Here is a 229,153-nt window from a genome sequence, read left to right as displayed (position 1 = left end):
CCTTATATCCGCCCGATTTACCCAGCCTGAGCAGCAAGATCGCTGTAACTCAGACACACTTTTTGCTACTTAACCCCATGATCGCGCCCCAGACTGTCGCTAGAAAAAGACATTGCCCCGGATATGAAAAATCCTCCAACCTTTAGGCTGGAGGTCTTTGTACCCCGTACGGGATTTGAACCCGTGTTACCGGCGTGAGAGGCCGGCGTCCTAGGCCGCTAGACGAACGGGGCATAGAACTAGTGAGCCTGCCGTTTAAAGCATTTTCACTGCTGGCCTACCAGGACTCGAACCTAGAATGGCGGTACCAGAAACCGCTGTGTTGCCAATTACACCATAGGCCATTTGCTAACTTGCGCTGGAAGCTTAACGCCTTCCGGCTTCGCTCCCTTGCTCGCTGCAACGTGTAATAACTATAATGATCAACGCGTAAACTGCCAAATCGCCAGCGCACAACGCATTTTTAGGCCATTAGGATGGTAAATAAAATGCGGCGAATGACAGCGCTGTAGTTCAGCTATCATTCGCCGCCTTACGGGAGACACTCCTCCTACTGTGCCGCCGGCACGTAGGGAGTAACTTCACGGGCCGCACGAAGGCGAGCCAGGGTAGACTCTTTACCCAGCAGCTCCATGGACTCAAAGAGCGGTGGGGAAACCTGGGCGCCGGAAATAGCTACGCGCAGTGCACCGTAGGCCTTACGGGGCTTCAGTTCAAGGTCTTCGATAAGCGCCTTGGATAGTGCCGCCTCAATATTCTCGGTCTTCCACTCCGCAATGCCCTCGAGGGTCTCAATACCCACCTCGAGCGGCTGAATGGCCTCTTCCTTGAGGTTCTTCTTCGCTGCCTTCTCATCGAGCTTTAGGTCGGCATCCGGGGTCACCAAAAAGCTCATGAGGCCATAGGCATCAGACAGAGTCTTGATGCGGGTTTGGACAAGGTCTGCGGCGAAGGCGAACTTCTCGCCGTCATAGTCGGCCGGGAAATCCGTGTATTCGGTTAAGTAGTTACGCAGACGGAAGGCAAACTCTTCTGGGTCTAGCTGGCGGATGTGGTCCGCATTGATAGCCTCGAGCTTCTTCTGGTCAAAGCGTGCGGGGTTACCCAGCACGTCGTGGACGTCAAAGTTTTCTACCAAGTCATCCATGCTGAAGATGTCCTGGTCCGCGGACAGCGACCAGCCCAGCAGGGACAGGTAATTGAGCATGCCCTCAGGGATAATGCCGTTATCGCGGTGATTAAAAAGGTTGGACTGCGGGTCGCGCTTAGACAGCTTCTTATTACCCTCGCCCATCACGAAGGGCAGGTGGCCAAACTCTGGGGTGAACTCGGCAACGCCAATCTTCTTCAGGGCGTCGTAAAGCGCGAGCTGACGCGGAGTAGAAGAAAGCAGGTCCTCACCACGCAACACGTGGGTGATACGCATCAGGGCGTCATCGACCGGGTTAACCAGGGTGTAGAGGGGCGCACCATTGGAACGAGCCACCACATAGTCTGGCTGGGTCTCAGACTTGAAGGTCATCTCGCCACGCACCAGGTCGGTCCAGGTCCAATCCTGCTCCGGCATGCGCAGGCGCCAGACCGGCTTGCGGCCCTCAGCCTCGAAAGCGTCGATCTGCTCCTGGGTGAGATCGCGGTCAAAGTTGTCATAGCCCAGCTTCGGATCACGGCCAGCCGCCTTGTGACGCTCCTCCACCTCTTCAGCGGTCGAGTATGCCGGGTAGACAAATCCGCCGTCGATAAGCTTGTCTAGGACCTCTTTGTAGATGTCCATGCGCTGGGACTGACGGTACGGCTCGTGCGGGCCGCCAACATTGATGCCTTCATCCCAGCCCAAGCCGAGCCAGGTCAGGGAATCAATGATGGCCTGGTAGGACTCCTCGGAGTCACGGGCGGCATCGGTGTCTTCAATGCGGAATACCAGCTTGCCGCCGGTATGGCGGGCGTAGGCCCAGTTGAACAACGCGGTGCGCACCATGCCTACGTGCGGCGTACCGGTTGGGGACGGACAGAATCTAACGCGTACTTCAGTCATGCCCACCATCGTAGTGGAGTCCGCAATTCCAGTCCGCACCAGCCCAAGCGCCCCTGAAACCTGCCCGGCGCGCAGCAATTGGCAGTCGATCCCTACACGCAAATTGGGGTAATTGGAAACAGGTTTCACTACAAAACCACAGGTCAATGAAACTGACTTCCATTACGGCTAACGGGTTATGGGAATCATTTTCTATAGTTTCTGGTGAACTTGTGAGAACTGTAGAAAGGCCTTCCCAACTGTGGCTTCCCCACGCACCCGTTTCCTTGCCACGCTGAGCACTTTGGCACTTATCACTCCCGCCACGGCTGTCGCAGGCCCCGATGATGGCAAGCACATCGCTACCAATACACACGTTGACTCCCCCAAGTCTTTCTGGGAGAACAACGATTTCGTCCTGAAGTCCGAGTTTGGCGGTCAAGAGCCCCCGATTGCAGACACTGTTGCCTGGGTGGGCAAGGGCTACAGCGCTACGAATAACAGCAACCAGTATCTCTATACGCTTCCGGCAAACGGGACCCAAGACTACATTGGGGCCCCTGGCACGACTTACTACACAGCGCCGCACCAAGTATCCGGTAATACTTCGCCCATTTGGCTGGGCTTTGGCGCAGATGCTTCCCTGCCCACTGACAAATTTCGGGATGACGTAGCCTTCCTTGACTTGCTCAGCGTCGATGGCCCCGGCGAGGTAGAGCTTTTTACCAATAAAGATGATGAGGACGGCACCCAGCTGCACCGCATGCTCGGTTCCTTCCCGGATTCGCCGCACTCTGCCTACATTGTTGCCGGCACACATACGCACAACTCCACTCTGTTTACCAAGCCCGGACGATACCGCCTGACCTACCGCACCAGTGCGCGCGGAAAGGATGGCCAGCTCATAGCCAATGAGCCACAGACCACCACCATCCAAGTTGGCGGGCAAAAGCCCAAAGAGGAAAAAACGCCGAGCCTCAGGGAGCGCTTCGCACAGTCCGCAGCTGGCGACGCCGCTGCTGCAGGCTACAGCCTGCGCATGGCCCCCAAGTCCAATCCCGAAAAAGACGGCGACGACAAGCTCACCACCATTTCCTTCGACGCCAAGAACAAGGCACAAGGCACCCTCACGCTGCTTATCGACGGCTACTTCCTCACCGACCTTCCCGTTAAGGACGGGCATGCTCAGTGGGACGAATATATGGGCCCCGACCCGTCCCAGGTACAGGCCGTCTTCACCCCAGAGGGCGATGCCCCACGCTGGATATCCCAGCCCCTTGACTTCCAACCCGGCAAATCCAGCCACACCGATTCTTCTACCGCCGCTGATACGTGGCAGGAAACCTCCCACCCGCGCCAGCTTGCCCCCACCGAGGAAACCGAGATAAAGGAGCTCGGCTACACCATCCGCATGCGCAAGCAGGGCAATGGTGGCACCAAGATCGTGGTGGATACTGACGATAAAAACTTCAACGGCCTTCTCACCGGCGGGCTCTATGACACTAAGGGGGCTAAATACCCCACCGTGGATCTGGAAACCCCTATTACTAACGGCCACGGCGAGGTCGCCTTTGATGAGGGCGAGTACTTCGAAGGCTATTTTGCCAAGGTAAACCTCCTCCCCCATTCCACAGTGAAGGCCGGACACGCTAGCAGCGTTATTACCGAGTCTTTTGCTTTTGGTAAAAACTATGAAGTCAGTGAGAAGTTCTCCACTTCCAATGAGGAACCGGAAGCTACCCCAGGCAAGGAAGACACTCCGTCTTCCGCGCCGCAGCCAGGCACCGAAGAACCGCAAGCCAGCAATGCACAATGCAGAGAGAAGTACCTACTAGATCGTGGTCATGTAGACATCAAGGCCCAGCCTGCCGAGGGAGGCTTTGCAACGGTTCTGCGCGATGACACGGCACAGGTGGACAAGAAATCTGTTGACCGCAAACTCGATGACGTGGTGCTCGGCGTACACGATAATGCACTCACCCCGCGCAATAAGAAGCTCGCGGGCAAAGAGTTCGACTTCCTAGGAAAGCCTGGTGAGCGCTTCTATCACTTGCCACAAACCCAGGATCAAAACATCATTTGGCCCGGCTATAACACCCAGGACCTGGATTATTCCTCAACCAAGGACAACGCCGTCAACCTCAACTTGAAGCCCACCTCCACTCCGGACGGTGCCGAGTGGGGCGCATTCATCGATGGCTCCCATGGCAAGGGCTTTTCGGTCCTCGCCAATTCTGCGGCTAAGGACTACACCATCGAAACCAACTTTCCGGCCCATACCCATACGCACTGGGCCTTTTCCAAGCCTGGCTTGTACACTTTTGAGGCTACCTATACGGCCACGGGCACGGACGGCAAGGAACTAAAGTCCGCGCCCCAAACCCTCACCTTTGCCGTAGGCGATAAGACATTGGATTCCTGTTCCTTCCGCGCGCCGGGCACGACCGGGAGCGGAAAGCCCAGCGAGAGTCCAACAGACAAGCCTTCTGCGGAGCCTTCTCAGGAGCCTTCCACGCAACCGTCCACCCCAGATACCCCGGACACACCAGCCCACCCCGGCCGGCCAGAAGAGCCTACAGGCTCCTCGTTTAGCCCGTGGAGTTTGGTCCTACCAGCGGTCCTCGTGGTGATTTTCAAGGCCTTTTATAACTTCTTCCGCGATAACGAGGACCTCATCCGCAAGCGCTTCGGCCTCAACTTCTAAGCCTCTTCTACCCCACTAACTAGACGGGAAACCTCAATGCATCATTCACCTTCTTTTGCCCCTCGGCGCATCCCGCCGCGGCGCCGATTCATTCACGTATTCGCTGCCGTCTTTGCGACAGCACTGGCCTTCTTCTCCCCCGCCGCGGCACTTGCCTTTGATGAGGTCTTCGACTCTGGCCACGTAGACGCCTTCTATGTCACGGCCCCAGATGGCCAGCTACACCTATCGATGAAGGAAGACATCACTGGATCGGGCGTTCCACGCTCCGGCGATGATGTGGTGCTCAAGGTTGTCGAGGATGCCTGGTCGGATGCCACCGAGGCCGTGCCAGAGATCGGCCAACCCACCTACTTCCTGCCGCAGACACAAGATCAGCGCATCATTTGGCCGGGCTGGGATACCCAGCCTGCACGCGATGGCGGCTTTGACAACGTTGACCTAGAATTCGCCGAAGTTTCCGGCCCGGGTTCGGTATACGTCTTTGAGACCAGCGGTTTCGGAGACATACAGGCGGTTACTGATTCCGGTGCAATGGAGCTGGCCAGCGGCGAGGTTATCAACCAACCCAATCCAGCCCACCGGCACGTCAACTGGGCCTTTAGCGAGGCCGGCACCTACACCATGACGGTGCGCGCCCATTCCAACGGCGAAACCAGCAATGCTGTGACCTACACCTGGGAAGTGGGCGACGGCGGCGATGCGTCCACAGCCGATCGATCGGCTGACACGGGCGAGGTAAGCAATGACCAAGAGGATACGAACGCCCAACGACCAGCAGACAAGGGCGGCGCTGCAGCTGCCGATAAGTCCGGCGCCTCCGGGAACGAAGAGTGCACCCCGGGCATGACTCCACAAATCAAGGACGATACGGTCTCCCCCTCCCAGTGGCGCGATGCTGATGGCGCTACCTTTTATCTCTCCGATAAATCCAGCGTCGATCTGCCTCAAGAGGTAGGTCCAGTGCCAGCTGGTCAGGCGTGGATGATTGGTTCTACCCAGGTCGATGGTGTGCCGTGGCTCGGCGCTAATACCCAAAGTCCGACCATGCGCGAGAATATCCCTGGAGATGTCACCTGGGAGTTAGCAGGCTTCAAGGGACCCGGCCCGATGATGGTCTACTCCCAGGGCGGCTTGGGAAAGATCGTGGGCGATGAGTGGTTCCGCGGCAATGCAGATGCGGCGGAAGGAACCTATTCGATTGCTCCCAATACGCACGTGCACCCCAACTGGGTCTTTGGTGCGCAGGGCACCTATGACGTCACCATCCGCCAGGTGGCCAAGACCGATGAGGGCAAGCAAGTTGCCGGTGAAGCGACACTTCACTTCGTGGTTGGCGGCGACAAGCCGGCTGAAGCCTTTGACAACGGGCACTTCGACCTGGGTGCTGCGGTAAATCCGGAGGGCGGCGACTGCGGGCATGGTGCTGCGGCAGGTGGGGCGTCGGCAAGCGCTGGTGGCTCTACCGCAAATACCGGATCAAACACTGGCCAGTCCGGGCAGGCACACAGCAAGGGCGGTTCTTTAGCCAATACGGGGACTCCTATTGTTCCCTTCGGCATCGGAGTGTTGGGCTTGGGCATGCTCTTCCTCGGCCTAGGCATTGCCCGTCTAGCTGTAGCTAAGGCAGCGGACTAATGGCGCGTGCGCTTTCTCATAGACGCAGGCTTCGGACCATAGGCGCGCTGCTGGGCTCCTGCCTGCTGGCCACTGGTTGTGCCCCTTCGGCTGCGTTGGATACCGGAAGCGGAGAAAAATTCGCCGTGGTGGCCACCACCCCGATCCTCGCGGATCTTGCGCGCAACGTCGCCGGAAAAGATGCCCGCGTGCAAAGCCTTATCCCCAGCGGAAAAGATCCGCATACTTTTGAGCCAACGCTGCGCACGGTGCGCGATATTGCCAATGCCAACCTGGCGCTAAGCAATGGCTACCTGCTAGAGCCGCAAGCTCTTATCGATACGCTGCACGAATCCACCGACGCCCCCGTGGTGGAGGTCGCCGACGCTGCCTCCGCCCGCGGTGCCACCCTGGTGCCGCTGGTCGAAGATGTCTCCTTGGATGCCATTTGGCTGGGCCTGCGCATCAGCGGCGCCGCGCCACACTCCTCCGGAGTGGACTTTCGCATGGTCTCCGCCGACGGGCCGGGCGACGTGGCGGCCTACGTGGTCTCCGCCTTCGGTACCCCGGAGGTCCTCTTTAACTCGGCCGATGGCGTCGATGGCAAGGAAGATGCAGTAACCCTTCCTGCCAACGCCCACACCCACGTCTCTTGGGGGTTTTCCCAGCCAGGGATCTACCACCTCGGGTTCCAAGCAGAGGGCACCGACGTCCAACACCTCACTGTGGCCGTGGGAGTAAACCCACCTAAAGGCATGCATGTGATAGATTCCGGACACCTGGATATTGCAGGTGACCTAGCCAAGCACCGCATTGACCTGCGTGATCAGGACAAGCGCTTCGACCCTGCCACCACCGTGGTGTCAATCCCCTCTTCGGTACTGCAGCCCATACCGCCGGATCCGGCCTACCGCTTCCTGGGCAGGCCGGGATCGGATACCTACCTATTGCCGCAGGCGGTGCTGGGAAAACACATCCACGGCGAGGTGGACCCGCACCTGTGGCACAACGTGGACAATGCCATCGCCTACGTCGATGTCATTGCGGAGGAGATGGCGCAAGCAGATCCCTCCCACGGTGCCGCCTACCGGCAGCGGGCAGCGGCCTATACCAAGCGCCTGCGGGACACGGATTCCTATGTGGACCGCGCAATTTCTTCTATCCCTGCTGAAAACCGGCACCTAGTGACCACGCACCATGGCTACGCCTACCTCGAGCAGGGCTATGACATTTCGGTGGCGGGTTTTGTTACGCCCAACCCGGCCATCGAGCCTTCCCCGCGGGAGGTTATAGCCTTGCGCCGCACGCTGGAGAACCTGCATCTGCCGGCCGTTTTTGTCGAGCCCGTACAACAGGCCAGCGCCGACACTCTTACCCAGGCCGCCGCAGAACAAGGCGTGGCGCTGTGCCCCATTTATGGCGACACACTGGACGGCACCGTCGGCTCCTATATCGACCTCATGAAGTTCAACGCTGATTCACTCCAGCGTTGCCTGAACCCCAATTCCACTGATGGAGAAAACAATGCTTAAATTCGCTACCCGTACCGCTATCCGCACCGCCGCCTGCGCCCTTACTGCCGGCCTTGCTTTTTCTACGAGCCCTGCCTGGGCCGGCGACCTCGCACAAGTCGTCGGCGCCGAGGAACAGATCGCCCCACAGGGCGAGGACAAGGTCATCGACACCGGCCACGTTGACGTTGGCGCTTTGCTCGACGGCACCGATTCCGAACTCATGGCCCGCGATGATGCCGGCGACAAGCCCGTCTGGCGCCACCTGGATGACCTTGTCTTTGCCGTGGGCGATAAGGCGCAGCAAACCCTACCGGAGACCGATGACTTTGGCTTTGTAGGCGCCGATTCCGGCGAAAAGGTCTGGGTGGTTCCCCAAACCGAGCAGGTCGGGGTTCCCTGGCTGGGTTGGAATACCCAAGCGCCCTCGCTTGTCGATGCCGCCGATCGCGGAGTCACCATGGAATTCCTCGGCCACTCCGGTCCTGGCGACTTCTCCCTTTTCCTGCAAAACGGCGGCTTTGAAGCACCACAGCTGTTGTGGTCTACCGCGCAAAAGAGCGACGAAGACTTCTGGGTGGACCTCAATACCCACACCCATGCCAATTGGACGTTTACAGAGCCAGGCACCCATCAGGTAGGTATCAGGGTCAAAGGCAAGACCAAAGATGGCGCCGATTTCAGCACCGATGGCGTGCTCACCTTTGCCGTGGGCGATGATGCCGACGTCCAAGCGGCCCAAGATACTACTTGGAATCCAGACGATGCCCAGACCACAGGCTCTTCCATCCCCACTTGGGTCTTTATCCTCGCCGGCGTGGGTGCCGTCGTACTCCTGCTGGCCCTTGGCCTAGTACTGCGCTCTTCCAAGCGGGGCGATAGCCGTGGCTAAACCGCTCATTTCCGTTGCCGACCTGGACGTATCGCTATCCCACCGGCGCGTAATCACAGGTGCGAACCTAGAGGTCCGATCGGGCGAATTCATTGGGCTCTTAGGCCCCAACGGCGCGGGCAAGACCACGCTTATGCGTGCCATCTTAGGGCTCATCCCCTCCTCCGGTACCCGAGAGATCGGGGGAATCGTGGGCTACGTTCCCCAGCGGCACGAGGTGGAATGGGGCTTTCCCATTAATGTGTACCGCACCGTGCTCAGCGGGCGCACCGGCATCATTGGCTGGCTCAAACGGCCGCGCGCCGCGGACCACGCCGCGGCGGCAGAAGCTCTTCGCTTGGTAAACATGGAAGATTTTTCCACCCGCCCCATCGAAGAGCTCTCTGGTGGTCAGCGCCAACGCGTCCTCATCGCCCGAGCGCTCGCCACGCAACCAGACGTGCTGCTGCTCGACGAGCCCTTCACCGGCCTCGACGCCCCCAATACCGAGTCACTACTCGAGCTATTTGAGGAGCTTTCCCAGCGCGGCAAGGCCATCCTCATGTCCACCCACAACCTGTCTGAAGCGGCGCACTCCTGCCACCGCTTGGTCCTCTTTAACGGCACCGTGGTAGCCGATGACTCCGCTCCGCGCCTTCTTCACCAGACCGCTCCGTGGACGCAAACCTTTGGCGTACGCGCCGGTTCTCCCCTGCTTTCTGCCATTGGAGTCTCCGCATGATAGAAATTTCCTTCCTCGATTTCCTCCGCGACCTAGCTAACCCCCACCTCGACTTTCTCGCCCGCGCGGTAGGTATTTCTGTGCTTGCGGCCATCGTCTGCGGCGTCGTCGGCTGCTACGTGGTGCTGCGCGGCATGGCCTTTATCGGCGACGCCGTCTCCCACGCGGTCTTTCCCGGCTTGGCCATAGCCTTCGCTTTGCAAGCCTCCGTGCTCGTCGGTGGCGCGGTGGCCGGTGCGGTTGTGGCGTTGCTCATCGCCGCCTTTTCGCAGCGCCGCCACGTACGGGCTGATTCCATCATCGGCATCTTCTTCGCCGCTGCCTTTGCCTTAGGCATGGTGATCATCTCGCGCACCGATGGCTATAGTGCTTCGCTGACCAGCTTTCTCTTCGGCTCGCTCACCGGCGTATCCCGCAGCGATATCATCGTCGCGGCCAGCGTGTGCGCACTGGTTATCGCCGTCGTCGTAGCTTTTGGCCCCCAGCTCAACGCCACCTGCTTGGACCGGGAAACCGCCCGCGCCATGGGGCTTCCCGTTGTTGTGCTCGACATCATGTTGTACCTGTGTGTCACCGCTGCCGTGGTCATTTCTGTGAGCACCATTGGCAATATCTTGGTCCTCGCGCTTCTCATCACCCCGGCCGCGACGGCACGCCTGCTTACCACGCATCTTGCGACCATGATGTGGCTTTCCGCCCTCATCGGCGCGCTGTCCAGCTTCCTCGGCATCTACCTGGCATGGGCCATTGATCTTCCGGCCGGCGCCACCATCGTGCTCACGCTCACCGTCATTTTCTTAAGCGTTTGGGCCATCCATCCACTCCTCGGCGCCCGCAAGCACGCCGGTGCCTCGCTTTCCGACGCCCCACGTCCCGACACCCCACGAAAGGAATCCGTTACCTCATGAAACCAGTCTGCCGCACCACGGTGGCCCTAGGCGCTGCCAGTCTCATCGGCCTCGGCTCACTTTCAGGGACGGGCGTAGCCGGCATAGCCCCCACCTCCGCCCACGCAGAAGAGTCCGCCACGGCCTGCTCCGCCAGCGACTTCGATCTCATTACCAAGGGCCACCAAGACATGGCGCTTAGCGGCGATTCCGGCGACCTCAGCTTCACCGTCAAAGACGATGACAAGGGAATCAAGCATGACTCTGAGACCTTTGCTATTGAGGTGTCCGATGGCTTGAAACAGCCGCTATCTGGGCTCGGCGATAGTTCCCTTCCTGAAGAAGGCTGGGTGCTGCCTCAAACCCAAGACCCCACCGCTCCCTGGCTGGGCTTTAACACCCAGGAGCTATCCCAAGACCTACTCGCTGCTGATGACACTGCGACCTTAAGCATGGCGATCGCACAGGGCCCAGAAGATGGGCGCATTGTGGCCTACCAGGCGGAGCTAGGCGAAGCCACGGTGCTCATGGACACTGAAGATGGATCCGCCTGGGATTACCCAGGCAATTCGCATTCCCACCCGGCATTTGCGTTTACCAAGCCCGGAACCTACGCGGTGAGCTTTACCTTTGAGCTTCCTGACGGCTCCCGCCACCACCTCCATGCCGGCTTCCTCGTAGGAAAGCAAGCTGAGGCGAAGGACCTGTGCGGCGTGGACTATTCCGAAGCGGACGCGGCCACTGGTTCTGACAACGGCGCGGATAGCCGCCCCAAGCAACTGGAAAAGGACATCAAAGATGTAGACAAATCCATCGCCGGGTTAGACAAGGAACTGGAGAAGACCCTGCAGGAAGGCCAAAAATTCCTTGACGGCGGCGCACCTGACGAAGCAGAAAAGGGCAAGCACTCAACACCCAAGAAGCCGGCGAATACTGAAAAGTCTAAAGCGCCACAAAAGTCCCACGCTCCGACATCAACCCAATCCACTGCCCCTGCGCAAAAGTCCAGTTCTGGTTCACAAACTACGACCCACCACTCGGCTAGCCGTGTCAACGAATCTGCCTCCACCGCAAAATCAGGCAAGAGCACGTCATCTGGCTCGCACCGCTCCGCTTCCACCAGCGGTTCTTCCCACTCGACTGCGAAGAAGTCCGCCAGTAGGAAGGACACAAAAACCTCGTCCCGTGCGAAAGCAAAGTCCGCCGACGCACCCCGTGCACAGCATGTTCCAGATGCAACCGACACAGAGAATACGGACAGCAAGAATGTGCTGACCGATGCCGCTGCCTATACCACTACCCTCGCACAAAGCAGCTTCTGGGCGGGGATCCTGGCCGGACTGGGCGCATTCGCCTTAGCGCTCGGCATCGGGCTATTGGTCTATGTCCAGTTCTTCCGCAAAAAGAAGACACCACACCAGCACCAGGCCAATGATGCCACGTCGAACATCCCGGGCGTCAATTAGCGCAGGCCTGGCTTAAGAAAACAAAATGCCCAGAGGATCTCTCCTCTGGGCTTTAGCGGTGGCTAAGAGCTCATGCTTCTATACCCGAGTCTTGGACGACAGGAAGTCCCAGACCACGTTCGGCGTATCTGGCTGCCAGAACCAGGTGTGGTCTTGCGGAACCTTAACCAGTTGCACATCCTTTTGGCAGCCGTTAAAGCTCAAGCGTTCTGAACCGCCAGCTTCCGGAGTGGACTGGAAGGTCATATCGCAGCGATTTCGCTTCAGATAGCCGCCGAGCACCGTACGCACAGGGAGGTATCCAGCCTCGTGTCGGTCACCGCCCTCATAAGTCATCATCTTGTCGTTAACGCCGTGCATGATGAGGGTATTCATCGGCGCATCGGCACAGTTGACCTCAACCGGGTTGTAGAAGGCACCTGAAACCATAGCTACGGCAGCAAAGGTGTCCTGTGCGTGGCAGCCAAGCACCGAGGTAAAGCCGCCTCCATTAGACATACCCATGGCGTATACGCGGTTTCGATCAACGTGGTAGTCCTTGTCTACCGAATCGAGAATGCGCTTGATAAAGCGGATATCCTCCCCATCGCGCGTCTTAGCATAAGGCGCCGCCTCCCAAGCTCGCTCAAATCCCTCTGGATAGACGATAATGGCCTCGTTATTGGCCTCAGTGGCCTGCATGCGTGCATAGCTGGAGTAGTTCTCCGGGGAATCTCCCCACCCACCAAAGCCGAAGAGAACGGGCGCCGCCTTTTCCGGCGAGTAGTGGTTTGGAATACGCAACAAGTACCTGCGAGTCTTACCCTCATGCTCCATCTCTAGGGACTGCATGGAACCCGGCTTAAACGGCGGGTTGGGATTGATGCTGGTATCAACCATTGCCGGCCGCGGCGCTGGCTCGGGAAGAGATGATCCCTCAGGAACTGGCGCTGCACTGTTATCGCTGCTGCCATTTTCTGCTGGCGCCGGGGTGGACTCCTTAACACCTTCTGGAACTAGGTGGGACCCATCGGGCTGCGGAGTAACGGGCATTGCGTTTTCGGGAGCAGGTACTGGAGCTGGGGCCGGTGCAGGAGCGGGGGTTGGCCCTTCTTGTGCATGGGCAGGCGCAGCACACACAAGCGCAGCGCTAGCCAGCGCAGCAGCGAGGATTAAGTAAAGGGAACGATAAAGAAACTTAGTAACATTAGCCACAAGGTTAAAATTAACCACATTATTCACTTGATTCACTGTTTACACGCCCAGTGCACACTCAATTCTGTAAGAAAAGCCCAAGGCATTAAGCTAGATCCCCATGCACGAAGACAGACCAAGCACCGCCCCCGATTTTTTGCTTTCGCGAGCAACGGGGTCTGTCCGTACCCAAGGTGCGCGCCACACTTTTAATGACACCGACGCGGCGATTTCTGCCCTGCGCAGCAAAGATGTTGACATGGTCGTCGGTGCGATTCCGTTCGACTCTGACACGCCCGCCGCGCTAACGGTGCCGGAGGCCATCATCCGCGAAGAGGGTCCGCTGGAACCGCACGCCTACTACCGCAATAAGAGTTTGAGCTCCCGCGTGGTTGGCTTCGATCCAGAGCCCGAGGAGCACCTGCGCCGAGTTGAAGCGGCCATCGGCACGATCGAAACCTCCAAACTGGAAAAGGTGGTTTTGGCCCGCGCCGTAGATATCGAATTCCCTGAGGCTATTGATCCGCGCCTCGTGGCGGCTCGCCTTATCGACCTTTCCGCCAACCGCGATGGCTTCATTGCCGATCTCTCCCCCGCTGGGCGGCCGGGCGCGATGCTGGTTGGTTCTTCTCCAGAAGTTTTGGTCAAGCGTCAGGGCTCGACCGTTTCTGCCTTCCCCTTGGCCGGATCGTCACCGCGCCGCAGCGCAGCGGCTGAGGACCACATCGCAGGTCAAGATCTCTTGCATTCCGCCAAGGATCTCCATGAGCATTCCTTCGTAGTGGAACACCTGCGCCGAGTGCTTAGCCCGCTATGCGAGCAGCTAGACATTCCGGACGCCCCGCAACTCATTAGCACCAATGAGATGTGGCACCTTGGCACGCCAATTTCCGGGACACTCAAGGATAAAGGCTTGACCGCTCTTGAGCTTGCCCTGGCGACACACCCCACACCGGCCATCTGTGGCACCCCTGCGGAGGCCGCCCAAGCCCTCATTGAGACTGCAGAAACGGACCGTGGATTCTACGCCGGAGCGGTCGGTTGGTGTGATAGCTCCGGCGACGGCGAGTACATGGTAGCCATTCGCTGCGCAGAAGTGGCCGGCGATGGACTATCGGCGCGTGCTTGGGCCGGCGGTGGCATTGTGGGCGATTCCGATGCCCACGCCGAGTTGGAAGAAACCACGGCCAAGCTGCGCACCATTTTGAAGGCGCTTAGCCTCTAAGCTGCACGCTTGGCGACGAGCACAACATCGCTTTGGTGGTGCGCCCCCGCGCCTTCAGTCAAGTGGCGTTCACGACGAGTTAGCTCGACCGTTTCCAGCTCACGCAGGTTTTCCGCGAGCCATTCCGGCATCGCTGCCTCTGCCGACTCCATATCGTGATGGACATAGAGCAGTGTTCCGCCTGGAGCCACCAATCGCTCTAGCTTTTCCACCTCTTCTGGCGTGGCGCGTACCCCGCCATAGTGGACGCTGACCAAGTCAAAGGGCTCATGGCTAAAGTCACTAAACGTTGCGACCTGCGCCGCGACACCGCGGGCCCTAGTGCGTGCGACGGCAGTCGGGGCGAAATCAATGCCCAACACATCCCAGCCGTGGTTCTTTAGCCAGAGCGCATCCGCGCCTTCTCCACACCCGATATCAAGGGCAGTACCAGGGGTCAGCTTCGCAGCATAATCAACAAGGGTCTCATTGGGATTGCCCGACCACACCCGTTCAGAACTCTGGTAGCGTTCCTCCATTTCCTCGGAGGTGGGTACGCAGGCGCGGTGTTCTTGGTGGCTCGGGTTATGCACGGTGGATGGTATTGCGCAGGGTGCCGAGGCCCGGGATCTCGATTTCGATGGTGTCACCTGGGACCATAGGAGCGGTGCCAGCCGGGGAGCCGGTGGTGATGACATCGCCGGGCAGCAAGGTATAGGCAGCGGAGATCTCCTCCAAAATGCCGCCCATCTTCACAATCATCTGGTCAGTATTGGAATCCTGCTTTTGCTCGCGAGAACCCTCGTGCGTCAGATAAGCATTAATCTTCTGATCGTCTAGATTCAAGCTGTCCAGATCGGTTTCGATCCACGGGCCGAGCGGGCAGAAGGTGTCAATACCCTTGGCCCGAGCCCATTGACCATCCTTAAACTGCAGGTCGCGGGAGGAAACGTCGTTACAGATGGTGTATCCCAGCACGTGGTCTTTCCAGTTCTCGGCCTTGATGTTTTTCGACGGCTTAGAAATGACCACGGCAAGCTCGCCTTCAAACTCGACGTTGGTGGCGTAGTCCGGAATCTTGATTGCAGCATCCGGGCCAATGACCGCGGTAGATGGCTTGATGAAGATGGTGGGAGGAAGGCTATCAGCAGACTTTTTGAAAACCTCGGCAACGTGGTCCGCATAGTTGCGTCCAAGCGCTACCACCTTGGTGGGAAGGGTCGGCGCCAAGAGGCGAACCTCGTTAAGCTTCCACTCGCGGCCGGTTGGCTCCGGTGGGGTGAAGGGCGTGCCGGCAATTTCCTTTGCTACGAGCTCTTCCATTGGGGCATCTTTTGGCCCATCGATAATGGCGAAACAGATTCCTTCGGGGTGTGCAATTCGTCCTAAACGCATAGCGGTAATCCTACTCAATAGCCACCTTCACATGTGTGCAAAGGATACGGTGTTAATTAGTTAATTTGAGTAAATTTCCTTTGCCCTTTACTCACCGTTACTAACCCCGGTGCCGACTACGCCAGGAAACGCTGGGCACCTGGGGCGTCGGCAAGCGCCCAGCGCAAGAAGCCCGCTCTATTCGACGAGAAGCTGGGCGATTCGGTCACCGACTTCGACGGTCTTTACCGGCCCGTCGCCGCGGTGCGCAACATCGTGTGCCACAGCATCCTCAATCCGCTGGGCGTTGGGCTCATCTCCCACGTGGCGAAGCAGCATGGCGGCGGACAAGATTGCCGCCGTTGGGTCCGCAATCCCCTTACCCGCAATATCCGGCGCAGAACCATGCACCGGCTCAAACATCGAGGGATTCGCACCTGAGGCATCGATGTTTCCGGAGGCGGCAAGGCCAATACCGCCAGTTACCGCGCCCGCCAAATCGGTGAGAATGTCTCCAAAAAGGTTATCGGTGACAATGACGTCATAGCGCGCCGGATCGGTCACCATATAAATGGTCGCTGCATCAATATGCTGGTAATCTACACGAACCTCTGGAAACTCGGCGGCGACTTCATCAACAGTGCGTTGCCACAACCCACCAGCATTGACCAAGACATTAGTCTTGTGCACCAAGGTTAGAAGCTTGCGGCGCTGCGCTGCCCGCGCAAACGCATCGCGCACCACACGCTCCACACCGAAACGAGTATTTTGCGATACCTCGCTGGCCACCTCGTGCTCAGTTCCCTCTCGCAAGGTACCGCCGTTTCCGCAGTACAACCCCTCGGTACCTTCGCGCACCACAACGAAATCGATATCGCCCGGTTCAGCGAGCGGCGAGGAAGCGGTGGGATAAAGCCTGGACGGGCGCAGGTTCACGTGATGATCCAGCGCAAACCGCATCTTAAGCAACAGTCCTCGCTCCAGCACGCCTGGTGGCACCTCACCTGGGGCGCCGATCGCCCCCAACAGGATCGCATCGTGTTCGCGCAGACTCTTCAAGTCAGCGTCCGTGAGAAGCTCCCCATTGCGCAGATAACGGCGCGCGCCGAGATCATAATCAGTGGTCTCGATATCGGAGCGAACGGCTCGCAGCACCTTGAGCGCCTCGGCCGTCACTTCTGGCCCAATTCCGTCGCCGCCAATCACCGCAAGTTTCATTATGTAGGATTCCTTTCTCACAGAGTGGATATGGACTTACCCTACCAAAAGAAACCCGCGCGGCGCAGGAAATTACCTAACACCACGCGGGTTGAGACTCTGTTGCAGTCCGCAGCCTTATGCTTCCATGTCCAGCTGTTCGCATTCAGCTCCCAAGGCCGCATTAATGTCAGCGATGAGATGCTCTGGCACCTCGGCCTCCACGCGCAGAATCAGCACAGCATCAGATTCCTGTTTACCGTGCGTAAGAGCGGCTGCCACGATGTTGATTCCCGCAGCACCCAACTTGGTTCCTACCGTCCCCAATGCACCTGGGGCGTCCGCGTAGCGGAAGAAAAGGTTGCGGCCGGTAGCACGCATATCTACGCCGCGGCCGTTGATGCGAATAAACTTTTCGGTTCCATCGATGCCGATAAGTGCGCCGGTGAGCGAGGAGCTCTCGCCATCGGCACCGATAACCTTTACCTGCAGGGAAGAGCGGTGCCCCTTGGACTCCGTATTAGTAGTTACTTCCACCTCTACCCCGCGACTATTTGCGATCTGCATTGCATTGACAAAGGTCACCGGCTCCGAAGTAACGCCGCTAAACAGGCCTCGGACAGCAGAAAGTCCTAGCACTTCTACGTCTTCGGTAGACAACTCGCCGCAGGCCTCCACTTCAACGGCAACGGGGGCCTGACCCAAAAGGCGGCCAGCAGTAAGTCCTAGCTTGCGGGCGAGGTCCAACCAACCAGCAACCTCTTCTCCCACTGTCCCGCCAGAGACGTTGACAGCATCCGGCACAAACTCTCCTTCGAGAGCCTTCAAGACCGACTCCGCTACATCTGTTCCCGCGCGGTCCTGGGCCTCTACAGTGGATGCGCCTAGGTGCGGGGACACGGTGACTTGCGGCAGCTTAAAGAGCGGAGAATCAGTGCACGGTTCCGTGGAATAAACGTCAAAGCCCGCACCTCGATGATGTCCCGACTCGATAGACTCAGCCAGGGCCGCCTCGTCTACCAAACCGCCTCGCGCTGCGTTAATGAGAATCTGTCCTCGCTTCGCCTTGGCCAAAAGTTCTCTATCAAACATTCCTGCAGTCTCGGGAGTCTTTGGCAGGTGAATGGTCACGAAATCGGAACGCGACATCAGTTCTTCCAGCTCAACCAATTCCACGCCCAGCGCCGCCGCGCGAGCCGGGTTGGCATAGGGATCGTGCGCGACAATGGTCGTCTCAAAGGACTTCAGACGCTGGGCAAAGAGCTGGCCAATGTGTCCGAAGCCGACAATGCCGATGGTCTTTCCGTAGACCTCTACGCCCTTGAAAGAAGAGCGCTTCCACTCCCCTTCGCGCAGGGACTGGTCGGCCGCTGGTATCTGGCGCGCCGTCGCTAAGAGCAGGGCAATTGCCTGTTCACACGCAGAGTGAATATTCGATGTTGGCGCATTGACCACCATGACGCCCTTGTCTGTGGCCGTCGGAATATCGACATTGTCCAGTCCCACCCCGGCACGGCCCACAATCTTGAGCTTTGTGGCCGCTTCCAATACCTCTGCATCAACGGTTGTGGCAGAGCGCACCAGCAAAGCCTCTGCTTCCGGAACCGCGGCGAGGAGCTCCGCACGGTTTGGTCCATCTACCCAACGAACCTCAACGGAATCCCCCAAGGCCGCAACTGTAGATTGAGCTAATTTATCGGCAATGAGAACTACCGGCTTCGACATATCTTCCTTCGCTTAAGTGAAATGCGGTGCACGCGGGATGTCCGCGTGTCAAGGAAGTGTAGTTCAGTCGGGGTTGCCCTGCTTGATTTTTGCCTTAAATTCTTTCACTCGACCGAATTCCGGCCCCAGGGCCACTAAGGCGCCATCCTCTAGGCCGGCAACAGCGGCCATACTGTGTTTATCCTGCAGCGGATCGGCAGTCGGCATCACCAAAACCCTTCCACCGTAGGCCGCCGCCGTAATGACGTTTGCGATGGGGCTATCTTTAGTTGCAACGATATTCGGCGCCATTTGGCCGTCCCTGCGGGACTGCGCTGGTATGGGGTTCTTCTTTTTCTCATCAGTGCGCGCCTCGCCTTCATACGGCACCCACGCAGGGCGCAGCTCCACTTGGGGAGTCTTATCCAAACGCGCGATATCCTTCACCATCTGTTCTGGGGAAGCAACCACCTTGGAGCCGTACTGGAATGCCGTGAACTCCCCCAATGCTTTATGCGTTCCCGGATCCTTGATCACGTTGAAGTCCCCAGATGTTTCCGTCCACGGCACGTCTCCAATTACCACCAAGCGACTTACCCCTAAGTCCGTGAGCAGCTTATGGATTTCCAAACGCCTAGCATCGTCATACTGCACCGCCGGCAAATGCTGGTTTACCGCCAAGGTCGCTGCTCGAAGGGTTGATTTATCATCCCCTGCGAAAAGGACCAGGGAATCCGAGTCTTCAAAAAATAGGCGGCTGGCTTCAATCCCAATGGTGTCATCGACAATGACAAACCTTTGATCAAATTTCGGATCAATGAGCCGATTTTGGTTTTCCGCCTTGGCCTTGTTGAGGTCAATTTCAGACTCGTCCAAATCGGACAAACCACGTTTGACCAGCTTGGATTCTGTGACCGGAGTGCCACAGGCTGATAGCGCTAGTGCAGCAACCAGCACTGTGGCTGCCAAGCGCACTGATTTAGCGATCAAAAGCTTGCGGACCTTCCTCTCCACCACAAAGGTTTGTTTCATCCACATCACGAATAACGGGTTTACCTAAAGCATATTCCACGATGCCCAAGAACCTATGGCGGCGATCCGCAAGGAATTCACGCGGCTGTGATGCGCGCAGATAATCCAGATTCATTTCGTGAGATGCTAGCACCTCATCAAATTGCGCATCTTCCATGATGGACTTGGACTGAACGCGGGGTAGGTAGCGGTTAGGAGCGAAACCGTCGAGCACCACCTCGGTACGCTTGCCCATCGGGGTGTAGTTCATGACTGACTCTGCCAAAACGGGATCAACTCCGTGGCGCTTGCACCAGTTCAGAGGAAACACGGGGAAGAATCCTGGCTTCAGCTCTTCAAACGTATGGCGATTGAAGGCCTTTCCGGTGCGCCAGTCCTTCGCGCCGCGCGCCATGAGAAGGGCGTAAAGGCCATGCCAGACACCGTCTTTGTCATCTACGGAAAGCAGACGAGATTCACGGAAGGTGGCATCGGTGACAGTTTTCGGAGCCTCATCCGTAGCACCGGCTACCCATTCGGTGACCTCATCGACGTCGCGAGCAGCGCGCAGCTGCACCGCAGAAGAACCGTAGAGCTCGCCAAAGACACCACACCAGAACCACTGGTTGATGCGGTCCCACGACTGCTGGGTAGACAGCGCTCCCCCGCGCTTAGCCAATCGGGCGATGATGACTGCCAGGGGAACGATCTGCTCATTAAACGGAACTTGGTCCAAGCTAAGGATGCAACGCTGCGCGAGGAACTCGGAGACTTCGCGGAAAGTAATGCGCAGATCGTTGGCCGCCGACTTGTACTCCGCCAAAGACAACTTCAAAATATCCTCGCGCTGGCCACCGGCACAGCCCTTTTCGCCGGAGACCAGAAGCGATACTGCGGAAAGAAACTCGGTGCGCCCAATTCCGTCCAAGGCTGGGGACTTACGCAGGTCCTTTTCCACTTCTTGCCAATCAGTGGCCAAGTGGAAGCTGGGGTCCTCAGAGGCGAAAACGGCAGTAAGAAGATCGAATACATCCATCTGCAGGCCGGCCGAGTTCGCTTGGGCAAAAATCGAGCCGATGCCGGCTCGCTCCGTCTCGCGGGAAAGTCGAATCATTGGCAGGTCATAGCCAGACAAAGGTCGAATGATGCGATTATTAAAAGCCGCCAGTTCTGCGCTGTATTCCTGCTTGGTTGCTGCAAGTTCAAAGAGCATGCTTACGCCATCTTCGCTCAACAAAGAAGCCACGGGAATGCACATATTCTCTAGTGCATCTTCGCGCGATAGGATGTCGCCCTCAATTGCCGGTGCGAAGTGCGAACGAATCTTACCGTCTTGATTGACCGCGAAGATGGCGTCATCCGGCATGAGATCACCGCGCACGGCCGCACGAATATCGATAAAAAAGCGGCGGTGAATCTTCTTCTTGCGGAAGTCAGTGGTGTCTACGAAGCCTTCGCCGTTGAAGCAGTGATACAGGGTGGTCAGGCGTTGTTGCCCGTCCAACAGGAGCAAGCCGGGGTCGACGCCAGTGTCGGGTGCGCCGGCAAGGGCACGGGGACGGAAGCGCATCTTTTCGTTTCGAGTATCGAGAGCCATGAGCGCACCGATGGGATAGCCGCGCAACACGGAAACAATGAGGGAACGAATACGATCTTCATCCCAGGCATAACTGCGCTGGAAGTCAGGTAATTGGATATCCCCGCGATCAATTCGTGCAAAAAGGTCTTTGAGATCATAGCTTGGCGTCGTAAAACCCATGGCCCTCATCCTACTCCCCGCACTGGAGTTTTACCTGACACAAATAAGGCAAAACCCACGGTAAACATGCCTGTTCACCGTGGGTGTGCGCTACAGACGCCGCCTTTTATTCCTAGGCAGTAGCATCCAGCGGGTTCTTGACCCAGCTCATCAAATCGCGCAGCTTGGTGCCGGTCTTTTCAATTTCGTGCTGCGCAAATTCCTCACGCAGATTCTCCAGCTCCTTGTTGCCGCCTTCAATATTGGCAAGCAGGCGCTTGGTGAAGGTGCCATCCTGGATATCGGACAAGATATCCTTCATGCGCTGCTTTGCATCGGCATCGATTACGCGAGGGCCAGAAATGTAGCCGCCAAACTCGGCGGTATCAGATACCGAGTAGTTCATGTTGGCGATGCCGCCCTCAAACATCAGGTCCACGATGAGCTTCATCTCGTGCAGCACCTCAAAGTAGGCCATTTCTGGCTCGTAGCCAGCCTCAGTCAGGACCTCGAAGCCGGTGCGAATCAGGAACTCTACGCCACCACACAGGACAGCCTGCTCACCAAAGAGGTCAGTAACCGTCTCTGCTTCGAAGGTCGTCGGGATAACGCCGGCACGCGCACCACCGATGGCTGCGGCATAAGACAGAGTCAGATCGTGGCCTTCGCCCTTAGGATCCTGTTCGGTCGCAATCAGACACGGAACACCCTTGCCATCAACGAACTGACGGCGAACCAGATGGCCAGGCCCCTTTGGTGCAACCATGCCAACGGTGACATTGGCTTGCGGTTCAATCAGCTTAAAGTGGATATTCAAGCCGTGCCCAAACAGCAGCGCATTGCCGTCTTCCAAGTTGGGGGCAATTTCATCTTCAAAGATCTGCTTCTGAGAGGTATCTGGTGCCAACAGCATGATTACATCCGCCCACTTGGCAGCCTCTGCAACGGTCTTGACCGCAAAGCCTGCCTCCTCAGCCTTTTCGGCCGACTTGGAGCCTTCACGCAAGCCGATTACAACCTCGACGCCGGAATCGCGCAGGTTCTGCGAGTGCGCGTGCCCCTGGGAGCCGTAGCCAATAACGGCTACCTTGCGACCCTGAATGATAGACAGATCTGCATCATCGTCGTAGAAAGTTTCAATAGCCATGTCGTAGTCCTCAATTCTGTAGTGATTGTAAGTTCAATGAATCAACGTCCCACCTAACACTGTACCACCCTATGAGACGCTATGCCCATATGATGGGATTTAATTTCGTGGAGGAGCCATCGCCTTGGGACCACGCCCCAAGGCCACGTCACCAGACTGCACCAGCTCGAGCACACCGAATGGCTCCAGGACATCGAGAAGCGCCGCTAGCTTTCCAGGGGTGCCAGTAGCCTCCACCACCACTGATTCTTGTGCCACGTCTACCACGCGGGCACGGAAGATATTGACGGCATCGACCACCTGCGGCCGGTTGGCATTATTTGCAGCCACCTTAACCAGCATCAGGGCTCGCGCCACGGTCGAATCCGCTTCGAGCTCCACCACCTTGATGACCGGCACGATCTTGTTGAGCTGCTTGGTCACTTGCTCCATAATCCTTTCGGAAGCATCGACCACGATGGTCAGCCGGTTAATCCCCGGATTTTCCGTTTGGGCAGAAACCAGCGAAATGATGCTGTACCCACGCCGGGAAAACATGCCGGTCACGCGCGACAAAATTCCCTCTACGTCTTCTACCAGGACCGACAGGGTATGCCGGGAAACGTCACTGGGGGCCACGCCTATACCTCCTGGATAGTCTCGTCGATATCGGCAGGAGTTTCTGCTGCCGATTCATTTTCATCAAACAGCGGGCGCAAGCCGCGGGCATATTGAATTTCTTCGTTAGACGCCCCACCGCCGATCATGGGCCAGACTTGAGCATCCTCACCAACGATGAAGTCAATGACCACGGGGCGGTCATTGATTGCGCGGGCCCGTTCAATGGCCGGCACCACTTCTTCCTCACAAGTGACGCGGATGGCCTCGCATCCTAGCGCCTCTGCCAAGCGGACAAAGTCCGGGGTATAGACATCTCGTTCTCGCAGCTTGGTATTGGAATAGTTCTCGTTAAAGAACAGTGTCTGCCACTGACGGACCATGCCGAGGTTGCCGTTATTAATGACAGCAACCTTAAACGGAAAGCCCTCCAATGCCGCAGTGGTGAGCTCCTGGTTGGTCATCTGGAAGCAACCGTCACCGTCAATCGCCCACACCTCCTTATCCGGGCATGCTGCCTTGGCACCGAGGGCCGCCGGGACGGCATAGCCCATAGTTCCGGCACCACCGGAGTTGATCCAGGAGCGTGGGTGTTCAAAGTTAATGAACTGTGCCGACCACATCTGGTGCTGACCCACACCGGCACAGTAGATAGCCTCAGGACCGACGGTTTCACTCAGCTTTTCCACCACAAATTGGGGATTGAGCTGCCCATCCGGAGTGGGACCATAGCCACGAGGGAACCGTTCCTTAAGCCCATCGAGGTAGTCCCGCCATGGGCCTACTTCCGGAGAATTCACCGCAGAGTTCTTGCGGTACTCCTTTAAGAGGCCTGCCAATACCTTGCGCGCATCACCCACGATTGGCACGGCAACGTCGCGGATTTTCCCAATCTCAGCCGGGTCAATATCAGCATGAATTACCTGAGCCTCAGGGGCAAAGGTGGAGGTATCACCGGTTACTCGATCATCAAATCGCGCACCGATAGTAATCAGCAGGTCAGCTCGCTGCATGGCCGCAACCGCAGGGACGGTGCCATGCATGCCCGGCATGCCCATATGCAGCGGATGAGATTCCGGAAAGGCCCCCAAAGCCATGAGCGTAGTCACGACGGGGATTCCGGTACATTCCGCAAACTCACGCAGTTCCTTTGCCGCCTCCGCCTTGATGACACCACCGCCGGCATAGATGACTGGCTTTTCTGCCTGCGCAATGAGCTCAACCGCTTGCGCGATCTGGCGATGGTGGGGCTTGGTCGTCGGTTTATATCCAGGCAGATCAAACGTAGACGGGAAGGAATATTCCAATTCACCGTTTTGCACGTCCTTTGGGATATCCACCAAGACCGGCCCCGGACGGCCCGTAGAAGCCAGATGGAATGCGGCTGCAATGGCAGCTGGAATCTGGCTCGGCTCCGTCACGATGTAGTTGTGCTTGGTAATCGGCATCGTCACGCCGCGGATATCGGCCTCTTGGAAGGCATCGGTTCCCAAGAGGTTGCTGCCCACCTGGCCGGTGATGGCAACGATTGGAACGGAGTCCAGGTTGGCGTCGGCTAGCGCTGTCACTAAGTTGGTCGCACCCGGCCCGGAGGTGGCAATGCATACGCCCACCTTGCCGGAAGCTTGGGCGTAGCCTTCGGCGGCGTGACCGGCACCCTGTTCATGGCGGGTGAGCACATGGCGCAGCTTGGTCGAGGTGTGCAAAGCATCGTAGAGAGGAAGCACAGCACCGCCTGGAATGCCGAAGACGAGATCGGTTCCCAAGTCTTCGAGAGTGCGGACAATGGCGTGGGCACCACTCATCCGCTCCGGAGCGTGGGCGCGTGAGGCTGCAGCCACCGAAGCGGGCGTGGGCGAAGTTGTCGTAACCACGGTTAATGTGCTCCTTGGAATGGTCTATTACGGGTCCTGATCATCATTGGCACCGGCTCCAGATATGAACAAAGCCCCCGCGGGCTTGTCTGTCTGCGGGGGCGAAATGCGTCGACGTCATCGGTCGTCGCGGTCACCACCGCGTTGGTACTACCTGAAGTCGAATAATGATCATGGGCATGACTATACACTGATAGGTATTGCGCACGTGCCGATTACCCCCTTTTGGGATCACATTCCCATGTGATGGGACACGCCTGAAAAATAGGTTCGCCCTTGCCCGCCTAAGTGAATTAGGCTTGCACACTATGACTCCACCACCTAAGGACAACAAACCTCGTCACTCCACCACCCAGGCAGAGGTTTTCAAGCCATCCCGCGACCACATCTTGGGCATCCTCATCCTGTCCGCCATTGCTCTGCTCAGCATCGGATGGGCCCCCAAATACCTCGCATGGCTGTTCATTATCCCCATCCTCGGATTGTGGTGGGTCATAAAGTCCCGCACCAAAGTCTCCGAAGCTGGAATCGCTATCTCGTACGCATTCCGGAAAAATATCCAGATCGCATGGGACGATTTTGCCGGAATCGGCTTCCAACGCGCCCGCGCCTTCGCCCGCACCAAGGCCGGCGCGGAGCACAGCCTGCCCGGCGTTACCTTTAACTCGCTCCCGCGACTTTCGGAGGCTTCCCGCGGCCGCATCCCTGATGCCCTTACCCAGGGCCGTGAAGCGGCAGATGACAAGGTGGTCATTGTCCACCGTGACGGTCAACAAGTCCTCCTCAGCAAAGAAGAGTATGCGGACTACCTCGAGCGCCACCCCGAGCTCAAGCCTTCGGCCGAAAACTAAATACGCCGCCTAGACTCTCCCCCACATCCCTTGAAGGAATGGTGACTGAAAACCATGTTCCCGCTGCGCTCAAAAGTAACTACCGTCGGCCGCCAAGCCTCTGGTGCCCGCGCCCTTTGGCGGGCCACCGGCACCAAGGAAAATGACTTTGGCAAACCGATTGTCGCCATCGCCAACTCCTACACCCAATTCGTCCCCGGCCACGTACACCTTAAAAACGTTGGCGATATCGTCGCCGACGCCGTGCGCGAGGCCGGAGGCGTACCCAAGGAATTCAATACCATTGCGGTCGATGATGGCATCGCCATGGGCCACAGCGGCATGCTCTACTCGCTGCCTTCACGCGAAATCATCTCCGATTCCATCGAGTACATGGCCAATGCCCACACTGCCGACGCCCTGGTGTGCATCTCCAACTGCGATAAGATCACCCCGGGCATGCTCAATGCGGCGCTGCGCCTGAACATTCCCACCATCTTCGTCTCGGGTGGACCGATGGAGGCCGGCAAAGCCGTCGTGGTTGATGGCGTAGCCCACGCCCCCACCGACCTCATCACCGCCATCACCGCCTCTGCCAATGACGCGGTATCCGATGAAGGCTTGACCCAAGTAGAGGAATCCGCCTGCCCCACCTGCGGCTCCTGTTCCGGCATGTTTACCGCCAATTCCATGAACTGCCTGACCGAGGCACTCGGCTTGGCGCTGCCCGGCAACGGCACCACCCTGGCCACCCACACGGCCCGCCGCAGCCTTTTTGAAAAGGCCGGCTCTACCATCGTTGATATGTGCCGCCGCTATTACGGCGAAGAGGACGAATCCGTTCTCCCCCGCAATATCGCTACCAAGGAAGCCTTCACCAATGCCATGGCGCTTGACATGGCCATGGGCGGATCCACCAACACCATCCTGCACACCCTCGCAGCCGCACAGGAGGGCGAGGTGGATTTCACCCTCGATGACATTAATGACATCTCCTACCGCGTGCCCTGCCTGTCCAAGGTCGCACCCAATGGCACCTACCACATTGAGGATGTCCACCGCGCCGGTGGCATCCCCGCCATCTTGGGAGAGCTTCGCCGCGCCGGGCACCTGAACTTGAAGGTGCATACGGCGCTATATGACAACGCCGAGCAGTGGCTCGATGACTGGGATATCCGCAACCCGCACGCCACCGATGAGGCTCGCGAACTGTACTACGCCGCGCCGGGCGGTGTGCGCACCACCGAACCATTTTCCCAATCCAACCGCTGGGACGAGCTCGATACTGACGCCGCTAATGGCTGCATCCACGACGCCGATCATGCCTTTTCTTCCGACGGCGGCCTAGTTGTCCTGCGCGGAAACCTGGCTCCAGACGGGGCCATCGTGAAGGCAGCGGGCGTTGAAGAAGAGCTGTGGACCTTCTCTGGACCCGCCCGTGTGGTCGAATCCCAGGAGGAAGCCGTATCGATAATCCTGAATAAGGAAGTCCAACCCGGCGACGTAGTGGTCATTCGCTATGAGGGCCCGTCCGGCGGCCCGGGCATGCAGGAAATGCTCCACCCAACCTCCTTCCTGAAAGGCGCCGGATTGGGCAAGGCATGCGCCTTGATTACCGACGGCCGCTTTTCCGGCGGCACCTCCGGCCTTTCCATCGGCCACATCTCCCCCGAGGCGGCCCACCAGGGCCTTATCGGGCTCATCGAAAATGGCGACACCATCACCATCGACATCCACGAGCGCCAACTCACCCTGGATGTGGACGAGGACGTGCTGAAGCGCCGCCGCGCCGCCCAGGAACAGCGCGAGCAACCGTGGACTCCAGTGAACCGCAACCGCCCCATCACCAAGGCACTGCGTGCGTATGCAGCCATGGCCACCTCTGCCGATCGCGGCGCGGTGCGCGTGGTCGATGGCCATGTGAATTAGCCAGGATTAACTGCTAAATCCCTGTGAGCCTCGGTGGGGTGCACGCCCGTTTACCTGCAGATCGCATAAAGTGTACTGCGATGAAACTCGCGCGCACCCCATTTTTCCGTTATGCCTTAGCTCTGCTGGGCCTCATTTTTGGTGCCAGGAAGGTTGTTCAAGACACCCACATCACGGACTTTCCCATTGACATGGTGGTCTACCGCGAGGGTGTCAAGGCCTTCCTTGAGCACCGCTCCGTCTATAGCGAACCCATGTTAGCCGGGGACATTGAACTTCCCTTCATTTATCCACCCTTTGGCGCGCTCGTCATGGTTCCGCTCACGGCCTTTGACGGCATTGACCACGATATGGCGGGCGACATCATGGTCGTCCTGTCCGATCTGCTCCTGCTCGTCTGCCTCTACTTTGTCTTCAAGGCGGTGCTGAAGAAGCCGGAGTTCCTCTTACCCATTACCGCCATTGCCTGGGCCATTGCCTTGCGCTTTGAGCCGGTTGACCTCAACAATGGTTTTGCGCAGATCAATATCGTGGTGATGACGCTGGTTATCCTCGACCTGGTTCCACGCAAGCGCTTCTTGCCCCAAGGTATCTTGATTGGCCTAGCCGCCGCTATCAAAATTACCCCGCTGGCAATGCTGCTCTACTTCCTCATGCGCAAGGAGTGGAAGCAGATTGCCACGGCTTTCCTCTCCGCGGTCGCTGCCACTCTCCTTGCCGCAGCCTTCCGCTGGGACGCATTCGTGGAGTTCTTCAGCTCTAAATTGCTCGATATGGGCTCTGGCGGCGACTTCGGCGTCGCAACCGAGTACCAGTCCAATAGTTCCCTCAAGGGAGCCATTCAGCGCATGTATTCCTCTACGGAAGCCATGGACGCCAATGGACTGACCATCAACCTTGCGTGGCTCGCAGCTTCCCTTGTGGTTATTGCCTTTGCTGCGTGGCTTATCAAGCGACTGTGCGAGGAGCATCTGCTTGTCGACGCCCAATTGGTCACCGCCCTCACCCTCCTCCTCATCTCCCCTGTTTCCTGGTCGCACCACTGGGTATGGCTCACGCTCATCATCCCGGTCTTTGTCTACCGCGCCTGGACCTGGCTGCCGTCAGGTTGGGCTGCGGGCAGCCTCCTGACCGTCCTTATCGCCTGGGCAGCCATGCTGCTGACCGTCCCTCCTAAGTGGTGGTGGGGCGATCAAGTCGATGTCCACGCCATGGAGCGCTACCAGAAGTTCTGGGTGGATGACTTCGTATGGCTAACCATACTGACCGTCGCACTGTACGCAGCCGCGTTCTATGCCTCCCGGCGCATTACTCGGAACACGAGTACCGCTACTCCTGCCCCGCTAGCGTCTTAAGCGCTGCAAGGTGCGAATCGAATGCGGCCTTACCTTTAGCCGTGAGCATCACCCATACCGTGTCCTTGCCACGCGAGGAACCATACTCACGAAAGCGACTGATATACCCCTCTTTTTCCAGTGCGCTTAGCTGCTTCGACAGCGTGGCATCAGACTGATTCACCTTGTCCCGAATCGCCGCAAAGCGCATCTCCTTGTTGATGGCGCCTTCCACTGCCCCAGCCGCGTTGAGCACCGCACAAATTTTAAACCGATTAAGCGGATGGATTACTGGGTCGAGTTCACTCATCGCCGCTCGCCTTTTTGCTACTTGCATTGTTACGGGTGGACAGATCCATTGCCCCTGACTGCAACGCCCAAAATGCCGCGATTCCCCAGAAAGTGAAAACCACCACTGCCGCAATCAAATGTCCTTCAAGAAATGTAATTAAAAAAATGGGGCAGAATAGGACAAAGAAACCTACGTAATACTTTTTGTCCGCCTGCGGCTGTTCCAACGGATCCTGACGGTAGCTTGGGCGCACATCCCTTCGGCTAGCAACCATCCACCCCACTGCTCCAACAATGATCACGATGGCAGCAATAAGAATCCAAATCGAAGCCCCCGCTCCCCACTGACTCAAGGCCACATAACCGCCCGCCCCACAAACAGAGAAGCAAGCATTGAGAAACGTCTTCGACTGATTTGTCGATCCGTTCTCCACTTCCTCATTGAAGGACAGTGCCTCGTGCACACTTTCGTCCATGTTCCTCGTTCCTCTCACCTTCGACGTTTCGTTGTTTTCCACTTTAGAAAGTATCATACTTTCCACCCCAGAAAGCAAGAGTAAAAGAAAATCCGCCGCTATTGCGACGGACAACCTATTAGCGCCTAATTCAGCGGATTAACCCCTGCGCCGAAGAACCAGAGGGCGGCGAGGATGGCGATGCCGATGAGAACAAAGGCCCAGGAAGTACCCAGTGGGCGGCGCGCCCAAGAGCGCTTGAAGTCAAGGGAGATAAAGCCTGGACCGGTAAACTGCAGGCCTACTGCGATGACAAAGAGAACCAAGGAAAGCCATACGGATTCCGGCCAGCTAAAAACGTCCAGGCCGGCATCGGTCTGGGCTAGCTCGTGGACGGCGGTAAAGCCAGTCACTACCAGGCCAATCATGGCCGCTAGCGGCGTAATGAGGCCGAGCAGCAAGAACACACCAGCGATAAGCTGCATGGTCGGCACCGCGATAGACAGTGCGGTATCCCAGGCATAGTTGGCAAATTCGCCTTCCAGGCCGGACAAGCCTTCGCTATCGCCAAGCGTAAAGAAGGTCTTTGCTCCCGCAACGATCAGGTAAGCGCTCAGCGCCAAGCGGATGAATAGAAGGCCGAAGTCGATGGTGCCGCGGCGACCATAGCGCTGATAGCCTTCCTTTTCTTCTTGTTCCGCATGTAGGCGTGCCTCGCGCTCCTCTGCGGTTTCGGTGCTGAGGGTGCTGTCCACGGGGCCGTCGGCAGTAGCAAGTTCCGTCTCCTCCTCTACGCTAGCCGGCGTGGTGGACTCCGGTTGTGCGAAGGCTACGGTCTCCTCGCCGGCGTTGCTGTCCTGACGTGCGGCTTCATTTGCGCTGGAATAGGACAGTACCTCGGTTTCAGGGTGGTTCTGCTGCGCCTGGGAAGGCTTGATCTCCTGTGGCTCAGCGCGGCCGGCGCGCTCGAAAAGCCCGGGCTTCGACTTTTTCTGGCCGGAGACAGAATCCTTGCTAGCGGGCTTCGCGTTGTATGTAGGCACGTCCATATCCTCATCAAACGGGGTGGCTTTATCCGGTTGCTGCTTATCGCTCATAGCTCCAACTTAGGGCACGTGCCTGCACTTTTGTGGTACCCACCACGGCGCGCCGCACGAGCTTGCGCGCTATGTGGCCACCAAGTCGCTCGCAGCTTCGAGAACCGAACGCGTAAGTTCGCTCAAAACCTCCGATTCCAAGCGCCACCGCTGCCAGTAGAGGTCGATATCGAGCGGGGAGTCGTCGAGAAGCACCAGCTCTTTTGCCGCTAATAGGGGCAGTGCTTGGGCTTGGGGCAGCAAACCCCACCCCAGGCCAACGCGAACGGCCTCGAGGTAGCCCTCGGACGAAGGGATCTGTGACACCCGGGCACGCACCACGGACGAATCAATGAAGCGCTCCCGCATCGCATCGTCCAAAACCTGGTCGTTAGGCCCATATCCCACCAGCGGCATGGTTTCCCAGGTCAAGCGGCCACTATGAAAGCTTTCTGCAATATGCGGCGCCGCGACTGGGAAGTAACGCATCGTACCCAAAAAGCTAGACTCACACCCTGAGACCGGTGTGGCCTCCCTCGTCACTGCGCCAAGCACATCTCCACGCCGCAGCATGGCTAAGGTACGGGCCTCATCCTCAATCCGGATGCGCAGGGCGACATCACCCCGCCGCGCGGTATCGCTAAGGACCCTGCGGAACCATGTCGCAAGGGAGTCCGAGTTCACTGCAACAGAGAGCGGGACCCGGGCCAGGCGGTGGCCTAGGCGGGCATCCGTCTCTGCCTGTACCAACGCCATGCGGCGTGCGGATTGAACCAGGATCTCCCCCGCTTCTGTTGCGGTTACCGGGGTAGCACGGCGAAGGAGCACTCGACCGGTGCTCGATTCTAGGGCCTTAATTCGTTGGCTTACCGCAGACGGAGATATACCGAGTACGGCAGCGGCAACATCGAAGCTGCCTTCGTCCACGATGGCAAGCAAAGTTTCTAAGTGCACCGGGTTCATGAAGCTATTCTAAACCAACTGTAGATTCATTAACTGGACTAATTCAGGCCAGGAATTCACACTGGAAGGCATGTCCATCGTGCTTGCTGGTTTCTTCCTGGGATTATCACTCATCGTGGCCGTCGGCCCGCAAAATGCCATGCTGCTCAAGTACGGCATTCGCCGCGACCACATTGGCCTCATCATTGTCGTCTGCGCGCTTTCCGACGTCATCCTGATCACCTCCGGCACGGCCGGCGTGGGCTACTTGGTAGAAAAATTCCCCAACGCCCTGCAGGTTCTTAAATATGTTGGCGCCGCTTACCTTGCGTACTTCACCTTCACCTGCTTCCGCGATGCATTCAAAACCAAAGGCGAGGCCATCGAGGTGGAATCCACGCAGCCAAAGGTCCCGCAGGAAGTCGCCTCCTTCGATGGCTCTCAGGCACGTAGCACGACCAAGACCGCAACTCGCGTCGAGATCAAGCGCTCCCCCTCCTGGGTTAAGCCGCTGTTGACCGCCCTGGCCTTAACGTGGCTTAACCCAGGCGCTTACGTGGACGTAGTGGTCATGCTCGGCAGCATTGCTAATCAATATGGCGAATCGGGGCGCTGGCTTTTCGCTGTGGGTGCAATCTGCGCCAGCTTCACTTGGTTCCCCTTCATCGGCTTTGGCGCGGCGCGCTTCTCCCACGTGCTGTCTCGGCCTACAGTGTGGCGCTGGATCAACTTCGGCATCGGCGTCATCATGATTGGCCTGACGCTCAAGTTGCTCCTGCTCTAGGGAACGAGCGCCACCGCACCTAGTCGCCGCGAACGCGCGAGGCGGTGGCGCCTGCCCAGCGGTTGATGCCGGCGTCATGGGCGACGTCGTCAATCGCAGCCAGCTCCTCCGCGCTAAAGTCAAGGTGATCCAGCGCGCCCAGGTTGTGCTCGAGCTGCTCCACGGAAGAAGCACCCAACAGCGCCGAGGTAAGCGTGCGATCCCCCTGGTCACGCAGCACCCACGAGATGGCCATCTGGGCCAGCGACTGCCCGCGCTTGCCTGCAATATCGTTGAGCGAGCGGATCATGGAGAGGTTTTCTTCATTGAGCCAGTCCTTTTCCAGGGTCTTATTCTTCGCCGCGCGCGAATCTGCGGGGATGCCGTCGATATACCGGTCCGTCAGCATGCCCTGCGCCAACGGGCCGAAGCCGATGACGCCTAGGCCGCTGCGCGCTGTGACATCAAGCAGCGACTCACCGTCTTCGCCCGGGCACTCAATCCAGCGGTTCAAAATGGAATAGCTGGGCTGATGAATCAGCAGCGGGCAGCCTTCATCTTCCATAAACTCCACGGCCTCTGCGGTGAGCTCCGGACCATAAGAGGAAATGCCCACATACAGGGCCTTGCCGGAGGCTACGATATCGCGCAGTGCATACAGGGTCTCCTCCAGCGGGGTATCCGGGTCCGGGCGGTGGTGGTAGAAAATGTCCACGTAATCCAAACCCATGCGCTTCAGAGAAGCGTCCAAGGAGCTCACCAGGTACTTGCGAGAGCCGCCGAAACCGTAGGGCGAATCATTCATTACCCAGCCGGCCTTGGAGGAAATGATCATTTCATCGCGGAAGGGGCGGAAATCGCGGGCGAAGATGCGGCCGAAGTTATCCTCCGCGGCGCCTGGTTCAGGGCCATAGTTATTGGCCAAATCGAAATGAGTAATCCCCCGGTCATACGCCGCGCGCAGGATTTCGCGTTGCGTGGCCAGGGGACGGTCGTCGCCGAAGTTCTGCCATAGGCCAAGGGAAATGGCCGGCAGCTTCAGCCCAGAGTTGCCTACTCGGCGGTACTCCATCGAATCATAACGGTCAGATGGGGGTGCATAGATACTCATGGCACCCATTGTCCGCTTAATTCTTGGAATTGTCAGCCTTTGGCAGCTCCTCATCTTCTTCAGGGTCGCCGGATGCGCCGGTTTCTTCGACCCACTTTTCAATTTCTTCCGGGGTGCGGTCAGTTTCTACCGCATCACGCTCGGTGTAGTAGGAGTAATCGTGGCGCTTTTCTTCGTACTTTTCCTTGTCAAAGTCCACGTCGTCGTCACCATCGAGCTCCTCGGTGACTTCCTCGACCAGCTCATCGTAGAGGGCCTCATTGTCCATATTGGAGTCCTCGATGTGCTGGCCAATTTCATCGTCGTAGCGGTCGGCGTCGTAATCCTTGTCTGGGTGCAGCTTCAGGTGCATGAGGGCACGTACACGCTCACGGCGCACAGCCTCATCCTGGATCTGCGACTGGCTGCGGAACCAAGCAAAGACCAAAATGGCCACCATCAAGATGCCCATGTAGCCAATAATTGGGTAAATGTAGTTCATCAGGGTCTTGAAGCCGGCGAAGGACACGGCGAAACCAGCCAAGCAGCCAATAACGAAGATAACCGGGAAACGCTTCTCATGACCGGCAGACAGGCGCTTGCCCAAAGCGTAGAACATGCCGATAGCAGTATTGAAGATCATCAAGTAGATGATGACCGCCATGATGGAGCCGAGCGTCGGGTTAACGCTATCTACCAGAGACAGCATCGGAATATCGGAGCCTTGTGCCTTGTCCGAGTTCATCAGCAAGGAGAATCCGGCAAGGCCCATCATGATGGAGTAGATGACGCCGCCTACAACGCCGCCCCAACCGGCCTCGCGTGGGCTGATATTGTCGCCGCCGATAACCAGGGACATGGACACGGCGAGCATCAGGGCAAGGCCGTTGTAGTTGAGCGCGGAAATGAGCCAGTTACCAATCGGGGTGTCGATCTGGCTGGAGGCGTCCATAGCGGCACCGATGTCATCCGGCATATTGAGGCCGGTGTAGATGGTTACGCCAATGACCGCAATGATAATGGTCGGTGTTACAGCACCGATGACCTTGGATACCTTATCCACGTCGAGCATGCCCACGATAAGCACCATTACCAACATGAGCGTGGAGCCGATCCAAGTCTTCCAGCCAAACTGCTGCTCCATATTGGAACCCGCGCCGGCCAACATCACAAAGCCAATAGCGAAGAGGGTGATGATGACCGCGACGTCCAGCAACTTGGAGACGATCGGGTGAGTGACATTGCGGAATACGGTGTTGTGTTCAGAAGCGTGGAAGTAGCTGCCCAGCTGCAAGAACACGGTACCGGCAAGGGTCATGACGAGTGCGGCGATAATGATGCCGGGAATACCCCAGGAACCGAAGGCGGTGAAGTACTGCACCACCTCTTGGCCTGTGGCAAAGCCGGCGCCGACCAGCAAGCCCACGAAGGACATAGCGATGGCGATAATGTTTTTAGAAGACACAGTTGCCTAACTTTTGTAGCGAATATCTCTCGCATACTAGTGTGCGCGGCCCCTTGTCCCCCACTCCCCCAGCACGTGGGCAACACAACACCGATATGCGTTCCTTAAGGAATGGTACGTAAGTGACCCGTTAAACACCTACTGGCACATACCGATGTTGTGATAAATCACATTTGGGGATGCATCGAAATCAACCTAACGCTTTAGTCGTCGAAGGTCGCGGTATCAATCACGAAGCGGAACTTTACATCGCCTTCCACCACGCGCTCATAGGCGTCATCAACATCGTTAACGCCGATCTTTTCAATAACGGCGCCGATACCGTGCTCGGCACAGAAGTCCAGCATCTCCTGGGTCTCTGCAATGCCGCCGATGTTATTGCCGGTTAGCACCTTGCCGCCGCCGACGAGGCTGCTCATATGGATTCCCAGCTCCTCCGGCGGAAGTCCGACTACGGACATAATGCCGCGCGGCTTCAGCAGCTGCAGATAGTCATTGAGGGAGTACTGGGCAGAAATGGTGGACAAGATGACGTCGAATTCGCCCCGGTGGTTGGCAAAGAAATCTTCCTCTTCACCGGTGGCCAGAACATGCTTCGCACCCAGCTCATAAGCTTCCTTTTCCTTGCGCAGGGACCGGGAAATCACGGTTACTTCCGCGCCCTTTGCTGCAGCGATCTGCACACCCATGTGGCCCAAGCCGCCTAGGCCTACTACGGCAACCTTGTCGCCTTCCTTGACCTGCCAGCGGGCCAGCGGCGAATAGGTGGTGATTCCGGCGCATAGCAGCGGGGCTGCGACGTCAAAGTCGATGCCCTCCGGGATGGTGCACACAAAGTTTTCGTTGACGACTACCTTCTGGGCATAGCCGCCTTGGGTAATGGTGCCATCTACGTCTTCGGAGTTATAGGTACCCACATTGCCATTCAGGCAGTTCTGCTCCTGGCCGTTGCGGCACTGTTCGCACTCACCACAGGAGTTGACCAGGCAGCCCACGCCAACGCGGTCGCCCACCTTGAACTTGGTGACCTTATCGCCCACAGCTTCCACAACGCCGGAGATCTCATGGCCCACCGTCAGGGGGAAGTGGGCCTGGCCCCATTCGTTGCGGATCGTGTGTATATCGGAGTGGCAGATGCCTGCAGCCTTGATATCAATGACCACGTCGTCTTCTCGCGGATCGCGGCGCTCGATTTCTACGACCTTGAATGGTGCTTCAGGGCTTTCCTTTTGCAATACTTTGCTCTTAATTGTCATGCCCACGACCCTACGCGTAACCCCACTGACCTCGCCTAACGAAAATAGTCACCAACTCTAACGGGGAAGGAAAACCAAAAAAAAGCCAGCCACGCCCCTCTCGTTGAGGAGGAAAACGCGGCTGGCTATGTGGGGGTCTTAGTTCAGCTTCTCTGCGATGAGCTTATTGACCTGGCCCGGATCGGCCTTGCCCTGGGTGGCCTTCATGACCGCACCCACGATGGCACCGGTGACCTTCTTATTGCCGGCACGGTACTTTTCCACAATGTCCGGGTTGGCGGCCAGCGCGTCATCTACGGCCTTCTCGATGGCGCCATCATCGCGTACGACCTCCAAGCCACGCTTTTCGACGACCTCGTCGACGTCACCCTCGCCCGCCAACACACCATCGACGGCCTTGCGCGCGAGCTTGGTGGTCAGCTTGCCCTCGTTGACGAGCACGATAACGCGCGCCACGTGCTGCGGGGTAATGGACAAACCAGCAAGATCGGTCTCCTGCTCGTTGGCCTTGCCGGCTAGGTAGGAAACCCACCAGGAGCGGGCCTCGTCCGGCTTCGCGCCGGCCTCGACGGTATCCACGATGAGGTCGAGGGCGCCGGCATTGACCAAGTCGCGCATCTCCTCATCCTTGATGCCCCACTCTTCCTGGATGCGCGCACGGCGAACCCATGGCAGCTCTGGAAGGGTCTGGCGCAGTTCTTCTACCCACTCACGCGGGGCGATGACCGGCGGCAGGTCCGGATCGTTGAAGTAACGGTAGTCCTCGGCGGTTTCCTTCGGACGACCCTTGGAGGTGGTGCCGTCGGTCTCTTGATAGTGGCGGGTTTCCTGGTCAATGGTGCCGCCATCTTCGAGCACCTGTGCCTGGCGCTGCATCTCGAAGCGAACCGCCTGCTCCACGGAACGCAGGGAGTTAATGTTCTTGGTCTCGGTACGGGTACCAAACTCTTCCTGGCCCACCGGGCGCAGGGATAGGTTGGAGTCCACACGCATGGAGCCTTGATCCATGCGGGCGTCGGAAACGCCCAAGGCTGCAACGAGCTCGCGCAGGGCGGAAACGTAGGCTTTAGCCACCTCGGGCGCGCGTTCACCAGCGCCAATAATCGGCTTGGTGACGATCTCGATGAGAGGAATACCAGCACGGTTGCAATCCACCAGGGACGCCGTGGCGCCGTGAATACGGCCGTCCGCACCACCGAGGTGGGTCAGCTTGCCGGTGTCTTCCTCCATGTGTGCACGCTCGATTTCCACGCGCCACTCGGTGCCGTCTTCCAGCACAACGTCCAGGTAACCGTCATAGGCAATCGGCTCATCGTACTGAGAAATCTGGTAGTTCTTCGGCTGGTCCGGGTAAAAGTAGTTCTTGCGGGCAAAGCGAGAGGACTCCGCAATGGAGCAATTAAGCGCCAGGCCAATCTTGATGGCGCCCTCCACGCCCTTGGAGTTAACTACCGGCAGCGCACCGGGCAGGCCCAGGGAGACCGGGTCAACGTTGGAATTAGGCGCTGCGTTGAAGTTCGTAGGAGAGGTAGAAAACATCTTGGTTTCCGTATCCAGCTCTACGTGGACTTCCATGCCCATTACCGGTTCGAACTTTTCTAGGACCTCATCGAAGTCCATCAGGTCATACATCGCAGCAGTCATGCGTGCCATCTTAATACGTCCATGCGCCCGCGCGCTCACGCCCCTAAGCTGAATATTATGACTACACCACATAGCGTTGATGCCGCGCTTATCGATGCCCCGTTGATCAACATCGCAGTCTTCCGCACTGCCCCTACCCCTGAAGAGGTAAGCGAGCGCCTGACCACCACTTTTGGCGATCGCTTGGGAGATATCACGCCGGGCAAGAATCCGGGAAGCATCATGGTCGAGCTGGATGATTCCTTCTTATTGCACTACCAAGCCGTCGATACTCCACCCACCCGCGATAGCTATGGCCTCCACCCCATTTTGAGCGCGGATGCCCGCGGCCTCGATTCTGCCACCGCACAAATCCTCGTGTCCGTGCTTCCGCGAGAGACCGAAGATGATCGCGCGAAGCAATTCCGCGAGGCCCGCCGCGATCACCTTGAGCTACTCTCCAAGGCCACTGCCGTGGTAGCCGAGCACCCCGACTGCCTGATAGTCCATAACCCGCGCGGCAACGTTTCTATCGCGCCGAATACGTTCCTCGAGGCCGTTCGGGATAACCTTGCCCCAATGCACATTGCTCCGGTGTGGCTTACCCAAAAAGAAAACAAAATCTTGGGTTATACCGTTGGGCTGGTCCAAGCCGGACACCCGGAAGTCCAGGCGGCCACCGAATCCATGGATCCCACCGATCTCTATTACAAGCTAGCCAATATCGCAGACCATGTTCTGCAAGGCGCCACCGTCAAAGACGGCGACACCCTATCTTTCGAGCAAGACCAGCCCCCTCTGACCGTGCAGAAAGAACCCTGGTTTGTAGACGAGTCCTATCCTGCGGTCACGATTAATTTTTAGCGGGTTTCCCGGTCCTACTTCCGGGAATCCGAATAGCGGCAGATGGCTGCCAGCACCGCACCAGAAAGGTTGTGCCACACCGAAAAGACGGCTCCTGGCAGGGCGGCCAATGGGTTCATATAAGTAGATGCCAGGGATGTGGCCAAGCCAGAATTTTGCATGCCCACCTCGACGGCCATGGTGCGCCGTGCAGCGACCGGCTGCTTGGCCAACTTTCCGGCTAGGTAGCCCAAGCCATAGCCGCAGGCGTTATGGATTACCACGGCGGCAAAGACGAGTGCGCCGGCGGTAGCGATGGTGTCGTGCGCGCCGCCGACCACGATGCATACAATGGCGGAAATGGCCGCAACCGAGATCCACGGCAATGCCGCGTTAATCTTTGCCACCACGCGCGGAACCAGCATGCCGATGAGAATGCCGGTAACAACCGGAATGAGCACGACCTTCACAATGGACCACGCCATGGCGGAGGCGGAGACCGGCATGTACTCCCCTGCCAGCCACAAGGTCAGCAATGGGGTAAGGACCGGCGCCAACAAGGTGGAAATGGACGTCATGGTCACCGACAGAGCCACATCACCGCGCGCAAGATAAGACACCACGTTGGAACTCGTGCCGCCGGGCGCGCAGCCCACCAGGATAACGCCGGCAGCTACAGCATCGGGAAGATCCATCACCGCGACTACCAGCAGCGCCACCAGCGGCATGATCACGAACTGCGCTACTACTCCGATGAGAACGGGCAGCGGACGGCGAGCCACCAAGGCAAAATCTACCGGCTTGAGGGTTAGGCCCATGCCGAACATGACAATACCCAGCAGCGGGGTGACCTGCGGGGCGAAGGAAGCTGCGGTCTCTGGCGCGAGGTATCCCATCACGCCACCGATAATCACGAGCACGGGAAAGCCTAGCGCTGCAATAAGTGCTTGACGGTCTTGTGCTGAGGAGGGCGCAGCGTTCGCCTCCACCCGATTATCTGTCATGCTATCGATACTCATGGGCAAAAGAATACGCTCCCACCCTGTGGGAGCGCTATCTTAATATTCGGAACGCAGAATGCCTCTAGCCAAAGAGCGCCTGGGCATTGCGGTAACGCGATTCCGGTACCGTCTTCAGCGTACCCACTGCTTCTTCCAGCGGGACGAGGTCAATATCCTCACCATGAAGGGCAACGCACATGCCAGACTTACCTTCGTGGATGGCGCGCGCTGCGTGCACGCCGTAGCGAGTAGCAAGTACGCGGTCATAAGCTGTCGGCGTGCCGCCGCGCTGGATATGCCCCAGCACGGTCGTACGTACGTCATACCCGGTGCGTGCCTTGATTTCATCGCCGATTACCTGGCCGATGCCATTAAAGGTCTGGTGCCCGAACTGATCGACGCCACCGGCCTCGAAGTCCATCGTTCCTTCCTTCGGCAGGGCACCTTCTGCCACGCAAATAATGCCGTACTTTTCACCCATCTGGAAGCGGCGTTCCATCGCCTTCGTAATCTCCGCAATATCGAAGGGCTCCTCCGGTACCACGGTGTAGTGCGCGCCGCCGGCCATGCCCGCGTGCAGGGCAATCCATCCCACGTGGCGGCCCATAACCTCCACGATCAGGATGCGGTTATGGGACTCTGCGGTGGTGTGCAGACGGTCGATAGCATCGGTGGCCACAGAAACGGCGGTATCGAAACCAAAGGTGTAGTCGGTGGCGTTAACGTCATTATCAATGGTCTTCGGCACGCCCACTACCGGCACGCCGTTATCAGAAAGCCACTTTGCGCCCTTGAGGGTACCTTCACCACCGATGGCGACAAGGGCATCCACCCCGGCATCCGCCATGTTGGACTTAATCTGGTCAAGGCCGGCCTTGAACTTATCCGGATGCAGGCGGCCGGTGCCCAGGATGGTGCCGCCGCGCAACAGAATACGATCGATTTCCGCATCGTCATAAAGATCACGCCGGCGGTCTTCCATCAGGCCCACCCAGCCGTCTTCATAACCTACAACGGTATCTCCAAATTCATTGGATGCGGTACGCACTACCGCACGGATTACAGCATTGAGGCCGGGGCAATCGCCGCCGGACGTTAAAACACCTAGACGCATATCTACCAATCTAGCGCGCGATTTTTAGGCCTGCAGAGTGTCCCTAAAACCTAGGGCAGAAACCAGGCCCACCACCAGCGCAGCCACGATGACGAGCAGCGAATTAATAATTGCTGTCTCTGGGCTACCTGTTTGCATAACTGCGGAAACTAGGGCAACTCCCACCACGGAACCCACCTGGCGGGAGGTGTTGTACACACCGGAGGCAGCGCCCATGAGCTCCGGCGAGATATCGCGCAAGGTGGTGGCTGCGTTGGAACCCCAAATGAACGACTGTCCCACCCCGAGGCCGGCGATAGGCAGCCCGAGTACCCACGGAAGGGCGTCGACCTGCATGACCCACCATGCCGCAAGGAGCGAGAATATAAGGATAGAAAATCCCACTACCCCAAGAATCCGCGGATTGACGTGATCCGCCATGATTCCAGCCAGCGGAGATATCAGGAGAGACACCAGCGCCATGGGAGCCACGATGATGCCGGCTTCGCCTGCAGGCACTCCCTGCATGGTCTGCAGCCACAGCATGATGGGGAGCATCACCGCAGCAGCCATAAATCCCATTGCGATGATACCTACCGAGCCCGCCAGGTAGTTTCGGTCACGAAATAGTGCCAGCGGCACCAGCGGATTCGACCCGCGGGCCTGGGCAGTTGCCTGCAATCGAATAAACCAGATGATAGCGGCAACTCCGGCGAGCAGGATCAGCCAAATGGTCCATCCCCAGCCAAGCACCGGGCCCTGCTGAATACCAAAGACGATCGCCGCCAAGGCGATGAGCGACACGATGGCCGAGGGCGCATCGATAGACTGCGCGGTCGTGGGTAGCTCAGGCACCCACAGCAGCGCGAAGACAATGGCTAGCACCACGAAGGGAACGTGTACCCAAAAGGCGGCCTGCCACCCAAAGTGCCCGACCAGAAAACCACCGGCGAGTGGACCGGCAAGTGCCGCTACCGAGCCGATCACACCCCACACGCCCAGTGCGCGCCCACGGCGCTCACGCGCGAAGATGCGATTGATAACGGACATGGTCTGTGGCATCTGGAGGGACGCACCCACGCCTTGCACGGTACGCGCCGCAATGAGCACTTCCACTGTGGGAGCCACGGCACACGCCACTGCACCCAGCCCGAAAATGCCCACACCCAGACAAAACATCCGGCGCTGGCCTAAAACATCGCCCAAGCGGCCGGTAAAGAGCAGCGGCACCACCACAGCCAACAAATAGGCCGCGGATACCCACATGGTGTGGTTTACCCCTGCGTTCAGCTCGCGTTGCAGGTCAGGCAGCGCCACCGCCACCATGGATTGGTCCAGCAGAGATACAAAGAATCCGAGGGACAGTGCAAACATGGCGCGCCATGCTTGGCGCTCGGGCGGCAGATGCGTCTCCACAGTCATGGCCTTAGAGTCTAGCGGGCCGAGAAATGTCGACCTAGACTGGCTGCATGTCCATGATCGATATTAAAAAGCCCCAAGACGTTTCTACCGCCACCACTGTCACCCTCGGCCTCATCGGTGGCTGGGTCACGGCCCGCGAGACCGGCATTCGCCCGCTGGGTGGCGTGATCCTCGCCGCTGCCGGTGTATGGGCGGGTCGCTCTTGGGCCAAGAAAACCACCCCGGCTACCACTGCCGGCCTGTGCGCACTCTACCTAGGCGCATTCGGCGCCTCCCACCCGCTGGCTAAGAAGATTGGCGCTTGGCCAGCCGTCCTTAGCGTGACCGCGGCTTCGGCGGGCGCGGCTTATGCGCTTTCCGACGCCAAATAGTCCCCACCCACACAAATGCGCACCACGTCCCTAGACATGGTGCGCATACTTTTATCCTGCGTGTCGCTAGTTTCTACTTGGCTACCGTGAACTCAACCGCAGCATTCTCGCTACCCAAGGCAACGGTGCCGCCGGGGAGGTTATAGAAGGAAGGGTTGGATTCGAGGAGGCCACGGAGGGCGTCGGAAAGCTGCTGCGTATGCTCGTCGCAGGCCGCGCGGGTGGAATTGAACTCGCCCACGCTGATGGTGCCATCCTTGGCCACCTCGTAGGTGGTGGTGTAGGTATTGCAGCCATCATTGACCGCCAAGGTGCGGTCCTTAGCAAAGGAGACGCTCAGCTTGCCATCTTCCTTCACGGAGTGGAGCTCGCCGGTGATGGTCTGGCCTTCAATGTGAGGCTCCAGCTTCTCCGCGCCCTCCGGCAGCTGAGAAATCAGGTCAGACTGAGTCGGCGCTGTCATGCTAAACCCCGGATCGATGTCGGGGACCTGCGCAGCGTTGGCAGCTCCAACGCCCATCAGCGCAGCGGCGGACAGCGAAAGTAGTGCGGTCTTTTTGAAATGCATACCCAATAATTTACCCCCGCCGGATATAAATTCAACGGGGGCAAACAAACCCTTATGGAATCGTCAGGGACTCCACAGGCGGCGATTTACTTATCGCGGCCAGCCTCATAGGCAGCGCCCACCTTGTAGAGGCGGTCGTCCTCGAAGGCCGGCGCCATGATCTGCAGGCCAGTCGGCAGGTTAGTATCGCTCGCCATACCGGAGGGCACGGACATGCCGCACAGGCCGGCCAGGTTCAGCGGCAGGGTGCACAGGTCAAAGTTGTACATTGCCATGGGATCCTCGGCCTTCTCCCCCAACTTGAAGGCGGTAGTCGGGGTGGTCGGGGAAACGAGCACGTCAACCTGCTCGAAGGCACGGGCAAAGTCCTGCGCAATAAGGGTACGCACGCGCTGCGCCTGCAGGTAGTAGGCGTCATAGTAGCCCACGGACAGCGCATAGGTGCCCAGCATGATGCGGCGCTTTACCTCGGGGCCAAAGCCCTCCGCACGAGACTGGGACATGACCTGCTCCGCAGAGTGGGAGCCGTCATCGCCCGCACGAAGGCCATAACGCATGCCATCGAAACGTGCCAAGTTGGACGAAACCTCACACGGCATGATCAGGTAGTACGCCGCCAGTGCGTCATCGAAGTGCGGGCAATCAACCTCAACAATTTCGGCACCCTGCTCGCGCAGCTGATCGACGGCGGCGTGGTAATTCTCCATCACGCCTTCCTGCCAGCCATCGCGCTCAAACTGCTTGATGAGGCCCACCTTGACACCAGAGAGGTCGCCCTTGGCACCTTCGCGGGCGGCGGCGACAACCGGTGCTACCGGCTTATCCACGGAGGTCGCATCGAAGGCATCGTGGCCGGCGATGACCTCGTGTAGCAGCGCGGTATCCAGGACGGTGCGGCCACAGGGGCCGGCCTGATCCAGGGAAGATGCAGCAGCAATAAGGCCGTAGCGGGACACGGTGCCGTAGGTTGGCTTAACACCCACAGTATTGGTCAGCGCGGCTGGCTGGCGGATAGAGCCGCCGGTATCGGTACCGATGCCAAGCGGCGCCTGGCCGGAAGCAAGTGCAGCGGCGGTACCGCCGCCCGAGCCGCCCGGGGTGCGCTCCGTGTCATAAGGGTTATGCGCTGGGCCAAAGGCGGAGTTTTCATTGGAAGAACCCATGGCAAACTCATCCAGGTTGGTCTTGCCCAGGATGGGAATTCCAGCCTCGCGCAGACGCTTGGTCACGGTGGCGTCGTAGGGAGAAACGTAGCCTTCCAGCATCTTGGACGCCGCCGTGGTTGGCGCATCGGTGGTAACGAGCAAGTCCTTCAGAGCCAGCGGCACGCCTGCCAGACCAGAGGCAGGCTCTTCGCCGGCATCGAGGGCCTTATCCACGGCGTCGGCAGCCGCGAGGGCTTCTTCCGCCCCCACGTGCAGGAAGGAATTCAGCTCCTCATTGGTCTCTGCGATGCGGTCCAGGAAGGCCTGAGTAACCTCGCGGGAGGTAATTTCGCGGGAGTGAATCTTTTCCGCCAGCTCGGCGGCAGTCAGAGAGGTCAAGCCCTCCGCAGGAACGGTCAGGTTAGACATTTATTCTCCTCCCAAAATCTGCGGCACGACGAAGCGCTCATCTTCTACGGCCGGTGCCTGATCCAAAGCCTGTTCTGCAGTTAGGGTGCGCACAATAACATCCTCGCGCATCGGGGCGTCCACGGAGTGCGGGTGACTCATCGGTTCCACACCCTCAGTATCCACGTTTCCTACCGCGGAAACGGAATCAACAATTTCATCAATCTGCGTTGCAAACTGGGCTAGCTCTTCCTCGCTGAGGGCCAGGCGGGAAAGCTTGGCGAGGTGGGCTACCTCATCACGCGAAATCTCAGACACGCGAACTCCATCCTTTATCTGCATAATCGACATGCGCGTGAAAAATATTCACACTAAGCATGTACTATGTGAATTGCTAACGACCCATGGTACTGCACCTACCGCGACGGCTGCCGCGTCACCCCAAATTTGCGTTGCTTGAAGCCGCCATTGTGACGCACGTATCATGTTCGGGACTACAAACAACCGAAAGCGTGCGAGACCATGTCCTTTTTGATCCGTGTACTGCTCCCCGATTCCCCTGGCAGCTTGGGCCAGCTTGCCGACGCCTTTGGACTCGTCGACGGCAATATCCAGTCAGTCGATATCGTAGAAAACTTCCCCGACGGAACGGTCATGGATGACATCGTCATTGAGCTACCCCAAGGCGCCATGGCCGATGTGCTTATCACCGCCGCCTCCTCCGTCGACGGCGTGGAAATTGACTCCATCCGCCCGTTTAGCGGCCGGGTAGACCGCCGCGGCCAGATCGAGCTGCTCGCGCGTGTAGCTCATGCCACCAATGTCACTGCGGCTATGGAAGAGGTTGTCGCGGCGATCCCGAAGGCACTCACCTCCACCTGGTGCATCGTCATTGATAATAACGAGCCTATCCGCCGCCTGGCCTCGTCCAACGCAGCGCCAGAAGATGACGGCACCGTTCCTCACGACATTGAGGTCGAAAGCGCCCGCGTCCTCCAGCCCGAGCGCGACGAGTGGGTACCCGAAAGCTGGTCCCTGCTTGACTCAGCACTCGCCGCCGCCCCACTCGGCGATACCGGATTGGTCATCGCCATGGGGCGAACCGGCGGCCCTGACTACCTCGCCTCCGAGGTCGAGCACTTGGGCCACATCGGCACTATCTTGGGCAGCTTCCTAAAGTAACTGGAGCTAATTAGACTTCGCCGGTTTCTAGTAGTTGCTGGAATTGCGCCTCGTTGAGGATCGGGATTTCTAGCTCGCGAGCCTTATCCTCCTTCGAGCCAGCCTTTTCGCCGGCAACAAGGTACGAGGTTTTCTTCGACACCGAACCGGTGGCCTTGCCGCCGCGAGAAACAATAGCCTCTTTCGCGGAATCCCTGGTGAAGTTCTCCAAGCTGCCGGTAACCACAATGGTAAGGCCCTCGAGGGTCTGCTCCTTGTGATCCTCGGCCGCTACCTCCATGGCCACGCCCGCAGCAGCCCATTTGTCCACAATCGCGCGATGCCAATCCACTTCGAACCAATCGTGGAAGGATTGCGCGATGGTCATGCCCACGCCATCGACCTCAGCAAGCTCCTCCGTCTTCGCAGCGCGCAGCTTGTCCATGGAGCCATAGCGGGAAGCAAGCGCCCGAGCCGCAATCGGGCCCACGTGACGTATGGACAGCGAGACCAAGACTCGCCAAAAGTCGCGACCCTTGACCTCCTCCAAGTTGTTTAGCAAGTTCTGGCCTGCCGTGTTGACCTTGACGTTGCCCTCTCTCTTGGAGCGCTTGTCTTTGGTGTCCTTCTTTGCAGTATAGACATCTGAGGCCAATAGCTTGTCCGCGGTGAGCTCAAAAAGCTCCGATTCATCGACGAGAATGCCGTTGTCGATCAGATCCATCGCACCCTTCTCGCCCAAGGCCTCAATATCCAGCGCCTTGCGGGAAGCCAGATACTCCAATCGTGCCGAGAGCTGCGCCGGACAGGACTGCGCATTGGGGCAACGCCAATCGGCATCGCCGTCCTTCTGTGGGGCCAGTTTCGTGCCGCACGCAGGACAGTTCTCTGGGAAGGTCCACTCATGCTCGCTACCATCGCGCTGCTCGCGCACCGGTCCGAGGACCTCCGGGATAATTTCGCCCGCCTTGCGGATAATGACGGTATCCCCAATGAGCACGCCCTTGCGCTTGACCTCGGATTGGTTGTGCAGGGTAGCCATTTCCACCGTAGATCCGGAAACGAAGACTGGCTCCATCACTGCGTACGGGGTTACTCGCCCGGTACGGCCTACCCCCACCTCAATGTTCTTGAGCTTCGTGGTCACTTCCTCCGGCGGATACTTATAGGCAATGGCCCAGCGCGGCGCGCGGGAGGTCGAACCAAGTGCGCGCTGTGAAGCCAAGTCATCGACCTTGACCACCAGTCCGTCCATCTCAAAAATGGCATCGTGGCGATGCTCTGCCCAATACGCGACTTCGTCTTGGACTTCCTTGGCCGAGTGCACCTGCTTGGTATACGGGGACACGGGCAGGCCCCACGCCGCAATCGCTTTATAGGCATCGTGCTGTGAGGTCGGCGAAAATCCCTCGCGCGCACCCAAGCCGTGGCACACCATTTTCAGGCGGCGTTTTTTCACTTCGGCGGGATCCTTCATACGCAGTCCACCTGCCGCGGCGTTGCGCGGGTTAGCAAATTTTGCTTTACCGTCAGCTGCGCGCTCCTCGTTGATCTCCGCGAAGTCCCTGGGGCGCATGTATACCTCACCGCGAATCTCAATAAGCTCAGGGACCGGATATTCAGCAGTACCAGTCAACTCGTGCGGAATATCCTCGATAACACGAGCATTAGCAGTGATTTCCTCGCCCACCGTGCCGTCGCCACGAGTAGCAGCGGTAGTCAAGTGCCCATCGCGATAGACCAAGTCGATAGACAAACCATCGATCTTCAGCTCGGTGAGATAGGTCTTAGCCGGGGTTCTATCCAGCCAATCCTGCATCTCGCCAGCACTAAAGACATTGTCCAGGCTCATCATGCGCTCAAGGTGCTCAATATCCTCGCCGGCGCTCGGGGCAGCACCTACCTGCTGGGTGGGTGAATCGGGCACGGCAAGCTCTGGGTGCTCTTCTTCTAGCGCAAGAAGGCGCTGGAAGAGGGCATCAAAGTCGGCGTCGGGAATAGCCGGCTCACCGTTGTAGTACAGGTTGCGGTGGCGGCGGACTTCCTGCGCGAGGTCATTCCATTCACGGTGCAGATCAACTGGATTAGTCACGCTGCCCAAGTGTAGCTATCCCTCGTGTCGGGGCTAGCTACTAAGGTATGGATCATGAATTTCGACGCCTCCCGCATGCTCGCCTTCGACCTTGAGACCACCTCGGCCAACCCTAAAGAAGCCCGCATTGTTACCTCCGCCCTAGTCCGCATTGACGGCCGCGATGTGCAAAAAGTAGAGCACCTTGCCGATCCCGGAATCGAAATTCCGCAGGAAGCGACCAATGTCCACGGAATCACCACGGAAAAGGCTCGCGCCGAGGGTCGCCCGCACGAGGAGGTTCTAAAAGATACGGTCGACGCAATCAAGGCCGCCTGGGAGGATGGCCTCACGCTGATCGTCTACAACGCAGCATTTGATCTCACCGTATTGCGCAGCCTGACCGGAGATTTTACGGTAACCGGCCCGGTCTATGACCCCTACGTGATTGACCGTGTCAGCGATAAATGGCGCAAGGGCAAGCGCACCCTCGGCGCCGTCTGCGAGCACTATGGCGTTGAGCTTGGCAATGCCCACGAAGCTACTGCCGACGCCCTCGCCGCCGCCCGCGTGGCCTGGAAGCAGGTTCGCCAGCACTACCCCAACCTGGCGCAGATGGAGGAAAACGAACTCATGGAATTCCAGGCCGTCAAGTGGTACGAGGACCGTGTCGCCTTTAAAAAATACCTAGAGGGAAAGGGCCGCGATGCCTCGGATGTCTCGACGGCGTGGCCGCTGATTTCTTAAACCCGTTGCCAAAGTTCTAGCGTTTTGGAATTCTAGAACTATGGAATCTATAGAATCCCGAGTTTTAGCCCTCGAGAAGCGCGTCGCCAAGCTCGAACAACCCATACCGGCCCCAGTAGAAGCTTCCTCAGGCGAGTCCACCATGTGGCTTGCGGACGCCCTCGAGCCTTCTGAAGAGCTTCCTGAAGGGTCCGTAATCTTTGGCGGCAACCTCACTATCGGCGAGAGCTCTTATTCCTACCAATGGCAACGGCCAACAGGGGCAGTAGCCAATGGAGACTGGTCCGAAAACCTCGATCGCCTCGCTGCACTGGCCCACCCGATTCGTGGCGACATCCTGCGCCGGCTCCTTACCGCACCGGCCAGCGCCACAGAACTTGTCGAAGAAGAAATCGTCACCTCTACCGGCACGGCCTACCACCACCTCAGCGCACTTGCTAGTGCCGGATGGACCACCAAGGCAGGCGGAAAATACGCACTTCGCCCTGCCCGAGTGGTTCCCCTCCTGACCATCATTACCGCAAGCGAGGCTCACTAATGCGCAAAATAGCCCTCGCCGCCGTCGTAGCCGTGGTATCGGTCGCCTTCTTACTCATTGTTGGACCCCAGCGAATCTCGATGGCCGATACCGCAACTGGAGATCCAGAACTCTCCACGCACCTACGGGAACACCCGGAAGCTGGTTTCAACAACCTCACCGCCTTCACACTTGATCAGGGAAAGGCCACCTTCGCCGGACTCGGCGCCAATGAACACACCGAGGTAGAAATAGGTTCTGTAACCAAGATGTTCACCGGTGAAATTGCCCACCAACTAGTAGAAGAGGGAAAAGTTCGCCTCGACACCACGATGGGTGAAGTCCTCGAGGTCGGTGACTCACCAGTCTCCGACGTAACAATTCGGGAGCTACTCGATCACACCTCAGGATTGCCCAGGCAGGCGAAAGCCATGACTTTCTCCTCTGCTGTCTCTAGCATCACCGGTTCAAACCCGTACGCAGGTGTATCCACACAAGACATCGTAGATTCAGCAACCGAATCGGATCTTGCAGATCGTGGCACAGAATCCTATTCCAATTTGGGATACGCACTGCTCGGCCACGCCTTAGAAACCGCTGCCGATACGCCATACGAACAGTTGCTCCACGAGAGAATCCTTAAGCCCGCCGGCATGAAGGAAACCTACCTCATGGCACCAGGTTCCGTCCCCGACGATGCCCCTCGCGGACTCACAGCCGCAGGCCGAGAAGCTGAACCTTGGGAAATGAAAGGTTGCTCCGCCGCAGCGGGAGCTCTTCGGTCCACCGCTCATGACATGGCAGCTTTCGCTACATGGTTTATGGAAAATGGCGACACTAGCTATGGATGGCAAGAGAATGATGACGGCAAGAGTTTTTGGCACAACGGCGGCACCTACGGCTACTCCACAATGCTCATCATTGACCCGAAGGAAAATCGCGCTGCCTTCGCAAATAATGACTCGCCAGCGGGAACTGAAGACCTCGCAGAAGCACTTTTCGAGAAGATTTAGGAAACCACCATGCTCCTCACATTAATCCCTGCCGCTATCACTGCGTTCGAGCTCTGGTCAGCATGGAAGACCCTAAAGAAGCCAGTTTCTGCCCCTATGCTGGTTATAGACGCAATCTTTACGATCGCCATCATTACTCTTGTCGGCATTGCAATGCCGTGGTACAGAGCAGTAGATTTTGGATGGTGGTACGCATTCGTAGCCGCTGGCTCTCTTCATATCGGTGCCATCGTTTGGCGCCTAGGCTCTCTCCACAGCAAGAAACCTACAAAGTCTCCCAAATCTCCACCCCGAGCCGAAAGTCTCCCAAATCTCCGACAAGACCGGTTACACTAGCCGCATGGACAACCCATTCCGCCCGACATTCGGCGCCCCTCCCCTGTTCTGGGTCGGCCGCGGCGTCGTGCTCGATAGTTTCCGCACCGCCCTCGATGGCTCGGCAGGCAATGCCTCCCGTTCCATGGTGCTAAGCGGCGCTAGGGGCATCGGCAAAACGGTCCTCATCAACGAGTTGGAAGACATTGCTGAAGCGCGCGGTTGGGTAACGCTACGCGCCTCCGGGCGCTCCACCATGGTGGAGGAACTGGTCAACACCACGATTCCGAGGCTTCTCGAGCGGCTCTCGCCCAGCGATAAGAAGAAGGTCAGCCGCATCGGCATCGGCGGCGTGGGATCGATTGGCTTCGACCACCAGAAGGAAGACCGCTTCACCCCCACGTTGAATACCCGTCTACGCGAGCTTTCCGCCGAGCTGAACGGCACCGGCATCCTCCTCACCATCGACGAGGTTCAAGACGCCGACGTCGAAGACCTCACCACCATCGCCGTGGCCTACCAAGACTTGGTGCGCGATGAAATCGATATCGCCTTGGTGGCCGCTGGCCTGCCGCAGGGGGTCAACCACTTGCTGGACCTGCCCGGGGTAACCTTCCTGCGCCGGGCCCAGAAATTCGTGCTCGGCCCCTTGTCGCCGGCCAATGCCGAGCGGGCGCTCGAACATACCGCCTCGGGCTCAGGGCTGGAGTTTAGCCACGAAGCGATTACGGACGCCGCCGCGCTCACCCGCGGCTACCCCTACCTCGTGCAATTGGTCGGCTCACTGGCGTGGGAGTGCAGTCGCCGAAACCAAGAAAGCGGCATTTCCCAGCAGACAATCGCCTCTATCGCCCCAGATGCAATATCGATCATGGGCGCGCAGGTGCACCAGCCTGCGACGCTGGCCCTGCCGCCGGCGCAGCGGGAGTTCCTAGAAGCGATGGCCGCAGTCGAAGTCGATGGCATCGCCACCATCGCAGACATCGCGGGCCACATGGACCGCACGGTGCGCTCCTTATCGGCCACCCGCCAGCGGCTTATCGACGCCGACCTCATCGAACCCACCGCACATGGCAAGCTGCGCTACGTCATTCCCTATATGGGCGAATACTTCACCACCACGGATAGCCGCGGGCGCGTCGATTAAAGATCGCCTGCGTCGCGGATGAGGATACCCGCCACCTCAGCGGCAAAAGAATAGCTGTGCGCGGCCTTGTCCACCGGCCACGGGAAGATATCAACCTGCCCTGGAATTCGCTCCCGCGATAACCCCATACGGTCAAAGTGCTGCGCAACAGAAATAGCCTCCGTGCGAGCATCGTGCCCTGCCACGCCCAATCCGATGCGAGCGCCGCCATCAATCCATTGCCCCAAGCCATCGAGATGCTCGGGCGAGGCTAGACCAGCGAAATCGAGCAGCACCGTCTTCGCCGCCACTTCCCAAAGTGGCTCGCGAAGCCGTAGGTAGTCCGCACCAATCTCCGCCAGTGCCGCATTGACCTGGTCCGCGGGAACAGCCCTAATCGTATCGAAGTCGGTGGTGCCTGGAAGGGTGCCCGAAAGGACGTCGGCAAGCAGGGGCTCGTCCAGCTGCACTCGCACTTCTGCCCCAAAACGCTGTGCCACCTGTGCCTTGTGTTCCTGAATTCCGGCCAACAGCGCACCACACAGGTCCCGGAAAGCGCCCGAATCAGTAATGGCGCGGTGCCCGTTTCCTAACTCCACAGCGGCCGCCAAACTCCACGGGCCTACCGCTTGGACCTTGACACGCGGAACTGACTCGCCCCACACCTCCTGAATCTCGTCTAGGTCCCGGCTCATCTGATCGCCAATCCGATGCGAGATGAGCTGCGGCCGATCGCTGAGCACCCATGAGCGCGGTCCGCGGTCAATGGAGACTGCTTCCAATAATCCCGCTGTTCGCCCTATGGCCCCAGCGTGAATCCCGCGGTCCGGCAACTGCGGAAGGTGCGGGAGACCACCCGTCTCGCCCATCACGATGTCTGCCGCCTCACTCATGGAGTATCCCGGCATAGGGCCTAAGCCAAAAGCGTCCATATTCACCTCGGCGCTAGTATTATTTTTCAGAATTATCTACCCGATACGCGACGTATCACTTGGAAAGGAACCTTACTATGGGCGTGGAAAAATACTCCGGCTGGACCTTCTACAACGAGTGCGACATCCCTCAGGACATTTCCACCGTCTTGGCTGAACAGGAATATCCTGTCTGCGCCTTCAAGACCGTCCGTGATGCCGCCGTATTTACCAATAAGCGCCTCATCATCCGCGATGCGCAAGGCCTGACAGGCAAAAAGGTAGAGATGTATTCCCTACCCTATTCCTCCATCAACATGTGGTCCACGGAAAACGCGGGAAAGCTCCTTGACCTCAATGCGGAGCTGCAACTGTGGACTAGAGCCGGCGAATTCAAAATCAACATTGGCCCCAATATCGATGTCCGTGCCCTAGACCAGCTCATTGCCAACTGCGTGCTTAATTAGTTCCGCAGATGGTGCCGGAGCCGATGACGATGTCTCCCAGCTCGTCCGGCGAAGGCAGGTACAGCACCGCCGCTTGGCCGCGGGCGACACCGGATAACGGCTCCTTGAGTTCGAGGCGCATCTCGTCCGCCTCGCGGTCAACGTGGGCGGTACAGGGCACCACGGAGCCGTGTGCACGCACCTGAACCTCGCACTCGAAATCCCCATCCATACCTGGGTGGAGGTACTTCAGGCGATCGGCCTGAATCGAGGTTACGGCCAAGTCCTCGCGGGCGCCGACGGTAACCGTGCCGGTAGCAGCATCAATATCGGTGACGTAGCGGGGGCGACCGTCAGCAGCCGGCGCCTTGATGTCCAGGCCCTTGCGCTGGCCGATGGTGTAGTTCCACGCACCATCGTGCTCCTTGAGCTCCGTGCCCTCTTGATCCACGATCATGCCGGGGCGTAGCCCAATGCGGGCACCCAAAAAGGCCTGCGTATTACCGTCTGGAATAAAGCAGATGTCGTAGGAATCTGGCTTTTTCGCGGTGGAAAAGCCATGCGCCGCTGCCTCTTCGCGGATCTGTGGCTTAGGGGTGTCGCCGATGGGGAAAAAGCAATGCTTCAACTCTTCGGCCGAGATCACGCCGAGCACATAAGACTGATCCTTATTCTCGTCCAAGGACCGGCGCATATAGCCGTCCTCATCGAGGGTGGCGTAGTGCCCCGTCGCAACCGCATCGAAGCCAAGCGCCATGCCCTTTTGCAGCAGCGCCCGGAACTTAATCTTCTCGTTGCAGCGCAAGCAAGGATTGGGCGTCTCGCCGCGGGCGTAGGAATCCACGAAGTCCGTGATGACCTCTTCTTTGAATTCTTCCGAAAAGTCCCACACATAAAATGGAATGCCCAGCTTATCGCAGATGCGACGGGCGTCGGCCGAATCCTCCAACGAGCAGCAACCACGTGCCTTTTCCCTGGTCTGCTGCGCGTCTTTGTGCAGCGCGAGGTGAACGCCAATCACCTCGTGGCCGGCTTCTACTGCACGCGCGGCGGCAACCGATGAGTCCACGCCGCCGGACATGGCAACCAATACTCGCATTGTGCTCCCCATTTCACCTTGACTACAGGCCCGAAAGTCTACTCCCTAGCCCCAACGCGGCTTAAATCGAATCCATTCCCTAAGCTTGGGTGACATGGGCAGAAAGCGAGCTTCCACCGACCCGGGAATCACCGGCACCTACAACATTTCTACCGGCACGGCCGAAGTGGTGCCGGATGAGTTTCGCGACGGTGCCTATATTCTCAACGTTAATGGCGTGCCGAGCAGCCACATTGTGCTCGGTGAGCCGGAGGAACTGGAGTTTGAGTACATGCGCTGGATTGCGGCGGCGGTTGAGCACCTCAATACTCGTCCAGCGAACAAGCTCCGCGTCACCCACCTAGGCGGGGCGGGTTGTTCCCTTCCGCGCTACTTCGCTAGCAGGCTCCCAGGCAGCCGCCACACAGTGGTGGAGCTGGACGCCAAGCTGGGAGAATTGGTGCGTACGCTTTTCGACGTCCCCCGTTCCCCCACCGTCAAAATCCGCGCCGGCGAAGCACGCAAAGAAACCGAGGGGTTCCTGCCGTCCAGCCGCGACATCATCATCCGCGATGTCTTCGCTGGCGACAAGACACCAGCCAACCTCACCACCGTCGAATTCTTTCAGGCAGCAAAACAGTCGCTTGCGGCAGGCGGCCTCTACGTGGCCAACTGCGGTGATCATTCCGATCTACAGCTGGCAAAGAGCGAGCTGGCGGGCCTAGATAAAGTATTTGACCACCTCTCCGTCATCGCGGACCCACCGATGCTCAAGGGCCGGCGCTACGGAAACATCATCCTGGTGGCCTCAGATACAGAAATGCCAGCCGAGGGCTCCATGGAAGCCGCCCAGCTGGCAAAGGCACTCCTTGGCGGGGCCGTGCCCGCCCATTACAAAGACGAGTCCTGGACCCGCGCGTTTTTCACCGGTGCTACTGCAGCACGCGATTAAGCAGCGTAGCTACCTGACCCGCATCGAAATCGGGAACGTCAGCGCCGGCATTCTTGGCGGCATTCTTAGCTTCCGATACCTCCGACTCGGAGACGTTGCCAGATTTCACGTTGTTCACGTGACCGGCATTGTCCAGCAAGATAGCTAGGTCGCTGACAGAGAAGTTGCCCTTGGCCATATCGCCCAGGTCCTCCACTGGGAGAGCGTCCTTGTCCTGCAGGGTCTTTACGAAGCCAGCCAGGCCCTCCGCCGCTTGGGGATCAAGGCCGGACTTTTCGGCGGCGTCGGCAAGCTGCGGAATCGCAATCAACCCCGCCGCCAGTGCCAAAATGGCGCCGATGAGCGGTGTACTATCCGAGCTCAAATCAAGACCATCGCTCACAACCAGCTGCTTTAGCGCGCCGCCGACGTCGACGTAATTGCCGTCGCTGAAGGACTGCAGCTGCTGCTTGGAACCATTAAACAGGTTCATATCGACGTCGGTAGAAATGCCTGCTACCTTGCCAGAGCCAGAACGCTGCCAGAAAGATAACTCGTTCCATCCGCCCACCGCTTCGGGCGCCTGGTCCTGATAGGCCGCGAGCCACAGTGGCATATCCGAGAACTTCTGGGAGTTATTCATCTGCCCCATCCAGAAGTACTTGTAGGTGTAAATCATGGGCGTGCGGCCGGTAAGACGCTTGAGCTCGCTAGTAAATTCTTCAATCCACTGCTCCAGCTGTGCCGCAGACTTTCCTTCCGCCACCTCGATATCAAGTGCAGGAGGCAATGTCTGATCTGGGGCAAGGGCGATCTGCGCGGCAAAATTGGCCGCCTGAGTCTTGGCGTCGCCAGCCGGACGTGCGTAGTGGTATGCACCGGTCTTGAGTCCAGCAGCATTAGCCGCCTGAATATCCTCTACATAGTGGGGGTTTACCCAATCACCGCCCTCGGTAGCCTTCACGAATGCAAAGGACTGACCGTCGGTACGCACCTTTGACCAATCGATAGGTGTACCGCCTGGATGCTGGTGCGCTGCAACGTCAATGCCCTTAGGTGCACCGAAGCTCACCGCCTGGGCGACGGCGGTACCACTTACGGCTAGTGCAGCCACGGTGACCACCGCAGTAATGCTCTTTCGGAGTGCCTTCTTTGATGTCATGCGCGTGAGTCTAGCAACGGAATCACTCTAGTCACATCTTTAACACGCGCCACTAGACATAATTTTCCTTACTTCCGTTTCTCCCTTCTGGGAATACAACCTTTTAGAACACATATTTGCCCATAACCCTTGCGAAGCGGCAGGACACGACTTAAAATGAACACCATGAAGCTACGCACACTTGTTCTACTATTCGGGGGATTTAATCTTGGACGCCTACTACATAGTCAATGACCCCAACGATCCCATAGCAGTTAAAGCCACAGAAATCAGAAAGCAAGATTACCTATTCTGGAGAGAGGTCAAGCCAGATCTAGAAGACGATTTCGATATCTCCTGCCACACACTTTCTACTCGGACGGGCTTAAGCGAGCGGCGCACGCGAGACATAACAATGGCCCTATATCGACTCGCAGAGCTACCACTCACAAAGGCACTCCAGGAAACCTATTACTTCCTGGATTTCTCTCGGCTTATTACTATCGACGCCGTGCTGAGCAAGCTTGGCGACATCCCTACCGAAATACTCGAGCGGATAGACCAAGAGCTCGCGCGCTACCTGACCCCCACAAAGCCCGGCCAGGTACTGCCTTCGAATACGAATTTGCGGAGAAAACTTAATGGCCTCATCGCTGTTGAGTACCCACACCCCAATGAAGATACAGAGCCTGATGCAGGGAACGACTCCTATTTCACCTACCACAGTTTCGGCGGCAAGGCCGGGCTAGCAGCGGAATTCGATGAAGCTACCATGCTAGCCATCGATGAACACGTCAGTAAGGCAGCCGAAGAGCATAATCTCACCAAAGCTGAAGCCCTAGCCAAATTGATTCTGGGCGAAATTGAGTCGCGGGCAAAAGTGGTTCTTCATATGTACCGAGCCCACGACCAGGAGGCTGCTCCCGCATTTATCCGGGGATTCGGATGGGTAAGCCCTGAGACCGCTGACAGTCTGCGTCCCAGCCAGACGCGGGATATGGACCTTGCAAGAAGGATGGAGAGCGAAAGCTACGTTACTCCCCCGCTCATTGGCGCCTACGTGGAAGGCCGCGATGGCGTGTGCCGCTGGCCAGGTTGTAATCGCCCCGCAGAAAACTGCCAAAAGGACCACCGAATTGACCATGCACAGCGAGGAAAAACGGCGGGGAGCAACTTGGCATCACTCTGTCAGCATCACCACAACATCAAGACCGATGGTGGTGCCTTCTACATCATGGATCCGCATACTGGGGACATAGTGTGGCTCTTTGACAATGGCCGCTGGGAATACGATGAGCCCCAAGGACCGCTAGCACCCAAGAACAAGAACTGGGCGCTAACGGTAGGCCAAGCTATCGCCGCCCGGCGGGCAGCGGCGAAGGAAAGGAATAATATCTAGACGGAACGGGCTCGGGAAATGATCTCCGGAAGATGAGCCAAGACGTAGTCAACGTCCTCTTCCGAAGTACGCCTGCCGAGAGTAAAGCGCAAGGAACCGATTCCTTCCGCCTCACTTACGCCCATTGCCTCGAGGACATGAGACATGCGGTTTACCCCTGCGCTGCAAGCACTGCCGGTAGAGGCCTCGATCTGCAAGGAATCCAGCAGCATGATGAGGCTATCGCCATCAGCACCGGGAAATGAGACGTGCAGATGGGAAGGCAAGCACGGCTCGGCAGAGTTGACCACTACGTCGTCGATGGTGGCGAAAATTCCGTCGCGCAGCTTATTGCGGAGAGCAGTAATTCGCTCACCCTGGGCAGTGATTTCGGAGACGGATTCCTCCAACGCCGCAGCTAGACCAGAAGCGCTCGCGACGTCCACGGTGCCAGGGCGAATACCTCGCTCTTGGCCGCCGCCGTAGGTAATCGGCTGGGGAGCAGGACTGCGCTTGGCCAAAAGCAGACCGATGCCGCGGGGGCCGCCGAACTTGTGGGCGCTGGCGGCGAGGCTGGTGATCCCTAGATCGGAAAAGTTGATGGGAATTTTGCCCACGGCCTGGACCGCGTCGACGTGCACGGGCGTGCCTGTCGCATTCGCACGTGTGGCAAGCTCTTCGATCGGCTGAATGGCGCCGGTTTCGTTGTTGGCCCACATGCAGGTAGCGACGTCGGCAAGCGTGTCTAGGGCAGACAGATCTGCGATGTGCCCAGAACGGTCGACGGGAAGGATATCGACGACCGCTCCGGTTTTCTCCAGCTTAGAGACGGTATCGCGCACGGCCGGGTGCTCAATATCGGTAGAAATAATGCGGTTTGTTTGCCCAGCCGCGTAGAGCCCCTGGATGGCGATATTGTCCGCTTCGGTGCCAGAAGAAGTAAAGATGACTTCGATGGGCTCGCAGCCGAGGAGGGAAGCCACCTTTTCGCGGGCATCATCCAGCACGGACCGAGCCTTGCGGCCAGAACCATACTGCGCGCCGGAATTCAGGGAGCCGGCCGCCGCCACCCACGCGTCAATTGCGCTCTGGCGCATCGGCTGGGTAGCGGCATAGTCGAAGTAGTGCGGCATTACTGGCGCGCCTTCAGTTCCTCGGTCAGGGCTGGTGCGATTTCATGCAGGTCGCCCACGACGCCGAGATCAGCGATCTGGAAAAACGGCTCATCCTGGTCTTGGTTGACCACCACAATGGTGCCGGAAGTCTGCATGCCAGAGGTGTGCTGGATAGCGCCAGAGATGCCCAAGCCGATGTAGAGGTCAGGCGAGACGGTAACACCGGTCTGGCCGATCTGATAGGCGGCGTCATAAAAGCCTTCATCGACGGCGTCGCGGGTGGCGCCGACTGCGGCCCCGAGGGCGTCGGCAAGCGGCTCGACGACGGCCCCGAACTCGTCGCCCACGCCACGGCCGCCGGCGACGACTGCCTTGGCCTCGGTAATTTCCGGTCGTGCGGACTTCTGAGCCGGAGTAAAGGAAGTTACCTTGACGTCTTTAGCCGTGGCGGCCGGCAACGGCATCGGCGCCGGCTGTGCCTCCACCTGCTGTGGCGCAGCCTCAACCGCACCCGGGCGAAGGGTGTAGATCGGGCACTGACCAGCGGCGGTAGAGGTGGTCTCATAGGAACCACCGAAAATGCTCATCTGGGCGGAGCCATCGGCGGCAATGCCATTGACATTGACCAGTGCGCCAGAGGCGAGGCGAGCCGCGAGGCGGCCGGCAATCTCGTTATTGGCCGGAGTTGCGGCCAGCACGATGGGCGCTGGGTTCGCAGCGCCAAGCGCATGCAGGGCATCGACCTCCGGGGTAAGGAAACGCTGTTCATAATCCTCGGCCGTTGCCTGAACTACCTGTGCGGCGCCGAGGGCGGCAAGGTCGGCATCAAATTTATCGGCCTGCTTGCCGACGACCACTGCGGACACCGTACCCAATTCCCGCGCGGCCGTAATCAGCTCGCCGGTAACGGGAAGGAGGTTGTCCGCGTCGTGCTCAACTAGTACGTAAACGTGCGACATATCTACTCCTAAATCAAGTTCTTTGCGGACAGGAAATCAGCGATCTTCTTCGCTGCATCTTGCGGGTTGGGCTCCGAAATAACTTCGCCGGCGGTGCGCGGTGGGCGCTTCTCAGCAGCCGAGACAGCGGTCGTCGGCGCGATAGCCTCGATGCCCAGGTCAGCCAGGGTGAAGGTGGTGATTTCCGCCTTCTTAGCTGCCATCAGGCCCTTGAAATTGGGGAATCGTGGCTTGTCACTCTTATCGTTCACCGTAACGATCGCCGGCAGTGGCGCCTCGAGTTCCCAGGTGCCGCGCGCGTCATCACGGGTGCCCTGCACGGTGCCGTCAGCTAGCTCTACTTTGTGCAAGCCGGTAAGGGCCGGCAGCTGGCGGTATTCGGCAAGAAGGCCGGCAAGCAGGCCGGTGGAGGCATCGGAAGCCTCGGTGCCGGCGGTGATCAGCTGGACGTCGTCAAGCTTATTGAGCGCGGCGTTGAGGGTCCACGCGGTCGATAGCGCGTCCGCTCCGGCCAAGGAATCATCGGAGACGAGCACGGCATCGTCGGCGCCCATAGCCAAAGCCTTACGCAGTGCCTCGTCGGCCTGGGCCGGCCCCATCGTCAGTGCTACGACTTTGTAGCCCGCATCGGGGTTATTGTCGCGCAGTCGCAGGGCTTGTTCCGCGGAGTACTCATTAACCTCATCAATGACGTTATCCACGGAGGTGCGATCCAGGGTGTGGTCATCGTTCAAAGACTTGGTAGACCACGTATCCGGCACGTGTTTGACCAGAGCCACAATAGTTGGCATTGGGCACTCACCTTTCCGATATATTTATGTTGCGTAATTATCCTCGGACGATGATACTCGGGGTTGACACAGCAAGGCGATTCCCTGTGAGCCAATTCGCGTAATGATGACCGCAAAAGGTTTCGATCCCTTCAGCTTCATCTTCTTCCGTAGCTGGTCAGGGTCCACCTCTACCCCGCGTACAAGGATTTCTAGGCTTCCCGCGTCATAGGATTTAAGTACGGATTTTAATCTTTTTAGGGGTACTTCTTCTATGAAAGGAAATCCCGAAGTTCCCTCCGGAATCCTCTCTCCTGTCAGGTATGCGATGCGCGGATCGATTTGATGCAACCCTTCCCTGGCCGCGTAGTGCTGGACCAACCCCGCTCGAACGATGGCCCCATCCGGGTCGATGAGATAACTGCCAATGCCTCCAGCATCGGGTAGGTCGTCTGCGTGGTCATCGAGGACATCCAGCTTGTTTCCTCGAATCATTACCGCTCTTCGGCCGTTACCAAGGCCTGGGGTATAAAGGCAGGCTTCTTTTACCCCGCCATCGACGCTCGCGACGGTGACGAGGCCGTCCCACTCGCTGAAATCAAGGCCAGGCGCGCACTTGATGGCCAGTTCCTTATCGCGATGCTTATCGACGACCTCCGGGAGCGGTGGCACCAAATCCTCCGGCCGCGTGATTCGCCTGCCACCGGCGCGGCGGGCCGGGTCTGCAAGGAGAACATCGGCGGTAGTAGTAGTCGTCAGCGCATCCGCGCGGAAAATCTTGGCGGAGGAGAGATTGTGCCTCGCCATTCTTACCCGTGATTCATCCAGGTCCGAGCCACAATAGTCGAGCGGAGAATTATAGCCTTCCGTGCCGATGGAACAGGTGACGTCGTGGACGCTGCGCACTCCCTGCTCGGCGAGGAAATTCGTCCGATACGCCGCCACTTCAATGGGGGTTGCTTGCTGGGCGGAGTCGGCGTCCATAAGCCAATCGTGCGGGAGCTTGCCGGAACTGCGGGCGGTTACCAGCTCCATGACCGCGCGGCCATATTCACCGAACTTAGCTTTGAGGATTTCAGTGTCTTTGAGCCGAGAAGCCTTGGTTAAGGTGAGGTCGAGGTGTGCTATTTCCTCTTGATGTTCGGCAAGGAAGTCAACTTCTGCAGGGGTATAACTCATATTCGGTCTAAAGGGGTGGTGGAAAAGAATTCGCGGTAACGGGGATCTTCGCGCGGATCCCCAATGACGGGGCGCAGGTCCGAAAAGGACGCATCCTCTAGGACCTCTTGGACGGAGGAATACTTGCTCAGCCTTTGCATCTGTGCCCACGTGGGGATGGCAAGGCGCACCAGCCCGGCGCGCCAGCCGTCCAGGATGAGCTGCGGGGGGAACCATCCGGCATCGTCTGCTTCATCGGTATCCCCATCTGGTTCTTGGCCGGAGGGCAACACCCCAACGAAGAAGAAGGTGTCGAACCAATGGCTTTTCCCCTTTCCTACCCAGCGCGCCCAAGGAAGGAGCATATCGGCGTCGACCCGCATTCCGTTATTGCTGAGGAATTCGGTAAAGGAAATGGTGTGGTTTTCGAGGAGTTTTCGCTCTTTGTGATAGCGCCGCGCATTGGAGACGATACCGTCCTCGCGGATGGCGAAAAGGGTGCCGGCCTCTTCGAAGAGCTCGCGGGCAGCGGCGAAAACGAGAGCGTGGGCTTTGTACTTGGTCACGCCCATCCGGCGGGCCATGGAGATGACAGACTTCCCGGCCCACAGCTCGCCCGAGTCCCAGGCACGCGGCGGAAAGTCACGTGGGTCTACACCGCCGCCCGGAAATACTGAATGCCCCGGGTAGTTATGCATGGTGTGGACGCGCTCTTGTACCCACACTTCAAGACCGTCAGCGCCGTCCCGCAAGAGCAGGACGGTTGCCGCCAAGCGCCCACCGTGGAAGCCGGTGGTATCGCTGGCGTCAATGGCATCGAGACGGTCATGAAAAGGATTGGTCATAGAGAAGCTCGGCGGGCGAAGTATCGCTGTCCAATGCGGTCCACCTGAATAGGCTGGTGGAAGGCGCGAGTCAGATTTTCGGAGGTGAGGACGGAATTAATCAGCCCTTTTGCCACAACTTTACCCTCATCTAACAGCATGGCGTGGGTGAAGCCATAGGGAATCTCCTCCACGTGGTGGGTGATCATGACTATCGCTGGGGCATCAGGGTCCATGGCTAGATTGCCAAGGTATCCCACGAGGTCTTCGCGGCCTCCCAGGTCCATGCCTGCGGACGGCTCATCGAGGATGAGCAACTCCGGGTTAGACATGAGAGCGCGAGCGAGAACGACGCGCTTCTTTTCTCCCTCAGACAGGGTTCCCCAGGTGCGCTCTTTGAGGTGGGTGGCGCCAACTTGGGCCAAGATGTCATCCGCGCGGGAGAAATCCATGTCCTGGTATTCTTCGCGCCAGCGGCCCAACACAGCGTAACCGGCGGAGACAACTAGATCGTCCACGCGTTCAGTGTCCGGAATCCGCGATTGCACCGCCGCGGAGGAGATGCCGATAAGCGCGCGCAGATCGCGCATGTCGGTTTTGCCGATTTGCTCCCCCATCACAAAGGCGGTGCCTTTCGAGGGGAACTCTTCGGCCGCGGCCATGCGCACCAGCGAGGTCTTGCCCGCGCCATTGGGGCCAATGATGACCCAGCGCTCATCGAGCTCTACTTGCCAGTCCACGGGTCCGACGAGGGTCTTGCCGCCGCGGCGCAGCTCGACGCCGCGAAAATCTACGAGCCAATCTTGATCAGTGGGAGTTACGTCGTTCACGCCTTCCATTGTGACTGATTTGTTCTTTGCCCGGTGAAATTGACACAGCTGCATTAGTCTTATGTGCATGACTACTCGCCTTGGTATTGACGATGTCCGCCCGCTTATCTCCGCCGGTTCTGTAGCCTCCAAAGCCGTTGTAGGCGAGGTAATTCCTGTCACCGCCCTAGTCTGGCGCGAGGGCCACGATGCGGTCTCGGCAACCCTGTCTGCGTGGGCGGCACGGACCACGGCTACCTCCTCCGTCACCATGCAGGTCGACCCTAATGACCAAGATCGCGTACACGGCGTATTTACCCCGGGCACCCAAGGCACCTGGTACTTCCGCGTCGATGCCTGGTCCGATCCCATCGCCACGTGGAAGAACGCGGTAACCAAGAAGATGGCGGCTGGGCAATCGGCTGCTGAGCTTGCCAATGACCTGCAGCATGGCGCGGAGTTGTTTTCTCGCGCGGCTCTGCAAACCCCGTCGGATGTGGTGGAACCGCTCTTTGTGGCTGCTCGGGATTTAGAGGATGAGTCCTTGGACGTCGATAAGCGCGTGCAGGTAGCGCTCTCGGAAGAGGTAGCAGGCATCCTGCGCTCGCATCCCTTGCGCGACCTGCTGGTAGAGGGCGCAATCCACGAGGTATATGTGGAGCGCCGGGCCGCACTCTATAACTCGTGGTACGAGCTTTTTCCCCGCTCCACGGGAGGCTGGGATGAAGAGGGAAATCCAGTCCACGGCACTTTTGACACCACTGCCAAGGCACTGGAGCGGGTGGCCGATATGGGCTTCGATACGGTGTACTTTCCGCCCATTCATCCCATCGGCAAGGTACACCGCAAGGGAAAGAATAATTCGGTCGTTGCCGAGCCCGGCGATGTGGGAAGCCCCTGGGCCATCCAGGACCACTCCACCACCCATCCGGACTTGGGCACCATGGAGGATTTCAAGAAACTAGTCTCCCGCGCCCAAGAACTCGGCCTGGAGGTAGCGCTCGATTTCGCGCTTCAGGCATCGCCCGACCATCCGTGGGCGAAGAGCCACCCAGAATTTTTCACCGTCCTTCCAGATGGCACCATCGCGTACGCCGAGAACCCGCCGAAGAAGTATCAGGATATCTATCCACTCAACTTCGATAGCGCTCCTGATGCCATCTACCACGAGATCTATGAGACCTTGATGATTTGGGTCGAAGCCGGTGTGAGTACTTTCCGCGTGGATAACCCGCACACCAAGCCGGCAAATTTTTGGAACTGGCTGATTACCCGCGTGCACGCCACCCATCCGGATGTCATCTTCTTGGCCGAGGCCTTTACCCGCGCCCCTCGCCTCTTCGGTCTAGCAAAGGCGGGGTTTTCCCAATCCTATACCTATTTCACCTGGCAAACCTCCAAGCACGAGCTCACCCAATTTGGCCAGATGCACGTCGACCAAGCAGATATCTGCCGCCCCAACCTCTTTGTTAATACCCCGGATATCCTGCACGATTCCCTGCAGACCGGCGGGCGTGCCATGTTCGCCATTCGCGCGGTCCTAGCCGCCACCATGTCGCCACTATGGGGCGTGTACTCCGGCTTTGAGCTCTACGAGCACACCCCAGTAGCCCCAGGCTCCGAGGAATATCTCGACTCTGAGAAGTACGAACTACGCCCGCGCGATTTTGCGGCGGCGGCTGCGTCAGGAGATTCCCTCGAGTCCTATATCCGGCTGCTCAACCAGATCCGCCGCGATAATCCCGCTTTGCAGCAACTGCGCACCCTGCGGTTCCACGACACCGACAATGAAGCCATCATTGCCTATTCCAAGGCGGATCCGGCCACCGGCAATGTAGTCCTCGTCGTGGTCAACCTAGATCCGCGCAACGCGCAGGAAGCCACCGTCACAGTAGATATGCAAGCTATCGGCCGCCACCCAGGCGAGTCTTATACCGTCCAGGACACGATTACCGGCTCTGCCTACCACTGGTCCGAGCGCAACTTTGTGCGCTTAGAGCCGCTTCGCGACGTCGCCCATGTCTTCGTCCTTCCCCCTGCCGACCACGCCCTCCAGGAACAGCTCACCTGGCGGGCAGTTAGCGACTATCGCCCGTAAATATTCGCCCACCGGACCGCACCCGAACTAGGTACTGTGATTGTATGACTATCCCGGCCGCTGACCTCGCTCGCCTCAATGACTGCCGCCACCATGACCCGCACGGTTTCTACGGCTGGCACGAAGGTACCGTCCGCTCCCGCCAACCAGGCGCTTGCGAGGTGCAGCTTCACACTCCCACGCAATCCGTGTCCATGGAATTGGTTGGCGATGACATCTGGGAGGCGGAAATTGGCGATAACTGCGATTACCGCTTAGAAATCTCCTATCCGGAGGCCCCTAGCCGCACCGTGGCAGACGGCTATCACTTCCTTCCCACGGTGGGCTCGCTGGATCTGCACCTGATTGGAGAAGGCCGCCACGAGCGCCTCTGGGATGTCCTCGGCGCCAACCTGCGTTCTTATGACACTGAGATGGGTACCGTATCCGGCGTCTCCTTTGCCGTGTGGGCTCCCAATGCCCAGGGCGTTGCCGTCGTGGGCGATTTCTGTGGCTGGAACCCCACCCAGTATCCGATGCGTTCACTCGGATCGACCGGCGTGTGGGAGGTCTTTGTTCCCGGTATCGGTGCTGGCGAGCACTATAAGTTTGCCATCTTTAGCCACGAGGGCCGCAAGGACAAGGCCGATCCCCTAGCCAAGCGCACCGCCTGCCCGCCGGAGACGGACTCCATCGTGGATTCCACCAGCTTCGCCTGGTCCGATTCCGCCTGGATGGACAAGCGCACCGGCAACCTCGATGTGCCTATGAGCATCTATGAGGTCCACGTTGGCTCGTGGAAGGTTGGCGCCAACTACAACCGCTTGCGCGAGGAGCTCATCCCATACCTCAAGGAGCACGGTTTCACCCACGTCGAGCTCTTGCCCGTGGCCGAGCATCCCTTCGGCGGGTCCTGGGGATACCAAGTCTCTGGCTATTACTCGCCTTCTGCGCGCTGGGGCTCGCCGGATGAATTCCGAGAACTGGTCAATGCCCTGCACAAGAATGGCATCGGCGTCATCGTGGACTGGGTGCCGGCACACTTCCCCAAGGATGATTGGGCCCTTGGTCGCTTCGACGGCCAGGCTCTCTACGAGCACCCCGATCCCCGCCGCGGCGAGCAGGCCGATTGGGGCACCTATGTCTTTGACTTCGGCCGCAATGAGGTCCGCAATTTCCTCGTGGCCAACGCCCTATACTGGGCCGAAGAATTCCACATCGACGGCCTGCGCGTAGACGCCGTGGCTTCCATGCTCTACCTGGACTATTCCCGCGATGAGTGGCTGCCCAACCAATATGGTGGCCGCGAGAACCTCGAGGCGGTGCAATTCCTCCAGGAAACCAACGCCACCCTCAACCGCACGCATCCAGGCGTGCTCACTATTGCCGAGGAATCCACTTCCTGGCCGGGAGTTACCGCCCCCACCTCCGAAAACGGCTTAGGCTTTTCCCTGAAATGGAATATGGGCTGGATGAATGACACCTTGGAGTACTTCAAGCACGAGCCCATTCACCGTTCCTATCACCATGGCGAGCTCACCTTCTCCATGGTCTATGCCTACTCCGAGCGCTACGTACTGCCGTTTAGCCACGACGAAGTAGTCCATGGCAAGGGCTCGCTGTGGGAGCGCATGCCTGGCGACGACTGGAATAAGGCCGCCGGCCTCCGCGCCCTCTATGGCTACATGTTCTCCCACCCCGGCAAGAACCTGCTCTTCATGGGCCAGGAATTTGGCCAGACTACCGAGTGGGCCGAGGGGCATTCCGTGGACTGGGGTAACCTCCACGGTTGGGGCAGCGAATGGCACCAGGGCATCAAGCGCCTCGTACGTGATATTAACCTCGTCTACCGCGATACCCCTGCCTTGTGGTCGCAAGACTTTAGCCAAGAGGGATTCCAGTGGGTCAAGGCGGATGATTCGAATAATAACGTGCTCGGCTACGTCCGCTACGGCGCAGACGGCTCTGCTCTACTCGCCGTGTGCAACCTTTCTGGTTCTTCCATCCCCAACTATGGCCTCTGGGTTCCACACGACGGTGAATGGCAGATGGTGCTCAACACCGATGACGCCGTCTATGAAGGCGCCGGGAACCCACTGCCCCAGCGCATCCGCGTGGAGAACAACTCCACGACGCTGCATCTGCCGGCCAATTCCGTGCAGTGGTATGCGCTAGAGCGCTAAGTCCTAGTACAGGGCGCTCGCCAGCTTGGTGCGGGCGTCGAGCACGCGCGGGTCATTGCCTTCAAAGAGCCCAAAGAGCTCCAGTAGGCGCTCGCGCACGCGGGACTTCTCGTCGCCGGCCGTTGTCTTCATCGTCTCGATGAGGCGATCAAAGGCCTTTTCTGGGGCTCCGGCTACCACTTCGGCGTCGGCAGCCCGCATTTGCTTATCGACGTCCCCCTTATCCCCTTCCGCGGCCGCAATCGGGTCTTCGGTCTGGTTGGCAGGGTCGAGGCGCTTGAGCAAGACTGTGGTGTCACGCGCCTGCTTAATCTGCACATTATCGGGCTCGGATTCCAAGATGGAGTTGTAGACGTTGAGCGCCCCATCAAAGTCGCCGGCGTTCAAGAAGCTTTCTGCTTCCTGAAGGCGCGGATCCTCTTCTTCCTCTTGGGGCTGTTCCGATGCCTCATTGCCTTGCAAGCCCTTCAGCTGTGGACCAACATTCTGCACCAGGGTGTCCACCCATTGCTTTAGGGCTTCTTTGGGTTGCGCGCCCTCAAAGTTCGTCAGTGGCTGGCCAGCGCCCAATGCCACCACGGTCGGCAGATTCTTCACACCAAAGGCCTGCGCAACCTGCGGAGTAGCATCCGCATCCACGTAAGCAACCAAGAAGCTCAAGTTTCCTTGCGCGGCCAAATCCGCAAGGTCAGTTTTCAACTGCTCCGACTGGGTAGAGCGAGCAGTGCCGATGAGGACCACGACCGGAACTTCCGTAGAACGGCGAACCACATCTTGGTCGAAGTTGGCCTCGGTCACCGTGAAGAAAGGCTGGGCGCCGCCGGCACTTGTCTGCGGCGATTCCTGCGCCTTCTGCCGGGCCTCGGCTCGCGCCTTGACCTGGCTGAGGTCGAGCGCTCCTCCTACATAAGCATTATTTGGTGAAGTCATCTAGTCCTCCTTTGCAAGGCGGCGGTTAACCGCATCTACCTTGTCCGTTAGCTGATTAGTTACGCCTTCGCGAATATCGGCCTTGACCACCAAAGAAGTGCGTGGGGATACCGCACGCACTGCGTCGGTGGCCTTCTTAATCGTGTCAAAGACCTCGTCCCATTCGCCTTCAAGCAAGGTGAACATGGCATTGGTCTCGTTGGGCAGGCCGGATTCGCGGACTACGCGCACGGCCTCGGACACGGCATCGGCCATTTCTTGGGAGTCATTATTGACCACCGCAGGGGCTACAGAAAATGCAACAATCATGCCCGCTAGTCTACCTACGCTCCCAGCAGTGGCGGTGCCAGTGCCGGCGATCGTCGCCCCGGCGGCCCACGTCCCGCGGCCAGGCGACGATGTGTGCCACCCCGGGCGGAATGTTTTGGTTACAGCCAGGGCACAAGTAATACTTCTGAGCGCGAGCAGAACCGATATGCCGCATGACATAGGGCTCGCCGTGCGTCCAACTTGGCCCCTCGACAGTTTGCGAACCTAGAAAGGTTGAACCGTCTTTGGGCAGGGACCGGACTTCCACGGGTTTGCGCCTATTTCGCCGTGGCATTAGAACAGTCGCAATTCGTTCGACTCGAGCCCGCGTAGCTCCTGGTAATCCAGTACGACGCACCGAATGCCGCGGTCCTCAGCCAAGGTACGCGCCTGCGGCTTGATTTCCTGGGCTGCGAATACACCGGAGACAGGGGCGAGAAGCTCATCGCGGTTGAGCAGCTCCAGATACCGTGTCAGCTGCTCAACGCCATCAATGCCTCCGCGGCGCTTTACCTCGATGGCGACGTTATTATTGTTCTCATCCTTAGCCATGATATCCACAGGACCGATGGCCGTGGGATATTCGCGGCGCACCAACGTGTAGCGCTCGCCCAAGGTATCAATCTGGTCTGCCAAGAGCTCTTGAAGGTGAGCCTCGACGCCATCCTTGACTAGGCCTGGATCCTCACCCATGTCATAGGAGATTTCTTCATGAATCTCGGCAATGGTGATGCGCAACTGCTCGCCCTTGGGGTTTTCCACCAGCCACAAGATCTCGCCTGTGTCTTCGCCGTCGAGGTCCTCAATCCCGGACTCCTTCAGGGTGCACGGGGGTGTCATCCAGTTAAGTGGCTTATAAGCGCGGTCGTCGGCATGCACGGACACGGAACCGTCCGCTTTGACGATGAGCAGGCGGTCTGCCATTGGCAGGTGGGCATCCAAGCGGCCCACGTAATCTACTGAGCATCGGGCGATTACTAAACGCATGTTCTCTACCCTAGCGGGTGGAGCTATCGCTTGGATTGACGGGTAGCGCGTTCGCGCAGTTCCCGGAAGTCAAAGCGCTGCTGGCGCTTGGATGGAGCGGCCTCTACCCACGCCCCGAAGGCCATGATTCCGTGGGCGTCCGACGCCAGTTCATATTCTCTTCCCTTGGCCCGAAAGCGAACGACTTCGGTGGCAGCGGACATAAAAGAAGCCTCGTCATCATCAAGCGGGCGGGTGCTCACTACTTCGATGTCGAGGCGGTTGATGCGCAGATCGCAGCGCGGAGAGACAGAACGGAGCTTGAAATACTCCACAAATTCGCCTTCATAACGCAACGAACCATGGCGCCAGGAAAGGGAATTCTTAGCCGGAACTCGGCGCAGAAGGACAGAAGTACCGCGCGATCGCACAGTGAAAAAGCGAAGCGCAGCCAGAAAAATAACTAGCAGCAGGGCCACTCCAAGGGCCCACAGAAGCACTGCAACCACCGTTGAATTCATGGGCCTTTCACGCCATCCTCGCTCTGTGGAGAAACTGATTCTTTGGATTGTAGCGCCTTGAAGGGCCACCACGCCAATAAGAAAAGGCAAAGAAAAAACGAAGAAGGCGCACCGGCTATAAACCGATGCGCCTTAAGAGAGCAGGAAGGGCGGCTATTGCTGCCCTCTCCTACCAATCCAAGGTATTAAGCCTTGGCGCGGCGAACTGCACGCTGTGCGGCCTCGCCACGGGACTTGGTGAGCTCGTGCTCAGAAGCGAAATCCTTCTGAGCCTTCTCCTCATCCACCTCATCGGACCAGATGGCCCAATCAGCGAGGACGGTGATCTTGTCCTGGGTAACGGAGAGGAAACCACCCTGCACGGCGGCGACGCGGCGCTCGCCGTCCACTGGGTGGATGGTCACCACGCCATTATCGATCAACTGACCGATCATTGGCTCGTGACCGGGAAGCACGCCGATCTCACCCTCGGTGGTCTCAGCCGTGACCATGGAGGCCTGTCCAGACCACAGCAGGCGCTCGACGGAAACCAATTCGGCGGTGATGTCAGCCATGTGCCTCTCCCTACTTCTCGTTCAACTTCTTGTATGCAGCCTCGACATCGTCCAAGCCACCCAAGCCGTTGAAGGCCTGCTCTGGGTAGTGGTCAAACTCGCCATCGCAGATGCGCTCGAAGGCATCGATGGTCTCAGACAGCGGCACGTAGGAGCCCGGCAGGCCGGTGAACTTCTGTGCGACGAAGAAGTTCTGGCCCAAGAAGCGCTCGATACGGCGGGCACGCTGAACGGTGACCTTGTCCTCCTCGGACAGCTCGTCCATACCAAGGATGGCGATGATGTCCTGGAGTTCCTTGTTCTTCTGCAGAATACCGATGACGCGCTGTGCAACCTCGTAGTGCTTCTCGCCAACGATACCCGGCTCGAGGATACGAGAGGTAGAGGTCAGCGGGTTCACTGCTGGGTAAATACCCTTGGAAGCAATAGCACGGTCCAGCTCGGTGGTGGCGTCCAAGTGAGCGAACGTCGTAGCCGGAGCTGGGTCGGTGTAGTCATCGGCAGGAACGTAAACGGCCTGCAGGGACGTAATGGAACGGCCCTTGGTCGAGGTAATGCGCTCCTGCAGAACACCCATCTCATCAGCCAGGGTTGGCTGGTAGCCCACAGCGGAAGGCATACGACCCAGCAGGGTCGAAACCTCGGAGCCGGCCTGGGTGAAACGGAAGATGTTGTCGATGAACAGCAGCACGTCCTGGTTCTGCACATCGCGGAAGTACTCCGCCATAGTCAAGCCGGACAGAGCCACGCGCATACGGACTCCTGGCGGCTCATCCATCTGGCCGAAGACAAGTGCGGTATCTTGCAGCACGCCCATTTCTTCCATCTCCAGGAAGAGGTCGGTGCCCTCACGGGTACGCTCGCCGACGCCGGCGAAGACGGAGGTACCGGAGAACTCACGGGCGATACGGGTAATCATCTCCTGAATGAGAACGGTCTTACCCACACCTGCGCCGCCGAAGAGGCCAATCTTGCCGCCCTTAACGTACGGGGTCAGCAGGTCAATGACCTTAATGCCGGTCTCCAGAATCTCGGTCTTACCCTCGAGCTGGTCGAACGCTGGCGGCTCGCGGTGGATGCCCCACTGCTCACCATCGCGGCCGAGACCCGGCTCGTCGAGGCAGTCACCGAGGGCGTTGAAGACGTGGCCCTTGACGACGTCGCCGACCGGCACGGAAATTGGCTTTCCGGAGTCGATGACCTCGGCACCGCGGACAAGGCCGTCGGTCGGTGCCATGGACACGGTGCGGACAAGGTTGTCACCGAGGTGCTGAGCGACCTCGAGGGTGACGGTCTTTGCAACAGCTTCGAGCTTAATGTCGACGTGCAGTGCGTTGTACAGGGCCGGCAGTGCCTCACGTGGGAATTCCACGTCCACAACCGGACCGATGACGCGCACGACACGACCGGCGACTGCCGAAGACTGTGCATTCTGCTCTTGCAGAGCTGTAGTCATAATCTAGTCACTTTCTGCGCTGTCAGATAGCGCGCCAGCGCCACCGACGATCTCTGAAATTTCCTGGGTAATCTGTGCCTGACGGGCCTGGTTAGCCACGCGAGAGAGGTCCTCGACCATCTCGGTTGCGTTGTCAGTAGCAGACTTCATAGCTGTACGGCGTGCAGCGGACTCGGAAGCAGAAGCTTCCAAGAACATAGCAAACAGGATACGCGAGACGTACTGCGGAAGCAGCGCTTCCATCAGCGTATCTGCGTCTGGCTCAAACTCGAATCCTGCGGCAACATCGTCCGCAGACTCGGCGTCAGTCAGAGCGGAGTCACCGAGGTGATACTCCTCATCCTGAATGACCGGCTGAACTGGCAACAGCTGCTGAGCACGCGCGGTCTGGGTCAACATGGACTCAAACTCGGTGTAGACAACGTGTACCTGGTCAAAGCCACGTACACCGGCGCCCTCACCCTGCGCATGCAGGCCGTCGCGGCCCTTGGTAGTGCCATGAGAACCAGCAATAAAGCCATCAATCAAGTGACGGCGCACATCGTGGGTGGTCTCCCAGGTTGGATCCTGAGAGAAACCGCCCCAGCTGCCCACTACTTCGTCCTCGCGGAACTTGTAGTGGCCGATGCCCTTATTACCAGTAACGTAGCGAACTACCTCGTAGCCCTTGCTTTCCAGGAGAGCCTGCAGCTGTGCCGCCTTCTTGAAGACGTTGTTGTTATAGCCACCGCACATACCGCGGTCAGAAGTGACCACGAGGATGGCGGCGACGTTTCCGTCTTCGCGCTCACGCAGCATGTCATGCTCCAACGTAGAAGCCGCAGCCAGCTTGTTCATCATGCTGGTCATCTCAGCCGCGTACGGCTGAGAGGCCTCTACCCTAGCCTGCGCCTTGGTAATGCGCGAGGTAGCAATGAGCTCCTGGGCCTTGGTGATCTTCTTAGTCGAATTGACGGACCGGATGCGGTCACGTAGTTCGCGAAGATTAGCCATCGTTTCTCCTCCCTTCTTTAATCTAGACGGTTAGTTGTGAGTTCTGAACTCTACTTAGCCGTCTTGCGGGAGACGTTGAGCTCGGTGTTCTTTACGTCGCTTTCATCCAAAGGCTCTACCGGTGCCTCGGAGCCGAGGTTACGGCCCTCGGAGGTGCGGAAGGTCGGCTGGAAGTCCTTAGCTGCCGCAACCAATGCGTCCTTGGACTCATCGGTCAGCGGCTTGCCACCGGAAATCTGCTCAAAGACCTCTGGGGTATTGGCGTTGAGGTACTCGTGTACCTCGTCCTCGAAGCGGCGGACGTCTTCAACGGGAACGACGTCGAAGATGCCAGCCTCGGCGAGGTAAATGGACACCATCTGGTACTCCACCGGCTGCGGGGAGGACTCGGACTGCTTCAGCAGCTCGACCAGACGGGAACCGCGCTCCAGCTGAGCCTTGGAAGCAGCGTCCAGGTCAGATGCGAACGCAGCGAAGGCCTGCAGGTCACGGTAGGAAGCCAGGTCCAGACGCAGATTACCGGCGACCTTCTTCATGCCCTTGGTCTGTGCAGCGCCACCGACACGGGAGACGGAAACACCGACGTTAATAGCCGGGCGAACGCCCTGGTTAAACAGGTCGGACTCCAGGAAGACCTGGCCGTCAGTAATGGAAATGACGTTGGTCGGAATGAAGGCGCCGACGTCGTTTGCCTTGGTCTCGATGATCGGTAGGGCGGTCATGGAGCCGGCACCCATGTCGTCGGAAAGCTTTGCAGCACGCTCCAGCAGGCGGGAGTGTAGGTAGAACACATCGCCTGGGTATGCCTCGCGTCCCGGCGGACGGCGCAGCAGCAAGGAAATGGCACGGTAGGCCTCAGCCTGCTTGGTCAGGTCATCGTAGATAACCAGGACGTGGTTGCCCTGGTACATCCAGTGCTGACCCAGCGCTGCACCGGAGAACGGCGCTAGCCACTTGAAGCCGGCGGAATCGGAAGCCGGTGCGGCCACGATGGTGGTGTAATCCAGTGCGCCGTGCTCCTCAAGGGTGCGGCGCACGCCAGCGATGGTCGAGCCCTTCTGGCCGATAGCGACGTAGATGCAGCGTACCTGCTTGTCCTTGTCGCCGGACTCCCAGTTAGCCTTCTGGTTCAAAATGGTATCGATGCAGACCGCGGTCTTACCGGTCTTACGGTCACCGATGACCAGCTGGCGCTGGCCGCGGCCGATCGGGGTCATTGCGTCGATAGCCTTGATGCCGGTCTGCATTGGCTCTTCAACCGGCTGGCGCTGCAGCACGGATGGTGCCTGCAGCTCGAGGACGCGCTCCTCTTCAGCGTTGATTGGGCCCATGCCGTCGATCGGCTGACCCAATGGGTTAATTACGCGGCCGAGGAATTCCTCGCCCACTGGGATGGAGAGAACCTCGCCGGTCCTCTTAACCTCGTCGCCCTCCTTGAGGGACTCGAAGTTGCCCAGGACCACGACACCGATGGAGTTAGTGTCAAGGTTCTGTGCGACGCCAATCACGCCGCCTGGGAACTCGAGCAGCTCATTCGCCATAACGGACGGCAGGCCAGAAACCTGCGCAATACCGTCAGCTGCCGAAATGACCACGCCGACCTCCTCACGGGAGGCCTCCGCGGAGTAGCTCGAGGTGTAGTTCGCAATCGCACTACGGATCTCGTCGGAGGAGATCGTCAGCTCCGCCATGTTCTTCCTGCTCTCGGTAGTATCTTCCAGCACTTACTTAAATCGTTTCTGTCGTTTCGGCTACGCCATCTGGGCACGCAGGCGGGCGATCTTGCCTGCCGTGGAGCCATCAATGACTTCATCGCCGACGCGGATGCGCATGCCACCGAGGAGGCTGGTGTCAACCTCAGAGTGAATGGACATCGCACGACCATAAATTTTGCCCAGCTTCTCAGCGAGTACTGCTTGCTGGCCTTCGTTTAGTTCACCCGCTGCGGTAACGCGCGCAATGGTGCGGTCCTGCAGGTCAGCTGCAGAATCAGCCAGAGCGGCTACGTCATCGATCGGGTTCTGCTCTGGGCGGGAGATGGCCTGAAGCACGAGGGCCTCAGTAAACATCGTGACCTTGCCGTAGAGCACGTTTGCCAGCAATCCGCGCTTGCGGGCGGAATCAGCAGTTCGGTCGGAAAGCAGCTGGGTGAGCTCGCCCTCACGGTCAAGAATCTGGGACAGGCGGAAGAGCTCGTCTTCTACCTGGCCCAGCTGACCCTGCGCCTCAGCACCACGCAGCAGTGCGCGGCGGCCCAGGGACACCAAGCCCTTGACAAAGTCCTTCGGGGTGGACCACTGTGCGGCCGCAGCTTCCTGGATGATGCGCAATGCGCCATCGGAAATCTTGGAGCCGAACAGGGTCTCTGCCAGGGACTTGCGTGCCTCGCTCGGGGCGGCGATATCGGTGAATGCAACGCGCAATTCGCGGTCTGCATCCAAGACATCGACAACCTCGAAGATATCCAGGCCCGCCTGCGCGGCGGTGGCGACGTTGTTGTCGCCTGCCAGGATTTCATCCAAGCGGGTTTGCGAGGTTGCGAGTGCTTCGCGGCTAGCTGCCTTCATAGTTGCCTACTTTCCGGCCGGTGCCACAGAGTCGAGCTCGGACAAGAAGCCATCAATGGTGGAGGACTTCTTAGAGGCGTCGGAAAGCTCGCCGCCCAGAATCTTCTCCGCCAGGTTGATGGAGTTCTGGCCCATTTCGGAACGCAGCTCAGTAACAACCTGCGAGCGGGAAGCCTCCAGCTGCTTCTCGCCATTGGCGACGATGCGGCGGGACTCTTCTTCCGCGTTGGTCTTAGCCTCGGCCTCAATCTGCTTACCGCGCTCGCGCGCTTGCTCGCGGATCTCGGCTGCCTCTGCACGGGCATCGGCCAGCTGAGCATTGTACTTTTCCAGAGCAGCCTTAGCCTCGGCCTGCTGGGCCTTGGCACGCTTCAAGCCGCCCTCGATCCGGTCTTCACGCTCCTGCAGCATCTGGCTGTACTTCGGAAGAACGAACTTCGCGAAAATCAGCAAGATGATGGCGAACGGAATGATTGACCAGACTAAGTCGTACATCTTGGGCAGAAGGATGGAGTTGCCGCTCTCCAGCGGCAGGCGCTCACTTCCTTCTGCTGCAAGGTAGTAAATGACGTTGTTCATGGGTCTCCGTTCTTAAAGTTCGATTTACTTGTGTAAAGCGTTCTTTAGAACAGGAAGCCTGCAACGAGGCCGATGAGGGCAAGTGCCTCAACGAAGGCGATACCCAGGAACATGGTGGTACGCAGCTGGCCGGCCATCTCAGGCTGGCGTGCCATGCCCTCAACGGTCTTGCCAACGAGGATGCCGATGCCCAGGCCCGGGCCGATGGTGGCCAGGCCGTAGCCGAGGGACTGAAGGCCGTCGAAGGAGGTGGTTGCTGCGTCCTGAGCCAGGATGATCTCGTTCATGTGAAAGTCGTTCCCTTTCAATGTATATCCCGTAGGAGTGTCCTGCGGGGCGGTGTTGGTTTGATTTTGGGGTATTTAGTTAACCGCGAGGTTCGCGTTGTTGTTAGTGCGAATCTGCATGCAACGACAATTCGATGTATACCGCCGTCAGCAGGGCAAAGATGTATGCCTGCAAGAAGATGACGATAAGCTCGTAAAGCGTGAACAGAACCGCTGCGACCAGGGTCAAGCCACCCACTGCGGTCCAGGCGTTGAACTGGAAGAAGAAGAAGTTCGTAGCCGAGTACAACAGGACCAAAATCAGGTGGCCAGCCAGGAAGTTCGCCATAAGACGAAGAGCCAAGGTGACTGGGCGCATAACAAACGTAGAGAATGCCTCAATCGGCACGACAAGAATGTGCAAGGCCGGTGGCAGGTTAGGAATAACCACCGAGGACTTGATGAACTTGCCAAAGCCATAGCGCTTAGCGCCGGCGTAAATCATGGCGATATACGCAACAGCTGCCAAGACGATTGGCATACCGATACGGGCGTTCGGAGAAATGTTCAGACCCGGCACAATAGTTGTGAGGTTCCAGAACAAAACTGCAAAGAAGATAGAGGCCAAAAGTGGAAGGAAGCGACGTCCTTCCTTCTTGCCCAAGATGTCTTCTGCGATCTGAACTCGCACGAAGTCAATCGCATGCTCGCCTACGTTTTGAATTCCTTTAGGAACCAGCTTGGGGTTCCTGAAGGCGACAACAAATAGGAGCACCAGCACGGCCGCCATCAGAAGGCGAACGAGCATGATGCGATCCAAAGCGAACCAACCGTTGGCAAAATCGCTCAACCAGAGGTCAACGACTCCGCCATCATCGGTTACGTGCCCCGGGAAAAATTCTGGGTCCAGTTCGGGTGCGTGGAAGCTACCCTTCATGGCCAATGTTGTAACGCTCAGCGTTCTCTCCCGTGTTCGGGCCACACAGCTTGTCGAAGGCCGTGTGGTGCGATGGACGTCTCAAACTCTCTGCCTCACACACGGACTCCGTCGCACATCAGCGTGCGTAAGACAGGGATTCACCGCTGCGAAAGCCAGCTTTTGCGCTAGCCCGCGGTAACCCGAAGAAAAGCGTATCAGTTAGATCAAGAGTTTTCGCACGTGGGGGGCCACTAACGAGCCTAGTTTCACCGCTGCGGGCCCAATTCCGCCACAAATTCACAACAAAAAGGCCACATTCTGCCTAAATCCTGCTACGTGGAGTTCATCACACCTGCCTATTTCCCCACCTTGACGGGGGTAACCACAACAGAAACGATTGCATGCACACAGAGCAAAAGGGCCCACCACCTTTCCTTCCAGAAAAGCGGTGGGCCCTAAGAAAGGCCACTTCCCTGCTACGAGACGTACGTGACCCGCGAGGTGACGACGGCCCATACCTCTGTGCCCAAAGTGGCGAAAAGGGCCAGCATAACGGTCACGAACAGCGCCAAGGTGTCATAGAAATCCATATCTCGGATTACGAGAAGCACCATGACCAAAACGATGACCTTGAGCAGCCAACCACCCAGCACCACCGCCATGGTGTTGGCAGGAGTGGTATTGGCAGTCAGCAAAACCGACAAGGCGGTAAATAAGACGAAGCCGCCACCGATAGCGGCACCGACCAGGACTCCCCAAATACCGGGAAGACCACTGATACCGCCCCAGACGGCTAAGGAGACCACCGTGATAACCAGCAGGGCTAGGCCGCCCAGTCTGACCGCCCTTTGCATGGGACGGCGGTGGTCATCAAATTCCGAGGGTTGCGTAGTCGCTTGTGCTTCACTCACGGCTACACACCCTACCTCACGAGGGCTCGGATTCCTTCACCACGACGGTCTCTCGCGCAGCTGGGCCAATCTTTCCTTGCCGCAAAGGTACGAGGGTTGCCGCGAATGCCAAGAGCAAGGCAACGACGGTAACACCAATGGCCACTGGTGCGGGCACGATGGAAAAGGACACCGCGCCGAAGGCTACGGCGGAGACCCACAGATAAAGGACCAGCACGGTCCGGCGGTGGGTATGGCCGAGCGAGAGTAAGCGGTGATGGATATGCGCCTTATCCGCAGAAAACGGTGAGCGCCCCTGGGACAGGCGGCGAATGACAGCCCAGACAAGGTCCAGGACTGGAATAAACACCGCTGCGACCACCACAATGATGGGCGACATCAAGGCGACAATGTCCACCGTGCCGTAGAGCGACATATTGATCTTGCCAGACGCAGAAGTCGAGGCCGCAGCGAGCAAGAGACCAATAAGCATCGAGCCAGAATCGCCCATGAAGATGCGCGACGGTTCGAAGTTATGCGGCAAGAATCCAGCGCACATTCCCACCAGGGCAGCGCTGATGATAGCCGGCGGGTAGGCCGAGACCGCACCGCCCTGGTCATGGAGAACGGTCAAAGAAAACACCAGAATTGCCCCGCCCGCAATCATGCCAAGGCCTGCCGCTAGGCCATCGAGGCCGTCGACAAAGTTGATGGCATTGATGAGCAGAACGGTAAAGAAAGCGGTGAGCAGGGTGCTTTGCAATTGGTCGAGGACGACCGTGGTGCCGCCGCCAAAAGGGATGAAAAGCAGGGTCCAGGTAAGGCCCAGCCCGCTCATCAAGGTGGCAGCAAAGAGCTGGCCAAACAGCTTCACTATGGCACTCAGCTCCACCAAGTCATCGACCACTCCGACAAGCAATAGCGCCAGGGCCGCCCAGAGTACCGCATTCATCTCCGGAGTGACGGGCATAAAACCCCGAGTCAAGGCTGGAAGCTGGGCTGCGAGGAATATCGCCGCCGCGAAGCCGGTAAACATGGCCACCCCACCCATGCGCGGGGTGGGCTGCGTGTGGGCGTCGCGCAGGCGAATCTCCGCCACGCGGCCGGTGCGCACCAAAACGGAGCGCACCACGCCGGTGGTGAGATACGTAAATGCTGCTGCGACGAGGATGACGAGGGCCAGCTCGCGCAGCGGTACACCACTGCCGCTCACGCGCATTCCTCCCTTAAGCCTGTGGGCGGGTACGCAGGGTCTGCGCGTCGACGCCAATGACCTCGCGGATTTCCTCGGCCGAAAGTGCCCCTTCTCGCAGCAGATACGGGCGCTCGCCAGAGAGATCAATGATGGTCGAGGGCTTGCCGACGGCCGTCTCTCCCCCATCTAAGTAAACCGTCACGGCTTTACCAAGCTGCTGCTTGGCCATGAGCGCCGTGGTCGGCGGCTGGTGACCAGAAATATTGGCGGAGGAGACAGCCATGGGGCCAACCTCGCGCAGCAACTCGATGGCAATGGGATGCAACGGCATGCGCAGCATCACGGTGCCGCGGGTATCGCCAAGGTTCCACGGCAGCGATGGTGCTTGCGGGACTACGATGGACAGGCCACCGGGCCAGAAGGCCTCAACCAAGTCACGCGCGGTATCGGTATAGGAAGCAACGAGGCCGCGAACGGTATCCCAGGACCCCACTAAAACCGGCACCGGCATATCCGGGCCGCGCTGCTTGGTGGCCAAGAGGTTGGCTACGGCATCATTATCAAAAGCATCGCAGCCGAGACCGTAGAGCGTATCGGTGGGCATGACCACAAGGCGGCCGGATTGCGCAGCCTTGACCGCAATATTCATCCCCTCTTCGCGCTCGGCATCATCGGCGCAGTTAAAAATCTTTCCTTGCATAATCTTTTCCCCTTCTTGCCCTCAATGGTGTCTTAGTCTACCCCGCGCACCGCAGTGACAAAGCGGGGCGTTCCCGTCAGGTCTTGCAGCGGGGCGATCTGTTCAAAGCCGCCGTGGCGGACCAATGCGGCTTGTACGGCCTCGCTCGTGGAATCGTCGTGTTCGATGGCTAACTTGCCGCCTGGGCGTACAAGGCGCGCAATGGTCGGGATAAGGCCTGTGATGACCCCCATCCCATCCGTACCGGCAAAGACCGCGTTATGCGGGTCATGATAGACCTCCGGTTCAAGATCCGAGGTCTCTGGCACATAGGGCGGGTTGGTCACGAGCAGGTCCACGGTCCCATTCCATTCCGCCAAAGTATCGTCGACCGTGGCGTCAGCCTGGATGACCTCTACCCCGGTGTTACGGGTATTGGCTTGGGTATAGGCTAGGGCGGCGTCGGCAAACTCCACTGCCTTCACCTGCGCGTCAGGCAGATAGTGGTGGAGGTAGAGCGCCAACGCGCCCGTGCCGGTGCACAAATCAACCAGCCGCGGGCCTTCCGCATTGCGCACCGCCCAGTCCGCCATAACCTCGGTTTCCGGCCGCGGGATAAACACGCCCGGGCCCACCTTGAGCTCCAGCGGGCCGAACCAGGCGCTGCCTAACACGTACTGCAAAGGCTCGCGGTCCTCCCGGCGGCGAAGCAGCGCATCAAAGGCCACGTCGAAGCCGGGCATAGAAGACTGATTGAGCGGGATATCCATGTGGCCGCAGTGGATGAGGTGCGCGGCCATAATGCGTGCATCCCATTCAGGGCTGGCCACCCCGGCAGCACGAAGGCGCTGCACCCCGCGGCGCAGCGCCTGTCCATACGTGTTATCCACGCTGGTTTAACCCTCGGCCTCGAGGCGCTCGGCACGCTCTTGGTCCTGCAGGGCCTTAATAAGGTCATGCATGTCGCCATTCAACACAGAATCCAAGTTATTGGCCTTGTAACCAATGCGATGATCCGTGATGCGGTTTTCCGGCCAGTTATAGGTGCGGATGCGCTCGGAACGGTCCATGGTGCGCACCTGGGAGGCGCGCTGCTCGCCGGCCTCAGCCTCGCGGGCCTCGCGCTCCATCTGATCCAGGCGGGCCTGCAGGACCTGCAGCGCACGCGCCTTGTTTTGAATCTGAGAACGCTCCTTCTGGCAGGTCACGATAAGCCCAGTGGGCAGGTGGGTGATACGCACCGCGGAGTCGGTGGTGTTCACGCCCTGACCGCCCTTACCGGAAGAGCGGTAAACGTCGACGCGAATATCCTTGTCATCGATATTGACGGACTCGACCTCTTCCGGCTCCGGGTAGACCAGCACGCCGGCGGCAGAGGTCTGGATGCGGCCCTGGGACTCAGTGACCGGAACGCGCTGTACGCGGTGCACGCCGCCCTCAAACTTGAATACGGACCATGCACCATCGCGCGACGGGGACTTGGAGCGGAAGGAAATGGTCATATCCTTCACGCCGCCCAGATCGGACTCATTGAGGCCCAAGACCTCCCAATTAAAGCCCGTCTTATCCGCATAGCGCTCGTACATGCGGGCCAAGTCACCGGCAAAGAGGGCTGCTTCTTCGCCGCCCGCGCCGGCCTTGATTTCCATAATGATGTCCTCGGAATCCTGCTCATCGCGCGGCGCGAGCAGGTCAGCGAGCTTTTCTTCCAAGTTCTCCACGGACTTTTCTAGCCGGTCCGCTTCCTCCTGGAAGTCATGGTCCTCATAGGCCATCTCCTTGGCATCGGCGAGATCCTCGCGCGCCTGGGTGAGCTCATCATTGACCATGATGATGGGTCGCAGCTCCGCGTAGCGCTTGGAGAGCTTGCGGAATTGCTTCTGGTCGCCGGCTACTTCCGGATCGGCCATCTGCATCTCAATGCCCTGGTACTCGGACACGATGTCATCAACGAGTGAAACCTGATTAGACATAATCTTCTTCATCCTTATCCGCAGCCATCGGGGCCGAGGAGGCCACCTGCATCAAGAACTCGCCATTGGAGCGGGTCTTCTTCAGCTGCTTAATGAGCAGGTCAATGGCCTGGTGGGAATCCAGGGCGGAGAGGATGCGACGCAGCTTGGTCATGATGCGTGCTTCCTCTGGTACGAGCAGCAGCTCGTCCTTACGAGTACCGGACGGGTTAACGTCCACGGCTGGGAAGACGCGGCGCTCAGAGATGCCACGGTCCAGCTTCAGCTCGGCGTTGCCCGTGCCCTTGAATTCCTCGAAGATGACGGTATCGCCGGTAGAGCCGGTCTCCACCATGGCGGTGGCGATAATCGTCAGCGAACCGCCCTCTTCGATATTGCGGGCGGCACCCAGGAAGCGCTTTGGCGGGTAGAGCGCGTTAGAGTCCACGCCGCCGGAGAGAATGCGTCCAGAAGCCGGGGAGGAATTGTTATAAGCGCGACCCAAGCGGGTAATGGAATCCAGCAGAACCACGACGTCCTTGCCTTGCTCCACCAGGCGCTTGGCGCGTTCGATAGCCAGCTCTGCCACGGAGGTGTGCTCTGATGGCGGGCGGTCAAAGGTGGAGGCAATAACCTCACCGTTGACGGAGCGCTGCATGTCCGTAACTTCCTCAGGGCGCTCGTCTACGAGAACGACCATGAGGTAGCACTCCGGGTTATTGGTAGAAATCGCGTTGGCGATATTCTGCAGAATCGTCGTCTTACCAGCCTTTGGCGGGGAGACGATAAGCGCGCGCTGGCCCTTACCAATCGGCATGATGAGGTCAATGACGCGGGTGGTGAGGATCTTCGGATCCGTTTCCAAACGCAAGCGCCTATTCGGATACAGCGGGGTGAGCTTATTAAAGTGCGGGCGCTGCTTTGCGCCTTCCGGATCGATGCCGTTGACGGTATCGACCTGTACCAGCTGGTTGTACTTGCGACGGTTGCGGCCATTGCCGTGCGTATGCGTCGGGCCGGAGACCTTGACCTGGCCAGTGATGGCGTCACCAGAGCGCAGGCCCAAGCGGCGGACGATGCCGTTGTTCACAAAGACGTCGGAAGCCGCGGCGCGGTAGCCCGTGGTGCGCAGGAAGGCGACATTATTGTCTACGACATCCAAGATGCCGCCGACGGCCTGCAGCTCATCGCCCTCGCGGACCTGCAAATCGTTGCCGCCGTTATTGTCATTATTATTTCCGCGGCCGCGGCGGTTGCGGCGGTTGCGGCGCCCACGGCGGTTGCCGCGCTCGTGGTTGTTGTTGTCCTCGTGGCGATTGCCGCGCTGCTTATTATCGCCGCGGTCATTCTTCTCGCCCTGATTATCGGAGCCGTCCTGGGAGTTATTGTCGCGGTTGTCCTTAGTGCCGCCCTGCTCCTCGTTGCGGTTGCGCTCCTCGCGCTCTTGCCGTTCCTGGCGCTCCTGACGCTCTTGGCGGCGGGCGCGGTTGCGGCGAGCGCGGCGGGCCTGGGAGCGCGACTCATAGCGCTGCTCCTCGCCAGATCCCTGCTGGCGGTTATCCTGCTTCTCGCTGGATTCTTCCTGCTTTTCCGCCTTCTGTGGCGCATTTTCCTGCGGCTTATCTGCCTTCTCAGGCTTCTCTGCCCTTTCCGCCTTTTCTACCTGAGCGGCCTTTTCCACCTTGGCCTTGGCCTTAGGCGGAACCTTTCCGGTCTTGATGGCGGTGATGAGATCCCCCTTGCGCAGGGCAGAGACACCACGTAGGCCGCGCTCTGCGGCCATTTTGCGCAATTCCGGCAGCTTCAGGGATGCAAGATCCTGTGCTGCGGTGTTGTCCGTTTCGCTCACGGATATCCTTTCGTTGCTTGACCAGGTCCGATTATGCGGGAGCCGCCGCAGCCTTTGCTCGCGGCGTTGCACTGGAAGCCAATGTGTATTTTTCTAGGACTTCTCGCCCTCGTGCCAAGGCGCATGCGCGTCCTGCCGGGCAATAAGTATGAGGCCTCTTCCGTGTCCTTATGGAGACTTCGCACAGCGAGTGCACGAACCGGAAGAAATCAAGAAACGACTGCGGGCAAAAATACTTCTCTGGGCCCGAATGCATAGGAAAGGGGAGCTAAAACTTTCCAGTTTCCTACCAGTCGCGAACAAGTATAACGCATAGGACGCAACGCCCGCACCATGACACCGCTACAGTAGAGGCATGCTTTCCACGATGATGGATATCCCCCTCTCCCTGACCCGCATTTTGGAATACGGCGCCTCGGTGCACGGGGACACCACGGTTACCACCTGGCACGGTGAGGGCACCGGCTCGGAATTCGATCCGGCCGAGGAAGTTACCTTCCGCGATATCGCTGCCCGCGCCGCCGCGTTCGCCCACGCCATTCACGATGAATTGGGTATCACTAGCGATGAGCGCGTGGGCAGCTTTATGTGGAATTGCGCCGAGCATTTGGAGGTAATGTTCGGCACCGCCTGCAAGGGCGCAATTTTTGCCCCGCTGAATAAGCAGCTGATGAATGACCAGATTCGCCACATTATTAACCACGCGGAAATCTCCGCCATCGTGTGCGATCCACGCCTGGCGCAGCAGCTGGGCAAGGTGCTCGTGGGCACCGACTCCGTGGGAAGCGTCATCATCACCGGCGCCCAACCAGCGCAGCAGTTTGCCCACCTTTTCCCCCGCGGGGTTGAGGTCTATTCCTATGAGGCTCTTATTGACGGCCGGTCTACCGTCTATGACTGGCCCGAACTAGATGAGCGCACGGCCGCGGCGCTGTGCTATTCCACGGGCACCACGGGCGCTCCCAAGGGAGTACTATATTCGCACCGGTCCCTCTACCTGGAGGCCATGCAGCTGCGTTCCTCGGACTCGCTATGCATTACCCACGGCGAGACCTTCCTGTGCTGCATTCCCATCTGCCACGTGCTCAGCTGGGGCGTTCCCTTCACCTGTTTCATGACGGGCACCCCGCTGGTGCTTCCCGACGCCGACGTGTCCGCCCCCACCCTTGCCAAAGCCATCGCCGCTACTTCTCCGCGCGTGGCACACGGCGTGCCCACCATCTGGATTCAGCTCTTTGTTCACTACATGCACCATCCACCAGAGCGCATGACGCTCACGGAGATCTACGCCGGCGGCTCCCCCGTCCCGCCGACGCTGATCAAGATGTGGGAGGAGCGCTACGGCGTCGATGTGGTCCATGTATGGGGCATGGTGGAAACCTCCACCGTGGGCAGCGTTGCCCGCCCGCCCCAGGGTGCCTCGGGCGATACCCGCTGGGCCTACCGCGTATCCCAAGGTCGCATCCCCGCGTCACTGGAATACCGCGTGGTCAACGATGGGCAAGTCGTCGCCCGCACCGACCGCAATGCCGGCGAGCTGCAGGTGCGCGGCAACCTGGTCACTGGTTCCTACTACCACTCGCCCACCGCTGAACCGGGCGAAATCGCCTCCGAATTCCGCGGCAAGCAAGTCGAGGCCGCGGAGGATAAGTTCACCGCCGATGGCTGGCTGCGCACTGGCGACGTCGGCTCTGTTACCAAGGACGGCTTCCTTACCGTGGAGGACCGCGCCCGCGATGTCATTCGCTCCGGCGGCGAATGGATCTATTCCGTCCAACTAGAAAACCTCATCATGTCTGACGAGCTTGTCGTCGAGGCCGCCGTGATTGGCTACCCCGATAAGCAATGGGTCGAGCGCCCACTCGCCGTCACAGTATTGGCCGAGGGCGCCTCGCCCACCATCGAGACCGCAGAACGCCTGCGCGCCAGCATGCGCAAGGAACTGCCGAGCTGGATGCTGCCAGAGTATTGGACCTTTGTGAAGTCCATCGATAAGACCTCCGTGGGCAAGTTCGATAAGAAAGATTTGCGCGCCCACCTGGCAGAGGGCGAGTACAACATCATCCGGCTCAAGGGCCCGGGTGAATCCCAGCGCCTCGATGCCACCAACGCCGCCGATTTAAGCCGGGAAAACTAGGAATAAATTCGCGTCAGTCGCCGTTGCAGCTTGGTGTACCTCGTCCTCTCTCTTAGACTGGCACCAATGACCTCTTCCTCCCAGCAGCCCGTGGTTTCCCTGCCCCTGCCTACCGTAGGCCGAGCGAAACCGCCGGCGGATCTGCCTGCACCGGCCGCTGATGGCACGCGCGCACTGTTGGATCGCTATGGGCGCCAAGCCCGTGACCTGCGCGTCTCGCTGACGGATCGCTGCAACCTGCGCTGCACCTACTGCATGCCGGCCGAAGGCTTGGAGTGGATGCCCACAGAGCAAACCTTGAGCGATGAGGAAACCATCCGGCTGATCCGGATAGGCGTCGGCAAGCTAGGCATCCGCCAAGTGCGCTTTACCGGCGGCGAGCCCCTGCTGCGCAAGTCGCTGGAGAAGATTATTGCCGCGACGAAGGAGCTGCGCACCGACCAGGGCCGCTCCCCATCCACCGCGCTGACCACCAACGGGCTTGGCCTAGAAAAGCGCGCCGGCGCCCTCGCCGCGGCCGGGCTCGACCGCATCAATATTTCGCTCGACACCATCGACCGTGAGCGCTACGCCGCGCTCACCCGCCGCGACCGGCTCGACCACGTGTTGCAGGCCATCGCCGCCGCGGATGCCGCGGGCCTGCATCCCATCAAGATCAACGCCGTAGTCATGCCCGGGGTCAACGAAGAAGACATCGTTCCACTGACAGACTATGCCGTCCACCACGGCGCCCAGCTCCGCTTCATCGAGCAGATGCCGCTCGGGCCCCGCGAGCAGTGGCGCCGCGAGGACATGATCACGGCCGAGGATATCCTCGGCCGCCTGCGCACCCACTTTTCTATGGCGCCGGCACGCGAACCACGCGGTTCCGCCCCCGCCGCCCTGTGGGAGGTCAGCGCTCCGGACGGCACGCGCGGCACGCTGGGCATCATTGCCTCGGTCACCCACCCCTTCTGCGGCGATTGCGACCGCACCCGCCTTACTACCGACGGCGCCATTCGCAATTGTCTCTTTGGCAATTCCGAAACCCCGCTGCGAGACCTGCTGCGCTCCGGCGCGAGCGATGCAGAGATCATGGAGGCTTGGGCCGGGGAAATGTGGACCAAAAAGCCCGGTCACGGCATCGACGACGAGGGCTTTCTCCAACCAGACCGCCCGATGTCCGCCATCGGCGGCTAACCTGAGTCTTATGTCCACGCCCCGCAGCATCTCCGCGCACCTCGACGCCGTACTCGCGCTGGCTTCCACGCCACCGGCCGAGTCCGCACCAGTCGATGCCTCCCTCATCGGCCGCATCCTCGCCGCCGACGCCACCGCGCGCTTTCCCGTGCCACCCCATGCCAATTCAGCGATGGATGGCTTCCTCGTCCATGCCGCGGATCTTTCTTCCTCCGCACCGTGGACCCTCCCCGTCGCCGGCGATGTACCGGCCGGCGCGGCTCCCATCGATGTGCCCGCCGGCCACGCCGTGCGCATCATGACCGGCGCCCCCGTGGCCGATACCGCAGGGATGCTCGTCGTCCCAGTCGAAAACACCACCACCCCGGCCGGCCCCGTAGCACTTCCGGACGAGGTCACCATCACGGAGGCCCCCACCAAGGCACATATCCGCCCCGCCGGCGAGGACATCCAGCCCGGCGCGCCAGTCGCCACCGCCGGCACGCTTATCGATGCCGCCGTCATCGCCGCCCTCACCTCCGCCGGCGTATATACCGTCGCGGCCTACCGGCGCCCGCGCATCGCGGTCATTTCTTCCGGCGAAGAACTCGTCTCTTCCCCAGCGCAGCTCGCCCCCGGCCAGCTGCCGGATTCCAATGGCCCGATGCTCGCCGCTCTCTGTGGCGCAGATACACACGTCCATGTGGGCGATGCCCCTGCGGACCTAGCCTCTGCGCTAGATGAGCTAGCCCCGTCCCACGACCTCGTCATCACCTCGGGTGGCGTATCAGCCGGCGCCTTCGACGTCGTCCACACCGTACTTGGGCGCACGGATTCCGCGTGGTTCGGGCACGTCGACCAGCGCCCGGGTGCCCCGCAGGGCTACTCCCTGTGGAATAACACCCCGGTTCTGTGCTTGCCCGGAAACCCTGTGGCAGCCTTCGTCGATTTTCAGCTGTATGCCCGGCCACTTATCGCCGCACTGTCCGGACACCCCGCGCCACGCCAACGGGTCAACCTGCGCGCCCGAGTGGACACGCGCCTTCCCGCCTCCCGCGGCCGGCCGACCATTGTTCCGGTCACCGTAGACTTTCAGGCAGCGCCCGCCATCACCTCGCACCTGCCCCACGGCAGTCACCGCATCGTGTCGCTGGCCGGCAGCAATGGCTTTTGCCTCATCGACTCCGAGCCGCCGGCCATGGGCGAGGACATCACCGTTTATCTGTATTAAGGAGCAACCATGGAATTTACCCACCTGAACACTGACGGCGCCGCCTACATGGTCGACGTCACCGAGAAGCAGCCCACCGTGCGCACCGCCACTGCGGAGGGCGAGGTCGCCTGTTCCCCCGAGGTCATGGCCGCCCTGCGCGATGGCACCGTGCCCAAGGGCGATGTCCTCGCGGTAGCCCGCATTGCTGGAATTTCGGCCGCCAAGAAGGTCCCCGAGCTACTTCCCTTGGCACACACCATCGGCGTGCACGGCTGCACGGTAGAGCTCACGCTTGCCGACGACCACGTTTCCATCTCCGCCACCGTCCGCACCGCCGACCGCACCGGCGTGGAAATGGAGGCGCTTACGGCCGTAAATGTCTCCGCGCTCGCCATTATCGACATGGTCAAGGGCGTGGATCGCTCCGCGTATATCCGCCGCTGCGGAATCGTGGCGAAATCCGGCGGCCGCTCCGGGGACTGGTCCCGCACCCTCCCGGAGTCCTAATGCTCGGCGCGGTCATCCTCGCCGGCGGTCACGGCAGGCGCATGGGCGGCGCCGATAAGGCCTCCCTTTTTGCCCACGGCACGCGCTTTATCGACCGCCTGCTTGCCCAGCTTCCCTACGGCACCCCGACCGTAGCCGTCTCCCCGCATCGCCTCGGCCTGCCCCAGGTGTGCGAGTCACCGCTCTACGGTGGTCCCGTCGCCGGCATCGCGGCCGGCGCCCAGGCGTTATCCCACTGCTCCGAGCTCGCCCTCTTCGCCGTGGATGCCCCCGATTCGCCGCTGCTGCTTCCCCGTCTGCGCTCGACCCTCGCTTCCTCCACGGCCGATGCCGTACTCACCCGCGCCGCCGACGGCTACCTCCAGCCGCTGTGTTCCCTCTGGCGCGCTCCCGCGCTCCACGCTCAGCTCGAATCCCTTCCTACGACTCGGAATGTCTCCGTTCGCCGCCTCATCCGTGGCGCCAACTTCATCGAGATTCCCGGCACCGGCGCCGAACGCGACTACGACACCCGTGCGGAGCTGCGCGAGGTTCCAGCGTTCCCTCGGCCCACCGCCCTTCGCGCTCACCGGCAGCCGCTCAGCTAGTCCTCCACCTCCGCCCGTGAGCGCCAAGGGAGAAGTCTCCGCTTTCCCGCCCTTCGCGCTCACGGCGGGCATGAAATATGACCAAGAACGGTCGCTGGTGAGCGCGAAGGGCGGGAGGGGCAGGGGCCGAACCGCGGGAGAGAGCTACTCGGTAACGATGAACTTGCCGTGCTGGCCCTTCTCCGCGTTAGTCATGATGTGATTGACAAAGGAATAGGTACCGGGCTCGTTGAAGGTCATCTCGACGAATCCTCCTTGCGCCGGGAGGAGGTCAAGGGCTTGTGAACCGGTGGAGTCTTCATTCTTGATGAGGTAGGCGCCTTCCTTGTAGGCGGTATCGAATTGTTCGCCTACAACATGGAAGCTCAGCGGTTGGTCGGGGCCTAGATTGGTCAGCCACAGGCGGACGGTATCGCCTACCTTGGCTTTGATGGGCTCTGCATCGTATTGGCCAGGGTAGTAATTGAAGGCCATCAGGTCGAAACGGCCGTCGGCAACGCGCTGGGCGTCGGCGCCGGTGGATTCCTCGCCCAGGAAGACATCGGTAGCCATGAAGTTATACTCCGCGTCAACGGGCTTGAGGTCCGGCGGATCGATGATGACATTGCCGGCCATGCCGTTGGCGATGTGAAGGGACATGGGCATAGTGGAGCAGTGATACATCCAGATGCCGGAGCGATTTGCGGTGAACTTGTAGGTCAATTCCTCGCCCGGCTGGATGGATTTCATGGTCTTATCTGGGTTGACCTCGCCGGCGTGGAAATCAATGGAGTGGGCCATGGAGCCCTCGTTCTTGATGGTGATTTCGAACTTATCGCCCACCTTGCCACGCAGGGTGGGACCAGGAGCTTGACCATTGAAGAGCCAGCGCATCTGCTTGATGCCGGGGGCAACCTCCACGACTTCCTCGGTCATCGTCCAGGTCTCTTTGTGCGTCTTCGTCTCAGCGGCCGGCTGCAAAGAGGCGTCGAAGGCGGAAAAATCGTCGCGTTGTGCGCCGAGTTCGGCGGCGGTTGGCACGTCTACGTGCGGGTTGCTAGCAGAAGACACCGCATGGTCATGTCCTGCAGCGGCCCCGTCTCCCACGTTGACCTGGAAGGTCATGCCCTGCATCTTGTGGCCGGCGATGGTGCAATAGCCTTCCTCGGAGGAGTCGATGACTCCGGCGTCGAGTTGGACGGTCTCGCCGGGGTCGACGCGGCCGGTTTCGGCGTCGCCAATCTTTAAGTCATGGACTTGGTCGCCGGAGTTGGTGAAGTTGACCACCAGGTGGGTGCCGGGCTCGATATCGATGGACGAGGGGGTAAAGGCCATGCCGTCTACGCCCACGTCAACGGTCTGCGTTTCGCCAGAGGATACCGGTGCTGCGGACTCCGAACCCTTACCAGTGGAATTGACCACCGCGAGCGCGATGACCGCCGCCAGCGCGATGCCAATGAGCAGCCACGAGGCCCAGGAGGAATCTTTGGGTGCGGGTTTGTCCGCAGGTTGTGAGGAAGAAACGCTCAGCATTTAACTCTCCAGTCTTTTCTTAAGGTAGATGGCTCGGCCGACGGCGATAACGTTGGCGGCAAGGCCTATCCCCATCATGATAAGCCCGGCCACGGTAGCGCCCAGCAATGTCAGCAGTCCGCCCAGGTTGATGAGCAGCAGACGGGCGTAGCCGGTGCGCTCCGCGGTATTAGGGCGTGCGCCGGTAAGAATGGGTAGCAAGTGGTGAAGGACGCCGGTGACCAACTGCAAGAGGCCGGCGCCGAGGAAGGCAGGCAACAAAACCAGCGTGATGGTGCGCGGGTAGGCGCCCACCGCTGCGGAAATGGCGTCACCGGCACACAGCGCCAGCATCCACAGCAGTCCGGCGATAACGGCCACGGTGGCGGTGGTCAGCCGCGGCGAGCGCCCCATAACGGTGGCAAGCACCGGCTGGATGATGAGCACCGCCGCCAGGACCACGAGCAGTTGGGCCACGCCTGCGGCGCGGGTAAGGCCCACCGCATACAGCGCCATCGCCAGGGACAAGCCAACGCAGTGCACGATGAGCGCGCGAGTACATCGCGCGCGAGCGGTGGGCGAAATCGCGGTGGCCGATAGCGTGGGGAGCAACGTGACCACGGTGCCGATGACGGTAAGCCACGCGAAGCCCCAGATCATGCCGCGCGAGTGGGCGCCGACGAGGAGGGAATACTCGCCTACCCCATTACCGCTGAGGATGACCAGCACCACGGAGGCAATCATGAACACGGACGCCGCGATATAAAAGGGCACGGTCACGGCAAAAGAACCAGACAATGAGCCGCGCAGGCGCCGCGCGATGAACCACAGGTGCCAGGTGAGGGCGGCGATGATGAGGGCAGAGGCGGCGTCGGCAAGCGGGCCCCAGTCATACCCCGCCCTATCAATGAGCAGCAGGATAAGCCCGAGCTGCACAAGGCCCACGCGACTGCCGACGCCCCGATAGTCCCCGCCCGCAGTCCGGGTCAAGGCCTCGGTGAAATGAGTGGAAAAGACGATGATTGCCGTGGTCAGCGCACCAATGGTGAAGGGATGGATGATATCCCACCACGCCACAGGAGCGCCCAAGGATGCAGCAATGAGCAGGCCGAGACCGGTAAGGATCCACAAGCCGATAAGGGCGGCGCTCAGGGTATGCCAGCGGCCGCGCGCGGCCAGGGATACGTCATGAATGCGCACGTCGCCCCTCCTTCGCAGTCAAGGCAATGCCGCAGGCGAGAAAAATTAACACAGCGAATATCGTAACCACCCCGCCGGTGTGGAGGGCCGAGGTGTGCTCGGCGCAATCGGCAAGGATGCGCAGCGCGAGGCCGCCATGTAAGAGCGCCACCGGCACATAGAGCACCGGGCGGTACGGCAATCGGCGGCGGATAACGGAGGTGAAGATGATAGGTGCGTGCGCGAAAATCATGGACATGACAAAGCCCAAGAAGATGGCGTGCACTGAGGCATCATAGGCAAAGCCGGTGGACTGTCCGTGCAGCAGCCAGAGGTAGCCGCCGAGAGCGAGCCAGCCGTAGCCGGCCAACATGCACGCCGCCGAGTAGCGCGGCAGGCCGTGAGAGCGCACCAGATTCTTGGCCACGTCCACCCGCGCGGTGGCCGCAGCGATGGCAATGAGCATCAAGCCCATCGCGCGATAGCCCACCGCTGGGGCAAGCACGTAGATGACAGCGGCCGCCGCCAGCCCCAGAACCAGGAGGGTGAGGTGGTTTTCGGCGCGGGTTCCGGCCATGGTGACGCGCGCTAGTTCCATGCGCTCGCCGATGATGGTGGCCACGGCGTAGAGGACGCACAGCGGCATCGCCGCGGTGAACCCCGGCCCCATGGCCCATAGGGCGGCGGCTGCTACTCCCCCGATTACTCCGGCTGCCTGCACCAAGATCGCAAGGCTCGCCTGACGGCGATAGATGGTGGCGTAAATGAAGCCAAGGACGAGGAAGCTGGCGGCAAAGCACACTGCGGGGACCGCCCGCGGCAGGCCGGCGAGAATGCCCATTACGCCGACAACGTGGCACACGGGCCCGGCCCATGCCCAGGAGGTGCGCACGGCAACGGTGCGCTCAAGGCCGATGGCTCCGCCCACGAAACCGAAGACCATGAGCGGTCCGTGGTCGGCGGCGAAGGACGCTCCCGGGGTAACATTCAGCCCCAAGAGGGTGGCACCCGCAACCAGACCTACCAGCAGGGACAGTCCTGCGAAGGCGAGGAAGATGAGGCGATGCGCCACGCTATTGTTTTGCACGGGTTTTATCGTACTAATATTGCTAACAGAGCGAAACTCGCACCCCTTAAGAAAGGACCACTCGCTATGCAACTACCCATCTCCGATGCCAATAAGCCACACTCCATCCCAACTCTGAATGCCTCCGAAATTCCGCACGCCGTTCGCCACGGCGCCATCCACGGCGCACTCGGCACCCTCAACGTGGGCGAAGCAATGATCCTCATCGCCCCGCATAATCCGGTTCCCCTGCTCAAGGAGGTCGAGGCTCGCGAGGAGAACTTCGAGCTGGACTACCTCAAGGAAGAAGAAAACGATTTCCACATCAAGTTCACTCGCGTGAGCTAAACCATTGCCGGGGCGGAGGGCTATCCTGGATAGGTCACACTCTCCGCTGTAGAAGGAGCCCTCCGCAGATGAAGAAGCGCGCCGCCGCACTCCTCGCCGCCCTCGCATTCGCCCTAGCGGCCTGCGCTCCCCCAACGTCAACGACCTCCGCCCAGGACGCGGATGCTCCCACGCTCAATGTCCTGGCTGCATCCTCCACCCGCGTCATCAATGACGAACTCACTTCGCGCGCAGGCCAGCTCACACCGCCGGTAAATCTGAACTTTGAAAATGGCGGCTCCTCCGATTTGGTAAGCAAGCTGCGCGAAGGCGCCCCGGCTGATCTTCTCCTCACGGCATCGAAAAAGACCATGGATAAGGCGGTGCAGGATGGCACGGTTGCCACGCCCGAGGTGCTTGCCACCAATGTCATGGTCATGGTTGTACCCAAGGGCAACCCGGCGGGAATCCAGTCAGTGGAGGATCTCGCCCGCTCCCACCACTTCGTGCTGTGCGATCCCCAAGTTCCCTGTGGCGATATCTCCTCCCAGATCATCGACGATAAGCACCTGGACGTCCACCCTTCCTCCCAAGAGCGCCAGGTGGCTGACGTATTAGGCAAGGTTGCCTCGGGCGAGGCCGATGCAGGGTGGGTCTACTCCACCGATGCCGCCGCGGCCGGCGACGATGTTGAGGTGATTGACCTTCCTGGGGCAGAGAAATTCTCTAACCAGATCGTGGGCGCCGTAGCCAAGGATGCGTCCCACCCCGATCAGGCTCGCGCGGTGCTCGATATCTTGAGCGGCGACTTTGCGTCCACCTGGCGCGACCGCGGCTTTAACCCGGCGGAGTAGTTCTGTGTCCTCACCCCAGCCGATTCGCCCCAAAGCCCCGCTTCTTATCGGCCTTATTGGCCTCATTGCGGTGGCGACCATCATCGTCCCCGTTGCCGCTCTTGGGCTGCGCGTGCCATGGGCGCGCATTAGCGACTACCTCGCGCGCGACGAGATCCGGGATATGCTGCTCATCTCAGTGGCAGCCGCTTTCCAATCCATGATCCTTGCGCTCGTGCTGGGCTTGGGGCTGGCATTGTGGGTGCAGCAGCTCGGCCGCGGCAGCTCCGTAGTGCGCCTCTTGGTCTACCTGCCCTTGGCCATGCCACCGGTGGTGGGCGGCTTGGCCCTTACCGCAGCCTTTGGCCGCAAGGGGTACCTGGCCCCGCTTCTCGACGCCCTAGGCATCCACCTCGCCTTCGCCTTCCCCGGGGTCGTTATGGCGCAGACCTTTGTGGCGCTGCCCTTTGTGGTGGTCGCGGTTGATTCGGCATTGCGCCAGCTGGACCAGGAAATCCTCGCCTCTGCGCGCGGCGTGGGCTTGGGCCGGTGGGAGGTCCTGGGCAAAATTACCCTTCCCTCCATCGCCCCGGCCTTGGCTACGGGCGCGGGGTTGGCCTTCGCGCGCTCGCTGGGCGAATTTGGCACGACGCTGACCTTTGCCGGCTCACAGCCGGGGGTTACCCGCACCATGCCCCTGGGTATTTATTTGGAGCGCGAGGTCGATGCGGATGGCGCGTACGTGCTCTCCGCGCTGCTTATAGGGTTGGCCTTGGCCTGCCTGGCGCTTGCGGGCCTGCCTGCCCTGCGGCGGCGAAGCTACCAGGCGCAGGCCAGGCGGTTGCATGAGATGGACGTCGATAAGCTCCGCGCCCTTACCCGGCCCACCGATGAGCCGGCACTGTCTGTGACCGTCGACGGTGTGCGCACGGATTTTTCCCCGCGCGCCATTACGGCCGTGGTGGGCCCGAATGGTTCCGGCAAGACGACCCTGATGGGGCGCATTGCCGGGCGCCTGAGCGGCGGGGAGGTATCCCCGGAGCACGCCGACATCGTCTTGCTCACCCAGCGTCCGGGCTTGCCGCCGCGTTCGACGGTCGTGCAGGCGGTCGCCATGGTCACCCGCGATAAAGCCCGTGCGCAGGAGCTCCTGGCGGCGGCGGGATTGCACGAGCTTGCCGACGTCCCCGTTCCCGCCCTGTCTGGCGGCCAAGCCGCCCACGTGGCGCTGGTGCGCGCGCTAGCCGCACGGCCGGCGGTCTTGATTGTGGACGAACCCCTTGCCGCAGTCGATGTGACATCGGCCGAGAGGTGGCGCCGCTTCTTGCACGCGGCCCGCGCAGACCGTACCACGCTGCTTGTTACCCATGATGCGCTCGATATTGCGCACCTGGCGCAGGACATGCTGGTCATGGAATCCGGTCAAGTGCGGGCGCACGGCGCAACCGCGCTGCTGCTCGAGGCACCGCCGACGGGCTTCGTTGCGGCGCTAGCGGGTCTCAACCGCCTCGAAGGAACCGTGACCGCGATCGGCGCCTCCGCCGTCGAGGTCGCGTGCGGCGATATTTCCGTTCTGGCGACCACGGAGCATACGTCTTTTGAGCCCGGGCAGAAGGTGGCGGTGACCTTTGACCCGCAGGCGGCCACAATTGGCGCAGCGCCAGAGGCCTGCAATCAATGGGCAGCGCGCGTCCTTGCAGTCGAGGCCACCAGCCTCGCAGCGGCGCAGCTGCGCGTTGATCTGGGCGGCCAAGAGGCTACAGTACCGGTAGACCGCGAGTTCGCTTTAGGCGTCGCGGTGGGTAACATCGTATCCTTAGCGATATCTAGAGCACACGTTTTTGTCCACTCCAACTAGTTTTTCTGTATTCGCAGACCCCAAGGCGGATTTCTACCATGCCTGATTCACTTCCCCGGCCCACCACCGAACTTTTTCCTGAGGCCCTCAACCTCTCACCCAAGCAGCGCGAGGTCCTCACCGCTGTGCAACGCCACCCCGAAGGCGCCAAGGCCGGCACCGTAGCCGAGGAACTAGGCATGCACGTCAACACCGCTCGCGGACACATCGATGAACTGGTCAACGCTGGGGCCGTCAATGTAGTATCCGCGCCGAGTAAGGGCCGCGGGCGTCCCTCCCTCATCTTCCAAGCCCGCATTCCAGATAATAAAGCGGTGGCAGAGGAATACATCACCTTGGTGGAAGTGCTGACCACGATGCTGGCGGATAAGGAAGAGCTTGATGACGCCGCCTCGGCCAAGGCCCTCGAGATCGGGCGACGCTGGGCGCGCGCCGCGGGCGCAGATGCCTCCGATGGTGCGCTCGATACGCTCTTTGCCACCCTGCGCGATATGGGCTTTGATCCTGCCACCAAACCCGATTCAACCGACATCGAGCTTCATGCTTGCCCGTTTGTCTCTTCGGGGATTGAGCCTTCGCCATTCCTGTGCGCGGTACACGCCGGCTTCCTGCAAGAAACCAGCCATGATGACACCTCGATCACCTTGGTGCCGCGCCAGCGCCCCAACGTGTGCCGGCTAAAAATTAAACCTGCGTAAGCTCCACGCGGACGGGGCCGGCCACGGTGAGGTCGATGACGCGGAGGTTTTGCTCGCGGGCGTCGGCAAGAATGCTTTCCTCAATTTCCTCGGTGTGCAACACCATGACGGTGGGGCCGGCGCCGGATAGGTAGGCCGCATAGCCGCGATTGCGCAAGCGGTTCACCCACTCCGCGGTCACTGGAAGCACATCCGCGCGGTACGGCTGGTGCAAGCGATCGCGGGTTCCCTCCCACAGGAGATCCGGGTAGTTCTGCAACGCCGCCACCTGGACCGCGGTGCGCGAGACGTTGAACGCCGCATCCGAATGCGTCACGTGCGACGGCAGGACGCGGCGCACCGCCTGGGTGGAGGCGTGGAAGTCTGGCACGAGCGCGGTGGCGCGGATATCTTCGTGTACCTTGATGGACGCGGCGCGGTAGTCCGGCAAAGAATGGCCGTCGACAGGGACATTGGTCCACGACACCACGGCGTCACCCAACACGGAGGCGGCCGCATTATCGGGGTGGCCCTCAAAGGCGGAAGAAAGCTGCACCACTTGCTCTTGGGTCAGCGGGCTTCCCGCCAGCGCATTGCCGGCGGCCACGCCCGCCACCGCGGCGGAGGCGGAAGAGCCCAGGCCGCGCGACTGCGGGATATTATTATGCGAGACCACGCGCAGGCCGGGCACGGTGGCGTCGGCCGCCGAGAGTGCGGAGCGAATCGCCTTGACCACCAAGTGGGAGCCATCGCGCGGAAGGTCTTCTGTGCCCTCGCCGAAAATTTCCACCGTAAGGCCCGAGGCGGTTACCTCTACCTCGACGGTGTCATACAGGCTCAACGCCATGCCCAAGGTGTCATATCCTGGGCCCAGGTTCGCCGTGGAGGCGGGAACGGTCACGATGGCTTTAGTGCCGACTTCAACTTCGATACTCATAGCTGTCCAGTCTATTTGGCCGGGCTAGCTGCCGAGGCGGATTACGGAATGAACGGCCTTGACCTCTTCGAGCTCGCCCAGGGCAGCCACAATGGTGTCCAAGGTGGCCTCCTTCGCGGCATGGGTGACCACGATGAGGCGGGCGGTGTCCTCGCCGTCTTCCTGGCGCACGGTGCGCAGGGAAACGCCATTATCGGCAAAGACGGCGGAGATGGCGGCCAGCACACCGGTGCGGTCTTGGACTTCCATATCGATGTGGTAGCGGGTTTCTACCTCACCGAAGTCTGCGATAGGCAGGTTGGCATAGGTATTCTCGCCCGGTGCGCGGCCGCCGTGGACGATATTGCGGGCTGCCCCGACGACGTCGCCAAGCACGGCAGAAGCCGTAGGATTGCCGCCCGCGCCGTTGCCGTAGAACATCAGGGAACCTGCGGCCTCAGCCTCGACGAAGATGGCATTATAGGACTCGCTCACGGAAGCCAGCGGGTGCTCCTTGGGCACCAACGTGGGGTGCACGCGGGCATTGACCGCCCCGGAGCCATCCGCACGCTTAAGGCGCTCGCAAATGGCCAGCAGCTTGATGGAATAGCCGGCATCATTAGCGGCGGCGATATCCGCGGCGGTGACCTTGGTAATGCCCTCGCAGTGGACGTCCTCAAACTTCACGCGGGTGTGGAAACCCAAAGACGCCATGATGGCGGCCTTAGAGGCGGCGTCATGGCCCTCTACATCCGCAGTGGGATCGGCCTCGGCATAACCCAAGCGGGTAGCCTCCGCTAACGCTTCATCATAGGAAGCGCCCGTGGACTCCATCGCGTCCAAGATGAAGTTGGTGGTGCCATTGACGATGCCGGAGATGCGCTCTACCTGATCGCCGGCCAGGGAGCGGCGCAGCATGCCTACCACCGGGATCGCGGCGGCCACGGCAGCCTCAAAGTAGAGGTCCACGCCGGCGCGGTCGGCGGCCTCCGCCAGCTCGTCTGCGTGCGCGGCCACCAGGGCCTTATTGGCGGTCACCACCGACTTTCCGGAATTGAGTGCGGCGAGCACCAGCTCGCGTGGGAAGTCGATACCGCCGATAACCTCAACCACGAGGTCGATATCATCGCGGGCGACGAGCGCCTTGGCGTCATCGGTCAAAAGCTCCTTGGGCACACCCGGGCGCAGCTTATTTTTATTGTGGATGGCGATGCCGCGAATCTCGGCTGGGCCACCGATGCGGTGAGCAAAGGCATGAGCATTCTCTCCTAGCAGGCGAAAGACCTCAGCACCAACGGTGCCGAAGCCCAGCAGCGCGATACCAACGGTCTCGCCCTCGCCCTTGCCGGAATGCTCGTGTGCCTGAAGCTCGCTAGTCGATGCAGCCATAATCCGTCTCCATTGTGCGGTTGGGGTAAAGGTTTAGTGCCCGCTAATTGCGGATACAGGACACTATACAGAACAAGCTGTCTACTTTCGCCCTAAATAGAGCCATTAATAGAAAAGTCCCCGTCACAGGGCGTGAATTAAATTCCGCCATGTAACGGGGACTGAAGGATGGAGGTTAATCCACCTCTAAGGAAAGAAGATCCTCGATGGTCTCGCGGCGCAGCATGGGCTTGGTCTGGCCCACGCGCGTGGCGACGACCGCCGGGCGCACCGCACCGTTATAGCGCGAGGACATCATGTACTGGTAGCCACCGGTAGCAGCAAAGGCGATCAAGTCTCCCGGCTGGATATCATTGGGCAGCTCGCCGTCCTCAAGGAGAATATCGCCGGACTCGCAATGGAAGCCCACCACGCGGGAAGGCACCTCTTCCCCATCACTAAAGCGGTTGACCACGCGCACGTCATAGGCCGAACCGTAAAGCGCAGGCCGGATATTATCTGACATTCCACCATCGACGGAGATATAGCGGCGCAGCGGCAGATCCGACTTGCCAGTTTCTACATCCTTAACGGTACCCACGCGGTAGACGGTCACCGCCGAGCCGGCGACCAAGGAGCGACCCGGTTCCACCAAGAGGAAGGGTGCCTCAATGCCCAACTCCTCTGCGGTGTGCTTGACCGCGCCGAGCATATCGCCGGCCACGCGCTCGATATCCAGCGCCTCCTCATAGGGCATGTAGGGAATACCAAAGCCGCCGCCTAGATCGAGCTCTTCCAGCGTCACACCCAGCTCGGTATAAATCTGGCGGTACAGCCCCATGACGCGCTCCGCGGCAAGTTTGAATCCCTCCGCATTAAAAACCTGGGATCCCACGTGGCAGTGCAGGCCGCTCAGGTGCAGGTTGTCCGCCTCCAAGCAACGCTTGGCAGCAGCAAAGGCCGCGCCCGTGGCGAGCGAAATACCGAACTTTTGATCCTCATGCGCCGTGGCGATGAATTCGTGCGTATGCGCATCAACACCCGGCTTGACGCGGATCATCACCGGCTGGACCTTGCCGGCCTCGCCCGCAATGCGATTAAGTTCTTCCAGCTCGAGCTCGTTGTCAATGACCACGTGGCCCACGCCGGCGTCTACGCACAAACGCAGGTACTCATCGTCCTTATTGTTGCCGTGCGTGGTGATGCGCTCGGCCGGGAACTCTGCGGCCAAGGCAATCTTGAGCTCATTGAGCGAGGCCGCGTCCAAGCACAGGCCTTCCTCATTGACCCAGTTCACGATCTTCTTTGAGATGAATGCCTTGGAGGCATAGTGCACGTGCTCGGGTCCACCGAAAGCGCGGGCCATGTCCTGGCAGCGGGACCGGAAGTCATCTTCATCGAAGACATAGAGCGGGGTCTGGAATTCCTCCGCCAAATCCGGCAGCGGAACACCAGCAATGGTTACTACGCCGTCTTCCTCGCGCTTTGCATTGCGCGGCCAGACGTGGGCCGGCAGCTCATTGAAATCCGCCACTTACATCTTCTCCGGGGTGCTCACGCCCACCATGGTCAAGGCATTGGCCAAGACCACGCGGGAGGCTTGTGCCAGCGCGAGGCGGGCACCATGGATAGGAGCTTCATCCTCGCCAGCCTTGGGCAGGACCTGGCAGGAGTCATAGAAGCGGTGGAATACCGCGGCGAGGTCCTCGGCATAACGGGCGATGCGGTGCGGCTCGCGCAGCTGCGCGGCTTCCTCCACCACGGCTGGGAACTCACCCAGGGTGCGGATGAGGTCGCCCTCGCGATCATGGGTGAGCAAGGAAAGATCCGCGCCTTCCGCATCGACGCCCAGCTCGGCTGCCTTGCGGCCGATAGAGCACAGGCGGGCGTGGCCGTACTGCACGTAGTAGACGGGATTATCGGAAGACTGCGTCTCCCACAGGCCCAAGTCAATATCGATGGTTTGATCCACGGAAGAGCGCACCAGGGAATAGCGCGAAGCATCCACGCCAATGGCGGCGACGAGATCCTCCATGGTGATGACCGTGCCTGCGCGCTTAGACATGCGCACCGGCTTGCCATCACGCATGAGGTTAACCAGCTGGCCGATAAGAACCTCGACGGCATCGGCGTCGTAGCCTAGGGCAGCCGCTGCCGCCTTCAAACGCGGCACATAGCCGTGGTGGTCTGCGCCCAGCATGTAGATATTCAAATCGTGGCCGCGATCAAACTTATCGGCCACGTAGGCAATGTCACCTGCAATATAGGCTGCATTGCCATCGGACTTGACCACCACGCGGTCCTTGGAGTCGCCATAGTCGGTGGACTTGAGCCACCACGCATTCTCGGCCTCGTACATATGGCCTTCGGCCTTGAGCTTTTCCAACGCTGCATCCACAGCACCGGAGTCAAAGAGGGAGTTCTCGTGGAAGTAGACATCAAAGTCCACGCCAAACTCGTGCAGGGACTGCTTAATCTGCGCAAACATCATCTCCACGCCGTCTGCGCGGAAAGCTTCCTGGACCTCTTCGTCGCTGCCCTCTAGCGCGGATGGGTTCTTCTCCACAACAGCCTGGGCGATGTCCTGGATATAGGCTCCACCGTAGCCATCCTCCGGAGTCGGCTCGCCCTTCGCGGCAGCCACCAGGGAACGGGAGAAACGGTCAATCTGGCCGCCATGGTCATTGAAGTAATACTCGCGGGTAACCTCCGCGCCAGAGGCCTCCAGCACGCGGCCCAGGGAATCGCCTACGGCCGCCCAACGGGTGCCGCCAAGGTGGATCGGGCCGGTCGGGTTCGCGGAGACAAACTCTAGGTTGACTTTCTTGCCCGCAAAGGCATCATTATTGCCATACTCCTTGCCTGCGCGGAGAATCTGAGCGACGATTTCTCCCTGGGCGTCGGCAGCGAGGCGAATATTAATGAACCCAGGTCCCGCAATGTCAGCCTCGGCAACGGCATCATTGTCTGCCAAGGCCTCTGCCAACCAGCCGCCTAGCTCGCGCGGATTAGCACCGGCCTTCTTGGCCACCTGCAGCGCCACGTTGGTGGCATAATCGCCGTGCTCAGGGTTGCGCGGACGCTCAACGGTTACCGTTTCTGGCAAGACAGAGGAATCAAGCTCATGGCTTTGCATGACCTTAACGGCAGTTTCTTTAATCAATGTGGCCAAATCAGCTGGTGTCATGTCGCACGATTCTAGTGGACTGAAAAGTCAAGTGTGAAAAGGGCCGCGCCAGAATACTCCCCTTTGCAGCGCAAACGGTGGATAGCAGTTTTCTACAACACTAATATTGCGAAATAATTGCTGGTCAAGCGGGGGACGCATTACGCACGTACTACTTAAAGGGAGTAAGGTCGTGCCTACCCCATGTAAAAAATCAACGAGGAGCACCGTATGCGCATTGCGCTATTTTCCACTTGCATTGGTGACGCCCTTTTCCCGGACGTACAAAAGGCAACGGCACTGGTTCTCTCCCGCTTGGGCCACGAGGTGGTCTTCCCGGAGGAACAGACCTGCTGCGGCCAGATGCACATCAATACCGGCTATCAGAAGGAAACCCTGGGAATGATCCGCTCCTATGCGGATGCCTTTGCCGACCCCTCCATTGATTATGTCGTCGCGGCCTCCGGCTCCTGCGTCGGCGCCGTTCGCGAGCAGCACGAGCGCATCGCTGACCGATTTGGCAACTCCGCCGACGTCGACGGCGCGCGCAAGACCACTCAGAAGACCTTGGATCTCCCGGAATTCCTAGTGGATATCGCCGGTGTGACCAATGTCGGCGCATTCTTCCCCCACCGCGTGACGTACCACCCCTCCTGCCACGGCCTGCGCTTTTTGAAGCTAGGAGACCGCCCACTACAGCTTCTCCAAGAAGTAGAAGGAATTGACCTGGTCACACTTCCCAATAAGGAAGAATGCTGTGGCTTCGGCGGCACCTTCGCCATCAAGAACGCAGAGGTATCCCGCGCGATGGTCACCGACAAGACTCGCCACATCAAGGAGACTGAGGCTGAGTTCGTCACCGGCGGTGACTCTTCTTGCCTCATGAACATCGGTGGTGCCCTGAGCCGCCAGCGTTCCGGCGTCCGCGCCGTGCACATGGCTGAGATTTTGGCTTCCACCAAGGAGCACCCATGGACTCCGACCTCCGCCGCTTACTCCAAGGAGACGATGCTCTAATGACCTCTTTCCTCGATACCACCCCACCACGCGCGCCGGAAGGCTACGGCAACCTGCGTGGCAGCAAGGCCTTTGTTCCCCTGGCACACGTTGGTCTGAATAACGCCACCCAGCGCCACAACCTGCAACACGCCACCACCTCCATTCGTGAGAAGCGCTCCAACGCTGTGGAGGAGCTGGACGATTGGCAGGAGCTGCGCGCTGCGGGTTCCGCCATCAAGGAAGATGTTGCCGCTCGCATGCCAGAACTGCTCGAGCAGTTCGAAGAGGCAGTCAAGGCTCGCGGCGGCATCGTCCACTGGGCACGCGATGCCAAGGAAGCTAACCAGATCATTGAGGGTCTGATTCGCGCTACCGGCGAGACCGATGTGGTCAAGGTTAAGTCCATGGCCACCCAGGAAATCGGCTTGAATGAACACCTGGAGGCCGCGGGCATCAATGCTCGCGAGACCGACCTGGCCGAGCTCATCGTGCAGCTAGGTGAGGATAAGCCGTCCCACATTCTGGTTCCGGCTATCCACCGCAACCGTGCGGAGATTCGCGATATCTTCGTCAACAAGATGCCGAATACCGATGACACCCTGCAGGCTGAGCCGGCAGAGTTGGCCGAGGCTTCCCGCCAGTTCCTGCGCGAGCAGTTCATGCAGGCCAAGGTTGCCATTTCCGGCGCCAACTTCGGTGTAGCAGAAACCGGCACCATCAACATCGTGGAGTCCGAGGGCAATGGCCGCATGTGCCTTACCCTGCCGGAGACCCTCATTACCGTGATGGGCATCGAAAAGCTGGTTCCTACCTTCCAGGACCTGGAGGTCTTCCTCCAGCTGCTGCCGCGTTCTTCCACGGCAGAGCGCATGAATCCATACACCTCCATGTGGTCCGGCGTTACTGAGGGCGATGGCCCGCAGAACTTCCACTTGGTGCTGCTGGATAACGGCCGTACCGCGGCCCTGTCCTCCCCGATTGGTCACCAGGCTCTCAAGTGCATCCGTTGCTCGGCTTGCCTGAATGTTTGCCCAGTCTACGAGCGCGCCGGCGGCCACGCCTACGGCTCTGTCTACCCTGGCCCGATCGGTATTTCCCTGACGCCGCAGCTGACCGGCATGAAGGACCACAACGATCCTTCCGCCAGCCTGCCTTATGCGTGCTCGCTGTGTGGCCGCTGCGACGAGGTGTGCCCGGTGAAGATTCCGCTTTCCGACGTCATTTTGGAAAACCGCCACCAGAAGGTTACCCACGCCACCCCACCAATCGAGCCGAAGCTCTTCAAGACCATTCAGCTTCTGTGGAGCAACCCGAAGCTGTGGAACAAGGCAACCCACATGGTCGCCTTGGGCCGCATCTTGGGTGGTACCAACAAGACCATCGAATCCCTGCCACTGTTTATGTCCGGTTGGTCTGAGGGCCGCGACACCGCGGTTCCGCCAAAGAAGTCCTTCCGCCAGTGGTTCGAGTCCGAAGAAGGCAAGGAGCTTCTTGCCGAGGCCCGTGAGGAGTCCAAAAAGTGAACGCAAAGCAGGAAATCCTAAGCCGCATCCGCTCCGCCCAGAAGCAGGCTGGTTTGCCCGACCACGTTGATGCCCCGCGCGACTACCACCACGAGGGCACCCTGAACGCGGACGAGCTGCGCGATATGCTCATTGACCGACTCGAGGATTACAAGGCCGAGGTGCACGTCACCGAGGAAAGCGAGCTCAAGCAGACCATCGCCACGATCCTCAAGGACCGCGAGTGCAACGACATTCGTTACGCCGAAGGCATGGACGCCACCCTCTTCGAGGGCTTCGACGCCAAGCCGGACGATAAGTCCGTCGATCCGCGCACCCTGAACGAGACCGACGCTGTGGTCACTTATTCCCACGTCACCTCCGCGCAGACCGGCACCATCGTGCTCGAGTCTGACGAGCGTTGCGGCCGTCGCGCACTGACCCTGGTTCCGGACCGCCACCTGTGCATCGTCCACCAGAATGAGATCGTCTACGGCATCCCCGAGGTCATCTCCCGCATGAACCCGGAGAAGCCAGCGACCTGGATCTCCGGCCCGTCCGCTACCTCCGATATCGAGCTCACTCGTGTCGAGGGCGTACACGGCCCGCGTGACCTCATCGTTGTCATCGTTAAGTAGTACTGCGTAGCCCCTCTCCTGCCTCGGCCGGTGAGGGCACCCACCTACTGTGAGTATGATGCCAAAAGCATCAAAAAAGCATAGGCTAGGTCTACCAATTACTTTTATTCTGGAGACCTAACCTATGCTTTCTTTTTCTTCTAAGCTTGCGGCCACACTCGGTGCTGCTGCGGTCGCCATTGGTGTCACTGCGCCGATTGCCGCAGCCGCGCCAGCCCCCGCGCCGCAGGACACCAAGCCCGCCATTTCCTGGGAAGACTGCCCTGAGCAGGTAGACATCGACAATGCCGAATGCGGCCGCATCGAAGTGCCTACGTACTACGACAACCCACAGGCCGGCACCATTAGCGTCGGCTTCGTGCGCGTTCCCGCCGCAAACCCAGGCGCCCGCCGTGGCGCGTTGTTTACCAACCCTGGTGGCCCAAGTGGCGATGCCTATGGTTGGGCCGGCAATACCGCTGTTCCATGGCCACAGGCCGTGCGCGATGAGTGGGACACCATCGGTGTACAACCGCGTGGCCTGCCTGGCTCCACGCCAGTAAAGTGCGATGCCACGGCCACCAGTAATCCGCTCCAAGGAAGCCTCCAGGTAGGTAAGCTCACCCGCGATGCCTGCGAAAAGCACACCCCGGGCTATACCAACTCGCTGACCACCGCGAATACCCTGCAGGACTGGGAAATGGTGCGCCGTGCTTTGGGCGAGGAAAAGATTGATATCGCCGGCACCTCCTATGGCACCTACCTCGGCTCCGCCTACGCCACCAAGTATCCGGAGCACACCGGCAAGGTCCTGCTAGATTCGGGCATGAGCCCCAAGCTGGCGTGGAATGGCATCTTTGCTTCGCAACAGCGAGGCTATGAAAAGGGACTGCACGACCTCTTCGGGTTCATTGCTAAAAATGACGCCAAATACCACCTCGGCACCACCCCATTGCAGGTCTATGAAAAGTGGTCACAGAAGGTAGCCCGCGAGGCCGGCGTTCGCCCCACGGTCTTGCCCCCAAATGCCAAGATTGGTGACCTCCCACCAGGGCTCGAGTTTGCCGGCCAGCCTGGTGCTGACATCATGACCGCCACCGGCCCGCTGCGGGTGCAGGCGGAGTTTCTCAGCCAGAAGATTCAGCACCCCAATGCTGTGCAGGTTTCCTCCCCACTCTTGGGGATGACGCGCGTCGTTGTTCCGGTTCCTGCGCAGTGGGATGCCTTTGCCAAGCACTTGAATGGCAGCGAGCCTTTGGATTCCGATCAGTCCGATCCGGCGGCAGTGCGCAAGGAACAAGAATCCGTGGCTCAGGCGATGAATATGCAAAACCTCATCGTCTGCAACGAAAACACCGTGCCGGGCAATCCGCTGCTGTACCCGAGCTACCTGTGGTCCAACTTCGTCAGCGCTGATCCCTTCACCCAATTCAACTCTCTCTACGGCTCCGGCGCAGGCTGTGGTGGACGTGCGCCGGTCACGGGCCAGGCACCTCTCGATGGCTCTAAGCTCGCCACCAAGCCCCTCCAGATTCAGGCTACGGGCGACCCACAAACGCCGTATCAGTACCACACCAGCCTCTCAAAGCCGATGCAGTCTCGAGTTGTCACCGTCCATGGCCCTGGCCATGCCCACTTCGCATCTAAGAATAAGGTCGTCGATGACATCGGCGTGCACTACCTGCGCACCGGTGAGGTCACTACCACCGACGCCCCCGGGTTGATTTAGTCCCCCACTGACCCATGCGCTAAAATCACATCGTTGGGAATTTTCCCAGCGATGTCTCCGTAGCTCAGCGGATTAGAGCATCGGTTTCCGGTACCGAAGGTCGCAGGTTCGATCCCTGTCGGGGACACACTCACCGCTGACCACCAGGACTTTCTGGTGGTCAGCGGTTCATTTTTCCTCCGGTCAGCTAGTCTTTCCTGGCTGGACACAAGCCTTCTATTGCCACTCCGGGTTGTCGGTATCCACCCCTTGTGCCTTAGCCGCATGCTCAATCGCGTCTGCCAGCCACTGCGCCAACCCCTCCTGCTGCGTCTCATAGTGGGCACGGAAGCGTTCATCAGCCACATAGCCGCGCGAGATTAAGAAGTGCTTTGCCGGCGTGACGGGAAAGAAGGCACTGAGAGCTACGCGGTGCTTGTCGACGAGCCCCTGGGCCTCCTCCGACCCCGCAGCCACACCGCCTGCTACGGCCTCGGCCAGTTCTTTTTCCACCTCAGCGACGCCGGCTTGCGCATCGCTCCAGTTCTTCTCCGACCAGCCGGCAGTGCGCTGCTGATACATAGCCCAATCCTCGCTCGATCCGTAGGCCTCCTCGGCTTCTTGTTGGTGCGCGGCGAAGTTGGCATCGCCAACAATTTGTCCAATTTCTTCGGTGGTGAGCTTTCGGTTATTCATTGCATCCTCCATCAAGGTGTCAATTGCTGCCAGCATGTCGCTAAGACTGTCACGCTGCGCGAGCAGGCTTTCTCTTTGCCTCCGTAAATGTTCCAGATCGGAAGCATCGCCATCCAGCAGCCGTTTAATATCGGTCAATTTCATACCGGTAGCGCGGTAGATCAGAATCTTCTGCACGCGGGCGCAGTCTTCCTCGGTATACAGCCGGTAATTGGACCAGCTGCGCCACGTGGGAGATAGCAAGCCTTGTGCCTCCCAGTGGTGCAAGGTGCGCACCGTAATGCGGAAGAGCGCTGCTACCTCGCCAACGGTATAAAGAACTTCATCGATGTCGTCCATGGCTTCATTGTCGCGCCTAACGCCACGTCAGGGTCAACCCCAGAGAAAATCTGCAGAAACTGTTGCCAGAGTGTTGGGTTTATGCAACACTTGAATGCATGACAGCAAACGACGCCCCTGTTTCAACAACGATCCGCGCCGAACGGTTCCGCAGGCCCGGCCCCACCCGTGGATTAATCGCGTCAATGTATGGCTGCGTAGCCGTATCCGCGATTTTCCTCATCCTCGCATTGGCGATTTCTTCTTACTGGGCACTGTTAGGAATGTCTATCGCAATGGTGCTTTCTTGCATTCCGTGGACCATTCTGCGGGTATCAATTGATTCCAAAGACCGCAAGCCGCTGTCCTCTCTTGATGAGTATGAGGCCCAGGTTCTCGACCAGTGGCGCCGGAAGGCTTTGCAGCTGTCTAACGCGTTTCTTTTTGCCGGCGGTCTTGTCACCCTTCTCGTAGGCAATTGGTTCCTAGGCGGAGGAATTACCGGCACTATTGGCACCAAATATTTGCTTGGAGCTGGCTACTACCTGCTCTTTAGTTACTTCATCTCTGCCACGTTGCCCGCTGTCGGCTACGCGCTAACCTTCAACCAGAACTCGGAGGACTAACACATGCCCACCTTGACCATTGACCACCTCAATAAGTCCTTCGGGGAGACTCAAGCCCTGCGGGATATGACCTTTAGCGTTGGTGACGGCGAAATCTTCGGTTTCGTCGGTTCCAACGGCGCCGGAAAGTCCACCACCATGCGCATTGCGCTTGGTGTGCTGGCCAAAGACTCTGGCGAGGTCTACTTCGATGACGCCCCAATCAATGACGATAACCGCCGCCGCATTGGTTATATGCCAGAAGAGCGCGGGCTCTACGGCAAGGAGCCGCTGCTTAGCCAGCTGGTTTTCCTCGGCACGCTGCACGGCATGGATAAGCCCGCCGCCAAGCGCGCCGGCATTGAACTACTAGAACAGCTGGGGCTGGGCGAGCGCATGGACGATAAGCTCGATGACCTCTCCTTGGGCAACCAGCAGCGAGTACAGCTCGCGGCCTCCCTTATCCATGACCCAGACATGCTGATTCTGGACGAGCCCTTCTCCGGGCTGGACCCGGTGGCGGTCAACGTCATGTCAGACATGCTGCGCGAGCGCGCCAATCGCGGTGTGCCCGTTATTTTCTCCTCGCACCAGTTGGACCTGGTGCAGCGCTTGTGTGACCGCGTGGGCATTGTGACGAAGGGGCATATGGTGGCTGAAGGGGGCGTCGATAAGCTGCGCAGCCAAGGCCCTCCCCGCTTTGACGTCGCTACCCCAGCGCGCGGCTGGTATCCGGAAGGCACGGAGCTGGTGGCAGAAACTGCCGACGCCGTCGTGCTCGAGGCCGAGGAAACCATCGATGACCAGGCAATCCTGCAAGCAGCACTAGCCGCAGGCCCGGTGCATTCCTTCGGCCGCAAGATCCCAGACCTGACCGAGCTTTTCCAGGACGTCGTCACCAGCAACCAGAATGAGGAAGCCTAGGCCATGCAGTATTCCGCAATGAAGACCATCGGGGTTGTAGCCAAGCGTGAGATGGCAGTCGCACTGAAGTCGAAGATGGTGGTAGGCACCATGCTGCTGCTCATCCTCGGTGCCATTATCGCCCCTATCGCTATCAATTTCTTCAGCGGCGATGACGAACCGGATTCCGTAGCCGTCGTGGGGATGGAAGCGTCTGCTTTTGATGATTCCGGCATCGATGCCACTGCGGCAAATGACCACGCGGAAGCCCAGCAACTGGTGGAAAATGACGAGGCCGATGCCGCCCTGGTGCCGGCAGAGAGCGACGGCTGGGATCTCCTCAGCAAGGGCGACACGCCTGCCGCGGTAACTACCACGGTCAACCAAATCGTTGCTTCTCAAGCACAAGCAACGGCACTGGATACGCTCAATATTGACCCGCAGGAGCTGGAAGACGCAACGCCATCCACCACGGTCAATCAGGTGAACTTAGAAGAAGAGGACGGCACGGAACAAAAGATGGCCGGCGTAGCCACGGTCCTCATTGGCGCAATGGTGGTCGTCTTTTCCGTCATGACCTTCGCCGGCCTCATTGGCGGCCGCGTCACGGAGGAAAAGTCGTCCCGAGTGGTGGAAATTATCTTGTCTTCTGTGCGTCCGGTGGACTTTTTGGCCGGCAAGATTCTGGGCAATACCATCGTTGGATTCCTAGCCACGCTGCTCATTTTGGGCGGCGGTGCAATCTCGCTTGCTGCGACCGGCCTGGCTAGTGACATCGAGCTGGACTATGGCTTGGTAGCCGTGCTCCTTGTTGGCGAGATTCTAGGCCTGCTCTTCTTTGGCAGCCTCTACGCTGCAGCCGGCTCGATGGTGCAGCGCACCGAGGATCTCCAGTCCACGCAGGCCCCTATCCTGTTCCTCGTATTTGCCACCATGTATGTACCGATGTTCGGCTGGATGCACCTGGATGCCACGTGGATGCAGGTCATGACTTGGTTGCCGCCGGTGTCCATGCTGGTCGCTCCGCTGCAGGTGGCCGGAGGCAACCTCAGCTGGCTAGGCCTTGCCGCAAGCTACCTACTGATGGCCTTGACCACTGCACTTATTATCGTCATGGTTGGCCGCATTTACCGCCGCGCCATTTTGAACAATGGCCGCAAGATGACCTGGCGCCAAGCACTGAGCAAGTAAAAATAATCCGGCTCCCCGCCGATTGTGTGGGAGCCGGATTCTTTTATGTGCCGAAGCTACTGAGTAATGAACTCGTTGGTGATCGGCTGGGTGATGTCCAAGGTGCCGTGCTCGATGTAGTACATACCGAAGAACATGGCTGCCAGCATCACTACGGATAGCAGCATGGAAGGGATCCACTGAAGGAATACGGGAACCCAGCCATTGCCCTTATCGCGGGCTGCTGCTTCGCGCTGTTCCTGAGCCTCACGCTCGTTCATAATGATAAAACCTTTCGATCCACCGAGGATTAACTACGGATATCTTAACAGTTAAGCGCCCAGAAGGCCGCATTCCTCGCACTTTTGATTGACACCGAAAATCGGCGATTAAATTCCTGGGTCCTCATCATTGAGCAGCGCCTCTACGAAGGACTCGCGGTCACCAAGCATGCGCTCAATGTCCTCTTCTGCGCCGACGATCCACAGCTCGGTGTCTTGGTCATAGGTGAGTGCGGAATCTGGGTATGCCTCTAGTGCCTCCTCCATGGCGGCAACCTGGTCCTCGCTGGCGGCGTCGTCCAAGTGCACCTCTGGATCGCCGATTCGCGGGCTAAGCTCCTCCAACGCGGTGATCCCGTAGGTCTTATATTGCTTCTTCGGGTGCTCAAAGAGCTCTTGTCCCATCATGGAGCTTGATCCTTTCCGTGTAGTAGCGAATCTGGCACGTACCCCTCATAGCCCGGGATGTTTTTGACCTGTAGTACTCCGGCAAAAAAGCGCCGAAGGGCGGGCACGTCTTCGGGTTGCAGGTGGTCAAAGACCATGCGGCGCACGGATTCCACGTGTTCAGGAGCGGCACGCCGCAAGTGTTCTAGGCCAACATGAGTCACGCACACGTTGATGCCGCGAGCATCGTCCTCGTCCGGTTCTTTGGTGAGCAGGCCGCGCTTTTCCATTCTGGTTACTTGGTGGGAGGCGCGGGAGCGGTCCCACTCCAGCTGCGTGCACAGCTCGTGCAAGCGCAGGCGTTGTTCCGGTGCCTCGGACAGGGCAACGAGGACGGCGAACTCGGAGGCAGATACCTCGCCGCCGGCCTTCAGCGTCTCGTCCATTCCCCTATCGATCTTGCGCACGGCGCCAAGGAGCAGGCGCCAAAGCTCCTGCTCTTCGTCGTCTAACCAGCGAGTTTGATAAGGCATGGCACTAGATTACCCCTTTGAGCGCGGCAATGTCGCGCTCACTGCGTCCCGGTACGCGGGAGTAGCGCTCCGGCATGCAGGTAAAGACCAATACCTGATTATCCCGGCCGACATGGGAAAAGAGCGTGGCCATAAGTTGCAGGCGGTGTGCATCAGTAGAGCCCAACGCGTCATCCACAATGACGGGAACCGACTCCGCCCCCACTAATTGCGCAATGGCAAAGCGGGTGAGTATGGCCAATTGCTCGCGGGCACCACCGGAGAGGCTGGCTAGGCTCACCGTCTCATTGTCCTGGGTACGGGTGGTCACGCGGAGGTCGTCATCGAGATCGAAGGTGATGTCACCGCCGTACACAGTGCGGGCCAGCCGCGACAGTGCAGCCACGAAGGGCGCGGCGTAGCGCTGCCGGGCGGCATCGCGATGCTTGAGCAAAAGTTCGCGCAGATAGCGGGCGGCTTGCGCACGCTTGTCCACGCTTTCATATACCGCCCGCGCCATCTCCACCGCCGCGGTGGCCTGTTGGGCGCGCTCGGCGGCACCGGAATGGAAATTCACCTCGCTAGAAAGCCGGCCAAGATCCACCTCGCAGCGTTGGATGCGGTCGGTGAGGTAATCCAGGTGGGACTGCGCGCCTTCTACCAGGGACTGCGCGGTAGCGAGGTCTACGGCTTCCATTTGTTCGAGCTGCCCGCGCAGGTCTCCCACGACGGCTTCTAGGCGGCTGACCTCGGCACGCAGGTCCTCGTCGGCGGCGCGTTCGCGCGCGGACGCGAGCTCTCGGGCCACTCGCTGCGCATTTTCGCGGGCCGCAGCAAGTTCGGCATCGAGGCGCACAGCCTCGTGAGCCAGGCGGCTTTCGCGGTACGGCACGAGTTCGCGGTCGAGCGCATCGACCTTTTCGCTCGCGGCTTCCTCCGCGGCTTCGGCGGCGGCGAGGTCTACCTCTTCCACGTCCGCAAGGTCCGCAATCTTCTCAGCTAGCGCAGCATGCTGGGCGCGTAACTCGCTCAAATCATCCGGTCCCAGTTCCGCGGCAAGGGCACGGGTGGCGGCATCGAGGGCATCGTTCTGTGCACGGTGCGCCTCATGGGCTTCCTCGGCCGCGGCCACTGATTCTACGCCGAGGGTATCGAGCAGCTCGTGCAGCCGGGTGCGGGCCTGTTCCACATCGCGCTGGGTGTCCTCCGCGGAATAGGAACCGGCCGAGAAGCGGGCGGTGATATCACCGATGGTGATTACGCGGGAATCGACAAGCTCGACGGCGGTGTCCTCCCCCACCTCGATGTCCTCGCCATCGACTCGGATGCTGGAGCCAGCAGGCCCCGAAAAATGCACCTTGGCGGCGGCAGCTTCGTGCAGACGCTCGGCCACCGACAGCGCTGAGTCCGCCTTGTGCAGGCTGGTGATATCGGCCGCGGTGACCTCGCGGCCGCGTTGGGCGATGGTCGCACGTGCCTGGTCTACCTCGGCGGCTAGGCCGTCAAGCGATTCCAGCCGGGCGCTGAGCTGCTCAAACTTCTGCTTATCCTGCAGTCGGCGTGCCTGCTTTAAGGTGCTGCGGGCCGCGGCATAGTCCTCTTTGGCCTCTGCCAGTTGCTTCTCCAGCGATTTTTTGGACGCGGCTTCTTCTTTCGCTTTGTCCTGGGCGGCGGTGAGCTTATTCTGGGCGGCCTCGGTGACCGCGGCAGCTTCCCCGGCCGCGGTGACGAGCCCGGCGCGCTCGGAAACGGCGGCTTGCGCACGGGCAAGGTCATCCGTAGCACGGGCAAGGGTGGCCTTATGGGAGTCCAAGGTGGCCTGCGCGGTGGCGGCTTCCTCGGCCTGCGCCTGTTTGTCGGTGAGATCGGCGCGGGCGGCGGGGAGCTCTGCTTCAGCGGCGACTTGGTCACGCTCGAGTTGCTCGTAACGCTCGACCACGGAATCGAGCTCGCGCAGTACGCGGGTGGCTTCTGTGTATTCCTCTTCGGCGCGAGCTAGGGCTGCAGCGGATTCCTTGTACTCGCCGGCCGGATTACCCTTCGCTGCAGTGAAGTAGCGCTGATATTCCTTATCCACTCGGGCCAACAACGCGGAGTCATCGCCGGAGACTTCTTCCTCAGCCAGGCCGGATTCGCGCTCAAGTGCGCGGGTTAGGCTGGGAATGCCGACGGCAGAAATGGCCTCGCCGGTGTCGTCTTGGCGCATAAAGAGGGCGTCGACAAGCGAGCGATCCAAATGCTCAGAGAGGATGCGCTCCAGCTCATCATCGGCTTGGCTGCCGGTAAATTGCGCCGGCCGGGGTGCGGTGATATTCAGCTCGCAGGACTTCTTGGATAGCCAGCGTTTGGCAATGCGGAAGCGGTACTCGCCTACGCTCAGCTCGGCCGTAACTTCCGGGGCAACGTCCTTGCCCACCGGCTGCAGGGAGCGAATGCGCTTGGAGCGGCCGCTGTGCTTTTCGGTGAGCACCACATCGAGCGCCTCCACGATGGTGGACTTGCCGGCCTCGTTCTCGCCATGGATGACAACGACGCCGGTCTCGGGAAGCTCATCGAGGACCAGGTGCTCAATGCCGCGAACGTTGGTGAGTTCCAGGCGGTGTATGCGCATTAGGACTGTCCCTCCAGGCGGAATAGCAGGTTGGCGGCGTCGCGGGCGACGGGATCCTCGCGGTTATCTAACAGTTCATGCAGGGCTTCGGCCGCATAGCCGGAGATATCGAGGCTGGCTAATTCCTCCTCGCTGGGTTCCAGGTAAAGGTCCATGGTGCGCTCGCGCGGGCGCAGGGAGGCAAACACGGTCTCGTACTCGTCCAGACCGCGCTGCAGACGGGCGTGGGCCTCGACGCCGAGCGTGCCGCGCAGGCTATATTTCACGACCGTGCGCACCTTATCCGGGTACTCGCCCAGGCGCGCGAGGAAGCGCTCCACGTCTTCGGCGGAATCCACGGCGGCATCGAGGGCTTCAAAGGTCCAGCGGCCGATGCGGCGCTTGTCGACGTCCACCTTATCCCCCACGCGCACCACCAACGCATTGCCGGAATCGGCCTCGCCGCCACCGGTGCTGGTTTCCTTATAGTCCGTGGTCTCCGGGCTGCCGGAGAACCACACCCGGCCGGTGGTGCCGAGGCTGGCGGTGGAGTGGGTATCACCCAGCGCCAGGTAGTCGATCACCCCGCGGTCCAGGCAGTCCTCGACGAAGGCAAGGTCGATGGTATCGGCGTCATCCTCGCCGGAGCGGGAATCCACTTGGCCGTGGCCGACGGCGATGCGGATGCCCGCGGCCGGCTCCAACGGTTCGAGCGCTTGGCGGACCAAGTCGTGATTCGCACGCTTGGACAGGTATGGCGCGCCGACCAACTCCACGCCGGGTGCGACCTCGATGGGCTCTGAGTCTGCGATGACGTGGACATTCTCCGCGCTGGTCTTATAAAAGACCGAATCCGCCACCAGCGGGTCGTGATTTCCCGGCAGGACATAGACCGGCACCGGCAGGCGCTTAAACATCTCCGTGGCGCGGGCAAGGATGTCGCGCGAGAGGGCATTGTGCTCAAAGACGTCGCCGGCTACGACAATGAACTCCGCGCCGGTCTCCTCGGCCAGCTCGCCGAGCCGCACGATGGCGGCCTCGCGGTCATCGTTAAACCGGCCCTGGGCTTCACCCTTCAGAAACCACCGGGTCATGCCCAGCTGAAAATCGGAGGTATGGATAAACGTGGTAGCAGTCATTAGTGCGAGAGGTGGTAGTAGAGGTCTTCAATATCGGATACCGCGCGCAAGAGATCCAGGTTGGTATGCGAAACCGAGCGCATGGCCTTGCGCAAGAGGTCCGGATCGGAGTCATCTATGGCCGGGGCGACCTTGGGCTGCGGCAGCTTCGGCAGCTCGCGCCCGTTCCAGAAGATGTCATTCTTTTCTTCCTCGGACAGGTCGCTCGGGGTGAAGCTTTCGCGGCTGACCGCCTTGGCCTGCTCTAAGACCATGCGCTCCAGCCGAGCAAAGTCCAGCCCGCGCATATTAAAGATGACGGCCGGATCCGCATCGGCGCGGGTGGCGAGCTTATCGCCCACCGCCACGATGTGCTTGCATACGTACTCGCCGTCGGGGCAGTCACAGGTCAGGCGCAAGTCTTCGGCCTCGTGGGCGAAGAGGGTGTCTAGGGCGGCGTCGGCAAGCAAGCCCTTGCGCGCATTGGCCACGGAATTGGGGGTGCGGGCGAACTCGGTGGCTAGCTGGGCAATATCATCGTTATTGCGGTACGGCAGCTGGATGAGCACCGCAAAGGGCTCGTTCTGGGAGCCGGCCACGCGGCCATGGATGGCGCCATTGCGCACCTCGAGGCCTACGACGTGGCCGCCCTCGGCATACTGACGGCCGCGAGTAATTCGGCCGCGATCCGCGCCATGCGAGGTAAAGGCCGCAATCCGCGCAGCCGTGGTGGACAGTATGCGCCCGCTGCGGTCTACGTGATTGACCTCGGCCGGGGTGCTCACCCGCTTGCGGGTACCAAAATTGGCATAGATGACGTTGTCGTCGCCTTTAACAGCCATGGATTACTCCCTCCCCCGGTAGCTCATGAGTGCGGCCAGCTGATCGGGGTCTAGCTCGGTAAGCCAGCCCTCGCCTTCGCCCACCACGGCGCCGGCCAGCTGCGTCTTACCGTCCAAGATATCCTGGATGGATTCCTCCAGCGTACCTGCGGTGATCATCTTATACACCTGCACATTGCGGCGCTGGCCAATGCGGAAGGCACGGTCCGTCGCCTGGTTTTCCACCGCCGGGTTCCACCAGCGGTCCATGTGCACGACGATAGAGGCGGCCGTGAGGTTCAGGCCGGTGCCGCCCGCCTTGAGCGATAGGATCATCGCCGGCGGGCCGTCCTCGGACTGGAAGTCCTCCACCATCTGGTCGCGCTTATTCTTGCTTACCCCGCCGTGCAGGAAGGGGATCTCGCGGCCGAGCTGGTCGCTTAGGTAAGGCTGCAAGATATCACCAAAGGCCTTGTACTGGGTAAACACCAGGAGACGCTCGCCGGATTCGGTGGCCTCATCCACGATGCGCATGAGCTCTTTGACCTTGCCGGAGCGGTGCTTTCCCTTGAGCACCACCGGTGAGTTATCGCCTAGGTAGTGCGCGGGGTGATTACAAATCTGCTTAATGCGGGTGAGTGAGGCCAGCACCAAACCGCGCTTATTGATGCCCGTCGCTTCCTGCAGGTCCTTTTTCACCTGGTTGACCAGCGCCTTATACAGGGCAGCCTGTTCGGTGGTCATGGATACGGTGAGGATCTGCTCGGACTTTTCCGGCAGGTCATCGATGATATTCGGATCCGTCTTGACGCGGCGGAGGATAAACGGCGCGGTGAGCTGGCGCAGGCGCTCGGACATTTCCTCGTCATTATTGCGCTCGATGGCCTTAGCAAAGTGATTGCGGAAGAACGAAGCGGTGCCCAGCACGCCGGGATTGCAGAAATCCAGGATGGAGCGCATCTCCGAGAGGCGATTTTCCACCGGGGTGCCGGTTAGCGCCACGCGGTGTTCCGAGGGCAGCGAGCGCACGGCCTTGGACGAGCGGGTCGCGGAATTCTTGATGGCCTGGGCCTCGTCGAGGACAACGCGCTGCCAGCCGACTTCGCCCATGTCCTTAAAATCGCGGCCCACGGTGCCGTAGGTGGTGATGACGAGGTCGCACTCGCCGGCCTTCTTAATAAAGTCCTCGCCGCGCGGGCGGCTGGGACCGTGCTGCACCATGACCTTGAAGTCTGGGACGAAGCGCTGAGCCTCGCGGGCCCAGTTGCCCACCACGGACGTTGGTGCCACCACGAGCGTGGGGCCGGTCTGCTCACCGCGGTCCTTCTCCACCGCGAGGAGGGACAGTAGTTGGAGGGTTTTGCCGAGTCCCATGTCGTCGGCAAGCACTGCTCCAATGCCACTGCGCGACATCCAGTACAGCCAGTCGACGCCGCGGCGCTGGTACTCGCGCAGCTCCGCGTGTACGGATGCGGGAATCTCCACGCGCTCTGGGGCAACCTTATCCACTCCGCCGAGCAGCGCCGTGTGCCAGGTGCTGCCGGTGAACTCGATGGGTTCCTGGGTCATGGACTCCAGCGCCAGCTCGCGCAGCTCAGCCACGGTGACCTGTTCGTGTTCTTCGCCGCCCTCGTTGAATTCTTGGCGGCGGCGCTCCACGTCCGCGATCAGGGCTTCCCACCCTGGCTGGTCGAGCTGCTTGGCCATCTCCGCGGAGGCGGCTAGCTGCTCGAGCTCCTTCTTCTTGCGCGCTATGGCCTTCTCGCGCAGCGCGTCCATGTAGCCGGAGACTTGGGAGACGACCTGCTTATCGGCCATGACCCACTTGCCACGCAGCTGGATAAGACCGGACTTGGAATTGACCAGGTCCTCCATCTCTTCCTCAGTCAGTTCCACATCGCCCACGGACATGCGCCAGTTATAGTCCACCAGCTTATTCATGCCGATGTGCTTCTTCGTGGCGGCCTCGGCCGGATCGCGGGCCTCGTGGGTTTCCAACTTGGCCTTAGTCTCCATCTGCGCCCAGGCTTTGGGAAGCATGACGGTCACGCCGCTGGCCTTGAGCTTATCCACCTCGTGGGTAATAAAGTGGGTGAGCTGGTGGGTTTCAAGGTAGACGTCCCAGTCGCCGTCGCCAGGCTGCGGCAGTTGCGCGGTCTCCCTCAGTGTGGGTGCGATGCGCACTGCTTTGCGGTGAGCCTCGCGCAGCTTTTCCACACTCGCCCTATCCAAACTCTGCGCCGACACCGGCAGCGGAGAATCCGTGCCCGAGCGCACCCGCACGCGCACTGGCCACTTGGCCATATCCGGGTCATCGTCAAGCGGCTCCTCCACGATGTAGACCAGCTGGAGCTCTACCTCGTAAATGGAGTTCTTCCACTCATTGAGCCCGCGCAGCAGCTGCGATCGCCCCCGTCGGATCGGCCGCGTATCGAGCAGGGCGCGAGCAAACTCGTGCCATGGCATCGGCCGCGGCGCCTCCGCCACGGGCCGCAGCTCGCGGAAGGCAATCCAGTGGGTAAGCTCATCGGCCATATCATCCGACAGCGCACGGTTATTAACGTGCAAGATTCCTGGCGCGGCCGCCATCATCTCCGCGAGCCAGCCGCGCTCGCCCAAGCCGGAGGCCAGCTGCCACATGGGGAACCACTCATTGGCCTGGTAAGCCAGCCGGAAGGTCACCCGCCCGGCGCGCACAAACTTGCACAGGCCGCTGTAGGCGTGGATGAGCCACTGGAGGTCTGGCGCGATGGTGGCGGGCGGCTTGTGGTTCAGGTGCTCCATTTGGGCAAGCGCCGCCACGGCCTCTTCGGGTCCGAACATCGCCATGGGCACCATCAGGGAGACATCCTTGCCCTTGGGCGTACGCAGCGATACCCGCGCTCGGTTGCGGAAGGATTTCTGCGCCAAGATGGACTCCACCGCTGGCGGGAAGGTGCCCTCGGGGACGGCGTTGGGCATGACGATCTTGTGTCCTTCTACCTGTTCAATCCATAGACCTAGTCCCGTAACGGGGAGCCACAGTCCATGCACGAGGTAAGAAGCCATAGCCGCCAGCATAGCAGCCCCTTTTGGTTTTGTTACAGGCTCGTTATGTTCCACCCTTTTCCCAGTTGAACGACAGAAAATCGAAACGGAGATCTGCGCCACACCTGTATTTTCGCTTGGGTTAACCTTGTGACCCCGTTAACGTGAGAATGTCATCACACATCTACAAGGAGTAAATCGTGCAAGATTCAACTTGGTACGTCATTGCGATGATCGTGTATCTCCTCGCAATGGCAGCCATTGGCTATTGGAGCTACAAGCAAACCGATCAATATGACGATTATGTTTTGGGCGGCCGTGGTCTGCACCCATTCGTAGCGGCTCTCTCCGCAGGCGCTTCCGACATGTCCGGCTGGCTCCTCATGGGCCTGCCTGGCGCGCTCTTCCTCTCCGGCATGTCCGAGCTATGGATGGCCATCGGCCTGCTCGTCGGCTGCTGGGCAAACTGGAAGTGGGTCGCACCGCGCCTGCGCTCCTACTCGGAGATCGCAGCCAACTCCATTACCGTGCCGTCCTTCTTTGAAAACCGCCTGCACGATAAGTCCCGCCTGCTGCGCATCATCTCCGCAGCCATCATTATTTTCTTCTTTACCTTCTACGTTTCCTCCGGCATGGTCTCCGGTGGCCGCTACTTCGAGTCCACCTTCGGTGGCGACTACCTCACCGGCATGCTTGTCATCGCCGCGGTGACTATCTTCTACACCTTCGTCGGCGGCTTCTTGGCGGTGTCCTACACGGACGTCGTCCAGGGCGTGCTTATGTTCGTCGCCTTGATGATCGTGCCGATCATGGCAATCGTCTCTCTTTCCGATCCTTCCGAGATCTTTTCCTTTGCAAGCAATAATGCTTATGCCACCGATGGCGCGGTAGAAAACCCGAATTACTTCTCCATGTTCGCGGGCGTTTCCGCTGGCGTTATCATCGGCAACCTTGCCTGGGGCCTGGGCTACTTTGGCCAGCCGCACATCATCGTGCGTTTCATGGCGCTGCGCAAGCCTTCCGACGCCCGCCAGGGCCGCTTCTACGGTGTAACTTGGATGGGCCTGTCCGTCATCGGCGCGATCTTCGTCGCCCTATCCGGCACCGTCTACTTCACCCAGACCGGCCACAGCATCACCGACCAGGAGAACTTCGAAACCATCTTCCTGGATATGGCGCAGGCCATGATGCACCCACTGCCCGCAGGCTTCGTCCTGACCGCGGTTCTGGCCGCCATTATGTCCACCATGTCGTCCCAGATGCTCGTCGTCTCTACTTCCCTCATCGAGGACCTCTTCCTCATCTTTGCTAAGAAGAAGCCCAGCGAGCAGGTCCTTATCAACCTCTCCCGCACCGCCATCGTCGCCATCGCAGTCATTGCCGCCCTGCTGGCAATCAACCCATCTGACTCCATTTTGGGTCTGGTTGGCTTTGCCTGGGCAGGCTTTGGTTCTGCCTTCGGCCCGATCATCTTGCTCTCCCTGTACTGGAAGCGCCTCAACTCCGCCGGTGCCATTGCCGGCATGCTTACCGGTGCCATCGTTGCTATTGGCTGGGGCATGTCTCCGCTTTCCGACGTCCTCTACGAAATCGTCCCAGGCTTCTTCCTGGCCCTCATCGTGGCCGTCGTAGTCGCCAAGCTCACGAAGGAGCCTAAGCCAGAGGTTGTGGCCGAATTCGAAGAGTCCACCAAGCTGGCCAAGCTCGTGGAAAATGACTCCAACCTCGACTTCGAAGAAGCCGCAGAAAAGGTCACCGATAAGTAATCGGAACCAACGCGGACTCCTCGCAGTCCAATAGGACATGAAGTCCTATTACTTGGCCGCGCTATCATGCATTACCGTTCTCATCGGCGCATGGTATGCGTGGCCTTTTCCACGTTTTGATGTTGCCACTCTCCCAGCTCGCCCCGAGGCCACCGGCTACGACCGCGAAGACTTCGGCATCTGGCAGCCCCACGGCGCCTGCACCACCCGCGAGGTCATTCTAGAAAGCCAATCAAGCGATCCCCTCCACGCCTGCCACGCCCGCAGCGGGACTCTTTATGACCCCTATAGTGGCACCACCATTCCCGCTACCTCTCCCATTGAGATCGACCATATCTTTCCCCTCTCCGCGGCCTATGACCTTGGCGCTTCCGAGTGGGACCGCGAAACCAAGGTCCGCTTTGGCAACGACCCGCTCAATCTCGTAGCTACCAGCCGTGAGCTCAACCAAGAAAAGTCAGACTCCCTCCCTGCGGATTGGCTTCCTCCCGCCAACCGCTGCGGTTATTCCCGGCGCCTCGCCGACATCGCTCGAAAGTACTCCCTTCCCCTGCCTTCCAAGGACGTGCGGGTTATGCAAAGGCAATGTCGGTTAGCCGTACTCACCGGGAATTGATTAGGGTTGACGTGGCAACTTTCCGCGATTGAAGGGTTCTTTCAATGACTTCTTTCCTTGTATTCCTCCACGTGGCCGCAGCCATTCTCTTGATCGGCCCAGTATGCGTATCCACCTCCAGCTTCCAGACCCAAATGGCCAAGGCGGCACAAGGCGACCACGCGGCGCTCGGTTCCGCTCGCGCCCTGTATAACATCACCAATACCTACGGCTACATCTCTGCCATCGTGCCTATCCTCGGCCTCGGCGTATTCCTGTCCGATATTGACGCTTACAAGTCCGCGGTCAATTTCCACATCGCCATCTTGGTTGCCATCGTCGCATGGTGCCTGCTCTTCTTCGTCATTCTGCCAAAGCAGAAGAAGGCAATGGCCGCCCTCGAGTCCACTGAATCCTTCGACTACGCGGCAGCAAAGAAGCCGCTGTCCGCATTCGGCGGCGTGTTCAACCTGCTGTGGATTGTCTGCCTTATCCTGATGTACGTCAACTTCTAAGTGGCCTTTTAGAGAGCCATTTACTCCTCTGGGACAGTATCTTCACTGTCCCCTTTCTCGTTTTTGAGCTCCTCCTTCAACTTTTGTGCTTCCTCGTGCGCATTTTGCCGACGCCGCTGCGTCGCCTGTGCCACAGTCTGCGCCCATCTCCGATTCTTCGGCGCGAGCGGTCCGCTGGCTTCGTCATAGACCCAAGTCGAGTCTTCAAAGAGCCAGACGGCGTCCCCGCTAATCGGGTCTTTGATATAAAACGCCCGCCCATCAGTCTTAATGTTGTGGTGATGTTGACACAGGCAGGTCAAGTTCGCCGCCGAAGTAGGTCCTCCGTCAGCGAAATCATGCCGATGGTCCATCTGGGAAGCCATCGCCGGCCGCGTACATCCGGGCCACCGGCAGGTTCCATCGAGCCCTTCCACAAAGGCGCGAATATGCGGCGGAGTTACATAGTTTCCGCTTTCATCCTCCGCTGCTGCATCCATGTCGCGGACGGTCGTGGCCCGCGATTGCATGTCATCGGCAACCTCCGGTGAAACCCACCCCAAGCTTTGGACGAAGGCCGGAGCATCCGGCAGATCGCAGCGGTACATATTGAGCACCACCTTCGCCTTGGCTTCGGCCTCGCCGGTGAGCAACTCGACCGCAGCCTGAGCCAAGGAAATGTCCTTCTCCGTGGCCACACCGCGAATATTTCGGTCGATGATTTCGGCAGTCTCTAAGCCCACATCGAGGCACACTGCGGCCCACTCCCCGCCCGTAGGCTCGAGGTGATAGGACTCCTTGCGCCGCGGGTCGCGTGCGGCGATGGTGGGATCAAGGCGGACAATGAGCTCCCGCAGCTTTCGCCGCAGGTTGCGATGGGACGGTAATTTTTGGTTAGGGCGTTTGGGGGTGAGGTAGGTGGTTAATTCGGCGTCGATAAGCAGGCATTGTTCGGCGTCAACCTCGCCCAACTTGGACAGCGTCTGGTCGATGGTAATTAAGCGGTCTAAATCTAAGTGGTAGTACTCTTCCTGCCGGGCTTTAAGGCGCGGCAGCTCCTGTAATCGCTCAAAGGCGAAAATGATATTTCTAATTCGGGACTGCCGCGTTCCGGTGAGATCTGACAGTGATTGGCTAATTATTTCGATATCATCATCCGGGTCTGGATGCAGGCGCTTCCAGAGGAGGTATTCGGCCTTGCGGATTTCTGTTGCTGCTTGTGAGGTGGAATTTGCTGGATTGGTATTGGCAAAGTAGGGCGCATTCATGGACTTCCCCCGCAGAAGTTTCTCTAGAACATGTTTGCGCTTTCAGTATACAAAACCCCTCCGACACACTACCCCCGTTTATAGTAAAACCGCAGGTCAAAGGGCACGAAAAAATGGGCCTCCGAAGAGGCCCATTCAGTCGAAAATGCTAGTCGCGCCAGCGTCCACCGCGCTTGCGTCCGCCGCCGTGGTCACGGCGTGGCGGGCGGCCGGTGTCCTTTTGAATCTTGATCAGCTGGCCAGAAATACGGGTATCCTTCAGGCGGTCCAGCACTGCCGGGTCAAGGTTCTTTGGCAGGTCAACCAGGGTATGGCCCACCGCGATGGTGATGCGGCCGAAGTCCTTGGCTGACAATCCGCCTTCATTGGCGATGGCACCCACGATAGCTCCCGGGCGCACATTTTGCCGCTTGCCGACGTCCAGTCGGTACGTCTCAAAGTCTCCGTCCGGCCGCTTCGGTCCGCGGCCCTTGCCGCCGCCCTTGAAATCACGATCGCGCTTGCGATCGTCGCGGCGGTCGCGGTCTCGCTTCGGCTTAGGAAGCGGCTTGTCTTCCATCAGGAAGTTCTTGCCACCCTGCAGCATGACGGCGAGGGCTGCAGCAATGTCATCCATGGCCGCGTTATTGTCCTCGGAGTACTTGCGCACCAAGGTGCGGAAGAAATCCGCCTGCTTATTGTCCATGGAGTTGGTAATGGACTGCGCAAACTTTTCCTTGCGCTTTTCATTGACCTCATCGACGGACGGCAGTTCCATCTCTTCCAGGCGGGCGTTGGTCACGCGCTCGATGGAGCGCAGCATGCGGCGCTCGCGCGGGGTGACGAACAGGATGGCTTCGCCGGAGCGCCCCGCGCGGCCGGTGCGGCCGATGCGGTGCACGTAGGACTCGGTATCGTTCGGGATATCGAAGTTGACTACGTGGGTGATGCGCTCGACGTCGAGGCCACGGGCGGCGACGTCGGTAGCCACGAGGATGTCTAGGCGGCCATCCTTGAGCTGATCGACGGTGCGCTCGCGCTGAGCCTGCGCAATATCGCCGTTGATGGCGGCGGCGCTGAAACCGCGGTCACGCAGGGTCTCGGCCACCTCTTCGGTCTCGTGCTTGGTACGGCAGAAGACGATGATGGCGTCGTAATTGATGACCTCGAGGATGCGGGTGAAGGCATCCATCTTTGCGCGGTGCGGAATGAGGAGGAAGCGCTGCGTGATGTTGTCATTGGTGCGGCGCTCGGACTTCACCGTGACCTCGGCGGGGTTGTCGAGGTACTGCTTAGACAGGCGTCGGATAGCGTTCGGCATGGTGGCCGAGAAAAGCGCCACCTGCTTGCGGTCCGGGGTGTCCTCCAGGATGCGCTCGACGTCTTCTTGGAAGCCCATGTTCAGCATCTCATCGGCCTCATCGAGGACGAGGAACTGCAGCTGGGACAGGTCCAGCGAGCCCTTCTCCAGGTGGTCGATGACGCGACCCGGGGTGCCCACGATAACCTGCGCACCGCGGCGCAGACCGGAAAGCTGAATGCCATAGGCTTGGCCACCGTAGATAGGCAGCACCTCGACGCCCTTGAGGGACTCGGCGAAGGATTGGAAGGAGTCCGCCACCTGCAGGGCCAGCTCGCGGGTTGGAGCGAGCACGAGGGCCTGCGGATGGCGGGCTTTGGTGTCAATCTGCGACAAAACCGGCAGCGCAAAGGCTGCGGTCTTGCCGGTACCGGTCTGGGCGAGGCCGACAACGTCGCGGCCTTCCATCAAGATCGGGATGGTTTCTTCCTGAATGGGGGAAGGCTTGGTGAAGCCTACTTTCGCAACGGCCTCCAGAATTTTCTCTGGCAGGCCAAGATGCGCGAACCCCTGGGAGTTGTCGTTGGCTGAATCTTCGGACTCAGCGCCGGTGTCCTCAGAAGTATTCGCAGCCCTGGTGTCCTTGGTGACACCTTGCGAGTTGTCCTGAGATTCCGACTTATTAAAATCTTCCGGCTCGTTGACGCCGCCGGTGGCGTTATCGGTAATGCTCATTGCTTCACCAACCCTACGCGATTGCAGCCACAAACTCCATTGCGCAGCTCCTCGGCTTTCCTAGCCCAGATTTCCTGCAATGTTCGAAGCAGTTCGAAAACACCGAAGCGTGGCGTCGCGTCCTTCTTCTAAGGTGCAGTTCATGTCTCATCCACGCCCACGGTTCCTTTACGACCAAGCACGTATCCGTGCCAAGCTAAGTTCGTATCCAGGGTTCAGCACGGAACTGGACCCTCCGGTAGATCTTTATCTGTCCTCGCTGTCTACGGGCCTGATCTACCCCACTAGGCGCAGCCGTCGGCCACAGCATGGCGAGTTTGTACACATTACAGACCGCCGCTTTCACCTAAACCCCGTTTTTCGCATAACTAAGGTGGAGGACAATTTTGAGTTTTATGTGGTGGAGCTAGATCCAGTGCGCTTTCACCGCACTGAATACGCCGCACGTCCTAAGCTTCTTAGCCTTGGCAGCGTGGTGGACAACGAGAAAACTACTTACTTTCCGGTGGAGTTTGATTTCGCATCTCGTGCCAAGTTTGTGACTTTTAGTGCTGTCGATAAGCCTAAGGTAGGCCGCCTATACTCCTGCTTTACTTCACGGCCTCGGCACCCTTTATGCCTGCGCATAGAATCCACGGAGGACAACAATGGGCTGGTGCGCGCCCAGGTGAGCGAGCTCTATAGCGACTTTGAGCGCGGAGAAAGAAAAGGACCGCGAAAGGACTACGGCCCCGATAACCTCCCCTACCGGCCACCGGCTATCACCCGCACGGACGTAGAGATAGAGCTAGGGCGCTTCCGTCGCCTCTACGACCCAGAGTCATGGACTGTTCATGGTGCACAAGACGAAGAAACCCTCTTTATGGTAGAAGATCCGGATGGATCGCGGGCGGTCTTTATCGGCAAAAAAGACGCGTGGCTGCATATGACAAAAGAAAAAGGCCGCCGACTATATCAGATAGCGGCGACCTTTCTAGAGGAGCGCTAGGCTCCGGCGATAAAGGTGCGATAGCTCAGTGGCATGCCTGGGCGGTAGGCCAAGTGCACGGCGCTGGGGGCGTCGAGCACGTGCAGGTCCGCGGCCGCGCCCTCCACGATGGTGCCCTTAGCGGGGCGGCCCTGCGGGTCGAGGCCGTTGCCAACGTTGTGGCGGCGCAGGGCGGTCGCTCCGCCGGTGGTGGCGGCGTGGATGGCCTCATCGACGGAGAGGTGTTGCTGCAGGACCGCGGTGGTCACGCAGTAATTCATCGAGGAGGTATAGGACGTGCCGGGGTTGAGGTTGGAGGCGATGGCGAGGGTGGCGCCGGCGTCGAGAAGCGTGCGGCCCGGGGCGAGCGGCTCGCGGGTGGACAGGTCGCACGCCGGCAGCATGGTGGCCACGGTATCGGAATTGGCCAGCAGCTCGACGTCCTCGTCGCTCAAGTGGTTGACGTGGTCTACCGAGGCGGCGCCCAGTTCGACGGCAAGGGCAACGCCTGGGCCCTCGCCCAGCTGGTTGCCGTGCACGCGCAGGCCAAGGCCCCACTTCTTACCGGCCTCCAGCACGCGGCGGGATTGTTCCTCGTTGAAGGCGCCGCGCTCGCAGAAGACGTCGATCCACTGCACGTAGGGAGCAACGCCCTCGAGCATGGGGCCAACGACCTCGTCGAGGTACTCCTCTGCGTCCGCTCCCGGCGGGACCAGGTGCGCGCCCAAGAAGGTCACGTCATCGACGTGGCGGGAGGCTACCTTGGCGGCCTCCACCTCGGACTCGGTATTGAGGCCGTAGCCGGTCTTGGTCTCAAAGGTGGTGGTGCCTCCGCGGCGGCCGGCGGCCACGCGGTCCGCCACCAGCTTGTCTAGGCGGTCGGTGCCGGCCTGACGGGTAGCGTCCATGGTCACGGCGATGCCGCCTGCTTCATAGGAACCGCCGGAGATGCGGGCCTCGAATTCGGCGGAGCGGTCACCGTCAAAGACCATGTGGGTGTGCGAATCTACCCAGCCGGGCAGGACGGCGCGGCCGCCCAAGTCCACCTTTTCGTCGGCCGCCGGCGCCTCGGAGGCTGGGCCGACCCAGGCGATGGTGCCGGATTGGGCGATAATGGCGGCGTCGTTAAGCGTGCCACGCTCGCTGACCGTACGGAGTTCTGAAATGCCGGTAAAAAGTGTGCTCATCTAGTCCCTTGCCTTGAATTCCATCGGAATGCGGACGCCGCGCTCATCGGCGACCTCCTTTGCGCGAGTGTAGCCGGAATCGACGTGGCGGATAACGCCCATGCCCGGGTCATTGGTGAGCACCGCGCGCAACTTGGCCGCGGCGAGCTCGGTGCCGTCTGCAACGGTGACCTGGCCGGCATGGATGGAGCGGCCCATGCCCACGCCACCGCCGTGGTGGAGGGAAACCCAGGTAGCGCCGGAAGATACGGCGGTCATGGCGTTGAGCAGCGGCCAGTCAGCCACGGCATCGGTGCCATCGAGCATGGCCTCGGTTTCACGGTATGGGGATGCCACGGAGCCAGAATCGAGGTGGTCACGGCCGATGACGATCGGCGCCTTGATTTTGCCCTCGCGTACCAGGTCGTTGAAGAGCAGACCAGCCTTGTGGCGCTCGTTGTAGCCCAGCCAGCAAATGCGTGCTGGCAGGCCCTCGAACTCGACGTACTCCTCAGCGGCATCGAGCCAATTGTGCAGGTGCTCGTTGTCCGGGAAGAGTTCCTTGAGGGCTTGGTCGGTGACCTTGATGTCCTCTGGGTCGCCGGAAAGCGCGGCCCAGCGGAAGGGGCCCAGGCCCTCGCAGAAGAGCGGGCGGATATAGGCCGGAACGAAGCCCGGGAACTCGAAGGCGCGCTGGTAGCCGACCTTGCGGGCCTCATCGCGGATGGAGTTGCCGTAGTCAAAAACCTCGGCGCCCTCATCCTGGAACTCGACCATGGCCTGGACCTGGGCGGCCATGGACTCGCGCGCCTTCTTGGTAAAGGTGGTCGGATCCGCCTTGGCCTCGTTGTGCCAGTCTTCCATGGTGATTTCAGAAGGCAAGTAGGACAGCGGGTCGTGCGCGGAGGTCTGGTCCGTGACGATGTCTACGGTAAATTCCCCGGCGCGCTGGCGGCGCAGGATCTCCGGGAAGACCTCGGCGGCATTGCCCACGAGGCCGACGGACAGGGGCTTCTTGTTTTCCTTGGCATCCAAGACCAGCTTGAGGGCCTCGTCGAGGTCGGTAACAACCTCATCCAGGTAGCGCTTGTGCTGACGGCGCTTCAGGCGGGTCTCGTCTACATCCACGATGAGGCAGGCGCCGCCGTTGAGGGTGACGGACAGCGGCTGTGCGCCACCCATGCCGCCGCAGCCACCGGTCAGGGTGAAGGTGCCGGCCAGGCTGCCGCCGAAGCGTTTCTTGGCCACGGCCGCGAAGGTCTCGAAGGTGCCCTGCAGGATGCCCTGGGTGGCGATGTAGATCCACGAGCCGGCCGTCATCTGGCCGTACATCATGAGGCCTTCATCCTCGAGCTTGCGGAAGTGCTCCCAGTTAGCCCAGTCTCCCACGAGGTTGGAGTTAGCGATGAGCACGCGCGGTGCCCACTCGTTGGTCTTCCAAATGCCCACCGGCTTGCCGGACTGCACCAGCAGGGTCTCATCGGACTCGAGGTCCTTGAGGGATTCAACGATGGCGTCGAAGGCTTCCCAGCTGCGTGCTGCGCGGCCGGTGCCGCCATAGACCACGAGGTCCTCGGGGCGCTCGGCAACCTCCGGGTCGAGGTTATTCATGAGCATGCGCAGGGGCGCTTCGGTCTGCCAGGACTTGGCGGACAGTTCGGTTCCGCGCGGCGCGCGTACTTCGCGTGGTTGAGACATGGCTTCCTTTCGTCGTGCTTTTCTGACGCCTTCCCAAGCCCCCTAGGCCGGTGTCCCGGGGCTGTCCCCGAGGACTTGTTCAGCGTCACATGCCACAAGGTACTGTGACCTAGCCCTATGTACCATGCCACACAAACCCGAACTGTCTCGTATATGAGACACCCGCGGAATGATCTACGATGGCCTGCATGCGTCGGTTCATCCCCCTCCTTTCCGTGGCCCTCCTCGCCGCTTGTTCCACCCCCGCCGAGGAACCGCAGCCACCCCACTATGTAGCGCTGGGAGATTCCTATGCGGCCATGGGCTCGACCACGCTGCCACTAGATCCGCCCAATACCTGCGTGCGCGCACAGGATTCCTACCCCGAGCTCGCGGCCAAGGAGATGGGCGCGAAGCTCACCAATGTTGCCTGCCAGGGTGCTAGCACCCTCGACGTACTTTCCTCGGCCGGCGAGCACCCCGCCCAGGTGGACGCCCTACGCGAGGACACCGACCTGGTGAGCCTATCCATCGGCGGCAATGACGCCAGCTTCGTGCGCCTTACCCAGTGCGCCACGGATGATATCTGCCAGGCGGAATCCGGCGCGCAGATTGACCTGGAAATCCGCGATCTACCCCGCCGGCTCGACAAGGTTTACAAGGAGATTCACCGCCGCTCGCCTAATGCGAAAATCCTCGCCACCGGCTACCTTCCGCTGATCAAGCGTGGGGAGACCTGCCCCTACATAGAAAAAATCCCGGCCACTGACCGGGAATGGTTGGCAGGCTCCATCGAGCGCATCAACCAGGCGGTGCGCGAGGCCGCCGAGCGCAATGGGGCTACTTACGTGCTTGCCGACGCCGCCCTAGACCACACCGCCTGCTCCCCCTCGCCGTGGGTGGATTTTACGGGCAAGGACACCAATTCCTTCCCCATGCACCCCACCCACGCGGGCCAGCAGGCCATGGCCAAGGAGCTACGCGCTGCCCTCTAGCCCGGCGCGCGCGGCGTCATCGGAACCGGGAACGCGCATCTCGAACCGCTCTGTGACCACGGTGTAGTCAAAGTAACCCATGCGCGCAATGGGCTTAATCTTGAGGATATCGAGCTTGCCGTCCTCATCGATGACGGATTCATCGATGTGAATGGTCTTGACATCCGCCACCACAAGGTCGATGGTGCCCACCTTGGAATTGCCGGGCACCCGCAAGGAGGTCTTGTACTGACACTCGAACTTCACTGGCGATTCCTTCACCATGGGAATGCGGTGGTTGTCCGCGTATTCCTTGGTCACGGAAAGGCGATCCCATTCGCTTTCGCCGTAATCCAGTACTTGGGCGGATTTATTGACCTCTTCACGCAGGTCATAGGTAGCCATATTCCATACGAACCAGCCGGTTTCCTCGGCATTGAGGACCGTGTCCTTGCGGCGACCATCCGGATACTGGTTAGCCGAGAACATCACCATGGGTGGATCGAAGGTGAGGTTTTGCCACTGGCTATATGGAGCGATATTTTCACGCCCTTGGCCATTAACGCTAGAGAGCCAACCAATAGGTCGTGGCACCGTGCTCGCCTTAAAGGGCGAGAATGGCAAGGGGTTAGGTTCGGTCTGTGGATGCCAGGAAATAGTCGACATATTAACCACGCAGCTTTCCAGTAGCGTCCTCGACGGCGTCGATAAGAGCGCCCTCCTTGACTAGGCGTACAGTCTCCTCGATCTCCGGGGACAGGTAGCGGTCCACGCCGGGGCCCTCCACAGTCTGGCGCAGCTTCTCAATTACCGCGCCGGTTCCCTTGGCCGGGGTGCCCTCGCGCATGTCGATGGCGCGGGCGGCGGTGAGGATCTCTACGGCGAGCACGCGCTGCAGGCCATCGACGGCCTTGCGCAGCTTGCGGGCAGCAGACCAGCCCATAGATACGTGGTCTTCCTGCATGGCCGAAGAAGGAATGGAATCGGCCGAGGAGGGGTTGGCCAGGCGCTTCATCTCACTGACGATGCCAGCCTGGGCGTACTGGGCAATCATGTGGCCGGAGTCGACACCGGGGTCATCAGCAAGGAAAGCATTCAACCCGCGGTTGCGCGCTGGGTCCAAGAAGCGGTCGGTGCGGCGCTCGGAAATGGACGCCAAGTCCGCGGTGACGATAGCGAGGAAATCGAGCGCATAGGCCACCGGTGCACCGTGGAAATTGCCATTAGAGACCACGCGGCCGTCCTTGGTCACCACCGGGTTATCCACCGCGGCGGCGAGCTCGCGCTCCGCCACCTGGACGGTGTGGGCCAGGGTATCGCGGAACCCGCCGGCAACCTGCGGGGCGCAGCGCACGGAGTAAGCATCCTGCACCTGGTTCTTCTTGAACTCCTCAAGCGCGGCCTCCAGGATCTCCGAGCCTTCAGCCACCTGGAGGATATTCGCTGCGGCATCGGCCTGGCCTGGGTGCGGTCGCAGCTGCTGCAGGTCATCAGCAAAGACCACGAGGGTGCCGAGCAGTCCTTCCACGGTCATGGCGGTGGCAATATCGGCGGTCTTTGCGGCCGCACGCAGGTCAGTAATGGCCAGGCAGAGCTGGCCGAGCATGCCATCGGTGCCGTTAATAAGCGCAAGGCCTTCCTTCTCGCGCAGCTGCAGCGGTTCAATGCTGGCCGCGGCCAGGGCGTCGCCCGCATCCTTGAGCTCGCCGTTGACACGCACCTCGCCCTCGCCCAGCAGGGCCAGCGCGCAGTGAGCCAGCGGCGCCAAGTCGCCAGAGCAGCCGAGCGAGCCGTACTCGCGCACCACCGGAACGATGCCAGCGTTCAGTGCCTTGGCATAGGTTTCTACCACCACGGGGCGCACGCCGGTACGACCGGTACACAAGGTGGACAGGCGCAGGAGCATGAGCGCGCGGATAACCTCCTCTTCCACCTCCGGGCCCGTGCCCGCAGCATGCGAGCGCACCAGGGAAAGCTGCAGCTGGGCGCGCATCTCCTCCGGGATATGGCGGCGGGCAAGTGCACCAAAGCCGGTGGAAATGCCATAGACCGGGGTGGGATCCTGTGCCAGTTCTTCCACGCGCTCGCGGGTCGCGGCCACTTCTTCGAGAGCCTCGGGCGCAATCTCCACCTTCGCCCCATAGCGGGCAACGGCAACGACGTCCTCGATGCTCAGCGCACCAACGTTTACGGTCACGGTGGATGGATAGGCGTTAGGCATGGCAAAAACTCCTTGGAGTAGGGATTGATAATCAAAAATGTGTCGCGCAACAACCCAACGCGATAGATGTATGCTACATCACTTTCTTCGTTTGCGGTACATTTTCCCCGCCACCTTGTCTGACACCTCCTGCAGAGCCCGAATGGCGCCATCCACCTTTGCATCTGGCGTCCCTACCGGATACGTAACCGCCACCGCCGCCGCTGGGCGGTCCAGATGGTCCAGAATAGGGACCGCTACAGAAGCCTGGCCGCGGGTAATTTCCTCCACCTCTTGGTCCCAACCCCGCGCGGCCACCAACCGCAAGCGCTCCTTCAAAGCAGAAAAGCCACTACCACCCGCGGTATCGAATGCGGCGCGCACCTCCGCGTCAGGAAGATGCGCCAGCATTACGCGCCCGGAAGCTGTCTTATGCGCTTGCAATCGCACACCAACCTCGGTCACCAAAGAGATTGCCTCTGCGGCACGGACCTCCTGCAAGTACAAGATTTCCGATCCAGCCATACGAGACAAGTGCCCCGATCCACCCACCAGATCCGCACACCGTTCCAAGTCCCGAGTAGCCATTCGCACCAAAGGCTGTTGGGTTACATAGGCCGAAGCCATGGAATAGGCCGCAAGGCCCAGCCCATATGTCTTATGTTCCGGCAAGTGCGCCACAAAGCCGGCATCCACCATCTCCGCTAGCAAGTGATAGGTAGATGACCGTGGCAGTCCCAGTTCACCTTGTATCCTGGCAGCAGAAATTGGTACGTCAATCGTCGATAGCAACTTAAGAATCTCTAACGCGTGACGGGCCGCTGGAACTCGATTTGTACTCACACTTAGTGATTGTAGGCAGAATTTCCCTGCCATATCCCGCGTTCTTGCCTACCCTCGGTAACCATGAACACCGAAAAAGCTGAACTTTTCACCCCCGCCCCCGAATGGTCCGGCCGCTCCGATGGCCCGGGCCCAGAGCATGCCCGCTGGCATAGCGTTATCAATCAGTCCACCGACTCCCCCGCCCCGGTAACCCTGGTGGGCTTTGCCTCCGATGAGGGCGTGCTGCGCAACGGCGGCCGCCAGGGTGCAGCCGCAGGCCCGGCCGCACTGCGTTCCGCGCTGGGTTCCTTGGCGGTACACCATGCGCATGCGCTTGCCGACGCCGGCACAATCACCACCCAAGCCGACGACCTCGAAGGCGCCCACGATGCGCTCTCCGATAAGGTGCAGGAACTCGTCGAAGCCGGCACCCTCCCCATCATTCTGGGCGGCGGTCACGAGACCGCCTTTGGCTCCCACCGCGGCCTCTACCGCGCGGTGGGCGCCACCAAGATCATCAACCTAGACGCCCACTTCGATCTGCGCCGCGCCGATCAAGCCACCTCCGGCACCCCGTTCAAGCAGATTTCGGAGCTCACCGATGACTTCGATTACACCGTGCTGGGCATCTCCCGCCCCAATAACACCGCGGTGCTTTTCGACGAGGCCGAGTCCCTCGGCGTGGCCATCACCCTGGACGAAGAGCTGGTGAACCTCTCCCCGGCCGAATGCGGCGAGCTTGCCGCCCGCGCCACGGAGGGCAAGGACAAGGTCCATCTATCTATCGACCTTGACGTTTTGCCAGCGTCCACCGCGCCGGGCGTATCCGCACCGGCGTCCCTGGGCGTCAGTTATGAGCGCATCCGCGCCATGGCCGTGGCTATTGCGCGAACGGGCAAGCTGGCCCTGGTGGACGTCGTTGAGCTTAACCCCACCTTTGACATAGATAACCGCACCGCCAAGGCAGCGGCGCGGCTTATCGATGACATCGTCACGGCCCACCTCACTAGCTAAACGCCAACGGCGTTGGGCTTTACCTGGGCCCTGCAGTTTATCGGGTAGCTTTCTTACTCATCCAACGTTGGACTCCCCACCACATAGCGGGAGTAAAGGCAACGGCGATGAGCCAGTAGACAAGCCAGAAGCTACCCGCTAAGCCAGTCACCACAATTCCTATTAACAGCAAAAGCGCTGCGCCAACACTTGCGAGGACACACTGTGTGAAACTGCGCTGGTCATCTTTAGGCCCTGTGCGAGGGTTGGCGCCAGAAACTTTCTGGTCGACGAACCCAATAATGTCTTTGCCGAAGACAACCGAGAAAGCAATATAAAAGGCCGCGAAGCCGTGCATGAACTCGGCTTTACCGCCTTGGCTCAGGCTCACATAGAAAAATACCAAGAGCAGCAGGTCGATGATTGGGGTCGCGGCCATAAGTATCAAGCCAAGTTTGCGCTGATTAAAGACGTAGCGCAAGAGGCAGCCAGCCACTAAGCAAAGCCAGAAAGCTACCTCAGCTGCGATAGTGGCTATAAGCATCATTGCCCTCCAGCGATATCGATCCTCTTACCCGTCTTGGGTTCAACTTATCAAAACAGCAGGTGGGCAATCGGCGTGGCGATAAGAATGGTCAGCGCTACACGCTCAAACCAGATAATGACCAGGTGGGTGAGCTTCACCGGAATCTTGGTAGCCAAGATGCACGGCACCAGCGCGGAGAAGAAGATGATGGCGGAGACTGCCACCACGCCGATGACGAACTTGAGCACCATGCTGTCGCTGCCTGCCACTGCGGTGGCGGGCAGGAACATCTCCGCAATACCCATGGCCGCGCCCTTGCCGGCTTGTACCGGCTCCGGCAGCTGCACTACCCACGCGAACGGATAAAACAGGTAGCCAATCCACTCGAAGATGGGCGTAAAGCGCGCGAGCAGTAGGCCAATAAGGCCCACCGACATGATGGAAGGAACGATGGCCGCCGCCATGCGCACGCCATCGCGCAGGTTCTCCCAGATGGACTCCCACAAGGACGGCGCGCGCTGCAGTGCCAGCATTGCTTCCCGCCACGCGTTCTTAATTCGCGAGCCCTCCACCGGCTTTTCCGGGTCTGGGTGTGCTTCTGCAAAGTACTCATCTGGAATGGTGCGCAGCGGCGGAATGCGCACGGTAATGGCCGTCACCACAAAGGTCACGATGAGCGTGACAATAAAGTAGGTACCCCAGATTTTCATCAGGTCAAGCTGCTTAGCCACGATGACCATGAAGGCCGCAGAGACCGTCGAAAAGCCGGTGGCGATAATGGCCGCCTCGCGCCCGGTATAGCCGCCCTTTTGATAGACGCGGTCTGTCACCAAAATGCCAAGCGAGTACGAGCCCACGAACGAGGCCACCGCGTCAATGGCGGAGCGCCCCGGCGTCTTCCACAGCGGCCGCATGATGGGCTGCATGAGCACGCCAACAAATTCCAGCAGGCCAAAGCCAATGAGAAACGCTAGGAACGCACCACCGATAGGCACAATGAGGCCAACCGGAATCGCGATGGAGTTCCACAGGAACGGCACCAGGTCTTCATCGCCCAACACCCACGGCAGCGCATCGATGACCATAAGGAAGGAGACCACCGCGCCCACAATGTTGAGCACCGCAAAGACCGCCTGCAATACGCTTTCTTTGAACGCGCCGGTGGTAAAGCTGCGCACCGTGCCATAGACCGCAAGCGCAAAGATAATCCACGGCACCAGCGCCGGAATCCCTTCGCGCACCATGGTGACCATGTGGTCCAAAGGAATGGAGCGCTTATCCTGGTACGTCACCGGCAGGAAGAATACGAACGCGCCAATGGCGCTATATAAAAAGAGTTTCCACCGTCCCCCAGGCTGCGGGATCTCCCCGTCATGGCTCTGGTGAGAGGTATAGACAGATTCGGTAGAAGTCACAGTAAAACCGTCTCCTCAAGCTTGCATACAAAAATCAAGCCCGCGTGACAGCCTTACGCGAACATTGGGGATATGTTATCTAAGTAACAGCGCGCTGTCTAGATCTTGACGATCCAAAAAAGACTTACGATCATCGGATCTAGCAAGCCGATTTAGTGAATCCCAAAATATTGCACCTAAGGCACCGGCCACCAAAGAGAGCACACCAGTAAATTTCTCACTATATATCCTGGTCACAGAAGTTGAAGGAACTATTACATATTGCACAAAACATTCCCCTTCCGCTACTGTGAGAATAATGACCAAACTTGCCCCTCACCCCAGCTATATCAGCCTCTTTAGCTCAGGAGGAATTGGAGATTTAGGATTCAAGCTCGAAGAGTTCGACTGCATCGCGTCTGCCGAACTCCTTTCAAAACGCCTAGAAGTCCAGCGCCTTAATAATATCGCGAAGACCGAAGACCTTATCTGCGGCGACCTGCTCCAGGACCACCTGTATGAAAAAGTACTTTCACGAGCACGGAACTGGGAGGAAAAACACAAGCAACCAGTAACTCTCATCATAGCCACTCCACCTTGTCAAGGAATGTCTGTGGCCAACCACAAGAAAAAGGACGAACTCAAGCGAAACTCTCTAGTAGTTCAATCAATTAAGGCCATCGCAGATATTGTTCCGCTTGTGTTTGTCTTTGAAAACGTTCCAGCATTCATTAAAACCACCTGCACAGGACTCGATGGAAGCAACAGACCCATCGGAGAGGAAATCGACCGAATCCTGGGTCCTCAGTACGAATTCTATTCACAAACGCTTAAACTCCAGGAATACGGATCTCCGTCCAGCAGGAAACGATCGATCACCATCGGAGTTCGGAACGATATCCCCTGGGTCACTCCACTCGATTTATTCCCCCAAAAGAGTGACCAGGTTACGCTGAGACAGCTAATTGGCGATTTACCCAGACTGGAGCACATGGGCGAGTGCAAAGAGGGGGATGTTCTCCATTCTTTTAGACAATACGACCCTCGAATGCGCCCATGGATTACACCACTTAAAGAAGGACAATCAGCTTTCGAGAACAGCAATCCTGAACTTCGACCCCACCGCATCATCGATGGGAAGAGGGTACCAAATGCACAGAAGAATGCAGATAAGTATCGACGAGTTTTTTGGGACGCAACAGCACCTTGTGTACACACTCGAAATGACATATTAGCCAGTCAGAACACGGTACACCCGGTCGATGACCGCGTTTTCAGCATTCGAGAGTTGATGCGAATGATGGGCCTGCCCGAGGACTTCCGATGGTTCTCAAACCAGGAAGAAGCAAATAGAAATTCCGACGTCTCGCTCTTGAAACCTCACGACACGAACATTCGACAGTGCCTGGGAGAAGCGATACCAGTACCTATCACCCAATCGATTGCTGCAAACGTCAAGCAGCATCTTTTGGGGCACATGGAAATATCTCGTAAGAAACCGAAGCGAAAAGCCAACAGTGAATGGACGACAATTTCACAATGGTGCGCATACCGGGAAATCGACCGAAACGCCCAAAAGCGACTTTCAGCCTATTACACCCAGCCGCTTCCAGCATTCGCAGCTATTAAAAGAGCTTGGTTCAAATTCGAAAAGAGCAAGCGACCGATATCAGTTCTCGAGCCTTCCTGCGGCCTTGGTGTATTTGCTGCGGTATTAGATGGATTTCCAAATGCTTTTCGGGCAACTGTCGACTGTTTTGATATCGACCGCACCTTGGAAGCAGAGTTCGGTCAACTTCGGCACCAGGTGAAGAATGTGAAGCTGAATATGCGATTTGAAAATTTTCTGCGTACACAGCTCGATCAGAAATATGACCTCGCAATTGGAAATCCACCTTTTGGCCGGTCACCAAGAAATCCCCGAAACCCGGACGAAGCCTATACGGAAATCGCGACTAACTTCTTTTTCAAAACTCTGAAGAGCGCAAAGCAGGTGGCGTTTGTTTTTCCCAAAGCCTTGCTGCATGCGCACCACTACCAGACCTTGAGAAATCACATTAACGCTGACTGTTCCATTGATTGGATAACCGACTTCGGGGAGCTAGCGTTCCCAGATGTTCTAGTGGAAACTATAGGGATTGGGATATCCACCAGCGCGGGGGATCCAGGTCAGTCACCCGTCACGATCAAGTCCTGGCCGCTCAAGCTAAATTTGTACTCCTGCAATTCATATATCTGCCCGAATGAGGCTCCAAGTTGGATTATCTACCGAGACGAACAATTTGATGAAGTCTGGAGCAGACTCAACACGGGCCAGCTATCCGCATGGCGAGATCGTAAAATTAGTAAAAAATACGCGACCGAAACTGGCGTGAGAGTTATTCGCGGTAAAAACATATCCGCCGAAGGGGAACTCGTTAGTACAGATCAGGACTATTTCGTAAGGCCTGAAATCGCTGAAAGCGCATTGACTGCTTTAAGCAGTTCTAAACTTCAAAGCTCTTTTTTAGCTCCTAACCTATCTTACTACCCTAGAGCCGCCAGCTATAAAGCTGATGGAACAACTGTCCCCGAAGGATCCTGCGCAGTTCTCCTCGGCAATCTCTCGAGATCAGAGGAAGAAAGATTTCTCAACTTCGTCAATTCTGTAGAATTCCAAAAGTTTTACAGAATTGCCTGCAACTTCGCTACACGTTCGATCAATATCGATAAGTCTCTAGTGTTCTGGTGGGGAGTACCGACCCGCCAATAGTTTTCTAGGAACCAATTCTGCCGGCCGCGATTGCTTCCCTACAAGCTCTTGGGGTCGGCTGAACTTCGTCCATTCCGAATCCTACTTCGAGAACATAAGCAAATCGTTCCAGGGAGTACATACCATCGTTTTCAGATTCGCTACGAAGCACAGAGGTGAGTTTTTGATTTAGGCAGGTCCTCTGATAAATCTCGTCCACTACAGAAGTGTTGCCGTTTGGGTGAGCTTCTCCGAAATGCTGTCCGGGAGTTAGTGCAATCAAATTCTCTGGAGTGTCTCGAATTGTTGGGAAACCGGACTTTGGGAACATATGATGAACATTTGTCGCACGCTGCCCGGTGGCATCCGGAATCTCGGGAACACCATTGTGATAATCGCGAACTAGCTTCATTGCCGAAGACATGTCCTTTTGAGGAGGTAACCTGTCAGCCTGCTCATTCATATCTGCCAAATACTCTTTTCGCGTGATATGCTTGGGCTTCTTGTTTGCTAAGTCCCGAAAGTTTGGCCGATTGTATTCTAGATCGAATCGGCTAGGGACCGAGTTCATTACTCTCCCCCTTTGCGATCCGTATGCGCCATATTTCAGTGCAAGTGGATTTAGAACTTTCTGAAAAATTCGCCCTGCCTCAGTTGCGGGATTTTTACTTCCTTTTGAGCCCAACTTTAGCTTCTCAATGCCAAAGAAGACGAAATCTCCTTTCAGCTTTCGGTAATCGAGTTGCGTCTGACTTGAGTTGAAATACGTCTCGAGATTGTGCCACCACCCATTAACCTTTAGGTAGGCTTCAAGATATTCTGTGAGGAAATCCAGAGCATCTACTTCACTACGTGCAACAAGACGCAGCATCTCACGGTCCGAGACCCGGTACTCATGCCCACGACCAAGCTTCTCACGCGAAAGAATTCCGGCTACGGTCATGGCCGACATAATTTGACCTAAGAATTTATCATATTCGTTAGCAGCTTTTTCATCTTCCAAGGAGGGCTTTCCGTAAAGCTTAGTTACCACTTGGTCAAGAGACTTAGATTTTCGAAGATCTGTGGTCGTAAAGCATTGATCATTCTTTGGAAATGCAAGGTCAATTGACTTCGAGATGAAATGCAGATTATCAAACGCAAGTTTCTGATCGGCAAATCGCACATAGTCGTCGCCCCGCTTAGTGATCTGACTTTCTAGGTACTGTTCGAGCTCACTCATCTGGATTGCACACCTTTCTTGAAAGCTTCAACTATTTCAGAATCTGCTGCTTCACGTTACGTGTTGAGAATACCTGCCACACAGGTTGTTCACATACATTTTAGAAACTACAACCAACATGAGTAGAAAATCGTCAACACAGTTAACCTCGCATCACTGAATCTTATCGATATATAAAACCTTAATTCGCCACTCGCTTCGGCTTATTCCCCACCCCGGCGTGCGGGTCGCGGCCGAATGCCCAGGCAATGATGCCGATGAAGGCGATGGCACCGCAGACGGTGAAGGCGAGGGGGAAGCCGGAGGCGTCGGCAAGCAGGCCAATGAGCATAGGTCCCAAGATTTGGCCGAAGTCTCCGGCCATCTGGAAGGTGGAAAGCACCTTGCCGCCGGAGCGGTCATTGCCCACGATGTCGCCCACCGCGGCCTGCTGGGAGGGGTTGATTAACCCGGAAGAGGCGCCGGCGAAGGCGGAGACGAGCAAGAGGAACCACACGCTGGTGGCCATGCCCATAAGCACCATGAAGATGGCGGAGCCAACGAGGCCGATGAGGATAAGTGGTTTGCGGCCGTGGATATCGGACCACTTGCCGGAGAACTGCAACACGATAGCGTTGCCGGCCGCAAAGACTGCAAGCGCCAGGCCGGAGGCGGCCGCGCCATTGTGGAAGATGGAAGCGGCAAAAAGCGGCAGGACAGATACGCGCACGCCCATGTTGATCCAGCTATGGGCGAAGTTGGAGGTCAGCACCGCGCGATAGGCGGTATCGCCCCAGGCCTCCTGCAGGCGCATGGGTGGCAGCTTATCCTTGCTGGCTTGTTTGTGGTTGACGCGGGGCATTTGCCACCAGACGACGAACGCGGCCAGCGCCACGCCCACGCCGTAGATGAAAAATGGCCAGCGGAACCCCAGGAAGGACAAGCTGGCACCAAGAACGGGGCCGGCGACGTTACCGAGCAGGAAGGCAGTGGCGTAGGTGGCAGAGCACTTGCCGCGAATCGTCGGCGGGGACATGCGCACGATCAGACCCATGGCAGAGACGGTGAACATGGTCGAGCCAATGCCGGCTAGGGCGCGCAGGGCCACGATGTGCCAATAGCTTTGGGCGATGGAGACTAGGCCCGTGGTCACCGCGACGGTCATGAGCCCGATGAGATAAACGCGGCGCGAGCCGACGCGATCCACAAGCGTGCCGGACATGGGCGCGAAGATAAGGCGCGAAGCGGCGAAGATGGAGACCACAAGGCCCGCGGCAGCCATGGAGACATCGAAGCTCACCACGAACTGCGGAAGCAGCGGGGCGATGAGGCCATAGCCCAAAGCGATAATAAAGGCGGCGGTAACCATGACCCAGATTTCGCGCGGAATCTTGGGCGCTTCCTCGTGTTCTACTTCCCCACTGCGTGTATTCATCATATCGGCTGCAACTCTAATCCTTGGTGTCAGGGAAAGCCATTTGCGGTTTATGTTCGAACAAACGTTTGTTTGTGGTGGGGTTGTGTCCGCGTTGGGTTCTAGTGTGATGGCCATGCACAACGTACAAAAGAAGTTTCCCCAGCCCACCGCAATGAACCTACCCCAGTCCGCTTCCGAGATTGCGGCGGACTTGCTCTACCACGAATATGACACCATCAATTCCATCGCTGCCATCATGCACCATCCGCGCTCCCTGGCGCGCCCCACTCCCACCTGGCGCCCACCGATAAAGCAACTGCCGACGCCCGCCGGTGGACCGGGCGGAGAGTATTGCATGAGCATTACCCGCCACCGCGTGGGTGCGCGCGTGAAGGCCCGCGTGCGCGGCTTTGGGCAAGACCGCATTCCTGCCTATCTGATCACCATCCGCATTACCGAGAACTTTGGTCAGCCGGTAGATCCGGCCGTGGCCGAGGGCTGGGTGCGCACGCTCGTGCCGGCAGAGATGGTAGGTGCAGTCCACGAGGTCTCCCGTGGCCCGAATGCCACTTATGTGTGGCTCGTGGATAGCTCCTATCAGCCGGTCCACTCCCCCGAGTCGCTCTTCGCCGGCTTCAGCCAAGCCGCCTAGGCGGTCGCGCGCTGTTGTGTTGACTGCGCAGATGCGTCTGACTCTGCATGCGGGTCAGGCGCGTGGAGCACCTTCCTCATCACCTCGTGGTTGAAGGTCACCGTGTAGTGCCGGGCAATTACCTTTGGCATAAAGCGCAGGACCAAGCAGGCGATGAGGACGGTAAAGACCTTATCCAAAATGTCCGAGGTAAGGCCCTGCAAGATGATGGCCAGGCGCTCGTCTTGGAAAATCATCTCGTAGAACTTGGTGAGGTTTTGTGGCCCCTTGCGTGGGTGACCACTGAAGGAAAAGATGAGTACGTACACGCTCATCACGCCGGAGCCGATGCCTATTCCGAGGCCGGAGAAAATGATCCAGGACAGCTTGTTGAATACCCCGCGGCGAGCCAGCAGGCCTACTGCGGCACCGATAAAGATACCTACGGGCGCAAAGGCGAGATTATAGGCAAAGTACGCTCCGCCCAATACGGTGGTGGTAAGCCCCGTGGCCATGCCGAGCACGGGACCGGCGATGATGGCGACGATGGCGGTGCCGACAGCATCGAAGAACATCGGCACCTGCGTGCGCACCGTCAACGAGCCCAACAGCAGGTTGATGGAGGCGCCGAAGATCGGATACAGGAGGATGCAGTTAGGCACCAGCCCATGCTGCGAGGTATATAGCAGCACCGCGGCCGCTAGGAGGAGGACCCAGACGCTGGCGGTCAGGTAGGACTCGAAAGTCATATTTACCGTGGAGTACACCCCAAAGACGGTGCATAACCACGCGGCAAGCGAGAGTGCCACGGCTACTACAACAAAGACGTAGCGCCACGTGGTATCGCGGGTCATCGCCATGGTCTTCTCCTCCTCACAAGGCTAGGTTTAGGGCGGATTTCCAGCTGCAGGCTGGGGACGCCCTAAAGCCTAATTGGCGGCGCGCGAAAGTAGCAACACAAAAGGGCCCCTAAAACGGGAAAGGCCCAGCCCGGCCGCGGAAGGCGGCGGGGCTGGGCTATGGGGAGGCGGGGATTATTTTTCGTCGGCTGCGGGGGCGGCGGATTCGTCGTCCAGGTCGGCATCGTCGCCGTCGAAGAAGTCCTCGTCTTCGTCCTCGTCGTCTTCGCCGAAGATGTCGTAGACATCGGGCTCTTCGTAGTCTTCGTCATCGAAGGAAACGAGCTGTGCTTCCCAGTCCAGGGCCTGCTCGGAGACGAGGCCTAGGACATCAAAGAGGCGATCGAAGTCGGTGTAGGTGCCAAGCTCAAGGGCCTCGGCGGGAACCTCCACGATGGGAACGTCATCAAACTCGGCGTTATCAAAGAGAGCAAGGCGGTCAGCCTCGTCGAGGTCCTCATCCTCTTCGTCCACTTCCCAGGCGAGGGCGACTGCCTCATCCTCCATGTCATCGAGATCGTCTTCGTCGAAGTCAAAGGCGAGGAAGCGGACGATGGCGGACGGGACGCCGTCGATGGTTTCCACGAGCACGCGCAGCTCCGAGTCATTGGCCACTTCAGCCACGACGAGGTGCGGGTTGAGCTCATCTTGGGCAAATTCTAGTTCCGCGATGCGCTCATCGGTGCCCTCCAGCAGGTCACGCAGGACGGTGACCACCTGGTCGGTGGCGATGTGGCGGGACACCGCCTCCACGGCATCATCTACAGAGAAGGCGACGGAGACAAGGACTGCCTCAAATTCTTCATCGTCTTCATCAACATCCGCCGCGGCAATGTAGACGTTCGCGGCGGGGAGAAGCGGATCGATTTCAATAAATTGGATTTCCAGATCAGAGGTGATTGGAACGAACATGACGTCGTCGTTGACGCGGGACTCGATGCCCTCGGCATCCAATGCAGAAGCAATATCTTCGAAAAAGCTCATGGTGGTTTAAAATCCATCCTTCGGAAGCAGAGGTTCCCACGGTAGGCAAGCCGCCGCCCGCGGTCACTGTGGAGTCTACCGTTATTCCCACCCGGATGGTTGGAAGCCCAAAGATCTCACCAGCTCCGGGCGCCCACTTCCCCACTCCAACATGTGGTATCCCTCCCAGGCTTGTCGCTTGAGCTCATGCGGCGCATGCTCAATATAGGCCTCGGCATCGAAGATCATGGTGGCGCGCTGAGTGGACCCGTAGCGTGGCCAGCTCATCTCCGGGCGGCCGCCATGGATGAAGGCAGACCAGTGTTGCTGCATGGTGGCGGTAAGTTCTTCCATCTCCGCACGCGAGCCCCAATTGGTAAGGAAAGACGCGCGCGAGGAGTAAGGGTCACCGAAGACATTGCCCAGCTCCATCGAATGCATGGCTCCTAGGCCCAGCCACTTGAGCACGGCAGAGGCGAAGTCGAAGCGATACATCCACGTTGGTGCCGCCTGCGCATGCGCGGTGGCGATGCGGGTGGAGGGTGCCCAAAAGAGGGCGTCGGCAAGCAGGTGCGCAAAGTCCTCCCGGGCCACCGCGCCGTCATAGGCGGCCACGACCTCGGGGGCGTGCTGGGGATCGAAGGAAGCCAGAAGGCGCAAGGCGGCGCGCTCGCGGGAGCTTTGGCGCTGGAAGAGGAATTTGCCAAAACTAGCCTCGTCCGAGTTCGTGCCGATGAGCAGCGGAATCTGGTGCTGATGCCCGTTTTCAAAGGCGGCGATGGGGTGTTCCGGAATGAGCTCATCATCCACCGTGGGCGCGTAGCAGGAATTGAGGTGAATGAGCTCGCCGGCCCGCCACATCATGGATTGACCCGAGCGCACCAGATCGGCAAAGTTCTCCTGGCGCAGGTCCTCCACCGAGGTGCGCCGGGGCAAGGCCATGCGGTGGACCAGCTCGCGCGCCCACAAGGTGGACTGGGCGCGGGAATGGATCATCGCAATCGGCGGGGACTGGGCAATGGCGCGGTGGAATAGGCCCTTCGCGGGCGGGCTCGTCATAAGGGTGAGAACCGCCGCGCCGCCGGCCGATTCGCCCATGAGGGTGACGGAATCAGGATCGCCGCCAAAGGCCGCGATATTGTCGCGCACCCACTGCAGCGCCAGAATCTGATCGGCCACCGCCGGGTTAGCGCTGCAGTCGCCGCCCAGGCTGCGCAAATCCAAATAGCCCAGGGAGTTGAGGCGGAAGTTAATGGATACGTAGACCACGTCCATGCGAGTGGCGAGCTCAAAGCCGCGGAGCATGAGCATATGGGACGAGCCCATAATGAAGCTGCCTCCGTGCAGGTAGACCACCACGGGAAGCTTCTCTTCGGTGCGCGGGCGCACGATGTCGAGGTGCAGGCAGTTCTCGGAGCCGATAATACGGTCGGTCCAGGAATACGTGGGCTGCGGGGCCGGTGGTCCGAACTGGCTGCAATCACGCACGCCATCCCAAGCCGGTGCGGGCTGCGGGGCGCGGAAGCGGTTGTCCCCGGCGGTGGTATCGCCGAAGGGGATGCCGCGCCAAGTGAGCACCGGACCGGCGCTAATGGGGCGATCGGTGCGCAGGTCCTCCTCTATAACGCCGCGCACCCACCCGGAGGTAGTGCGGACGGTGAGCTCATCGGCCAGGGCGTTTTGGGCCTCTTCGTGCGCGCGGCGGGCGCGTTCGTGGGCCTGCTCCGCTTTCAGGCGCGCCGCCGCGGAAGACTCTTCCAGAGGGAAACCCCCGGAATCGCGGTTGTTCTCGTGCGGCGTAACCATACTCACTAGCTTAGGTTGCTTGCACGCCCTCGGCGATCTCAAAGCGGCGCGGCGGCGCATAAATAGAGCCTTTACTATGCTGGGCGCAGATAATTTTTAGCAAAAGAGAAGGACACATGGGTTTCTTTACTAAAGACAAAAAGGACAACTCCGCCGAGGTCGACACCATCGATACCTATGACATCGATCCGGAAGATACCAACCGTTTTACCTCCGCGCTCCTCAATTCCTTGGACCGCGCAGTGGCCGTGCAGTCCGGCGTCATTATCAAGTACGTCGAGAACTTAAAGAAGCGCAATAAAGACGCGAGCCCGCAGCAGCTGCAGGAGCTCATTGACAAGCACTTCCTCAATATCACCTCCGGCACCGGTGCGGCCGCCGGTGCTTCCGCTGCCATCCCTGGTGTCGGTTTGGTAACCGGCACAGCTACCATCGCCGGCGAATCCGTGGTCTTCTTGGAGGCGGCCGCGTGGTACATCTTGGCTTCGGCCTACCTGCGTGGCGATGACATCAAGTCCCCCGAGCGCCGCCGCGCCCTTGTACTTGTGGTGCTGACCGGTTCGAAGGGCTCCGCTTTGGTGGATACCTTTGTGGGCGATCTCAATAGCGTGGCGGGCATGCGCTCGGCCGCTAGCCTCTCCCGCTTCTCCGGCCCGACGCTGTCTGGCATCAACGGCCGCTTGACCAAGCTTTTTACCAAGCAAATCACCAAGCGCCTGAAGTGGGCGTGGATCAGCAAGCTCATGCCCATGGGCATCGGCGCCGTGCTGGGCACCACCGCCAACCGCAAGTTGGCCAAGCAGGTCATCGAGCATGCCGGCGAGCAGCTTTCTCCCCTCACCCAAGCCTAGGGGTAGCCGGGAACCGTTAAGTGGGGCTATTGATACCCCTAACATAGTGAGTTTAGGGGTATGACCCGTATCATGTAGGCAGACTCTTTGGCGAGCGGCCTATGCGCTTGTCCAAAGGCCGCACTAAAGTCGAATAAACGACCATTTTAAAGCAGAGAAATGAGGCGAATACCTGCCGTGAGCACATCGAATATCTTCGGCCCCAACGCGTGGCTGATAGACGAGCAGTTCCAGCAGTACTCCAAGGACCCTAGCTCCGTAGATAAGGAGTGGCGCGACTACTTCGAGGCAAACGGCGCGCCTAAGTCTAAGGCCCCAGCCAAGGAGGCCGCGAAGAAGCCGTCTAAGCCTGCCGCAAAGAAGACTGAGGGTACTACTACCGCCCGCAAGCAGGAGGCCCGCGAGACTAACGTAGAAAAGTCCGTGACCAAGGCGCAGGAAAAGACCGCCAAGGCAAAGCAATCCGTAAAGAAGCCCGAGTCCCCGCTCGACCGCATTGCGGACTATAAGGGCGGCGAGGAGCGCCAGCTCAAGGGCATGTTCAAGGCCATTGCGAAGAACATGGAAGAATCCCTGGAGATTCCTACCGCTACCACCGTGCGCGATATGCCGGTCAAGCTCATGTGGGAAAACCGCTCCATGATCAATGACCACCTCAAGCGCACCCGCGGTGGCAAGATCTCCTTTACCCACATCATCGGCTACGCCATGGTTAAGGCCGTACAGCTGCACCCAGACATGAACGTGCGCTACGAGGAAAAGGATGGCAAGCCTTTTGTCATCCAGCCGGAGCACATTAACCTGGGCTTGGCAATTGACCTGCCGCAGAAGGATGGCTCCCGCGCGTTGGTCGTCGCCGCCATCAAGGAGTGCGAGACCAAGTCTTTCTCCGAGTTCGTTGAGGCCTACGAGGACATCGTTACCCGTTCTCGTAAGAACAAGCTCACCATGGATGACTTCTCTGGTGTGACCATTAACCTCACCAACCCAGGCGGCATCGGCACCCGCCACTCCATCGCCCGCCTGACTAAGGGCGCCGGCTCCATTATCGGCGTGGGCTCCATGGATTACCCGGCCGAGTTCGCCGGCGCTTCCGCGGACCGCTTGGCAGACTTGGGCGTCGGCCGCCTGGTTACCCTGACCTCCACCTATGACCACCGCGTCATCCAGGGTGCAGAGTCCGGCGAGTTCTTGCGCACCATTGGCCAGCTGCTTGTCGACGGCGCCTTTTGGGACGACCTCTTCTCCTCCATGGGCGTGCCTTATGAGCCGTTCCGTTGGGCACAGGACGTGCCGAACTCCGGCGTGGACAAGAACACCCGCGTCATGCAGCTCATCGAGTCCTACCGCTCCCGCGGCCACCTGCTGGCCGATACCAACCCGCTGGGCTGGGTACAGCCGGGCCTGCCTAACCCGGACCACCGCGACCTCGACATCGCGACCCACGGCCTGACCATCTGGGATCTGGATCGCACTTTCAACGTCGGTGGCTTTGGCGGCAAGGAGCAGATGACCCTGCGCGAGGTGCTGTCTCGCCTGCGCGCCGCCTACACCCTAAAGGTCGGCTCCGAATACACCCACATCCTCGACCGCGATGAACGCGGCTGGCTACAGGACCGCCTGGAGGCGGGTATGCCGAAGCCGACCAACGCGGAGCAGAAGTACATCCTGCAGAAGGTCAATGCCGCCGAAGCATTCGAGAACTTCCTGCAAACCAAGTACGTGGGCCAGAAGCGCTTCTCCCTCGAGGGCGCCGAGACCCTCATCCCGCTGCTGGACTCCATCATTGATACCGCCGCCGGCCAGGATTTGGACGAGGTCGTCATCGGCATGCCGCACCGCGGCCGCCTAAACGTCCTGTTCAATATCGTGGGCAAGCCACTGGCCGATATCTTCGGCGAGTTCGACGGCAACTACAAGGGCGGCCAGCTCGGCGGCTCCGGTGACGTGAAGTACCACCTGGGCTCCGAGGGCCACCACCTGCAGATGTTTGGCGATGGCGAAATCAAGGTCACCCTTGCCGCCAACCCATCCCACCTCGAGGCCGTCGATCCGGTCATGGAGGGCATCGCCCGCGCTAAGCAGGACACCTTGGACAAGGGTCCAGAAGGCCACACCGTTGTTCCGGTCATGCTGCATGGCGACGCTTCCTTCACCGGTCTGGGCATTGTTCAGGAGACCATCAACCTGTCCCAGCTGCGCGGTTATACCAACGGCGGCACCGTCCACATCGTGGTCAACAACCAGGTGGGCTTCACCACCACTCCGGACTCCGGCCGCTCTACCCACTACGCCACCGACCTGGCCAAGGGCTTCGACTGCCCGGTCTTCCACGTCAACGGCGATGACCCAGAGGCAGTTGTCTGGGTTGGTCAGATGGCAGCCGAGTACCGCCGCCAGTTTGGCAAGGACGTCTTCATTGACCTCATGGTCTACCGCCTGCGCGGTCACAACGAGGCCGATGACCCGTCCATGACTCAACCGGAGCTCTACTCCGTCATCGACGAGCACAAGGCAGTGCGCGAGCACTACACCAACGACCTCATCGGCCGTGGTGACCTTTCCGCTGAGGACGCCGAGGCAGCCGCACGCGACTTCCACGACCAGATGGAATCCGTCTTTACCGAGCACAAGGAAGCCGGCAAGGCTCGCCCGAAGGAGCAGACCGGCATCACTTCCTCCCAGGAGCTCACCCGCGGCCTGGATACCTCCATCACCGCCGAGGAACTCGCCGAGCTGGGTGCCGCTTATGGCAACCCACCAGAGGACTTCGAGTACCACAAGCGCGTGGGCAAGGTAGCCAAAGAGCGCGAGAAGTCCTCCCGTGAGGGCGGCATCGACTGGGGCTGGGGCGAGCTCATCGCCTTCGGTTCCCTGGCCGGCGAAGGCAAGGTTGTCCGCCTGGCTGGCGAGGATTCCCGTCGCGGTACCTTCACCCAGCGCCACGCCGTCACCTTCGACCCGCGCAACGGCAACGAGTACAACCCGATGCACGCGGTCGCCACCTCCAAGGGCAACGGTGGCAAGTTCATGGTTTACAACTCCGCGCTCACCGAGTACGCCGGCATGGGCTTCGAGTACGGCTACACCGTGGGCAACCCAGACGCCCTTGTGGCCTGGGAAGCACAGTTCGGTGACTTCGCGAACGGCGCCCAGACCATCATTGACGAGTACATCTCCTCCGGTGAGGCCAAGTGGGGACAGCTGTCCAGCCTGGTACTCCTCCTGCCACACGGCTACGAGGGCCAGGGCCCGGACCACTCCTCCGCCCGCATCGAGCGCTACCTGCAGCTGTGCGCTGAGGGCTCCATGACCGTGGCTCAGCCTTCCACCCCTGCTAACCACTTCCACCTGCTGCGCCGTCAGGCCCTCGGTGAGATGAAGCGCCCGCTGGTCGTCTTCACCCCGAAGTCCATGCTGCGCAACAAGGCGGCCACCTCTGCTGTGGAAGACTTCACCGAGGTCAAGCGCTTCCAGTCCGTTATCAATGACCCGAACTTCGTTGATATCAACGGCAAGAAGGTCGGCGATACCGACAAGGTCAAGACCATCATGCTGGTCTCCGGCAAGTTGTACTGGGATCTGGAAAAGAAGCGCGAGGCCGACGGCCGCGATGACATCGCCATCGTCCGCGTGGAGATGCTCCACCCGATTCCGTTCAACCGCCTCCGCGAGGCATTCGAGGCTTACCCGAATGCCACCCAGGTCCGCTTCGTTCAGGACGAGCCGGCCAACCAGGGCCCATGGCCGTTCTACAACGAGCACCTGCGCACCCTGATTCCGGATATGCCGGAGCTGGTACGCGTTTCCCGCCGTGCTCAGTCCTCGACTGCCACCGGTAACGCCAAGGTGCACCAGATTGAGCAGAAGAACCTGCTGGAAGAGGCCTTCGATATCTAGTCGCCTCTACCCCGTTTAAACCCCAGTGAGGACCTCCTCACTGGGGTTTATTCATGCCGACACCAGCATTAGTAAAGCTTCTGTTCTTGCTTCTGCCGGAGCACTCCCTCGGCGTTCTTGCCCTCTCACGTCTTTTCTCATCTCCGATTCCTTCGCGCTCACCAGCGGAACACTATTGTCTTGGCGGTCGCTTTCCCATGAGCGCCAAGGGAGCGGGTTAAGAATTAGCGCGCTTACTCGATATGTCCAATCGTGTCGCGGATGCTTGTCACTCAAACCCGGGAGCAATGAAAAGCACTAGCGTCGGAATTCACAAGCCCAGAATGGTTCCATATCGAGTCACACGTGTCCTTGATCCTGTGGAGGTGTTGGTCTGCCGGTTGCTAACCAGCGGGAGCTCCAAGTTGCCAACAAGCCCGGGAAACTCACACAAACCTGCCAATGGTCAAATATTAAGAACCAGTGAGATTCGACCCGCCGGAAGAATCGGAGTCGCCTTCTTCATGGGCAATGTCGACGCCGGAGGAATTCATCCAGGAGCGCACGACCTTCTCCGCGCTGGCGTCGTCGTTTTCTACCTCTTCGGCCATGTCAGAGAGATCTTTTTGGGTAAGGAACTTAGTCAGCGAGGCCACGGCCTGGCGCTCTTCGCGGTCGAAGAGATCGTCCTGATAGAGCACCACGAAATTCTCTGGCAACTCGGGCTCAGCCTCCTCGCAGCCGCTGGCACCGGAAGGCTCGACCGTGGTGGTATCCGTGGGCAAGCTCGACATGAGCGCAATGTGGGTCCGCGCCAGGTAGTCCTCCCCGCCGGGCTCAGAAGCTTTCTGTGCCTTCTTGTAATCCTTAGAAATCGCCCGCGCCTCACCGGGATTGAGGATATTAAGGAACGCGCCGGTGCAGCCCACATAGAAATTGCCGCCCGGGTTCATGGAACGCCCGCCCTTGGTCTCTTGGAAGATGTCTTCCTTCACAATGGACGCCTCGCGGCCCTGACCCATCAGCTCCTGGCGGTAGATCTCTGCAAGGACCAGCTGGTCGGTCTCATTGGTATCCACCAAGATGCCGATGGGCTCGCTCTGGGAGCTCTTAGCAAAGGGGTTGGTATCGAACTGGGAAGAGCAGCCGGTAAGCAGCGTTGCGGACAGCACCACACCGGCAATGGCGCGGGCGGGGCGGGCAAAGCTGCGCATAGCGATACTCTTCTCCTTTTAGTTAGCGGCACGTGAGCGTCTAGCTGATTCTACACCGAGGGTGTGTTTACCTCCTGTTGCGGCGTGACTAAGATGGCAAGGGTTATGTCTAGCGTTATTACTGAATCCGCCGTACGCGAGGCACTCTCCCGCGTCGAAGACCCCGAAATCGGCCGCCCCATCACCGAGCTCAACATGGTGAAGTCCGTTACCGTCACCGGTAATGACGTGGCCGTGGAAATTTACCTCACCATCGCTGGCTGCCCCATGAAGTCCACCATCGAGTCCAATACCCGCGCTGCGGTAGAGGATATCAAGGGCGTTGGAAACGTCACGGTGACGATGGAAGCCATGAGCGATGAGCAGCGTCGCGAGCTCAAGAAGAAGCTCCGCGGCGGCCAGGCCGAGCCGGAAATCCCATTTGCAAAGCCGGATTCCACCACTCGCGTTTTCGCGGTGGCCTCCGGTAAGGGCGGCGTGGGCAAGTCCTCCATGACCGTAAACCTTGCCGCAGCGCTGGTCCAGAAGGGCCTCAAGGTTGGCATTGTGGACGCCGATATTTACGGCCACTCCGTGCCTAACCTCTTGGGATGCACCGACGGTCCGACGGTGCTCGATGATGAGATGCTGCTGCCGCCGATTTCTCATGGCATTAAGCACATTTCCATCGGGCAGTTTGTGGAGGGCAATGCCCCAGTGGTCTGGCGCGGGCCCATGCTCCACCGCGCTCTGCAGCAATTCCTGGCTGACGTTTTTTGGGGCGACCTCGACGTCCTACTCTTGGATCTGCCACCGGGCACCGGCGACGTCGCCCTCTCCGTAGCCCAGCTCATTCCCAATGCAGAGCTACTCATTGTCACCACCCCGCAGGCCGCTGCGGCAGAGGTGGCAGAGCGCGCCGGATCCATCTCCCAGCAGACCCGCCAGCGCGTGGCCGGCGTAATTGAAAACATGGGAGCCATGGTGATGCCGGATGGCTCCACCATGGATGTCTTTGGTTCCGGCGGCGGACAGATTGTGGCCGATCGCCTAGGCGTCATCTTGGGCCACGAGGTGCCGCTGCTGGCATCCGTGCCGCTGGATCCCACTTTGCGCAGCGGTGGCGATGCCGGCACGCCGATTGTTCTCGATTCCCCCGAGTCCCCCGCCGCCCAACAGATTCAGGCGGTGGCCGATAAGCTGGCCATCCGCTCCGATTCCCTGGTGGGCAAAAACCTCAACCTAGGCGTGAACTAACCCCCCTAGGTTACATCGCCCCACAAGCCGCCGCCGGTGGATTCTTCCCCACTGCGTGGCGGCTTTTTCTCGGGCGCGGGCTGCTCCGTCGACTGGGAATCTTGGGGGCGTTGCTGGGGCTCTGGCTGCGGCTGCTCGGCATAGATCTGGGAGTAGTCGAAGCTCGGGCGCTGCTGCTGCGGTTGGGACTGCGGCTGTTGCTCCGGCTCCTGTGGCGCGGTAGCGGTCTTGACGTTTTCTGCCATTTTCTTGGGGTTGAAATCGTCCCAGGCGGAATCGTCGCCGTCGAAAAGCGCCTTAGTAATTGCACCCTTAGGGCCTAGGCGCGTCCACTGGGCAGCTTGGGTGAGCGGGCCGCGGATGTCATCGAATTCCGAGGTAATCGAGCCCATCTCGCCGTTGAGTTCCGCCTTGGCGTTATTGATAGCCTTGCGCGCCGCGTAGATGGCCGCGCGCACATCCTTAATCACCTCGGGCATGCGCTCCGGGCCGATGACGATGATGCCCAAGAGTACGATGACGAAAATCTCGGGCCAACCAATGGAAGAAAACACGGTTAAATACTAGTCCCTCACTCTTAGCCGCGCTGATTGTGCTTGATTGCGCGAACCACCATCTCCACCTTGTCCAAGAAATCCTGCTGCGGCCGGTACACAGGCGTTGCAGCATCCGGCCCGGGAGCAACCTCTTCGGTGGCAATGCCCGCGAGCTTTGCCAGCAGGGATTGCGGTGCCTTGACCTTCGCGGAATCCGCGCAGTGGCGAACCCACTCTGAGGCATGGCGCTGCTGGTGCACATCCGCGCGGCACTCGGCGCAGTGCACCAAATGGATGCGCACACGGTGCATGAATTTCGGTTCCATCTCCCCATCTACGAAGGCAACGACAGCCTCAGGGCCAAGGTGCCCGATGGTATCGCTGCGCCGAGCCTTGGCTTTCGCCTTATCGCGAGCCTTGGCCTGGGCAGTATCGAATCCGCCGCGCACGCCCAGCATGGACACGGGCCGGCGTCCTCGCAGCGAGTCCATCGACACCCTCCTCCACTAGTTGCTTGGCCTTCAGTGACACGGAAAGTCCCCGCCGGCAGCGGGGACTATGCAGTTTCTTTAAAGTTTAGCGCGCGGTGATTAAACGCGTGCGCAGCAGCATGCGGGTTTCCGCATTGGTTTGTGCTTCCTTTTCGAGTGCCGCACGCAGCTGCGAGCGACCACGGTGGATGCGAGAGCGCACCGTACCCATCTTGACGCCTAGGGTTTCTGCAATTTCGTCATAGCTCATGCCAACCACATCACACAGCACCACGGCCACGCGGAAATCGGGAGCCAGACCATCGAGCGCAGACTGCAGCGCCGGGTCCAAGTTGGCCACAGTATAGGCCTGCTCCGGGGTCATATCCGTGCCGGGCACGCGCTCATAATCCTCCGGCAGGGCCTCCATGCGGATCTTGGAGCGGTGGCGAACCATATCCAAGAAGAGGTTGGTGGTAATGCGGTGCAGCCAGCCTTCAAACGTACCGGCCTGGTATTTATCCAGGGAGCGGAAGACGCGCATGAAGGTTTCCTGGGTGAGATCCTCTGCATCGTGCTGATTACCAGAGAGTCGGTACGCCAAGCGATAAACGCCATCGGCGTGTTCGGCCACGAGATCACCCCAAGCGGGCATGTCGGCTTCGCCGGCATCGAACGCCGCGGTACCGGTCAACGCCGCCTCAGGGGTGGCGGGCTGAAGGGATTCGGCATCGCGCTTCGTTGTTGTCATGCATGTCATCTTTCTATACTTCAAAGTGAAACTCCAGCCACAGTGCTGATAATTTCCTGTGAGTCCGTCACATTATCCCCACCTACCACAACCTTGCTGGCTAGGCGCGTTTTTACCACATTTGCGAACACTTTTCCCTAAGGTTTATTACGTGACTACTACCGCATATGAAGCACTGCGTTCTTATATCGAGACCACCAGCGAGCCCTCCGCGGCCCTGCGTGGCGCGCGCGACCACGCCGATGAGTACGGTCTGCCCGTTCCAGATGAATCAACGGGCCAGCTGCTCACCACGCTGACGGCCGCCTCGTCCGGTTCTACCGAACGCCCCCAGTCCGTGGCGATCACCCCGGCCGCTAATGTAGTAGGCCTCTACCTGCTTGCCGGCATGCCCGATAATGGCATTTTGACCTGCATCGACCCCGAGGCTGAGCACCAGCGCAGCGCCAAGACCGCCTTCCGCGAGGCGGGCTATGCATCTTCACGCGGCCGCTTCCTGCCGTCTCGCCCACTCGAGGTCATGGGCCGCCTGGCTAATGATGCCTACCAGGTCATCTACGCCGACGTCGCCGCGCTCGAGCTCCCCGCCATCATCAAGGCCGCGTGGCCACTGCTGCACCAAGGCGGCACCCTGGTCTTGGCCAATTCTTTGCTCGATGGCACGCTTGCCGACGTCTCCCGGACCGACCGCGACACCGCCGCCGCCCGCGAAGCAGACGAGTACCTGCGCGAGCTCGAGGGCGCGAACGTCACCCGCTTGCCGTTGGGGTCCGGACTCACCCTCGTAACGAAGCTCTAGACCTTCTGGTTTTTGCCGACGACAACCACGCCGCCGTCAGAAACCTTGAAGCGCTCCTCATCGCGCTCGCGGTCCACGCCGATAATTGCGCCATCGCTGACGACGACGTTCTTATCGAGGATCGCGCGGCGCACCACCGCACCACGGCCGATGCGCACGCCCGGCAGGATGACCGATCCTTCGACCGTGGCGCCATCGGCCACGTGGACATCAGACGCCAGCACGGAATTGCGCACCGTGCCGCCAGAGACGATGCAGCCCGGCGCCACCATCGAAGACTGCGCGATGCCATTTTGCACGAACTTCGCCGGAGGGAAATTGGAGTCATCCGTGGAGTGAATCGGCCAATTCCGGTTATAGAGGTTAAAGATCGGATGCACCGAAATCATGTCCATGTGCGCTTCATAGAAGGAATCAATGGTTCCCACGTCGCGCCAGTAGCCGTGATCGCGCTCGGTAGACCCCGGCACCTCATTGGCCATGAAGTCATAAACATGCGCCTGCCCACGCTCCACAAAGTACGGGATAATATCGCCGCCCATATCGTGGGCCGAGTCCTCGTTCTTTTCGTCCTCCAAGAGGGCGTCAATAAGCGCCTGCGCCGTAAAGACATAGTTGCCCATCGAGGCATAGCTCATATTCGGATCATCCGGCGTAGCCGGTGGGTCCGCAGGCTTTTCCACGAACTCCGTGATGGTTCCCATGCCATCGGCCTGGATGCATCCGAACGCCGTTGCCTCCGAGCGCGGCACGCGAATGCCGGCCACCGAGCAATCCAGCCCCGTGGCAATGTGCTCTTCTACCATCTGCGCCGGATCCATGCGATAGACATGGTCTGCGCCGAAGACGATGACGTAGTCCGGATTCTCGTCATAGATGAGGTTAAGCGACTGCACAATGGCATCCGCGGAGCCGTTGTACCACCGCTTGCCGCGGCGCTGCTGGGCAGGCACCGAGGCAATGTACTGCGGCGTCGGCCCTGCTAAGTTCCACGCCTGGGAAATGTGGCGGTCCAGGGAGTGGGACTTGTACTGGGTCAGCACCGCAATCTTGAGGAAACCGGCGTTGACCAGATTGGACAGGACAAAGTCAATGAGGCGGTAGGAACCGCCAAAAGGCACGGCGGGTTTAGCGCGGTCTTCGGTCAGGGGAAAAAGACGCTTTCCCTCGCCGCCGGCGAGGACGATGGCTAGGACATTTGGCAGGCTTCTCACGTTTCCAAACCTAACCGCAAATCCCACATTTCGCAGCAGATATATGCACATTTCTACCCCCATCCCGTATTTCTGCACGCGGCACCAGAGATACGTATTCTGGGTGGGCATGAGAGCCGGAATCTTTTCCAAAGAATACCCGCCGGAAATCTACGGCGGGGCCGGAGTTCACGTAGCTGAACTCACCCGTTTTATGCGCGATATCATCGATGTCTCCGTGCACTGCATGGGCTCCCCGCGCGAAGAAGAAGACGTATTTGTCCACGGCGTGGACCCCGCACTTGAGGGTGCTAATGGCGCGCTTAAGACTTTGTCCACTGGGCTTCGCATGGCCGATGCCGCCTCCGATATCGACATCGCCCATTCCCACACGTGGTACACGGGTCTTGCCGGCCACCTCTCCGCCCAGCTCTACGATATTCCGCATGTGGTCACCGCCCACTCGCTGGAGCCGCACCGCCCGTGGAAGCGCGAGCAGCTCGGCGGCGGCTATGACGTTTCCTCGTGGTCCGAGAAGAACGCCATGGAATATGCCGACGCCGTCATCGCCGTCTCCGCCGGCATGAAGGACTCCATCCTTGATGCTTACCCACGGATCGACGCCTCCAAGGTCCACGTTGTCCTCAACGGCATCGACACCGAGCTGTGGCAGCCACGAGAGGGAGATGTGTTGGACAAGCTGGGCGTCGATAAGCAACGCCCCATCGTTGCCTTCGTCGGCCGCATTACCCGGCAAAAAGGCGTGAAGCACCTGTTGCAGGCGGCGCAGAAATTCGATCCGGATATCCAGCTGGTGCTGTGTGCCGGCGCGCCCGATACGCCCGAAATCGCGGCGGAGACCGAGGCGCTGGTGGATGAGCTGCGCGCCCAGCGCGATGGTATTTTCTGGGTCAAGGACATGCTCCCGCGCAACGAGGTCCAGCAGATTTACTCCGGTGCGGATGTGTTTGTTTGCCCGTCCATCTACGAGCCGCTCGGCATCGTCAACCTGGAAGCTATGGCCTGCGGCACGGCCGTTGTCGCCTCCAACGTAGGCGGCATTCCGGAGGTTGTGGTCGATGGCGAGACCGGTGTGCTGGTGCCATACGACGCCGCCGCTACCGCCGCCTTCGAAGCCGACCTCGCCGCCGCCGTCAATGACCTCGCCGTCGATAAAGAGCGCGCCGCCAATTTTGGCCGCGCCGGCCGCGAGCGCGCCATCCGCGATTTCTCTTGGGCTACCATTGCCGCCCAGACCGTCGATATCTACCGCAGCTTGATTTAAGGAAGGATAGCCGTGACAACTCACCGCCCCGAACTGCATTTTGTCCCCGAAGACGGCGTCCTCGACGCCCCCGCTGGTATCCTGCGCGACGGCGATACCTGGCACCTGTTCTACCAGTACCGCCCCACCGCGGACTCCCCTGCCCGCTGGGGACACACCTACTCCGAAGAGTCTCCCTTTGACTGGTTGGACTGCGACGATGTCCTCGCCCCCGTTGGCGGCGAGCTCTCCCTGCGCGCAGGTTCCGTAGCCCAAGGCCCGGACGATATCCACCTCTACTTCACCTCCGTGACCGCCGCCGGTATCGCCGTTCACCTCGCCCGCTACGCCGACGTGGACGAAATCTGCGAGGTCTCCGATGACCCCCAGGCCCTCGACCCCAATGTCGTTCGTTTTGGCGAGGTCGTAGGCAATACCCGCAACTTCGATCACTTCCGCTCCCCCTCCGTGGTGCCCGATTGGGCCTCCGAGGACCGCGATGACGGCCACGACGGTTGGCTCATGCTCGCGCTCACCGGCCACTCCGACGCCCCGGTTCCCGTCATCCTCGAATCTGCCGATGGCGTGTCTTGGCAGCTGCGCGGCAGCCTCAAGTTCGACGGCGACCCTGGCTTCCTCGAAGGCGAGGTCCCCGCTACCTCGCCCATCCCGCCGGTCGTCTCCCCGCGCTTGGTCCGCCTGCGCGATGAGGTCGACGGCAATATCTACGACGTCCTCTTCGTCACCCTAGAGCGCGGCGGCCGCGACGTCTCCGGCTACCTCGTCGGCCGGCTGGAGGGCACTACTTTTACCGTGGTCTCCGGCTTCCGCCGCGTAGACTTCGGCCACGACTTCTCCCGTCCGCGCAATACCAATACGACCACCGGCACTCTCACCCCAGAGCAGCGCTACGAGCGCGCCGTCATCGTTGGTCTCCTCAACGGCAACGGCCGCGGCGACGACGCCACCAAGCACGCCTCCTGGGAGGCCGAAGGCTGGGCCAATGCCCTGTCCCTGCCCCGCCGAGTCACCCTCGAGGGCGGCGTCCTCTACCAAGCCCCCGCCCGCGGCCTGCCCGATGCCGTCAAGCTCTCCGATTACGCCCGTTCCTGGACCGGCGTCATGGAGGTCCCGTCCGGTTCCTGCGTAACGGTCACACTTCTCGACGGCGCCGGTGACCCCGCCGCCACCATCTGCCACTCCGGCGATGACATCAGCCTCGATCGCTCCATGAACAAGGCCTTCGACCACTGTTTCGCCGATTCCGAACCCGCCACCGCCACGCTTGCCGAAGGCGACTCCGATACCCTCACCATCATCCAAGACGGCTCCACGGTCGAGGTTTTCGTCGACGGCGGTCTCATCGCCATGGCCTCCCGCGTCTACTTCGAAGGCGGCTGCTCCGGCCTGCGGGTCGAGACCTCCGGTGAGGCCGTCATCGAGCAGGACTGGCAGCGCTCCGGCTCCAAGCTCTAACCCCAGCTCTCAGCGCCGCCTCACCCGGCCCGTCCCTCCTCACCCCGCCCTTCGCGCTCACCAGCGCAGCCGCCCAGCGCGGTTCCGCCTCTCCTGGTGAGCCGCAAGGGCGGGATTGCGCGTTTTCGGCCTCACTCCGCTGGGCCGCGTCTCCCCTCGCTCCCTCACACGCGCCCTTCGCGCTCACGGGGAAAAGCTGGGGCGTCGGCAAGCGTGTGCCGGTGAGCGGCAAGGGCAGAAACCTCCCCTCGCGCTCACTGGGGAGACGAAAGAACCGCCCCACGCGCTGCCGGTGAGCGCGAAGGGCGGTGGAGGTGGCTGGGGCCGGCCGAGAGCTAGACGGCGCGGAGGCGATCCAAGCGGGCGCGGGCGGTGACCGTGAGCGTCGGGGGCAGTGCGGCCATGCGCTCGGCGAGTTCGCCGGCGCTGATGTGGCGCGCGGACGGGCTCATGCCGACCTGAGCGGCGACGGAGGCCTTATCAAGCTCGATGGGGAACGAGATATCGACCGGGTCCGCCGCCTGCTCGAGGAAGCCCTCGGCCTGCTCATACATGCGCTCGACTTTGCCCTCTTCAACGCCGAGGATGCCGAGCGGCTCGCGCAGCTCATCCAGGTGTCCGGCGCCCGGGGTCAAGACGATGACCTGGCCACCCGGGGCGAGCACGCGTTGGAACTCGGCGGGATTGCGCGGGGCGAAGACGACGGAGATTGCGTTGACGGACTCATCCCGGATGGGCAGGCGCTCCCACACATCGGCCACGACGGCACCGACGCGCGAGTGGCACTTAGCCAAGTGCTTCGCGGCGTGCGGGGAAATGTCGAGGCCGACGCCGCGGGCCTCCGCGATGGAGTCCAGAGTATGCGCCAGGTAGTAGCCGGTGCCGGCACCCACCTCGAGGAGGGAGGCGGGCGTGGACTCGGCCAAGGAGGCGGAATCCAGTGCGTCCTGAACGGCCCCGGTTACCGCCTCGACGAAGGGCGCGAAGTGGCCCATGGCCAAATAGGTCTCGCGGGCGTTGACCATATCCATGTCATCGCCCTTGTGCTTGAGTCCGGCGCCGGTTGCCAGGGTGACGTAGCCCTGCTTGGCCACATCAAAAGAGTGGCCGGATTCCGAAACGAGGCGAGAGAAATCATCGGCACCAGAAAGCGCGGTGCCATCGTTGGGATCGGCCAGAATGTCGACGATATGAGAAAGCATGTACCTAGACTAGCTAGAAACCTCGGTCAACAGGGAACCGAGCTCGGCGGCCTCGTCCTTGCTCAGCTCGATGACGATGCGACCGCCGCCATCCGAGGGGATACGCATGACAATTTTGCGGGACTCCTCTACTGCTTCCATTTCTCCGCCCGTGGTGCGCGGCTTCATTGCTGCCATAGTGAGTCTCCTTTAGTTAACTTCTTTTCTTTCCAGCTTAGACCTTTTCTGCGCGGAAGATAGTTGTTCCTCCAGTTGCGTGAGGAGATCGTCCACCTGATCCTGGCGGTATCCACGGGGAACTACTTCGAATTTCACCTGGTCAAGGCGGCCTTCGCGGAGTGCGGCGCGGTTATTTTCGCGCACCTTCTGCGGCTCGTCGAGCGGGTGCATGACCTCGCCGCGGCCAAAGATGGAGCCCCAAACCCAGGTGCCGATGACGGTCAGGGCTATAAGGACGAGGAGGAGCATAATCCAAGACAGCATGGCTTAAACCTTACCTTTTAGCGGCGGGCGTTGAGCAACGGGCGCGATGACCCCGGCGCGGGCGAGCAGCGTGCGCGCGACTACCTCTGCCATCGGTGCCAGCTCGTGCAGCGGCCGGTTGCGGTGTACCCGCGTGCCCAGGTCTACCTGTGCGATTGTGCCCCGCTTGCCGACGTCCACCATTAGCCCCGCTTCCACCCCATAGCCCTCCACGAAGGGCAGTTCTAGGGCGGTGGCGCGGCGTAGGGCGTATTCGCCTCCGAGGGGCTGATCAATGTGGGCGAGCTCGGGAAAGAACTGCTTGATGAGCGGCTTGGCAGTCAGTTCAGTCACGCGGCCGCCGCCGGTGGGCTGGCCGTTGAGGCTGCGGCGGTAGCGGGCTTTGACCATCTCCACCGCTGGGTCGGCGAAGGGCGCGACCAAGGCCGAGACCATGCCGGGTGCGGCGGATTCAAGGTCAGCGTCGACAAACACGACGATGTCTCCCTTCGCCGCGGCAACCCCGCGCCAGAGGGATTCGCCCTTCCCGGGGCGCGGTTCCTCTGGAAGGATATCGCGCCAATTGTGCACGTCCGCTCCGGCGGCGGCAGCGCGGGAGGCGGTGGCGTCGGTGGAGTCGGCGTCGATGACAAGCACCTCAAACGGTTCATCGGCCAGGCAGGCGCGCACGACGTCCGCGACGGTGCCCTCCTCGTTGAGCGCTGGAATGATTACGGAGACACTCATGCAAGGCCTCGCGTGGTTGCTAGCGGGGCGACCTCGCCTTGGATGGCGGCGGTCATGCGGATGACATCGGCGGTCTCGGCCACCTCGTGCACGCGAAAGGCGGCCACGCCGCGGGCCGCGGACCACGCGGTGGCGGCCAGGGTGCCGGCTACGCGCTCGCCTACCCCGCGGTCGAGCGTCTCGCCCACGAAGTCTTTATTGGATAGCGCCATGAGCACCGGCCACCCGGTGGCCACGACCTCGTCGATACGCCGCAGGAGCTCGAGCCCGTGGAAGGTATTCTTGCCAAAGTCATGCGTCGGGTCGATGAAGGTCAGTTCCTCCGGGCAGCCGAGGGAGGCGGCGCGCTCGGCCAGTTGGGTGGTTTCCGCGATGACATCGGCCACCACGTCGTCGAAGTGGACGCGATGCGGCCGGGTGCGCGGGGTGATGCCGCCGGTGTGCGAACACACGTATCCCACGCGGTGGTGGCCGGCGACCTCGATGAGCTCGGGGTCCCAACCGGCCCAGGTGTCATTGACCAGGCCGGCGCCGGCTGCGATGGCGGCCTCAGCCACCTCGCTGCGCCAGGTATCGACGGAGATGAGTACATCCGGGTGGCGCTCGTGCACCTTCTCGATGGTCGGCACCACGCGGTCGATTTCCTCCGCCGCGTCCACGGCCTTGCCGGGGCCAGCCTTCACGCCGCCAATATCGACGATCGACGCACCGGCCGCGATCACCTCATCACAACGGCGCAGCGCCGGGTCAAGGTCAAAGGTTGCGCCCTTGTCATAGAAGGAATCCGGGGTGCGATTGACAATCGCCATCACGCGCGCGAGGCTCAACGCGGCTCCCTGATGCGCTTATCGCTCATGACTTGGTGGCGTTGGATGATGTGGGAGAGGGCCTCATCGGGGTCGTCGGTAAGCAGGAAAAGCTCCCGGTCGCCCTCGTTGATATAGCCGCTGGCCGCGAGCGTGTTGTCCATCCACTCCAGCAAGCCGGACCAGTACTCGGTGCCCATGAGCACGATAGGGTAATTGGTTACCTTGCCGGTCTGGACCATGCACATGACCTCGAAGAACTCATCCATCGTGCCCATGCCACCAGGCAGGCAAATGAAGGCCTGCGAGTACTTCAAGAACATAGTCTTGCGGGCAAAGAAGTAGCGGAAATTCAGGCCCAGATCCACATACTCATTAAGCCCCTGCTCGTGGGGAAGCTCGATGCCCAGGCCCACGGAGAGCCCGCCGGCCTCGTGGGCGCCGCGGTTGGCTGCCTCCATGATGCCGGGGCCGCCACCGGTGATGACGGCATAGGAGTGCTCGGCCAGCTTGCGGCCGACCTCGATGCCCAGCTGGTAGCTCGCATCCTCCGGCGTGGTGCGCGCGGAGCCGAAGACGGTAACGGCCTTCGGCAACTTGGAAAGCGCATCGAAGCCAGCGACGAACTCGCCTTGGATGCGCAGGACGCGCCACGGATCGGCGTGCTGCCACTCATGGTCCGCGCCAGACTCCAAGAGGCGCTGGTCAAAGGTGGAGGCCTGTTCGCCTTCGGTGCGCAGCAACATCGGGCCGCGCAGGGTGCGCATCTGCTCAGGGGTCATGGTCTATCCCTTCAGGTAGTTCACGAGGGCGGTGGATACTTCGGTGATCTGCGCGGTGGGGACCTGCTCGTCCTTCTTATGCGCGAACCCGGGGTCGCCGGCGCCGAAGTTTACGGCCGGGGTGCCCATTTCAGAGAAGCGGGCGACGTCGGTCCAGCCGTACTTGGCGCGGACGTTGCCCCCGACGGCGTCGATAAGAGCCTTGGCCGCTGGCTGGCCCAAACCGGGCTGGGCGGCCGGGGCGATGTCATCGATCTCGATGGTGACGTCCTCTTCCTCGCCGATGATGGACTTCATGTAGTCCAGCGCCTCCTCGCTCGTGCGGTCCGGCGCGAAGCGGAAGTTTACAAACATCCACGCCTCATCCGGCAGCGTATTGGTGGCCACGCCGGACTCGAGGTGGACGATGTTGAGGCCCTCGCGGTAGGTGCAGCCATCAATGGTGACATCGCGGGACTCATAGGCGGCGATGCGGCTCATAATGGGCGCGAGCTTGTGCGCTGCGTTGGAGCCGAGCCAGGCGCGGGCCGAGTGCGCGCGGGTGCCGTGGGCGGTAACGCGCAGGCGGATGGAACCCTGACAGCCGGCCTCCACCATGGCACCGGAGGGCTCGCCCAGCAGCGCGAAGTCGCCCTCGAGCCACTCCGGGTGGTCTTTTTGCAGGTGGCCCAAACCATTAAATTCAGTAGCCACCTCTTCCCCCTCGTAGGCGATGACGGTGAGGTCATGCTTGAGCTCGTCCGCTTCGTGCAGCTGGGCAAAGGCATTGAGGTAGACGGCCATGCCGGACTTCATGTCCACAGTGCCGCAGCCCCACATAATCTCTACCCCGTCTTCAGAGGTTTCCATGTGATGCGGTACATTTTCTGCCAACGGAACGGTATCGATGTGGCCGGCGAGCACCACGCGGGAATCTAGTCCGCGGTTCGTGCGGGCGCACACGGTATTTCCGTAGCGGGCAACCTCGACGTCCAAACCGCGCAGCGCTTCTTCGATGGCGTCTGCGATGGCCTCCTCATGGTGGGAGGGGCTCGGAATATCCACGAGCGCCTTGGTCAGTTCGATGGGGTCTGCATATAGATCTAAAGTCACAAAGCGCCATGCTAGCGCTCCGCGCAGCTCACCGCATTGTGTAAAGTTCACTTCACTGCAAATAATTCGTCCTCCCTAAGGTGATAACAATGGCCGAAGCCACTCAATTGAAATCCCGTCATCTCACGATGATGGGCCTTGGCTCTGCCGTAGGCGCCGGTCTCTTCCTCGGCGTAGGCCTCGGCATCCAGATTTCCGGCACCTCCGTGCTCATCTCCTATGCCGTGGCCGGTGCGCTCATCGCACTGGTGATGTGGATGCTCGGTGAGATGGCCGCCGCCCGCCCCTCTTTGGGGTCATTTTCTACCTACGCCGGCCAGGCCTTCGGTCACTGGGCGCGCTTTACCATGGGGTGGATTTACTGGTTCATGCTGATCATGGTCATGGGTGCCGAAATCACCGGCGCGGCCGCCATCATTTCCAACTGGTTCGATATTGCCCCGTGGATTCCAGCGTTTATTGCTGTGGCCTTCTTCGCGGTGGTCAACTTCGCGGCCGTGGGCGGTTTTGGTGAGTTCGAGTTCTGGTTCGCCATCATCAAGGTCGGAGTCATCGTCGCCTTCCTCGTCATCGGCGCACTTATGGCGCTGGGCATCCTGCCGGGCATGGATGTCTCCTTGGCCGGTAGCAACTTCACCGATAATTTTCTGCCCAATGGCATGCCTGGATTCGCCGCCGGATTGCTGGCCGTCGCCTTTGCCTTTGGCGGCATCGAACTGGTGACCATCGCGGCGGCCGAGTCCGAGGATCCGGCGCACAACGTCGCCACCGCGGTGCGCGCCATCATCGTGCGCATCATGATTTTCTACATCGGCTCCATCGTGGTGATCACCATGGCACTGCCGTTTAGCTCCATCCAGGACGCCGATGTCGCAGCCGATTCCCCCTTCACCCTAGTGCTCGCGGCCGCCAAGATTCCCTTCGCGGCCGGCTTCATGGAAGCGATTATCGCCCTAGCACTGCTGTCTGCCTTCAACGCGCAGATTTACGCCACCTCTCGCTTGGTCTTTGATATGGCCAAGGACCACTGCGCCCCGGGATTCTTCCTCAAGCAAAACCGCGCCGGATCCCCCATCAACGCAGTCATGTTGTCCATGGTCTTCGCCTTCGCTTCGGTGGGCCTGCAGTTCTGGAACCCGCCGGGGCTTCTGGCATTCCTCTTCAACGCGGTCGGAGGGTGCTTGCTAGTCATCTGGGCCTTCATCGTCGCGTCCTTTATCAAGTTGCACCCCGTGCTGCGCAAGAACGGCGAGCTGACCGAGATCCACGTACCCGGCTTCCCCTGGCTTCCGTGGGTTACGGCCGCCGCCCTGGCCGGACTGACCCTGCTGATGCTCTTTGATCCGGCCGCGCGCAACCAGGTCATCTCGGTGCTCATCCTGGCTGCGGTGCTCGTTATCTTGTCCTTTGTGCTTCCCACCGGCCAGCGCGCGGGGGCGCGGAAGTAGTTGCTAAGCTAGCGGGCATGACTTCTGCATCCGCACGCGGCCTAGCAACCATTACCCATGACGGCACCGTCTTGGACGTATGGTTTCCGGCCGTACACACCGATAAGAACGTAGAGACCACCGAAACCAAGCGCTTGGAGGAGGTTCCCCAGCAGTTCTCCGCGCTGGCGGGCCCGGACGAGGAGCGTGGCGTGGCCCGCGTTGCCGTTGAGACCTCCATCAAGGATCTGGATGACGCCCCCGTCGATACCTACGATGCTTACCTGCGCTTGCACCTCCTGTCCCACCGCGCGGTCAAGCCGCACGGCCTGAATATGGATGGCATCTTCGGCCACCTCAATAATGTGGTCTGGACCAACTACGGTCCGTGCGCCGTATCCGATTTCCAGATGGTGCGCGGCCGCTTGGCCTCCCGCGGCCCGGTCGTTGTCTACTCCGTGGACAAATTCCCCCGCATGGTGGACTACGTTGTGCCGTCCGGCGTCCGCATTGGTGACGCAGACCGCGTGCGTCTGGGTGCCCACCTGGCTGAGGGCACTACCGTTATGCACGAGGGCTTCGTCAACTTCAACGCCGGCACCCTGGGTGCCTCCATGGTGGAGGGCCGCATCTCCGCGGGCGTCGTCGTGGGCGATGGCTCCGATATCGGCGGCGGCGCGTCCATCATGGGCACCCTATCCGGCGGCGGCAAGGAGGTCATTTCCATTGGCGAGCGGTGCCTCCTCGGCGCCAACTCCGGCATTGGCATTTCGCTTGGCGACGACGCCGTGGTCGAAGCCGGCCTCTACGTCACCGCCGGCACCAAGGTAACCGTCTTTGGCAAGGTCGCGGAAGCACTGGGCGTCGACAATGGCGAGAACGTCAAGGGTTCTCAGCTCTCCGGCGCCTCCGGCATGCTGCTGCGCCGCAACTCCGTCTCCGGTGCGGTTGAGGCCGTGGAGTGGAAGGCCGAGGCCGTCGCGCTTAACGACGAGCTGCACAAGAATTAACACCCCCGATTCCTATAGCCCAATCGGGCAAAATAAGATGGAGGGGTGACTGATAACTCCTCCACCCTCGGTTCTGGCCTGAAGGTCCGCCACCTGACGATGATGGGGCTAGGCTCCACCATCGGTGCCGGACTTTTCTTGGGCACCGGCGTCGGCATTTCCGCCGCCGGCCCCGCCGTGCTCCTCGCCTACGTCATCGCTGGCTTTCTGGCCATTTTGGTGATGCAGATGCTGGGCGAGATGGGCACCGTTATCCCCGCCTCCGGCTCCTTTTCCGAATACGCCGAACACGGCATCGGCCGCTGGGCGGGCTTTACCCAGGGCTGGATCTATTGGCTAGCCACCGTCGCCGTGCTCGGCGCCGAAATCACCGGCGCGGCCGGCTTCATTGGCTCTTGGTTCAACGTCTCGCCGTGGATCCCCGCCGCCATGTGCGTGGTCCTCTTCGGCGTCGTCAACCTGCTGCGCGTGCGCAGCTTCGGCGAATTCGAGTACTGGTTCGCCCTCATCAAGGTCGTTGTCATCGTGGCCTTCCTCATCATCGGCGCGCTGCTCATCCTGGGTCTCCTGCCCGGCCATTCCTTCATCGGCACCTCCGTCTTCCTAGAGGACGGCTTTATGCCCAACGGTCTCGGCGGCGTCGCGGCCGGCCTGCTCGCAGTAGCCTTCGCCTTCGGCGGCATCGAGGTGGTGGCCATCGCTTCTGCCGAATCCGAAGACCCCGAAAAATCCCTAGTCAACGCCGTGCGCTCCACCATCTTGCGCATTTCCGTGTTCTACCTGGGCTCCGTCCTCGTCATCACGTTCCTCCTGCCCTATTCCATCCTGGGCGGCGCCTCCACGGCCGCAGAATCGCCCTTCACCATGGTTCTCGAGCGCGCCGGCATCCCGGGCGCGGCCGGCATCATGGAAGTCGTCATCGTCCTCGCGCTACTGTCCGCCTTCAACTCGCAGATTTACGCCTCTTCCCGCATGATGCATTCGCTTGCCTCCCGCGGCGAGGCCCCGCGCATCTTCACCACCACCAATAAGGACGGCGTTCCCACTACCGCCATCGGCCTGTCCGTCCTCCTCTCGGCCGTCATGGTGGTGCTCAACTACGCCGATACCGGCTGGCTGCTCACCTTTATGCTCAACGCCGCCGGCGCCTCCCTGCTCATCGTCTGGGTCTTCATCGCCGTCAGCCAACTGCGCCTGCGCCGCCAGCTCGAGGCCCTCCATCCCCTCCCCATCCGCATGTGGGCCTTCCCCTACCTCACCTGGTTCGCCCTCGCCCTCTTTGCGGCCATCGCGGTGCTCATGCTTACCGACGCCACCGCCCGCACCCAACTCCTCTCCGCCGCGACCATGTTCGTGGTGCTCGCCATCGCCGGTGTCATCAATTCCAAGGTTCGCGGCATCAACCCGACCTCGACGCTGCCCCTCACCTAGCCCCTCGGCCACTCCCCGCCCTTCGCGCTCACCGGCGCGAGGCTGGGTCTCTCTTTTCGCCCCCTCGTGAGCGCCAAGGGCGAGCTTTCCCACGCCCCTCCCGCCGCGCTCACGGGGAGCACAAATCAGGGCAGCCCGGGGCCGCCGGTGAGCGCGAAGGGCAGTTATCCACAGCCATCCGGACCACGCAGCAGAAAATCGCCCCCGAACCCCGGGTTATCCACAGGATGCCGCGACGCGCATAGCTCCAGCCCAACACGACCGCTTAGGTTAAGTCCCATGGGGGAATGGACTACCGCGGAACTGCGCGGGCAAGGTTTGAGCAAGGATGCAATTCGTCGCAAGGTGCGCGAGGGGAAGCTCTATCGCGTGCATCGGGGGATTTATACCGATGAATGGACGCCCTGGGCGGTGGCGCGGGCTCTGGCGCATGGGCTCAGCCGTATCCATTTCACGGGAAAGACAGCGCAGGAGATTTACCTCGACCGGCAGCTGACGTTTCCTCTGGAAGCAGAGGGACCGCGCACTCTGAAGGGTAAGAACTTTCGCGTTTCGCACTCGCGACTTCGGGCTACACACAAGGTCAACGGCCTTCCGGTGGTGCAACCGTTGTGGGCCGCGCGAAGGATTTCGCGTGCGTGCGGGCCTCTTCTGGAAGAACACTACCGAGGAAAACACGGCCCCGGCCGTCTAGAAACGGACCGTCGGCGAATGCGGCGCGTCCCAAGGAGTCTAAAAGAGACGATCCGGCACGCCGCGATTGGAGCGGATAGCCCACCGGAGCGCACTTTAAGCAGAAAGCTGCGCACTGAAGGAATTTTCCCAGAACACAATGCTCTCACTGCGGGGTACCGCTTTGATCTCAGGATTGGAAGGCTCCTTGTGGAGGTCGATGGCTGGGAATACCACAAACACAGCGAGGCCTTTCAAGCTGACCGGTCCAAACAAAACGCGGCCGTCGCCCACGGATATACGGTCTTGCGCTTTACTGCCGACGACATCAACTACCACCTCAGCGAAGCCATCCTACTTATCAAAGCCACTCTTGACGTGCTAAAAGGCCGCAACCCTGAGCTTCCGACCTCAGCAGCTCAGCCTTATTGGAAGTGGCATCTATGTGTGAAACATTTGCTTTAATGACAATTATCCTTTACATTAGGACATGTAAGCAAGACACACAGTAAAGGAGTCCAGATGGCCGACCACCCCAACATGGTCCGCAAATGGCGCCGCTGGCTCGAATTATCACAAGCCGAACTCGCTGAAAAAGCCGGCGTCTCCCGCCAGACCATCGCCAATATCGAACGGGGCAATTACTCCCCTTCGGTGCACCTCGCACTGGACATTTGCCACGAACTAGGTAAATCCGTCGAAGAAATCTTTGGAGCCGAACAACATGATTAACGCCATTGCCAACTACTCCCTCAATGAAATCGAGCGCGCCACTCGCGATGAATTCGAACGCGACACGCTCTATAAAGCCTGCGCAATCGGCATGACCCCGATCCCATTCCTCGAGCTCATCGTCGCCGCGATCCTCGCCTGGGTACTCCCTGGCCAAATGAGTATGCTGTGCTTCCTCGCGCTCGTACCATCCATCCTCGGCAATTCCATCGGCACAGCTTGGATGCGCAAGCGCGTCGCCACCCCGCTGGTGAGCCGCAACTGGACGGCAATGGCCGTCTACTTCATCCCGCTCATTGCCATGTTCGCCGGCATTGCCTATAACGCCTACGCGCCTGCCGACGGCCACAGCCCCGCCTCTTACCTCCTCGGCACCGCCGTCGGTGCTATCACCGCCCTCATCCTCACCCCCTTTATTCGTCGCCGCCAGCACCGCCGCGACCAGGCTCGCCTGGATGCCGAGCTCGAAGACTAATCCCCCTCCCGCCCCTTCCCTTCACCCGCCCTTCGCGCTCACCGCGGACGGCGGGTCCTCTCGTTTTCACCCCCGCCGTGAGCGCGACGGTAGGTTCCTCCCCTTTGCCGCTCACCGAGAGCAAGAAAAAGCCCCACCACCGTGCGCTGGTGAGCGCGAGGGGCGATGGGGTGGGGCGAAGCTTGACAGAGGGCCAGGCTAGGCAGGCTCGGTTTCGTGAATAACCTGCGGCGTCTTCGGCTTCGAGCGGAAGGTCCACAGCTTATTCAAAATGAAATTGATCGGCATGGCAACAATGATGGAAATTGCCGATGCCCAGTACACCTTTGTACGCAGACCGGTTGAATCATCCAGAATGTCTGAGGGCAAATGCAGCGGCGAAGTCGGGTTCATCAACAATGTCGCCACGACTTGGCTTACGAAGAAAGCTCCAACGCCAGCGAGCAGGAATGGGAAGAAGCCACGCAGCCAGGACACTTTCGTGACTGAGCGGAAGGTCCACATTCGGTTGAGTTGGTAGTTCCAAGTGTTCGCGACCAAGAAGGCAATAGTCAGGAACACGTGATACCAGCGGATATGAAAAACGGAACCAAAGAGGTTGATAAATGGATCGTCCGCATCAATGCCGCCGGACCACCAAGTAATCTTTCTGCACAAGTAAACTACGAAAAGATTGACAACGGTACCGGAACCGCCGACGATGCCGAATTTGAGAAACTGCCCAAAATTGGACACAAAGCGCGCGACGCTGAGGTCTGCCATGGGCCGCCTTTCTAGCCAGTGATTAAATAACTACTCGATTGTAGTTCTTAAGGCCTGGGAACTGAAAAATTGACGCTCGGAATGTGATAGAGGATCTATAAAAGTTATAGCCTCGTGGAGCAGGGCGAGCGGGGTTCGGAAGTCGTAGAGGTCGAGCTTGCGCGGGGTGGGATAGGTATCATCGCCGAGCAGCGGGTGGCCGCGGTAATTGAGCAGCACTCGCAGTTGGTGGGTATGGCCGGTACGCGGCCACATGGTCACCTCCCGGCCGGCGGCGCGCACATACGTAGAGGTGGGCGTGCCGTCAGGGGCGACGAGCACCTGGCGCGACCCGCGGGGTTTGTGCATGCGCAGGGTGATTTCCCGGTCTACGAAAAGCGGCTGCTTGACGACGCCCCGATACCTCTTCACCGCACTCCCCTCCAGGAAGATGCGCTGGTAGGCGGCGCGGGTTTCGGGATTGCGGGAGCAGATGACGAGGCCAGCGGTCAGGCGATCTAGGCGGTGCAGGGGTACGATGTCGTCTTCGCCAAAATCCACGCGCAGGCGGGTCTGCAGCGTTTCGCGCTGGAGTCGGCCGTTGGTGGTCGTGGGGAGGAAGTGCGGCTTATCGGCCACGATGAGGTCGCGGTCGACGTGGACCACGGAGTAGTCGAAAGGAATCGGGCGCTCCGGAGGAACGGAGGGGTGGTACCACGCCGGCACGGGGTGCGGGAGCACGGCGCCGGGCGGCAGCGCGGTGCCGGGTGGAAACGGGGAATCGCCGGCACGGGCGGCGAAGTACTCCCCTTCCTCGGGAACGCGGCCGCGCAGGACCGTTTTGCGCGGCGAAATGCCCGCGCGGCTGGGAGGCCTGCCGGAATTAGGCACCGGCGAGGCGGTCGACGGCGGCATCGATGCGCTCATCGGTGCCATTGAGGCCGATGCGCACGTGCTTCTCGCCGGCTGGGCCGTAAAAGTCACCCGGAGCCGCGAGGATGCCCCGCTCAGCAAGCCAGTCGATGGTATCGCGGCAATTCTCGCCGCGGGTGGCCCACAAATACATGCCGGCATCGGAGTGATCGATGGTAAAGCCGGCGTCGACAAGCGCGTGCATGAGCACCGCACGGCGGGAGGCGTAGCGGTTGCGCTGGAGGGCCTCGGTGTCGTCATCGTTTAGCGCGGCGACCATGGCGGCCTGGATGGGACCTGGAACGATGAGGCCGGCGTGCTTGCGCAGCTGGAGCAGCTCGGCGATGAGCTCGTTATCGCCCGCGAAGAAGCCGGCGCGGTAGGAGGCCATATTCGCGGTCTTAGACAACGAATGCATGGCGATGAGCCCTGTGTTATCTCCATCGGTCACGCGCGGATCAAGGATGGACACCGGCGGATTATGGTCGTTCCAGCCCAGGCTCATATAGCACTCATCGGAGGCGATGATGGCGCCGGTCTCCCGCGCCCACACCACGATGCGGCGCAGTTCCTCCACGCCGAGGACGCGGCCGGTGGGATTGGACGGCGAGTTCAAAAAGACCAGGGAGGCATCCTGGAAATCGGAATCCGCGCGCAACGGCTTAGCACCGGCGAGCAGGGCGCCCACCTCGTAGGTGGGATAGGCCACCGACGGGAAGGCCACGGTCTCGCCGCGCATGCCCAGAAGCGTGGGCAGCCAAGCGATGGCCTCTTTGGTGCCGACCACCGGTAGGACGCGGTCTACCTGCATGTTATAGCGGCGGGTGAGCGCGGCGGCGATGGCCTCGCGCAGCTCCGGGGTGCCGGCGGTCTGCGGGTAACCAGAGTTCTGCGCGGCTGCGGTCAACGCAAGCTGCACGCCTGGGGATACAGGGTCAACGGGGTTGCCCACCGAGAGGTCAACGATTCCACCCGGGTGGGCCTGGGCTTTCTTCTTGGCGCCAGCCAGCGAATCCCAGGGGAAGTCTGGAAGCGTCTTTCCTAGCGGTGTGCGTGCCATGTCTTACTCCTGATTCTGTGGCGGAAGCGCGGCAATCATCGGGACGTCAAAGTCCTGTGGGCCGAGGGCCGCCGCGCCGCCTGGGGAGCCCAGGTCATCGAAGAAGGCTGCGTTGGCGTCGTTGTAGTCCAGCCACTCATCGGGAACGTCATCCTCGTAGAAGATGGCCTCGACCGGGCAAGCTGGCTCGCAGGCGCCGCAGTCCACGCACTCATCCGGGTGGATGTAGAGCATGCGCTTGCCCTCGTAGATGCAGTCAACAGGGCATTCCTCAACGCAGCCGCGGTCCATTACGTCAACGCAAGGCTGTGCGATCGTATAAGTCATGGAGATTCCTTGAAGCTTCCTGATTTCTCGGATTTGGGGTGATTAATAGTATGTCACTTCTGCTTGAAAAATGGCCAAACGCCCCCGCCTATCCCGGCCAAAAGCAGGAGCAGGCTGAGAATATTATTGGCCAAGAGCATGTCTCCTGTCATCGGTACGAGGAGCATGAAGGCGAAAAAGCCCAGGCACCAGACGATGAGCGGGATGGCGCCGACCGCCGGCGCGGGACTCCATAGCCGGGCAGTGCGGGTAAGCACGGAATTAAACCACCACGCAAGCAGGATGGTGATGGGAAAGGCCACGCTCGCCCCATTGGATAGCGGAATTCGCGCGGTGAGGTAGATGACCTCGAGGAAGACCGATAGCAACGCGCCGATGGCCAGCCACACTAGGCCGGTGACCTGCTCGCCGCGACTAAAATCCGTGCGCATTACAGGCCGCCCAGCAGGTCATCGGCCGGCTCACCCTGTCCCAGCTGGAAGTACTCGGCGCGCAGCAGGGGCATGACCAGCAGATTGGATAGTCCATAGGCCCCGGGCACCTGCTCGGGTTCGTGCAGCGCGGCCACGGCGGCCTCGGGGTTGGTGCGGGTGGTGGAGCCATCGGCCACCCAGATTTGGGAGGCGTGGGCGCGCATGGCGCAGCGCTTGGCGTCAAGGGCGGCGTCGGAAAGAGCGACGGTGACATCGGCGCCCTCGTTGGTGAAATTGTCTAGGTACTCCTGGCTGGGCTTGGTCCACCCGGCCGGCGCATCCAGGGTGTCCAAGCCGGCATAGTTGGCGGCGCGTTCAAAAATGCCGTACCAAATGCGCGTGCTTGGCGCAGCCGCCTTCATCACCGCCTCATGCACCGCAATGTGGTCCGGGTGCCCGTAGCCGCCATCGGGCCCGTAGGTGAGGATGGCGTGGGGCTGGATGGCCTCAAGCTCGTCGCTGAGAAACTCGGCCGCCTCCTCGATGCGATTGACCAGTGCACGCGGGTTCTCGTGCGAGGGAGAACCCGCCATGCCAGAGTCGCGGAAATGCCCGAATCCGCCCAATTGAACTCCCTTGACACCCAGCGCATCGAGGGCATTGGCCAATTCGCGGGCGCGGAACCCGCCGAGCTGATCATGATCGGCCAGGCCTTGGTAAGGCTCGCCGATGACCTCGCCATCCTCGCCCAAGGTAAGCGTAATGACGGAAACTTCGGCGCCGCGTGCGGCTAGAGTGGCCAGGGTGCCACCCATAAAGAGGGTTTCATCATCCGGGTGGGCGTGCACTGCCACCACGCGGTAGCCGGTTAAGTCCTTAGTCTTCATCTATCCTCCAGCGGGGCGCGGTGATAAGACCTTCGTCCCAATCATCAATGCTTTGGCCGGGGCCTACAATACCCTCCCCGAGCGCGTGGATACGCGTCTCATCCACCAAAGGCACGTAGAGGGCCTCCTTAGAGTTCACATCTCGAATGCGTCCGAGCGCTTCCTTCGGGCTCATGGCGCCGGACAAAATCTCCTCGCGAATCTCATCCGCGTTCTCCGGACAGATTCCGGACAGGTCGCCGGCGAGCGGCTGTTTGTCATCGCAGCTGAAGATATTCGCCGCGGACACCGAGTTCAGGGAGATATCCTCCCAGGTCACTACCGCATCCACCTCGCCTTCGGGCAGGAGCTTGGAGGTGATCGTGGTCAGGCGCTCGGACACCACCTCGGCGGCGATCCCGTGGGCTTCGAGGACGTCATAAAGAGTATTGGCCGCGGCCAAGGCGGCGGGGCTGGTGGGGTCTACCGCAAAGCGAATCGGCTTCTTACTAGCGCGGGTGCGCAGCGCAGTGAGATCCGTGTCCTTACTTATAGGGTTATTCCCCGGTTCAAGGTTGGATGCGCGGCCGGTGGCCAAGCGCGCGACTTGGTCCGTATCAATCAGCGAGGCCAATCCGCGGCGCGCTGCCCTTTCTTCTAATGCTCCAACCGCGGTGGACATATGCAGGCGCAGTTGGCGCGGGCGGGTCAGTGCTTTATCGGACACATGCCCTAAAAGGCTCAGTGCCTCCTGCGAGGTTTGATCCGGGGTGAAGTCCGCGAAACCAATCTGCCCGGAGCGCAGCATATTGAGCGCCTGGGTGCTATCGCGTACCTCGCGCAGCTGAATGACGTCCACCTGGGCCGGATTAGCACCCCAGAAGCGGTCGTTTCGGTTCAAGGTAATGACTCCGCGGCCGCGGTCCACGCTATCGACGAGGAAGCGCCCGGCCGATGCCGGAATCTTATCGGCTAAAGCAGAGCCAAAATTATCGTCCTGCAGCAGGTGGGAAGGCAACAAATTGTGGAAAAGCAAGTGCCAATCTTTCACCTTCTGGGAAAAGTCCACGGTTACTACGCGGCCGCCATCGGAGGTATTGACGGCCGATATGGCGTGGTAGCCGGCGGGATCGCGCACACCGGCGGTGGTGGTCATCTGTTTCCACAGGTAGCTAAAGTCCGCGCCGGAAATGGGGGTGCCATCGGACCATTGTGCGGGCGAGGCAATGACGTAGCGCACCCGCTGCGCCACGCCCTTAGGCGCGGTGACCTCAGAGGCGGATTCGAGGATATCGGCATCCCTTTGCCCATCGTGGAACGCCGAGGGCAGCACCAGTTCTGCAATCTGGTCGACCAGCTCGGAATTATTGGCCACCAGGTGCGGGTTCAATCCCGCGCGCAAGGGGTCCACGCCCACCGAGATGGTCGGTCGCTTGTCGGAGTCAGCATCCTGCGGCTGCTCTTCGTCCGGGGTAGCCGTGGTGGTGGTCTGTTCTTCTTGCAGCGCGGAGGAATTTTCCTCCACCACCGGTGGTGGGCCGGGGTTAGCCGCGCAGGCGCTAAGTATTGCAAGGCTGGCGGTGCTGAGTACCGCTGCGATTGCCGACGCCGCGCGCCTTGGTGAAGCCGGATTCTTTTTCATCGCGGACTACTTTAGTCCCTCCACCCCGCCGAAACGAAGATTTTTGGCGCTAGACTTGGCCACAGACCGCAACTATTAAGGAGACCCCAATGCTCATCTGCCAAGAAATGTTTCTTCTACTGACCAAGGACAACGGCAAGAAGGAAGACTGGGTGTCCAATAATGAGGCCGCTCTGCGCGCCACCGTACTCGCGGACCTGCTACTGGGCGGGCACGTAGAGCTCGGTGAGAAAAAGAAGGTAGAGACTACTCCACAGCGCCCGGAGCACCCCGTGTTGGCTTGGGCTTGGGAAGAGCTGCAGCAGCACAAGGCCACCAGGATGCAGAGCCTGTTGGAGGCTTCGTGGTTTACCCCGCGGGAAATCATCGCCTTGGATTTCCACGCGAATGGACAGCTCGATGTGGAAAAGGCCAAGTGGTGGCAGATTAGCGGCGACCGCTACATCATGACGGACCTGGAGCTGGAAAAGGAACTGCGCGAACGGTTGGTTGCAGTCCTGGAGGCGCAGCGACCAGCCACGGTCAATGACGTCATCATCCTGGATATCCTCCGCGAGGTCAGCGGCGCCTATACCCTGCTGAAAAACGACGCGGAGGGAATGAAGCGCCGCGAGATGCGGGCACGCATTCAGGAGATCAAAGAAGAGGTCGAGTACGACAAAACCGCCTCCTCTGCGGTCAAGGCCGTAGTTGAGGAGGCGGCAGCGGTTGCGGCGATGGTGGCCACGACAGCGGCAATCACCACCACCTAGGGTGCGGCTTATTACTTATTCATCTGCTTCGCGCGAGCAGCAGCACGCTTGCGGTCGGTAGCGGAAAGCTCCACCTTGCGCACGCGCAGAACGTCCGGGGCGACCTCGACGCACTCGTCGTTGCCACAGAACTCCAGCGCCTCTTCCAGGGAAAGGGTGTGTGCCTTAGCAAGGGTGACCGTGGCATCCGCGGTGGCGGAGCGCATATTGGTCAGCTTCTTTTCCTTGGTGATGTTGATGTCAATATCCTCATCGCGGTTATTGGCACCAACGACCATTCCCTCATAAGCCTCGGCGCCCGGCTCGACGAAGAAGTTGCCGCGGTCAGCCAGCTGCATCAGCGCGTACTGGGTGATCTGGCCGGTGCGGTCAGCTACCAGGGAACCGGTTGGGCGGGACTTGATCTCGCCGGCCCAGACATCCAGGCCGTCAGAGATGGAGTTAGCGATGCCGGCACCGCGGGTCTCCGTCATGAACTGGGTGCGGAAGCCGATGAGGCCGCGGGCAGGAACACGGAAGATCATGCGTACCCAGTCGCCTTCGCGCACGTCCATGGCCTGCATCTGGCCCTTGCGGGAGGCCAGCAGCTGGGTGATAGCACCCTGGTGCTCGGACGGGGCGTCAATGGTGAGGATCTCGTATGGCTCGTAGGTCTTGCCGTCGATTTCCTTGGTCACAACCTGCGGCTTGCCGATGGTCAGCTCAAAGCCCTCGCGACGCATGGACTCGATGAGCACGGACAGCGCCATCTCACCACGGCCCTGGACCTCCCAAGCATCGGGACGCTCGGTAGGCAGCACGCGCAGGGACACGTTACCGATAAGTTCCTGCTCCAGACGGGCCTTGACCATACGTGCGGTGAGCTTATCGCCACCGCCCTGGCCTGCCATCGGGGAAGTATTAACGCCGATGGTCATGGAGATGGCCGGCTCGTCCACGGTGATGCGCGGCAGGGCCTCAGGGTGCTCCGGATCGGCGATGGTGTCACCAATCATGACGTCAGAAATACCGGAAATCGCCACGATGTCACCGGCGATGGCTTCCTCGGCCGGCTGACGCTCGAAGCCGACGGTGCGCAGCAGCTCGGCGACCTTCACGGTCTTGGTGTGCTGGTTGCCTTCCTCGTCGTAATGGATCCAGGCCACCTGCTGACCCTTCTTGATGCGGCCGGCGTAGATGCGCAGCAGCGCGATTCGGCCCAGGAAGTCGGAGGCGTCCAGGTTGGTCACGTGCGCCTGCAGCGGGGCGTCGACGGTAGCGGAAGGCTCTGGGAGGACGTTGTAGATGACGTCGAAAAGCGGCTGCAGATCCTCGCCCTCAGGGACGTTGCCATCGCCTGGGTTCTCGGTGGAGGCAACGCCGGCGCGGCCCGAAGCGTAGAGAACCGGCAGGTCCAGCAGCTCCTCGGCGGCGGCCGCAGCTTCCTCGTCCTCCAGTCCGGCGGCGATTTCCAGCAACAGGTCCTGGGACTCGGAGACAACCTCGTCGATGCGGGCATCCGGGCGGTCAGTCTTGTTCACGCAGATGATAACCGGCAGCTTGGCTTCCAGTGCCTTGGTGAGCACGAAGCGGGTCTGCGGCAGCGGACCCTCGGAGGCATCAACGAGCAAGACAACGCCATCCACCATGGAAATACCGCGCTCGACCTCGCCACCGAAGTCGGCGTGACCTGGGGTATCGATGACGTTAATGATCAGGTCCTGGCCGTCCTTGCCCAGGCCCTTGCGGTGAATGGCCGTGTTCTTGGCCAGAATGGTAATGCCGCGCTCGCGCTCCTGATCATTGGAGTCCATGACGCGGTCCGTGTGTTCACCGTGGTCACCAAAGGCGCCGGACTGCTCCAGCATGCCGTTGACCAGGGTGGTCTTGCCATGGTCAACGTGCGCGACGATGGCAACATTACGGAACTCGGTATTACTCACTAGTGGGGTTCTCCTTCGGAGGATCTACAGCGCTTGCGCGCGCGAAATTGATCTTGAACGAGCTCCCACGATACCCCCTTAAAGGGCCAAGTGCAGCATTGGGGATGACTTTACCCCGTAACGCACCGTATAGAACGGGCGAAAAATCTTATAGATTGCGAATGCACTTGACACTCCCATAAGCATCACTATCGTTACTGTAGGTAATATTGTTACAAATGTGACTAATGGGGCTTGAACGCCCATCCCGAGACCGCACCCAAGGAATTGATAACGTGAGCCACGCCCGCACCACCTGGCGCCTGTCCAGCCGCACCGGTTATATCGCCGCTGCCACGGCCGCGCTCATTGGCCTCGCCTCTCCCCTCGTCGCCCCAGCGCAGGCTTCCGCACCGGATCTTTCTTCCTTGGTGCAGCAGGCATCCTCCCATAGCCCGCTGGACGAGCTCGGCCGCCCCAATCAGGAAACCCAGGACCGCATCCGCGCTTTTGCGGCACAACCTTGGATTCCGGAGGATGTTCGCAACGCCATCTTGTCGGGCCTCGCATTCTTCGCCGGCGGCGGCAATGGCAAGGGCGGCGTAGCCATGCCAGAGGGCAATAACCCGAACTTCCGCCAGTTCTACTGGCCCACAGTTTCCGCACACTGCATTGGCGGCACCAGCGATGCCATGGGCTCGGCCATCGCTGTTCCTGGCCCCACCGAAATGCCAGCACCGGGAGCAAAGCCTGGCGAAACCGTCTTCCTCTTCACCGCCCTCGGCACCCCACCGGCCGCACGCGAACAAGGCGGGATGAACGTGCAGTGGTTCAACCTTGACACCCTGCGCAGCGGCGTCACCCCACTGAATAACAACGGCATCAATCAAGACGGCCCTACCACCTTGTCCGGCACCGCCCAGACTGGCAAGGGCACCGTCATCGCACTGCTTTCTGGCGGCGTAAACACCCAGGAATCCCGCTGCAATTTTGCCCCCACCGCCGCCTTCCTTGAGGTGAAGTAGATGCCGGCGGATCTCCATCCGGTCAAGCGCGAGACCTTTAATACCGCCGAGTACACCAATACCGACCCCAAGGGTTTCCTGCGCGAGGTTGACACGTACACCGAGACGGATTTCGGCCTCTACATGGCTCGCGGCGCCGATCACCCGCGCTTTGGCTACCTGGAATCGTGGCTGCTGCCCGATCTCAACCTGCGCGCCAATATCTTCCATTTCCGCCCTGGTGTAGACGTCCACCAGGACTTTTATATTGATGTGGCCGAAATCCAGCGCGATGGCGCGGTGTGGACCACCCGCGACCTTTATGTGGATCTGGTTGCCACGCGCGGCGAGCCCATTTCCGTGCTCGATATTGATGAACTCTCTGCCGCTACCTCCGCCGGCTTGATTTCCGCCGAGGACGCCGAGAAGGCGATCGACACCACACTTGCCGCGGTCGAGGGCATTACTCGCAGCGGTGATGATGCGATGGCTTGGCTGGCGCATCAGGGGATACACTTAACGTGGTCCGATAACATCACCTTAACCCCAGAAGGATAATTTATGGCCGGTGGCCTTTTTGCCCTGCTTGACGACGTCGCCCTGATCGCCCGCTCCGCTGCCTCTAGCGTTGACGATGTGGCCGCCCTTGCGGGTAAGACCTCCGTGAAGGCCGCAGGTGTGGTAGTCGACGATGCTGCCGTAACCCCACAATACGTGGAGGGAATTAAGCCGCAGCGCGAGCTGCCGATGATCTGGCGCATTACCAAGGGCTCGCTCATCAATAAGCTCGTTATCATCTTGCCCATCGCCATGATCCTCTCCTGGATTGCGCCGTGGGCGCTCACCCCCATCCTGATGTGCGGCGGTACTTTCTTGTGCTTTGAAGGTGCGGAGAAGATCTTGCACCACGTTCTCCCCCACCGGGAAAAGGAGACCGAGTCAGTCCAGGAAAAGGGCGCCGAGGCCGAGGACAGCCTAGTTAAGTCTGCTATCACCACCGACCTCATCTTGTCTGCTGAGATCATGGTCATTTCCTTGAATGAGGTCATCAACGAGCCATTCTGGATGCGCCTCGGTGCCCTCATCTTCGTCGGCATCATGCTGACCCTGGGTGTCTACGGCGCCGTTGGCCTCTTGGTCAAGATGGACGATATTGGCATGGCCCTCAATAAGCGCCACAATGGCAACTCCACCATCGGCACCGCTCTGGTCAAGGGCATGCCGATCGTACTCGATATCATCGGCGTCATCGGTACCGCCGCTATGCTGTGGGTCGGCGGCCATATCGTGGTCAAGGGCCTGCACGAATTCGGTATGGATCAGCCACACGAGTTCATTGCCTCCGTGACCGAAAATATTTCCAACGGTGCCCTGGCGTGGCTGGCAGATACCGGTATCTCCATGGTCTGCGGCCTGGTGCTTGGCGTAGTCGTTGCCACCATCGTGATGGCGGTCAAGGCCTCCTTTGGCAAGACCTCGGCCACCTCCGCCCAGCCGGCGGAGGCTTAAAACGCCGTAGCCCGGCTGCATAGCCGGGCTACATAAATAGCATCAGCGAAACCGCCATCACGGCCATGCCGGCAATCAAGCCGTAGATAGCGTGATGGTGCTCGCCGGTCTCCTCAGCGGTGGGCAATAGCTCATCCAGCGAGATGAAGACCATAATGCCGGCGATGGCGGCGAAGCTAATGCCCATCGTCGCCGGCCCAATAACCGGCAAGAGAAGGCCGAAGCCGATGAGCGCGCCGAGCGGCTCGGCCAGGCCAGACAAGGTGGCCCACCAAAAGGCCTTCTTGCGGGAGCCAGTGGCCTCGCGCAGCGGAACAGCCACCGCAATGCCTTCCGGGATATTGTGAATGGCGATGGCCACCGCCACCGGCACCGCAACTTCCTTAGAATCCAGGCCGGATAGGAAGGTGGCAAACCCCTCGGGGAAATTGTGCAGGCCCAGCGCGCAGGCGGTAAATACGCCGGTTTTCATTAGCTTTTTGCGGCGGGCTTCTTCGGCCGTGGTGGCCGGCTCATGGGGGTTAATCTCCTCCGGCACGAGCCGGTCAATGATGGCGATGACGGCGATGCCAGCAAAGAACGCCCCGACGGCGGCCCAGGTGCCGGTGGTTTCCTCGCCGAGGGCGTCGGAAAGCTGCGCAATGCCTTCCGGCAGGATCTCCATAAAGGAGACATACAGCATCACGCCGGCCGAAAGCCCCAGTGCAGCGGCCATAAAAGCCGGCCCCGGCTGGCGCCTTCCCACCGCCAAAGCGCCGCCAATCGAGGTCGATAGACCCGACAGCAGCACCAAGGCGAAGGCAAAGGCAAAGGTACTAAAAGTCATAGCTGGCACCCTACCAGCCAATAATTGTCAAGTATTAATTTTCTTCCTTATCTTCCGGTACCGGAGAGATGAACTCGCCATTCTTGATAGATGGATCGTTGTCCACATACTCGCCTGCCTCATAGTCATAGCCCACGGCGCGGCCCTCTTCGTCCGTGCGCGCGTACCAATCGGTCACCTCTGCTGCAGTGGAGTTAAAGTGCGCGCCCGTTGCGTAGTCGCCGTCCGTCGGCTCGATAGACAGGGCAAAGTTATCGCCATAATCGCGCACGCCGCGGACGATTGCATTAGAGACAGCTTCGTCCTCGTAGAAATGACGGATGGAGGCAGGATCATGGCGCAGCTCGCGCACCAACGCGATGCACATGAGCACGATGATGACCGCGAAAGGCAGGGCCGTCACCGTAATAAGATTCTGCAGGCCCTGCAGCGCATTACGGCCACCGGCAAGCAAAATGACCACGGCAATGCCAGCCATACATACCACCCAAAAGACCGTTACTGCCGGGTTGGGCTTGGGGTTGCCGCGCTGGGTGAGCTGCGAGTTCACAATGGATGCGGAGTCAGCCGTGGTAATGAAGAAGACCACCAGCATGACGATGACGATGGGCGCCATCCACTCCGCTCCTGGGAAGTGATCCAAGACCTTGAAAAAGATGTCTTCTGCCGCCGGCATGGAATCAATGGTGCCATCTGGGGCGATATCGCCATCGCGGCGCTGCAGCCAAATGGTGGTGCCGCCCAGGATGGTAAAAGCGGCAACAATGATAGCCGAGGGAATAAGCAACACACCGAGCACGAACTGGCGGATGGTTCGCCCGCGGGAAATCTTGGCTACGAAGACGCCCACGAATGGCGACCAGGATACCCACCAAGCCCAGTAGAAGGTGGTCCAGGAGGACAGGAAGGCCACCATGTCTTCCCCCTCGCCCATGTTGGCCGAGAGCATCTGTGGCATTTCATCGAGATATTCAATCACTACGGCCGGCAACATATTGGCCAAGAAGGCGGTCGGCCCCACGACGAAGAAGAACAAGGCCAGCGCCATGGCCAGCACCAGGTTGATATTGGAGAGCCACCGAATGCCCTTGGCCACGCCGGAGACGGCCGAGAAGATCGTTCCGATGGACAGCACTACGATGATTACCAGCGCCGCGGTGTTGCCGGTGGTAGACCAGCCGCTGACCAATTCCACGCCGCGACCGATCTGTAGCGCACCGATGCCCAGCGTGGCGGCGGTGCCGAAGAGAGTGGCAATAATGGCTAAGCCATCGATGATGCGCGCGGGCAGGGAATCAGAGGAGCGATTGCCAAAGAGCGGCATCAGGATGGAGCTCATCAGCGGCACACGGCCGCGACGGAAGGACACGTAGGCCACGCATAGACCCACGATGGCATAAATCGCCCAGGCATTAAAGCCCCAGTGCATGGCGGCCTGCGCCATGGCCCCCAGCACCGCTTCATCGCTCGCGGCCTCATAGGCACCAGGGCGCGGCGAAAGGTAGTAGCTCAGCGGCTCGAAGGGGCCGAAGAAAATAATGCCGATGCCAATGCCGGCACCAAAGAGCATCGCCGCCCAGCTCACCGTGGAAAATTCCGGCTTCTCTCCATCTAGCCCGAGAGGGATTTTGCCGTACTTCGAAAATGCCAAGATGATGAGCAAAAACATCAGGAACGTCGCCAAGGCGGTAAAGATCCAGCCCAAGTTACGCATCACCCAATCGAGCGCTGTCGAAGAAGCATCGAAGACCTGCTCGGGTGCAATCACACCCCAGATTACGAAGGCGACGACCAGTCCGCCGACCACAAAGAGGATCGGTTTATCCACGCCGTACTTGACCTTCTGGTCCTCAATGGAGACGCCCGGTACCAGCGCGGGGTGGATATTATGCGGGTACATAATGTCTTTGAGAATGCGCTTGGCGTTGCGGGTGCGCTTTTTGCTTTCCTCCGAATTATTCACCCCACGCACAGGGCGGGATGAGGAAGACGGTGAAGAAGAGATGGTTCTACTCCTATTCTGTTTTCCGGGTTTCACTTTTAAGAGAGCTGTCTACACATTAATAGAAACTCGCAGGATATAAAGCTGGCGCCAGCCCTATCCCCTATATGCGTAAAATGAGCTACGCATTGTTTACCGGCCTTTAACCTTGGGAGTGACTTTCTATGGCGCTATACCCGCTCGCGACTAGTTACTTCGGCGTGGAGCATGTTGCGGTCCTCGAGCACCCAGTGCTGGGCACCGCATTGAGTATCCCCGGCGTGGCGAAGCACGCTGCGCTTGTCGACGTCTCCCTAGAACCCGATACCTACACCAACGGCTGGCGCGTTCGCTCGGACTTCGGCTTCTTGGGGTTTCTGGACGAGGTCGAGGCGGCGGAGTATCCCGCCTTGGAGCGTTTAAAGGCCTCCTCCGCACAGCCGCAGACGATCGCCACCGTGGAAGTAGTAGACGGCGAGGTTGAGGTTGCCGTGTCACTGGGCCTGTGGCCGTGGATGGTGCCGGTCAACGACCAAACGCAAGGAACCGCACTGCTCTCCGGTGGGCAAGGCGTGCTCATCGATGCCGCCGCCGGCGACCTATCGCCCGCCCAGCTGGAGAGCATGGGCACGCAGCAATTCTTCGTCACGCTGGAAGACCTTGCCGGCACCGCAGTGGCCACCTGCGACGATATGGTGCTCGGCCCCATCGGCGACATTCCTGCGTTCCCCGGCCTGCGCGCCGCTTTCGCCGCGGCCAGCGGCTCTGGAGCGGGGCTTTCCGCCCGCGCCTACGCGAGCCACGGCATGCTTGCCGTCGATATCCCCGCCGATGAGGCCACCACCGCAGAGCTCTTCTCCCCCGCCGTTCCACCGCTGCGCGTGCCCGCGCCACAACCTGCGATTCCCACCGCTGCGCCCGCAGCCACACCGGCTCAACCCGAGGTCTGGGAGCACACGCTTGCCGGCGAGGCCATCGTCAAGGCGCTGCCCACCGGCTCACGCCGCCCGAAAGGGCCACAGGCCCAGCCGGCTGTACCCGCTGAGCCAGATGCGCCAGCTCAGCAGCACAATGAGCAATCACAACAACCGCAGGCCAGCGCCAAGCTGGCGGAGTTGGTCTCCTCCATCCCGGGCGATCAGAATTTCAGCTGGCGTGCGCTGCCGGTAGCCGAAGAACCGGGCCGCTTTTCCTCCGAATCCGCGCGCGTGCGGGCCCGGCGCGTAGCCCGCGACACGTCCCGCCACCGCGGGGGCAATCACCGCAAGTAGGTGCGACGACCGGCCACAGGGGCCTCGTTAGCGCAGGGTGCGTTGGCCCCCGTCGCCGCGGCGAGTAATCCGCTGGGCGTCGAGGTATTCCAGCAGCGGGATGGCTACCCGCCGCGTGGTACCTAGCGCCTGGCGGGCAGCCGAGAGAGTAAAGGGTTGTTCCAGTCCGGCAAGGCGCCGGCGCGCCTCCTCAGGAGCTGAGGGCAAGAGCACGATTCCCTGCTTCAGGCGCAGGAGGCGCCCGGCGCGCTCGGCGGCGGCCAGCTCCTTGGGCCCCAGGCCTAGCTCCGTGAGGTCATCTGCTTCGGGTGCCACAAAAGGTTCTGCCTTAAGCCTTTCCTCGATGGCAGCGACCCCGCGCTCCGCCGGGCCGAGGTCCGTCCGCTGCCCAGGAAGGCGCAGCACTCCCTCACTGCTTTCCGCCTTCGCAGCGGCGATGGCAAGGCCCAGCAAGCTTTCTTCTTGCAGGCCGAGGGCGTCCATGGCCGCCTTGCGAGGCATTCCCGGAGCTAGGGGATGGGCGGCGGTGTGGGCATGCAGGGCGTCGGTAAGCGCGTGCTTCCACCGCGTAACTTGGGAAGCGGCAATCCACCAGTCGCGGAAGGCGATAATGCCTTGCGGCGGCGCTGCGGTAGTAAAGCCATCGCGGGCTAGTTCATCCACCCGGGCGAAGCCGACGCGGCGCAGGTAAGACGCAGGATCACGGAACGAGTTCTGGGCACTGAGCTCTTCTGCGCGGCGGCGGGCGTCACCGCGCCGGTTAAGCTCCGGCGGGCGCAGATCTACCGCCTCTACCCCGGCGACGACGTGCCGGCCACCAGGGCTGCGCACTACGAAGCGATCAAGGAGCTGCAGCGGCAGCGGGTGCGCCAGGCTGATGCGCGCGAAATCGGCAGACAGGGGACGCAGGTGGGCCTCTACCCCGGCGGTACCGGTGTGCACGACGAGGTTATCGGGCAGCCCGTCGAGCTCCGCGCCAAAGGTGCGGCGGACATCGAGGTGGTCCACCGAGCGCCACGCACTCGGGGTAAGCAGCACGTCGCCGCGGTGGATATCGGCGGCATCCGCCCCACGCAAGTTGACGGCCGCGCGAGTGACGGGGCCGAGTGAATCCTGCGCGCGATTTTCACTATGCAGGCCACGGACTTCCACGTCCCTTTCCCCACCAGCCGTGGCTATCTTAAGGCTATCGCCTACGCGCAGAGTGCCCGCGGCGAGCGTTCCGGTAACCACGGTGCCCGCGCCTTTCACGCTAAAGGCGCGGTCCACCCACAGGCGCACGGGTGCCTGTGCATCGGGAACGGGCACAGCGGCCAGGACCTCATCGAGCGCCTGCCGCAGCGCCGCAATGCCGTCGCCGGTAGGAGCGGATACGGGGATAATGGGGGCGTCGGCAAGCGGGGTGCCGGCCAGATGCGTCCGGATTTCTGCGGTGCGGTCCACGGTGGCGCGATCGCTGCGAGTGAGCGCAATAATGCCGTGCTCTACTCCCAGCGCACGCAAGGCATCGCGGTGGTCGGTGGACTGGGCCTGCCATCCCTCATCGGCCGCAACCACAAAGAGGACCACCGGGGCTGGGCCCACGCCAGCGAGCATATTGCCTAAGAATTTTTCATGGCCGGGCACATCTACGAAAGCCACATCCGCGCCAGAAGGCAGCGTAGTCCAGGCAAATCCCAAATCAATGGTGAGCCCGCGGCGCTGTTCTTCCTCCCACCGGTCCGGGTCCATCTCCGTAAGTGCACGCACCAGGGTGGACTTGCCGTGGTCCACATGGCCGGCAGTAGCGACGACGTACACCTAGCTCACCGCCTTAATAGCGGCAATAACTGCGGCGTCGTGGTCGACAGGAACGCAGCGAATATCCACCAAGCAGCGGCCCTGATGCACGCGACCTACCACGGGCGGGTCCTGGCGGCGCAGCGCGTCCGCATAGCGCTCGGGCAGGCTCACCGCGAAGCCGGGCAGCGGGTATTCGGGCGCCCCGCCACCGCCCACGCGGCCATCATGAGACACCACTTCTGCCCCGACTGCCTGTGCAATGGCTTCCGTGCGCTCGCGGTGTGTCTGGGGATCGAGGTGGAGGGCGTCCTGCACCGCATTCGAGGGCGTCGAAATGGCCGCCTCCAACGCGTTGAGGCGCAGCTTATCTATGCGCACCGCACGCGCCAGCGGGTGCTTCTTCACCGCAGCAATCGCCTCCTTGGTACCGAGTAAGATTCCTGCCTGCGGACCGCCAAGCAGCTTATCGCCGGAGGCTATGACGATATCGGCGCCGGCGCGCAGCTGGGCCTGGATATCTGGTTCTTCTGGCAGCGCCGGGTCATGGGTGAGCAGGCCGGAGCCCAAGTCCACGATGAGTCGCGTATCGTGCTCCACCGCTAGGCGGTGCAGTTCTTCTACCCCGACTGCGGAGGTAAAGCCCTCGATGCGGAAATTGGAAGGATGCACCTTCAAGATGGCACCGGTGTTATCGCTCAGCGCGCGCTCGTAGTCGGCCAGGTGCGTGCGGTTAGTCGCCCCAATTTCTTTAAGGCGCGTGGCCGTGGACTCGATGAGCTCCGGCAGGCGAAAACCAGCTCCTATCTCAATGAGCTCGCCGCGCGAGATGATGACTTCTTTGCCGGGAGCGAGCGCAGCGGTAGCCAGCAGCAAGGCGCTAGCGCCGTTATTGACCACCAGGGCATCTTCTGCACCGGGGCAGGCCGCAAGCAGCGCGGCCGTGGCGCCGGCACCGCGATTTTTTGATCTCTTGCCCGAGTCCAGGTCCATTTCCACATCCGTATAGGAGGCAGCGGCATGCAGGGCCTCTACCGCGGCGCTGGGAAGCGGGGCACGCCCTAAGTTCGTATGAATAATGACGCCGGTGGCGTTAATGACCGGCCGCAGGGAATGCGCATTCTTTTGTTCCAGGCGCTGCGCAATCTCTGCGGGTATCTCGCTAACAGGCAGCTGACCGCGGCGCGCTCGGGCGACTGCGCCCTGGAGTATCGCGCGGATGGTGTGCTCGGCTAGGCGCTGGCGCGCGGATTCTACTTCCGGCAGCTGGAGCAGCTCGTCCATGCGGGGAATATTCCTGCGGGGATCCGGGCTGGCAGCAGGCGTGGGCGTGGGCACTGTGGCATTCCTCCTTGCGCGCGAGTGGCGGAGACGGACAGGAATCGAACCTGCCAGACCGAGATGCTCGGCCTCACCGGTTTTGAAGACCGGGGCGCCCACCAGGACACGTACGCCTCCGTATGCTCACCTTACACGGGCATTCCCCGGTGCCGGCACACCTGTCACGCAATACATCCACCATGCCGCTCCGAGGTGGAAACCTCGGCGCCCTATGTCCTATCGCCACACACAGGTTCCCTACCTTGCTGTGCAGACAAATAGTTCCTCGGGATGAGTAAAATGGCGATATGACCGAAGATATTAAACTCACCTCTTTCGCCGCAGGCGGCGGTTGCGCCTGCAAGATTCCCGCTGGCCAACTTGAGTCTGCCGTCGAGGGCCTGATAGGCAAGGCCGACCCTAACGTGCTGGTTGGCCTGGACGATGGCGATGATGCCGCGGCCGTCAAAATCCAGGACGGCCTAGCGGTAATTTCCACCGCGGATTTTTTCACCCCCATGCTCAATGACCCCTACGATTGGGGGCGAGTGGCTGCGGCCAATGCGCTGTCTGATGTCTATGCCATGGGTGGCACCCCGGTTACCGCCATTAACCTGGTGGGCTGGCCCAATGAAAAGCTCGGACTCGATGTGCTGCGTGAGGTCCTGCGCGGCGGCATGGATATAGCCACCGAGGCCGGCATCTCCGTTACCGGCGGCCATTCAATTACCGCCCCCGAACCGCTCTATGGCATGGCCGCCACCGGTATCGTCGCCCCCGACAAGCTCATGCGCAATGACGCCGCCGAACCTGGCCTGCCCATCACCCTAACCAAGCCCATTGGCGTAGGCATCCTCAACAACAAGCACAAGGCCACCGGCGAGGTCTCCCAGGCCGCGGTCGATTCCATGACCACCTTGAACCGTGAGGCCGCCCGCACCGCGGTGGAGGCGGGCGTGCGTGCTGCCACGGACGTCACCGGCTTCGGATTGCTCGGCCACCTATACAAGATGTGCCGGGCCTCCGGCATCGCCGCGGAGCTCGACTTTTCCGCCGTGCCCACCGTCGAAGGCGCAAAGGAGGCGCTGGCGGAGGGCTTCATCCCCGGCGGCTCCCGCCGCAATCTCGACTGGGTGCGCCCACACCTCGATACCTCCTTGAACGAGGAAGAGCTGGTGCTGCTTGCCGACGCCCAAACTTCCGGCGGCCTCCTCCTCATCGGCGAGGTCCCCGGCTACCCCGTCATCGGCCATACCACCGAGCGCACCGGCGATGCCTATATCAAGGTCTAAGATGCAGCGACAGGTCCCTCTTCTCCTCGCCCTTTCCTCCACCACCCTTGCCGCGGCGGGGCTGGTGGGGTGCTCGTCCGAGCAGGCATCGACAAGCGAGTGCTCCCCAGTCGATCCCGCCGCGGTGCGCGAGGCCCTGCCGGATTCGCTCGGTGAAGCTAAGCTCGACCCCCAGTCAGCTGAAAACGATGATCATTCCTTTTCCGCGCTCTACCGCGCAGAGGATAAAGAGCAGGTCAGCCTGCTGGGGACGAAGTATGAGGCCGAGGGCGCACCTGTTTGCCCCGATGCCCCCAATGAGGCAGCGCAGCGCTACCTAGAGCTACTGCACGACGATCTCGATGCCAAAAACGCCGCCCAGCAGCGCCCCGCCAATGAGTACTCCCCCTTCGAGTTCACCGCCGCTGACAGGCGCTTTTACTGCTCTGCCTGGCCGGTCGAAGAGTCAGTGTCTACCACCTGCGTCACCACCGTGGGCGATGTGGCGCTGAACTACTACCTCCACCGTGATGGTCGCGACTCCGCAGCCGAGCAACAACGCATGGAAGACATCGGCTCGGAGCTCGCCCCCGCCCTGCAGGACCTGGACTAGTCCGGGCTCACCACATCGTGGTCGAGGCCCTGCTCGCGCCGGCGCCTTTCCGCCCGGCGCTTCTGCGGCCCGATGGTGGTCTCCGGATTCTTCACCGCTTCCAGCCCGGCATTGAGCACGCCAAAGCGCGTGCACGCCGAGCCTGCCAAGAGCGATAGCCCAGCAGCCACCGAGACTGCCCGCGACTTCGTCACCGCAGCCACTGCACTACCGACACCGCCAGCCGCGATGAAGTATTCCGAGGCCTTCATCAACGCGCCCGGCCTGCCCTCGTGCAGCGCCTCGCGCGGCTCCGGCTCCATGCCTTCCTCCAGCACCTTGGTCGCCACCAGATCGCTGGCTGCCGCGGCCATACCCAACACGCGGGCCGGTCCCGCGTGCTCGACCGGAGTGGTCACCATAGCCAGGCCTGACGACGCCGCACCCGCCGAGGAAACGAAGACATACGGCAGGTGCTTTTTCATGTCATTCCACACCGGGTTCGAGGTATTGGACAGCAATACCGCGGTATAGCCCGCGAGCGGACCACCGAGCACGCCCGCGACCGCGCCCGCCGGCCCGGCCGATTTCTTCAGCGCCGTACGCACAAACTTCGGCAGCGGCAGCTTGTGACCGGTCGCCGCATCCACTTCCGCGGCGGCCGGCAGCGCAGCTGCGCTGGCAAAGCCCGACAAAATCCACGAGCCCATCGACATTGGCGAGGTCACCTTGAAGACGCGGAACATGTTCAATGCGCGCTCCGGGCGGCCCAAGTCCAGAATCAAAAAGACCGATCCCACGGCCGCCGCGCCAAAGGCAGAGATACGGGTGGTGCGCCGCAGCGGTGCATTGCCCGCGGCCTGTGCACCAGCGGCTAAGAGACCTGAACCGCCGCTCACGCCGCCCAAGAAAAAGTAGGCGCCGATGGGCCATTCCCACGGCGGAGCCTTCACCACAGGTCGGCCATAGTAAGACGAGAACTCGAAGTCCTGCGCCATGCGCTCCTCTTTGGAGCCGTCCTGCGCGCCCGCGCCTGGACGCTTCCGCTTCTTCTTCGGCTTCGTACCGTCGAACTTCCGGTAGCGATTGCGGCGCTCTGGCTGCGGTGGGCGGTACTCATCAAAGTTGCTCATTTGCGTCCCCCAATCAGGAAGGAACCAGCCACGGCCAGCGCCATGCCGCCGATAGCCTTGGCTGCGGTCTTATACATCTGCGGTAAATCGGCCGTCGGCACGCGCGGGTCCGGCGGCAAACCGTAGACCTCAGGTGAGTCCAAAAGCAGGAAGATGGAGCCAGTTCCGCCCACGCCATCGTCCTGGTTGGCACCGTAAAGGCGGGCCTCGGTAAGGCCTTGCTCGTGCAGTACGCGCACGCGTTCCTTGGCTGCGGCCAGCATCTCCTCGTACGGGCCGAACTGGATGGAATCAGTAGGACAGGTCTTAGAACATGCTGGCTGTTCGCCCTGCTTCAGGCGGTCGTAGCACATGGTGCACTTTTGGGCCACGCCCAAGTTCTTAATCGGCATCGACTCGCCTGGCGTGTGGTCCGGCCCTTGTGGGGCGAGCTGCTTGAGCTTTTTCAGCACGTTCACGCCGGCATGGGAATTATCCACGTAATCCACCGTGGCTGTCTTGTCGTACTTCAGCGCCACACCGCCGTCATCGCGGCGCTCGATGACGCCAAACGGGCAGCCGGCCACGCAGGTGCCGCAGCCATTGCACACATCATCCTGGACCACAACGGTGCCAAACTCGGTGCGGAACAGCGCGCCGGTAGGACACACGTCCAAGCAGCCCGCATGCGTGCAGTGCTTACACACGTCCGAGGACATGAGCCACCGAAACGTATCCGTATCCGGCGGGGTGGTATCAACCTCTGGGTCCTGCGCCCCTACCGAAGGCATACCCAGGGAAATGAGATTCTTTCCCTCCTCGCGGGCTTGCTCGATGCGGTCATTATTTTGCTCCACAAAGGCCACGTGCCGCCAGGTATTTGCACCCAGTGCACCGGTGTTGTCATAGGAATCACCCGTGACGTCATAGCCTTCTACCGGGTTGCGGTTCCACTCCTTGCACGCCACCTCGCAGGCCTTACACCCGATACACACGGAAGTGTCGGTGAAAAAGGCCAAGCGGCGGTACTTGTCGTAGCCATGCCGGCTCGCGTTTTCGGTCAGCAGATTTGTCATTTACTTACCTTCTTCGCTTTCCTCGCCCTTTTTACCGTGCTCATCCGCATCCGCGGGCTGCTGCGGCTCTGGGTTATAGGTGAAGGAATCATCCACGGTGAGCAGATCATTACCGGAATCCAGGTTCAGGTGCGCGCGCTTCTGATACTCCTTGAGCATCTCCACACGGGCCTCGCCGCGCGGGCGACGCCCCGGCTGGATATCGCAGGCGCCGATCTTGGAATTCTGGATGAATACGTTCGGCTCCAACGTAAGGCCCAGCAGATCATTGGCGCCATCGCCTGCAACTGCCGTGGAATCGGACTCGCCATAGTGATACGGCAAGCCGATCTGGTGGAACTCCTCACCATTGATCTTCATCATCTGCATGCGATCAGTGACCAAGACCTGTGCTTCAATCACGCCGCGCGGCGAGACGATGGTGGCCCACTTACCGTTTTCCAAGCCGCGCTTTTCTGCCAAGGCCTTATCAACCTCGCAGAAAAGTCCCGGCTGCAACTCCGCCAGGTACGGCAGACGGCGCGACATCGCACCCGAGGTATACATCTCGGTGAGGCGATAGGTGGAAAAGACGAACGGGAACACCTCCGAGCCCGGCTCACCAGGTTCTGGGCGCGACAGGTTGTCTGGGCGCTTAATGGTCAAGCGCGTCGGTGACTGCTGCTGCTTGTATAGCACGTTGTGCACCGGGGACTCGTGCGGCTCATAGTGGGTGGGCAATGGGCCGTCGGAAAGCCCCGACGGCGCAAACAGCCAACCGCGGCCATCCGCCTGCATGATGAAGGCATCGGTGCCATCGAGGGCGTCCGGGCCCACGGCGTCGACCGGAGCCTTGTAGTCCGGGGCCTTGGTAGCCGGGAAGTCCGGCACGTCATCGCCAACCCATTTACCCTGGTCAGCGTCCCACCACACATACTTCTTGCGCTCCGACCACGGAGTGCCGTCCGGCTTCGCCGAAGCACGGTTGTAGAGCAGGCGGCGGTTGGCCGGCCATACCCAACCCCACTCGGGAGCTACCTCGTTTTGCTCCGAACCCGGAACCTTGCGCGCGGAATGATTAATGCCGTCCTTAAACACGCCGGTGTAGATCCAGCAACCACCGGAGGTACTGCCATCGTTCTTCATCTCCACGAAGGCAGGCAAAAGCTCGCCCTTCTTCGGGCCCTCTAGGTAGTAGCCGTTGATCTCCTTGAGGATATCCTCAGAATTCGGCTCACCTTCCTCGGTTTCCACATAGTCCCACGTGACTTTCTGCAGAGGAATATCTCGCGGATCCGTGGAATCGCGCAGGCGCTCCTTGATCTTCTTGCCTAGTTGGTAGAAGAACCACAGGTCACTTTTCGCATCGCCTGGCGGCGGTGCTGCCTGGAAACGCCACTGCAGCATGCGCTGCGTCTGGGTAAAGGTTCCCGCCTTTTCCACGTGGGTGGCCGCCGGCATCAAGAAGACCTCAGTGCCGATGTCTTCGGTCTTAAGCTCGCCGTTTTTAATCTCTGGCGAATCCTTCCAGAAGGAGGCGGTCTCAATCTCCTGGAAATCGCGTACGACCAGCCACTTCAGCGCCGCCAGGCCACGGCGTTGCATACCGCCGTTGGACTGTGCCACGGCCGGGTTCTGGCCAAAGACGAAGTAGCCTTCCACCTGCTCATCCAGCATGGCCATGAGCGTTTCATAGGTCGAATGCGCACCAGAAATGCGCGGCATGAGGTCATAGCCCCAACCATTGTCCTTGGTTGCCGCATCGCCCCAATAGGACTTCATCAGCGAGACTGCATAGTTCTCACCAATCTGCCAAAAGCCCTTTTGCGACTCATTACGGATTCCATCGACAAACTCTGGCCAGCTTTGCTTATCGACGCTCGGCATGGGCAAATACCCCGGCAACGAGTGGAACAACGTCGGGATATCGGTAGATCCCTGAATCGAGGCGTGACCGCGCAGCGCCATAATGCCCGATCCAGGACGGCCCACATTACCGGTCAGCAGCTGCAAAATAGCTGCGGTACGGATGAACTGCGCACCCAAGGTGTGCTGGGTAAAGCCCAACGCATAAGCAAAGCAGGTAGTGCGCTCCGGCGTAGAGTTCTGCGCTATCGACTCGGCTAGATAGAAGAAATCCTCCTGCGCAATACCACAGGTTTCCTCCACTACCTCAGGCGTATAGCGCGCGTAATGCCGCTTGAGAATCTGGAAGACGGAATTCGGATGCTCCAGCGATTCATCGCGTTCTACATTCCACGACGCACCCTCCGGCTTTTGCACGTACTGCCACGAATCCGTGACGTACTTTCCAGTTTCCGGATCATAGCCGGAGAACAAACCATCCAAGTCCTCGGTGTCCTGATAGTCCTCCGAGATGATCATCGGTGCATTGGTATACGCCACCACATAATCATGGAAATACAGCTCATTTTCCAGCAGGTAATTAATAACCGCACCCAAAAGCACCACGTCCGTGCCGCCGCGAATGCCAATGTGGCGATTCGCAAAGGCAGACGTGCGCGTATAACGCGGATCCACGTGAATGATGCGTGCACCACGCTTCTTGGCTTCCACCACCCACTGGAATCCCACTGGGTGGCACTCGGCCATATTAGAACCCTCAATGACGATGCAGTCCGCATTCGCCATATCCTGCAGCGGTTGGGTTGCGCCGCCGCGGCCAAACGAAGTTCCTAGACTAGGAACAGTGGCGGAGTGTCATATGCGTGCCTGGTTCTCGAGCTGAATCGCACCAGCGGCGGTAAACAGCTTCTTAATGAGGTAATTTTCCTCATTATCCAAGGTCGCACCGCCCAAACCGGCGATACCCATCGTGCGGTTGAGCGCACGACCTTCATCGTCCACATCCTGCCAACCGTTCCGGCGGGCTTCCAAGAAACGATCCGCAATCATCTCCATCGCGGTATCTTCATCAAGATCCTGCCACTCCGTCGAGTGCGGCGCACGATACTTAATCTTGGTAAGGCGCGTAGCGGAGTTAATCAACTGCTCCGACGCAGATCCCTTCGGGCACAGGCGCCCACGAGAAATGGGCGAATCCGGATCGCCCTCCACCTGGATGACGCGGTCATCTTTGACGTACACGCGCTGCGAACAACCGACCGCACAGTACGGGCACACCGACTGCACCACGCGGTCTGCTTCCACGGTGCGCCCATGCTTATCTTTGCTCTTTTGAGACTGCGTATTGACGTCCCTTCCGAAGGGATCGCCGCTGCGCAGCTGGCGCACAACCGGCCAGTTGAGAGGGCTAAAGCGAGACATATCCCTAAATCTATATTTAGCTGAGCCAAAAAGCTACAAAGGCTACCCTAACTAGCTTGCACCGCCCAGAGCGCCCGCTTAACCCCCTCGACGATGTCCGCTAGCTCCATCATGGGCTTATCCGTTTTCTCCTGCTCTGTTATATACGGCACGTGGACAAATCCCGCGCTCACCCTCGTCCCCTCGAAGTGATGCAGGAGGCCATAGAGCAGCTGGTTACATACGAAAGTCCCGGCCGTATTCGACAATCGCGCCGGACTATCCGCCACCGCCGCGACCATTTCCTTTACCGGCAGCGTAGAGAAATAGGCCGTCGGGCCGCCTTCCACAACCGGTACATCCACCGGCTGATAACCCGCATTATCAGGAATATCGGCATCCATCACGTTGATCGCGACCCGCTCCGGGGTGATATGTGCCCGCCCGCCGGCCTGGCCCAAACATACAATGGCTTCGACCTCCGAATCCTCCGCGACCTCAATCGCCCGACGCAGCGATTCTCCGAATTTCGTCGGGATCACCAGCTTGACGAGCTCCGCGTCTCCAATGTGATCCGGTAGTTTCTGAAGAGCTCGTTCTGTGGGGTTTATGCTCTCTCCGCCGAAGGCGTCAAATGCGGTTACGAGGATTTTCATGCTGCCAGTATTCCAGATCCCCGGCCCCTCCCTTCCCTCACGCTCACCGGGAAGGGTGATCCAAGCACTCGGGAACCTGCCTGTGAGCGCGAACGACGGGGTTCCTAACCGATCTGTTGCTTGGTAGTGCAGTCGATCTTCGCGTATGAACGTCCATTCTTATCTACTGACGTCATGGCATAGTTTCCGCCATAAGCTCGGCACCCGGTGTAGTTATCGACCACCGGCACCGGCTGAGGTGCGGGCTGCTGCTCGGGGGCTTGATAGCCAGCCACCTCGTCAAGCGTTGGCTGCTCCGCTACCTCTACTTCAGGCGCGTCGTGCTCCTGCTGGCGAATCTCTTCCTGCCGCTGCTCTGCACGACGGCGTTCTTCTTCCTGGCGCTCCTTCTCGCGCTTCTCTTCCTCCTCCAATTTCTCGAGCTCTTCGCGGGCTTGCTTCTCCTTCCCTTCAAGCTCGCGTTCCTTCTTCGAGGCAATCTCCTTGGGAGCATCCGGATATGCCGCCTTCTGGAAGGTGCTTCGAGCATCTTTGCGGTGAGTCAGAGCCGCTAATCCGGCCTTCGCTGCTGCTGACTTGTCCAGTACATCCTCGTAGCCTGCACTATCAGCTTCCCCGGAAGCTACAAATGCTGCCGCCGCAGCTTCTGCGCTGCTAAGCGCCTCGGCCATGTCCTCATCGCTGGAAACCTTGCACTCGTCCGAGACCCCAAAGATCCCTTCGCCAGCGTCTTTAGGGCCGCGTTCGGCATTGTGCACTTCGTCGTAAAACTTGTCGTTTCCGCCAAATACAACCGCCGTGGCTAGCCCTTCGGCCGCGACATCCGCGTTAATGAAGTCATCGTCAATAAAGACACCGGCAAGAGTGCGGCCGTACTTGTCGGTCCGCTCGGAGTCATATTCCAACCGAACCTCCGTCCCCTTTGGCAACCGTCCTTCCAAGTACCGCTTGGCTTCCTCCGCGAGGCACTCACTCGGTTCGCCGTTATGGCCGATTTCAGGCGTATCAATATTAAGTAGACGGACGCGGGTATTTTCGCCGTCGAGGTCGACGTCAATGGTGTCACCATCGATCACTCGATTGACCACCACAGTATCTTCATCACCACCGCCTAAAGCTACGGAAGCTACTGCGCCAACTGCAAAAATGCCAACGAGGGGTTTAACCCAGCCCATAAATGTTCCTCCTGAGAAAGATAGAGAGAATAGCTACTTAAAGTTAGCAATGGGAGACATGTGACAGCTCAAGCTCCCCTCCCTTCGCGCTCACCAGCGCCCTAAAACCAGCGCAAAAACACCTTTCCGTGAGCGCGAAAGGTGAGGTTTCGGCCACGGCAGATAACTCGCACTTTGTACCTACAGACGTAGAAGGAATAAGCTGAGCGATGTTGAAGTTGAACAGGACAGTATCTGAAAAATAGTCCGATCTGTCCATTTTTATTTTCAAAGGAATCTTTATGTCTCAACAAGAATCTTCGCGCTCCAAGCTTCCCGGCTGGGCCACGGGATTCGGTGCTCAGGTCATCGCGGGCCTCATCATCGGCCTTATCCTGGGCTTCATTGCTTCCGGCATGGATACCGACCCAGACAACCCGGGCTGGTTGACTACCCTGCTCACGGGAGTCGGCAACGCCTACGTCCAGCTGCTCAAGGTGATGATCCCGCCACTCATCTTCGCTGCAGTTGTTACCTCCGTCGCTAATCTGCGCAAGGTAGCCAACGCCGCTTCCCTGGCAGTTTCCACGCTTGTATGGTTTGCCATTACCGCATTCTTCTCCGTCTTGACGGGCATCATCGTCGCCGTCGTGATGAAGCCGGGCATCGGCACAAGCATCGATGCTGCCACCGCGCAGGATCCTTCCCACGTCGGTTCATGGACCGCGTTCTTTGAGCAGCTTCTGCCCCAGAACTTCGTAGGCCTTTCTGCCTCGCTTTCCGACGGCGAAGTATCCCTCAGCTTTGGCGCCCTCCAGCTCCTTGTCATCTCGCTGGCCATTGGTATCGCCGCTGTCAAGACCGGCAAGTCTGCTGAGCCTTTCCTGCGTTTTACCGAGTCCTTCCTGAAGGTCATTCAGGTCATCCTCTGGTGGATTATCCGCCTTGCCCCGATTGGCACCGCGGCCCTCATCGGTAAGGCCGTAGCCACCTACGGCTGGGATGCACTGGGCTCGCTGGGCAAGTTCGTCCTAGCCATGTACGTAGGCATGGGCCTGGTATTTTCCGTGGTCTACCCGGCTGTGCTGAAGTTCAATAAGATCCCGGTCATCGGCTTCTTCAAGCGCGTGTGGCCGGTGACCTCGCTGGGCTTTGTTACCCGTTCTTCGATGGGCGTCATGCCAGCTACCGAGCGTTTCAGCGAAAAGGCTATGGGCGTTCCGTCCGAGTACGCTTCCTTTGCCATTCCGCTAGGAGCAACCACCAAGATGGATGGCTGCGCTTCCGTATACCCAGCCATCGCCGCCATCTTCGTCTCCCAGTTCTACGGCATTGACCTTGACTTCACCCAGTACCTGCTCATCATCTTTGTGTCCGTTATTGGTTCCGCTGCTACCGCAGGCACCACGGGCGCAACGGTGATGCTTACCCTGACGCTTTCTACACTCGGCCTGCCACTGGCCGGTGTTGGTCTCCTGCTCGCCATCGAGCCAATCATTGACATGGGCCGTACCGCACTCAACGTCACCGGACAGGTGCTGTGCGCCACCATCGTGGCTAAGCGCGCCGGCATCCAGGACAAAGCAACCTGGGATGCTGCCGAGAACGGCGTCAAGCACATTATGGATTCTGACTCGGCCGAGACCATCGGAGTCAAGGCTTAAACCAGTCTCCTAAAAGGCAAAAAGAAACGCCCGCAAGGTAATCCTTGCGGGCGTTTAGCTATGCGCTTTTACTTCTTGAGGCCGTCAACACCATCGGTGTCGATCTGCTCCTTGCGCAGCTCCTCAGTGTGAGTCTCGGTGTCGCGAACGGTGTCCTTCTTCAGGTTGATCTTCTCAACCGGAACGGCCTCCTTGTTCACGTCTACGCGCTCCTCGTGCAGGGTGACGGAAGCTTCCTCGGAGTCACCGGAGATAGCGCCGTTGTAGTTCTTTGCATCCTCAGCGTTGATCGGAGTGCGCTCGACGCGAACCTCTTCGCGCTCAACCGGAACCTCGACGGTCTCGGTGTCGGTCACAACGTACTTGCGCAGGCGAGCCTCACCGGTAGCCACGCGCTCCTTGTTGACGTTGAGCTGCTCCTCGGAACGGATGAGCTCGCCATCGTTGTTGGTGCGTGCAGCCGCAGCGTTGTCAGCTACGCCAGCCTTTCGCTCGGTAGCAGCGGCGTCGGTGGTGTGGGTGGCTGCCTTCTTCTCGTCAGCGTGTGCACCGGCAACGCCTGCACCTGCAACACCTGCGCCAGCACCAGCAGCGCCAGCACCTGCGGTCAGGTTGTGATCCTTGTCAGCGCCAGCCTGAACGTCGCGCTTGGAGTCAAGGTTGGAATCCTTGTAGTCGGTTACGTCGTGTGCGCTTTCCAGACCGTAGTGCTTGAAGATATCGGACTGTGCCTCAGGGGTCAGCGGCTTATCGGAGTCGAACTCCGGAGCATCCTTGATACGGTCCTTGGAGAAGCCCAGCTTCAGGTCATCGCCGGAGAAGTCGTGCCCACGCAGCGGAACCAGGCTGGAGTTCATGCCGAACAGGCCGTGGTTAACCTCAACGAAGGTAGGCTGGCCGGACTGGTCATCAACGAATACCTCGTTAACATCGCCCAGCTTCTCGCCGTTATTGTCGTATGCGGTTGCGTTAAAGAGGTCCTTAATGTTCTTACCCATTGTCAGTAAATCCTTTCTGCTATTGGTATAGCTATCTTCAAGCAAACAAAAGGACATTTTCTAACCCCAACACGTGGAGTGTGGGGGTGAAAATCTCCAATTGATTGCTGTGACAACCACCATACGGAGAATTCAAAATTTTTCGACCGGCAGAGAAAATTTTTCTGAATTTTGTTCACCGAAATCCGTCTTAATGCAGCTCAGAACAGTTGGTAACGGTTCTATAACATTGGAAACCCTGCACCATAAGCACCCGAACCACGAAAACCGAGTGTCGATTCTCTCGCCCGCAGCGCTTTACATGCACCCCTTCACGATCTCCAAATCGTCCACTGTTCACCACACCCCCAAAATGCGGTGACAGCTACCCCACAGGATTCTCTAAAGAGGGGGTACTTTTTCTCCGAGTATCCACAGGCGGTATACAGGCCCGTACACCCGAACGGGCCTACACACATATTGGTCTAGTGCGCTTTCGCCACAGTGGTCAGCAGAAAACTAAGAAGACTAAGTCTTAGCGGAATAGGTACGGGCGTCGATTTTCCAAGCCAGCCGGTTCCACGTGAATGAACGCACTGCAGCCTGGGTAAAGCTCGTCGAGGGCAACCTCCACTGCGTCTGCAACCTCGTGAGAGTGCATGACACTCCACTCCCCTGGCACCTCCATGGTCAGGTACACCAACCGCTGGCGGCCAGAGGCCACGGTGCGACGATCCGTGAAGTTTACCGAGTGTTCCTGCTCCAGCCGAGCTAGGAGCTGCCTAATGTTCTGACGCTCGTCGTCGGGAAGCGCCTCAGAAAGCAGGCTACTCACCGAATCGCGCAGGAGGCTATAGCCCGTCCATAAGATATTGATGCCCACTGCAAGCGCCACTACAGGATCCAGCCACCACCAGCCAGTAAGGAATACGGCGGCGATGCCGACAAGGACGCCGACGGAAGTCCAGACGTCGGTAAGCAAATGGTGCCCATCCGCCTCCAAGGTGGCGGAACGGTAGCGCTTACCTGCATGTATGAGCGCGATGCCCACCGCGCCGTTGAGCACGGACGAAAGGGTTGACAACGCCAAGCCCCAGCCCGGCTCTTCAATCGGCTGCGGAACAAAGAAGCGTTGGATCGCCGTGTACACGATCATGCCGGCCGCAATAAAAATCATTGCGCCCTCTACCAAGGCGGAGACATACTCGGCTTTGCCGTGGCCAAACTGGTGGTTATCGTCGGCCGGCTTAGAGGCAATCCGGAGGGCATAAAAGCCGGCGACGGCCGCGACGAGATTCACGAGGGATTCGAAGGCATCAGAGAGGAAGCCCACCGAGCCGGTAAACCACGCGGCCAAGGCCTTGAGGATGATGGTAGCCACAGCGGCGGCGATGGATAGCTGCATGAAGCGCTCAAGAATGCGCTGCTCTGAGCCTATGGAGGACATAGTCACTTCTCCCTTCGGTTCGGTTGCGGACCGAAGGTCTCGTTCACGGCCGCGGGCACTGCGGGCGCTGGCTGGCCGGGCTAAACGCCAGTATGTCGACCAGTCATCTCGGAATTAACCGAGGGAACTACTCCCCTTCTGGAAATCCTAACTTTATAGGGCGTGTGACACCGGCGCAAGATCGAAAAAGCCACGGGAAACTCCCGTGGCTAAAATTCGTGAAGCTTTAGTGCTGGCCCTCTGCAAACTCTTCTACCAGCTTGGCGTTAAAGGCTGGCAGGTCATCTGGAGTGCGGGACGAGACCAAGCCCTGGTCGCAGTGGACTTCCTCATCTACCCAGGTGGCACCTGCATTGCGCAGGTCGGTCTGCAGGGACGGGAAGGACGTCAGGGTGCGGCCCTTGAGGGCTTCAGCATCAGCCAGGATCCAAGCACCGTGGCAGATGGCGCCGAGCGGTAGATCCTTGCTCATGTGGTTGCGCACGATTTCTACTGCGGCCTTGTCCAAGCGGATGAGGTCAGCATTATCGGTACCGCCAGGCAGAATGATGCCATCGAAAGACTCGCTAGTGGAGTCAGCGGTAGCGGCGTCAACGGAAATCTCTGTGCCCTTCTTGCCGGTAATGGTGCCGGCCTCTGGGGCGAGGATACGCACGGTAGCGCCTGCGTTCTTCACGGCCTCCAACGGGGAGGTCAGCTCAGAGTCTTCGAAGCCATCGGTAGCGATGATGGCAATGGTCTTGTTATCTAGTTCAGCCATGTTGCAACCTCCTTTGTTCGGGTGCGTCGCCCACAGTAACGCGGAAGTTTCGTCTTCGCTACCTTCTTTTCGCTTCTGCGGACAAGACCCTCGCCCATCGCCAAAACCAAGCTCAGACCGGCGTGGAATTAGCCGCCGATCTTAAAGTCGCACACATCGCCGTCCTGCATAATGTATTCCTTGCCCTCTTGGCGGACCTTGCCATGCGCACGGGCCTCGGCCATGGAGCCAGCAGCTACCAGGTCATCGAAGGAAACGATCTCGGCCTTAATGAACTTCTTCTCAAAGTCGGTGTGGATGACTCCAGCTGCCTGCGGTGCGGCAGAGCCCTGCTTGATGGTCCACGCACGGGCTTCCTTCTCCCCGGCGGTGAGGTAGGTCTGCAGGCCCAAAGTGGCAAAGCCTGCCTTGGCCAGGGTGGCTAGGCCGGGCTCATCTTGGCCTACGGCCTCGAGCAGTTCGCGGGCTTCGTCTTCTTCCAGCTCGAGCAGCTCGGTTTCCGTCTGCGCATCGAGGAATACGGCCTCGGCCGGGGCGACGAGCTGGCGAAGTTCTTCCTTCTTAGCGTCGTCGGTAAGCACGGCCTCGTCCGAGTTAAAGACATAGAGGAAGGGCTTAGCCGTCATCAGGTGCAGATCGCGCACGAGGGAGAGGTCAATCTCGCCCTCCTTCGCTGCGGCGAAGAGGGTGCGGTCATCTTCCAGAATCTCCTGGGCCTTCTTGGTTGCTTCTACCTCGGCAGCCAAGTCCTTATTCTTGCGCGCATCCTTTTCCAGGCGCGGCAAGGCCTTTTCGATGGTCTGGAGATCCGCGAGAATGAGCTCGGTATTAATAACGGAGATATCATTGCGCGGGTCCACCTTGCCATCGACGTGAATGACATTGTCATCAGAAAAGGCGCGCACTACCTGGCAAATGGCGTCTGCCTCGCGAATATTGGCTAGGAACGCGTTGCCCATGCCTTCACCCTGCGAAGCGCCGGAGACGATGCCGGCGATGTCCACGAAGGACACGGTGGCGGGGAGAATGCGCTCAGAGTTAAACATCTCCGCCAGTTGGGTCAGGCGGGAATCCGGCAGCTCCACCAGGCCCACATTGGGCTCGATGGTGGCAAACGGGTAGTTCGCCGCCAGGATCTCGGATCGGGTCAGGGCATTAAACAAAGTGGACTTGCCCACATTGGGCAGGCCGACAATTCCTAGTGTAAGACTCACGGGGCCAATCCTAACGCACCCGCCTTCTTTTAAGGCAAGATGGTGGGGTGACTTCTGATAACCAACCGCTGCCCGATGACCCCCAAGCGGGCCTGGGCGATAAGTTTGATGAAAGCTTCGACATCAGCAAACTGGAGGATGTATCCCCACATCCACCAGGCGATCAGGTAGACCGCTCCGTCATCGCCGGCGAGGTGGTTAAGTCCGCATCCCTATGGGCCGTTCGGCTGCTCATCATCTGCGTATTTCTCTACGCCCTCTACCGTTTGCTGGGTAACTTCTGGCAGGGCCTTTTGCCAGTTCTTTTGGCCCTTATTATCTGCACCGTTCTGGCACCGGTGGCTAAAAAGCTGCGCAATATTGGCCTTCCCGCCGCGTTGGCGGCCGCAGTAACCATTTTGGTTTCTTTCACGGCTGTTGGCGGCCTCATTGCGTTTGTTGCCCCAGATTTCATGCGGCAATCCCGGTCACTGTATTTGCAGACGGTCTCCGGCATCCAAAGCCTGCAGCTCTGGGCCCAGGGCCCACCGCTTAACCTCGATAGCGATGACATGAGTAGCTACATCGACGAGGCGGCGTCCTGGCTGCAGCAGCGCGCCGGTGCCATCGCCGGATCGGTCTTCACCGGCATCGGCACCGCCACCTCCATCTTGGTCACGCTCTTCATCGTGTTAGTGCTGACCTTCTTCTTCCTGAAGGATGGCGCTAAGTTCCTCCCCTGGCTGCGCGATGCCACGGGCAAGCGCGCCGGCTGGCACCTCACTGAGCTACTTACTCGCGCCTGGAATACGCTGGGCGGCTTCATTCGCGCGCAGGCGGTTGTCTCGCTTGTCGACGCCGTCTTTATCGGCATCGGCCTCGCCCTTATCGGCGTCCCCTTGGCTATGGCTTTGGCGATCATCACCTTTATCGCCGGTTTCATCCCGTTCGTCGGCGCGATCGTGGCCGGCGCCCTCTCCGTCACCATCGCGTTGGTCTCCCTCGGCATAACCAAGGCCTTGCTCGTCCTTGGCTTGGTTTTGCTAGTCCAGCAGTTGGAGGGCAATGTCCTCTCGCCTTGGCTGCAGTCCAAGGCCATGGACCTGCACCCGGTCATCGTCCTGGTTTCCGTAACGGTGGGTTCGGCCCTCTTTGGCCTGATAGGTGGCTTCCTCGCGGTTCCGGCGGCCGCGATGTTTGCGGTGGCCTACCGCTACGGCCAAGACATGATGAAGCTGCAGTCGGGCGAAAAGACCGCCGCGGATCTGGACTTTTCTACAGTGGCTGGTTATCTCATCGGCCGCTACACCGAAGACCAAGGGCGTTATAAGCGCGAGGCATGGCTCAAGATGCCGGACTATGCAGCCCCAGAAGGCGCGTTTGCCGACGTCTCCGCGGACGGCGATTCCACTTCCCTCGACGCCGCCCTCAATGTGGAATCCACCCCCAAGGAGCATGAAAAGCCCGGCATGCGCGCAAACCTGCGCCGCGCCCGCGATGCCTTCGAAGGCCTGTTGAACGGAGATTCGAAAAAATAGTGAGTTGTGTCGGCGGCGCGTGCCATGCTGGAAGCCATGACTTCCACTTTGCCCGTGCTGCTACTTTTTATCGGCCTCATCCTCGGCGCGGTAATGGGCTGGCTGGCCCATTCTTACTCCGCTACTCGCTCCGCGCCGAGCGCCGAGCACCGCGCGCTGCAAGACTCGCAGCGCCGCCAAGCCGAACTCCAACCGCTAGAAAAGGCCATGGACCGCTTGGGATTTCAGCTCCAAGAAATTGAGGAAGATCGCACCGCGCTCCTCGCCTCCCTCTCCAGCCAGGTGCAGGCGGTGACCCGCACCTCTTCCCGCCTGACCGAACGCACCGACAAACTAGTGACCGCTTTGCGCTCACCCAATGTGCGTGGCCGTTGGGGCGAGGTGCAACTGGAGCGCGTGGTTGAGCTCGGCGGTATGACCAAACATGTGGACTTTGATTGCCAGGTCTCCGCCCCATTGGGCGGGCGCATCGTACGCCCTGACATGCTCATCCATTTGGCCGGTGGCCGCCACATCATCGTCGATGCCAAGGTTCCTTTTACCTCTTACCTTGACGCCCTGGAAACCGATGACCCGGAAGAGCACGCCGGCTTCCTCCGCCGCCACGCGCATTTAATGCGCGGCCACGTCCAAGCACTATCGCAGAAGGACTATATCGAGGCGTTTCAACCAACGCCCGAGTTCGTTATCCTCTTCGTTCCCGCAGACCCCTTCCTTGATGCCGCATTATCGGTGGACCCGGAACTTTTTGAGTACGCCTTTGAACGCAATGTAGTGATCGCCACCCCCAGCTCGCTTTTTGCCCTCCTGCGCACGGTGGCCATGGGGTGGCACCAGGAAGACATTTCCACCAAGGCTAAGGAGGTCCAGCGCTTGGGGCGCGAACTGTATACACGCCTGAATACGCTTTCTGATCACTACGGCAAGGTGGGCCATAACCTGGAGAAAGCAGTCGAGGCTTATAACGCCACGCTTTCCTCGCTCGATTCCCGCGTGGGCGTCACCGCCCGCAAACTGCATGAGATGGATATCCCGGGCCGCACGGATCGCACCCCGCGGGAGCCCTTGCCTATTGATACCTGGCCGCGCGGGAATTCGGAACTATAAATCCGCCGCTTTCGTGCGTGGAAATAGCCATGGGCCGGCGGCAACCGGTAGGATCTTCCGACGTGTCACAAGCCAAGCAAAGAAAGTCCTCCGCCGCCCAAAGCTCCGGCCTCCCCAGCATCTCGCTGGGCAAGGGTCTTGGGCTGCTCGCGGCAATCTTGCTCACGGGCGCGTTGATTTCCATCCTCATGGGTACCATCGGGTGGACTTACCTCGCGTTCCTCGTCATCGGCTCACTGCTGGTGGCGCTCATCGTAGAAGAACGGGGGCTCTTCCTCACCGTGGCTTCTATCCCCATTGTGTATGCCATAACGGTGGTCCTGGCCGGTTTCTTTATCACCAAGGCCAACTTGCCAGAGGGCGCATCGGCGTTTTCCAAGACGGCGATCGTCACCGCGGCTTTCCCCCTTGTCCAGAGGTTCCTGTGGCTCCTCATTGCCCTGGTGGGCGCGGCAATCATCGCCTGGCTGCGCTGGGCACGCTACCGCAAGACGGCCAAGCGCACCGCCGAAATGGAAACCGCTTCCCGCCGAGCCGACGCCGACCAAGACCGACGCAACCGCGAGGAGCGCCTATCGGTTGCAGACTTGATGGCGCGCGATAAACCGGCAAAGAACTCCAAGCAGTCTCAAGTCGCTCCGCAGCGCGCCCGCGCCTCGCACACGTTGAAGAAATCACGCCCCGCGCCCAAGGATCGCCTACGTGGTCGCGACCGTGAAGAGCGCCGCCGAATACAACAAGAGGAACGCAACAATCCACTGCGCCCGGATCCTGCCCGGCGCGCTGGCGATTCGGTTCCGGCGTCTCAGAAAGAGAAGGAACAGCCCAAGCAAGGTTGGGACGATAACCTCTACGACGAGGATTAAAGCACAAAGAAAGGCCCGTTTCCGGGCCTTTCTTTAGTTTTAACTGCCGTATAGGCCAAGGCTACTTAGGTGCGTGCTGGGCGCAGGTCGCGCGGTAGAGCGAAGGTAATCGTCTCGGTAGAAGTCGTTACCTGCTCTACGTCGCTATAACCACGCTCGTCCAGGAACTCCAGTACTTCGCGTACCAGCAACTCAGGTACCGAAGCACCACACGTTACGCCGACCGTCTGGACGCCTTCCAGCCAGGCTTCGTCGATTTCCTTGGCAAAATCCACGAGGTGGGAAGTTTTGGCGCCTGCCTCGAGCGCCACCTCAACCAAGCGCACCGAGTTGGAGGAGTTCTTAGAGCCCACCACAATCATCAGATCGCACTGTGGGGCGATGGCTTTGACGGATTCTTGGCGGTTTTGGGTGGCGTAGCAAATATCGTCTGAAGGCGGGTTCTCCAGGTGCGGGAAGCGCTCGCGCAGCTTATTGACGATGGTGATGGTCTCATCCACCGATAGCGTGGTCTGGGACAGCCAGATAAGCTTTTCATCCTGCAGGAAATCTGGCAGCTTGGCGACGCCCTCGACGCCATCCACGAGGTGGGTGACCTCAGGAGCTTCGCCAGCGGTGCCTTCCACTTCTTCGTGGCCTTCGTGGCCAACCAAGAGGATGTGGTAGCCATCGCGCTGGAAGCGCTGGGCTTCCTTGTGCACCTTGGTTACCAATGGGCAGGTGGCGTCCAAAGTAAGCTGCTTGCGCTGCGTTGCCTCTGCGCGCACGGCTGGGGAAATGCCGTGGGCGGAGAAGACAAGGTGGGCGCCTTCTGGGGCCTCAGAGGCCTCGTCGACGAAGATGACGCCGCGTTCTGCCAGAGACTCTACGACGTAACGGTTGTGCACGATTTGTTTGCGTACATAAATGGGCGCGCCGTACTTTTCCAGCGCCTTTTCTACGGTCTCGACCGCGCGGTCCACGCCCGCGCAGTATCCGCGCGGGGCCGCGAGAAGTACATTTTTACCATCAGTCATGGCTCCCAGAGTATCGAAACACTACGCAAAACAATAGCGGGGCCTAACGTCACCTTTCTGGCCACCCCGAGCGGGACAATCAACTGCGCTGGCCCCTAAACTAGACGGAAGAACACGGCAGACTGAAGAAAGGGAGGCTGTGTGAATCAACCGGCAAATACTCCGGATACTCCCTGGCCCGTTGGCAAGGTCAATGACCAAGTCAAGGGCTGGATTGAGCGCCTGGGTTACCTGTGGGTAGAGGGTCAGTTGACCCAAATTAACTTCAAGCCCACCTGGAAGCTGTCCTACCTCACGCTGCGTGACGTACAGCAGGAAAAGTCCGTGCAATTAACCTGCCCATCATCGATGCTGCAGTCATTATCGGCGCCGCTGAAAGACGGCGACCGCGTCATTGTTTACGGTAAGCCTGCCTTTTACGCGGGACGCGGATCCTTTTCGCTATGGACCACCGAAATTCGCCATGTGGGCATTGGCGATCTGCTTGCTCGCATTGAAAAGCTGCGCCAACAGCTATCTGCTGAAGGCCTTTTCGATCCCGCACGCAAGCGACCGCTCCCCTACCTGCCACACAAAATTGGGCTGATTACCGGCCGTGGTTCTGCTGCAGAGCGGGATGTGATGGCGGTAGCTCATGACCGCTGGCCAGCAGTGCAGTTCCGCGTCCTCAATACTGCGGTTCAGGGTGCGAATACGGTACCTGAGGTTATCGATGCGCTCCAGCAACTTGATGCGGATCCTGAAGTCGACGTCATCATCATCGCCCGTGGCGGCGGCTCCGTGGAAGATCTGCTGCCCTTCTCGGAAGAAGCACTGCAACGCGCAGTGGCTGCGGCAGGCACCCCAGTAGTCTCTGCCATTGGTCACGAGCCGGATAGCCCAGTGCTCGATAACGTCGCCGACCTGCGCGCGGCCACGCCTACCGACGCCGCAAAGCGCGTCGTGCCGTCTGTGGCCGAGGAACGCGCCATCGTCGCAGAGGCTCGCTCTCGCATGGCGGCCGCGCTGCGCGGCTGGGTGGAAAGGGAACGGCGCGGCCTCGACAACATTCGTTCCCGGCCTGTCATGGCAGACCCGATGACCCCTATCCGTGCGCGCCGCGAAGAGGTGGAGCGCACCCGCGCTACCATGCGGCGAGAGATTGAAGTCATGGTGGAGCGGGAAACCCGCCACGTGGAATCGCTGCGCGCCCGCGTATCAGCATTGGGACCGTCGGCGACTCTCGCCCGCGGGTACTCCATTGTCCAGGTAGTGCCCAAGGACGGTTCCGGGCCCGAGGTTGTCACCTCTTATGAGCAATCCCCGCCTGGCGCTCAACTGCGCATTCGAGTGGGCGATGGCTCTATTACCGCAGTTTCTATGGCCTCCCAGGCCGCCGATTAATCACCAACCGAGGAGAAAATCATGTCCGATGACACCATTGGTACCGGCCAGCCAGGCCAGGATGCTTTTACCCCAGTAGAAGAATTGAGCTATGAGCAAGCCCGCGATGAGCTTATTGAGACCGTGAAGATTCTCGAGCTTGGGCAGATGGGCTTGGATGAGTCGCTAAAGTATTGGGAGCGCGGCGAGGCCCTTGCGCGTGCGTGCGAGGCGCACCTCGACGGCGCGGCGAAGCGTGTGGAAGACGCGCTCGATAAGGCCGAGGACGCAGACGCTGAAGGAGACGAGTAGTGCAGATCTATGGTTATCCAGGCGAGCGCGTGGATTTTGTGTCGAAATCCGCGGCCGCCGGTTCCATCATGGCGGGCGATTCCCGAGATTTCGTAGAAGAATTCTTCGGTCCTGCACACACCCGCGACGATAATGAGGTGAGCTACTTCTCCCGATCCGTGGTGCTGCGCTTTACGGACGACAAAGTACGCGAGATTGCTATTTATCCGCAGCGCTCGCAGCGTGAGCGCATCGATGTCTTTGCCGGAAAGACACGCCTCAGCGGCCTGGATGCGGAGGCTTTGGCGGAGGTTATTGCCCAGTCCGGCGACGGTCTTAGCGCTACCGCCGCGGAAGAAGGCTTGGGCGAGGTTATTTTCCGGCTATAGGTGCGGCGTCGATAAACGCAGCGGTAGCCGCCTCAAAGTCACTGTCGTTCGCGGCGCCGGAGATGATGAGGCGGGCATCGCCCAAATCCGTAACCCACAGGCGGCGCACGGAATCATCGTCGCTTTCTAGCACCCGCACTTGGTGCCCCTTGACCTCGCGGGCGGATTCAATGCCGCGGTAGTTGGAGTCGTACGCCTCGCCCGCTTTATCGGCCGCGACCTGCGTCTGCGTAGATTCCACAAACCCTTGGTCAGCGGTCACCCAGCTGACCACGGTGGCGTTCTCGCCGCCCATATCTACGCGGCGGGCAGCATTGGCCTCCCAGCCCTCTGGCATTTCGGGATTGCGAATTGCACCGACCCCTGCGCGGGCTTGGGTGTCTAGGAAGGTTTGTTCATCCACTTCCTGCACCGCGCCCTGCTGGGTTTCGGAGTTAATTGAGCACAGGCCGGTCGCTCCCACGGCGAGCAGCATCATAATCACCACGACTGCGAGGGACAGGGAGATGTCCTTCGCGCCTTCAAAAATCTTTGGTCTTTCTTCTGCAGCCACGCGCCTTAGTATCGCACGGCCTGCTTTCAAAAAGCCACACGGCCCCTTTTGCCCCGAAAGATCTGTCAATCCCCCACAAATGGGGCGCAAAATCGAACCCATTAGAGCAAAAAAGTGCGAGAATGGAAAGGTAGAGCATCAAGGGGAACACCCCTCGATGAGAAAACTATGGAAGGCAACCACTACACATGTCCGAAAATACGTCTTATCTTCCTGACCGCAACCTGGCAATGGAACTGGTTCGTGTCACCGAGGCAGCAGCGCTCGCTTCCGGCCGTTGGGTAGGCCGCGGCCAGAAGAATGAGGGCGATGGCGCGGCGGTCGACGCCATGCGCAAGCTCATCAATTCCGTAGCGATGAACGGCGTCGTTGTCATTGGTGAGGGCGAAAAGGATGAGGCCCCCATGCTCTTTAACGGCGAAGAGGTAGGCACCGGCGAGGGTGCCGCCATGGATATCGCCGTAGACCCGGTCGACGGTACCCGTTTGATGGCAGAAGGCCGTCCCAACGCTATCTCCGTCATTGCGGCTGCCGAACGCGGAACCATGTATGACCCTTCCGCAGTCTTCTACATGGAAAAAATTGCCGTTGGCCCCGAGGCAGTTGGCGCTATCGACATCAACGAGTCCGTGGAGTGGAATATCCAGTCCGTGGCAAAGGCGAAGAATATTCGCCCCTCCGATCTGACCGTGGTGGTCCTTGACCGCCCACGCCACGAGCAGCTCATCTCTGAAATTCGCGCCGCTGGCGCCAAGGTACGCCTCATCATGGATGGCGACGTAGCTGGCGCCATCGCCACCTGCCAGGATTCGAACTCCATCGACATGATGATGGGCATCGGCGGCACTCCAGAAGGCATCATCACCGCCTGCGCTATGCGCTGCATGGGCGGCGAAATCCAGGGCAAGCTGTGGCCGAAGGATGAAGAGGAAGCAGAAAAGGCCCGTGCAGCCGGCCATGATTTGGACCGCGTCCTTACCACTACTGATCTGGTCTCCTCTGAAAACTGCTACTTCGCTGCCACCGGCGTGACCAATGGTGACATGTTGCGCGGTGTTTCCTACCGCAATTCCGGTGCTACGACCCGCTCGCTGGTAATGCGTTCCAAGTCCGGCACCATCCGCTACATCGACTCCATCCACAAGCTGTCCAAGCTGCAGGAGTATTCCGTAGTGGATTACACCACCCCGACCAAAAACTAGGGTTCACCCCCGAAGGCGGCCCTCCTTTTAGTTCTCCGCCATACTGGATAGCACACACTACCCAATTAACTGAGGTGATCTTCACATGACTGAATACCGCATTGAACATGACACCATGGGCGAAGTTAAGGTTCCTGCAGATGCCCTGTGGCGTGCACAGACCCAGCGCGCAGTGGACAACTTCCCTATCTCTGGCCGTGGCCTGGAAAATGCGCAGATTCGCGCCCTTGGCCTGCTTAAGGCAGCCTGCGCCCAGGTAAATAAGGATTCCGGCAAGCTGGACGCGGACAAGGCCGATGCCATCATTGCTGCCGCCACCGAAATCGCCGAGGGCAAGCATAACGACGCCTTCCCAATCGACGTATTCCAGACCGGTTCCGGTACCTCGTCCAATATGAATACCAATGAGGTTATTGCCTCCTTGGCGCATAACAATGGCGTGGAAATTCACCCAAATGACCACGTGAATATGGGCCAGTCCTCTAATGACACCTTCCCCACCGCCACGCACGTAGCTGCTACGGAAGCTGCCGTCAATGACCTCATCCCGGGCCTGAAGGTCCTCCACGAATCCTTGACCAAGAAGGCCAAGGAATTCGCCGACGTGGTCAAGGCCGGCCGCACCCACCTGATGGATGCCACCCCGGTTACCCTGGGCCAGGAATTCGGCGGCTACGCCCGCCAGATCGAGCTGGGCATCGAACGCATTGAGGCCACCCTGCCGCGCTTGGGTGAGCTGGCCATCGGCGGCACCGCCACAGGTACCGGCCTGAATACCTCCGCTGACTTCGGCGCGAAGGTCACCGAGGAGCTAAAGAAGCTCACCGGCGTGAAGGAACTGAAGGAAGCAGAAAACCACTTCGAGGCACAGGCTGCCCGCGATGGCTTGGTGGAATTCTCCGGCGCCATGCGCTCGATTGCTGTATCCCTCAATAAGATTGCCAATGACTTGCGCATGATGGGTTCCGGCCCGCTGACTGGTCTGGCCGAGATTCACCTGAAGGATCTGCAGCCGGGTTCCTCCATCATGCCGGGTAAGGTCAACCCGGTTATCCCAGAGGCCGTCACCATGGTGGCGGGCCAGGTGGTTGGCAACGACGCAGCCGTAGCCTTCGGCGGTGCTCAGGGCCACTTCGAGCTCAACGTCTTCATCCCGATGATGGCGCGCAACGTACTCGAGTCCGCTCGCCTGCTGGCTAATGCTTCCCGCGTCTTCGCCGATAAGTGCATCGATCACATCGAGGCCAACGAGGAGCGCATGAAGCACTTTGCGGAGTCGTCCACTTCCATCGTGACCCCGCTCAACTCCGCCATTGGCTACGAAAACGCAGCTAAGGCAGCAAAGCACGCCCTGCACGAGAAGATCACCGTCCGCCAGGCCGTTATTGACTTGGGCTTCGTCGACGGCGAAAACCTCACCGAGGAAGAGCTGGATAAGCGCCTCAACGTGCTGAGCATGACCAACCGCGACCGCGATAACTTCTAAGTAATCGCCGCACCGCTTCCCCGCCCGGGCAGGACTCGGGCGGGGTTTTGCATGTCTGGGGTAAGGGGGGCGTCGGCAAGCGCTATGGCATAGCACACATTAGAGGAAACGCACCTCTAAAATCACTACTTTTGCACTTGGTGCAAGTTTGCACCGAGTGTAAAGTTGCCTGGCGTGCAAGAAGAATTATCACTACGCGAGCAGAAGCGCCTCGAGACTCGCCTGCGCATTGAGGATGCCGCCACGAAGCTGGTGGATGAACAATCCTTTAGCGCGGTCACGATTGAGAGGATCTGCGAAGTAGCCGGTATTTCTCGGCGCACTTTCTTCAATTATTTCGATTCCAAAGAATCCGCCGTACTGGGCGCCCCGAGCACCGAGTTTACGGAGGAGATGCGGGAATTCTTCCTCACTGAGCCAACAACCAGCATGGTAGGACTCGTCCTCCAGTTGGTCAGGCAGCATATGGAAGGCCACCACATCAACCCGACCATCCGGGACCGCCGCAAGCGCATCTCTAATGATCCTGATGCGGCCGCGGCGGCAATCAGCCGGAAGCGGGCAAAATCCATTGAGCTTATCGATCTCATTGAAGAACGCCTCACCACAGAACCGGAACTTCGCGTCCTCGATAGCTGCTCCGCAAGTACCGAGGCGATGCTCATCGCCGGCCTCGTCCGCGAGGCACTGTGGCTCGCGATGGCATCCCCCGATGCAGATTGCAGCGAAGAGCTCCATGCGCGACTCGATACTTCCCTCACGCTAATAACAGATTTTATGAAAGGAATGCGATGGTAGATACGGCCGCAAAGGCCCCTTCGCAGGGTCAGTCCCGAGCCGATAACCTCGGGCTCATTTTCTCGGCTTTGATGCTCACCATGCTGATGAGCTCTTTGGGCCAAATGATCTTCTCTTCTGCTCTTCCAACCATCGTTGGTGAGCTGGGCGGCGTCGACCACATGAGCTGGGTCATCTCCGCCTTCCTTGTCACCATGACCATCGCCATGCCCATTTCCGGCAAGCTGGGTGACATGCTGGGCCGCAAGTGGCTCTACATCGGCGGTATCGCCATCTTCGTCGTGGGCTCTACCCTCGGCGGCTTTGCTAACTCCATGACCCTGCTGATCATCGCCCGCGCTGTGCAGGGCTTTGGCGCAGGTTTTATGATGATTTCCTCCCAGTCCATCATCGCCGAGGTCACCTCCTCCCGTGAGCGCGGCAAGTTCATGGGCATCATGGGCGGCGTCTTCGGCCTGTCCTCGGTTCTCGGCCCCGTCCTCGGCGGCTGGTTCACCGACGGCCCGGGCTGGCGCTGGGGCATGTGGATGAACATCCCGCTGGGTATCCTCGCCATTATCGTGTGCACCCTCGTGCTGCACCTGCGCGTGGGTGATGCCGATATGAAGCGCTTTGACTGGCTTGGTGCTACCTTCATCGCCATCACCACCGCCTCCCTTATCCTCATGACCACCTGGGGCGGCACCGAGTACGAGTGGGGCTCTTCCATGATCCTCACCTTGGGTGCCATCACCATCATCGGCGCCATCATCACCGTCTTTGTGGAGCTGCGCGCCAAGGAACCGCTCATCCCGGTTCGCCTATTCAAGAACCGCAACATGGCCCTGACCACCCTCTCCGGCGTGGTACTTGGCCTGGCAATGTTCGGTGTTCTGGGCTACATGCCAACCTACCTGCAGATGGTGCACACCCTGACCCCAACCAAGGCGGGTCTCATGATGATTCCGATGATGGTGGGCCTTATCGGTACCTCCACTGGCGTGGGCTTTATCATCGCCCGCACCGGTCACTACAAGGTCTACCCCATCATCGGCCTGGCGATTACCGCCGGCGCCCTGTTCTGGATGTCCCACCTCTCCGTGGAGACTTCTCTAACGCAGCTAGGCTGCGAATTCCTGGTCTTCGGCATCGGTCTGGGCATGGTTATCCAGGTCCTCGTGCTCATCGTCCAGAACTCCTTCCCGCTGTCCCAGGTGGGTACGGCTACCGCGGCGAATAACTTCTTCCGCCAGATCGGTTCCGCACTGGGTGCGTCCCTGGTTGGCTCCATGTTCATCCACAATATGAAGGATGAGATGGCCACCCGCATGCCTGAGGCTTTCCAGAAGATGGGACCGGAGGGTGCCGCCTACGCGGAGAAGTTTGGCGATGCCAATGGCGGTGCCAATAGCCTCACCCCGGATTTGGTTGCCTCCTTCCCTCAGCCCATCGAGGAAGCAATCCTCAACTCCTATAATGATGGCCTGACCCCGGTCATCGCCCTGATGGTTCCGCTGGTTATCGTCGCCCTCATCCTCCTCCTGCCACTGCGCGAGGAGCGTTTGAAGGAAACGATTGACTAGTGTCACTTTCACCTGCAGAAGTACAGGCCACAAGCCGAGAGCTGCACGCCTTGCGCGATGCACTCCCGCTTGCCGACGCCCCCATTGAATCCGCCCTCGGCTATGCCCCCGGCGGCCTTCACGCGGCGTTGGAAATCCAGTCCGGCCCCATCGAGGCGTGGCGCAAGCCCGCGCGCACTGTACCCCGATCCCGCGCTTTAGCCGCTTGAGCGAGGAAATGCGCTCACAAGCTCAGCGTTGGTTTGGCACCTGGGACGTTCCTGCAGTGTAGCGTTTCCCTCGTTCTAAGGCCTCAGCAAAAAGCCCCTGCCATCGTTACCACGAGTGTGGTTCGAGCAGGGGCTTGTATGCGCTGGGGAAGCTACCGCTTCTTTTCCTCCGGCTTGGGCAAAAGCAGCTCATATACGTCGGTATCGCGCCACTGGCCCGCAAGCTCGCCGTAGGTCATCTTCGCCATATGCGAGTAGGTGCCTACTTTCACGAAGCCACGCGACTTATGCAGCCCCGCAGAACCTTCATTTTCAGGGAAAATCCATGAGTGGATGGCCCACTTGTGCAAGTCCTGGCACACCTCGATCAGGCGGTCTAGAAGTGCGCCGCCAATGCCGCGTCCTTGTGCCTCGGCTCCTAGGTAGATGGAGTCCTCCACTACTCCGTGGAAGACGGTGCGGGTAGATACCGGTGCCGCGGAAACCCACCCCAAGACCTTAGAATCATCATCTGCTTCAACGGCCACATGCACCGAAGGCATGATCTTGCCAGCTTTAAATTCTTCAAAGGTCAGGGATCGGGTCTCATAGGTAGCGTGCCCAGTATTGAGCCCCTGTTCATAAATCTCTCGCATCTGCGGGTAGTCCGCCGCGGTAAAGGGGCGGATGCGGAAATCTTTCTTCTTGTCGTCCGAAGACGTCTGCTTAGCGTTCTCGCTCATATACAACATTATTACTGGGCTATGCCCAGCTTCGCCACGCTGTACGCATAAGGATCGCCAAACGCGAACGAACTCGAACTAGTTGCCGCCTTCCAATAGGTCAGTGACGAGCTCCGCAATGGCAGAGCGCTCAGAACGCTGCAGCGTAATATGCGCAAAAAGCTCATGTCCCTTGAGCTTTTCAATCACTGCTTGGACTCCGTCGTGCCGGCCCACGCGAAGGTTGTCGCGCTGCGCCACATCATGAGTAAGAACTACTCGCGAGCCCTTCCCCAACCGGGAAAGCACAGTAAGCAAGACGTTTCGCTCCAAGGACTGCGCCTCATCCACGATGACAAAAGCATCATGCAGCGAACGACCGCGAATATGCGTCAGGGGCAAGACCTCGATGAGGCCGCGCTCGTGCACCTCTTCCATGACGTTGTCAGACACCAAGCCCTCCAAGGTGTCATAGACCGCCTGCGCCCACGGGTTCATCTTGTCCGATTCAGTGCCCGGTAAGTATCCCAGCGACTGCCCGCCAACCGCATACATCGGGCGAAAGACCACAATGCGCCGGTGCTCCCCGCGCTCGAGCACCGCCTCCAAACCGGCGCACAGCGCAAGTGCCGACTTGCCGGTGCCGGCGCGGCCACCGATAGAGACAATTCCTACGTTTGGGTCCATCAGCAAATCCAAAGCGATACGCTGCTCCGCGGAGCGTCCCTGAAGGCCAAAGGCATTGATATCACCACGTACAAGCTCGACCACGCCATCAGCACTCATGCGACCCAGCGCGGATTGCGCACCCGCCGCCAAGGTCAAGCCGCAATGCACCGGCAGATCCTCCACGGCGGTACCCTTGTCAGTTTCGACGCCGTCTAGCATGACTTCCCCATCACGATAGAGGGCATCGATGACATCCGAGCTAGTTTGCACCGTCGCCATTCCGGTATAGCCGGTCAAGACTACGTCCTGGGCGTGGTACTCATCCGCTTGCACGCCTACCGCACCGGCCTTCACACGCAGCGGCACGTCCTTCGTGACCAGCACGGTGTCCTTCCCTTCGTGCGCAAGGTTGAGAGCGCACGCCAAGATGCGGTGGTCGCCTTCTGGCCCGCGGAACGCGGTAGGCAGCAAGGATTGGTCTTGATGGTTCAATTCCACGCGCAGGGTGCCGCCATCCACGTTGACGGGAACCGGCTGGTCTAAGGCCTCATAGGTAGCGCGCAGCTCCTCCAAAAAGCGAAGAGCTTGGCGGGCGAACCAGCCAAGCTCCGGGTGATGACGTTTTCCTTCTAGTTCAGAAATAACTACAACGGGAAGGACCACATCGTGTTCTGCAAATTTGCGCAGGGCCCAAGGGTCAGACAGCAAGACCGAAGTATCCACTACATAGGTCTTGGTAGCGACGGTGTTAGCAGTAGCGGCAAGCGGAGTAGAAAGTACAGAGGGACGAGACATGATGGCAGGGTTCTCCCTTAGTGTGCGGTAGATCAGACTTCTTCCGAATCACCCCGAATCCCCGGGGTTGCCACCCAAAGTAGGCACCGAAGGTTGAAATTACATGGGTGCAAGATGAACATTAAGAAAACGAAAAATCCCTCCGCAGCACATGCTGCAGAGGGAGGAGCTCTAAAGGACCTTTTTACTTCTCTACGGAAGAGGTGAACTTGCCGCTCTCGTCCTGGATCCAGGAGATTACGCCATCGTCGAACTGCTGGGTCCAGCCCTTGCCCTGAGCAGCCTTTTCCTCAGCAGCCTTAGGCAGGCCTACCTCAGAGTCCAGGCCGCCCTGCTCCTTCCAGGTTTCAGCAATCTTGCCGACGATAGGCTGAGCGCCCTCATCGTCGTCGAAGGTCAGCAGGTTGCCGTTATCGAAGTTAGCGAGGAACTCATCATCGTCACCCTGCTCGATGCTCTTTACGTCGCCCCACTCAGCCTTCTTCTCTTCAATAGCGGAAGCGAAATCAGCCGGAACGTCTACGTCACCGTTAGCGGTAGCGATGGACTTGGTAGCGCCGTCCTTGTCGTCGGCGTCATCCTTGTCGTCGGCGTCGTCGGAAGCGTCCGCATCGTCGGCGTCATCCTTGTCGTCCGCGTCATCATTGGAAGTAGCCTCAGCAGCAGCGGAGCCAGCAGCGTCGGTAGCGTCTGCTGCTACGGAGCCGGCGGAATCCTTAGCATCGTTAGCTGCGTCCTCGGCATCGGAGCACGCTACGAGAGCAACGGACAGGGTTGCGGCTGCAAAACCACCTGCGATGCGACGGGTCATCTTCTGCATTACTGCATCATCCTTTCATCAAGAAAGTAAGTTAATTCTAAATTTATTGTTAAATCGCCCTTCATGACGAACGACGCCCACCGTAACGACGACTCCCAGCTGGTGCCACCCACCCGGACAGGAAGTAGACAGCAAACAGTAAAGGGCTACTTACGTTTGCGCTGCTTAGGGGCCTTCTTTTTCTTTTGTAACGAATTGTTAACGTTTCTCCTCGCCTGCTTCGCCTTCGCCTTTTCCCTGGCGCTGCGCCTCGGCTTCTCTTGGCGGGAGGAACGCGCCGTGCGGCCCTTAGCGACGCCCACGAAGTCCTGAATTGCCTCCCCGTCATCGTCCTTGCGCCACACCAATGCAATCTCCGTCACCGGCACGGACTCGTCCTTAAGGCTCAACGGCACCACCTGCTTTTTGCTCAGGACCTTCAACAGGGGCCGCGGCGCAATCGCGATACCCACATTGGCCGCCACTACCTGCAGAGCGTCGCGGACTGCGGGGACATCGACAAGCCCGGAATCGGCGAGGCGGTAGTTGAGGTGTTCATCGGCGACGTCGGCAAGCGCAAGCTCCTCGCCCACCTCCGCATAGACTGAGTCTTTGGGAACGGCAATGCCAGGAGCCTCTTTATAAAGTCGCACCACATGAAAGGTTTCATCCACCCGCGCATCCGGCAAGCGCGCAAGGGCTAGGTCCACCTCGCCGGCTACCAGCGGGGCTAGCGCATCGTCCGCATCAACGGTGTACAAGCCACCATGAGCAGTATTTTCCTCGAATCGGCGGAACCACTTTCCAGGTTCTGTACCGGTGGCAAAAGCTAAGCGCAGCATAGAGGACAGTCTACTGAAAGTGCTACGGTAAAAGCGTGACTGAAGAACAAAAGCAACCATCCGGCACCGCCATGCGTGCCCAAACCGCGGCGAAGAAGCTAGGCATCTACCTGCCCGCCGCGCCGGACGAGTTCCAAAATAGTGCCATTAGCCACGAAGAGCTGCGCGAATTGCAGCATAACCCACCCGAGTGGCTACAAACCTTGCGCCGCGAAGGCCCCCATCCCCGCCCCGAGGTTGCCCATAAGCTGGGCATCTCTGTTACCGCGCTCAAGAAGAACGATATGGATAAGCCGCTGACCACAGCGGAAATCAATCAGCTCCTCCAAGAGCAGCCGGAATGGCTCCAGCAGGCCCGCGCCACCATGGCGCAGGCCCGTGGCCATGAGGTGAAGGACTAGACCAGCTTCCAGTCCTCGAGGCCCTCATACAGCGGGTAGTGCTGGGCAATCTTGTCCACACGAGCACGCAGGGCCTCTACATCGGCATTCTTGCCCTGCACCAGAGCAGTACCGATAATATCTGCAACCTCGGTGAAAGCTTCGGCATCGAGGCCGCGGGTTGCTAGCGCAGAAGTACCAATGCGCAGGCCGGAGGTGACCATCGGCGGACGCGGGTCATTCGGTACGGCATTGCGGTTAACGGTAATGCCTACCTCGTGCAGCAGATCCTCTGCCTGCTGTCCATCCAATTCGGAATTGCGCAGGTCTGCCAAGACCAAGTGCACATCGGTGCCGCCGGTCAGCACGTCCACGCCAGCCGCCTTGGCATCTTCTGCGGTAAGGCGCTCTGCCAGAATGCGAGCACCCTCCAAGGTGCGCTCCTGGCGCTCCTTGAATTCCTCGGTAGCGGCAATCTTCATAGCAATGGCCTTGGCAGCGACCACGTGCATCAGCGGTCCGCCCTGCTGGCCCGGGAAGACGTTGGAATTGATCTTCTTGGCATAATCCTGCTTGGCCAAAATCATGCCGGAGCGCGGACCACCCAGGGTCTTATGCACGGTGGTGGACACGATATCCGCGTGAGGCACTGGGCTCGGGTGCAGGCCAGCAGCAACGAGGCCAGCAAAGTGGGCCATATCTACCCACAGGTAAGCGCCGACCTCATCAGCAATTTCACGGAAGGCCGCGAAATCCATGGTTCGCGGGTAGGCAGACCAGCCGCCGATAATGACCTTCGGCTTCTCCTTCAGCGCCTGCTCGCGCAGCTTATCCATGTCCACACGCATGGTCTCTGGGTCCACCTCGTAGGCGGCGACATCATAAAGCTTGCCAGAGAAGTTCAACTTCATGCCGTGGGTAAGGTGGCCGCCGTGAGCCAGGGACAGGCCCAAAATCTTGTCGCCAGGCTCAGCAATGGTGGAAAGCACCGCGGCGTTCGCCTGCGCACCCGAGTGCGGCTGAACGTTGGCGAATTCCGCACCAAAGAGTTCCTTAGCGCGGTTGCGGGCTAGGTCCTCCACGACGTCGACATGCTCGCAGCCGCCGTAGTAGCGGCGACCCGGGTAGCCCTCGGCGTACTTGTTAGTGAGCACGGAGCCCTGTGCCTGGAGCACGGCGCGAGGCACAAAGTTCTCAGAAGCGATCATTTCCAGGGTTTCGCGCTGGCGGGAAATCTCTCCCTGAATTGCGCCGAATACATCCGGATCGAGGTCGCGGAGGTCAGAGGTAAAAGAAGCCATAAAGGTGTGGTCCCCTTCTCAAAATCTTGCGGTATGGGCTGCTGCATATCTTATCGTGCCATGCAGCCTTAGGGGGCATACTTTTACCCACGGATTATGCAAGTGCGACAATAGAGCCATGGCGCGCACATTGGATTCGAGTCCCTACCTAGATTTTGACCGCGAGACCTGGCGTGAACTGCGTAAATCCATGCCTCAGGTGCTCACGGAAACCGAGGTGGAGAAACTTCGCGGCCTAGGAGACCGCATCGACCTAGACGAGGTAGCTGATGTCTACCTCCCCCTCTCCCGTCTCATCCATATGCAAGTCATGGCACGCCAGCAGCTCACCACGGCTACCGAATCCTTCTTAGGCAATCCTCCGACGCACGTTCCCTTTGTCATCGGTGTGGCCGGTTCTGTGGCAGTGGGAAAATCCACCACCGCCCGTCTCCTTCAGGTGCTGCTGCAACGCTGGGAGTCCCACCCCAAGGTGGCCCTCGTTACTACCGACGGCTTCCTCTTCCCCACCAAGACTCTCAAGGAACGCGGCCTCATGCAGCGCAAGGGATTTCCGGAATCCTATGACCGGCGCGCACTCCTCCGCTTTGTCACGGACGTAAAATCAGGAAAGCCATTTGTCAAGGCACCGCTTTATTCCCACATCACCTATGACATTGTGGACGGTGAGTACCAAGAAGTTCACCAGCCCGACATCCTCATCCTGGAAGGGCTCAACGTGCTACAAACGAGCCCCACGTTGACCGTGGCGGACCTCTTTGATTTCTCGGTCTATGTTGATGCCCGCACCGATGATATCGAGCAGTGGTATATCGACCGCTTCCTCACCCTGCGCCACACCGCTTTCCGGGAGCCTAACGCCCACTTCTCTGCCTTTGCAGACATGAACGATGAGGAAGCCCGCGCCCAAGCCCGCGAAATTTGGCAGTCCATTAACCTGCCTAACTTGGTGGAAAATATCCTGCCCACCCGTGTGCGAGCCTCCCTCGTGCTCAAAAAGGGCTCGCATCACTTGGTAGAACAGGTACGAATGCGCAAGCTCTAGAGCCTATTTGCCAAAGCGGCGCGAACGTTGGGAATAATCCCGCAAGGCGCGAAGGAAGTCCACCTTGCGGAATGCTGGCCAGTAAGTATCCGTGAACCAGATTTCGGAGTACGCGGCCTGCCACAGGAGAAAGCCCGACAGGCGTTGTTCACCAGAGGTACGGATCACCAAATCCGGGTCCGGAAGTCCCTTGGTATACAGGTGCTCCCCAATGGATTCTGCGGTGACGCGGTCCGCCATCTCCGCTGCGGTAGTTCCCTTCTCTGCTTCCGCACGCACCAAGTTCTGCACGGCGTCCACAATTTCTTGGCGCCCGCCATAGCCCACCGCCACATTGACGATGACACCCGTATTGTCCTCGGTTTCCGCCGCCGCCGTCACCATGCGCTGGCGAACATCATCCGGGAGTAGATCGAGGTGGCCGACCAAGCGCACCTGGCAGCCGACGTCGTTATGGGATAGGTGCGTGACCACGTCCGAGATGATGTCAAAGAGCAGCTCTACTTCCTGCTCGCTGCGTTTCAGGTTCTCCGTGGACAGCAAATAAATGGTGACCACTTCGATATCGGTATCGCGGCACCACGAAATCATCTCTCCGATTTTCTTCGCGCCTTGGCGGTGACCATGGCTGATATCGGTAAACCCAGCCTCACGCGCCCACCGACGATTGCCATCGGCCATGATGGCGATGTGCTTAGGCTGCGGCTTGCCCTTGATCAGGCGCGCCAGACGCGCTTCATAAGCTGGGTAGGCCAGCTGCTTGAGAGAACTCACGCTCATCAGTCTATCCGCCTAGAAAATGGACTTCTTGCGGTTATCGTAAATGCCGGCTTCCTTCATCGCCTCATCCACGGCTTCCTCATCGAACGGATCGATTCCGTGGTCCTCCGCAAACATCATGCGGCGGCGAAAGCGTGAGTAACGGCGATGGAAATTCCAGCCCGCAAACAACACCGCAACTCCCATAAGCGCCAAGATCAGCAGACCAATGGGCGAAGCTTTGCCAAATTCAGGGCCCATTGGGCCACCTTCGGCGCCCTCGGTTCCTTGGGCGAGTACAAATACGTCATGTGCGGCAAACACGAAAGAGCCATACATGCTCATGTCTTAGGCCTCCTCTTCCTCTTTGATGCCGGCAAAAAGGTCATTTTCTGGCAGGGAGGTAGAAACGCGAGTCTTCACCAGCTCAAACTCCTCGGTGGGCCAAAGGCGCTGCTGTGCCTCCACCGACGTCGCCAAGAAGGCACCCGCCGGGTCGATCTGCGTAGCGTGCGCCCGCAAAGCCTCCTCGCGATTGCTGAAGTAATCCGCGCATTCCACCTGGGTGGTTACACGCGCCATGATATCGCCAAAAGTGGTATCCCAGCGCGCCAGCATCGGTCCATAGGGGCTGGTATTCCCCTCTTCTAACAGCAAATCATGGAACATCTTCATGCGCTGGTAGACGAAACCGTGCGAGTAGTAGAGCTTCAGCGGCTCCCACGGCTTACCTAGCTCTGGGTGGTACTCGGCATCGCCCGCCTTCTCCCACGCGATCATGGAAGCCCGGTGCACCATTAGGTGGTCTGGGTGTGGGTAGCCACCATTTTCGTCATAGGTAACAATGACGTGTGGACGAAATTCGCGGATAACCTGGACGTATTCCTGCGCAACGGTGTCATCCCCCAGCAACGCAAAACAGCCCTCCGGCAGCAATTCCTCCATAGTCTTGCCTTCAACCGGGTCCGGCAATCCGGAATCAACGTGGCCCAGCCAGCGATGTTGTACGCCCAGCGCCCGCGCAGCGTTAGCCATCTCTTCCCGGCGCACCTCGCCCATCTTTTCCTTGATTCCCGGGCGATCCATGGCGGGGTTAATCACATCGCCGCGCTCGCCGCCGGTACAAGTCAGCACCAAAACCTCATTGCCTTCTGCGGCATAGCGCGCGGTGGTTGCAGCACCCTTAGATGATTCATCGTCTGGGTGCGCGTGGATAGCTAGTAGGCGAAAATCGCTCACTGAAAATCCATCCCCTTATTAATCTAGGTTCTTTGAACAGATGATTATCCTAGTAGATAATTGGAAAACAGTGGTCCTCGGCTAGAGTGGAAGCTATGACTTCCGCCGGAAAATCTCGCTCAGCCGCTCGCTACGGCTCCCGCGGCTCCTCTGAAAAGAACTCTGGTAGCTGGACTAATAGGGCGCTGGTGCTCATCTTTGTCGCCATTTTTATCGCGCTTATTTTCTTCGGATTCCGGTACTTCCAGGAAAAGGAGCGCGTGAACGCACAGGTGTCCATCGTGACCCAGGAGGTTTTGAGCGATGATTCCACCCGCGTCTGGGTCGATGTCACCCGCAATCACACCGATGAAGATGCTTATTGCATTGTCCAGGCATTTGACTACTCCAAGTCCGAAGTGGGCCGCCGCGAATTCCCTGTTCCCGCGGGCGGAAACGAAACCCAGCGCATCGCTGTCGACGTCCCGACCAACGCTCGTGCCGTAGCCGGCGGGGCCTATGGTTGTTCCGGCAATATCCCCGAATACTTGGATATGGATAACCCTGACTACGCGGAAAGCCGCTAGCCGGGTGTGCTAGGATTTGTAGCGCCTAGAACTGGGCATATGCCCGGTTCCATTTTTACTTATAGCCCCAGGGATTAGCAGGGGCTTTGACCACAATTCCTATCTACGGAAGGTTGCAGAATGGCTGAGCAGCAAAAGCAGTACATCACCCCAGAGACCAAGGCAAAGCTCGAGGCCGAGCTGCAGGAGCTCATCGACCACCGCCCAGTAGTCGCGGCTGAGATCAACGAGCGCCGTGAGGAAGGCGACCTCAAAGAGAACGCCGGTTACGACGCCGCTCGTGAGATGCAGGACCAGGAAGAGGCCCGCATTAAGCAGATTTCTGAGGTTCTTGCGAATGCCACCACCGAGCGCGGTGCTGTTCAGGAGGGCGTCGCCCACACCGGTTCCGTAGTTCACGTTTACTACAATGGTGACAAGGACGATAAGGAGACCTTCCTCATCGGTACCCGCGCCGCTGCTTCCGATAACAAGGACCTAGAAACCTATTCCGAGCAGTCCCCGCTGGGCGCTGCCATCCTTGGCGCACAAGAGGGCGAGACCCGCGAGTACACCGCTCCGAATGGCAAGACCATTTCGGTCACCATCGAATCCGCAGCGCCGTATGATTCTGCTAAGGCCGCTGCTCCACGCGAGTCCTAAACTTTTAACCACATACCACTCTGGAGAAAGAGCACATCCCCATGAAGAAGTTCTCCCGTTTCGCCGCCGCTGGCCTGGTCTTCACCGCTGGCCTCTCCCTCGCTGCTTGCCACCCACCTAACCAGCAGGATTCTGATTCCAAGGTAGAAAATGCCTCCACCTTCACCGGTGAGGCCCCGATGCAGAAGGATGCTGAAACCAGCTCTTCCGCACCCGAGACCGTTATTGAAGAGGAAGCACCTGTAGTCCAGTCCGGTGTTCCAGAAGAGCCAGCACAGCCGCACTTGAACGGCACCGCCACCGAACTGCCACAGCAGTAATATGGCTTGAAGGGCCGAGGGATTTCCTCGGCCCCTTTTTATGCTATTTTTCTGCGTCCACTTCCCGCACCCAATCCCCGATGACACCGGGTACGACAGCGGGCGGCTCCCCCAGGAGGTCGCGCTTATTCGGGTCCCTTTCGACCTGCGTGGTCACGGACTTTACGCGCTTTTTCTCACTGTCTTTGCCTCCGCGCATCCCCATCATTGGACCATAGGCTCGCGCCCCGCCGGTTGAGCGGCCTGCATTGCCGCCGCGCGCTGCCACAGCACTTTCACTGCCGCCTGTTCCAAGACCAAGGCCGCCACCCACGCCGGGCCGCATGCCCGCACCAGCACCGTTTCCTGCACCGCTGCCGAGACCAGCGCGCATGCCCGAACCGCCGCCGATTGCATTGCTATGGCCAGCGCGCACGCCTGAACCGACACCGGCGTAGGGCGCTCCGGCTCCTCGTCCAAAGTGCTGGCCCGACTGCGCTCCTCTTCTGGCACGCGCAGTATCGACGTTGCCACTTACCTTTCCTGCGGCGGATCCAATTCCGCCTCGTGGCGACTGATCGCCGAGTACGCCTCGGCCTGCATCCCCGGGCCGTCCGGCTGCCATCATCGGCGCCATCCCAGCATTGGCGGATTGCGCTGTAGCTGTCGGCGCCATCGCACCGCTGTTATTAAGCGCGCCTGAATGTGCTCCTGCGGCAACCGGGTGCGCTGTACCACCAGGAACCTGCCCCATCGCCCCGTTCGGCGCAGTTACACCCGGCATGGATGCGCCTTGGGTGGACACTTCATTTCCGCCGATGGCTATCTGGTCTCCCAGGCCAAGCTTTTCCAGCGCATTCCTGCCGCTAGTATGCATCTGCTGGTGAAAATCATTAATTTCTTGTGGGCTCATCCCCACCGCTTCTAGCCCGTCCACATTGCCATTGACGACGTCGAAGTTCCCCGGCCCCAAATCACCTCGCGCGATCGCTTCCGCAATCTTTTTTGGCCATACCACGGCATCGGTGGTGTAACGCTGCCCATCACCGTCAACTCCGGCAAGGCCCGCATCGACGCCGCCGCCTCCCGACGCCGGCGATTGTTCCATCAAAGCGTGCTGGTACGGCATTGCCTCTACCGCGAAGCGCTGCAAGTCAGGTTGCAATGCGGCCAATGCGGCCTTTTCCGCAATTTCGCGCTCGACCGGTTCTGGAATGGCCATCACTTCCATCGCCATGGCCATCGCAGTAGGCTGCATGCCCATCAGCTTGGCGTGGAATCCGGTTAGCTTCTCCCCCATTACCTTGGCATTTGCCACAAAGTGGCTTCCCGACGCCGCCACTTCCCGAATCTTTGCCGCCGCCCTCGACGTGGCTTCGCTGTCGTTCTCGCCTTCCAAAGACCCGGCTGCTTCCTGTAACCCGCTAACGATATCGTCAACTTCCGACGCCAACGAGCTCCACCGTGCATTCGCCTCCGACACATTCCATATCTGCGTCGACATGAGGTCCGTAGCCAGCTTCACAATGTCCGTACCGACATTCACCACCGGCATGGAAAACCCAAATGGGCTGTACCCCGGCTCCGGCTGGTTCATTATCGGCATCGACTCAATGCCAATATCCCCACCCGCATCCGCGATCTCCATTCCCCGACTATTCGCGTCCTCCTGCGCCTGAAATCCTCGAGCCTCCTGCCCCAAAGAATCAGAAAGCCACTCAACCTGTGCCGCAAAATTCAATAGCGATTGCTTCGCAGATCCCGGGTCACTATCCAACACACGTTCGTGAACATCGCCTACGTGATCAATTCCAGATACTGATGAAAAACTTGCATTTAGCGGGCTATTGGCATTGTTTCTTAATTCCTGTGATCTACGAAAGAGATCCCCGATGCTGCTCGTCGTTCTGCGAATACTTGAAATGCTTACGCGCATTATTCCCCCAAATTTAGCTAAGCTGTTTTATTAATGAAGCTGTAAGATTGCACCGCTCTTTAGTGGTTGACTGGGTGCCAATGTCATTTACGCCGACGATTACTGTTCCTCGTTCAGTCGAAACATATCCGTCACACTGGGTTTCTCCGAATATTTCCGATCTATAGATCTGTATTTGTTTGCCTTCCACCCCACGACTTTTATGCTGGAGTTCCTCATTCAAATTGAAAGTATCTATTGAATTCGAATCACTGGCCAGCGAAACGAGAACACCCTCCGAAAAATTTGTCCCATTCGACTCAAAGTTACAGAAAGTACTCCCCGAGTCCTTTCGGTAGTCAAGTGGACTAGGCTTCAACCCAATACCTTCTAATTTGTTACCCGCAATTTCCGTACACGGATCAAAAAGCTCGAAGCTCGGGTCTGCCGGATCGAATTCCCCCAGTGGCGGTAGGACGCCGGAAGTGTCTCCCGACCCCGTGGCGCCGGCCTCCCCCGGTTGGCCGG

212 protein-coding genes and 4 tRNA genes are annotated in these 229,153 nt (G+C 59.9%); 85 read left to right on the top strand and 131 right to left on the bottom strand.

What is annotated here, in order from left to right; translation table 11 throughout:
• Positions 1–160: 160 nt before the first annotated feature.
• The 3 genes from QP324_RS01080 to gltX all read right to left on the bottom strand — a co-directional run bounded on the left by QP324_RS01080 (position 161) and on the right by gltX (position 2,044).
• Positions 161–233, bottom strand: a tRNA-Glu gene (locus QP324_RS01080).
• Positions 234–272: 39 nt separating this feature from the next.
• A tRNA-Gln gene (locus QP324_RS01075) sits at positions 273–344 on the bottom strand.
• A gap of 206 nt (positions 345–550) precedes the next feature.
• Positions 551–2,044: a glutamate--tRNA ligase gene (gltX, locus tag QP324_RS01070; RefSeq protein ID WP_284814007.1), complete on the bottom strand. Its 1,494-nt coding sequence runs from the start codon at positions 2,042–2,044 to the stop codon at positions 551–553.
• Positions 2,045–2,276: 232 nt separating this feature from the next.
• Between gltX and QP324_RS01065 the strand changes: the two genes are divergently transcribed.
• Genes QP324_RS01065 through QP324_RS01035 form a run of 7 tightly spaced genes read left to right on the top strand, consistent with a single transcriptional unit; the run spans position 2,277 to position 11,812 of the window.
• Positions 2,277–4,718, top strand: a complete 2,442-nt coding sequence (locus QP324_RS01065) for a choice-of-anchor M domain-containing protein (protein WP_284814001.1) — start codon at positions 2,277–2,279, stop codon at positions 4,716–4,718.
• A 36-nt stretch (positions 4,719–4,754) separates the two neighbouring features.
• Positions 4,755–6,356, top strand: coding sequence for a choice-of-anchor M domain-containing protein (locus QP324_RS01060; RefSeq protein WP_284814000.1), 1,602 nt, complete (start codon positions 4,755–4,757; stop codon positions 6,354–6,356).
• Positions 6,356–7,867, top strand: a complete 1,512-nt coding sequence (locus tag QP324_RS01055) for an anchored repeat ABC transporter, substrate-binding protein (protein ID WP_284813998.1) — start codon at positions 6,356–6,358, stop codon at positions 7,865–7,867. The genes QP324_RS01060 and QP324_RS01055 overlap by 1 nt, the downstream gene beginning before the upstream one ends.
• Positions 7,860–8,738: a choice-of-anchor M domain-containing protein gene (locus QP324_RS01050; protein WP_239278020.1), complete on the top strand. Its 879-nt coding sequence runs from the start codon at positions 7,860–7,862 to the stop codon at positions 8,736–8,738. Before QP324_RS01055 ends, QP324_RS01050 begins: the two co-directional genes overlap by 8 nt.
• Complete coding sequence (locus QP324_RS01045) at positions 8,731–9,459, top strand: anchored repeat-type ABC transporter ATP-binding subunit (protein WP_239278018.1); 729 nt, start codon at positions 8,731–8,733, stop codon at positions 9,457–9,459. The genes QP324_RS01050 and QP324_RS01045 overlap by 8 nt, the downstream gene beginning before the upstream one ends.
• Entirely contained in the window at positions 9,456–10,367 is a 912-nt protein-coding gene (locus QP324_RS01040; RefSeq protein WP_284767409.1) for an anchored repeat-type ABC transporter permease subunit, read from the top strand. Before QP324_RS01045 ends, QP324_RS01040 begins: the two co-directional genes overlap by 4 nt.
• The gene (locus QP324_RS01035) at positions 10,364–11,812 is read left to right on the top strand and encodes a choice-of-anchor M domain-containing protein (protein WP_284813995.1); all 1,449 of its coding nucleotides are present in this window, start codon (positions 10,364–10,366) and stop codon (positions 11,810–11,812) included. The genes QP324_RS01040 and QP324_RS01035 overlap by 4 nt, the downstream gene beginning before the upstream one ends.
• A gap of 78 nt (positions 11,813–11,890) precedes the next feature.
• On the opposite strand, the gene QP324_RS01030 is transcribed toward QP324_RS01035, so the two are convergent.
• Positions 11,891–13,006, bottom strand: coding sequence for a PHB depolymerase family esterase (locus tag QP324_RS01030; RefSeq protein ID WP_284813993.1), 1,116 nt, complete (start codon positions 13,004–13,006; stop codon positions 11,891–11,893).
• A gap of 100 nt (positions 13,007–13,106) precedes the next feature.
• On the opposite strand from QP324_RS01030, the gene QP324_RS01025 reads away from it, so the two are divergent.
• Positions 13,107–14,210, top strand: a complete 1,104-nt coding sequence (locus QP324_RS01025; protein WP_284813991.1) for an isochorismate synthase MenF — start codon at positions 13,107–13,109, stop codon at positions 14,208–14,210.
• Here the strand turns inward: QP324_RS01025 and QP324_RS01020 are convergent.
• The 9 genes from QP324_RS01020 to QP324_RS00980 all read right to left on the bottom strand — a co-directional run bounded on the left by QP324_RS01020 (position 14,207) and on the right by QP324_RS00980 (position 24,831).
• The gene (locus QP324_RS01020; protein ID WP_284813989.1) at positions 14,207–14,782 is read right to left on the bottom strand and encodes a bifunctional 2-polyprenyl-6-hydroxyphenol methylase/3-demethylubiquinol 3-O-methyltransferase UbiG; all 576 of its coding nucleotides are present in this window, start codon (positions 14,780–14,782) and stop codon (positions 14,207–14,209) included. The genes QP324_RS01025 and QP324_RS01020 overlap by 4 nt on opposite strands.
• Positions 14,775–15,584 carry a fumarylacetoacetate hydrolase family protein gene (locus tag QP324_RS01015; protein WP_005327736.1) on the bottom strand — a complete coding sequence of 270 codons (810 nt, stop codon included), beginning with the start codon at positions 15,582–15,584 and terminating at the stop codon, positions 14,775–14,777. The genes QP324_RS01020 and QP324_RS01015 overlap by 8 nt, the downstream gene beginning before the upstream one ends.
• 177 nt (positions 15,585–15,761) lie before the next feature.
• Positions 15,762–16,781, bottom strand: coding sequence for a 3-isopropylmalate dehydrogenase (locus QP324_RS01010; RefSeq protein ID WP_284813987.1), 1,020 nt, complete (start codon positions 16,779–16,781; stop codon positions 15,762–15,764).
• Between the two features lie 117 nt (positions 16,782–16,898).
• Positions 16,899–18,485, bottom strand: a complete 1,587-nt coding sequence (serA, locus tag QP324_RS01005; RefSeq protein ID WP_225747048.1) for a phosphoglycerate dehydrogenase — start codon at positions 18,483–18,485, stop codon at positions 16,899–16,901.
• Positions 18,486–18,548: 63 nt separating this feature from the next.
• A complete protein-coding gene (locus QP324_RS01000) occupies positions 18,549–19,454 on the bottom strand; it encodes a hypothetical protein (RefSeq protein WP_284813984.1) in 906 nt (301 codons plus the stop codon).
• Entirely contained in the window at positions 19,444–21,234 is a 1,791-nt protein-coding gene (locus tag QP324_RS00995) for a DUF262 domain-containing protein (RefSeq protein WP_284813982.1), read from the bottom strand. The genes QP324_RS01000 and QP324_RS00995 overlap by 11 nt, the downstream gene beginning before the upstream one ends.
• A gap of 112 nt (positions 21,235–21,346) precedes the next feature.
• Complete coding sequence (gene ilvC / locus QP324_RS00990; RefSeq protein ID WP_284767417.1) at positions 21,347–22,360, bottom strand: ketol-acid reductoisomerase; 1,014 nt, start codon at positions 22,358–22,360, stop codon at positions 21,347–21,349.
• 99 nt (positions 22,361–22,459) lie between these two features.
• A complete protein-coding gene (gene ilvN, locus QP324_RS00985; protein WP_005327728.1) occupies positions 22,460–22,978 on the bottom strand; it encodes an acetolactate synthase small subunit in 519 nt (172 codons plus the stop codon).
• A 2-nt stretch (positions 22,979–22,980) separates the two neighbouring features.
• On the bottom strand, positions 22,981–24,831 hold the full coding sequence (locus tag QP324_RS00980; RefSeq protein ID WP_284813980.1) for an acetolactate synthase large subunit: 1,851 nt from the start codon (positions 24,829–24,831) through the stop codon (positions 22,981–22,983).
• A gap of 308 nt (positions 24,832–25,139) precedes the next feature.
• Here QP324_RS00980 and QP324_RS00975 point away from each other — a divergent pair, with 308 nt between their 5' ends.
• From QP324_RS00975 to QP324_RS00965, 3 genes are all read left to right on the top strand, one after another.
• Positions 25,140–25,682 carry a PH domain-containing protein gene (locus QP324_RS00975; RefSeq protein WP_284813979.1) on the top strand — a complete coding sequence of 181 codons (543 nt, stop codon included), beginning with the start codon at positions 25,140–25,142 and terminating at the stop codon, positions 25,680–25,682.
• A 54-nt stretch (positions 25,683–25,736) separates the two neighbouring features.
• The gene (gene ilvD / locus QP324_RS00970; protein ID WP_284813976.1) at positions 25,737–27,590 is read left to right on the top strand and encodes a dihydroxy-acid dehydratase; all 1,854 of its coding nucleotides are present in this window, start codon (positions 25,737–25,739) and stop codon (positions 27,588–27,590) included.
• A gap of 80 nt (positions 27,591–27,670) precedes the next feature.
• Positions 27,671–28,945 (top strand): glycosyltransferase family 87 protein, encoded by a 1,275-nt coding sequence (locus QP324_RS00965; protein ID WP_284813975.1) that lies wholly within the window; start codon positions 27,671–27,673, stop codon positions 28,943–28,945.
• Here the strand turns inward: QP324_RS00965 and QP324_RS00960 are convergent.
• From QP324_RS00960 to QP324_RS00945, 4 genes are all read right to left on the bottom strand, one after another.
• Positions 28,920–29,234, bottom strand: a complete 315-nt coding sequence (locus QP324_RS00960; protein ID WP_239235847.1) for a transcriptional regulator — start codon at positions 29,232–29,234, stop codon at positions 28,920–28,922. The two genes, QP324_RS00965 and QP324_RS00960, sit on opposite strands and share 26 nt — an antisense overlap.
• Positions 29,227–29,733, bottom strand: coding sequence for a hypothetical protein (locus QP324_RS00955; protein WP_239278001.1), 507 nt, complete (start codon positions 29,731–29,733; stop codon positions 29,227–29,229). Before QP324_RS00955 ends, QP324_RS00960 begins: the two co-directional genes overlap by 8 nt.
• 83 nt (positions 29,734–29,816) lie before the next feature.
• Positions 29,817–30,767 (bottom strand): DoxX family protein, encoded by a 951-nt coding sequence (locus tag QP324_RS00950; RefSeq protein WP_284813973.1) that lies wholly within the window; start codon positions 30,765–30,767, stop codon positions 29,817–29,819.
• Positions 30,768–30,836: 69 nt separating this feature from the next.
• Positions 30,837–31,709, bottom strand: a complete 873-nt coding sequence (locus QP324_RS00945; protein WP_284813971.1) for a LysR family transcriptional regulator ArgP — start codon at positions 31,707–31,709, stop codon at positions 30,837–30,839.
• A 70-nt stretch (positions 31,710–31,779) separates the two neighbouring features.
• On the opposite strand from QP324_RS00945, the gene QP324_RS00940 reads away from it, so the two are divergent.
• The gene (locus QP324_RS00940; protein ID WP_284813969.1) at positions 31,780–32,472 is read left to right on the top strand and encodes a LysE/ArgO family amino acid transporter; all 693 of its coding nucleotides are present in this window, start codon (positions 31,780–31,782) and stop codon (positions 32,470–32,472) included.
• A gap of 19 nt (positions 32,473–32,491) precedes the next feature.
• Here the strand turns inward: QP324_RS00940 and QP324_RS00935 are convergent, their stop codons facing one another.
• From QP324_RS00935 to gatB, 4 genes are all read right to left on the bottom strand, one after another.
• The gene (locus QP324_RS00935) at positions 32,492–33,562 is read right to left on the bottom strand and encodes an aldo/keto reductase (protein ID WP_284813967.1); all 1,071 of its coding nucleotides are present in this window, start codon (positions 33,560–33,562) and stop codon (positions 32,492–32,494) included.
• 16 nt (positions 33,563–33,578) lie between these two features.
• The gene (locus QP324_RS00930; RefSeq protein WP_284813965.1) at positions 33,579–35,006 is read right to left on the bottom strand and encodes a hypothetical protein; all 1,428 of its coding nucleotides are present in this window, start codon (positions 35,004–35,006) and stop codon (positions 33,579–33,581) included.
• A gap of 203 nt (positions 35,007–35,209) precedes the next feature.
• Positions 35,210–36,262, bottom strand: a complete 1,053-nt coding sequence (locus tag QP324_RS00925) for an NAD(P)-dependent alcohol dehydrogenase (protein ID WP_284813964.1) — start codon at positions 36,260–36,262, stop codon at positions 35,210–35,212.
• A gap of 138 nt (positions 36,263–36,400) precedes the next feature.
• Complete coding sequence (gatB, locus tag QP324_RS00920) at positions 36,401–37,906, bottom strand: Asp-tRNA(Asn)/Glu-tRNA(Gln) amidotransferase subunit GatB (protein WP_284813963.1); 1,506 nt, start codon at positions 37,904–37,906, stop codon at positions 36,401–36,403.
• Between the two features lie 57 nt (positions 37,907–37,963).
• Here gatB and QP324_RS00915 point away from each other — a divergent pair, with 57 nt between their 5' ends.
• Entirely contained in the window at positions 37,964–38,749 is a 786-nt protein-coding gene (locus QP324_RS00915) for a DUF4261 domain-containing protein (RefSeq protein ID WP_284813961.1), read from the top strand.
• A gap of 14 nt (positions 38,750–38,763) precedes the next feature.
• Here the strand turns inward: QP324_RS00915 and QP324_RS00910 are convergent, their stop codons facing one another.
• The 3 genes from QP324_RS00910 to QP324_RS00900 all read right to left on the bottom strand — a co-directional run bounded on the left by QP324_RS00910 (position 38,764) and on the right by QP324_RS00900 (position 42,244).
• The gene (locus tag QP324_RS00910) at positions 38,764–39,747 is read right to left on the bottom strand and encodes a bile acid:sodium symporter family protein (protein ID WP_284813959.1); all 984 of its coding nucleotides are present in this window, start codon (positions 39,745–39,747) and stop codon (positions 38,764–38,766) included.
• A gap of 64 nt (positions 39,748–39,811) precedes the next feature.
• Positions 39,812–40,843, bottom strand: a complete 1,032-nt coding sequence (locus QP324_RS00905) for an ATP-dependent 6-phosphofructokinase (protein ID WP_200435210.1) — start codon at positions 40,841–40,843, stop codon at positions 39,812–39,814.
• A gap of 24 nt (positions 40,844–40,867) precedes the next feature.
• Positions 40,868–42,244, bottom strand: a complete 1,377-nt coding sequence (locus QP324_RS00900; protein WP_225747067.1) for a DHA2 family efflux MFS transporter permease subunit — start codon at positions 42,242–42,244, stop codon at positions 40,868–40,870.
• A 47-nt stretch (positions 42,245–42,291) separates the two neighbouring features.
• Between QP324_RS00900 and QP324_RS00895 the strand changes: the two genes are divergently transcribed.
• Positions 42,292–42,615, top strand: a complete 324-nt coding sequence (locus tag QP324_RS00895) for a hypothetical protein (RefSeq protein WP_269953400.1) — start codon at positions 42,292–42,294, stop codon at positions 42,613–42,615.
• A 73-nt stretch (positions 42,616–42,688) separates the two neighbouring features.
• On the opposite strand, the gene QP324_RS00890 is transcribed toward QP324_RS00895, so the two are convergent.
• The 3 genes from QP324_RS00890 to gatC form a co-directional block, all read right to left on the bottom strand.
• Positions 42,689–43,183, bottom strand: a complete 495-nt coding sequence (locus tag QP324_RS00890; RefSeq protein WP_225747068.1) for an META domain-containing protein — start codon at positions 43,181–43,183, stop codon at positions 42,689–42,691.
• Positions 43,184–43,269: 86 nt separating this feature from the next.
• Entirely contained in the window at positions 43,270–44,757 is a 1,488-nt protein-coding gene (gatA, locus tag QP324_RS00885; RefSeq protein WP_225747069.1) for an Asp-tRNA(Asn)/Glu-tRNA(Gln) amidotransferase subunit GatA, read from the bottom strand.
• On the bottom strand, positions 44,758–45,054 hold the full coding sequence (gene gatC / locus QP324_RS00880) for an Asp-tRNA(Asn)/Glu-tRNA(Gln) amidotransferase subunit GatC (RefSeq protein ID WP_005327681.1): 297 nt from the start codon (positions 45,052–45,054) through the stop codon (positions 44,758–44,760).
• A 204-nt stretch (positions 45,055–45,258) separates the two neighbouring features.
• Here gatC and QP324_RS00875 point away from each other — a divergent pair, with 204 nt between their 5' ends.
• Positions 45,259–45,918, top strand: a complete 660-nt coding sequence (locus tag QP324_RS00875; RefSeq protein ID WP_250410384.1) for an amino acid-binding ACT domain protein — start codon at positions 45,259–45,261, stop codon at positions 45,916–45,918.
• A 10-nt stretch (positions 45,919–45,928) separates the two neighbouring features.
• Here QP324_RS00875 and ligA read toward each other — a convergent pair whose 3' ends face one another.
• Complete coding sequence (gene ligA / locus QP324_RS00870; protein ID WP_284813955.1) at positions 45,929–47,989, bottom strand: NAD-dependent DNA ligase LigA; 2,061 nt, start codon at positions 47,987–47,989, stop codon at positions 45,929–45,931.
• Positions 47,990–48,043: 54 nt separating this feature from the next.
• Here ligA and QP324_RS00865 point away from each other — a divergent pair, with 54 nt between their 5' ends.
• The 4 genes from QP324_RS00865 (at position 48,044) to QP324_RS00850 (ending at position 51,707) form a co-directional block, all read left to right on the top strand.
• Positions 48,044–48,715, top strand: a complete 672-nt coding sequence (locus QP324_RS00865; protein WP_284813953.1) for a 3'-5' exonuclease — start codon at positions 48,044–48,046, stop codon at positions 48,713–48,715.
• Between the two features lie 40 nt (positions 48,716–48,755).
• A complete protein-coding gene (locus QP324_RS00860) occupies positions 48,756–49,253 on the top strand; it encodes a helix-turn-helix transcriptional regulator (RefSeq protein ID WP_284813951.1) in 498 nt (165 codons plus the stop codon).
• Positions 49,253–50,245 carry a serine hydrolase gene (locus QP324_RS00855; protein ID WP_225747074.1) on the top strand — a complete coding sequence of 331 codons (993 nt, stop codon included), beginning with the start codon at positions 49,253–49,255 and terminating at the stop codon, positions 50,243–50,245. Before QP324_RS00860 ends, QP324_RS00855 begins: the two co-directional genes overlap by 1 nt.
• 340 nt (positions 50,246–50,585) lie before the next feature.
• A complete protein-coding gene (locus tag QP324_RS00850) occupies positions 50,586–51,707 on the top strand; it encodes an ATP-binding protein (RefSeq protein WP_284813948.1) in 1,122 nt (373 codons plus the stop codon).
• Here the strand turns inward: QP324_RS00850 and QP324_RS00845 are convergent.
• Positions 51,704–52,618, bottom strand: a complete 915-nt coding sequence (locus tag QP324_RS00845; RefSeq protein ID WP_284813946.1) for a methionine synthase — start codon at positions 52,616–52,618, stop codon at positions 51,704–51,706. The two genes, QP324_RS00850 and QP324_RS00845, sit on opposite strands and share 4 nt — an antisense overlap.
• Positions 52,619–52,695: 77 nt before the next feature.
• On the opposite strand from QP324_RS00845, the gene QP324_RS00840 reads away from it, so the two are divergent.
• Positions 52,696–53,064: a PH domain-containing protein gene (locus tag QP324_RS00840; protein ID WP_284813944.1), complete on the top strand. Its 369-nt coding sequence runs from the start codon at positions 52,696–52,698 to the stop codon at positions 53,062–53,064.
• On the opposite strand, the gene mnmA is transcribed toward QP324_RS00840, so the two are convergent.
• Positions 53,057–54,142, bottom strand: coding sequence for a tRNA 2-thiouridine(34) synthase MnmA (gene mnmA, locus QP324_RS00835; protein WP_284813942.1), 1,086 nt, complete (start codon positions 54,140–54,142; stop codon positions 53,057–53,059). The genes QP324_RS00840 and mnmA overlap by 8 nt on opposite strands.
• A gap of 94 nt (positions 54,143–54,236) precedes the next feature.
• On the opposite strand from mnmA, the gene QP324_RS00830 reads away from it, so the two are divergent.
• The gene (locus QP324_RS00830; RefSeq protein ID WP_284813940.1) at positions 54,237–55,073 is read left to right on the top strand and encodes a spermidine synthase; all 837 of its coding nucleotides are present in this window, start codon (positions 54,237–54,239) and stop codon (positions 55,071–55,073) included.
• Here QP324_RS00830 and QP324_RS00825 read toward each other — a convergent pair.
• Positions 55,054–56,214 carry a glycoside hydrolase family 25 protein gene (locus QP324_RS00825; RefSeq protein WP_284813938.1) on the bottom strand — a complete coding sequence of 387 codons (1,161 nt, stop codon included), beginning with the start codon at positions 56,212–56,214 and terminating at the stop codon, positions 55,054–55,056. The genes QP324_RS00830 and QP324_RS00825 overlap by 20 nt on opposite strands.
• 208 nt (positions 56,215–56,422) lie before the next feature.
• On the opposite strand from QP324_RS00825, the gene QP324_RS00820 reads away from it, so the two are divergent.
• On the top strand, positions 56,423–57,592 hold the full coding sequence (locus QP324_RS00820) for an HNH endonuclease signature motif containing protein (protein ID WP_284813936.1): 1,170 nt from the start codon (positions 56,423–56,425) through the stop codon (positions 57,590–57,592).
• Here QP324_RS00820 and QP324_RS00815 read toward each other — a convergent pair.
• Genes QP324_RS00815 through QP324_RS00790 form a run of 6 tightly spaced genes read right to left on the bottom strand, consistent with a single transcriptional unit; the run spans position 57,589 to position 63,236 of the window.
• Positions 57,589–58,704 carry a cysteine desulfurase family protein gene (locus QP324_RS00815; RefSeq protein WP_284813934.1) on the bottom strand — a complete coding sequence of 372 codons (1,116 nt, stop codon included), beginning with the start codon at positions 58,702–58,704 and terminating at the stop codon, positions 57,589–57,591. The genes QP324_RS00820 and QP324_RS00815 overlap by 4 nt on opposite strands.
• Positions 58,704–59,645, bottom strand: coding sequence for an electron transfer flavoprotein subunit alpha/FixB family protein (locus QP324_RS00810; protein WP_284813932.1), 942 nt, complete (start codon positions 59,643–59,645; stop codon positions 58,704–58,706). Before QP324_RS00810 ends, QP324_RS00815 begins: the two co-directional genes overlap by 1 nt.
• Positions 59,646–59,653: 8 nt before the next feature.
• Entirely contained in the window at positions 59,654–60,436 is a 783-nt protein-coding gene (locus QP324_RS00805) for an electron transfer flavoprotein subunit beta/FixA family protein (RefSeq protein WP_284813930.1), read from the bottom strand.
• A gap of 24 nt (positions 60,437–60,460) precedes the next feature.
• Positions 60,461–61,594, bottom strand: a complete 1,134-nt coding sequence (locus tag QP324_RS00800; RefSeq protein ID WP_284813928.1) for an SAM-dependent methyltransferase — start codon at positions 61,592–61,594, stop codon at positions 60,461–60,463.
• Positions 61,591–62,418 carry an NUDIX hydrolase gene (locus QP324_RS00795; protein ID WP_239277978.1) on the bottom strand — a complete coding sequence of 276 codons (828 nt, stop codon included), beginning with the start codon at positions 62,416–62,418 and terminating at the stop codon, positions 61,591–61,593. The genes QP324_RS00800 and QP324_RS00795 overlap by 4 nt, the downstream gene beginning before the upstream one ends.
• Positions 62,415–63,236 (bottom strand): ABC transporter ATP-binding protein, encoded by an 822-nt coding sequence (locus QP324_RS00790; protein ID WP_239277977.1) that lies wholly within the window; start codon positions 63,234–63,236, stop codon positions 62,415–62,417. The genes QP324_RS00795 and QP324_RS00790 overlap by 4 nt, the downstream gene beginning before the upstream one ends.
• A 58-nt stretch (positions 63,237–63,294) precedes the next feature.
• Between QP324_RS00790 and QP324_RS00785 the strand changes: the two genes are divergently transcribed.
• Together QP324_RS00785 and glgB are read left to right on the top strand one after the other, a co-directional pair.
• Entirely contained in the window at positions 63,295–65,304 is a 2,010-nt protein-coding gene (locus QP324_RS00785) for a maltotransferase domain-containing protein (RefSeq protein WP_284813926.1), read from the top strand.
• Between the two features lie 44 nt (positions 65,305–65,348).
• On the top strand, positions 65,349–67,466 hold the full coding sequence (gene glgB, locus QP324_RS00780; RefSeq protein WP_284813924.1) for a 1,4-alpha-glucan branching protein GlgB: 2,118 nt from the start codon (positions 65,349–65,351) through the stop codon (positions 67,464–67,466).
• 3 nt (positions 67,467–67,469) lie between these two features.
• Here the strand turns inward: glgB and QP324_RS00775 are convergent, their stop codons facing one another.
• The 19 genes from QP324_RS00775 to rho all read right to left on the bottom strand — a co-directional run bounded on the left by QP324_RS00775 (position 67,470) and on the right by rho (position 84,091).
• Positions 67,470–68,396 carry a tetratricopeptide repeat protein gene (locus QP324_RS00775; protein ID WP_284813922.1) on the bottom strand — a complete coding sequence of 309 codons (927 nt, stop codon included), beginning with the start codon at positions 68,394–68,396 and terminating at the stop codon, positions 67,470–67,472.
• Complete coding sequence (locus QP324_RS00770; RefSeq protein WP_005323373.1) at positions 68,397–68,705, bottom strand: thiamine-binding protein; 309 nt, start codon at positions 68,703–68,705, stop codon at positions 68,397–68,399. It lies immediately after the preceding gene.
• A gap of 10 nt (positions 68,706–68,715) precedes the next feature.
• The gene (locus QP324_RS00765) at positions 68,716–69,000 is read right to left on the bottom strand and encodes a hypothetical protein (protein ID WP_284813920.1); all 285 of its coding nucleotides are present in this window, start codon (positions 68,998–69,000) and stop codon (positions 68,716–68,718) included.
• Positions 69,000–69,692, bottom strand: a complete 693-nt coding sequence (nucS, locus tag QP324_RS00760; protein ID WP_284813919.1) for an endonuclease NucS — start codon at positions 69,690–69,692, stop codon at positions 69,000–69,002. Before nucS ends, QP324_RS00765 begins: the two co-directional genes overlap by 1 nt.
• A 23-nt stretch (positions 69,693–69,715) precedes the next feature.
• Positions 69,716–70,192, bottom strand: a complete 477-nt coding sequence (locus tag QP324_RS00755; RefSeq protein ID WP_239277971.1) for a DUF2550 domain-containing protein — start codon at positions 70,190–70,192, stop codon at positions 69,716–69,718.
• 185 nt (positions 70,193–70,377) lie between these two features.
• Positions 70,378–70,746, bottom strand: coding sequence for a F0F1 ATP synthase subunit epsilon (locus tag QP324_RS00750; RefSeq protein ID WP_238801023.1), 369 nt, complete (start codon positions 70,744–70,746; stop codon positions 70,378–70,380).
• Between the two features lie 10 nt (positions 70,747–70,756).
• Positions 70,757–72,202, bottom strand: a complete 1,446-nt coding sequence (gene atpD, locus QP324_RS00745) for a F0F1 ATP synthase subunit beta (RefSeq protein ID WP_049361377.1) — start codon at positions 72,200–72,202, stop codon at positions 70,757–70,759.
• Positions 72,203–72,205: 3 nt separating this feature from the next.
• The gene (locus tag QP324_RS00740; RefSeq protein WP_284766274.1) at positions 72,206–73,195 is read right to left on the bottom strand and encodes a F0F1 ATP synthase subunit gamma; all 990 of its coding nucleotides are present in this window, start codon (positions 73,193–73,195) and stop codon (positions 72,206–72,208) included.
• A gap of 50 nt (positions 73,196–73,245) precedes the next feature.
• On the bottom strand, positions 73,246–74,886 hold the full coding sequence (gene atpA, locus QP324_RS00735) for a F0F1 ATP synthase subunit alpha (RefSeq protein ID WP_284814005.1): 1,641 nt from the start codon (positions 74,884–74,886) through the stop codon (positions 73,246–73,248).
• A 60-nt stretch (positions 74,887–74,946) separates the two neighbouring features.
• Entirely contained in the window at positions 74,947–75,762 is an 816-nt protein-coding gene (locus QP324_RS00730; RefSeq protein WP_179386382.1) for a F0F1 ATP synthase subunit delta, read from the bottom strand.
• Positions 75,763–75,768: 6 nt separating this feature from the next.
• A complete protein-coding gene (locus QP324_RS00725; protein ID WP_284813916.1) occupies positions 75,769–76,341 on the bottom strand; it encodes a F0F1 ATP synthase subunit B in 573 nt (190 codons plus the stop codon).
• 44 nt (positions 76,342–76,385) lie between these two features.
• Positions 76,386–76,628, bottom strand: a complete 243-nt coding sequence (locus QP324_RS00720) for an ATP synthase F0 subunit C (protein WP_049361381.1) — start codon at positions 76,626–76,628, stop codon at positions 76,386–76,388.
• Between the two features lie 103 nt (positions 76,629–76,731).
• Positions 76,732–77,544 (bottom strand): F0F1 ATP synthase subunit A, encoded by an 813-nt coding sequence (gene atpB / locus QP324_RS00715; RefSeq protein ID WP_049361382.1) that lies wholly within the window; start codon positions 77,542–77,544, stop codon positions 76,732–76,734.
• A gap of 458 nt (positions 77,545–78,002) precedes the next feature.
• Entirely contained in the window at positions 78,003–78,380 is a 378-nt protein-coding gene (locus tag QP324_RS00710) for a hypothetical protein (protein WP_284814003.1), read from the bottom strand.
• Positions 78,381–78,453: 73 nt separating this feature from the next.
• The gene (locus QP324_RS00705; protein ID WP_284813914.1) at positions 78,454–79,629 is read right to left on the bottom strand and encodes an MraY family glycosyltransferase; all 1,176 of its coding nucleotides are present in this window, start codon (positions 79,627–79,629) and stop codon (positions 78,454–78,456) included.
• A gap of 13 nt (positions 79,630–79,642) precedes the next feature.
• The gene (locus QP324_RS00700; protein ID WP_284813912.1) at positions 79,643–80,311 is read right to left on the bottom strand and encodes an L-threonylcarbamoyladenylate synthase; all 669 of its coding nucleotides are present in this window, start codon (positions 80,309–80,311) and stop codon (positions 79,643–79,645) included.
• A gap of 32 nt (positions 80,312–80,343) precedes the next feature.
• Positions 80,344–81,180 (bottom strand): peptide chain release factor N(5)-glutamine methyltransferase, encoded by an 837-nt coding sequence (gene prmC / locus QP324_RS00695; RefSeq protein ID WP_284813911.1) that lies wholly within the window; start codon positions 81,178–81,180, stop codon positions 80,344–80,346.
• A 6-nt stretch (positions 81,181–81,186) separates the two neighbouring features.
• Positions 81,187–82,263, bottom strand: a complete 1,077-nt coding sequence (prfA, locus tag QP324_RS00690; RefSeq protein ID WP_239228092.1) for a peptide chain release factor 1 — start codon at positions 82,261–82,263, stop codon at positions 81,187–81,189.
• Entirely contained in the window at positions 82,256–84,091 is a 1,836-nt protein-coding gene (gene rho, locus QP324_RS00685; protein WP_284813909.1) for a transcription termination factor Rho, read from the bottom strand. The genes prfA and rho overlap by 8 nt, the downstream gene beginning before the upstream one ends.
• A 355-nt stretch (positions 84,092–84,446) precedes the next feature.
• Between rho and QP324_RS00680 the strand changes: the two genes are divergently transcribed.
• The 5 genes from QP324_RS00680 (at position 84,447) to QP324_RS00660 (ending at position 89,693) form a co-directional block, all read left to right on the top strand.
• Positions 84,447–86,228, top strand: a complete 1,782-nt coding sequence (locus QP324_RS00680) for a long-chain fatty-acid--CoA ligase (RefSeq protein ID WP_005327634.1) — start codon at positions 84,447–84,449, stop codon at positions 86,226–86,228.
• 66 nt (positions 86,229–86,294) lie between these two features.
• Positions 86,295–87,407 carry a GTP 3',8-cyclase MoaA gene (gene moaA, locus QP324_RS00675; RefSeq protein ID WP_284813907.1) on the top strand — a complete coding sequence of 371 codons (1,113 nt, stop codon included), beginning with the start codon at positions 86,295–86,297 and terminating at the stop codon, positions 87,405–87,407.
• Positions 87,408–87,417: 10 nt separating this feature from the next.
• Positions 87,418–88,617: a molybdopterin molybdotransferase MoeA gene (locus tag QP324_RS00670; protein WP_284813905.1), complete on the top strand. Its 1,200-nt coding sequence runs from the start codon at positions 87,418–87,420 to the stop codon at positions 88,615–88,617.
• 9 nt (positions 88,618–88,626) lie between these two features.
• Positions 88,627–89,106, top strand: a complete 480-nt coding sequence (gene moaC, locus QP324_RS00665; RefSeq protein ID WP_284813904.1) for a cyclic pyranopterin monophosphate synthase MoaC — start codon at positions 88,627–88,629, stop codon at positions 89,104–89,106.
• Complete coding sequence (locus tag QP324_RS00660) at positions 89,106–89,693, top strand: molybdenum cofactor guanylyltransferase (protein ID WP_284813902.1); 588 nt, start codon at positions 89,106–89,108, stop codon at positions 89,691–89,693. Before moaC ends, QP324_RS00660 begins: the two co-directional genes overlap by 1 nt.
• A gap of 144 nt (positions 89,694–89,837) precedes the next feature.
• Here QP324_RS00660 and QP324_RS00655 read toward each other — a convergent pair whose 3' ends face one another.
• The 3 genes from QP324_RS00655 to QP324_RS00645 are packed head-to-tail and all read right to left on the bottom strand — an operon-like array spanning position 89,838 to position 93,450.
• Positions 89,838–91,205 carry a multicopper oxidase domain-containing protein gene (locus QP324_RS00655; RefSeq protein ID WP_284813900.1) on the bottom strand — a complete coding sequence of 456 codons (1,368 nt, stop codon included), beginning with the start codon at positions 91,203–91,205 and terminating at the stop codon, positions 89,838–89,840.
• Positions 91,206–92,384: a beta-carotene 15,15'-monooxygenase gene (locus QP324_RS00650; protein ID WP_284813898.1), complete on the bottom strand. Its 1,179-nt coding sequence runs from the start codon at positions 92,382–92,384 to the stop codon at positions 91,206–91,208. It abuts the gene before it with no gap.
• Positions 92,371–93,450: a hypothetical protein gene (locus tag QP324_RS00645; protein WP_284813896.1), complete on the bottom strand. Its 1,080-nt coding sequence runs from the start codon at positions 93,448–93,450 to the stop codon at positions 92,371–92,373. Before QP324_RS00645 ends, QP324_RS00650 begins: the two co-directional genes overlap by 14 nt.
• Positions 93,451–93,516: 66 nt before the next feature.
• Here QP324_RS00645 and QP324_RS00640 point away from each other — a divergent pair, with 66 nt between their 5' ends.
• The 4 genes from QP324_RS00640 (at position 93,517) to QP324_RS00625 (ending at position 97,145) form a co-directional block, all read left to right on the top strand.
• Positions 93,517–93,777, top strand: coding sequence for a DUF2249 domain-containing protein (locus QP324_RS00640; protein WP_239235769.1), 261 nt, complete (start codon positions 93,517–93,519; stop codon positions 93,775–93,777).
• A gap of 68 nt (positions 93,778–93,845) precedes the next feature.
• The gene (modA, locus tag QP324_RS00635) at positions 93,846–94,610 is read left to right on the top strand and encodes a molybdate ABC transporter substrate-binding protein (protein ID WP_284813894.1); all 765 of its coding nucleotides are present in this window, start codon (positions 93,846–93,848) and stop codon (positions 94,608–94,610) included.
• A gap of 4 nt (positions 94,611–94,614) precedes the next feature.
• Positions 94,615–96,447: an ATP-binding cassette domain-containing protein gene (locus QP324_RS00630; RefSeq protein ID WP_284813892.1), complete on the top strand. Its 1,833-nt coding sequence runs from the start codon at positions 94,615–94,617 to the stop codon at positions 96,445–96,447.
• A 38-nt stretch (positions 96,448–96,485) separates the two neighbouring features.
• Positions 96,486–97,145, top strand: a complete 660-nt coding sequence (locus QP324_RS00625; RefSeq protein ID WP_284813891.1) for a metalloregulator ArsR/SmtB family transcription factor — start codon at positions 96,486–96,488, stop codon at positions 97,143–97,145.
• Here QP324_RS00625 and thrB read toward each other — a convergent pair.
• The 4 genes from thrB to argS all read right to left on the bottom strand — a co-directional run bounded on the left by thrB (position 97,132) and on the right by argS (position 102,595).
• Positions 97,132–98,061, bottom strand: coding sequence for a homoserine kinase (thrB, locus tag QP324_RS00620; RefSeq protein ID WP_284813889.1), 930 nt, complete (start codon positions 98,059–98,061; stop codon positions 97,132–97,134). The genes QP324_RS00625 and thrB overlap by 14 nt on opposite strands.
• Before the next feature lie 24 nt (positions 98,062–98,085).
• Positions 98,086–99,429: a homoserine dehydrogenase gene (locus QP324_RS00615; RefSeq protein ID WP_284813888.1), complete on the bottom strand. Its 1,344-nt coding sequence runs from the start codon at positions 99,427–99,429 to the stop codon at positions 98,086–98,088.
• 175 nt (positions 99,430–99,604) lie between these two features.
• On the bottom strand, positions 99,605–100,942 hold the full coding sequence (gene lysA, locus QP324_RS00610; protein ID WP_239277944.1) for a diaminopimelate decarboxylase: 1,338 nt from the start codon (positions 100,940–100,942) through the stop codon (positions 99,605–99,607).
• Positions 100,943–102,595, bottom strand: a complete 1,653-nt coding sequence (argS, locus tag QP324_RS00605) for an arginine--tRNA ligase (RefSeq protein WP_284813886.1) — start codon at positions 102,593–102,595, stop codon at positions 100,943–100,945. It lies immediately after the preceding gene.
• Between the two features lie 210 nt (positions 102,596–102,805).
• Between argS and QP324_RS00600 the strand changes: the two genes are divergently transcribed.
• From QP324_RS00600 to QP324_RS00580, 5 genes are all read left to right on the top strand, one after another.
• Positions 102,806–103,591 carry a (Fe-S)-binding protein gene (locus QP324_RS00600; RefSeq protein WP_284813884.1) on the top strand — a complete coding sequence of 262 codons (786 nt, stop codon included), beginning with the start codon at positions 102,806–102,808 and terminating at the stop codon, positions 103,589–103,591.
• Positions 103,591–105,096 (top strand): lactate utilization protein B, encoded by a 1,506-nt coding sequence (locus QP324_RS00595; protein WP_239278031.1) that lies wholly within the window; start codon positions 103,591–103,593, stop codon positions 105,094–105,096. The genes QP324_RS00600 and QP324_RS00595 overlap by 1 nt, the downstream gene beginning before the upstream one ends.
• Positions 105,093–105,713: an LUD domain-containing protein gene (locus QP324_RS00590; protein WP_284813883.1), complete on the top strand. Its 621-nt coding sequence runs from the start codon at positions 105,093–105,095 to the stop codon at positions 105,711–105,713. Before QP324_RS00595 ends, QP324_RS00590 begins: the two co-directional genes overlap by 4 nt.
• Positions 105,714–105,837: 124 nt before the next feature.
• Entirely contained in the window at positions 105,838–107,421 is a 1,584-nt protein-coding gene (locus tag QP324_RS00585; protein WP_284813881.1) for an alpha/beta fold hydrolase, read from the top strand.
• A gap of 53 nt (positions 107,422–107,474) precedes the next feature.
• Positions 107,475–107,548, top strand: a tRNA-Arg gene (locus QP324_RS00580).
• A gap of 89 nt (positions 107,549–107,637) precedes the next feature.
• On the opposite strand, the gene QP324_RS00575 is transcribed toward QP324_RS00580, so the two are convergent.
• The gene (locus QP324_RS00575) at positions 107,638–108,435 is read right to left on the bottom strand and encodes a MerR family transcriptional regulator (protein WP_284813879.1); all 798 of its coding nucleotides are present in this window, start codon (positions 108,433–108,435) and stop codon (positions 107,638–107,640) included.
• A 98-nt stretch (positions 108,436–108,533) separates the two neighbouring features.
• On the opposite strand from QP324_RS00575, the gene QP324_RS00570 reads away from it, so the two are divergent.
• From QP324_RS00570 to QP324_RS00560, 3 genes are read left to right on the top strand one after another with little or no spacing between them, the layout of a single operon-like run.
• A complete protein-coding gene (locus QP324_RS00570) occupies positions 108,534–109,040 on the top strand; it encodes a hypothetical protein (protein WP_284813877.1) in 507 nt (168 codons plus the stop codon).
• Positions 109,041–109,043: 3 nt separating this feature from the next.
• Positions 109,044–109,943 (top strand): ABC transporter ATP-binding protein, encoded by a 900-nt coding sequence (locus tag QP324_RS00565; protein WP_284813875.1) that lies wholly within the window; start codon positions 109,044–109,046, stop codon positions 109,941–109,943.
• 3 nt (positions 109,944–109,946) lie between these two features.
• Entirely contained in the window at positions 109,947–111,113 is a 1,167-nt protein-coding gene (locus QP324_RS00560; RefSeq protein WP_284813873.1) for an ABC transporter permease, read from the top strand.
• A gap of 56 nt (positions 111,114–111,169) precedes the next feature.
• On the opposite strand, the gene QP324_RS00555 is transcribed toward QP324_RS00560, so the two are convergent.
• From QP324_RS00555 to QP324_RS00525, 7 genes are all read right to left on the bottom strand, one after another.
• Positions 111,170–111,373: a hypothetical protein gene (locus QP324_RS00555; protein ID WP_284766303.1), complete on the bottom strand. Its 204-nt coding sequence runs from the start codon at positions 111,371–111,373 to the stop codon at positions 111,170–111,172.
• Positions 111,374–111,481: 108 nt separating this feature from the next.
• The gene (locus QP324_RS00550; RefSeq protein ID WP_005323427.1) at positions 111,482–111,781 is read right to left on the bottom strand and encodes a hypothetical protein; all 300 of its coding nucleotides are present in this window, start codon (positions 111,779–111,781) and stop codon (positions 111,482–111,484) included.
• A complete protein-coding gene (locus QP324_RS00545) occupies positions 111,778–112,293 on the bottom strand; it encodes a MarR family winged helix-turn-helix transcriptional regulator (RefSeq protein ID WP_284813871.1) in 516 nt (171 codons plus the stop codon). Before QP324_RS00545 ends, QP324_RS00550 begins: the two co-directional genes overlap by 4 nt.
• Before the next feature lie 4 nt (positions 112,294–112,297).
• On the bottom strand, positions 112,298–114,883 hold the full coding sequence (locus tag QP324_RS00540) for an AAA family ATPase (protein ID WP_284813870.1): 2,586 nt from the start codon (positions 114,881–114,883) through the stop codon (positions 112,298–112,300).
• Positions 114,883–116,001: an exonuclease SbcCD subunit D gene (locus QP324_RS00535; RefSeq protein WP_284813868.1), complete on the bottom strand. Its 1,119-nt coding sequence runs from the start codon at positions 115,999–116,001 to the stop codon at positions 114,883–114,885. Before QP324_RS00535 ends, QP324_RS00540 begins: the two co-directional genes overlap by 1 nt.
• Positions 116,001–116,822, bottom strand: a complete 822-nt coding sequence (locus QP324_RS00530) for an SWIM zinc finger family protein (RefSeq protein ID WP_284813866.1) — start codon at positions 116,820–116,822, stop codon at positions 116,001–116,003. Before QP324_RS00530 ends, QP324_RS00535 begins: the two co-directional genes overlap by 1 nt.
• A gap of 3 nt (positions 116,823–116,825) precedes the next feature.
• The gene (locus QP324_RS00525) at positions 116,826–119,861 is read right to left on the bottom strand and encodes a DEAD/DEAH box helicase (protein WP_284813864.1); all 3,036 of its coding nucleotides are present in this window, start codon (positions 119,859–119,861) and stop codon (positions 116,826–116,828) included.
• Positions 119,862–120,028: 167 nt separating this feature from the next.
• On the opposite strand from QP324_RS00525, the gene putP reads away from it, so the two are divergent.
• Genes putP through QP324_RS00510 form a run of 3 tightly spaced genes read left to right on the top strand, consistent with a single transcriptional unit; the run spans position 120,029 to position 122,704 of the window.
• Positions 120,029–121,594, top strand: a complete 1,566-nt coding sequence (gene putP, locus QP324_RS00520; protein ID WP_284813862.1) for a sodium/proline symporter PutP — start codon at positions 120,029–120,031, stop codon at positions 121,592–121,594.
• 37 nt (positions 121,595–121,631) lie between these two features.
• The gene (locus tag QP324_RS00515; RefSeq protein WP_284767505.1) at positions 121,632–122,210 is read left to right on the top strand and encodes an HNH endonuclease family protein; all 579 of its coding nucleotides are present in this window, start codon (positions 121,632–121,634) and stop codon (positions 122,208–122,210) included.
• Between the two features lie 44 nt (positions 122,211–122,254).
• Complete coding sequence (locus QP324_RS00510) at positions 122,255–122,704, top strand: DUF2269 domain-containing protein (RefSeq protein WP_239277928.1); 450 nt, start codon at positions 122,255–122,257, stop codon at positions 122,702–122,704.
• A gap of 20 nt (positions 122,705–122,724) precedes the next feature.
• Here QP324_RS00510 and QP324_RS00505 read toward each other — a convergent pair whose 3' ends face one another.
• Complete coding sequence (locus tag QP324_RS00505) at positions 122,725–123,951, bottom strand: HNH endonuclease signature motif containing protein (protein WP_284813860.1); 1,227 nt, start codon at positions 123,949–123,951, stop codon at positions 122,725–122,727.
• A 148-nt stretch (positions 123,952–124,099) separates the two neighbouring features.
• Entirely contained in the window at positions 124,100–125,965 is a 1,866-nt protein-coding gene (locus QP324_RS00500) for a DEAD/DEAH box helicase (RefSeq protein WP_284813858.1), read from the bottom strand.
• Between the two features lie 142 nt (positions 125,966–126,107).
• On the opposite strand from QP324_RS00500, the gene QP324_RS00495 reads away from it, so the two are divergent.
• On the top strand, positions 126,108–126,953 hold the full coding sequence (locus QP324_RS00495) for a hypothetical protein (RefSeq protein ID WP_284813856.1): 846 nt from the start codon (positions 126,108–126,110) through the stop codon (positions 126,951–126,953).
• On the opposite strand, the gene hutI is transcribed toward QP324_RS00495, so the two are convergent.
• Together hutI and hutU are read right to left on the bottom strand one after the other, a co-directional pair.
• Entirely contained in the window at positions 126,950–128,119 is a 1,170-nt protein-coding gene (gene hutI, locus QP324_RS00490) for an imidazolonepropionase (protein ID WP_284813854.1), read from the bottom strand. The genes QP324_RS00495 and hutI overlap by 4 nt on opposite strands.
• The gene (gene hutU, locus QP324_RS00485; RefSeq protein ID WP_284813853.1) at positions 128,120–129,796 is read right to left on the bottom strand and encodes a urocanate hydratase; all 1,677 of its coding nucleotides are present in this window, start codon (positions 129,794–129,796) and stop codon (positions 128,120–128,122) included.
• A 188-nt stretch (positions 129,797–129,984) separates the two neighbouring features.
• On the opposite strand from hutU, the gene QP324_RS00480 reads away from it, so the two are divergent.
• On the top strand, positions 129,985–130,770 hold the full coding sequence (locus QP324_RS00480; protein ID WP_284813851.1) for an SGNH/GDSL hydrolase family protein: 786 nt from the start codon (positions 129,985–129,987) through the stop codon (positions 130,768–130,770).
• On the opposite strand, the gene QP324_RS00475 is transcribed toward QP324_RS00480, so the two are convergent.
• From QP324_RS00475 to QP324_RS00465, 3 genes are all read right to left on the bottom strand, one after another.
• Positions 130,753–131,343: a flavin reductase family protein gene (locus QP324_RS00475; protein WP_284813849.1), complete on the bottom strand. Its 591-nt coding sequence runs from the start codon at positions 131,341–131,343 to the stop codon at positions 130,753–130,755. The two genes, QP324_RS00480 and QP324_RS00475, sit on opposite strands and share 18 nt — an antisense overlap.
• A 73-nt stretch (positions 131,344–131,416) precedes the next feature.
• Entirely contained in the window at positions 131,417–132,970 is a 1,554-nt protein-coding gene (hutH, locus tag QP324_RS00470) for a histidine ammonia-lyase (protein ID WP_284813848.1), read from the bottom strand.
• A gap of 78 nt (positions 132,971–133,048) precedes the next feature.
• Positions 133,049–133,792, bottom strand: coding sequence for an IclR family transcriptional regulator (locus QP324_RS00465; RefSeq protein ID WP_284813846.1), 744 nt, complete (start codon positions 133,790–133,792; stop codon positions 133,049–133,051).
• A gap of 63 nt (positions 133,793–133,855) precedes the next feature.
• Here QP324_RS00465 and hutG point away from each other — a divergent pair, with 63 nt between their 5' ends.
• A complete protein-coding gene (hutG, locus tag QP324_RS00460; protein WP_284813844.1) occupies positions 133,856–134,788 on the top strand; it encodes a formimidoylglutamase in 933 nt (310 codons plus the stop codon).
• Between the two features lie 37 nt (positions 134,789–134,825).
• Here hutG and QP324_RS00455 read toward each other — a convergent pair whose 3' ends face one another.
• Both QP324_RS00455 and QP324_RS00450 read right to left on the bottom strand, forming a co-directional pair.
• The gene (locus tag QP324_RS00455; RefSeq protein WP_284813842.1) at positions 134,826–135,314 is read right to left on the bottom strand and encodes a hypothetical protein; all 489 of its coding nucleotides are present in this window, start codon (positions 135,312–135,314) and stop codon (positions 134,826–134,828) included.
• 47 nt (positions 135,315–135,361) lie between these two features.
• Positions 135,362–136,708 (bottom strand): YjiH family protein, encoded by a 1,347-nt coding sequence (locus QP324_RS00450; protein ID WP_284813840.1) that lies wholly within the window; start codon positions 136,706–136,708, stop codon positions 135,362–135,364.
• A gap of 298 nt (positions 136,709–137,006) precedes the next feature.
• Between QP324_RS00450 and QP324_RS00445 the strand changes: the two genes are divergently transcribed.
• Positions 137,007–139,439 carry a DNA cytosine methyltransferase gene (locus QP324_RS00445; protein WP_284813838.1) on the top strand — a complete coding sequence of 811 codons (2,433 nt, stop codon included), beginning with the start codon at positions 137,007–137,009 and terminating at the stop codon, positions 139,437–139,439.
• Positions 139,440–139,443: 4 nt separating this feature from the next.
• Here the strand turns inward: QP324_RS00445 and QP324_RS00440 are convergent, their stop codons facing one another.
• Together QP324_RS00440 and QP324_RS00435 are read right to left on the bottom strand one after the other, a co-directional pair.
• Complete coding sequence (locus QP324_RS00440) at positions 139,444–140,640, bottom strand: hypothetical protein (RefSeq protein ID WP_284813836.1); 1,197 nt, start codon at positions 140,638–140,640, stop codon at positions 139,444–139,446.
• A gap of 181 nt (positions 140,641–140,821) precedes the next feature.
• Entirely contained in the window at positions 140,822–142,057 is a 1,236-nt protein-coding gene (locus QP324_RS00435; protein ID WP_284813834.1) for an MFS transporter, read from the bottom strand.
• Positions 142,058–142,169: 112 nt separating this feature from the next.
• On the opposite strand from QP324_RS00435, the gene QP324_RS00430 reads away from it, so the two are divergent.
• On the top strand, positions 142,170–142,688 hold the full coding sequence (locus tag QP324_RS00430; RefSeq protein ID WP_239191617.1) for a hypothetical protein: 519 nt from the start codon (positions 142,170–142,172) through the stop codon (positions 142,686–142,688).
• Here QP324_RS00430 and QP324_RS00425 read toward each other — a convergent pair.
• From QP324_RS00425 to QP324_RS00415, 3 genes are all read right to left on the bottom strand, one after another.
• On the bottom strand, positions 142,685–143,527 hold the full coding sequence (locus QP324_RS00425) for a hypothetical protein (protein ID WP_284813832.1): 843 nt from the start codon (positions 143,525–143,527) through the stop codon (positions 142,685–142,687). The two genes, QP324_RS00430 and QP324_RS00425, sit on opposite strands and share 4 nt — an antisense overlap.
• A 174-nt stretch (positions 143,528–143,701) precedes the next feature.
• Positions 143,702–144,550, bottom strand: a complete 849-nt coding sequence (locus QP324_RS00420) for a hypothetical protein (protein WP_005323497.1) — start codon at positions 144,548–144,550, stop codon at positions 143,702–143,704.
• Positions 144,551–144,631: 81 nt separating this feature from the next.
• A complete protein-coding gene (locus QP324_RS00415) occupies positions 144,632–146,335 on the bottom strand; it encodes a carboxylesterase/lipase family protein (protein WP_239277906.1) in 1,704 nt (567 codons plus the stop codon).
• A 116-nt stretch (positions 146,336–146,451) separates the two neighbouring features.
• Here QP324_RS00415 and QP324_RS00410 point away from each other — a divergent pair, with 116 nt between their 5' ends.
• Both QP324_RS00410 and QP324_RS00405 read left to right on the top strand, forming a co-directional pair.
• Positions 146,452–147,186, top strand: a complete 735-nt coding sequence (locus tag QP324_RS00410) for a hypothetical protein (protein WP_239277905.1) — start codon at positions 146,452–146,454, stop codon at positions 147,184–147,186.
• A 159-nt stretch (positions 147,187–147,345) separates the two neighbouring features.
• Positions 147,346–151,086, top strand: coding sequence for a multifunctional oxoglutarate decarboxylase/oxoglutarate dehydrogenase thiamine pyrophosphate-binding subunit/dihydrolipoyllysine-residue succinyltransferase subunit (locus QP324_RS00405; protein WP_284813829.1), 3,741 nt, complete (start codon positions 147,346–147,348; stop codon positions 151,084–151,086).
• A gap of 452 nt (positions 151,087–151,538) precedes the next feature.
• Here QP324_RS00405 and QP324_RS00400 read toward each other — a convergent pair whose 3' ends face one another.
• Positions 151,539–152,279, bottom strand: a complete 741-nt coding sequence (locus QP324_RS00400) for a hypothetical protein (RefSeq protein WP_284813828.1) — start codon at positions 152,277–152,279, stop codon at positions 151,539–151,541.
• A gap of 105 nt (positions 152,280–152,384) precedes the next feature.
• On the opposite strand from QP324_RS00400, the gene QP324_RS00395 reads away from it, so the two are divergent.
• On the top strand, positions 152,385–153,515 hold the full coding sequence (locus tag QP324_RS00395; RefSeq protein ID WP_239277902.1) for an Mrp/NBP35 family ATP-binding protein: 1,131 nt from the start codon (positions 152,385–152,387) through the stop codon (positions 153,513–153,515).
• A 5-nt stretch (positions 153,516–153,520) separates the two neighbouring features.
• Here the strand turns inward: QP324_RS00395 and QP324_RS00390 are convergent, their stop codons facing one another.
• The 3 genes from QP324_RS00390 to sigE all read right to left on the bottom strand — a co-directional run bounded on the left by QP324_RS00390 (position 153,521) and on the right by sigE (position 155,272).
• The gene (locus QP324_RS00390) at positions 153,521–154,069 is read right to left on the bottom strand and encodes a twin-arginine translocase TatA/TatE family subunit (RefSeq protein ID WP_239277901.1); all 549 of its coding nucleotides are present in this window, start codon (positions 154,067–154,069) and stop codon (positions 153,521–153,523) included.
• A gap of 23 nt (positions 154,070–154,092) precedes the next feature.
• Entirely contained in the window at positions 154,093–154,542 is a 450-nt protein-coding gene (locus tag QP324_RS00385) for an anti-sigma factor (protein ID WP_239277899.1), read from the bottom strand.
• An 85-nt stretch (positions 154,543–154,627) separates the two neighbouring features.
• Entirely contained in the window at positions 154,628–155,272 is a 645-nt protein-coding gene (sigE, locus tag QP324_RS00380) for an RNA polymerase sigma factor SigE (RefSeq protein WP_239277897.1), read from the bottom strand.
• Positions 155,273–155,423: 151 nt separating this feature from the next.
• On the opposite strand from sigE, the gene QP324_RS00375 reads away from it, so the two are divergent.
• Positions 155,424–156,071 carry an O-methyltransferase gene (locus tag QP324_RS00375; RefSeq protein WP_239277896.1) on the top strand — a complete coding sequence of 216 codons (648 nt, stop codon included), beginning with the start codon at positions 155,424–155,426 and terminating at the stop codon, positions 156,069–156,071.
• On the opposite strand, the gene glgC is transcribed toward QP324_RS00375, so the two are convergent.
• Positions 156,068–157,285 carry a glucose-1-phosphate adenylyltransferase gene (gene glgC / locus QP324_RS00370; protein WP_239277895.1) on the bottom strand — a complete coding sequence of 406 codons (1,218 nt, stop codon included), beginning with the start codon at positions 157,283–157,285 and terminating at the stop codon, positions 156,068–156,070. The two genes, QP324_RS00375 and glgC, sit on opposite strands and share 4 nt — an antisense overlap.
• Before the next feature lie 109 nt (positions 157,286–157,394).
• Here glgC and glgA point away from each other — a divergent pair, with 109 nt between their 5' ends.
• Entirely contained in the window at positions 157,395–158,549 is a 1,155-nt protein-coding gene (gene glgA, locus QP324_RS00365; RefSeq protein ID WP_284813823.1) for a glycogen synthase, read from the top strand.
• A 12-nt stretch (positions 158,550–158,561) separates the two neighbouring features.
• Positions 158,562–160,004 carry a GH32 C-terminal domain-containing protein gene (locus QP324_RS00360; protein ID WP_284813821.1) on the top strand — a complete coding sequence of 481 codons (1,443 nt, stop codon included), beginning with the start codon at positions 158,562–158,564 and terminating at the stop codon, positions 160,002–160,004.
• 335 nt (positions 160,005–160,339) lie between these two features.
• Here QP324_RS00360 and QP324_RS00355 read toward each other — a convergent pair whose 3' ends face one another.
• The 7 genes from QP324_RS00355 to dapE are packed head-to-tail and all read right to left on the bottom strand — an operon-like array spanning position 160,340 to position 165,095.
• Positions 160,340–161,206 carry a methyltransferase domain-containing protein gene (locus QP324_RS00355; RefSeq protein WP_284813819.1) on the bottom strand — a complete coding sequence of 289 codons (867 nt, stop codon included), beginning with the start codon at positions 161,204–161,206 and terminating at the stop codon, positions 160,340–160,342.
• Between the two features lie 9 nt (positions 161,207–161,215).
• Complete coding sequence (locus QP324_RS00350; protein ID WP_005323535.1) at positions 161,216–161,383, bottom strand: DUF3117 domain-containing protein; 168 nt, start codon at positions 161,381–161,383, stop codon at positions 161,216–161,218.
• Between the two features lie 12 nt (positions 161,384–161,395).
• Entirely contained in the window at positions 161,396–161,689 is a 294-nt protein-coding gene (locus QP324_RS00345; protein ID WP_284813818.1) for a DivIVA domain-containing protein, read from the bottom strand.
• A gap of 3 nt (positions 161,690–161,692) precedes the next feature.
• Positions 161,693–162,415, bottom strand: a complete 723-nt coding sequence (locus tag QP324_RS00340; protein WP_284813816.1) for a glucosyl-3-phosphoglycerate synthase — start codon at positions 162,413–162,415, stop codon at positions 161,693–161,695.
• Positions 162,412–163,224: a dihydropteroate synthase gene (folP, locus tag QP324_RS00335; protein ID WP_284766387.1), complete on the bottom strand. Its 813-nt coding sequence runs from the start codon at positions 163,222–163,224 to the stop codon at positions 162,412–162,414. Before folP ends, QP324_RS00340 begins: the two co-directional genes overlap by 4 nt.
• 14 nt (positions 163,225–163,238) lie before the next feature.
• Complete coding sequence (locus tag QP324_RS00330) at positions 163,239–164,003, bottom strand: TIGR00730 family Rossman fold protein (protein ID WP_284813814.1); 765 nt, start codon at positions 164,001–164,003, stop codon at positions 163,239–163,241.
• A 3-nt stretch (positions 164,004–164,006) separates the two neighbouring features.
• A complete protein-coding gene (dapE, locus tag QP324_RS00325; protein WP_284813813.1) occupies positions 164,007–165,095 on the bottom strand; it encodes a succinyl-diaminopimelate desuccinylase in 1,089 nt (362 codons plus the stop codon).
• Positions 165,096–165,184: 89 nt separating this feature from the next.
• Between dapE and QP324_RS00320 the strand changes: the two genes are divergently transcribed.
• The 6 genes from QP324_RS00320 (at position 165,185) to QP324_RS00295 (ending at position 170,842) form a co-directional block, all read left to right on the top strand.
• Complete coding sequence (locus QP324_RS00320; protein WP_284813811.1) at positions 165,185–166,543, top strand: amino acid permease; 1,359 nt, start codon at positions 165,185–165,187, stop codon at positions 166,541–166,543.
• 17 nt (positions 166,544–166,560) lie between these two features.
• Positions 166,561–167,532, top strand: a complete 972-nt coding sequence (dapD, locus tag QP324_RS00315; protein WP_284810604.1) for a 2,3,4,5-tetrahydropyridine-2,6-dicarboxylate N-succinyltransferase — start codon at positions 166,561–166,563, stop codon at positions 167,530–167,532.
• A 99-nt stretch (positions 167,533–167,631) separates the two neighbouring features.
• Positions 167,632–168,963: an amino acid permease gene (locus QP324_RS00310; protein WP_336620580.1), complete on the top strand. Its 1,332-nt coding sequence runs from the start codon at positions 167,632–167,634 to the stop codon at positions 168,961–168,963.
• A gap of 279 nt (positions 168,964–169,242) precedes the next feature.
• Positions 169,243–170,100 carry a type IV toxin-antitoxin system AbiEi family antitoxin domain-containing protein gene (locus tag QP324_RS00305; RefSeq protein ID WP_284813806.1) on the top strand — a complete coding sequence of 286 codons (858 nt, stop codon included), beginning with the start codon at positions 169,243–169,245 and terminating at the stop codon, positions 170,098–170,100.
• Positions 170,101–170,157: 57 nt separating this feature from the next.
• Complete coding sequence (locus QP324_RS00300; protein ID WP_049377975.1) at positions 170,158–170,367, top strand: helix-turn-helix transcriptional regulator; 210 nt, start codon at positions 170,158–170,160, stop codon at positions 170,365–170,367.
• On the top strand, positions 170,360–170,842 hold the full coding sequence (locus tag QP324_RS00295) for a transcriptional regulator (protein WP_284813805.1): 483 nt from the start codon (positions 170,360–170,362) through the stop codon (positions 170,840–170,842). Before QP324_RS00300 ends, QP324_RS00295 begins: the two co-directional genes overlap by 8 nt.
• A 198-nt stretch (positions 170,843–171,040) precedes the next feature.
• On the opposite strand, the gene QP324_RS00290 is transcribed toward QP324_RS00295, so the two are convergent.
• From QP324_RS00290 to QP324_RS00260, 7 genes are read right to left on the bottom strand one after another with little or no spacing between them, the layout of a single operon-like run.
• Positions 171,041–171,604 carry a GtrA family protein gene (locus tag QP324_RS00290; RefSeq protein WP_239277884.1) on the bottom strand — a complete coding sequence of 188 codons (564 nt, stop codon included), beginning with the start codon at positions 171,602–171,604 and terminating at the stop codon, positions 171,041–171,043.
• A gap of 30 nt (positions 171,605–171,634) precedes the next feature.
• Positions 171,635–172,510 (bottom strand): pseudouridine synthase, encoded by an 876-nt coding sequence (locus tag QP324_RS00285; RefSeq protein ID WP_284813802.1) that lies wholly within the window; start codon positions 172,508–172,510, stop codon positions 171,635–171,637.
• Positions 172,467–173,555 (bottom strand): succinyldiaminopimelate transaminase, encoded by a 1,089-nt coding sequence (gene dapC / locus QP324_RS00280; protein WP_284766349.1) that lies wholly within the window; start codon positions 173,553–173,555, stop codon positions 172,467–172,469. The genes QP324_RS00285 and dapC overlap by 44 nt, the downstream gene beginning before the upstream one ends.
• 3 nt (positions 173,556–173,558) lie before the next feature.
• The gene (gene fdxA / locus QP324_RS00275) at positions 173,559–173,882 is read right to left on the bottom strand and encodes a ferredoxin (RefSeq protein ID WP_005327491.1); all 324 of its coding nucleotides are present in this window, start codon (positions 173,880–173,882) and stop codon (positions 173,559–173,561) included.
• 53 nt (positions 173,883–173,935) lie between these two features.
• Positions 173,936–174,313, bottom strand: a complete 378-nt coding sequence (locus QP324_RS00270) for a hypothetical protein (RefSeq protein WP_225747161.1) — start codon at positions 174,311–174,313, stop codon at positions 173,936–173,938.
• The gene (locus QP324_RS00265) at positions 174,313–175,182 is read right to left on the bottom strand and encodes a PIG-L family deacetylase (protein ID WP_284813800.1); all 870 of its coding nucleotides are present in this window, start codon (positions 175,180–175,182) and stop codon (positions 174,313–174,315) included. The genes QP324_RS00270 and QP324_RS00265 overlap by 1 nt, the downstream gene beginning before the upstream one ends.
• Positions 175,172–176,803 carry an ABC transporter family substrate-binding protein gene (locus QP324_RS00260; protein WP_284813799.1) on the bottom strand — a complete coding sequence of 544 codons (1,632 nt, stop codon included), beginning with the start codon at positions 176,801–176,803 and terminating at the stop codon, positions 175,172–175,174. Before QP324_RS00260 ends, QP324_RS00265 begins: the two co-directional genes overlap by 11 nt.
• 89 nt (positions 176,804–176,892) lie before the next feature.
• Between QP324_RS00260 and QP324_RS00255 the strand changes: the two genes are divergently transcribed.
• Positions 176,893–177,555 (top strand): GPP34 family phosphoprotein, encoded by a 663-nt coding sequence (locus QP324_RS00255; RefSeq protein WP_284813797.1) that lies wholly within the window; start codon positions 176,893–176,895, stop codon positions 177,553–177,555.
• Positions 177,556–177,566: 11 nt separating this feature from the next.
• On the opposite strand, the gene typA is transcribed toward QP324_RS00255, so the two are convergent.
• Positions 177,567–179,477 (bottom strand): translational GTPase TypA, encoded by a 1,911-nt coding sequence (gene typA / locus QP324_RS00250; protein ID WP_284813795.1) that lies wholly within the window; start codon positions 179,475–179,477, stop codon positions 177,567–177,569.
• A gap of 227 nt (positions 179,478–179,704) precedes the next feature.
• Here typA and QP324_RS00245 point away from each other — a divergent pair, with 227 nt between their 5' ends.
• Genes QP324_RS00245 through QP324_RS00235 form a run of 3 tightly spaced genes read left to right on the top strand, consistent with a single transcriptional unit; the run spans position 179,705 to position 181,969 of the window.
• Positions 179,705–180,481 (top strand): hypothetical protein, encoded by a 777-nt coding sequence (locus QP324_RS00245; RefSeq protein ID WP_005323559.1) that lies wholly within the window; start codon positions 179,705–179,707, stop codon positions 180,479–180,481.
• Positions 180,482–181,018 (top strand): DUF402 domain-containing protein, encoded by a 537-nt coding sequence (locus tag QP324_RS00240; protein WP_005323560.1) that lies wholly within the window; start codon positions 180,482–180,484, stop codon positions 181,016–181,018.
• A gap of 3 nt (positions 181,019–181,021) precedes the next feature.
• Positions 181,022–181,969, top strand: a complete 948-nt coding sequence (locus QP324_RS00235) for a DUF808 domain-containing protein (RefSeq protein ID WP_284813794.1) — start codon at positions 181,022–181,024, stop codon at positions 181,967–181,969.
• A gap of 28 nt (positions 181,970–181,997) precedes the next feature.
• On the opposite strand, the gene zupT is transcribed toward QP324_RS00235, so the two are convergent.
• Positions 181,998–182,795: a zinc transporter ZupT gene (gene zupT / locus QP324_RS00230; RefSeq protein ID WP_049377962.1), complete on the bottom strand. Its 798-nt coding sequence runs from the start codon at positions 182,793–182,795 to the stop codon at positions 181,998–182,000.
• A gap of 34 nt (positions 182,796–182,829) precedes the next feature.
• Entirely contained in the window at positions 182,830–184,767 is a 1,938-nt protein-coding gene (locus tag QP324_RS00225; protein WP_284767578.1) for a BCCT family transporter, read from the bottom strand.
• Between the two features lie 194 nt (positions 184,768–184,961).
• Here QP324_RS00225 and QP324_RS00220 point away from each other — a divergent pair, with 194 nt between their 5' ends.
• Positions 184,962–186,047: a hypothetical protein gene (locus QP324_RS00220; RefSeq protein WP_284813792.1), complete on the top strand. Its 1,086-nt coding sequence runs from the start codon at positions 184,962–184,964 to the stop codon at positions 186,045–186,047.
• 27 nt (positions 186,048–186,074) lie between these two features.
• Here QP324_RS00220 and selB read toward each other — a convergent pair whose 3' ends face one another.
• The 3 genes from selB to QP324_RS00205 all read right to left on the bottom strand — a co-directional run bounded on the left by selB (position 186,075) and on the right by QP324_RS00205 (position 189,284).
• A complete protein-coding gene (gene selB / locus QP324_RS00215) occupies positions 186,075–187,847 on the bottom strand; it encodes a selenocysteine-specific translation elongation factor (protein WP_284813790.1) in 1,773 nt (590 codons plus the stop codon).
• Positions 187,848–189,164 (bottom strand): L-seryl-tRNA(Sec) selenium transferase, encoded by a 1,317-nt coding sequence (gene selA / locus QP324_RS00210; RefSeq protein ID WP_284813788.1) that lies wholly within the window; start codon positions 189,162–189,164, stop codon positions 187,848–187,850.
• Between the two features lie 25 nt (positions 189,165–189,189).
• Positions 189,190–189,284, bottom strand: a tRNA-Sec gene (locus tag QP324_RS00205).
• Between the two features lie 170 nt (positions 189,285–189,454).
• On the opposite strand from QP324_RS00205, the gene selD reads away from it, so the two are divergent.
• A complete protein-coding gene (gene selD / locus QP324_RS00200; protein WP_049377958.1) occupies positions 189,455–190,438 on the top strand; it encodes a selenide, water dikinase SelD in 984 nt (327 codons plus the stop codon).
• 1 nt (position 190,439) lies between these two features.
• Positions 190,440–191,030, top strand: a complete 591-nt coding sequence (locus tag QP324_RS00195) for a hypothetical protein (protein WP_284813786.1) — start codon at positions 190,440–190,442, stop codon at positions 191,028–191,030.
• On the opposite strand, the gene nrfD is transcribed toward QP324_RS00195, so the two are convergent.
• The 5 genes from nrfD to QP324_RS00170 all read right to left on the bottom strand — a co-directional run bounded on the left by nrfD (position 191,027) and on the right by QP324_RS00170 (position 198,274).
• Complete coding sequence (gene nrfD, locus QP324_RS00190) at positions 191,027–192,142, bottom strand: NrfD/PsrC family molybdoenzyme membrane anchor subunit (RefSeq protein ID WP_239277869.1); 1,116 nt, start codon at positions 192,140–192,142, stop codon at positions 191,027–191,029. The two genes, QP324_RS00195 and nrfD, sit on opposite strands and share 4 nt — an antisense overlap.
• On the bottom strand, positions 192,139–193,197 hold the full coding sequence (locus tag QP324_RS00185) for a 4Fe-4S dicluster domain-containing protein (protein ID WP_284813785.1): 1,059 nt from the start codon (positions 193,195–193,197) through the stop codon (positions 192,139–192,141). Before QP324_RS00185 ends, nrfD begins: the two co-directional genes overlap by 4 nt.
• Positions 193,198–196,464, bottom strand: a complete 3,267-nt coding sequence (gene fdnG / locus QP324_RS00180) for a formate dehydrogenase-N subunit alpha (RefSeq protein ID WP_284813783.1) — start codon at positions 196,462–196,464, stop codon at positions 193,198–193,200.
• A gap of 47 nt (positions 196,465–196,511) precedes the next feature.
• Positions 196,512–197,099 carry a pyroglutamyl-peptidase I gene (locus tag QP324_RS00175; protein ID WP_284813781.1) on the bottom strand — a complete coding sequence of 196 codons (588 nt, stop codon included), beginning with the start codon at positions 197,097–197,099 and terminating at the stop codon, positions 196,512–196,514.
• Between the two features lie 104 nt (positions 197,100–197,203).
• Entirely contained in the window at positions 197,204–198,274 is a 1,071-nt protein-coding gene (locus QP324_RS00170) for a thermonuclease family protein (protein WP_284813779.1), read from the bottom strand.
• A 281-nt stretch (positions 198,275–198,555) separates the two neighbouring features.
• On the opposite strand from QP324_RS00170, the gene QP324_RS00165 reads away from it, so the two are divergent.
• Positions 198,556–199,917, top strand: a complete 1,362-nt coding sequence (locus tag QP324_RS00165; RefSeq protein WP_284766368.1) for a dicarboxylate/amino acid:cation symporter — start codon at positions 198,556–198,558, stop codon at positions 199,915–199,917.
• 68 nt (positions 199,918–199,985) lie between these two features.
• Here the strand turns inward: QP324_RS00165 and QP324_RS00160 are convergent, their stop codons facing one another.
• From QP324_RS00160 to ychF, 4 genes are all read right to left on the bottom strand, one after another.
• Positions 199,986–200,915: a PRC and DUF2382 domain-containing protein gene (locus tag QP324_RS00160; protein ID WP_284813777.1), complete on the bottom strand. Its 930-nt coding sequence runs from the start codon at positions 200,913–200,915 to the stop codon at positions 199,986–199,988.
• A gap of 514 nt (positions 200,916–201,429) precedes the next feature.
• Positions 201,430–202,341, bottom strand: a complete 912-nt coding sequence (locus QP324_RS00155) for a cation diffusion facilitator family transporter (RefSeq protein WP_225747177.1) — start codon at positions 202,339–202,341, stop codon at positions 201,430–201,432.
• A 226-nt stretch (positions 202,342–202,567) separates the two neighbouring features.
• On the bottom strand, positions 202,568–203,101 hold the full coding sequence (locus tag QP324_RS00150) for a type 1 glutamine amidotransferase domain-containing protein (RefSeq protein ID WP_284813775.1): 534 nt from the start codon (positions 203,099–203,101) through the stop codon (positions 202,568–202,570).
• Positions 203,102–203,229: 128 nt separating this feature from the next.
• On the bottom strand, positions 203,230–204,315 hold the full coding sequence (gene ychF / locus QP324_RS00145; protein WP_284813773.1) for a redox-regulated ATPase YchF: 1,086 nt from the start codon (positions 204,313–204,315) through the stop codon (positions 203,230–203,232).
• A gap of 47 nt (positions 204,316–204,362) precedes the next feature.
• Here ychF and QP324_RS00140 point away from each other — a divergent pair, with 47 nt between their 5' ends.
• From QP324_RS00140 to QP324_RS00130, 3 genes are all read left to right on the top strand, one after another.
• A complete protein-coding gene (locus QP324_RS00140) occupies positions 204,363–205,832 on the top strand; it encodes an AI-2E family transporter (protein WP_284813771.1) in 1,470 nt (489 codons plus the stop codon).
• A gap of 36 nt (positions 205,833–205,868) precedes the next feature.
• On the top strand, positions 205,869–206,939 hold the full coding sequence (locus QP324_RS00135; protein WP_284813769.1) for a DNA recombination protein RmuC: 1,071 nt from the start codon (positions 205,869–205,871) through the stop codon (positions 206,937–206,939).
• A gap of 62 nt (positions 206,940–207,001) precedes the next feature.
• Positions 207,002–207,805, top strand: coding sequence for a Yip1 family protein (locus tag QP324_RS00130; protein WP_284813767.1), 804 nt, complete (start codon positions 207,002–207,004; stop codon positions 207,803–207,805).
• A gap of 65 nt (positions 207,806–207,870) precedes the next feature.
• Here the strand turns inward: QP324_RS00130 and QP324_RS00125 are convergent, their stop codons facing one another.
• The gene (locus tag QP324_RS00125) at positions 207,871–208,821 is read right to left on the bottom strand and encodes a 4-hydroxy-3-methylbut-2-enyl diphosphate reductase (protein WP_284813766.1); all 951 of its coding nucleotides are present in this window, start codon (positions 208,819–208,821) and stop codon (positions 207,871–207,873) included.
• Between the two features lie 141 nt (positions 208,822–208,962).
• Here QP324_RS00125 and xseA point away from each other — a divergent pair, with 141 nt between their 5' ends.
• Genes xseA through QP324_RS00110 form a run of 3 tightly spaced genes read left to right on the top strand, consistent with a single transcriptional unit; the run spans position 208,963 to position 210,863 of the window.
• Positions 208,963–210,204, top strand: coding sequence for an exodeoxyribonuclease VII large subunit (gene xseA, locus QP324_RS00120; protein ID WP_284813765.1), 1,242 nt, complete (start codon positions 208,963–208,965; stop codon positions 210,202–210,204).
• A 21-nt stretch (positions 210,205–210,225) separates the two neighbouring features.
• Positions 210,226–210,495 (top strand): exodeoxyribonuclease VII small subunit, encoded by a 270-nt coding sequence (locus QP324_RS00115; protein ID WP_005327444.1) that lies wholly within the window; start codon positions 210,226–210,228, stop codon positions 210,493–210,495.
• On the top strand, positions 210,495–210,863 hold the full coding sequence (locus QP324_RS00110; RefSeq protein WP_284813762.1) for a hypothetical protein: 369 nt from the start codon (positions 210,495–210,497) through the stop codon (positions 210,861–210,863). Before QP324_RS00115 ends, QP324_RS00110 begins: the two co-directional genes overlap by 1 nt.
• On the opposite strand, the gene QP324_RS00105 is transcribed toward QP324_RS00110, so the two are convergent.
• A complete protein-coding gene (locus QP324_RS00105; protein WP_284813760.1) occupies positions 210,847–211,416 on the bottom strand; it encodes a DUF4245 domain-containing protein in 570 nt (189 codons plus the stop codon). The two genes, QP324_RS00110 and QP324_RS00105, sit on opposite strands and share 17 nt — an antisense overlap.
• Positions 211,417–211,604: 188 nt before the next feature.
• Between QP324_RS00105 and glpX the strand changes: the two genes are divergently transcribed.
• The 5 genes from glpX (at position 211,605) to QP324_RS00080 (ending at position 216,673) form a co-directional block, all read left to right on the top strand.
• Complete coding sequence (glpX, locus tag QP324_RS00100) at positions 211,605–212,618, top strand: class II fructose-bisphosphatase (RefSeq protein ID WP_284813759.1); 1,014 nt, start codon at positions 211,605–211,607, stop codon at positions 212,616–212,618.
• 85 nt (positions 212,619–212,703) lie between these two features.
• Complete coding sequence (locus QP324_RS00095) at positions 212,704–214,104, top strand: class II fumarate hydratase (RefSeq protein ID WP_239228018.1); 1,401 nt, start codon at positions 212,704–212,706, stop codon at positions 214,102–214,104.
• Between the two features lie 174 nt (positions 214,105–214,278).
• Positions 214,279–214,902 carry a TetR/AcrR family transcriptional regulator gene (locus tag QP324_RS00090; protein ID WP_284813758.1) on the top strand — a complete coding sequence of 208 codons (624 nt, stop codon included), beginning with the start codon at positions 214,279–214,281 and terminating at the stop codon, positions 214,900–214,902.
• Positions 214,896–216,464 carry an MDR family MFS transporter gene (locus tag QP324_RS00085; protein ID WP_239277849.1) on the top strand — a complete coding sequence of 523 codons (1,569 nt, stop codon included), beginning with the start codon at positions 214,896–214,898 and terminating at the stop codon, positions 216,462–216,464. The genes QP324_RS00090 and QP324_RS00085 overlap by 7 nt, the downstream gene beginning before the upstream one ends.
• A complete protein-coding gene (locus QP324_RS00080) occupies positions 216,464–216,673 on the top strand; it encodes a hypothetical protein (RefSeq protein ID WP_225747192.1) in 210 nt (69 codons plus the stop codon). The genes QP324_RS00085 and QP324_RS00080 overlap by 1 nt, the downstream gene beginning before the upstream one ends.
• Before the next feature lie 152 nt (positions 216,674–216,825).
• Here the strand turns inward: QP324_RS00080 and QP324_RS00075 are convergent, their stop codons facing one another.
• The 4 genes from QP324_RS00075 to QP324_RS00060 form a co-directional block, all read right to left on the bottom strand.
• A complete protein-coding gene (locus QP324_RS00075; RefSeq protein WP_239277848.1) occupies positions 216,826–217,395 on the bottom strand; it encodes a GNAT family N-acetyltransferase in 570 nt (189 codons plus the stop codon).
• A gap of 78 nt (positions 217,396–217,473) precedes the next feature.
• Positions 217,474–218,838, bottom strand: a complete 1,365-nt coding sequence (locus tag QP324_RS00070; RefSeq protein ID WP_198492801.1) for a PhoH family protein — start codon at positions 218,836–218,838, stop codon at positions 217,474–217,476.
• Between the two features lie 184 nt (positions 218,839–219,022).
• Positions 219,023–219,658 carry an LGFP repeat-containing protein gene (locus QP324_RS00065; RefSeq protein WP_239277847.1) on the bottom strand — a complete coding sequence of 212 codons (636 nt, stop codon included), beginning with the start codon at positions 219,656–219,658 and terminating at the stop codon, positions 219,023–219,025.
• A gap of 146 nt (positions 219,659–219,804) precedes the next feature.
• Positions 219,805–220,479: a LysR family transcriptional regulator substrate-binding protein gene (locus QP324_RS00060; RefSeq protein WP_239277846.1), complete on the bottom strand. Its 675-nt coding sequence runs from the start codon at positions 220,477–220,479 to the stop codon at positions 219,805–219,807.
• A 71-nt stretch (positions 220,480–220,550) separates the two neighbouring features.
• Here QP324_RS00060 and QP324_RS00055 point away from each other — a divergent pair, with 71 nt between their 5' ends.
• The gene (locus QP324_RS00055) at positions 220,551–220,880 is read left to right on the top strand and encodes a DUF5997 family protein (protein ID WP_023021891.1); all 330 of its coding nucleotides are present in this window, start codon (positions 220,551–220,553) and stop codon (positions 220,878–220,880) included.
• Here QP324_RS00055 and glyA read toward each other — a convergent pair.
• Complete coding sequence (gene glyA, locus QP324_RS00050; protein ID WP_236882514.1) at positions 220,877–222,160, bottom strand: serine hydroxymethyltransferase; 1,284 nt, start codon at positions 222,158–222,160, stop codon at positions 220,877–220,879. The two genes, QP324_RS00055 and glyA, sit on opposite strands and share 4 nt — an antisense overlap.
• A 118-nt stretch (positions 222,161–222,278) precedes the next feature.
• On the opposite strand from glyA, the gene coaA reads away from it, so the two are divergent.
• Positions 222,279–223,205 (top strand): type I pantothenate kinase, encoded by a 927-nt coding sequence (gene coaA, locus QP324_RS00045; protein ID WP_239277844.1) that lies wholly within the window; start codon positions 222,279–222,281, stop codon positions 223,203–223,205.
• Positions 223,206–223,208: 3 nt separating this feature from the next.
• Here coaA and QP324_RS00040 read toward each other — a convergent pair whose 3' ends face one another.
• The 3 genes from QP324_RS00040 to mca are packed head-to-tail and all read right to left on the bottom strand — an operon-like array spanning position 223,209 to position 225,203.
• Complete coding sequence (locus tag QP324_RS00040; RefSeq protein ID WP_284766380.1) at positions 223,209–223,985, bottom strand: isoprenyl transferase; 777 nt, start codon at positions 223,983–223,985, stop codon at positions 223,209–223,211.
• Positions 223,986–223,997: 12 nt separating this feature from the next.
• On the bottom strand, positions 223,998–224,309 hold the full coding sequence (locus tag QP324_RS00035; RefSeq protein WP_284813753.1) for a hypothetical protein: 312 nt from the start codon (positions 224,307–224,309) through the stop codon (positions 223,998–224,000).
• A gap of 3 nt (positions 224,310–224,312) precedes the next feature.
• Positions 224,313–225,203 (bottom strand): mycothiol conjugate amidase Mca, encoded by an 891-nt coding sequence (gene mca / locus QP324_RS00030; RefSeq protein ID WP_284813751.1) that lies wholly within the window; start codon positions 225,201–225,203, stop codon positions 224,313–224,315.
• Between the two features lie 95 nt (positions 225,204–225,298).
• Between mca and QP324_RS00025 the strand changes: the two genes are divergently transcribed.
• The 3 genes from QP324_RS00025 (at position 225,299) to QP324_RS00015 (ending at position 226,731) form a co-directional block, all read left to right on the top strand.
• Positions 225,299–225,769 carry a DUF4307 domain-containing protein gene (locus QP324_RS00025; RefSeq protein ID WP_239277841.1) on the top strand — a complete coding sequence of 157 codons (471 nt, stop codon included), beginning with the start codon at positions 225,299–225,301 and terminating at the stop codon, positions 225,767–225,769.
• A 120-nt stretch (positions 225,770–225,889) separates the two neighbouring features.
• Positions 225,890–226,411, top strand: a complete 522-nt coding sequence (gene greA / locus QP324_RS00020) for a transcription elongation factor GreA (RefSeq protein WP_005323614.1) — start codon at positions 225,890–225,892, stop codon at positions 226,409–226,411.
• Between the two features lie 41 nt (positions 226,412–226,452).
• Entirely contained in the window at positions 226,453–226,731 is a 279-nt protein-coding gene (locus QP324_RS00015) for a thiamine biosynthesis protein X (RefSeq protein ID WP_284766383.1), read from the top strand.
• A 43-nt stretch (positions 226,732–226,774) separates the two neighbouring features.
• Here QP324_RS00015 and QP324_RS00010 read toward each other — a convergent pair whose 3' ends face one another.
• Together QP324_RS00010 and QP324_RS00005 are read right to left on the bottom strand one after the other, a co-directional pair.
• Entirely contained in the window at positions 226,775–228,646 is a 1,872-nt protein-coding gene (locus QP324_RS00010; protein WP_284813749.1) for a hypothetical protein, read from the bottom strand.
• A 13-nt stretch (positions 228,647–228,659) separates the two neighbouring features.
• Positions 228,660–229,153, bottom strand: a 494-nt coding sequence (locus QP324_RS00005; RefSeq protein WP_284813748.1) for a DUF3558 family protein, incomplete at its 5' end; no start/stop codon positions are given.

This window comes from Corynebacterium sp. UMB0012 (assembly GCF_030216265.1).
Classification (GTDB): Bacteria; Actinomycetota; Actinomycetes; order Mycobacteriales; family Mycobacteriaceae; genus Corynebacterium.
The sequence above is the reverse complement of the archived record's forward strand: the minus strand, read 5'-3'. Positions and strand labels throughout refer to the sequence as shown.

What these genes read in the sequence shown, in the direction of transcription:
- gltX (WP_284814007.1), bottom strand. Translation starts at nt 2,044, where the DNA reads ATGGTGGGCATGACTGAAGTACGCGTTAGATTCTGTCCGTCCCCAACC.
- QP324_RS01060 (WP_284814000.1), top strand. Translation starts at nt 4,755, where the DNA reads ATGCATCATTCACCTTCTTTTGCCCCTCGGCGCATCCCGCCGCGGCGC.
- QP324_RS01055 (WP_284813998.1), top strand. Translation starts at nt 6,356, where the DNA reads ATGGCGCGTGCGCTTTCTCATAGACGCAGGCTTCGGACCATAGGCGCG.
- QP324_RS01050 (WP_239278020.1), top strand. Translation starts at nt 7,860, where the DNA reads ATGCTTAAATTCGCTACCCGTACCGCTATCCGCACCGCCGCCTGCGCC.
- QP324_RS01040 (WP_284767409.1), top strand. Translation starts at nt 9,456, where the DNA reads ATGATAGAAATTTCCTTCCTCGATTTCCTCCGCGACCTAGCTAACCCC.
- QP324_RS01035 (WP_284813995.1), top strand. Translation starts at nt 10,364, where the DNA reads ATGAAACCAGTCTGCCGCACCACGGTGGCCCTAGGCGCTGCCAGTCTC.
- QP324_RS01025 (WP_284813991.1), top strand. Translation starts at nt 13,107, where the DNA reads ATGCACGAAGACAGACCAAGCACCGCCCCCGATTTTTTGCTTTCGCGA.
- QP324_RS01015 (WP_005327736.1), bottom strand. Translation starts at nt 15,584, where the DNA reads ATGCGTTTAGGACGAATTGCACACCCCGAAGGAATCTGTTTCGCCATT.
- QP324_RS01010 (WP_284813987.1), bottom strand. Translation starts at nt 16,781, where the DNA reads ATGAAACTTGCGGTGATTGGCGGCGACGGAATTGGGCCAGAAGTGACG.
- serA (WP_225747048.1), bottom strand. Translation starts at nt 18,485, where the DNA reads ATGTCGAAGCCGGTAGTTCTCATTGCCGATAAATTAGCTCAATCTACA.
- QP324_RS00995 (WP_284813982.1), bottom strand. Translation starts at nt 21,234, where the DNA reads ATGGGTTTTACGACGCCAAGCTATGATCTCAAAGACCTTTTTGCACGA.
- ilvC (WP_284767417.1), bottom strand. Translation starts at nt 22,360, where the DNA reads ATGGCTATTGAAACTTTCTACGACGATGATGCAGATCTGTCTATCATT.
- QP324_RS00975 (WP_284813979.1), top strand. Translation starts at nt 25,140, where the DNA reads ATGACTCCACCACCTAAGGACAACAAACCTCGTCACTCCACCACCCAG.
- ilvD (WP_284813976.1), top strand. Translation starts at nt 25,737, where the DNA reads ATGTTCCCGCTGCGCTCAAAAGTAACTACCGTCGGCCGCCAAGCCTCT.
- QP324_RS00965 (WP_284813975.1), top strand. Translation starts at nt 27,671, where the DNA reads ATGAAACTCGCGCGCACCCCATTTTTCCGTTATGCCTTAGCTCTGCTG.
- QP324_RS00960 (WP_239235847.1), bottom strand. Translation starts at nt 29,234, where the DNA reads ATGAGTGAACTCGACCCAGTAATCCATCCGCTTAATCGGTTTAAAATT.
- QP324_RS00950 (WP_284813973.1), bottom strand. Translation starts at nt 30,767, where the DNA reads ATGAGCGATAAGCAGCAACCGGATAAAGCCACCCCGTTTGATGAGGAT.
- QP324_RS00945 (WP_284813971.1), bottom strand. Translation starts at nt 31,709, where the DNA reads ATGAACCCGGTGCACTTAGAAACTTTGCTTGCCATCGTGGACGAAGGC.
- QP324_RS00940 (WP_284813969.1), top strand. Translation starts at nt 31,780, where the DNA reads ATGTCCATCGTGCTTGCTGGTTTCTTCCTGGGATTATCACTCATCGTG.
- QP324_RS00935 (WP_284813967.1), bottom strand. Translation starts at nt 33,562, where the DNA reads ATGAGTATCTATGCACCCCCATCTGACCGTTATGATTCGATGGAGTAC.
- QP324_RS00925 (WP_284813964.1), bottom strand. Translation starts at nt 36,262, where the DNA reads ATGACAATTAAGAGCAAAGTATTGCAAAAGGAAAGCCCTGAAGCACCA.
- gatB (WP_284813963.1), bottom strand. Translation starts at nt 37,906, where the DNA reads ATGACTGCTGCGATGTATGACCTGATGGACTTCGATGAGGTCCTAGAA.
- QP324_RS00915 (WP_284813961.1), top strand. Translation starts at nt 37,964, where the DNA reads ATGACTACACCACATAGCGTTGATGCCGCGCTTATCGATGCCCCGTTG.
- QP324_RS00910 (WP_284813959.1), bottom strand. Translation starts at nt 39,747, where the DNA reads ATGAGTATCGATAGCATGACAGATAATCGGGTGGAGGCGAACGCTGCG.
- QP324_RS00905 (WP_200435210.1), bottom strand. Translation starts at nt 40,843, where the DNA reads ATGCGTCTAGGTGTTTTAACGTCCGGCGGCGATTGCCCCGGCCTCAAT.
- QP324_RS00900 (WP_225747067.1), bottom strand. Translation starts at nt 42,244, where the DNA reads ATGACTGTGGAGACGCATCTGCCGCCCGAGCGCCAAGCATGGCGCGCC.
- QP324_RS00895 (WP_269953400.1), top strand. Translation starts at nt 42,292, where the DNA reads ATGTCCATGATCGATATTAAAAAGCCCCAAGACGTTTCTACCGCCACC.
- QP324_RS00890 (WP_225747068.1), bottom strand. Translation starts at nt 43,183, where the DNA reads ATGCATTTCAAAAAGACCGCACTACTTTCGCTGTCCGCCGCTGCGCTG.
- gatA (WP_225747069.1), bottom strand. Translation starts at nt 44,757, where the DNA reads ATGTCTAACCTGACCGTTCCTGCGGAGGGCTTGACCTCTCTGACTGCC.
- QP324_RS00875 (WP_250410384.1), top strand. Translation starts at nt 45,259, where the DNA reads ATGTCCTTTTTGATCCGTGTACTGCTCCCCGATTCCCCTGGCAGCTTG.
- QP324_RS00865 (WP_284813953.1), top strand. Translation starts at nt 48,044, where the DNA reads ATGAATTTCGACGCCTCCCGCATGCTCGCCTTCGACCTTGAGACCACC.
- QP324_RS00860 (WP_284813951.1), top strand. Translation starts at nt 48,756, where the DNA reads ATGGAATCTATAGAATCCCGAGTTTTAGCCCTCGAGAAGCGCGTCGCC.
- QP324_RS00855 (WP_225747074.1), top strand. Translation starts at nt 49,253, where the DNA reads ATGCGCAAAATAGCCCTCGCCGCCGTCGTAGCCGTGGTATCGGTCGCC.
- QP324_RS00850 (WP_284813948.1), top strand. Translation starts at nt 50,586, where the DNA reads ATGGACAACCCATTCCGCCCGACATTCGGCGCCCCTCCCCTGTTCTGG.
- QP324_RS00845 (WP_284813946.1), bottom strand. Translation starts at nt 52,618, where the DNA reads ATGGACGCTTTTGGCTTAGGCCCTATGCCGGGATACTCCATGAGTGAG.
- QP324_RS00840 (WP_284813944.1), top strand. Translation starts at nt 52,696, where the DNA reads ATGGGCGTGGAAAAATACTCCGGCTGGACCTTCTACAACGAGTGCGAC.
- mnmA (WP_284813942.1), bottom strand. Translation starts at nt 54,142, where the DNA reads ATGCGAGTATTGGTTGCCATGTCCGGCGGCGTGGACTCATCGGTTGCC.
- QP324_RS00830 (WP_284813940.1), top strand. Translation starts at nt 54,237, where the DNA reads ATGGGCAGAAAGCGAGCTTCCACCGACCCGGGAATCACCGGCACCTAC.
- QP324_RS00825 (WP_284813938.1), bottom strand. Translation starts at nt 56,214, where the DNA reads ATGACATCAAAGAAGGCACTCCGAAAGAGCATTACTGCGGTGGTCACC.
- QP324_RS00815 (WP_284813934.1), bottom strand. Translation starts at nt 58,704, where the DNA reads ATGCCGCACTACTTCGACTATGCCGCTACCCAGCCGATGCGCCAGAGC.
- QP324_RS00810 (WP_284813932.1), bottom strand. Translation starts at nt 59,645, where the DNA reads ATGTCGCACGTTTACGTACTAGTTGAGCACGACGCGGACAACCTCCTT.
- QP324_RS00805 (WP_284813930.1), bottom strand. Translation starts at nt 60,436, where the DNA reads ATGCCAACTATTGTGGCTCTGGTCAAACACGTGCCGGATACGTGGTCT.
- QP324_RS00800 (WP_284813928.1), bottom strand. Translation starts at nt 61,594, where the DNA reads ATGAGTTATACCCCTGCAGAAGTTGACTTCCTTGCCGAACATCAAGAG.
- QP324_RS00795 (WP_239277978.1), bottom strand. Translation starts at nt 62,418, where the DNA reads ATGACCAATCCTTTTCATGACCGTCTCGATGCCATTGACGCCAGCGAT.
- QP324_RS00790 (WP_239277977.1), bottom strand. Translation starts at nt 63,236, where the DNA reads ATGGAAGGCGTGAACGACGTAACTCCCACTGATCAAGATTGGCTCGTA.
- QP324_RS00785 (WP_284813926.1), top strand. Translation starts at nt 63,295, where the DNA reads ATGACTACTCGCCTTGGTATTGACGATGTCCGCCCGCTTATCTCCGCC.
- glgB (WP_284813924.1), top strand. Translation starts at nt 65,349, where the DNA reads ATGACTATCCCGGCCGCTGACCTCGCTCGCCTCAATGACTGCCGCCAC.
- QP324_RS00775 (WP_284813922.1), bottom strand. Translation starts at nt 68,396, where the DNA reads ATGACTTCACCAAATAATGCTTATGTAGGAGGAGCGCTCGACCTCAGC.
- QP324_RS00770 (WP_005323373.1), bottom strand. Translation starts at nt 68,705, where the DNA reads ATGATTGTTGCATTTTCTGTAGCCCCTGCGGTGGTCAATAATGACTCC.
- QP324_RS00765 (WP_284813920.1), bottom strand. Translation starts at nt 69,000, where the DNA reads ATGCCACGGCGAAATAGGCGCAAACCCGTGGAAGTCCGGTCCCTGCCC.
- nucS (WP_284813919.1), bottom strand. Translation starts at nt 69,692, where the DNA reads ATGCGTTTAGTAATCGCCCGATGCTCAGTAGATTACGTGGGCCGCTTG.
- QP324_RS00755 (WP_239277971.1), bottom strand. Translation starts at nt 70,192, where the DNA reads ATGAATTCAACGGTGGTTGCAGTGCTTCTGTGGGCCCTTGGAGTGGCC.
- QP324_RS00750 (WP_238801023.1), bottom strand. Translation starts at nt 70,746, where the DNA reads ATGGCTGACATCACCGCCGAATTGGTTTCCGTCGAGCGCCTGCTGTGG.
- atpD (WP_049361377.1), bottom strand. Translation starts at nt 72,202, where the DNA reads ATGACTACAGCTCTGCAAGAGCAGAATGCACAGTCTTCGGCAGTCGCC.
- QP324_RS00740 (WP_284766274.1), bottom strand. Translation starts at nt 73,195, where the DNA reads ATGGCTAATCTTCGCGAACTACGTGACCGCATCCGGTCCGTCAATTCG.
- atpA (WP_284814005.1), bottom strand. Translation starts at nt 74,886, where the DNA reads ATGGCGGAGCTGACGATCTCCTCCGACGAGATCCGTAGTGCGATTGCG.
- QP324_RS00730 (WP_179386382.1), bottom strand. Translation starts at nt 75,762, where the DNA reads ATGAAGGCAGCTAGCCGCGAAGCACTCGCAACCTCGCAAACCCGCTTG.
- QP324_RS00725 (WP_284813916.1), bottom strand. Translation starts at nt 76,341, where the DNA reads ATGAACAACGTCATTTACTACCTTGCAGCAGAAGGAAGTGAGCGCCTG.
- QP324_RS00720 (WP_049361381.1), bottom strand. Translation starts at nt 76,628, where the DNA reads ATGAACGAGATCATCCTGGCTCAGGACGCAGCAACCACCTCCTTCGAC.
- atpB (WP_049361382.1), bottom strand. Translation starts at nt 77,544, where the DNA reads ATGAAGGGTAGCTTCCACGCACCCGAACTGGACCCAGAATTTTTCCCG.
- QP324_RS00710 (WP_284814003.1), bottom strand. Translation starts at nt 78,380, where the DNA reads ATGCAAAGGGCGGTCAGACTGGGCGGCCTAGCCCTGCTGGTTATCACG.
- QP324_RS00700 (WP_284813912.1), bottom strand. Translation starts at nt 80,311, where the DNA reads ATGCAAGGAAAGATTTTTAACTGCGCCGATGATGCCGAGCGCGAAGAG.
- prfA (WP_239228092.1), bottom strand. Translation starts at nt 82,263, where the DNA reads ATGTCTAATCAGGTTTCACTCGTTGATGACATCGTGTCCGAGTACCAG.
- QP324_RS00680 (WP_005327634.1), top strand. Translation starts at nt 84,447, where the DNA reads ATGCTTTCCACGATGATGGATATCCCCCTCTCCCTGACCCGCATTTTG.
- moaA (WP_284813907.1), top strand. Translation starts at nt 86,295, where the DNA reads ATGACCTCTTCCTCCCAGCAGCCCGTGGTTTCCCTGCCCCTGCCTACC.
- QP324_RS00670 (WP_284813905.1), top strand. Translation starts at nt 87,418, where the DNA reads ATGTCCACGCCCCGCAGCATCTCCGCGCACCTCGACGCCGTACTCGCG.
- moaC (WP_284813904.1), top strand. Translation starts at nt 88,627, where the DNA reads ATGGAATTTACCCACCTGAACACTGACGGCGCCGCCTACATGGTCGAC.
- QP324_RS00660 (WP_284813902.1), top strand. Translation starts at nt 89,106, where the DNA reads ATGCTCGGCGCGGTCATCCTCGCCGGCGGTCACGGCAGGCGCATGGGC.
- QP324_RS00655 (WP_284813900.1), bottom strand. Translation starts at nt 91,205, where the DNA reads ATGCTGAGCGTTTCTTCCTCACAACCTGCGGACAAACCCGCACCCAAA.
- QP324_RS00640 (WP_239235769.1), top strand. Translation starts at nt 93,517, where the DNA reads ATGCAACTACCCATCTCCGATGCCAATAAGCCACACTCCATCCCAACT.
- modA (WP_284813894.1), top strand. Translation starts at nt 93,846, where the DNA reads ATGAAGAAGCGCGCCGCCGCACTCCTCGCCGCCCTCGCATTCGCCCTA.
- QP324_RS00625 (WP_284813891.1), top strand. Translation starts at nt 96,486, where the DNA reads ATGCCTGATTCACTTCCCCGGCCCACCACCGAACTTTTTCCTGAGGCC.
- thrB (WP_284813889.1), bottom strand. Translation starts at nt 98,061, where the DNA reads ATGAGTATCGAAGTTGAAGTCGGCACTAAAGCCATCGTGACCGTTCCC.
- QP324_RS00615 (WP_284813888.1), bottom strand. Translation starts at nt 99,429, where the DNA reads ATGGCTGCATCGACTAGCGAGCTTCAGGCACACGAGCATTCCGGCAAG.
- argS (WP_284813886.1), bottom strand. Translation starts at nt 102,595, where the DNA reads ATGACACCAGCTGATTTGGCCACATTGATTAAAGAAACTGCCGTTAAG.
- QP324_RS00600 (WP_284813884.1), top strand. Translation starts at nt 102,806, where the DNA reads ATGCGCATTGCGCTATTTTCCACTTGCATTGGTGACGCCCTTTTCCCG.
- QP324_RS00595 (WP_239278031.1), top strand. Translation starts at nt 103,591, where the DNA reads ATGACCTCTTTCCTCGATACCACCCCACCACGCGCGCCGGAAGGCTAC.
- QP324_RS00585 (WP_284813881.1), top strand. Translation starts at nt 105,838, where the DNA reads ATGCTTTCTTTTTCTTCTAAGCTTGCGGCCACACTCGGTGCTGCTGCG.
- QP324_RS00575 (WP_284813879.1), bottom strand. Translation starts at nt 108,435, where the DNA reads ATGGACGACATCGATGAAGTTCTTTATACCGTTGGCGAGGTAGCAGCG.
- QP324_RS00570 (WP_284813877.1), top strand. Translation starts at nt 108,534, where the DNA reads ATGACAGCAAACGACGCCCCTGTTTCAACAACGATCCGCGCCGAACGG.
- QP324_RS00565 (WP_284813875.1), top strand. Translation starts at nt 109,044, where the DNA reads ATGCCCACCTTGACCATTGACCACCTCAATAAGTCCTTCGGGGAGACT.
- QP324_RS00560 (WP_284813873.1), top strand. Translation starts at nt 109,947, where the DNA reads ATGCAGTATTCCGCAATGAAGACCATCGGGGTTGTAGCCAAGCGTGAG.
- QP324_RS00555 (WP_284766303.1), bottom strand. Translation starts at nt 111,373, where the DNA reads ATGAACGAGCGTGAGGCTCAGGAACAGCGCGAAGCAGCAGCCCGCGAT.
- QP324_RS00550 (WP_005323427.1), bottom strand. Translation starts at nt 111,781, where the DNA reads ATGATGGGACAAGAGCTCTTTGAGCACCCGAAGAAGCAATATAAGACC.
- QP324_RS00545 (WP_284813871.1), bottom strand. Translation starts at nt 112,293, where the DNA reads ATGCCTTATCAAACTCGCTGGTTAGACGACGAAGAGCAGGAGCTTTGG.
- QP324_RS00540 (WP_284813870.1), bottom strand. Translation starts at nt 114,883, where the DNA reads ATGCGCATACACCGCCTGGAACTCACCAACGTTCGCGGCATTGAGCAC.
- QP324_RS00535 (WP_284813868.1), bottom strand. Translation starts at nt 116,001, where the DNA reads ATGACTGCTACCACGTTTATCCATACCTCCGATTTTCAGCTGGGCATG.
- QP324_RS00530 (WP_284813866.1), bottom strand. Translation starts at nt 116,822, where the DNA reads ATGGCTGTTAAAGGCGACGACAACGTCATCTATGCCAATTTTGGTACC.
- QP324_RS00525 (WP_284813864.1), bottom strand. Translation starts at nt 119,861, where the DNA reads ATGCTGGCGGCTATGGCTTCTTACCTCGTGCATGGACTGTGGCTCCCC.
- QP324_RS00515 (WP_284767505.1), top strand. Translation starts at nt 121,632, where the DNA reads ATGAAGTCCTATTACTTGGCCGCGCTATCATGCATTACCGTTCTCATC.
- QP324_RS00510 (WP_239277928.1), top strand. Translation starts at nt 122,255, where the DNA reads ATGACTTCTTTCCTTGTATTCCTCCACGTGGCCGCAGCCATTCTCTTG.
- QP324_RS00505 (WP_284813860.1), bottom strand. Translation starts at nt 123,951, where the DNA reads ATGAATGCGCCCTACTTTGCCAATACCAATCCAGCAAATTCCACCTCA.
- QP324_RS00500 (WP_284813858.1), bottom strand. Translation starts at nt 125,965, where the DNA reads ATGAGCATTACCGATAACGCCACCGGCGGCGTCAACGAGCCGGAAGAT.
- QP324_RS00495 (WP_284813856.1), top strand. Translation starts at nt 126,108, where the DNA reads ATGTCTCATCCACGCCCACGGTTCCTTTACGACCAAGCACGTATCCGT.
- hutI (WP_284813854.1), bottom strand. Translation starts at nt 128,119, where the DNA reads ATGAGCACACTTTTTACCGGCATTTCAGAACTCCGTACGGTCAGCGAG.
- hutU (WP_284813853.1), bottom strand. Translation starts at nt 129,796, where the DNA reads ATGTCTCAACCACGCGAAGTACGCGCGCCGCGCGGAACCGAACTGTCC.
- QP324_RS00480 (WP_284813851.1), top strand. Translation starts at nt 129,985, where the DNA reads ATGCGTCGGTTCATCCCCCTCCTTTCCGTGGCCCTCCTCGCCGCTTGT.
- hutH (WP_284813848.1), bottom strand. Translation starts at nt 132,970, where the DNA reads ATGCCTAACGCCTATCCATCCACCGTGACCGTAAACGTTGGTGCGCTG.
- hutG (WP_284813844.1), top strand. Translation starts at nt 133,856, where the DNA reads ATGAACACCGAAAAAGCTGAACTTTTCACCCCCGCCCCCGAATGGTCC.
- QP324_RS00455 (WP_284813842.1), bottom strand. Translation starts at nt 135,314, where the DNA reads ATGATGCTTATAGCCACTATCGCAGCTGAGGTAGCTTTCTGGCTTTGC.
- QP324_RS00445 (WP_284813838.1), top strand. Translation starts at nt 137,007, where the DNA reads ATGACCAAACTTGCCCCTCACCCCAGCTATATCAGCCTCTTTAGCTCA.
- QP324_RS00440 (WP_284813836.1), bottom strand. Translation starts at nt 140,640, where the DNA reads ATGAGTGAGCTCGAACAGTACCTAGAAAGTCAGATCACTAAGCGGGGC.
- QP324_RS00435 (WP_284813834.1), bottom strand. Translation starts at nt 142,057, where the DNA reads ATGATGAATACACGCAGTGGGGAAGTAGAACACGAGGAAGCGCCCAAG.
- QP324_RS00430 (WP_239191617.1), top strand. Translation starts at nt 142,170, where the DNA reads ATGCACAACGTACAAAAGAAGTTTCCCCAGCCCACCGCAATGAACCTA.
- QP324_RS00425 (WP_284813832.1), bottom strand. Translation starts at nt 143,527, where the DNA reads ATGGCGATGACCCGCGATACCACGTGGCGCTACGTCTTTGTTGTAGTA.
- QP324_RS00420 (WP_005323497.1), bottom strand. Translation starts at nt 144,550, where the DNA reads ATGAGCTTTTTCGAAGATATTGCTTCTGCATTGGATGCCGAGGGCATC.
- QP324_RS00415 (WP_239277906.1), bottom strand. Translation starts at nt 146,335, where the DNA reads ATGGTTACGCCGCACGAGAACAACCGCGATTCCGGGGGTTTCCCTCTG.
- QP324_RS00410 (WP_239277905.1), top strand. Translation starts at nt 146,452, where the DNA reads ATGGGTTTCTTTACTAAAGACAAAAAGGACAACTCCGCCGAGGTCGAC.
- QP324_RS00405 (WP_284813829.1), top strand. Translation starts at nt 147,346, where the DNA reads ATGAGGCGAATACCTGCCGTGAGCACATCGAATATCTTCGGCCCCAAC.
- QP324_RS00400 (WP_284813828.1), bottom strand. Translation starts at nt 152,279, where the DNA reads ATGCGCAGCTTTGCCCGCCCCGCCCGCGCCATTGCCGGTGTGGTGCTG.
- QP324_RS00395 (WP_239277902.1), top strand. Translation starts at nt 152,385, where the DNA reads ATGTCTAGCGTTATTACTGAATCCGCCGTACGCGAGGCACTCTCCCGC.
- QP324_RS00385 (WP_239277899.1), bottom strand. Translation starts at nt 154,542, where the DNA reads ATGGACTCGCTGCGAGGACGCCGGCCCGTGTCCATGCTGGGCGTGCGC.
- sigE (WP_239277897.1), bottom strand. Translation starts at nt 155,272, where the DNA reads ATGACAACAACGAAGCGCGATGCCGAATCCCTTCAGCCCGCCACCCCT.
- glgA (WP_284813823.1), top strand. Translation starts at nt 157,395, where the DNA reads ATGAGAGCCGGAATCTTTTCCAAAGAATACCCGCCGGAAATCTACGGC.
- QP324_RS00355 (WP_284813819.1), bottom strand. Translation starts at nt 161,206, where the DNA reads ATGCTTTCTCATATCGTCGACATTCTGGCCGATCCCAACGATGGCACC.
- QP324_RS00350 (WP_005323535.1), bottom strand. Translation starts at nt 161,383, where the DNA reads ATGGCAGCAATGAAGCCGCGCACCACGGGCGGAGAAATGGAAGCAGTA.
- QP324_RS00345 (WP_284813818.1), bottom strand. Translation starts at nt 161,689, where the DNA reads ATGCTGTCTTGGATTATGCTCCTCCTCGTCCTTATAGCCCTGACCGTC.
- QP324_RS00340 (WP_284813816.1), bottom strand. Translation starts at nt 162,415, where the DNA reads ATGAGTGTCTCCGTAATCATTCCAGCGCTCAACGAGGAGGGCACCGTC.
- folP (WP_284766387.1), bottom strand. Translation starts at nt 163,224, where the DNA reads ATGGCGATTGTCAATCGCACCCCGGATTCCTTCTATGACAAGGGCGCA.
- QP324_RS00330 (WP_284813814.1), bottom strand. Translation starts at nt 164,003, where the DNA reads ATGACCCCTGAGCAGATGCGCACCCTGCGCGGCCCGATGTTGCTGCGC.
- QP324_RS00320 (WP_284813811.1), top strand. Translation starts at nt 165,185, where the DNA reads ATGGCCGAAGCCACTCAATTGAAATCCCGTCATCTCACGATGATGGGC.
- dapD (WP_284810604.1), top strand. Translation starts at nt 166,561, where the DNA reads ATGACTTCTGCATCCGCACGCGGCCTAGCAACCATTACCCATGACGGC.
- QP324_RS00310 (WP_336620580.1), top strand. Translation starts at nt 167,632, where the DNA reads ATGATGGGGCTAGGCTCCACCATCGGTGCCGGACTTTTCTTGGGCACC.
- QP324_RS00305 (WP_284813806.1), top strand. Translation starts at nt 169,243, where the DNA reads ATGGGGGAATGGACTACCGCGGAACTGCGCGGGCAAGGTTTGAGCAAG.
- QP324_RS00300 (WP_049377975.1), top strand. Translation starts at nt 170,158, where the DNA reads ATGGCCGACCACCCCAACATGGTCCGCAAATGGCGCCGCTGGCTCGAA.
- QP324_RS00295 (WP_284813805.1), top strand. Translation starts at nt 170,360, where the DNA reads ATGATTAACGCCATTGCCAACTACTCCCTCAATGAAATCGAGCGCGCC.
- QP324_RS00290 (WP_239277884.1), bottom strand. Translation starts at nt 171,604, where the DNA reads ATGGCAGACCTCAGCGTCGCGCGCTTTGTGTCCAATTTTGGGCAGTTT.
- QP324_RS00285 (WP_284813802.1), bottom strand. Translation starts at nt 172,510, where the DNA reads ATGAGCGCATCGATGCCGCCGTCGACCGCCTCGCCGGTGCCTAATTCC.
- dapC (WP_284766349.1), bottom strand. Translation starts at nt 173,555, where the DNA reads ATGGCACGCACACCGCTAGGAAAGACGCTTCCAGACTTCCCCTGGGAT.
- fdxA (WP_005327491.1), bottom strand. Translation starts at nt 173,882, where the DNA reads ATGACTTATACGATCGCACAGCCTTGCGTTGACGTAATGGACCGCGGC.
- QP324_RS00270 (WP_225747161.1), bottom strand. Translation starts at nt 174,313, where the DNA reads ATGCGCACGGATTTTAGTCGCGGCGAGCAGGTCACCGGCCTAGTGTGG.
- QP324_RS00265 (WP_284813800.1), bottom strand. Translation starts at nt 175,182, where the DNA reads ATGAAGACTAAGGACTTAACCGGCTACCGCGTGGTGGCAGTGCACGCC.
- QP324_RS00260 (WP_284813799.1), bottom strand. Translation starts at nt 176,803, where the DNA reads ATGAAAAAGAATCCGGCTTCACCAAGGCGCGCGGCGTCGGCAATCGCA.
- QP324_RS00255 (WP_284813797.1), top strand. Translation starts at nt 176,893, where the DNA reads ATGCTCATCTGCCAAGAAATGTTTCTTCTACTGACCAAGGACAACGGC.
- QP324_RS00245 (WP_005323559.1), top strand. Translation starts at nt 179,705, where the DNA reads ATGGGGCTTGAACGCCCATCCCGAGACCGCACCCAAGGAATTGATAAC.
- QP324_RS00240 (WP_005323560.1), top strand. Translation starts at nt 180,482, where the DNA reads ATGCCGGCGGATCTCCATCCGGTCAAGCGCGAGACCTTTAATACCGCC.
- QP324_RS00235 (WP_284813794.1), top strand. Translation starts at nt 181,022, where the DNA reads ATGGCCGGTGGCCTTTTTGCCCTGCTTGACGACGTCGCCCTGATCGCC.
- zupT (WP_049377962.1), bottom strand. Translation starts at nt 182,795, where the DNA reads ATGACTTTTAGTACCTTTGCCTTTGCCTTCGCCTTGGTGCTGCTGTCG.
- QP324_RS00220 (WP_284813792.1), top strand. Translation starts at nt 184,962, where the DNA reads ATGGCGCTATACCCGCTCGCGACTAGTTACTTCGGCGTGGAGCATGTT.
- selD (WP_049377958.1), top strand. Translation starts at nt 189,455, where the DNA reads ATGACCGAAGATATTAAACTCACCTCTTTCGCCGCAGGCGGCGGTTGC.
- QP324_RS00195 (WP_284813786.1), top strand. Translation starts at nt 190,440, where the DNA reads ATGCAGCGACAGGTCCCTCTTCTCCTCGCCCTTTCCTCCACCACCCTT.
- nrfD (WP_239277869.1), bottom strand. Translation starts at nt 192,142, where the DNA reads ATGAGCAACTTTGATGAGTACCGCCCACCGCAGCCAGAGCGCCGCAAT.
- QP324_RS00185 (WP_284813785.1), bottom strand. Translation starts at nt 193,197, where the DNA reads ATGACAAATCTGCTGACCGAAAACGCGAGCCGGCATGGCTACGACAAG.
- QP324_RS00175 (WP_284813781.1), bottom strand. Translation starts at nt 197,099, where the DNA reads ATGAAAATCCTCGTAACCGCATTTGACGCCTTCGGCGGAGAGAGCATA.
- QP324_RS00170 (WP_284813779.1), bottom strand. Translation starts at nt 198,274, where the DNA reads ATGGGCTGGGTTAAACCCCTCGTTGGCATTTTTGCAGTTGGCGCAGTA.
- QP324_RS00165 (WP_284766368.1), top strand. Translation starts at nt 198,556, where the DNA reads ATGTCTCAACAAGAATCTTCGCGCTCCAAGCTTCCCGGCTGGGCCACG.
- QP324_RS00160 (WP_284813777.1), bottom strand. Translation starts at nt 200,915, where the DNA reads ATGGGTAAGAACATTAAGGACCTCTTTAACGCAACCGCATACGACAAT.
- QP324_RS00155 (WP_225747177.1), bottom strand. Translation starts at nt 202,341, where the DNA reads ATGTCCTCCATAGGCTCAGAGCAGCGCATTCTTGAGCGCTTCATGCAG.
- QP324_RS00150 (WP_284813775.1), bottom strand. Translation starts at nt 203,101, where the DNA reads ATGGCTGAACTAGATAACAAGACCATTGCCATCATCGCTACCGATGGC.
- QP324_RS00135 (WP_284813769.1), top strand. Translation starts at nt 205,869, where the DNA reads ATGACTTCCACTTTGCCCGTGCTGCTACTTTTTATCGGCCTCATCCTC.
- QP324_RS00125 (WP_284813766.1), bottom strand. Translation starts at nt 208,821, where the DNA reads ATGACTGATGGTAAAAATGTACTTCTCGCGGCCCCGCGCGGATACTGC.
- QP324_RS00115 (WP_005327444.1), top strand. Translation starts at nt 210,226, where the DNA reads ATGTCCGATGACACCATTGGTACCGGCCAGCCAGGCCAGGATGCTTTT.
- glpX (WP_284813759.1), top strand. Translation starts at nt 211,605, where the DNA reads ATGTCCGAAAATACGTCTTATCTTCCTGACCGCAACCTGGCAATGGAA.
- QP324_RS00095 (WP_239228018.1), top strand. Translation starts at nt 212,704, where the DNA reads ATGACTGAATACCGCATTGAACATGACACCATGGGCGAAGTTAAGGTT.
- QP324_RS00085 (WP_239277849.1), top strand. Translation starts at nt 214,896, where the DNA reads ATGGTAGATACGGCCGCAAAGGCCCCTTCGCAGGGTCAGTCCCGAGCC.
- QP324_RS00075 (WP_239277848.1), bottom strand. Translation starts at nt 217,395, where the DNA reads ATGAGCGAGAACGCTAAGCAGACGTCTTCGGACGACAAGAAGAAAGAT.
- QP324_RS00070 (WP_198492801.1), bottom strand. Translation starts at nt 218,838, where the DNA reads ATGTCTCGTCCCTCTGTACTTTCTACTCCGCTTGCCGCTACTGCTAAC.
- QP324_RS00065 (WP_239277847.1), bottom strand. Translation starts at nt 219,658, where the DNA reads ATGCAGAAGATGACCCGTCGCATCGCAGGTGGTTTTGCAGCCGCAACC.
- QP324_RS00060 (WP_239277846.1), bottom strand. Translation starts at nt 220,479, where the DNA reads ATGCTGCGCTTAGCTTTTGCCACCGGTACAGAACCTGGAAAGTGGTTC.
- QP324_RS00055 (WP_023021891.1), top strand. Translation starts at nt 220,551, where the DNA reads ATGCGTGCCCAAACCGCGGCGAAGAAGCTAGGCATCTACCTGCCCGCC.
- glyA (WP_236882514.1), bottom strand. Translation starts at nt 222,160, where the DNA reads ATGGCTTCTTTTACCTCTGACCTCCGCGACCTCGATCCGGATGTATTC.
- coaA (WP_239277844.1), top strand. Translation starts at nt 222,279, where the DNA reads ATGGCGCGCACATTGGATTCGAGTCCCTACCTAGATTTTGACCGCGAG.
- QP324_RS00040 (WP_284766380.1), bottom strand. Translation starts at nt 223,985, where the DNA reads ATGAGCGTGAGTTCTCTCAAGCAGCTGGCCTACCCAGCTTATGAAGCG.
- QP324_RS00035 (WP_284813753.1), bottom strand. Translation starts at nt 224,309, where the DNA reads ATGAGCATGTATGGCTCTTTCGTGTTTGCCGCACATGACGTATTTGTA.
- QP324_RS00025 (WP_239277841.1), top strand. Translation starts at nt 225,299, where the DNA reads ATGACTTCCGCCGGAAAATCTCGCTCAGCCGCTCGCTACGGCTCCCGC.
- greA (WP_005323614.1), top strand. Translation starts at nt 225,890, where the DNA reads ATGGCTGAGCAGCAAAAGCAGTACATCACCCCAGAGACCAAGGCAAAG.
- QP324_RS00015 (WP_284766383.1), top strand. Translation starts at nt 226,453, where the DNA reads ATGAAGAAGTTCTCCCGTTTCGCCGCCGCTGGCCTGGTCTTCACCGCT.
- QP324_RS00010 (WP_284813749.1), bottom strand. Translation starts at nt 228,646, where the DNA reads ATGCGCGTAAGCATTTCAAGTATTCGCAGAACGACGAGCAGCATCGGG.